Raw genomic sequence first — 230,686 nt, forward strand, 5'->3', positions numbered from 1 at the left:
CCCCGGCGGGCCCCGGGTGGGGGGGCCCCCGGGCGGGCGGGGGGGGGGGGGGGGGGGGGGGGGGGGGGGGGGCGGGGGGGGCCCCCCCCCCCCGGCCGCGGTCAGCCGATCGCCTTGTCGATCGCGTCGGTGGCCGCCTTCCACGCCTTGTCGGGGCTGGTTCCGCGCTGTTCCATGTTGTTGATCTGGGTGGAGATGGTGTCCTTGATGACGCCGTCCTTCGGGCCGAGGATCGCCTCGGGGATCGAGTTGGCCTCGCCCGCGTAGATCTGGCCGATGGGCGCGTCGTTGAAGTAGGGGAGCTTGGCGTTCTTCACGTCCGGCAGTTCGTACGCGCCCTTGTTGGACGGGAAGACGCCGATCGCCTTGAAGACGGCGGCCTGTTGCTCGGGGGCGGTCAGCCACTTCACGAGCTTGGCCGCCTCCTCGACGTTCTTGCCCTTCTTGGGCACGGCGAGGAAGGAGCCGCCCCAGTTGGCGGCGGTCGCACCGGGCGCGGTGGTGATGTCCCACTTGCCCTTGTTGGCCTCGCCCGCGTTGGTCGAGATCTGACCGGCCATCCACGCGGGGCAGGCGACGGTCGCGATGGTGCCCTTGCGCAGCGCGGCGACCCACGGGTCGGTGAACTGGGCGAGACCCTGCGTCAGTTTCTTCGACGTGGCCTCGGTGGCCAGGGTCCAGCCCTGCTTGACGCTGGGGCTCTCCTTGTAGACCGGCTTGCCGCTCTCGTCGTAGTACTGCTTCGCGTTCGAGCTCACCACGGCGTTGAACATGGCGCTCGCGGAGTCCATGAAGAAGGTTCCCGCGGGGGCCTTCTTCTGGTACTCCTCCCCCAGTTTCAGATAGTCCTCCCAGCCGCCCGAGACGCGCTTGGCGATCTCCTGGCGGTCGGTCGGCAGTCCCGCCTTCCGGAGCAGGTCGGTGTTGTAGCAGAGGGACATCGGGCCGATGTCGGTGCCCGCGCCGATCACCGCGCCGTCGGGCGTGGTGGCCTGCTTGGCCTTCCAGGAGACCCATTCGGAGGCGTTGATCGTTTTGCCCAGGTCGGCGAAGGCGTCCGCCTTGGTGTCGACGATCTCCTTGATCCGGCCGACCTCGATGCCCTGGATGTCGGCGAGTCCGCTGCCCGAGTTCAACTGCTGGAGCAGCTTGGGGTAGTAGACCTTCTCGTCGGCGGTGACCTCCTCCTTGACCGTGATCTTCGGGTTCAGCTCGTGGTACTTCTCGAAGAGCCCGGCCTCCTTGTAGCCGTACTGCCCGAAGTCGGCGACGGTCAGCGTGACGTTTCCGTCCGCGTCGGGGCCCGTGCTGCCCGACGCGTCCGAGTCGCTGCTGCAGCCGGTCAGCAGCAGGGCGGAGGCCGTCAGGCCCGTGGTGGCCAGAACCGCGGCTCTGCGGCTCCGGCCTGCGACGGTGCGGGTGATGCGCATTCCACTACTCCTTGTTCCGGGTGGGGCGTTCCGGGGGGACCGACGTTCTGACTGCGCGGCGCGTGCCCGGTGGGTGCGGGTGCCGAGTGGTGCGGGGAGGACACGGGCAGTGCCCTTCGTGCGGGAGAGCCGCACGATGTGGGAGCGCTCCCATGCGTCGATGTCGGAAGGTTCCTGCCTCGGAGGGGCGGGTGTCAAGAGTTGAAGACGCTTCCGTTGCGGGAGCGTGTCCGGCAAGTCACAAGGCCGTGTCCCGCACGGGTCTTGCCAACGGCCGCACATATCTGCCGGGCCTGCGCGAGTTCACCCATACGTGCTGGTCAGAGGGCAGTTGGAAGCGAAGGGACACCTGAAGGCCGTCGTGGGAGGCGTCGCGCACCCCGCCCGTCGGCCGCTCCGGGGCCCCGTCCGCACGCCCCGGTTCACGCCGGAGAGGGCGCCGGAAGGTGAACGGGACGATGCACCGGGGCCCGCCCGGGAAGGCTCCGCGTTCTCCCTCCGAAACCGACGACCCGTCACGGGCCCACCGGCGCCCCTGTCCCTGCTCCCGCTCCCGCCCTCACCGCACCCGGCGACCCCGGCGACCCCGCCGAACCCGGCGCCTCAGCCCCCGCCGCACCCGTCACGCCCGTCACGCCCGTCACGCCCGTCACGCCCGTCACGCCCGGACCCGACCACCCCACCCCGGTACCCCCGGGGCACCGACGGCCACTACGCCGTCCGCAACCGCGCCAGTGTGGCCTCCAGTTCGGCCTGGGCGGCCCGCCCCGCGGACTCCGCGTCACCGGCCACCACCGCCCGCACCAGCGCGTCGTGCGTGGCGTCGCCGTGGTGCGGGTCGTCGCGGCGAAGGCCCAGCAGGCTCACCAGGTCGACCAGGCCCTGCCGCAGTGCGGGGGCGAACTCGCCGAACAGATCGGTGAGTACGGGGTTGTGGGCGGCGGCGACCACGGCCGCGTGCAGGGCGATGTCCGCGTCGACGAACTCGGTGTCTCCCCCGGCCCCCGCCGCCCGTCGCGCGGTGAGCGCCGCGTCGAGGGCGGTGAGGTCCTCGTCGGTGCGGCGGAGCGCGGCCAGCCGGGCGGCCTGGACCTCGATCAGCATCCGGACCTCGTAGACATCGGCGACCGAGGCGCGGCGCAGCCGGGTCGGCCAGTCCTCCGCGGCATGGTCGGCGATGACGAAGACGCCCGCGCCCTGACGGGACTGGAGCAGTCCGAGCGCGGCCAGGGCGCGGATCGCCTCGCGGACCGTGGAGCGGCCCACGCCGAGCGTGCGGGCGAGGGTGGTCTCGCCGGGGATCCGGGTACCGACCGGCCAGTTCCCCCCGGTGATCTGCTCGCGCAGATGGTGCGTTGCCTGTTCGACAAGGGGGCTGGGGCGGAGCGGACCGAGCGAGGACACCGAGTTCACCTGTCAGGTTGTCTGAGGACTTGCTTTCTGGCTACTGTACCGGGCATGACGCTCAGCGGTCTCCTCCTTCTCGGCTGCCGCGGCGGGGCCTGAAGCGACCGGCACCCCGCCGCGGGGTGCCGTGCTGTGCCGGTCGCATCCGGCGATGCGAGAAGAGACCGTCCTCATGTCCGACCGTGTGTCCCCGATGCACAGCTTCCCCACCGTCTGCACCCCGCGCGGCCCCGTCCCGGCCGACGCGCCCCACTGGAACCGGCAGCGCGCCAGTTCCATGCCCTCCCACCGCTACCGTTCGGCGTTCGACCGCGTCGAGGTCCCGCCGATCGCCCGCACCTGGCCCCAGGCCCGTATCGAGCAGGCCCCGCTCTGGGTCCCGGTGGACCTGCGGGACGGCAACCAGGCGCTGGCCGAGCCGATGGACACCCCGCGCAAACGCCGGATGTTCGATCTGCTCGTCGCCATGGGCTACAAGGAGATCGAGGTCGGCTATCCGTCCGCGAGCCGCACCGACTTCGACTTCGTCCGGCACCTTGTCGAAACCGACGCGGTACCGGACGACGTCACCCCAGTCGTCTTCACCCCGGCCAAACCCGACCTGATCGACCGGACCTTCGAGTCGGTCGAGGGACTGGACCGGGCGGTCGTCCACCTGTACACACCGACCGCGCCCGTCTGGCGCGACGTCGTACTCGGCCGTAGCCGCGCCGAGGTGCGCGCCCTGGTGACGGACGCGGCGACGCGGATGGAGCGGCTGGCGCGGGCCGCACCCGGGACGGACATCCGCTTCGAGTTCTCCCCCGAGGTCTTCGTCCTCACCGAACCGGACTTCATCCTGGAGCTGTGCAACGGTCTCACCGCGCTGTGGGACGCCTCCCCGGACCGGCCGGTCATCCACAACCTGCCCGCCACGGTGGAGATCGCGACGCCGAACGTGTACGCGGACCAGATCGAGTACATGCACCGCCATCTGGACCGGCGGGACGCGGTGATCCTCTCCGTCCACCCGCACAACGACCGCGGCACCGGCACCGCGTGCGCCGAACTCGCCGTGCTGGCGGGTGCGCAGCGCGTCGAGGGCTGCCTGTTCGGCAACGGGGAACGGACCGGCAACGTCGACCTGGTCAATCTGGCCCTCAACCTGCACGCCCAGGGGGTGGATCCGATGATCGACTTCTCCGACATCGACGAGATCCGGCGCACCGTGGAGCACTGCAACCGGCTGCCGGTGCCGCCCCGGCACCCGTACGTCGGCGAGCTCGTCCACACCGCGTTCTCCGGCACCCATCAGGACGCCATCAGCAAGGGCTTCGCCCACCGGGCGAGCAGCGGGGACGAGCGGTGGGCGGTGCCGTACCTGCCGATCGACCCGGCGGACCTGGGGCGTTCGTACGAGGCGGTCATCCGGGTCAACAGCCAGTCCGGGAAGGGCGGCATCGCCCATCTGCTGCGCGCCAACCACGGGGTGGACCTGCCGGCCCGGATGCGCGCCGACTTCTCCCGCACGGTGCAGGCGGCGACCGACGACAGCGGCCTGGAGGCAACGCCCGAGGACCTGTGGGAGCTGTTCGGGGCGACGTACCTGGTTCCGGGGCGGGACGGGCACGTGGCCCTGACGTCCTGGTCCACGGACCGGAACCCGGCGGATGAGCACCGGTTCGTGTGCACGCTGCGGGTGGGAGACCGGGAGGCCGACTACGAGGGCACCGGCAACGGCCCGGTCTCGGCGTTCACGCACGCCCTGGCGGCGGCCGGGATCGAGGTGGACGTCCTCGACTTCACCGAGCACGCGACGGCCCCGGGGCAGGGGAGCCCGGCGATGGCGTACGCGGAGTGCCGGGTGGGGTCCGGCGGGGAGCCGTACTGGGGTGCGGGCCAGGACACGTCCGTCCTCACCGCGTCGATCCTGGCGGTGCTGTCGGCGGTGAACCGGGCCGCGGGATAGTCCTGCGACCGGAAGGGATTCACCGGCTCGCGACGGCCGGCACGCCCCTTCCGGTCACGGCACCCGGCGGTTCGCCGCTCGGCCTGCGGCCGTCCGGCCCGGTCGCCCGCACCCCGGCGGCCGGGCCGCGGCTCACGTGAACCGGGCCCCGCCCCTCGGGCACCGACCGGACGCCGGGGCCGCACGTGACCGGTCCCAGAACCCGTCGGGCGGCCTCCGACCGGGCGGCCACGTCCTGGCACGCGCGCTTCCGGCGTTGCCGACCTGACCGGGCGGCTCCGCCACCGGGCCACTCCGGCACCCTGGAATCGCGCGCACCACGCCCCGCCCGTTCTCCGGTCGAAGGCCACCCGACAGGCTCTCAGCCGAACGCCGAGGGCGGCGGCGCCGGGGACGGGCGGGCATCGGCGTCGTGCACCGCCGCCGCCCCGCCGGTGAAGTCGGCGAGCGCCCGCCCGTGCTCGACGCGTCCGGGGTGCGGGTCGGTCGCCACCCGGCGGGTCAGCTCCGCGATCCGCGGCGGGAGGTCCGAGGCCAGCAGCACGGCGTTGCCGAAGCGACGACCGCGCCACACGGCGGGATCGGCGGTGAGCGCCAGTTCGGGGAAGACCGCGGCCGCGGTGGCGACCTGGCCGCGCAGATGGGCCAGCGGCGGCCCGTCCGCGAGGTTGGCCACGTAACTCCCGCCGGGCCCGAGGACCCGGCGCACCTCGGCGAGGAACTCCACGCTGGTGAGGTGCGCGGGGGTGCGGGCCCCGCCGAAGACGTCGGCGATGACCAGGTCCGCCCAGCCGTCCTGCACCTTCGCCAGTCCGGCGCGGGCGTCGGTGGACCGGACCCGGATCCTGGCCTGCGGGTCCAGCGGCAGTTCCCGGCGGACCAGCTGGACGAGCGCGGCGTCCAGCTCGACGATCTGCTGGGTGGAACGCGGCCGGGTCGCGGCGATGTAGCGGGCGAGGGTGAACGCGCCACCGCCCAGATGCACGACACGCAACGGCTGCCCGGCCGGGGCGGCGAGGTCCGCGATGTGGCCGATCCTGCGCTGATACGCGAAGGACAGGTATGTGGGGTCGTCGAGGTCCACGTGGGACTGCGGGGCTCCGTCGATCGTCAGCGTCCGGGCGCGCGGGCGCTCCCGGTCGGGCACCAACTCGGCGAGACCGCCGTCCACCCGCTCGGCGACCGGCTCCGCCCCGCGCCCGCGGCCGGTGCCGGCTTTGCCGGCGGACTTGCGGCCGGATCGCTTGGGGGCGGCCGCGCCCTCGTTCGACGCTCCTCGACGTGCCACTGCCGCTCGTGCCCGCTCACCGCTCATCGTTCCGGGCCGGTGCGCGACCGGCCGCGCCGGAGAGTCCGGCCACCGGTCCCATTATGGGCACGGGTGCGGAGCGTCGGTCAGCGGCAGTTGTCGGCCGCCTCGATCAGCCGGGCCGCCTGGTCGAGGGCGGCCCGCAGCGCGGCCGGGTCGGTGACCGGGGCGTCGTCCCCGGGCGGCAGGAGCCAGCCGCTGCCGGTGACCGGCGGCTCGGCGGGGATGCGCAGCCCGCGGCCGTCGGTCCGCGTACAGGCGCTGCCCGGGACGTCCCACGCCTCGGCGGTGCCCGGCGGCACCAGGAAGCCGAGGGTGTCGCAGGCGCCGTCGTGCAGAACCGGGCCCACGGCCTCCTGGTCCGCGCCGCGGCGCAGGATGTCCACGGCCTCCAGTCCCTGGCGGGCCGGGACGGTCACCAGATCGCAGGGTTCGGCGCCGTGCCGCCCCGTGGCCGCGGCGGGCGCCGGGGCACCCGACGCGGCCGGGGTCGTCGCAGTCGTCCGCGAGCCGGTCTCCGTGCCGAGATGCAACAAGGGACCTCTCCTCTCATCGCCGGGCGGAGCCTGATTACGTCTTCCGCATGGACCAACGCTCCGACCGCGTCAAGGGCTACGGTGCCACGCCGCCGCAATGGGTGGCAGTTCATGGCAGATCGCGGTCGATACACCCTTTTTGTTCATAAACGCTGCGTATGCGTCCGATCGCAGCAGGTACGTTCTTGCTCCGCCGGGACACCGGAGGGCCGGGGTACCGGAGACGGAAACCCCGGAGTCGGGGTTCCCGCCGGGGGTTCCCGCCGTCCGGATCCCGGCCGCAGGAACCCCGGCCGCGTAAGAGAGGTCCTGGTCCATGGTGTCGACAGGGGCGGTTCCCAACCCCGCCTTCCGGCGGCTGCGCGGACAGCGTTCCGCCGGGGAGTTCGCCGCCGCGATCCGCAGGTCCGCCCGTGAGATCGGCGAGCGGGTCGCCTGCGACGCCCGGTACATCGGACGCGTGGAGTCCGGCGAGATCCGCTGCCCCAACTACGCGTACGAGCGGGTCTTCCTGCACATGTTCCCCGGAATGTCCCTGGCGGACCTGGGCTTCTCACCGCGCGAGACGGTACGCGGCAGGGGCACCCGGGCCACCGCCGGGGCACCATCACCCCCTGTGCTCCACAGCGACACCGACGAGGAGAGCGACGTGCTGCGTCGCGTATTCATGACGAGCGGCACCACCGCGCTGGCGGTCGTGCCCCTGCGCCCCGGCGGCGGGTCCGCCGCCGCGGACACCGTGTCCGACCCGCACCGGGTCGGCGAGGCCGAGGTGAGCGCCGTCGAGAAGGCGGTCCGCCGGATCCGGCTGCTCGACGACCGGCACGGCGGCGACGGCCTGTACCGGGGGGCGTCCCGGCCCCTGCGGGCGGCGTACGCGCTGCTCGACTCCGGGACCGCCGCCAAACGGTCCACGGCCGACCGGCTGCACGCCGGGGCGGGCGAACTCGCCATCTCGGTGGGCTGGCTGGCCCACGACTCGGGGCGGTTCGAGGACGCCCGCTCGCACTACGCGGAGGCGCTCGCCACCGCCCGGCTGGCGGGCGATCCCGCGCTGGAGGCGCACGCCTTCTGCAATACGTCGTTCCTGGCGAGGGACACCGGCCGGCCCCGCGAGTCGGTGCGCGCCGCCGAGGCCGGGCAGCGGGCGGCGAGGCCGCTGGGCTCGTCGCGGCTGCTGGCGCTGCTCGCCCTGCGCGAGGCGGGCGGGCGGGCCGGGCTCGGGGACCGGTCCGGCTGCGAACGGGCGATCGGCCGGGCCCGTACCGCGTTCGGGCGCGGCCCGTGCGACGCCGACCCCGAGTGGATGACCTTCTTCCAGGAGGCGGAGCTGGAGATGCTGGAGGCGCAGTGCTGGTCCGCGCTGGGCGACTGGTCGCGGGCGGCCCGCCACGCCGACCGGGCGATCCGGCTCCAGGACCCCCACTTCACCCGGAACCTGGCCCTGTACCGGACCGAACTGACCTGGGACCTCGCCCGGGCGGGCCGGGCCGCGGAGGCCGCGACGGCGGGCCACCGGGTGCTGGACCTGCTGGACCGCGTCCGGTCCTCCCGCATCCGGGCGATGCTGACCGGCGCGACACAGGCGCTGGCGCCGTGCCGGGACGCGGCGGGGGTACGGGAGTACCTGGAGCGGTACGCGGCGGTGTCGGGGGCGGAGGTGAGCGCGTAGACGTCCGGCGGGCGCGCAGACGTCTCCGGCGGGCGTGCCGGGAGGATGCCGGCGGGCGACGCGGACCGCGCTCCCGCCGGGTCGGCCACCGCTCCGGCCACCGCTCCGGCCACCGCTCCGGCCGCGGCGAGCACCCGTCCGGGAGCACCGTTCCCCCGTCCCCGTCCCCGGGCGCGAACCCGCCGCGGGCTCCTACCGCTCCAGGTGCCCCGTGTCGTTCCAGCGTTCCATCGCGGGCGCCCCGTACGCCCATCCCAGCACCGACAGGGACGTCGGGTCGAGCCGGATGCGGGCAGCGAACGACACGTCCTCGCCCAGCCACCGCGCCCCCAGCGCCCGCAGGATGTGGCCGTGGGCGAAGACCAGCACGTCGCGGTCGGCCGAGCGGGCCCAGTCGACGATCAGGTCGGCGCGTGCGGACAGCTCGGCGAGGGTCTCCCCGTCGGGCACCCCGTCGCGCCAGATGAACCAGTCGGGGCGGATCGCCTTGATCTGGGCCGGGGTCATCCCCTCGTACGCCCCGTAGTCCCACTCCAGAAGCGCGTCCCAGGGCGTGGCCCGGTCCGCGAAGCCCGCGATGTCGCAGGTCTCCCGGGCCCGCGACAGCGGACTTGTGCGGACTTCGAGGCCCGGCAGACCGGCCCACGGCCCACTGTGCAGCCGCTCGCCGAGCAGCTTCGCGCCCGCCCGGCCGGTGTCGAGCAGCGGGATGTCCGTCCTGCCGGTGTGGTTGCCCCTGACCGACCATTCCGTCTGGCCGTGCCGGGCGAGCAGGATACGCGGTGCCATGACGGCTCTCCCTGAACTGAGATACGGGACCGGAGGTCGGGACAACACGGACCGTCCGGTTTTCCCATCATCGCGCACGCCCGCGCGAGGCAACCTCCGGGGCGGAACGGGCGTCCCCCTTTCCGTACCCGCGCGGGGCCGGACCGGCCCCCCGGGGGGAGTCGCGGACGAGCCGCGCCGTACGGTTGAACGCCCGCCGTCGGTCGCATGAAAACATGATGGAGAGCAACCGGATGCAGTCTGCCAGCACCGCACCCGTGCCGCGCCCGCGGCCCCGTTGGTGGACCGAACTGCCGCTGCTGGCGCTGGTGTACGCGGCCTACTCGGCGGGACGGCTGGTGGCGCGGGGCGATGTGTCCACGGCCGTCGACCACGGCCTGGCCATCCTGCGTCTGGAGAAGACGCTCCACATCAACGCCGAGCACCCGCTGAACCGGCTGTTCACCGCGCACCCCGTCATCGGCATACCCTCCGACTTCGCGTACGCGTCACTGCACTACCTGGTCACCCCGGTCGTCCTGGTCTGGCTGTTCCGCCGTCGTGAGGCGGTGTACCGCAGGGCCCGCACCTGGCTGATGACCTCGACCATGCTCGGTCTGATCGGCTTCACGCTGATGCCGACCTGCCCGCCCCGGCTGCTGCACGCCAGTCATGGCTTCGTCGACACGATGGCGCAGTACAGCTCGTACGGGTGGTGGGGCGCCGAGGCCAGTGCCCCGCGCGGAATGGGCGGCATGACGAACCAGTACGCGGCGATGCCCAGCCTGCACGTGGGGTGGGCGCTGTGGTGCGGAATCCTGCTGTGGCGTCACGCCCGGCACCCGCTGGTGCGGGCCGCCGCCGTGGCGTACCCCCTGCTCACCACGTTCATCGTGATGGGTACCGCCAACCACTACCTGCTCGACGCGGTGGCGGGCGCCGCCGTGATGGGTGTCGGGGCCCTGCTGGCCACCCCGGTGATGCGCCTCGCGGACCGGGTCGGGGCCCGGCTCGCCGCCCGCTTCCCGCGGCTCGCCCCGGCCTCGGGGTCCTCGATTGTCAGTACCGGGTGCGAGACTTCGGCGGGTGAGCGAATCCCTGGCCAGCGGACCACCTCCGCAGACTCCACCCATGCCGCGAACGCGGACGGACCGGACGGACCGGCCCGTCGCGTACCCCGGGTCGTCGAAGCCGCCGCACGAGCGGGCGCGGCCGGGGACGACACTCCGGCAACGGCTGGCTGAGCTGCGCGGCCCGGACGTCGGCCCGCGCCCGCTGGACGCCCGTGCGCTGGCCGCCCTCGCCGCCAACCCCGGCTGCCGTCGCCGTGCCCTGCTGGACGGCGCCGGGGTGGACAAGGCCGCGCTGGCCGCGGCGCTCGGTTCACCGGCCCCCTTCGGCCAGTCGCAGTTCGCTCTTGTCCGGGGCAACTCCTTCGAGGCCAAGGTCAAGGCCGACGGCGGTACGGAGCTGATGCGGCTGCTGCACGAGCACCTCGGCGGCCCGGCGCCCGACGGGGTGCTGGTGCCCGACCTGACCGCGGCCGGGCCCGAGGGCCGCGCGGCACGCACGGCCCTGGCGCTGCGGGAGGCGACCGGGTCGGGCGGCTGGGCCTTGCTGGACCACCCGATGCTGTCCCTGGAGGTGGCGGGTTCCCCGGTCCACCTGGAACCGGACGCGGTGGCGGTGCACCCCGACGGCACCTGGACGGTCGTCGAGATCAAGTCCTTCCCCATGGTCGACGGCTCCGCCGACGCGGCGAAGGTCGGTGCGGCGGCCCGGCAGTCCGCCGTCTACGTCCTGGCACTGGAGCGGATCGCGGCACTCACCGAGGGCGCGGAGGTCGGGCACCGGGTTCTGCTGGTCTGCCCGAAGGACTTCTCCAACCTGCCCACCGCGTCCGTCGTCGACGTCCGCAAGCAGCGTGCGGTGACACGGCGGCAGCTGACCAGGCTGGCCCGGATCGAGGACATCGCCGCCGCTCTGCCCGAGGGCGCCACCTTCGATCCGTCGTGTCCGGCACCGGAGCTGGACGCGGCGGTCGAGTCGGTCGGCGCGGCGTACGCGCCGGAGTGCCTGTCCGCGTGCGAGCTCGCCTTCCACTGCCGGACGAAGGCCCGTGCGGCGGGGGCGGTGGAGGCGCTGGGGCGGAGCGTGCGAGGCGAGCTCGGCGGGCTGACCACGGTGGGCGCGGTGCTGGCCGCCGCCGCGGGCGAGGCGGGTGATCCGGCCGATCCGACGGTCGCGGCCCTGCGTCGGGCGGCGGCCCTGCGTGCCGAGGCGCTGGGCCGTGCCGAGGCGGTGCCGAGGGGCGGCGCGGCAGCGCCGCCCGGCGCTCCGGGTGTTCCCGGCGTTCCGGAGCATGGCACGGCGGCGCCGGACGACGGCCCGGACGTACCCGGGCACACCGCGACTTCCCGGGACGGCGGTCCGGCATGTCGCTGATCAGCACTCTGGCCCGGCTGGAGGCCGTGGAGAGCGGCCGGGCGCAGCCGATGACGACGGTCCTGCACCGTCGTCTCACCGACCGGCCGCTCGTCCTGGTGCCGCTGACCACCGCCGGTGAGGCGGGCGCGCCGCTGGGCGCGCTCGTCGGCACCGACCGGGACGCGCCCCGGCTGCTGACGGTCCCGCAGCCGCGCGACCGGGACCTGCGGTTCTCGTTCCTCGCCGATCTGGCCGAGGCGGTGCTGCCGCACATCGAGTCGTTCGAGGACGTCGTCGAGCCCGCCGAGCGCAACGAGACCGATCCGGCGACCGGGAAGCGGACCAAGGTCGAGGTCGAACTCTGCTTGGACGCACCCCAGTTGATCGTGCCGAGCCGGGCAGGCATCGAATTCGTCCGGCTGCTCGGCCGCTCCATGCGGTTCCGGCGCACGGCGGAGGACGATCCCGACGCCCCGTACCCCGCCCCGACCCGGGTCCCGCTGCTGGGCCGCTGGCTGACGCATTACGGCGAGCGGGCCAGAGTGCCGGGCTCCTCGCTGCTGCTCGCCGTCACCGATCTTCTGAACCGGCACTGGGCGACCGGGCAGAGCAGCCTGGAGGACCAGCATCTGGGCGCGCTGCTGGCATGGATCGACGCGCCGGCGGACGAGTCCGGTGCGCGGGCGGCGCTGCGGGCCGAGTCGGCGCGCGACGGCGAGGGGCAGTTGCTCTGCCCGCCGGCCGGTCCGGCCACCGATCCGGCGTTCGACAACCGGCTGCTGGCGCCCGCCATCGAGCGGTACGACCGGGCGCGCACCGCGCTCTCGGCGGCCGAGGACGGTCTCGCGGCCGACGACCGGCTCGCCGGGCTCACCGCCGCCGAGCGGGAGATCAGGGCGCTGCTGGCCGGGGTGACGCGGCCGACCTGGGACGCGGTGTGGCGGGGACTGGACCTGCTGCGGGAGCTTCCGGAGGCGCCCCGGGCCGAGGACCGCTGGACCAGGGATCGCTGGTCGTTCACCGGCCACCGGGACCGGGTGCGGTCCGGTGAGCCGCCACAGCCGCGCCGGGACGACGCGGTGACGGCGGCGCAGAAGCTCGCCTCGCGCGAGACGGCGCAGGCGCAGCTCGACGCGCAGGAGGCGTTGGACGATCCGTTGGTCCTGGCCGGACGGCGGCTGGCCGGCGAGGCGTTCGTCGGCGAGGTGACGGAGGTGGTGATGGCGTACAGCGAGTCGAAGCGGCCCGTCCCCCGCCCGCTGATCACGGTCCGCACCGCCGAGCGTCCGTATCTCGGGGAGCGCACCAAGGTGTACCGCTCGCTGGACGGCAGACCGCAGACCGCCGAGTTCGTGACGTACACGCGGGAGCCGGAGGCCGACGGCGCGCCCGCGCTGGTCCTGCGCGTCACCGACCGGATGGGCCGTGGCAGGGAACCGGCGCCGGGTTCGGTGCCGGAGCCGGGCGACCGGATCGCCTGGACGCTCTTCGAGCACGACCAGCGCGGCGGTCCGAAGCTGCCGGACCCGGCGGAGACGCCCTGGACGCACGGCGGTCCGCCGGGCGCCGCGGCCGGGCATGCCGAGCATCCCGACCCCGTGACCACGGAGGATCTGTTGTGACGACCGTATTCGACGCGGGCGCCCGGGCCGCGCGGGCGACCGACGCGATCCTCGCCGACACGCTGGGCGGTTCGTCGCGCGGCATCGTGGTGGATTCCCCGCCGGGCGCGGGCAAGTCGACGCTCGTGGTGCGCGCGGCGCTCGAACTCGCGGCGGCCGGACACCCGTTGATGGTGGTGGCGCAGACCAACGCCCAGGTCGACGACCTGGTGCTGCGGCTTGCCGAGAAGAACCCGGACCTGCCGGTGGGCCGCCTGCACAGCAGCGACTCCGACCCGTACGACCGGGTGCTGGACGGCCTGGCCAACGTGCGGAAGTCCGCCAGGGCCGCGGATCTCGCCGGGCTCGACGTCGTCATCTCGACGGCCGCCAAGTGGGCGCACGTCAAGAACGTCGAGCCGTGGGGGCACGCGATCGTCGACGAGGCGTACCAGATGCGTTCGGACGCGTTGCTGGCGGTGGCGGGGCTCTTCGAACGGGCGCTGTTCGTCGGCGATCCGGGGCAGTTGGACCCGTTCTCGATCGTGGGCGCGGACCAGTGGGCGGGGCTGTCCTACGACCCGTCGGCGAGCGCGGTCTCCACACTCCTCGCGCACAACCCCGGGTTGCCGCAGCACCGGCTGCCGGTGTCGTGGCGGCTGCCGGCCTCGGCGTCGCAACTGGTCTCGGACGCGTTCTACCCGTACACCCCGTTCCGCAGTGGCACGGACCACGGGGACCGGCGGCTGTCGTTCGGTGTCGTGTCCGACGGCTCGGCCCCGGACCGGGTGCTGGACGAGGCCGCCGAGTCCGGGTGGGGCCTGCTCGAACTCCCGGCCCGGCACACCCCGCGCACCGACCCGGAGGCGGTGCGCGCGGTGGCCCTGGTCGTCCGCCGTCTCCTGGACCGGGGCGCCGCGGCGACGAGCGAGCGCTCCCCCGACCCGGCCCCGGTGACCGCCGACCGGGTGGCCGTCGGCACCGCCCACCGCGACCAGGCCGCGGCGGTGCGGGCGGCGCTCGCGGAGCTGGGCGTGACGGGCGTCGCGGTCGACACGGCGAACCGGTTGCAGGGCCGCGAGTTCGACGTGACGGTGGTACTGCACCCGCTCTCCGGCCGCCCGGACGCCACCGCGTTCCACCTGGAGACGGGCAGGCTGTGCGTCCTGGCCTCGCGCCACCGGCACGCCTGTGTCGTGGTGTGCCGGGCGGGCGTCACGGAGCTGCTGGACGAACACCCGTCGACGGAGCCGGTTCAGCTGGGGGTCACGGTGAAGTTCCCGGACGGCTGGGAGGCCAACCACGCGGTGCTGGCTCATCTGGCGGAGCACCGGGTGGTCTGGCGGCCGTGACCCGTACGGTCCCGGGTCCCTGACCGGCGGGGGAAGCGTCGGTCGGTTCAGTGGGTTCGGTTTCTTCACACGGGGTGCCGGACGGCCTCAGCGGCTCCGGACGTCCCGCTCGGCGGAGGCGGCGGGGCCGTGGTCGGCGGCACTTCGCTCAGTAGGTGAAGGCCAGGCCGTGCGTGCGGGCGAGGGGGCCGGGGACGTGGCCCGCGTGGATCAGTACCGGGTTGCCCCAGGTGTGCTTGACCTTGAGGGACACCCGGAGCTGGGAACAGCCGCCCAGGTCGGTGGTGGTGAGGTTGAGCGTGTTGACCGCCGCCTGGTGGTTCTTGGTGTTCGAGATGCGCCAGGTCGTGGCCGCGCTCGCTTTCGCAGCGCCGCACCGGGTACCGTCCGGGTTCTGCGGCTGGGCCTCGATCCAGGTCTGGACGTGGGTGCCGTCGTATGCGCTCGTGCCGCCCTTGCAGGTCTCGTACGGCGAGTTGGCCTTGCACGTTGTCAGGTTGGCATCCTGCACGACGGCAATCCGGTCGGCGCCGGTCGGCGTGACCGTGGACCCGAGGGTTGTGACGGTGCTGCCGGACCCCACCACCCGCTCGTTCTCCTGCAGGAGCGTCCAGCGCGCCGCGTACGGATACGTGGCCCGGGCGAGTTCCGCGCCGGCACCGACCCGCATGGTCACCTGGCGGCCGGACGCGACGATGCTGGAGTAACTGGTCACCGACAGGCGGCAGGTGTACGTGCCCTGCTCGGGCGCGATGAACACCCACCGCACGACGGGCGACTGCGAAGTCTCGCCCGGCAGGAAGTTGGCCGCCCAGTACGCGCCGGCCTCCACACCGGCGGGCAGCGGTGCGGTCTCCGGGGTACCACCGGCGTACGCGCAGCGGATGGAGAAGGTGGTGCCGAGCCAGTCTCCTGCCGTCAGCGGCGTGACGTTCGACAGGACGACCTTGCGCGACCACAGGTACGACCGCTCCCCGGCCGCCGCCGTGAACGTCACCTCCGTACCCGGGATGTCCCGGTAGGGGCCCGCCGTGGAGGTCACCTGGTAGTCGAACGGCTCCGCCGACACCGCCTGGGCAGGCGCGGCTGTGCCCACCAGGCCGACGAGAGCGAGAACGGACGCGGCGACCGTGCCGCCGAGGCGGGCGGCGAGCCGGCTTCTGAGACGCATGCGGGACACACTCCTGTGGTGATCGTTGATCCCGGCGCCGAAGAACCGGGGAAGGCGTCACATGGCCGAACCCGATGTTCCAGGCATGCTCTGACCCCTGATCGCAATACTCTCCGAGCGCACGGCCGAGCAGCGACAGGCCGCCCCTCCGCATCGCCCGGGCTGTCCGCTTGGCGTGCGGCACCCCGGTTCTGCGGCGGGCATCGGGCTACAGCCCCCAGATACAGAATCCGTATACGGCGCTGGGGGTGTACTTGATGGTTTCGCCCGGGTCGAGCCTGCTCAAGGTTGCTCCGTTTTCGGCATATACGCTGAGGGCTCGATTTGATCGGTTGTAAGCTTTGTCGATCCCGCTCCCATATTGAACGGCGCCTGTGCTGCATTTGGGGAAGAAGGCATCGGGATCAATATTTTTGATCGTGCCGTCCCTTTGGTAGAAGCACACTCGGGTGCTGTTGCAGGAATCTGCGGCCTGAGCCGGTGCAGCGGCGACGGTGCCGGTCATCGCGCCGACCGCAGCAGCAACCAGAAGAGCTCGCAGGCCTGTACGGCCTTTGGGCATGTTCACCATTCCCCCCAAGAGACAAATCCGTGACCGTATTTCAACGGTCGTTTTTCGGCCCAACGAAATCCTCGCCGAAGAAGCGAAGAGGATTCGATGCCGGCGATCGTAGTGGCCTATCCCGTGGTTGACCAGTAGGCAGGCAGCCATGCGCCACACGGCCGAAATTGATATCAACTCCAGCTACGTCAGCCCGCACCGGGCTAAAAGTCCGACGCCCATCCGCGCCGGTTCGCAAGCGTCTATGCGGCCAGTTCGTCGCAGTGGTGACCGGCGTTGCGGGGCGGCCGCGGCGGGCCGGCCTCTCTCCGCCCGTAGGCGGTGACCGCCGTCCGCCCGGAACGGCTCCGCCTCCAGCACAGCGTCACCCGAGCTGAACGGGACCCGCCCTTCCCGAGTGACCAACTCCCGGCAGTCCGCCGCGAGTCCGCCACACCTCCGGCGGTTCGTCTTCCCGACGTGCCCGTTCGCGCGCACGCCGATCGTCTCGCGGCCCGGGGCCGGGAGGCGGCCCTCAAGCCCGTCGGGGGAAGGAACCCGGCCCGTCACCGGGCAGCGTCCGCCCCGCCCCGACGAGAAGGCACGCGACCCCCGCGTGTGCGGCGCGAACAGGGCCTCCACAAAGCGCGATGTCATACCCCTGGGGGTCGTGGACTCCGGGATTCGTTCGCCCGGACGCCGGAGCGACGGCTGCGCGAACGCGTCCCGCCACCCCTCCCGCACACGGTTGCGGCACTGCGGCGAGCAGCACACCCCGGCCGCCCACCAGACCCCGCGCGCCGGCACCGGCCACACCCCGAACCTGGCCCCGCGCAGAGATCGGCCGCCCGATTCCAGGCACGGATTCCAATGACGGCCGTCTTCTCGCTCGTGACGCACATCACTCAGCCGGTTGCGCTCCCCGTCGAGGTCGCCTTCGAGAACGAACGTGGCCCGAACGCCGCGGGCAGCATCCATGTCAACGCGGTCAGACGACCGGGCCCGCTCGGCGCCGCGGGCCGACGGCGCGGGTCGCGCATCCGGCAGGCACGCTTGCGCGACGCTGGACAATGGAGGGTGGTCCACCCGGGCCCACCGGGACCGCCGGGCCCGCAGAAGGAGGAAACACCACATGCCACAACCGGAGCGGAACGAGCGGCAGCGGCTGCGCCCCGCGCCCCTGCTCTTCGAGCCGACGGCCGCGGTCGCCGATCCCGAGCACTTCTTCAACCTGGAGTCGCTGGAGGACCCGAGGGAGTTGCTGGCCCGCGCCACGGAGCTGACGCACGCGTTCCGGGCCGCGACCGACCGCGCTGTCGAGTTCCAGGCGATCGCGGCAGCTCAGCTCGCCGATCCGCGCAGGTTCGACCGGCTGACGACCGCGGACATCGCCGAGCGCGCCGATTGGACCGAGGACTACGCCAAGAAGATGGTCGAGTTCGGCCGGAACCTGCTGGGACGCTCGACTCCCTGACCCGTCCGCCCGGCTCACCCGGCTCGGACGGCTCGGACGGCTCGGACGGCTCGGACGGCTCGGACGGCTCGGACGGCTCGACACCCTGATCACGTCCTGATCACGCCGACGGGCGCGGCCGCTGGCATATGCCCGGGCGCAAGATACTCCTCCCCACCCCGCCCTGTCCCGTTTTCCGGCAACTCTTGGAATCCGCTCGATCACGCCCGGTAGACATGGGCTCATGAGCGCATGGCTGCCAGACGAAACGACCCTGCAACGCGGCGACTCCTCTCGCCGGGGCGCCCATCGTGGCGCCGGCGTCCTCGCCGTTCTGCCGGATCAGGCCGCGAACCGGACGGCTCAGATCACGGCGGCGGGAGCCGCCTGGCTCGCCGGCGCCACCGCGTATCCGCGGAGCACGCTGACCCAGTGGGAGACCCGCCCCGCCTCGCCCGGGGTGCTGCCGTGCGGGTCGGCCTTCGACGTGGTGAACGTGCCGACCCTCTTCGGGCGCCGGATGCTGGAGCACCTGTGGTCCGACGGGCCCGGCTCGGGGCCCGTCGCCACACACCGCGGCCGGATGCTGCTCTTCTGTTCCCCCGGCACCGCGCAGCGGCTGCCCTCGCTGCTCGACTGGGAGGAGTGGGGCGGCGGCCTCGAACCGCGCGGCGGCCGCGCGGAGGGCGACGCCGGAGTCCCGCCGCTGCTCTGTCACGGCACCGGGGACGCGGTGACCGTTCCGCCACTGACCTGCGACTCCGCCGCTTCCGGGCCGCGCTGGGTGGTCGCGCCGGACACCCGGACCCCCTGGTTGCCCGGCCCCGACGTCCTGCTCTGGGCCTGTGTGCGGGTGACCAGATCGGCACCCGTGTCGACGGCCCGGAATCCGATTTTTCCTACCGCCGATCCGGATGCTAATGTCTACGACGTCAGCAGGCGCCGCTAGCTCAGTTGGTTAGAGCAGCTGACTCTTAATCAGCGGGTCCGGGGTTCGAGTCCCTGGCGGCGCACAGACGGAGAAAGGCCCCTCGCGAGAGCGAGGGGCCTTTCTCGTGCGCGGAAGGAGGACGCGCGGACGGAAGACATGCGGACGGATTCGGCGGGGTTACACCCCTGTGGCGATCCGGACGGTCCAGGCTCCCGACGGTGTCCGGTCCACGACCTCGATCCTTGCGTGGGCGCCGGGGATGCTGAACGTCTCACCGACCCGCAGCGGGGCGTCCGCGAGCGGCGCGTAGACGGACCGCGCCCAGCAGGCGTCCGAGTGGGGGTGGGTGTCGATGACGTCGACCGGGCCGCCACCGGACGGGGTCTCGTTCCGCACCCGGTAGAGCAGAACCCCTTCGGCGCAGGTCGCCCGGTCGTTGCCGGTGGCGCCGCGCGCCTCGATGGCCACGGCGCTCCCCTCACCGGTCCGGATCACGGCGAGCCGGATGCCGAGGGACGCGCCGGGCGCGGGGACCGCCGCGATCGGCTCCAGGGTGACGACCCGGCTGCGCTGGACGCAGATCACCTGTTCGCGTTCCAGCCAGCCCAGCTTCCACTTGTGCCAGCCGAAGAAATCCGGAGCGAGCCCGAACTGGCTGCCCATCACGTCCCAGTCACCCACGTAGGTGTCCCAGTCCCCCTTCCCGTCGGACGGCCGGTGGTACAGGTCGGGCAGGTCGAGGACGTGACCGGTCTCGTGGGCGAGCACGTTGCGGTCCGGCGGGTGCTGCTCGAAGACGGTGACGACGCGCCGGAGGTCCGCGCCGTCGATGCGCAGCGGCCGGCTGAAGTTGACGACCTTGGTGGCATCGGAGTCGACACCCGGGGCATCCGGGTCGGCCACCAGGTAGACGATGTCGAACCGGGAGAAATCGACCTTCGGGTCGGCTACGCCGAGGGCATCGCGCAGATAGGCCCCCCGCCGCTCGCTGTCCCAGTCGCGCTGCATGCCGTACCAGTCGGACGGCCTGGGCATCCGGATCCACTGCCGCAGCGGATGGGGGCGCAGGGTGAACTTCCCGTACGAGGCGCGCCGGAAGAACTGGGTGGTGGCGGGGAAGTGGTCTGCGGCGAGCTCGGCGGGGGTGACGGCGGGCCGGTGGTCGGGGAAGGACAGGAAGACCATGACCGCGTCGAGGGGGTGGTCGGGGCGCGGGTAGGCGTTGTTCCAGTCGTCCACACCGAGCGAGTGGTGCGCCTCGGTGCGCGGCAGCGCGCAGGGGCCCGCGTCGCCGGTGTCGGCCGCGGCCGGTCCGGCGACGAGGGAGGTGGCCGCGAGCGCCAGGAGCGAGGTCACGGCCGCGGTCACACCGCGCAGACTCGGCCTCTCCACTCCCCCGGTTCTGTGCTGACGCGGCACAACTACCTCCGGGTGCGAGATGCGATCACGCACCACCTTGTGACGATTTGAGACTTTCGTCCTGCTGGGCTGCCCCAGTCGAGTCAGCGACCCACCCGAGCGTCCACCCTCACAGAAAGTCACAATCAATCACGACCGAGCCGCCGAAGAACGGAAGCGCTCACAAAAGATCACTACCGGGCAAATCGGATCGGTAGGGGACTGACCCATGCGGGGCGAACGCGTGGCGAGGAAGGGTCGGGCGCTGGAACGGCCGAGTCACCAGCCTCTATGCTTCACCAGGCTTTCCCGTGCGGTTCCCGCCCTCCGCGGTGGCGCCCCGCACGGCGGGCCAGTCCGGCCACACCTGTTCAGGACAGAACTGCACGGCAGGAGCGAACGGTGAGCGGAACCTCCGAAGGGCCGAGGCCCGCGGCGGGCACACACTCCCACTCCACAGGACCGTCGATCACGGAGCGTGACGCCTTGTGGCCACCTGTCGGTGATCAGGGAACCGAACCCCACGGGTACCGGGCCGCCTTCCGGGCCGCCACGCTCCCGATGGCCGTCGTCGATCACGAGGGCCTGGTGGTCGCCGCGAACGACGCGCTCGCCGGTCTCCTCGGGGCCGCCCCCGCGGCCCTCGCCGCGCAGTCGGCGGCCGATCTGCTCGACCTCGCGGCGGACGGCCGCACCTGGCACGCGTACCGCGAGGTGCTGCACGGGCGGCGCCCGCGGTTCCGCTGCACACGCGAACTCAAGCATTCCGACGGGCGCTCGCTGTGGGCCGAAATCACCGTCGTGCCGATGCCCGAACCGGAGCCCCGGCGGGCCGACCGCCCCGACGGCAGCCGTTCCGCCGAAAACCGTTCCGGCGAGAATCGTTCCGGCGGCGACCGTTCTGCAGGCAGGCCTTCCGGCGGCAGCGTTTCCAGCGAGAACCATTCCGACGAGAACCGTTCCAGCGAGAACCGTTCCAGCGGCGACCGTTCCGGCGCCGACCGCCGCGGAGGCGACCCCTGCGGGCCCGGCCCCTGCGGGTCCGGCCGGGTGCTGCTCTCCGTCGCCGACATCAGCGACCGGCGCGAGCTGCAGAAGCGGCTGCGCCATCTCCGGATGCACGACCCGGTGACCGGTCTGCCCAACCGGACGCTGTTCTTCGAGCGGCTCTCAGCCGTTCTGGAGACACCGCCGTACCGGGACGACCGTCTCGTCCCCGGCCGCGGCCGGATCGGGCTCTGCTACCTCGATCTCGACGGCTTCAAGGCCGTCAACGACTCGATGGGGCACCGGATCGGCGACCAGTTGCTGGAGGCCGTCGCCACCCGGCTCACCGCCTGCGCCGCCCAGGACGGTCCGCGCCTCCCCGGCGCCCACCTCGTGGCACGCCTGGGCGGCGACGAGTTCGCGATCCTGATCGAGGACTCGACCGGTACGCAGCAGCTGACGGACCTGGCCCGCCGGGCGCTGGCCGCACTGCGCAAGCCGTTCGACGTGGGCGGGCGACGGCTGTCCGTGTCGGCCTCGATCGGCGTGGTGGAACGGCCGGTGACCGGTACCTCGGCAACCGGTCTGATGCAGGCCGCCGACACCACGCTGTACTGGGCGAAGGCGGACGGGAAGGACCGGTGGACGCTCTTCGACCCGGAGCGCAACGCGCACCGGATGACCCGGCAGACGCTCTCCTCCCATCTGCGCCCCGCCGTCGAACGCGGCGAGTTCACCATCGAGTACCAGCCGCTGGTCGGCATGGCCGACGGGGTGGTGCGCGGGGTGGAGGCCCTGGTCCGCTGGAACCATCCCCAGTTCGGCATGCTCTCGCCGAATCGGTTCGTCGCGATCGCCGAGGAGGACGGATCGATCGTCCAGCTCGGCCGGTGGGTGCTGCGGTCCGCCTGCCGTCAGGCCCGGCGCTGGCAGCTCGACCACCCGGCCGAACCGCCCCTGTTCATCAGCGTCAACGTCGCGGTGCGGCAGGTCTGGGACTCCGATCTGGTCACCGATGTCGCGGAGATCCTTGCCGAGACCGGCCTCGATCCCGGTCTGCTGCAACTGGAGCTGACCGAATCCGCGGTGATGGGCTCGGCGGGCCGCCCGCTCCAGGCTCTCCAGTCGCTCAGCGACATGGGTGTGCGCATCGCCATCGACGACTTCGGGACCGGCTACTCCAACCTCGCCTATCTGAGTCGGCTGCCGGTCTCCGTGCTGAAGCTGGACGGCTCGTTCGTACGTGGCTTCCGGTACGACGACGGCGCCCACGCGAGCCCGGCCGACGAGACGATCGTCGAGGCCATGGTGCACCTGGCGCACCGCCTGGGCCTGACCGTCACCGCGGAGTGCGTGGAGACGGCGGGCCAGGCGGAGCGGCTGCGCAGCCTCGGCTGCGACACGGGGCAGGGCTGGCTGTACTCGCGCGCCGTGGGTCCGGAGCGGATCGCCGAACTGATCGGCCGCCGGAAACTGACGGTGTGATCCCGGGACGCCGGGCCGACCACCGCCGCGCGGCCCGGACTCCGGGACGCCGAGGGCGGTGACGGTCCGGCTCCCGGGCACCGGGCCGACCGCTTCGGCGCGGCCCGGTTCCCCCGCCGCCGCGCGACCCGGTCGCCTGCCGCCGCGCGGGGCGGAACGGCTCAGGCCGTCGGCAGGCCGTACGCGTCAGCGATCAGCTCGTAGCTGCGCAGCCGCGCCTCGCCGCCGTGGGCGTTGGCGGTGATCATCAGCTCGTCGGCGCCGGTCCGCTTGGCCAGGTCGTCGAGGCCGCTACGGACCTCGTCCGGTGTGCCGTGGACGATGTTGACCAGCCAGTTGTCGACGAACTCCCGCTCCATGGGCGTGAAGGCGTACGCCTCCGCCTCCTCGGGCGTCGGGACCAGGCCGGGGCGGCCGGTGCGCAGCCGGACCATGGACAGGGCGCCGGAGAGCACCTGGCGACGGGCCTCACGCGCGTCGTCGGCGGCCAGTGCCGCGACACCGATCAGCGCGTACGGCGCGTCGAGCACCGCGGACGGCCGGAAGGACTGCCGGTACAGGTCGAGGGCCGGCACCGTGTTCTGGGCCGAGAAGTGATGGGCGAAGGCGAACGGCAGCCCGAGCACCCCGGCCAGCCGGGCGCTGAACCCGGAGGAGCCGAGGAGCCAGATCGGCGGGCGGGCCGTCGACTGGACTCCGCCCTCGGCCGTTCCCTGGACCGGGCCGGGAACCGCGTGGATACGGGTGTAGGGGTGACCGTCGGGGAAGTCGTCGTCCAGGAACCGGGTCAGCTCGGCGAGCTGCTGCGGGAAGTCGTCCTCGTTCAGCCGGTCGGTGCGGCGCACGGCGGCGGCCGTCGCGCCGTCGGTGCCGGGGGCGCGCCCGAGGCCGAGGTCGATACGGCCGGGGGCCATGGCCTCCAGGGTGCCGAACTGCTCGGCGATCACGAGCGGGGCGTGATTGGGCAGCATCACGCCGCCCGAGCCGAGTCTGATGCGCTCGGTGCGGGCGGTGAGGTGGGCCAGGATCACGGCCGGCGAGGAGGAGGCGACGCCGGGCATGGAGTGGTGCTCGGCGACCCAGTAGCGATGGAATCCGCGGCGCTCGGCGAGCTGCGCGATGTCCACGGCGGTGCGGAGCGCCTGGGTGGCGGTGCGGCCCTGGCCGACGGTCACCAGGTCCAGCACGGAGAGCGGGACGGGGGCCGTGCCCTGCGCCCGGCCACGGATTCCGCCATCCCCGACCTCGCCGTTCCGGACCTCGCCACCCCGGGCATCACCGCCCCGGACGTCACCGTTCCGGACTTCGTCGCCTCGAATCTCGTCCACGTCCCGGCCTCTCCCCGTGATGCGTATACGTATGCGTCGGGCTCGTGAGCCCGGACGTACAACAGGAGGTGGACTCCGTTTATTCCGGCCCGCCGTCCCTCGCGCCCATGGGTCCGGCCCGGGGGTTCACGCGCCCCACCGGCCGGGTCCGGGGTGCCCGCCGGATCGTTCCTTCCGTCCGCTCCTCGCCCAGGCCCGCCCCCGGCCCCACCCGGTCACGGGCGCCGGGGGCGCCTCGCGGGCGGCGAAGATCCTGCCCAGCCTCGGGGACCAGGCGCGCCGGTCCGCCAGCCGCAGCCCCTCCCGGGCCGACACCTGGTTCCCGGTGAGGACCGGTTTGCCGAGGAGCTCCTCCAGCTCCGGGACGTACGAGACGGTGTGCAGGGCCGTGTCGGGGAGGAGCAGCACGTCCGCTTCCGGCCGGTCCGCCGCCGTGACGAGCTCCTTCACCCGGTCCGGCCCCCAGTCGGCCGTCTCGGTGGCCGAGGCCAGGCCGGCCGTGCGGGTGGCGACCACTTCGATGCCCGCGGCGTGCAGGAAGGCCGTGAACAGATCGGCGACGGGTTCGGGGTAGGTGGTCGCGACGGCGACGCGTGCGGCCTCCAGGTACCGCACCGCGTGGACGAAGCCGATGGACGTGCTGGAGGCCGGCACCCCGGACTCCCGGGCCAGGGCGGCGACCTGCCCGTGGGCACCCTCCCAGCCGTACAGGAAGCTACCGGCACCGCTCGCCCACACGACGCACTCGACACCGGCACGCTGGAGTTCGGGCACCCCGGCGGCCAGCCGCTCGGGGGCACCGGCCCGCATCAGCGCATCGGTCCGGTAGGCGTCCTCGTCGACCGTGGTGTGGTTCACGACCAGCCGGACGGCGTCGAACAGGATCTCCATCCTCGGGAAGTCGTCCTCCGCGAGGTGGTCGCCCGGGTAGAGAAAACCGAGGGTCGTCATGTCCGCCCTTCCTGTTCCTGCCTGTTCCCGCCTGTTCCCGCCTGCTCCTGCTCCGGTTCCCGCTCCTGTTCCTGTTCCTGCTCACGCTCCGGTTCCGTCCCGGATCCGCCGGGCATGGGGCGCGGGGCACAGCGGCCGGAGAGACGCCGGAGCCGCTGCCTCCCGACCGCTTATATCCGTCTCACCCCAGTATTCCCCTATTCGCCCTCACCCCACCACGACCTGTTGACGAACACCGGTACGAATGCCAGCGTGGGGAATCAGCACACCCCAGACGCAGCGGAGCGACCGTCCCCCATGCCAGCGCCCACCCTGCTCGTCCTGGACACCGCCCCGTCCCCGCGTCTCGGCCGACTGACCGGACGGGCCGTCGTCCGGTACACCGACGGGGCGGGGCTCGCCGCACGGCTGCCGGAGGCGGACGTGCTGCTGGTGTGGGACTTCACCTCCGACGCGGTACGGGCCGCCTGGCCCGGCGACGGACCGCGCCCCTCGTGGGTGCACACGGCGAGCGCGGGCGTGGACCGGCTGCTCTGCCCGGAACTTGTGGCGTCCGACACCACGGTGACCAACGCGCGGGGCATCTTCGAACGGCCGATCGCCGAGTACGTGACGGGTCTGGTCCTGGCCTTCGCCAAGGACCTCCCGCGCACGCTGGACCTCCAGCACAGGCGGCTGTGGCGCCACCGGGAGAGCGCCGGGGTGGCGGGCAGCCGTGCGGTGGTCGTCGGCGCGGGCCCGATCGGCCGGGAGATCACCCGGCTGCTGATCGCTCTCGGGGTCCAGGTGGCGCTGGTGGGGCGCACGGCCCGGCGCACCATCCACGGCGTGGCGGACCTGGACCGGCTGGCGGCCCGGGCCGACTGGGTGATCTGCGCGGCGCCGCTGACGGAGTCGACCCGCGCCATGTTCGACGCGCGGTTCTTCGGGCTGATGCAGCCGTCGGCCCGTTTCATCAACGTGGGGCGCGGTCCGCTGGTCGTCGAGGACGACCTCGTCGACGCGTTGCGCAAGCGCTGGATCGCCGGCGCGGCGCTCGACGTCTTCGAACGGGAACCGCTGGACCCGCACAGCCCGCTCTGGGACGTACCGGATCTGATCGTTTCCCCGCACATGAGCGGCGACACGGCGGGGTGGCGGGACCGGCTGGGCGCCCAGTTCGTGGAGATGTACGAACTCCGGTTGGCCGGGAAGCCGTTGCCGAACGTGGTGGACAAGCGGCAGGGGTACGTACCGGCCCGGGATCTCGACAACTGACCCGACCACCCCGCGCCGACGCGGGTAACGAGTGACGGTTCGCCGTGTCGCCTCCCCTCCCGACGGGAAGGCGACACGGGTGCCGTGTACCGCGCATGACGGGCCGTCACCCGTCGCTCCCCCCGAAGGAAACGCGACGCGGGCCCCCTGCGCCCCCGCCCACGACGGGACACGGGACGGTCACCCTCCGGCCACGGTTCGGCCACAGGCGGGCGCTTTCTGCATAGACGTACGGGATCGGGCAGGCGTTCCACCTGTCCGGACGGCCCGATCCCCTCCAGGAGTTCACGAACCATGCCTGATTTCCCCAACCTGTCCCGCAGGGGCTTCCTCAACCGATCGGCGGCAGTGGGCGGCCTGCTCGTCGTTCCCGGACTGCTGTCCGCGTGCAGCAAGACCGGCGCCGGTTCGACGGACGGCGCGGGGGCCCTCGACAAGCTCCGCGAGCAGGGCTTCGTGCGGGTCGCGTACGCCAACGAGGCCCCGTACGGCTACATGGAGGGCAACCAGCTCAGGGGCGAGGCACCGACCCTGCACCGGGAGATCTTCAAGGCGCTCGGCGTCGACGAGCTGAAGCCCACCCTGTCCGAGTGGGACGGTCTGATCCCCGGGCTCCAGGCGGGCAAGTACGACGTGGTCAGCGCCGGTATGGCGATCACCCCGGAGCGCTGTGCCAACGCCGTGTTCTCCGAGCCCGAGTTCATCTCTCCGACCGCGTTGATGGTGCGGAAGGGCAACCCGAAGAAGGTCACCGATCTGGCGTCGGCGAAGGCCGCCGGCGTCACCGTCGGAGTGATGTCGGGTGCCGTCGAGGGGAAGTACGCCGAGGGCGCCGGCATCGCCAAGGGCAGGATCAAGACGCTGCAGAAGCCGCAGGACGGCGCCGACGCGGTCAAGGGCGGCCGGATCGACGCGTTCCTGCTCACCGGCATCTCGCTGCGCTGGCTGGCGAAGACCAACCCGGAGACCGAGGTCACCGAACCGTTCGTGCCGGAACTCGACGGCACGAAGCAGTACAGCCCCGGCGGCGCGGTCTTCCGCACGGGAAACGAGGACCTGCGGGACGCCTTCAACCGCGAGCTGAAGAAGATCGTCTCGGACCGGTCGCGCTACGTGGGGCTGCTCCAGGAGTACGGCTTCGGGGCGACCGAGCTCCCGCCCGCCGACCTGAAGACAGCCGATCTGTGCAAGGGCTGACGGGGACGGGACGCACCGCATGAGTGATTTCTTCTCCGCCTTCCTCGACGATCTGCCACAACTGCGCTCGGGGCTGTGGGTGACCCTCCAGGCCACCGTCCTGGGCGCGTTGCTGGCACTGGCCCTGTCGTTCGTCCTCGGCCTGATGTCGGTGAGCCGGCTGCTGCTGGTGCGCGGTGTCTCGCGCGTGGTCGTGGAGTTCTTCCGCGGCACCTCGCTCTACATCCAGCTGTTCTGGTTCTACTACGCGATGCCGCCGCTGACGGGGTACGAACTGACGCCGCTGCTCTGCGGGGTCGTCGCCTTCGGCCTGAACTACGGCGCGTACGGCGCAGAGGTGGTGCGCGGCGCGATCGGCTCCGTGCCGCGCGCCCAGTACGAGGCGGCCGTCGCGCTGAACATGACGCCCCTGCACCGGATGCGAAGGGTGATCCTTCCGCAGGCGTGGGTGCAGATGATCCCGTCGTTCACCAACCTGCTGATCCAGTTGCTCAAGTGCACCCCGCTGCTGTGGCTGATCTCGGCCGCCGATCTGATGACCGTGATCCAGCAACTCCGCGACCGCACCGGTGAGACGCTCACCGCGTACCTGACCCTGCTGGTCGCCTACTTCGTCCTCGCCTACGCGCTCACCCTGCTGATGAACCTGCTGGAGCGGAGCGCCAAACGGCGGCTCGGCATGCCGACCGGTGCGGGCTCGCTGCTGCGCGGCCGCAGCGCCGACCGGACCGTCGCGCCGACCACCGGAGGTGCCGGATGAACGGCTTCGACTGGGACGCGGTCGGGGACGCCCTGCCCCTGCTGCTCCAGGGATTCCGGATCACCCTGCTCGCGACGGTGCTCGGCACACTGGTCGCCGTGGTGCTCGGGCTGGCGATCGCGGTGGCCGGACGGGCTCCGAGCCGGTTCGTGACGGTGCCGGTGCGGGTCCTCACGGAGTTCGTCCGGTCCACCCCGCTCCTCGTCCAACTCGTGGGCGCGGCGGCACTGTTCACCTCGGTGGAACCGCTGACCATCGGCATCGTGGTGCTGGGCATCCACTATGCCGCGTACACCTCCGAGGTGTACCGCGCCGGAATCGACGGCGTGCCTAAGGGTCAGTGGGAGGCCTGCCGGGCGCTGTCGCTGCCGGCCCGGCGGACCTGGCAGGCGGTGATCCTTCCGCAGGCGGTGCGCAATGTGCTGCCCGCCCTCGGCAACTACGCGATCGCGATGTTCAAGGAGACCCCGTTCCTCGCCGTGATCACGGTGCAGGAGATGGTCTTCGAGGCCCGGAAGTACGGCGCCGACCACTTCGCGTACACCGAGGCGATCACGCTCGCCGGTGTGATCTTCCTGATCGCGAGCTACCCGACCTCGCTGCTGATGAGAAAGCTGGAGAAGCGCCTTGGCCACTGAACCTCTCCCCCTGCAGAAGACGGCGTCCGCGGGCGCCGATGCAGACGTCACCGCGGGCGCCGGTGCAGAAGCCGGTGCGCACGCCGGTGCGGCGCGGACCGGCACTCCGCTGGTCCGTTTCGACGACGTCGTGAAGCGGTACGGCGACCACGTCGTCCTGGACCGGCTGAACTTCTCGGTCGCGCGCGGCGAGCACGTCACCCTGATCGGTCCCAGCGGCTCCGGGAAGACCACGATCCTGCGGCTGCTGATGACGCTGGAGAAGGTGAGCGACGGAGTGATCTGGGTGGACGGCGGCCCGCTGTCCCACACCCGGGCGTCCGACGGATCGCTGAAGCCGGCGACCGAGAGGCATCTGCGCGAGGCCCGGAAGAAGATCGGCATGGTCTTCCAGCAGTTCAACCTCTTCCCCAACATGAAGGTCCTGCAGAACATCACCGAGGCCCCGGTCAACGTGCTGGGCATGGACCGCGACGAGGCGGAGTCCCGCGCCCGGGAACTGCTCGACATGGTCGGGCTCGCGGGCAAGATCGACGCCCACCCCTCGCAGTTGTCCGGCGGGCAGCAGCAGCGAGTGGCGATCGCCCGCGCGCTGGCGATGCGGCCGGAGATCCTGCTCCTGGACGAGGTGACCTCCGCGCTCGACCCGGAACTCGTCGCGGGCGTACTGGAGTTGCTCAGTGACATCGCCAGGAACACCGACATCACCATGCTCTGCGTGACCCACGAGATGAACTTCGCTCGCGACGTCTCGGAAACGGTGCTGATGTTCGATTCTGGACGTGTGGTCGAATCCGGACCGCCGGAAAAAATCTTCTCCGATCCGGAGCACGAACGTACGCGCGAGTTCCTTGCCGCGGTGCTGTGACCTCGCCACTCGTCGTACGCGAGTGACTCCGGCATATGCCGTACAGATGCGCCCCAGCTCACGAAGCCGGGGCGCATCGACCCGTCGTCAACAACCGTCCCGAAGCGGCAGCACGGCGGATATCGTGAGGGCAAAGCTTGCGGTCACAACCTGACAGGGGGACGCCGTGGTGTTGAAGCCCGAACCGACCGCACCATTCCACTTGGTGCAGTACGCCCTTCGCGTTCTCGAAACGGTCTCCGGACACGGCGACGGCGTCGCGGACACGCAGATCTCCCGGGAGACGGGACTGCCCCTCGGGCACCTCGCCTCCCTGCTCATGACGCTGCGCCGCGAGGGATACGTCGAACAGGTCGCCGACGGGGAGTATGTCATCGGTGCGTCCCTGCTGCTCCTCGGCTCCGGCGCGGCCCGCAGGAAAGCCCTGGAGGAGAGGCTCCAGCGTTCGCTGGCGCAGCTGCGCGATTCGGTAGGCGCGGCGGTCTACATCAGCCGGTACGTCGACGGCGAGGTCCGGGTCACGCAGTACGCCGACGGGCCCCTCACCCCCGCGGTCAACGAGTGGGTGGACTTCCGGTCGTCCGCACACGCCTCGGCGGTCGGCAAGTGCCTGCTGGCCCAGCTCGACGGGGAGGGCCGCCGCGACCACCTCTCGCGCCACAGGACGCCCCGGCTCACCTCGCGGACGATCACCAACGAGAAGGTGCTCTTCTCCAAGCTCGACAGCCAGCCGGCGACGGTCCCGATGCTCGACCTCCAGGAGTACGCGGTCGGAACCGTGTGTGCGGCGGTGCCGCTGACGGCCGGGGCGTCGGCGGGATGTCTGGCACTGTCGCTCCCGATCGAGGACGCGTACCGGCTGCGTTCGGCGGCGGAGACACTGAACCGGCAGGCGGCACCCGTGCTGCTGTCGCTGGCGCTCTGAGCCGCGCGTCGACCGGTCCGGCGGCCGCGTCGGCCGCCGGACCGCCCTGGCCGCGTCGGCTACTCCGGCCGGACCGGCAACCCCGGCCGCCACGCGCCCGAATTCGCACTGTTCTTCCGGTTTGCGCCCGCTGTCACCAGCACCCGCCGGAAGCAGGTATTATTTTCGAGTCAGCAGGCGCCGCTAGCTCAGTTGGTTAGAGCAGCTGACTCTTAATCAGCGGGTCCGGGGTTCGAGTCCCTGGCGGCGCACAGACAACGCACGAGGCGGTTCACGTACACACGTGAACCGCCTCGTGCGTTTTCCGCTGCCCATCGAGATGTACGAACGTTTTACACATCCGTACTAGACAGATGTTTTAAACGCCCGTACATTCGCAGTCATGACGAACCCCACGAGCACCACCGCCGAGCGCGGACACCTCGCCGGTCGCCGGGAATGGACCGCTTTCGTGGTCCTTCTGCTGCCCCTCCTCCTCGTCTCGATGGACGTTTCCGTCCTCTTCTTCGCGATCCCGGCCATCGACCGGGATCTCGCCCCCAGCGCCACTCAGCAGCTCTGGATCTTCGACGTGTACGCCTTCGCCCTGGCCGGTCTGCTCATCACGATGGGTTCGCTCGGGGACCGGATCGGACGCCGCAGGCTGCTGCTCATCGGCGCGTTCGCGTTCAGCGCCGCGTCGGTCGCGGCCGCGTACGCCACAAGTCCCGAAATGCTGATCGCGGCCCGTGCGGTGCTCGGAATCGGCGGTGCGACGCTGATGCCGTCGACGATGGGGCTCGTGCGGAACATGTTCCGCGACGAGCGGCAGCGGGGCCGCGCCATCGGCATCTGGTCGGGCGCCATGGCCGGCGGAATCGCGCTCGGCTCGGTGCTCAGCGGAGTCATGCTGGAACACTTCTGGTGGGGCTCGGTCTTCCTGATCAACGTCCCGGCGATGGTGCTGCTGCTGGTCCTGGTGCCGGTACTGGTCCCGGAGTTCAAGGACCCGAACCCCGGACGGTTCGACTTCCTGAGCGTGCCGTTGTCGATGGGGGCCGTGCTGCCGGTCGTCTACGGGGTCAAGGAGAGCGCCGCGCACGGACTCGACGCGTCACGCGCGCTCGTCGTCGCGGCCGGTCTCCTCGTCGGGCTGCTCTTCGTCCGCCGTCAGCGCGGCCGCGGCGACGCGATGATCAGCCGGGAACTGTTCCGCGGGCACGGTTTCGGGGCCGGAATCGGGCTGAACGCACTGGCGTCCTTCGCCATGATGGGCTCCTCGTTCTTCACCACGCAGTATCTGCAGTCGGTGCTCGGCATGAGCACGATGGAAGCAGCGCTGTGGAGCCTCGCTCCGTCGCTGGCGGTGGGCGCCGCGGCACCGACCGCCACGGCGATCGCCCAGCGGACCGACCGGGTCCGGGTCATCTGCGCCGGTTTCGTGATCGCCGCCGCCGGTTTCGCCGTTCTCGCCCTTACCGGTACCGACTCGTTGTGGCTGCTGCTCACCGGCTGCGCCGTGATGAGCTGCGGCATCGTCACCGTGATGGCGCTCGTCTCGGACCTGGCACTGTCCACCGCCCCGCCGAACAAGGCGAGCTCGGCGGCCTCGCTGCTGGAGACCGGCCAGGAGTTCGGCGGTGCGATGGGGATGGCCCTGCTGGGCGCGGTGGCCACGGCGGTCTACACCGCGGACATGCCCGGCTCGGCTCTGGCGGACGCCCGCAAGACGCTGGCGGGCGCGGTGGCCACCGGGGACCGCTCACTGATCACCGCGGGGAGGGATGCCTTCGTCCACAGCATGCAGTACGCCTCGGTCGCGGGGGCCGCGCTGCTGCTGGTGGGTGCGGTGCTCGCCGTGACCCTGCTGCGCCGGAGGTCCGCGGTGGGGGACCGCGACGCACTGGCGCTGACCAGCTGACCGCCCGGCGGCGGGTTCACCGGCGGTCACTCACCGCGGAGAACGACCGCGCGACGGACGGGGCGGGGGGGGGGGGGCGCGGGGGGGGGGCCCCCCCCCCCCCCCCCCCCCCGGCCCCCCCCCCCCCCCCCCCCGCCCCCCCCCCCCACGCCGTGGACCGCGGCCCGATGTGGGTCTCGGCACACCGCGCCGTCGCAGGTCAACGGCAAGTTGACGGGCGTTCTCGGTGCGTGGTGGACTGCCGGAGCCAATTACGGCGACAGCAGAGGAAGCCGGTGCGAATCCGGCGCGGTCCCGCCACTGTCACCGGGGAGCGGCCCCCTTCACCGGGAACGTCACGGCACGCCACGCGCGGGCCGGAAGGCCGGGGGAACCGCGGATCCGGGAGCCAGGAGACTCTCGTCGCCGGTCTCGTCGAACCAGGGCGCGGACCCTGAGTGAGGACATGTCACCATGCCTGGCAGCCGTGCGTCCCTTGCAGTGGCGCTCTCGCCGAGAGCCGCCCGTACGAAGCCCCTCCGAGGCGCGACGGCCGGCTGAGCCATGCGTGCCGACCACATCTTCGCGTACGGCGCCACGGCCGGCCTGATCGGCGACCTGCTGCTCGGTGACCCCCGCAGGGGGCACCCGGTCGCCGCCTTCGGGCGGGCCGCGGCGGGCGTCGAGCGCCGACTGTGGCACGACCACCGCGGGTGGGGCGCGCTGCACACCCTTGTCTGCGCCGGGGGCGCCGCGGGTGGTGCCGTGCTGCTCACCCGCGCCCTCCGGAGTCGCCCCACCGCCTCCGTCGTGCTGACCGCGGCCGCCACCTGGTCCGTCGTCGGCGGCACGTCGCTGGGGCGGGAGGCGCGGGCCATCGGCGGCGCCCTGGCCGCCGGGGACGTGGAGCTCGCCCGTGAGCGGCTGCCGCGTCTGTGCGGGCGCGACCCGCACTCCCTGGACGGGCCGCAGATCGCCCGCGCCGTGGTGGAGTCCGTGGCCGAGAACACCTCGGACGCCGTGGTGGGCGCCCTGGTGTGGGGGGCGCTTGCCGGGGTCCCCGGCCTCGTCGGCTTCCGGGCCGCCAACACCCTGGACGCGATGGTCGGTCACATGTCGCCCCGCCACCGCCGCTACGGCTGGGCCTCCGCCCGCCTCGACGACGTCATGGGCTGGCCCGGCGCCCGTCTGACGGCCCTGCTCACCGCGGCCGCCGGAGGGCGGCCGCGGGACGCGGTACGGGCCTGGCGGGCCGACGCGGCGAAGCACCCGAGCCCCAACGCGGGCCCGGTCGAGGCGTCGTTCGCGGGTGCGCTGGGCGTACGCCTCGGCGGGACGCTCGCGTACGGCGGCCGGGTCGAGCACCGGCCCGTGCTGGGCGGGGCGACCGGCCGCGCGGTGGAGACCGCGGACATCGAACGGGCGGTACGGCTGTCGCGCCGGGTCGGCGCACTGGCCCTCGGCGTGTGCGTGGCGGCCCGGCTGGGCGCGGGCCTCGCCGCCCGCCGTATCGCGGGAGCCGGGGCCCCGGGGGGCCGGGGCGCCGGCGGACGGCGACGGATCACGGGACGGAGACGGACATGAGCGGCGGACTGCTGATCGCCGGCACCACCTCGGACGCCGGGAAGAGCGTCGTCACGGCGGGCATCTGCCGCTGGCTCGTGCGCCGGGGCGTGAAGGTGGCGCCCTTCAAGGCGCAGAACATGTCGCTGAACTCCTACGTCACCCGGGAGGGCGCCGAGATCGGCCGCGCCCAGGCGATGCAGGCGGCGGCCGCCCGGGTGGAGCCGACCGCGCTGATGAACCCGGTCCTGCTCAAGCCCGGCGGCGACCGCTCCAGCCAGGTGGTCCTGATGGGCAGGCCGGTGGGCGAGATGAGCGCCCGCGGCTACCACGGCGGCCGTCAGGAGGCGCTGTTCGGCACCGTGGTGGACTGCCTGGATCAGCTCCGGAGCACGTACGACGCGGTGATCTGCGAGGGCGCGGGGAGTCCGGCCGAGATCAATCTGCGGCGCACGGACATCGTGAACATGGGGGTCGCCCGTGCGGCGGGCTTCCCGGTCGTCGTGGTCGGCGACATCGACCGCGGCGGGGTCTTCGCCTCGTTCTTCGGGACGACCGCGCTGCTGGCCGCCGAGGACCAGGCACTGATCGCGGGCTACCTGGTGAACAAGTTCCGGGGCGACGTGTCGCTGCTGGAGCCGGGCCTGGAGATGCTGCACGGGATCACCGGGCGCCGGACGTACGGGGTGCTGCCCTTCGCGCACGGTCTCGGCATCGACGAGGAGGACGGCCTGAGGGTCTCGCTGCGCGGTGCCGTGCGCGAGTCGGTCGTCGCGCCGCCGCACGGCGAGGACGTGCTGCGGGTCGCCGTGTGCGCGGTCCCGTTGATGTCGAACTTCACCGACGTGGACGCGCTGGCCGCCGAGCCGGGCGTCGTCGTCCGGTTCGTGGACCGTGCCGAGGAACTCGCCGACGCCGACCTGGTCGTGGTCCCGGGCACCCGGGGCACGGTGAGGGCCCTGGCCTGGCTGCGCGAACGCGGTCTCGCCGAGGCCCTGGAGCGGCGCGCCGCCGAGGGCCGGCCGGTGCTCGGGATCTGCGGCGGCTTCCAGCTCCTCGGTGAGCGCATCGAGGACGAGGTGGAGTCCCGGGCCGGTCGGGTCGACGGGCTGGGGCTGCTCCCGGTACGCGTCCGCTTCGACCGCGAGAAGACCCTCGCCCGGCCCGTCGGCGAGGCGCTCGGCGCGCCGGTCGAGGGGTACGAGATCCATCACGGCGTCGCCGACGTGCGCGGCGGCGAACCCTTCCTGGACGGCTGCCGGGCCGGCGCCGTGTGGGGCACCCACTGGCACGGCTCGATGGAGAGCGACGCGTTCCGCCGCCGTTTCCTCGCCGAGGTCGCCCGGGCCGCCGGCCGGCGCTTCGTCCCGGCCCCGGACACCTGTTTCGGCGAGCTGCGCGAGGAACAGCTCGACCGTCTCGGCGACCTCGTCGAGGAACACGCGGACACCGACGCGCTGCTCCGGCTCATCGAGTCGGGCGCGCCGCCGGGTCTTCCCTTCCTCGCCCCCGGGGCGCCCGCACTCCCCGGACGGCGCCCATGAACGCCCCGGCGCCCGTCGCACCGCGTTCCTCGCACGCGGCCCCGTCTTCCGTCGCGCGCCCCTTCCCGGACCGGGGCGCCGCCCCCGGCCCCGTCCCCCGCCCGCCGGAAGGACCGACCGCCGTGACGCGGGGGCCGGCCTGCGTGCCGGAGGGACCGGCCCCCATGCCGGAGGGGCCGACACCGCACCGATTTCCCCAGGAGGCATCGTGAGTACGCCGTACCCCTTCACCGCGCTCGTCGGGCAGGACGACCTCCGGCTCGGCCTGCTGCTGAACGCGGTCTCGCCCGCCGTCGGCGGCGTGCTGGTGCGTGGCGAGAAGGGCACCGCCAAGTCCACCGCCGTACGGGCGCTCGCCGCGCTCATGCCCCAGGTGCCCGTGGTACCCGGGTGCCGGTTCTCCTGCGGTCCGGCGGCGCCCGATCCGGCGTGTCCCGACGGCCCGCACGAGGCCGGGCCGGGTGTGTCGCGGGATGCCCGGATGGTGGAGCTGCCCGTCGGCGCGTCCGAGGACCGGCTCGTCGGGGCGCTCGACATCGAGCGGGCGCTCGCCGAGGGTGTGAAGGCCTTCGAGCCGGGTCTGCTGGCCGACGCCCATCGCGGGATCCTGTACGTCGACGAGGTCAACCTGCTCCACGACCACCTCGTGGATCTGCTGCTGGACGCCGCCGCCATGGGCGCCTCGTACGTGGAGCGCGAGGGCGTCTCGGTCCGCCACGCGGCGCGTTTCCTGCTCGTCGGCACGATGAACCCCGAGGAGGGCGAGCTGCGGCCGCAGTTGCTCGACCGGTTCGGGCTGACCGTCGAGGTGGCGGCGTCCCGCGAGACCGACCAGCGGGTCGAGGTCGTGCGGCGGCGCCTGGCGTACGACGCCGACCCCGAGGGCTTCGCCGCCGGATGGGCCGCGGAGGAGAGCGAACTCCGGGCGCGGATCGCCGCCGCGCGGGCGCTGCTCCCGGACGTGCTGCTCGGTGACGCGGCGTTGCGGCAGATCGCGGCGACCTGCGCCGCGTTCGAGGTGGACGGGATGCGGGCCGACATCGTGATGGCGCGGACCGCGACCGCGCTGGCCGCCTGGGCCGGGCGCACGGACGTGCTGGCCGAGGACGTGCGGCAGGCCGCGCTGCTGGCGCTCCCCCACCGTCGTCGGCGCAACCCCTTCGACGCGCCGGGCCTGGACGAGGACAAGCTCGACGACACGCTGGAGCAGAACAGCGGCGAGGACGACGACCCGGACCCGGACGGCCCCGGCGGAGGCGGCCGGCCCCCGCGGGGCGACGGTCCGGACACACCGCCGCGGCCCGAGGGGGAGGCCGACGACGCGCCCGAGCCGTCCGTGCCCCAGCAGGGCACGGAGCAGGAACAGGGGCAGGGGCAGGGGCAGCCGTCCGGGGGCGGTGAGCAGCGGCCGGTACGCGCCGCCGAGCCGTTCCGGACGAAGACGCTGAGTGTGCCCGGTCTGGGCGAGGGCGCGGCGGGGCGGCGTTCCCGGGCGCGCACCGAGCACGGGCGCACCACCGGCTCGCGGCGTCCGCGGGGCGCGCTGACCAAACTGCACCTGGCGGCGACCGTGCAGGCGGCGGCCCCGCATCAGCGGGCGCGCGGCAGGTCGGGGCCGGGGCTGGTGGTGCGACGGGACGATCTGCGGCAGGCGACCCGTGAGGGGCGCGAGGGGAACCTCGTGCTGTTCGTGGTGGACGCGTCCGGGTCGATGGCGGCCCGGCAGCGCATGAGCGCCGTGAAGGGCGCGGTCCTGTCGCTGCTGCTGGACGCGTACCAGCGGCGGGACAAGGTCGGGCTGGTCACCTTCCGGGGCCGGGACGCCGAGGTGGCGCTGCCGCCGACGTCGTCGGTGGACGCCGCGGCGGCCCGGTTGGAGCAGTTGCCGACCGGGGGGCGCACCCCGGTCGCGGCCGGGCTGCTGAAGGCCCACGAGGTGCTGCGGGTGGAGCGGTTGCGCGATCCGTCGCGGCGTCCGCTGCTGGTCGTGGTGACCGACGGGCGGGCGACCGGCGGCCCCGAGCCGGTGGCGGTGGCGTCCCGGGCGGCGCGGCTGCACGGGGCGGAGGGTGTCGCCTCCGTCGTCGTGGACTGCGAGTCGGGGCCGGTGCGGCTCGGGCTCGCGGGCGATCTGGCACGGGATCTCGGCGGCACCGTCGTGACGCTCGACGCATTGCGGGCCGACTCGATCGCCGGGCTCGTCAAGGACGTTCAGGGAACCAACAGGAGGGCCGCGTAATGCCGCAGGGACAGCCGACCACCGTGCCGGACGACGGGCTCACCACCCGTCAGCGCCGCAACCGTCCGCTGCTGATGGTGCACACCGGTATCGGGAAGGGGAAGTCGACGGCCGCCTTCGGGATGGCGCTGCGCGCCTGGAATCAGGGGTGGCCGATCGGTGTCTTCCAGTTCGTCAAGTCGGCGAAGTGGAAGGTCGGCGAGGAGAACGCGCTGAAGGTTCTCGGCGCGAGCGGCGAGGGCGGCACCGTCGCCTGGCACAAGATGGGCGAGGGCTGGTCGTGGGTGCAGCGCGACCGGCAGTTCAGCAACGAGGAGGCGGCCCGCGAGGGCTGGGAGCAGGTCAAGCGCGACCTGGCCGCGGAGGCGTACCGGCTGTACGTGCTGGACGAGTTCGCGTACCCGATGCACTGGGGCTGGGTCGACACCGACGAGGTCATCGAGGTGCTGCGGAACCGGCCGGGGACGCAGCACGTGGTGATCACCGGGCGCAACGCGCCCGAGGCGCTGCTGGAGGCCGCGGACCTGGTGACCGACATGTCGAAGGTCAAGCATCCGATGGACGCGGGTCAGAAGGGTCAGCGGGGCATCGAATGGTGAGTGGCCTCCGGTGAACGTTCCTCGTCTGGTGATCGCCGCGCCCTCCTCCGGCAGCGGCAAGACCACGGTGGCCACGGGGCTGATGGCGGCCTTCGCGGGGCGCGGGCTCGCGGTGTCCCCGCACAAGGTGGGGCCCGACTACATCGACCCCGGCTACCACACCCTGGCCACGGGTCGGCCGGGCCGCAATCTCGACGCCTACCTGTGCGGTTCCGAGCTGGTCGCCCCGTTGTTCGCGCACGGGGCGCGGGGCTGCGACCTGGCGGTCGTCGAGGGGGTGATGGGGCTGTACGACGGCGCCGCGGGCAGGGGCGAGCTGGCGTCGACCGCGCAGGCGGCGAAGCTGCTGCGGGCGCCGGTGGTGCTGGTCGTCGACGCGTCGTCGCAGTCGCGGTCGGTGGCCGCGCTGGTGCACGGCTTCGCCTCGTGGGACCCGCGGGTGCGGATCGGCGGGGTGATCCTCAACAAGGTCGGCTCGCGGCGGCACGAGGCGCTGTTGCGGGAGGCGCTGGACGAGGCGGGCATGCAGGTGCTGGGGGTGCTGGGGCGGGCCGAGCGGCTGGCCGTGCCGTCGCGGCACCTGGGGCTGGTGCCGGTCGCCGAGCGGCGGCGCGACGCGGTGGACGCGGTCGCGGCGATGGCGGACCAGGTGCGGGCGGGGTGCGACCTGGACGCGCTGCTCGCGCTGGCCCGGTCCGCGCCCGCGCTCGTGGAGGAGGAGTGGGACCCGGCGGAGGCGGTGGCCGCGTGCGGCGGGCCCGTCGCCGGGGCCGGGAGGGTGGCCGTCGCGGCCGGGGCCGCGTTCACGTTCTCCTACGCGGAGCACACCGAGCTGCTGGCCGCCGCCGGGGCCGAGGTGGTGCCGTTCGACCCGCTGCGGGACGAGGCGCTGCCCGAGGGCGTCCGGGGTCTGGTCGTCGGCGGCGGCTTCCCGGAGGTGTACGCCTCGGAGCTGTCCGCCAACGCGGGGCTGCGCGGGTCCGTCGCGGCGCTGGCGCGCTCCGGGGCCCCGGTGGCCGCGGAGTGCGCGGGGCTGCTGTACCTGGCGCGTTCGCTCGACGGGCTGCCGATGTGCGGGGTCCTGGACGCCGAGGCGCGGATGTCCGGACGGCTGACGCTGGGCTACCGGGAGGCGGTGGCGGTGGGCGACAGCGTGCTGGCCGCGGCCGGGACCCGGGTGCGCGGCCACGAGTTCCACCGGACGGTGCTGGAACCGGGCGCCGGGCCCGCCCCGGCCTGGGGCATGCACCAGCCGGAGCGGCGTGTGGAGGGGTTCGTGCAAGGCGGTGTGCACGCGAGCTATCTGCACACGCACGCGGCGTCGGCGCCCGGCATGGTCCGCCGGTTCGTCGAGGGGTGCGCGGAATGAACGACGGCCGCGCGGCGGGCGGACCGGCCGGTGCCGGACCCCGGGGAGCGGGACGGACGGTCGTGAGCCCCCCGGCCGCGGCGCGGTGTTCAGTCCGCGACACCCACCACCAGCCAGATGAAGCCCACCCCGGCGACCGTGCACAGCAGGGTGGAGCGGGCCGGGTGTTCGTGGTGCGCCTCGGGCAGGATCTCGGCCGCGGCGAGGTAGAGGAGCACGCCGCCGAAGAATCCCAGGTAGCCGCCGAGCGGTTCCGCCGGAAGGGTGAACACCAGCGTGGTCGCCGCGCCGACCACCGGTGCCAGCGCGTCCGCGAACAGCATGAGCAGGGCCTTGCGGCGGGCGTTCCCGTACAGGCTGGTGATCGTGTACGTGTTGAAGCCGTCGGCGAAGTCATGGCTGATCACGGCGAGGGCGACGGCGACGCCCATGCCCGTGCCGACCTGGAACGCCGCGCCGAGCGCGACACCGTCCATCAGGCTGTGGCCGACCATCGCCGCCGCCGCGGTGAGCCCGACCTGCGGCACCCGTTCCTCGCCAGCCCCGTGGGCCGCCCGGCGTACCGCGAGCAGCCGCTCCACCAGGTGGGCGACGAGGAACCCGCCGACGAACAGCAGCAGGGCCGCGGGGACCCCGAAGACCGGTGCGCCCGCCGCGTCGACGGCCTCCGGCAGCAGGTCGAGGCCGACCACGCCGAGCATCAGTCCGCCCGCGAAGCCGAGCACCAGGTGACGGCGGTCGGTGACACGCCCGGCGACCCAGCCGCCGACCAGGGTCATCAGGAACGCGCCGAACGCCACGAGCACCGCCATGCGCTCTTGCTAGCCGATTGACGCCGGGGCACGCATCTCGGCGGACACCCTCTCGACCACCGGTCGTCGCTCCCGCCCGCCCCGTCCTCCCCTCGTCCCGACCGCCCGGGCCCCGGCCACCGATCGTCCCGACCACCCGCCCGACCGATCTCCCTTCGCCCCCCCGGAAGGATCCCGTCCCGTGTCCGAAGCAGTCGGCACCGCCGCCACGACGTCCGGGCCCGGCCCGGGGACTCCGTACCTCCTGGTGGAGGGCGATGTGGCCGGTGTGTGGCGCGCGGTGCTCGATGGGGAGCCGGTGGACGTGCGCGCGGACCCCGCGTGGCCGTTGCCGCCGATGCGGCCCGGCGCCGCCGGTGCGCGCGGTGCGGCGGTCCTGCGTGTCACCGACCGGGTCGTGGAGCTCGGCGAGCGGACGGCCGCGGTGCGGCCGGCGTCGCTCACGGTCGGGGTCGGCGCCTCCAGGGGGGTACCGGCCGACGAGGTCGTCGGGCTGATCCTGCAGACCGTGCGCGAGGCAGGGCTCTCGCTGCTGAGCGTCGCGGAGCTGGCGACGGCCGACGCGAAGGCCGACGAACCGGGGATCGTCGCCGCGGCCGCACGGCTCGGTGTTCCGCTGCGGACGTACCCCGCCGGTGAACTGGCCCGCGTCGAGGTGCCCAGCCCGTCCGGCGCGGCGCTCGCCGCCGTCGGAACGCCGTCCGTGGCGGAGGCCGCCGCGCTCGCCGCCGGGGGCACGCTTCTCGTGCCGAAGCGGAAGTCGGCACCCGTGGGGCGGGCGGCGGGGGCGACCTGCGCGGTGGTGCGCCGGGTCGGCGGGTCCGGTCCCGACCGTTGCGTGAAGCCGGGTGCCCGGCGCATAGTCGTTCTGCCGTGCTTCCTCCTCGGCGGCGTCCTGCCGAACCGGTGCCGTCGCGGGGCCGTGATGCGGGCCGCCGCCCGCCCCGCGCCGGACATCCGTCCGGCCGAGGCCGTCGGTGCGGCCGGAAAGCTGTACGGCCTGGTCATGAAGCGCTACCGGGAGGCGGACGAGGGCGATTTACGGATGAACTGCTGCTCATGCGTCCACCGAATCGCGCTGCCGGGCTTCGAGGACGTGGTGGGGCTGTCACGAGCAGCCGCGCCTCCGCCCCGATGACGACGGCCATCCCACCCCCCACGGCGGTCATGCACACTCCCACTGAAGGTCCCGACGCGACAGGCGCGGGCACGCACGATCTGCGGCACCACGGTGACGCGGAGGTACGGGGACGGGGACGAGATCTGACCGATCTCGCCGTCAACGTACGAGCGGACACTCCCCCGTCCTGGTTGCGGGAACGAATAGCCGCGTCCCTGGGCACGCTCGCCGCGTACCCGGACGGACGTGCCGCGCGGGCGGCGGTCGCGGCCCGGCACGGGCTGCCTGCCGAGCGGGTCCTGCTGACGGCGGGGGCCGCGGAGGCGTTCGTGCTGATCGCCCGAGCGCTTCGGGCCCGGCGTCCGGTCGTGGTCCACCCGCAGTTCACCGAGCCGGAGGCGGCGTTGCGCGCGGCCGGGCACGAGGTCGGCCGGGTGCTGCTGCGGGCCGAGGACGGGTTCCGGCTCGACCCGGCGGCCGTGCCCGAGTGCGCGGATCTGGTGGTGGTCGGCAACCCGACCAACCCCACGTCGGTCCTGCATCCGGCGGCCGTGCTGGAGGAGCTGGCCCGTCCCGGGCGGACGCTGGTGGTCGACGAGGCGTTCATGGACGCGGTGCCCGGCGAACGCGAGGCGCTATGCGGACGGACGGACATACCGGGGCTGGTCGTGCTCCGCAGCCTCACCAAGACCTGGGGGCTCGCGGGGCTGCGGATCGGCTACGTGCTGGCCGCCCCGGAGACGGTCCGGGTGCTGGAGGAAGCACAGCCGTTGTGGCCGGTGTCGGCTCCGGCACTGGCGGCGGCCGAGGCGTGCATGGAGCCGCGGGCGCTGGCCGAGGCGGCTGCCGCGGCGGAGCGGATCGCCGTGGACCGGTTCCATCTGGTGGCAGGCCTGCGGGAGTTCACCGAGGTGCGGGTGGCGGAACCGGCAGAGGGGCCGTTCGTGCTGGTGCGGCTGGAACGGGCCGCGGAGGTCCGGGAGAGGTTGCGGGCGCTGGGCTTCGCGGCGCGTCGGGGGGACACCTTCCCCGGGCTCGGGCCGCAATGGCTGCGGCTGGCGGTGCGCGACCGTGCGACGACCAACCGCTTCCTCCAGGCGCTCGACCAGGCGTTGCAGTCACTGACCGCCGTGTCGCGCTGACGCCCGCCACCGCGCGTCACCCGGAGCGTCACGGCACACCGGGAACGGCGGTACGGCGGTACGGCGGTACGGCGGTACGGCGGTACGGCGGTACGGCGGTACGGCGGTACAACGAACGGCACACGGGGAGCGGCGTCCCGTCACGGAAACACCGCTCCCCGCCTCATTCACTCACCGCCCCGGACCCGTCCGGCGGCAAGTCGCTCCCTGCCGAGGGCGGTCAGCCGCGGGCTCGGCGCCTGGCCAGGACCGTCACCCCCGCACCCGCGGCCAGCAGGACGGCCGCGCCGCCGGCCAGGTACGGGGTCGCGGAGCTGCCGCCGGTCTCCGCCAGGTCCGAACCGGCGGCCGGGCCCTGGCCCGTGCCGGTCTGGGGCTTCACGTCGCCGCCGGTGGAGCCGTTGCCGGAACCCGCGCTGGAACCGCCGTTGCCGGAACCGCCGTCGCTCGCGCCGCCGTTGCCGGAGCCCCCGTCACTCGCGCCGCCGTTGCCCGAACCACCGTTGCCCGAACCGCCGTTGCTCGCTCCGCCGTCGTCCCCGTCACCCCCCGTGCCCGTGGGGGTCTCGCAGGTCGCCTCGACGAGCGTGACCTCGCCCTGCACGTCGGCGACGTTCAGCTTGAGCGGGTTGACGGAGACCTTCAGGTTCAGCGCGGTCGCCGCCGCGGTGCGCGAGGTGGTGCGCGTCCTGGACAGATCGAGGGTGACCTCGCCCACCGCGGGCACCTCGATGTGCGTGCTCCCGCTCGCGGTGAGGTCGATCCGCTTGCCCAGGACCGTGACATGCCCCAGGACGTTCGACTCGGCAACCGGCTTCCTGCCCACCTCGCAGACCGCCTTGGACGTGACCTTCTCGACCTCGATCAGCGGCAGGGCGGGCAGCCCCGGCACATGGACCCGGGCCTTCGCCACATTGCTGTAGCCCTCGGCCCGGTGCTTGTCGGCGGTCGCCTTCGCGGTGGCCACGTCGGCGCTGAGCACGCTCACCGGCCGGCCGTCCTCCACCCCGTCGAGCCGCACGCTCAGCGCGGTCTCCTTGGCGTCGGCGGGCGCCTTCACCTCGTTGAGCGCGGCCTTGAGCGGCACATCGATCGTCTTGTTCAGGAGCGAGACGTCGAGTGCGGTACGGAGCACGACCGCGCTCGCCTTCCCGTCGCCGGTGGTCGTGGTGGCCGCGGTGGCGGCCTGCGCCGGGACGGCGGCCAGCAGGGCGACCGGCGCGGCGGCGACCGCCAGGGCGGCCAGGCGGAAGGTATTGCTGTTCAAAATGGTGAAACCCCCACAAGAGACATGGAGTCACCGGTGCCGCCCAATGGGGGACATCGCGGGCAACGGTGACCTCGACCCCGAAAGCTTTGCGTACGAAGGGTGAACTGACAGACACCTGAGGTGAGTTCACCCCAAAGGGGGGTTTTCGTGCTTCTATTCGATTATCTCGGTACGTCCGTTCCCGGAAGTCACTCGATCCACTGAGCGCGGAGAGCGCGGAGGTTGACCGCGCCGGTGTACGCACGGAAGTGCTTCAACGACGGGCTCGGCGTCGAGGTAACCGTCCGTCAATGCCGCACATCCCTGCGCATACGAAGGTGGCCCCGGGGACCCTCCGTCGTTCCGGCCGGAGACGGCCGAGGACGGCCGAGGACGGCCGAGGCGACCGGAAACGACAGGGCACTGCCGGGACGGCCGGAGACGACCGGGGGCAGCCGGAAACGGCGAGGGGACGGCCGGCCCGCGCACGCCCCGGCCGGCCGCGGCCCCCGTCCCCCGGCCCGCGGCCCGCGGCCCGTCCGCTCAGCCGATCACCCGCCCGTTCAGCACGACGCGGCGCGGGCCCGCCAGCACCCGCACGTCGGCCCGCGGGTCCTCGTCGTACACCACGAGGTCCGCCGGGGCGCCCTCCTCCAGCCCCGGCCGGCCGAGCCACTCGCGCGCGCCCCAGGTGGTCGCGGACAGCGCGTCCAGGGCCGGAATGCCCGCCTTCACCAGCTCCGCGACCTCGTCCGCCACCAGCCCATGGGCGAGCGCGCCGCCCGCGTCGGTGCCGACGAAGACCGGGACACCGGCGTCGTACGCGGCCCGCACCGTGTCGTACCGGCGCGCGTGCAGCCGCCGCATATGGGCCGACCAGCGGGGGTACTTGGCCTCCCCGCCCTCGGCGAGCGAGGGGAACGTGGCGATGTTGACCAGGGTGGGGACGATCGCGACGCCGCGCTCGGCGAAGAGCGGAATGGTGTCCTCGGTGAGCCCGGTGGCGTGCTCGACGCAGTCGATCCCGGCCTCGACCAGGTCGCGCAGCGAGTCCTCGGCGAAGCAGTGCGCGGTGACCCGGGCACCCAGCCGGTGCGCCTCGTCGATGGCCGCCCCGACCACCCCGCGCGGCCAGCAGGCGGTCAGGTCCCCCACCTCCCGGTCGATCCAGTCGCCGACCAGCTTGACCCAGCCGTCGCCGCGGCGCGCCTCCCGGGCGACATACGCGACGAGGTCGTCCGGCTCGATCTCGTGGGCGTAGTTCCGGGTGTACCGGCGCGGCCGGGCGATATGACGTCCGGCCCGGATGATCTTCGGCAGGTCCTCGCGGTCGTCGATCCACCGGGTGTCGGCGGGCGAGCCCGCGTCCCGCAGCAGCAGCGCCCCCGCCTCCCGGTCGTCGACTGCCTGCTTCTCGCTGGTCGCGGCGTCGACGGCGCCGTGGAGGTCGAGCCCGACATGGCAGTGGGCGTCGACGAGCCCCGGCAGCGCCCAGCCGGTGACGGTCACCGCCCCGTCGGCTCCGGCCGGCCGTTCGTACGCGATCCGCCCGTCCACGGCCCAGAGTTCGTCCCGGACCTCGTCGGGTCCGACGAGCACCCGCCCCTTCACGTGCAGCACCCGAGGTGCCCTGTGATCACTCATGGGCAGCACTGTACGAGGCCCCCTCCGGCGCCCTGGGTACGCTTCGGAACAAGCCCCGTCCGTTCCGCGGCGCCGCCGCGGAACGGGCCCCGATCCGAAGAGAGCACCACCGTGACGCACCCGTTCCTCGACCTCGCCCCGCTCACCGCCGCCCGCTTCGCGGCCATCGAACAGCGGGTGGCCGGCCTCCTCGCCACCGAGCAGGACGTCGTCATCACGCAGGGCGAGGCGCTGCTCCCGCTCGAAGGCTGCATCCGGGGCGGTGCCCGGCCCGGTTCGACCGCGCTGAACGTCGTCACCGGGCCGTACGGGCAGACCTTCGGGAACTGGCTGCGGGACTGCGGCGCCGACGTCGTCGACCTGGCGGTGCCCTTCCACACGGCGGTCACCGCGGACCAGGTCGCGCGGGCGCTGGAGGAGCACCCGGAGATCGACTTCGTCTCCCTGGTGCACGCGGAGGCGGCGACGGGCAACACCAACCCGGTCGCCGAGATCGGCGAGGTGGTCCGGGCGCACGGGGCGCTGTTCATGCTGGACGCCGTCGCCTCGGTGGGCGCCGAGCCGCTGCTGCCGGACGCCTGGGGCGTCGACCTCTGTGTGATCGGCGCGCAGAAGGCGATGGGCGGCCCGGCCGGGGTGTCGGCGGTGTCGGTGAGCGAGCGGGCCTGGGAGCGGATCGCCGCCAACCCGCAGGCCCCGCGCCGCTCGTACCTCTCGCTCCTGGACTGGAAGGAGCGCTGGATCGACGGTGGCCGCACGGCGCTGCTGCACGCCCCCGCCCAGTTGGAGATGCTGGCTCTGGAGGCGTGCGTGGAGCGGATCGAGAGCGAGGGCCTTGACGCGCTGATGGCCCGGCACGCCTCGGCCGCCGGGGCGACCCGGGCGGGCGCGGTGGCGCTCGGCGGTGGCCTGTCGCCGTACGTCCACGAGGCGAAGGACGCGGCACCGGTCGCGACCACGCTGCGGGTGCCCGAGGGGGCCGACGCGGCGGAGCTGGTCGCACGGGCACTGGCGGCCGACCCCTCGCTGCCGTTGATCGCGGGCGGGGGCGCGCTGTCGAAGGAGATGATCCGGGTCAATCACTACGGTGTGGATGCGACGCGGGGCGCGGTGCAGTCCTCGCTCGCGGCTCTGGGGGCGGCGCTGGCCGATACGGGCCGGCGGGTCGACCTCGAATCTGCCCGCAAGGCAGTTTCGGAAACCTGGCCGAGCGAATAACGGGCCGGGGAGCGTCAGAGGGCGGGCACGCGGCGTCAGCTACGGCACCTCGCGGCGTTGCCGGAACATCCGCGCACATCCAGTTCGCGGACGCCCCTCCGCCTCGTTTCGCGGACGCCCCTCCGCCTTGTGATGCAGCGCATCCGACGCCGCGCACCGATCCATCGCGGATTACGGAACAGCCCTTGGATTCGTGCCGCACCGGCGATATTCCATAAATGCGGGGAGCTACTCATTCCAGAGCAGCTCCCCGCATTCTTCTGCCCGCTTTCCCGCACCCTAAACACCCTGTTTCAGATCGCCTCCACATGGGTTCGATCCACACAATTCCGTTGCGTGACCCGAGAGTTACGACCTTGTGACCGACTCCACATCACGCCCGTTATGCCGGATAAAGGGATAACAAAACGGGTGAAAGCGATGGCCGGTCGCGCCGGGGCACGCACCCGCGTGATAACACAGAAAGACACTCCACCCAACCCCTCACGTCGATGCAATTTGAGGATTTGCTGGGTAAATTCAATTTGCATGACCGCCGCACCAGCAGATTTTGCACGTGCCCGAAGCGAATTCATCACCATCGACATCCCACGAGTGGAGGACGGGGCCGCGATCTGGCGCATCGCCCGCGACTCCGAGGTCCTGGACCTCAACTCCTCGTACAGCTACCTGCTGTGGTGCCGTGACTTCGCGGCCACCTCCGTGGTCGCCCGCGACGAGACCGGGGAGCCCGTCGCCTTCGTGACGGGATACCTCCGGCCGGACCGCCCCCGGGCCCTGGTCGTCTGGCAGGTGGCCGTCGACCGCGGCCACCAGGGGTCCGGACTTGCCGGAAGGCTGCTGGACGCGCTGACCTCGCGGGTCGCCGAGGAACAGGGTCTTGCCTCGGTCGAGACGACCATCACCCCGGACAACACCGCGTCGGACCGGCTGTTCACCTCCTACGCCCGGCGCCACGCCGTCGCCTTGGAGCGCGAGGTGCTCTTCGGGGGCGAACTGTTCCCCGGGGAAACGCATCTTCCCGAAGTCCTTTACCGCATAGGTCCGTTCCCCGCCTGACCGGCCCGCACCCGTCCCCGTCCGGCGCCCCGCGGGAGGCATCCGGTTCCGCACCGGCGCCGCGCCCGGACGTCGCGGACGCGCCGATGCCCGGACCGGCCGGCCCGTCCTACCCCGCACGCACCACGTCGCCCGCCACACCCCCTCAAGCAGGAGAACCCCTGTGACCATCACCCCGCCCGCGCTGAGTGTCTTCGAGACCCTGGAGTCGGAGGTACGGAGCTACTGCCGCGGCTGGCCCGCCGTGTTCGACCGCGCGCAGGGCGCCCGCCTGACCGACGAGGACGGCCACACCTACCTCGACTTCTTCGCCGGTGCGGGATCCCTCAACTACGGCCACAACAACCCGGTGCTCAAACGCGCGCTGCTGGACTACATCGAACGCGACGGCATCACCCACGGCCTCGACATGGCCACCACCGCGAAACGCGCCTTCCTGGAGTCCTTCCAGAACAACGTGCTGCGCCCGCGCGACCTCCCGTACAAGGTGATGTTTCCCGGCCCGACCGGCACCAACGCGGTCGAGGCGGCGCTGAAGCTGGCCCGCAAGGTGAAGGGGCGCGAGTCGATCGTCTCGTTCACCAACGCCTTCCACGGCATGTCGCTGGGCTCGCTGGCCGTCACCGGCAACGCCTTCAAGCGGGCCGGGGCCGGAATCCCCCTGGTGCACGGCACGCCGATGCCGTTCGACAACTACCTCGACGGCCGGGTGCCCGATTTCCTCTGGTTCGAACGGCTCCTGGCGGACCAGGGGTCCGGTCTCAACCAGCCCGCCGCCGTGATCGTCGAGACGGTACAGGGCGAGGGCGGCATCAACGTGGCGCGCCCCGAATGGCTGCGGGCGCTGGCCGATCTGTGCCGCCGCCGCGACATGCTGCTGATCGTCGACGACATCCAGATGGGATGCGGGCGCACCGGGTCGTTCTTCTCCTTCGAGGAAGCGGGCATCACACCCGACATCGTCACCCTGTCCAAGTCGATCAGCGGCTACGGACTGCCCATGTCGCTCTGCCTGTTCCGGCCGGAGCTGGACGTCTGGGGGCCGGGCGAGCACAACGGCACCTTCCGCGGCAACAACCCGGCGTTCGTCACGGCCGCCGCCGCGCTGGACGCCTACTGGGCGGACGGCCAGATGGAGAGGCAGACCCTGGCCCGGGGCGAGCAGGTCGAACAGGCGCTCCTCGCGATCTGCGACGAGCACATCCGGCTCGGGGCGCGGTACCGGGGCCGCGGCCTGGTCTGGGGCATGGAGTTCACCGACGTCTCGCGCGCCGCGGCGGTCTGCGCCCGCGCCTTCGAACTGGGCCTCCTGGTGGAGACCTCGGGGCCCCGGAGCGAGGTGGTGAAGCTGCTGCCGCCGCTGACCGTCACCCCCGAGGAACTGGACGAGGGCCTTCGCACGCTGGCCCGTGCGGTTCGCGAGACCGCCTGACGTCCGTCGGGACGCCCTCGCGCACGGCCCCCGCGCACGTCCCCGTCCCCCGTCCCGCGCCGTCCCGGACCCGCCTCGTTCGCCCGGGCCGGCGCGGGACGCGGGGAAACACCGCAGAGAGAAAGGCAACCGACCCACCGTGATCGTCCGATCCTTCAGCGACATTGAGAACACCGACCGGCATGTGAAGGCCGCTTCCGGAACCTGGGAGAGCAAGCGCATCGTGCTCGCCAAGGAGAGGGTGGGCTTCTCCCTCCACGAGACCACGATGTACGCGGGTACCGAGACGTCGATGTGGTACGCGAACCACATCGAGGCCGTCCTGTGCATCGAGGGCGAGGCCGAACTCACCAACGACGAGACCGGGGAGAAGCACTGGATCACCCCCGGCACGATGTACCTGCTGGACGGCCACGAGCACCACACCATGCGCCCCAAGACCGATTTCCGCTGCGTCTGCGTCTTCAACCCCCCGGTCACCGGGCGCGAGGAACACGACGAGAACGGTGTCTACCCGCTGCTGACCGAGGAGGGCTGAGCCATGACCACCGACGCTCGCGTCGACCTCTACCCCACGCGCGGCACGGCCGAGGTCATCACCCCCCGCCGGGACCCGGTCGTCTGGTCCGCTCCCGGCGCCCCCGGGCCGGTCGCCCCGGAGGACCTCCAGGGTTTCGAGCGCGACGGCTTCCTCACCGTGGACCAGCTGATCACCCCCGACGAGGTGGCCCTCCACCGGGCCGAACTGGACCGGCTGATCGGTGATCCGGCGGTGCGGGCCGACGAGCGCTCGATCATCGAGCCGTCGTCGCAGAAGGTCCGGTCCGTCTTCGAGGTCCACCGGATCAGCGACGTCTTCGCCCGTCTGGTCTCCGACGAGCGGCTGGTGGGCAGAGCCCGTCAGATCCTCGGCTCCGACGTGTACGTCCACCAGTCCCGGATCAACGTGAAGCCGGGCTTCGGCGCTTCGGGCTTCTACTGGCACTCGGACTTCGAGACCTGGCACGCCGAGGACGGCCTGCCGCACATGCGGGCGGTGTCCGTGTCGATCGCGCTGACCGAGAACCACGACACCAACGGCGGGCTGATGATCATGCCCGGTTCGCACACGTCGTTCCTCGGCTGCGCCGGCGAGACCCCGGAGGACAACTACAAGCAGTCCCTGAAGATGCAGGACGCGGGCACCCCGTCCGACGAGGCGCTGACGGGACTGGCCGACCGGCACGGCATCAAGCTCTTCACCGGCGCGGCGGGATCGGCGACCTGGTTCGACTGCAACTGCATGCACGGCTCGGGCGACAACATCACCCCGTACCCGCGCAGCAACGTCTTCATCGTGTTCAACAGCGTGGAGAACGCCGCGCAGGAGCCGTTCGCGGCGCCGGCCCGGCGTCCCGAGTTCATCGGGGCACGGGACTTCACTGCGGTGAGGTGACGTTCCGGCGGGGCCCGGCCAGGTGGGGGGGGGGGGGGGGGGGGGGGGCCCCCCCCCCCCCCCCCCCCCCCCCCCCGCCGAGGGGCGAATCGAGAACTAGAAGGTCGATGACCTACGGCCCGGTGGCCCGAAGAACCGGCGGCCCGACGAACCGGCGGATCAACGGATCAGCGCCTCCCCGACTCTTCAACTCCTCGAACCCTCGAATCCTCGAACCCTCGAACCCTCGAATCAGCAGCTCAGGTTGTCCCCGGGCGTGGTGCCGAGAATCTGCGTAAAGGACTTGTAGCGATCGATACGGCTCTGGACCTGGGCGGGGTTGCCGCCGTTGCATTCCAGGCTGCCGTTGATCGAACGGATGGTCTCACCGAATCCGGCGCCGTTGACCATGGCGGCGTGGGCGGTCATGGTGCCGGGGCCGTTCTGGGTGTTCCAGTACCAGAGGCCGGTCTTCCAGGCGACCGAGGCGTCCTGCTCGACCAGGTACGGGTTGCCCAGCAGGTCGATGCCGAGGGCGTCACCGGCGGCCTTGTAGTTGAAGTTCCAGCTCAGCTGGATCGGACCGCGGCCGTAGTACGCGGCCTGGCCGGCGGGGCAGCCGTAGGGCTGGCTGCTGTCGCAGTAGTGCGGGTAGTTGGACGTGTTCTGCTCGACCACGTACACCAGACCGCCCGTCTCGTGGCTGACGTTGGCGAGGAACGCCGCCGCCTCCTGGCGCTTGACGGTGTCGCTTCCGGTGTTCGCAAAGCCCGGGTAGGCGCTCAGCGCGGCGGTGAGTCCGCTGTAGGTGTAGAAGGAATTCCGGTTCGGGAACATCTGGTTGAACTGTGCCTCGCTGACCACGAAGCCGGTCGGGTTGCCCGGGTCCGGGTCGGTGCCGCCCCCGCCACAGGCGCCTTGGTCGGCCCAGACGTCGGAACTGCCGGGGGTCTCGTTCTGGGTCCACCACTTGGCGGTCCAGTTGTGCCCGTTGTAGGAAGCCGAATTGCCGCCTGTGTAGACGGACGAGGAACTCCAGGCAGCCGCGCAGTCGGCTGCCGCGGCGGCGGTGGAGGCGGGAAGGGCAACGACCATGGCGACGACCGCACCCAGCGCGGCGAGCAGGCCCATGACACGTCGGAACACGCGATCACTCCTTCGGTGCGGCGCACCGAGCCGGGCGGCGCGTCGCCTTGGGGGTTGACGGCCACTCAAGCTCCGTCGGCCTGTACCTGTCAAGGTCTAGACCAACCCGGAAAGCCTTTCGAATGACCGCTCCCCCGCACCGCCCCGCAGCTCGTCGGCACCACCACACCCGCTCTCAACAGGGCTGATCCCGACGGCAGTTCGGTCACCCGTCCGTCCACGGGGCGTGGCGCCGGACGAAGGCCGAGGGAGATCTTCCCCCGACCACCGTCCGACATGCGAAAGGAACGACGGTATTCAGCAGGACAGCCTCGAACCCGGTGCCGCGCCGAGGATGCCGGTGATCCGCTCGTACCCGGCGACCCGGGCCGCGACCGAGGCCGGATTCCCGCCGTCGCACTCCAGGGCCCCGTTCAGCGAGCGGATCGTCTCGCCGAAGCCCGCGCCGCCGACCATGGCGTCGTGCGAGGTCATGGTGCCGGGGCCGTTCTGGGTGTTCCAGTACCAGAGGGCGGTCTGCCAGGCGATGGACGGGTCCTGCTCGACCAGCCAGGGATTGTTGAGCAGGTCGATGCCGAGGGCGTCACCGGCGGCCTTGTAGTTGAAGTTCCAGCTGAACATGATCGGGCCGCGGCCGTAGTAGGCACGCTGTCCCGCCGGACAGCCGTAGGGCTGGCTGTAGTCGCACTTGCGCCAGTAGTTGTCCTCGTTGATCTCCTTCACGTACTGCAGTCCGACCGATTCGAAATCCGCGTGGGTCAGGAACGCGGCGACCTCCTGGGCCCGCATGGTCGGCGTTCCGGTGTTCGCGAACCGCGGGTAGGCATGGAGTGCGTCGATCAGGCCCTGATACGTGTAGAAGGGGTTCCGGTTCGGGAAGATCCGGTCGAACTGCGCCTCGCTGACGACGAAGTCGGAGACTCCACCCGTGCAGGCACCCTGGTCCGCCCAGACGGTGGTGGCTCCCGGGTTCTCGTTCCGGGTCCACCACTTGGCCGTCCAGTTGCGCCCGTGGTGCGAGACGGCGCCACCCGCCCCGTACGCGGTCGAGGAACTCCACGCGGGAGCACACGGCGCGGCCTCCCCCGCGGTGGAAACGGCGGCCCCGGGAGCCGAGGCCGATGCGGCGGGGGCGGGCAGGAGCACGGCCGCCGCGACGACGGCACCCAGTACGGTCAGAAGGCTCTTGATGCGTTTCAGCGCTGCTCACTCCTTCGGCAGGGCACACCGAACACCTCAGAGCCTGTCGGCGGGCCATCGGGTCGTCCGGCCACTCAAGCCCCACTGGTCTGGACCTGTCAAGGTACGGACCAATGAGTGGGCGGGCGAGCCGGTACGAACGAAGATCCGTGCACGGAGGACCGGATGCGTGGAGGGCCGAACAGGCGAGAGGGCCGGGACACATCGTCCCGGCCCTCTCGCGCCAAAGGCCCCGAGGCCCTGCAGATCCACGGGCCCTACAAGTCCGCCGACCTCACCGATCCACGGGCCCACAGGTCCGCGCCCCCGCAAGTCGGCGGACTACACGGGTCCGCCGACTACGCGGGTCCGCAGACTCCGCGCGCCCTACAGGAAGGAGTTGATCTCGATGGTCTCGGTGCGGCCGGGGCCGACACCGATCGCGGAGATCGGGGCGCCGGACATCTCCTCCAGCGCCTTCACGTACGCCTGCGCGTTCTTCGGCAGGTCGGAGAAGGTCTTGGCCTTGGTGATGTCCTCCGACCAGCCCGGCAGCATCTCGTAGACCGGCTTCGCGTGGTGGAAGTCGGTCTGGCTGTACGGGAGCTCCTCGACGCGCTTGCCGTCGATCTCGTACGCGACGCAGACCGGGATCTGCTCCCAGCCGGTCAGCACGTCCAGCTTGGTGAGGAAGAAGTCGGTGAGACCGTTGACCCGGGTCGCATACCGCGCGATCACCGCGTCGAACCAGCCGCAGCGACGGTCGCGACCGGTGGTGACACCCCGCTCGCCGCCGATCCGGCGCAGCGCCTCGCCGTCCTCGTCGAACAGCTCCGTCGGGAACGGACCGGCGCCGACGCGGGTGGTGTAGGCCTTGAGGATGCCGATGACCCGGCTGATCTTCGTCGGGCCCACGCCGGAACCGGTGCAGGCACCGCCCGCCGTCGGGTTCGAGGAAGTGACGAAGGGATATGTGCCGTGGTCGACGTCGAGCAGCGTGCCCTGGCCGCCCTCGAAGAGGACGACCTTGCCCTCGTCGATCGCGTTGTTCAGGATCAGCGTCGTATCGGCGACGTACGGCTTGATCTGCTCCGCGTACTGGAGCATCTCCTCGACGATCCTGCCGGACTCGATGGCACGCCGGTTGAAGACCTTGGCGAGGAGCTGGTTCTTCTGCTCCAGGGCCGCGTCGACCTTCTGCTCCAGGATCGACTCGTCGTAGAGGTCCTGGACCCGGATGCCCACCCGGTTGATCTTGTCGGCGTACGTCGGACCGATACCGCGGCCGGTCGTGCCGATCCTCCGCTTGCCGAGGAACCGTTCCGTCACCTTGTCGATCGTGACGTTGTACGGGGTGATCAAATGGGCGTTACCGCTGATCAGCAGCTTGGACGTGTCCACGCCGCGCTCGTTCAGCCCACTCAGCTCGGAGAGCAGGACCGCCGGGTCGACGACGACGCCGTTCCCGATGACCGGGGTGCACCCCGGCGACAGGATTCCGGAGGGGAGGAGATGAAGTGCGTACTTCTGGTCACCGACGACCACCGTGTGGCCGGCATTGTTGCCGCCCTGATAGCGCACCACATAGTCCACGGATCCACCGAGCAAGTCGGTGGCCTTTCCCTTGCCCTCGTCACCCCACTGAGCACCGAGCAGCACAAGTGCGGGCACAGGCGTACACCCCTTCCGGGCGGGGCATGTCCAAGGTCAGGGGGCGTACGTGAACGTCGTACACGCCGTACGACGATGTACGACAAGGCCTGAACCGTCGAACCGGTTGCCCCGGTATAGACGAAGCCCCTGGCGCAATAGCGCAAGGGGCTCTTGCACCAAGATGCTACCCGAGGAAGGACCGAGGTGTCGGCTGCCCAGCCCCCCGGCGACGGTTCGCACCAGCTGCTGGTGGTCATCGACCCGGTGGCCCGCCGGACCGACGGCGAGTCCGTGCGTATCGCGAAGGACGTTCTCAGCGCCGGTTCGCATGCCAAGATCTGCCTGCCCGAAGGGCCCGAGGAGTTCGCTCGGGCCCTGTCCCGCCGGGGCGGCCGACGTCCGGTGGTGGTCGGCGACGACCGCGCGCTGCGGCGGGCGGTGGCCCTGCTGCACCGGGAACGGGCGCCTGCCGAGAAGTCGCTGTCGCTGATTCCGGTCGGTGCCGCCCCCGCCCTGGAACTCGCGCATTCGCTCGGCGTGCCCCGGGGCGCGGTGGCGGCGGCGCGCACCGCGCTGGACGGTGCGGTGCGCATGCTGGACCTGCTGGTCGACGACAGCGACGGCATCGTGCTGGGCGCCCTGCACATCCCGGACCGGAGCGCGCTGCCGCAGGACGCGGCGTTCTCCGCCCCCACCGGCGTCACAGCGGTGTGGGACACCTGCCGCTCGCTGGTCCGCACCCTGGTCCACCCGACCCCGCCGAAGCCTCCCGACGCACCTCACACACACCGGCTGCGCGTCGAGGTGGACGGTGTTCTGTTGAACGATCTGGACCGCGCGGTCGAATCCGTGACGGTGACCTCGCAGGGCGGTGACGAGGGCCTCGCGGAGGTGGTGATACGGCCCCCTGCGGCCGCCCCGGTCACGGCGGAGGCGAAGGCGGTCACGGTCTCGGGCGCCGACTTCCGCTATCGGGCGGACATACAGGTCGGCGGCCCGGTACGGACGAGGACGTGGACGGTACGGGCGGGCGCCTGGGGACTGATGCTGCCGGTGGCCGGGACCGGTCGGTAGCGCGCCCGGCACGGGCAACCGGCATCGATGGCGTCCGGGAACCGTCGGTAAGCGTCCGGGACGACGGCGGAGCTACGGTCCGGCCCGGACGCTCAAGGACCGTGCACAGGGCCCGCACGCACGAGACACGGACGTATGAGACACAAACGTACGGGACACAAACGTACGGGACACAAACGTACGGGACACAAACGTACGGGACACAAACGTACGGGACACGGACGTACGAGGCCGCACGCACAAGAACACGCACGTACGAGACCCACACGCACGGGACACGACAGCTCAGAGCCGCCGATGCTCCTCGACGGCCGGCAGGTCGAGGGTCTTCCGGTGCTCGCGCCAACGGTCCATCATGCCGCTCACCTCCGACTGCACGAATTCGAAGAACGCCGCCGTCTCGGCCAGCCGGGCGCCGGCCGGAGTGTGCTCCCCCAGGGTGCGGGCGCCCTCCTTGAGGGTGCTCTCCCAGCGGCTCAGCACCCGGTCACGGTTGGCGAAAGTGGTGTACCAGAGCTCGTCGTGCAGGCGATAGCGGTCACGGCGCGAGCCCGGCTCGCGTTCCCGGCCGACCATGCTGACCTGCGTGAGGTAGTTGACCGCGCCGGACACCGCGGCGGGGCTGATCTGCAACGCCATGGCGAGCTCGGCGGAGGTCATCGACCCGTCGTCGTCCGCGAGGAGTGCGGCGAAGACGCGTGACGCCATCCGCTGCATTCCCGCCTCGGTCATGTCGGACGCGAACCGCTCCACGAACCGTGACACGGCCACCGCGTCCCGCCCGCCACGCGGGCCCTGTCCGACGTGCGCGCCCCGTTCGGTTCCGCTGGTCATCGTCCGATCGTCTCCCCTGGTTCTCCGTCGGCTCCCCGACTCCGCCTCACCCCAAGTTTATATGCTTCCTTAACTTCACAAATTTGTGAAAGTAACGTACGTTCAGAACATGACGAGGGCGATCACGGTGGCCGGGCTGCACAAGTCGTTCGGCCGGACGCGCGCATTGGACGGTCTGGACCTCATGGTCGAGACCGGCGAGGTTCATGGCTTTCTCGGCCCCAACGGGTCCGGGAAGTCCACCACCATCCGGGTGCTGCTGGGGCTGCTTCGGCCCGACTCCGGCGCTGCCCGGCTCTTCGACCGCGATCCGTGGGACGACGCGGTCGAACTCCACCGAAAGCTGGCGTACGTCCCGGGTGACGTCACGCTGTGGCGCAATCTGTCGGGCGGCGAGGTGATCGACCTGTACGGACGGCTGCGCGGCGGCCTCGACCGGACGAGACGCGCCGACCTCGTCGAACGGTTCGAGCTCGACCCGACGAAGAAGGGGCGCACGTACTCCAAGGGCAACCGTCAGAAGGTCGCGCTCGTCGCCGCCTTCGCCTCCGACGTGCATCTGCTGATCCTTGACGAGCCGACCAGCGGCCTCGATCCCCTGATGGAGGAGGTCTTCCAGGACTGTGTCGCCGAGGAGCGCGCGCGAGGACGGACGATCCTGCTGTCCAGCCACATTCTCAGCGAGGTCGAGGCGCTCTGCGACCGGGTCAGCATCATCCGCCGGGGGCGGACGGTGCAGACCGGTTCCCTTGCGGACATGCGCCATCTGACCCGGACGAACATCACCGCCGAGCTGGCCGGACCGGCAGAGGGGCTGGGGCATCTGCCCGGTGTCCACGACCTCACCGTCCAGGGCCCGCGGGTGACGCTCCAGGTCGACACGGATCAGCTGGACGCGGTGCTGAAGTCGCTCTCCGCGGCGGGAGTGCGAACACTCGCCAGCACGCCGCCCACGCTGGAGGAGCTCTTCCTCCGTCACTACGCGTCGCATCCCGCGGACGCGGCGCGCACGGAGGGAAGCCGGGACGGCGACCGGGGCGCGGGGGTGACGGCCCGATGACCGCCACCACCATGACGACGCCGGTCGGGGCGGGCCGTCGGGCCGGGGCGGGAACGAGAACCGGACAACTCACCGGCACGTGGACGCTGCTGCGACTCGCGCTGCGGCGCGACCGGCTCCTGATCCCGATCTGGGTGATCGCGCTCGGCGGATCCTTCTCCTCCGTCGGGACGTCGATCGCCTCGCTGTACGACACCGCCGCCCGGCGCGCCGAGCTGGCCGCGTCGATGAACGGCAACAGTTCCGTCCGGGCGCTGTGCGGACCGGTCTTCGCCGACTCGGTCGGCGGGCTCGTCAGCTGGCGGATGGCTTGCTTCGGCGGTGCGCTGGCAGCCGTGATGAGCCTCATCGTCGTCATACGGCACACCCGCGAGGAGGAGGAGACCGGCCGTCAGGAGATGCTCTCCTCCGCCATGGTGGGACGCCGCGCACCGCTGACCGCCGCACTGCTCGTCGCGGTGCTCACCAACACCGCCCTGGCCCTGGTCATCGCGGTCGGCATGGTCGGCTCCGGTGCGGGGGGAACGGGCGCGGTGGCGCTCGCCCTGGCGGTCGCGGGGACGGGTGTGCTCTTCGCCTGCACGGCCGCGACGGCGGCACAGTTCACCGAGAGCGCACGGCTCGCGAAGGGCCTCACGGCGACGGTGATCGGTGGCGCGTTCGTCCTGAAGGCCGCGGGGGACGCGGCGACCGATGACGGCTCATCCGTTCTGACGTGGCTCTCCCCCCTCGGCTGGGCGGAGAACGTGCGCGCGTACGCGCAGACGCGCTGGTGGGTACTGCTCGTCATGGTGGCCGCGATCGTGGTCCAAGCCGTCCTCGCCTACGCCCTGGCAGGCCGACGCGATGTCGGCATGAGCTTCCTGGCCACCCGGCCCGGGCCCGCGCAGGGGCGGATCTCCTCGGCGTCCGGCCTCGCGCTGCGGCTCCAGCGAGGTGCGCTGACCGGGTGGACGCTGTCCTTCGCCGTGGTCGGAGTCGTCTTCGGCGGGCTGACCCACGGGGCCGCGGATCTCGTCGGCGACAACCCGCAAACTCGGGAGATCTTCGAGCGAATGGGTGGCCAGACCGGGCTGACCGACGCGTTCCTCGCGGCGATGATCTCCATGCTCGGGATGGTCGCGGCGCTGTACATCGTCGCGTCCGTACTGCGGCTGCACGGCGAGGAGACCGCCGGGCACGCCGAACCCGTGCTGGCGTGCGGGGTGGGGAGACTGCGATGGGCGGCCGGTCACCTGGTCATCGCGTTCGGCGGAGCGGCCCTGATCATGGTGGTGGGCGGCCTCGGACTGGCCGTCGGCTACGGGCACCGGCTTCCGGCCGTGGTGGGCGCGTCGCTGGTCCAGTTGCCGGCGATCTGGCTGCTGGGCGGTGTCGCGGTCCTGCTGTACGGGGCACTCCCGAAGGCCGCGGCCGCCTCCTGGGGGGTGGCGGGGATATGCCTGGCGCTGGGGTGGATCGGGCCCGCACTCAACCTGCCACAACCGGTGATGGACATGTCTCCGTTCACGCATCTGCCGAAGCTCCCGGGAGGGAGCGGAATGGAGTGGGGCCCGGTGCTCGCCCTCACGGCAGTCACGGTGGCGCTGTTGGGGGCCGGAACGGCGGCACTACGACGACGTGATGTCCTGACGTGAGGGGGCTGACAGGGGGAGCTGACGCGAGGGGCTGACGTGACGGGCTGATGTGAGGGGGGTGGCATGAGGGGCTGACGTGAGGGGCGGGACATCTCGGCTGCAACCTTTTCCGGCTCACCCGCGTCACCTGGGTCATGGACAACCGAAGCGAAGCCGTACGCGGGGCCGTCGGTTGCCTCGCCGCCGCCGTCGGTGGGATTGCCGGGATACTGGTCTGGGCCCCCTACGGTCGGCGAGGCATCTTCGGCTTCGAGGGAGAGACCGAGTGGAACGTGCTCCGGCTCGGGCTACCGGTCATGCTCCTCGGCGGCATCGCCGCCGGGATCGGCCTTTTCGCCCTCGTCCGGGGAAAGTGGCGGACCGCCCTGGGCGCGACATCGTTCGTGGCGGCCCTTGCCGTATTCGGAGTGGAGTTCGATGTGCTGGCCGGTCCGCTGTCGGACTGCGGGCCGAAGTGCTGAGCCCTCGGGGCTCCCGTCCCTGACCCCTGCTCCTCCGGGCCCGGCTTCCCCAGGCTCCTCCGGGCCCGGCATCTCAGCCCGGCTTCTTCGGCCCCTCGGCCTCCCCTCTCCCTATCTCTCCCTTTTCGCTTCCCTCTTCTCCTTCCCTCCTCCCTTCCTCTCTCGCTTTCCGATCTCCCTGTCACAACCCGACAAGGAGTTCCCTCACAACTCGACAAGAAGTTCCTTCGGGCCCCTGATCACGTAACCCGGGTTCCACTTCGGTTCGGCCGCCAGCCGGAGGTCCGGGGCACGACGCAGCAACTCGCCGAAGGACGCCATCAGTTCCACTCGGGCCAGTGGAGCGCCCAGGCAGTAGTGGATGCCCGCGCCGAAGGTGATGTGCGGGTTCTCACGGCGCCCCAGGTCCAGGGTGTCGGGAGCGTCGAAGCGAGCCGGATCACGGTTGGCCGATCCGAAGAGCAGGGCCACCTCGGATCCGCGCGGGATGATCGTGCCGTCGATCTCGATGTCGTCGAGGACCCAGCGCTCGAACATCTGGAGCGGGGTGTCGTACCGCATCAGCTCCTCGATCGCCGTCGGCAGCAGCCCATGGTCGGCGCGCAGGGCAGCCAGTTGTTCCGGGTGACGCAGCAACGCCCACCAACCGTTCACGGTGGTGTTGACGGTCGCCTCGTGCCCCGCGTTGAGCAGGAGTACACAGGTGGAGATCATCTCCTGTTCGCTGAGACGTTCCCCCTCGTCGTGGGCGGCGATCAGCGCGGAGATCAGATCCGTACCGGGGTTCCTGCGCCGCTCCTTTATCAGTTCGCGCAGGTAGGCGGAGAAGTCGAGCGAGGCACGAACTGCGGCACGGGCGACCTCGTCGGACGGATTCAGTTCGTACATCCCGCAGATCGCCGCCGACCAGGGACGCAGCGGGGCGCGGTCGGACTCCGGGATACCGAGCATCTCGGCGATGACGGCCACGGGAAGCGGCTCGGCAACCGCCGTGAGCAGATCGCCACCGCCCGCCTCGACGAACGAGTCGACAAGTTCGGCGGCCAGTCGCCGGACCGTCGGGGCCAGTTCCTCGACCGTGCGCGGGGTGAACGCCTTGGAGACCAGTCGCCGGATCCGGGTGTGGTCGGGGGCCTCCAGATCGAGGAGCCCCTGCCCGTTGAGGGTGTGGAAGGGCTCGTGCTCGGCGGGTGGCGGGGTACGGCCGAACTCCTCGTGGGAGAAACGGTGCAGATACGTGCGGCCCAGGCGGCGGTCGCGCAGCAGCGCGGAGACATCGGCGTGATGCGGGACAAGCCATTGGTTGCTGGGCTCGAAGTAGTGCGCCCGGCCCGCCGCCCGCAGCGCGGCGTAGGCCGGATAGGGGTCGGCCACGAACGCCGAGGACCAGGGATCGAAGGAATGCGAGGAACTACGGGCGGACTCGTGCATAGGCGGACGCTAACCGGCCCGGCCGCCGCCGACCACCCATCCGTGTCGGCCGAAAGCCCCCGCAGGGCAGAAACCACGGTCAGGAGGGCGTGACCAGCCGGGCCTCATACGCGAAAACGGCCGCCTGGGTGCGGTCGCGCAGCCCCAGCTTCACCAGGATGCGACTGACATGTGTCTTGATCGTGGACTCGGCGACCACCAGGTGCGAGGCGATCTCCGCGTTCGACCGGCCCTGGGCGATCAGGACGAGCACTTCCGTCTCGCGTTCCGTGAGATCGCCGACCTTGGCGAGGGCGGGCGGGCGGGGGGATTCGGCGAGCTTCGAGAATTCGTTGATCAGCCGCTTGGTGACGGTCGGGGCCAGCAGTGCCTCACCCGATGCCACCACTCGCACGCCCTCCGCGAGTTGCCGGGCGGAGGCGTCCTTGAGGAGGAAGCCGGACGCTCCGGCACGCAGCGCCTGATACACGTACTCGTCCAGGTCGAAGGTGGTCAGCACCAGCACCTTGGCGTCCGCGTCGGCGGCGACGATCTCGCGAGTGGCCTCGATGCCGTTGAGTTCCGGCATCCGGATGTCCATCAGCACCACGTCCGGGCGCAGCGCGGCCACCTGCGCGATGGCCTGCCGGCCGTCGACCGCCTCGCCGACGACTTCGATTCCCGGCATCGCGTTGAGCAGGACCGAGAAGCCCTCACGGACCATCATCTGATCGTCGACGATCAGCACCCGGATGGACGGGGCAGCGGATGCGCCGGACACGACAGACGCGCTGGATACGCCGGATACGGCAGACACAGTGGATGCGCTGGATGCGCTGGATGCGCTGGATGCAGAGATCATGCCCATGTCGTCCGTTCCATCCGTGCCGTCCGCGTCACCTTGTTCAGGTCGTATGCCGCGCCCTCCCCGGGCTCGCCGGGTGCCCCGGGCTCGCCGGGTGCCTCACGCGTTTCCTGCGCCTGTTGCTTCTCCCGGCTCTCTTCCGTGCCGGACACGGATGCGCCGTCGGAGGGAGAGTCGGAGGGCAAGTCGACGGGGAGGAACGCGGCGATCTCGTAACCGCCCTCGTCGGTGGCCCCGGCCGTCATCGTGCCGTCCAGCATCACGACCCGCTCTCGCATGCCCGTGATTCCGTGGCCGGCTCCCGGCGACGGCTTCACCGGGGCGGTCGGCGGTCCGTTCACCACGCGCAGCCCGATCCCGCCCAGCACGTAGCCGATCTCCACCTTGGCGGTGGCGCCCGGTGCGTGCCGCAGCGTGTTGCTGAGGGCTTCCTGGATGATCCGGTATGCCGACAGTGCGACTCCCTGCGGCAGCTCGCGTACCGCGCCCGTGATCGTCTTCTCGGTTTCCAGGCCCGCCTCGCGCACGTTGGCGAGGAGCCCGTCGAGCTGGGCGAGAGTGGGCTGCGGAGCGTCCGGAACCTCCTGGTCGTCGGCCCGTACGACGCCGAGCACCCTGCGCAGTTCGGTGAGCGCGGCGACCGCGTTCTCCCGGATGGTCACGAACGCCTGCTCCAGCTCGGGCGGCGGGTTCTCCACCCGGTAGGGGGCGGCCTCGGCCTGGATCGCGACGACCGACATGTGGTGGGCGACCACGTCGTGCAGTTCCCGGGCGATGGTGGTTCGTTCCTCCAGCAGGGTGCGCCGGTCGCGTTCGACGGCGGTGACGGTGCGCTGCACGGTGACCGCGCGCTCCGCGTCACGACGGATCTGCACCATGGCGACCACCAGCAGCGCGAACGCGGAGAAGACGGCGAGCGGAGCGGTGGTCGACGTGAGGCGCTCGACACCGAAGCTGTCCATCACCGTGCCGAACAGCACGGTGATCCCCCACATCCAGGCGGCGGTGCGGGGCCGGGTCCGGGCCCCGACGACCACCAGCACCACCAGGTGGGAGGCGAAGGTGCTGTCGATCCAGGGCCAGGCGTCGCTGCCGGCGAATGCCGCGAACGGGGCGAGCGCCAGCGACACCCAGAACGCGCCGACCGGCCGGACCAGGGTCATCAGCACCGTGGCCGCCGGAAGCAGTACGGTCAGGACGGCAGCGACCGCGAAAGGCAGGTCGCGGGAGTCCAACGCGCTGATGCCGATGGTGGCCACGAAGAACGCCGCCACACCGACCAGCGCATGGGGTGTCCAGGCGATCCGCTGGCGCGTCCGGTTCGACAGCTTTCCGATCACCGGCCCGTCGGTCCGTATCCGCCCCAGCGAGCGGTACGCGAAGGCATCGGTGAGAAGGTCCTGTCGCAGGCCGCCCAACACCTTGGCGGCCAGCCTGAATTCGGGGCTTCGGGTCTTGGTCTCGGTCACGTTTCCAAAGTAGGGGCCACGGCGTCCCGGGTCGTCAGCAGTGATGTGGATTCTGCGTGGTCCGTCGCAAGTACTACGCGGGGACAAACCGGTCGAACATGGTTCACCAGGCAAGCTGGGCGAGTTCCTCCGCCACCACCGCGCACGCGTCACTCGCCGGGTCGATCAGCGGGTAGTGGCCGACATCGGGCAGCAGGGTCAGTCCCACTGTCTCTCCCGCCCGTGCCGCCGCGTCGACGAACGCCTCCGAGACGGGCTGCGGCACGTCGAGGTCGGTGGTCCCCTGCACCACGGTCGTCGCGATGCCGGTGGGCAGCAGCACGGCCGGATCGGCGTGCCGGGCGCGTTCCTCGAAGTCGTCGTCGCGGCCGAGGAGCTGGCCGACCGCCCCGGAACACACGTCCAGTTCGACGGCCTTGGTGAAGTCGGCGATCGGCGCGAGGGCGACGACGCCCCGCAGCGGCGGCGGCGCGGACAATCGCCACGGCGACCCTTCGGGCAGTATGTGCCGTGCGGCCGCCCACAGGGCGAGCTGCCCGCCCGCCGAATGCCCGGTCACGACGATCCGACGCACGTCGGCCTCCGGCAGTTCCCGGGCCAACAGGCCGGGCAGCGCGTCCATCGCCGCGGCGACATCGTCGAACGTCTCCGGCCAACGACCCGCCACCGGTGACGAACCCCGCTGCTGCGGGATCTCGCTGCCGCGCCGGTACTCCACGCTGGCCACGGCGAAACCGCGCCGGGCGAGAAAGTCGGCGAACGGCGACATGTGCTGCCGGTCGTAGGGTGCCCGCCAGGCGCCGCCGTGCAGAACGATCACGACCGGTGCCCCGGACCGGCCGTCGCGCGGGGCGTAGAAGTCGATCAGCTGGTCGGGGTGGTTCCCGTAGGCGGCGGACGCATCGGGGGCGACCGGTGGATGAGAGAGGGCCGACTCGGTCTCGGCTGCGTCCCGATCACGCGCGGCGGAATCCGACATGGTGCTCCAACCCGTCCTGTCCGTTCCTCGGCATGCCGGACCGACAGCCCGACAGCCACCCAACCCATCAGCCGATCAGCCCACCGGACCGACAGCCCAACAGGCCACCGGACCGACAGCCCAACGGGCCATCGACCGGCCGTCCCGGTGCCCCGGTCCCACTGCGGCCCAACTGGCCTGACCTGCGGGGACGGTACCAGTACGGATGGTTCCCGTCCCCGCCGACGGATCATGGCAGAGTCCGCTGCCCCGGAAGGACCGCAGATCCCGGCTCGGTCCCGGTGCCCTGCCCGGCCCCGACTCGGTCCCGGTGCCCCGCCCGAGTCCGAGCCGGCCCCGGTACCTCGCCCGAGCCCGGCTCGGTCCCGGTGTCCCGTCCGGCCCGGCTCAGTCCCGGTGTGCCGCCCGGTCCCGGCCCTGCGCTTCCCCGGCCCCGGGCCGATCGTCCGGTGTCCTCTCCACCACCTCGGCGAGCACCCGCGCCGCCCGTTCCGCGTCCGCGAATCCCACGTACAGCGGGGTGAACCCGAACCGCAGCACGTCCGGCCGCCGCAGGTCGCCGATGACGCCCCGCTCGATGAGGGCGCTCATGACCGGCCCCGCGTCCTCGCACCGCAGCGCGACCTGGCTGCCGCGTTCGACGTGCGCGGCCGGGGTGAGGGAGGTGACCCGGCCCTCGGGCACATACGCGGCGACGCACTCCAGGAAGAAGTCGGTAAGGGCCAGCGACTTGGCCCTTACCGCCTCGATCGACACCCCGTCCCACACGTCCAGGGCCGCTTCGAGTGTCAGCATGGAGACGATGTCGGGCGTACCGACCCGTCCCCGCACCGCGCCGTCCGCCGGAACGTATCCGGGTGTCATGCCGAACGGGTCGGCGTGCGAAGTCCACCCCGGAAGCGGCGAGTCGAACGCTGCCTGGTGGCGCTCGGCGACATACAGGTAGGCGGGCGAACCGGGCCCGCCATTCAGGTACTTGTACGTGCAGCCGACCGCCAGGTCCACGCCGTGCGCGTCCAGCCCCACGGGCAGGGCTCCCGCGCTGTGGCACAGGTCCCAGACGGCTACGGCGCCCGCCGCGTGGGCGGCGGCGGTGAGCCCGGGCAGGTCGTGCAAGCTGCCGGTGCGGTAGTCGACGTGGTTGAGCAGGACGGCCGCGGTACGGGGGCCGAGGGCATCGGGGACCTCTGCGGGCACGACCGGGACGAGCCGGTGGCCGGTCATCCGGGCCGCGGACGCGGCGATGTACCCGTCGGTGGGAAAGGTCGTCGCGTCGACGAGGATCTCGTCGCGCCCCTCGGGCGCCAGCCGACTCGCGGCGACGAGGGCCTTGAAGACGTTCACGCTGGTGGAATCGCCGACGACGATCTGTCCGGCGGCGGCCCCGACGAGGGGGGCGATCCGGTCGCCGATCCGTTCCGGCGCGGTCCACCAGCCGCTCTCGTCCCAGGACCGGATGCGCAGCTCGCCCCACTCCCGGGTGAGGACCTCCTGCACCCGGGCGGGAACGTGGGCGGGCAGCGCACCGAGCGAGTTGCCGTCCAGGTAGACGGTGTCGTCGAGCGCGAACAACCCGCGCCGGTCCGCGAGCGGGTCGGCACCGTCGAGTTCGGCCGCTCGTACGGCGAGCCCGGGAACGTCCTTCCCGGCCGCTGCCGCCCGTGCGACGTCCTTCCCGGCCACTGCCGCCCGTGCGGCGGGGTCCTCGGCTGCCGCGTCCCGCGCGGCGAAGGTCTCAGACATGGCTGCGCGCACTCCACAACTCGGGGAAGACGTTCTTCGTGGCCCGCTTCTCCAGCCACGCGACCCCGGCGGAACCGCCGGTACCGGTCTTCGAACCCATCGCGCGCCGGGTGGCGACCAGGTGATCGTTGCGCCAGCGCCACACCAGCTCGCCGACATCGGTCAGGGTTTCACCGAGCCGGACCAGCTCGTCGTGCTGATCGGGGTTGGCGTAGATCTCCGCCCAGACGGCCTCGACCTCGGGGGACGGCTCGTACCTCTGCGTCAGATCGCGGTCGAGCACGGACCGGGGTACGGCGTGGCCGCGCCGGGCGAGCAGAGCGAGCGTCTCGTCGTACAGGCTCGGTTCCGCCAGCGCCTTCTCCAGCTCGGCGTGGACACGGGGTGCGCCCCGGTGCGGCACCAGCATGGACGCGGACTTGTCGCCGAGCAGGAACTCCATCCGCCGGTACATCGCCGACTGGAAGCCGGAGCCCTCGCCGAGGGCACCACGGTAGGAGTTGAACTGGGCGGGAGTGAGCTGGGCGAGCGGCGTCCAGGAGGCGTTGAGCGCCTCCAGTTCCCTCAGGGACCGCTTGAGCGCGTCACGTGCCACGTCCAGCCGGTCCTCGCGCAGGGCGTGCGCGGCGGTCTCCCACTCGTGGACGATGACGGTGAACCACAGTTCCATGACCTGGGTGGTGACCAGGAACACCATCTCGCCCGGATCATCGGAGCGGGGGTGCTGGAGGTGGGTCAGGACATCCGCCTGGACATAGTCCTCGTACGGAGTCGTTCCCTCGAAGTCGAGGTGCGGGGTCTCCGCACCGGTGGCTTCGGGGTCGGGGTGGATCGTCGACATTGCTGTCTCCTCGACACAAGCTTCCGGGTAGCGGTCCGCCCCTTCCGTGAGGTGATGGAGCTCCGGTCCCCTGTCGGCATCCTAGAACGGGAACCGGGAGGAAGCGCAGCCCCCGCAGACGCACGATCGCCCGCGGGATCCGGCACATCACTACGGCGCCCGCCGAGGATTTCGGCGTGCCGAGGTCTCTGCCCGTCGGGGTTCCGGCACGCCAGGTTTCCGGGACAGCACTTGGCTCGATCTTTGGCCTGTGCGGCGGGGCGTGGGGCCGTCGGCTTCTCCGCCCCTCGCCCCGCGAGGTCGGGATTGCGGGCAGTGTGCGCGTCGTGGCGTGCAGTGGTGGTGTGCTCCCGATGCCGAAGCGCCGCAGGCACACCGACCGCATACGGCCGGTGTCGGCCGTGGTGGTGTCGCCGAAGGCGGACTCACCGCAAACGGACCCCGCCGCCCGGAATGACGCGACAGACTGCCCCCTACGGCCTTCGTGCTGAACGCTGCGTGTTCCTTGATCGGATCACCGGCTCAGCCGAAGGCCGCCCGCACATATGGCAGTGATGGCAGTTACCGGTCCGAATGATCAAGCGCGAGGACTCGTTCGGACCTCAAGGCCAAAACACGAAGACTCGTTCGGACCTCAAGGTCAAAGCGCGAGCCGGAGCCGGTGAACCTTTCCGGTCGCAGCGCCAAGAGCTGTCCCGCGATCCCCGGCCGACGCGCGACGACAGCCACGGCACCTCGCGGCGTTGCCGGAACGTCCGCATACATCCGTATGCGGACGCCCCTCCGCCCTGCGACACACCGCATCCGACGCCGCGCACCGATCCACCACGGATCACGGGGCAGTCCTCAGCCGAGGGTTTCGGCAGCCGTCGGCGAGGAGTCGCGCAGGAACGTCGTGCAGCGCTCGTACTCCGCCTGCTCACCGATCGCTCCGGCGGCCCGCGCCAGCGCGTGCAGGGCACGCAGGAAGCCCCGGTTCGGCTCGTGCTCGAACGGTACGGGCCCATGGCCCTTCCAGCCCGCCCGACGCAGCGCGTCGAGGCCTCGGTGGTAGCCGGTGCGTGCGTAGGCGTACGACTCGACGACGCGGCCGCCCTCGAACGCCTCATCGGCGAGCTGTGCCCAGGCGAGGGAGGACGTCGGGTACTTCGCGGCGACATCGGCGGGGGCCGTGCCTCCGGCGAGCAGTTCGCGCGGCTCCGGGTCGTCGGGCAGGTGGGTCGGGGGCGGTCCCCCGAGCAGGTTCTCGTGGATCGACATGGGTTCAAGTGTGCCTGGCACATGCGCTCCGGGGGTACCCGGGCGCACTGCGATGATCCGGTTCGCGCCGGGTGCACCCGGGCACTCCGTGGCGCACCGGATCGAGTCCCGCGCCTCCCGCTCCGTGTCCGGGTGCCGATCCTTACGCGCCGGTGGGAACGACTCGTACCGGACACCCCGCCGGGCGATCGCGCGGGGTCACCCCGTCCCGTCCGGATCCGGACCCCCCGGGCCCCCGGGGCCTCCCCGAGAGCCCGTCCCGCCCCGGCCTCCGGACTCCTCGTGTGCGGGTCCGCTGGCGTGCGTGGTCGCCGGGGCCGGGGCGGGTTCCAGCGGCGGGGAGACGATGCCGCAGTACACCGTGCACTCGGGCCGCGCCCGCCCTGCCGCCCCCTGTTCCGTCCCCCTGTCCACTCCCTCGGCATCCACTCCCTCGGCCTCCCCCACTTCCTCCCCCGCCCCCTTCGCCGCTCCTTTCGCCGCTCCCTTTTTCGCAACCGGCACCGGTGGGTTTCGCACGGTGGTCCAGGCGATCAGTGACCCCAGCACGAGCAGCCCTGCGCACATCGGCAGAGCACGCCGGAAGGTTGCCGCGAACTCATCGGCGTCCCGGTACGCCTCCGGTCCCATTCCGGTGAGCAGCGGCAGCGCGGCCACCGCGATCAGCCCGGCGGCACGGGCGGCGGCGTTGTTGATCCCGCTGGCGAGGCCGGCCCGCGAGGTGTCCACGGAGGCCAGGACGGTCGCCGTGAGCGGCGCCACCAGGACGACCATCCCGACACCGAGCACGGCGACCGCGGGAAGCACGTCCGTCAGGTAGGCGGATACGGAATGCGAACCGGGCCCGACCCTCAGCATCAGCAGCATTCCGGCGGCGGCGGCCAGCGGCCCTGCGGTGAGCGGGACACGAGGCCCGATGCGTTGCCCCAGTTCTCCCGAGGAGGCGGAGAAGAACAGCATCAGCAGGGTCGTGGGCAGCAGGGCCGTGCCCGCGCCGAGTGCCGAGTATCCGGCCACGACCTGGAGCTGAATCGCGGCGAGGAAGAAGAAGCCGCCGAATGCCGCGTACACACAGAGAGTGATGACATTGACTGCGGTGAACTGCCGGGACGCGAAGACCGACGGCGGCACCATCGGGTCCGCCCTCCGCCGTTCCACCTGTACGAACGCCGCGCCGAGAACGACGCCCGCGACGGCCGTCCCGATCACCGTGCCGGAGGCCCCTCGCCCCGGAGCCTCGATCAGCGCATAGGTCACCAGGGCCAGGGCAAGCGCTGCCAGCACGGCGCCCAGTACGTCGAAGCGTCCATGCGCGTGCGGGTCGCGCGATTCTGGTACGTGCCGCAGTGCCACCGGCGCGCAGATCGCGGCGACCGGCACATTGAGCAGGAACACCCACCGCCAGCCCGGCCCGTCGACGAGCCAACCGCCGACGAATGGCCCGATGGCGGCTCCGACCCCGCCGAGCCCCGACCACAGCCCGACCGCGCGGGCGCGGTCGTCGGGGTGGAAACTCGCCTGGATCAACGCCAGCGAACCGGGGGTGAGGAGCGCCCCGCCGATGCCCTGAAGAGCGCGGGCGGTGATCAGTACGGCGGCGTTCGGTGCGAGTCCGCACACCACCGACGCCGCGGCGAACCAGACGACTCCGACGACGAAGACCCGTCGTCGCCCGAACCGGTCGCCGAGGGCGCCACCGAGCAGGATCAGCCCTGCGAGGGTCAGCATGTAGGCGTTGACGGTCCACTGGAGCGCGGCCAGGTCGGTACCGAGGTCCCGGCCGATGCGGGGCAGGGCCACGTTGATGACGGTGGAGTCGAGCAGGGCCATGCTGGACCCGAGAACGGTGGTGAGGACGACCCACCGTCCGGCGGCGGAGGCGACGCGGATGGCCCCCGTATCTGCTGCGTCGGGCATAGGAGCAGCATCGCCGCTCGGCGCCGGGGAAGCCATCGGGCGTCAGCACCCGGCCCAGCGCCCCGACCGACCGAAACCACCGACCGAAACCACCGACCGAAGCAATCGATCGGAGCAATCGATCGGAGCCACGGACCCGCGGAGGCGTCCCGCCCACGCGCCGGGACCGACCGGGCGCCCTGCAAGGACCGGCCCGACGAAACAAGCCCGACGAGACCGGTCCTACGAAACAGGCCCGACAGGACCGGTCCTACGAAACAAGCCCGACAGGACCGGTCCTACGAAACAAGCCCGACAGGACCGGTCCTACGAAACAAGCCCGACAGGACCGGTCCTACGGAACAGGCACGACAAGACCTGCCCTACGCCCCCGCCCCGCCTTCCGCCCGGACCTGGCGGACACCCCGGATCAGCGCCTCCACCCCGGCCTCCACCTTGGAACGGGGACACCCCACGTTCAGCCGCACGAAGCCCTCCGCCCCGTACACCCCGCCCGGCATGACCGCGATCCTCTCCCGCTCGATCAGCACCCGCTGCAACGTCTCGTCCCCGTCGACACCTGCGGGTCGCAGATCGATCCACGCCAGGTAGCCGGCCTGCGGCGGCTCCCAGCCCAGTTCCGGGAACGCCTCGTTCAGCCGTCGCGCGACCAACGCCAGATTGTCGGCGACATAGGCGCGTACCGCGTCCAGCCACGCGTCGGCCTCCCGGTAGGCGGCGACGTGCGCGGTCAGCGACAGCACCGCCGGGGAGGCGAGCCCCTCGGCGGTCTCCATCCGGCGCAGGAACTCCGTCCGGTCGGCGGCATCACCGATCAGCCCGTACGAACCGTTCAGCGCCGGGAAATTGAAGGCCTTCGACGCGGAGGTGATCAGCGCCCAACGGCCGTCATCCGCGACCCGTGTCCACGGCACATGTGCGTGCCCCTCGTGCACGAAGTCCGCGTGGATCTCGTCGCTGACCACCGCGACGCCGTGCCGCGCGGCGAGCGACGACATCTCACGCAACTCGGCCTCGGTCCACACCCGGCCCGTCGGGTTGTGCGGCGAGCACACGATCAGGACCTTGCTGTCGGGGCGGGCCAGCTCGCGTTCCAGAGCGGCCCCGTCCCCCACCGGAACTCCCCTCAGCTCCCGCCCGAGCCCGGTGATCGCCTTGCGGAATCCGTCGTACGTGGGAGTGTGGACGACCACCCCGTCGCCCTCGGACGACCACATCTGGAGCAGTTGCGAGAGCTGACTGAGCACGGAGGGCCCGTACACAAGCTGCCCGGTGTCCACCTCCGTTCCGTGCCGGGTCGTGTACCAGTGGGCTATCGCCGCGCGGAAGTCACCCTGCCGCCAGTCCGTGTAGCCGAACACCCCGTGGTCGAGGCGGGCCCGCAACGCGGTCAGCACCTCGGGGGCGGTCTCGAAGTCCATGTCGGAAATGGTGAACGGCAGCAGCCCGTCCACCCCGAAACGGTCCGCGACCCCGTCCCACTGGACGCACCAGGTGCCCCTGCGGTCAACGACGGTGTCGAAGTCATAGCGCGCACCGGAACTCACAGCACTCCCTCACACTCTCCCCGGGCCGTCCCGGGCTCGTCGGTCTCCGCGCCTCCCGGCCTCGTCGCACTTCCCGGCCTCACGGGGCTGCCCGGAGCGATGTCCTCCCACGAAAACACACCGCGGGCCCGGCACCCCCCCTCGGGTTTCAAAGGGGGGTACCGGGCCCGCGGCCACACCGTTGTGTCGGCCTCGCTGTTGTGCCGACCGCGCCTACTTCAGCTTGGTGCCGGTGGAACGCAGATTGGCACAGGCCTCCGTCACGCGAGCGGCCATGCCCGCCTCGGCGGACTTGCCCCAGCTGCGCGGGTCGTAGACCTTCTTGTTGCCGACCTCGCCGTCGACCTTCAGCACACCGTCGTAGTTACGGAACACGTGGTCCACGATCGGGCGGGTGAAGGCGTACTGGGTGTCGGTGTCGAGGTTCATCTTCACGACGCCGTTCTCCAGCGCGGTGGCGATCTCCTGCTCGGTGGAGCCCGATCCGCCGTGGAAGACGAAGTCGAACGGAGACGTCTTGCCGTACTTGGCGCCGACGCCCTCCTGGAGGTCCTTCAGCAGCTCGGGGCGGAGCACGACGTTGCCCGGCTTGTAGACGCCGTGGACGTTGCCGAAGGAAGCGGCCAGCAGGTAGCGGCCCTTCTCGCCAAGACCGAGCGCCTCGGCGGTGCGCAGCGCGTCGTCGACGGTCGTGTACAGCTCGTCGTTGATCTCGTGCGAGACGCCGTCCTCCTCGCCACCGGTCGGGGTGATCTCGACCTCAAGGATGATCTTGGCGGCGGCGGCCTTGGCCAGCAGCTCCTGGCCGATGGCCAGGTTGTCGGCGAGGGTCTCGGCCGAACCGTCCCACATGTGGGACTGGAACAGCGGGTTCCTCCCCTTGGCGACACGCTCGGCGGAGATGTCGATCAGCGGACGGACATAACCGTCCAGCTTGTCCTTGGGGCAGTGGTCGGTGTGCAGAGCGACCGAGATGTCGTACTTGGCGGCGACGATGTGCGCGAACTCGGCCAGGGCGACGGCGCCGGTGACCATGTCCTTGTTGTACTGGCCGCCCAGGAACTCCGCACCGCCGGTGGAGATCTGGACGATGCCGTCGCTCTCCGCCTCCGCGAAGCCGCGCAGCGCAGCGTGCAGGGTCTGGGTCGACGTCACATTGATGGCCGGGTAGGCGAACTTCCCTGCCTTCGCCCGGTCGAGCATCTCGGCGTAGACCTCGGGGGTTGCGATGGGCATCTGTCCGCTCCTTGGGATATGCGGGTGTGTGGTGCTGGTTCCCTGACCTGGGGGCGACATCATCGTCGCCCCCATCTTCCCAGACTCCCGCCGCGACTCCACCCGGCCCACCCACCCGGCTCCTGTTCGGGGCCTCCTGGACATGCTTCGAGGGCGGGCCGTTTCACGTGAAACGGCCCGCCCTCGAAGAAAGACGCAGGTCAGATCAGCATCAGGCAAGATCGAGGTCGGCCACCGAGTAGACGTGGAGGTAGGGAAGACCGGCCTCGGCGATCGCCGGAGCCGCACCCCGCTCCACGATCACCGCAACGGCGACGACCTCGCCGCCGGCCTCGCGCACCGCCTCGACAGCCGTCAGCGGCGAGCCGCCCGTCGTCGACGTGTCCTCGACCACCAGACAACGGCGGCCCTTCACATCAGTGCCCTCGATACGACGCTGCATCCCGTGCGTCTTCTGCGCCTTCCGGACGACGAACGCGTCAAGCTCCTGCCCACGCGCGGCGGAGGCGTGCAGCATCGACGTGGCGACCGGGTCGGCGCCCAGCGTCAGCCCGCCCACGCAGTCGTAGTCCAGCTCGGCGGTGGCGTCGAGCATGACCTGACCGACCATCGGGGCGGCCTTGCCGTCCAGCGTGATGCGGCGCAGATCGATGTACCAGTCGGCTTCAAGTCCCGAGGAAAGGGTCACCTTGCCGTGCACCACGGCCTTGTCCTTGATCTGCTGGAGCAGCTCAGCACGTACGTCAGTCATGGCTACGAGCTTAAGGCGCGCACGTCGGGGTCCGAACCGATGCCGGAACAATGCGGCTCACCACCCTCGAAGGACAGGTCTCCGCCCCGACCACAGATCCACGGCCCACAGATCCACGGGCCGCAGGTCCACGGGCCGCACGCCCGCACAGCCACACGGACACGTCCGCACAGCCACACCGCCACACAGCCACACCGCCACACGCCCACACGGCCACACGGCCACACGGCCACGATTCACAGCCTGCGCCAGCTCCAGGTCGTCGCGATCTCCAGCGGCTCGATCGGGGTGACGTACCGGGGCGTGGTGTTCAACCCGTTCGGCGGGCCGGACTGCGGCTCCACGCAGACCGCCTCGGCCTGCTCGTCGTAGATCACGACCCACTCGGCCCGGCTCTTCACGGTCAGCTCCAGGTGCTCCGGCCAGGTGAGCGTCACGTCGACGCCGTCGGGCATCCCGAAGCAGTCGTCCCACGGGCCGGGCAGGACCGGAAGGCGGCGCCCGGTCGGCAGATGGTCCTCGCCCCGCTCCTCCTGCCAGGCCGCGTCGAAGTCGACCCGCACGTCCTCGCCCCCATCGCCGAGGTTGCGCAGGAACCAGGGGTGCCAGCCGGCCTGGGCCGGGAACGAGTCCCCATACGTCTCGACGCCGAACGCCAGCACGAGCGAGTCCTCGGTCAGCTCGAATGTCTGGGTCACCCGGCCCGGGTAGGGCCAGGGATCGGCGAGGTCGTAGTAGAACGAGGCGTCCCTCTCGTCCACCCGGGCGAGATGCCACGCGGTATCCCTGCCGGTGCCGTGAATGGCGTGCGGCGGGGCGTTCAGCGGCAACCGGTGCGGGACGTCACCGTTGTGGAAGAGCCCGTATCCGGTGCGTCCGCACCACGGCACCATCGGAAAGCAGCCGTAGCGCTCCCCCTGCCGCAGCAGTTCGGTACCACCGATCCGCAAGCTGCTGATGCGACAGCCATGGGCGGGGTCAATGGTCAATTCTGCGTCGCCGACGGACAGCCGGACGTCCTTCTCGCTGCTACTCACCCGGCCGACACTACTGGCGTGACTACCTCCGTCGTCGCAGCGCACGGCTCACCACGACGGCCGAAGCGAGCGCGAGCGCGGCGGCGGGGGCGACCCAGCGGAGCGTGGCCCCCGCCGTGGTCGATTCGGGTGACGGCACGGGCGCGTACCTGCCGCGCGGCGGCGCGTGGTCGACCTCCTCGGCACTGCGGCCGATCATGGTGCGCCTGGCGTGCGCGGCCTCGGCCGGGGGACCGTCGGGGACGGTGAATTCCGTCTGCGCCTCCATCTCCGCCTCAACGCTCGACTCCGCATCCGCATCCAGATCCGCATCCGCGTCCAGATCCGCATCGAGGTCCGGATCGAGGTCGGGATCGAGCGACGACGGGGGCACGGGCACATGGAAGACGGAGCCCGTGCCCGGGGGCTTCTCGACGGAGGGCGCCTCGTCGGGCGCGGCTTCATGCGTGGGCGGGGTGTCGTCGTCCACACCATCGGCGCCGGAGGTCGTCCCGGTGCCATCGGCGTCGTCCCCACCGGTGGCGTCCGGAGCGGCGTTCCGCGAGCCGGCGACGCCGGTCGTGTCGGCTTCCTCGGCCGCCTCCTCGATGGCTTGCTCCACCGCTTCCCCGACGGAACGCTCGGCTTCGTCGAGTGCCGCGTCGTCGGTGCCGCCGCGCGCCCCACGCTCCGACCCGGCCTTCGAACCATCGGCAGACTTCGAGTCGCTGCCGGGCTCCGAGCCGTCAGCGAGCCCCGAACCACTCCCGCCGGACTTCGAGCCGCTGCCGGGCTCCGAACCGCCGTCGGCGGCGGCGGCCAACGTCTCCGTCACGAGTTGTTGCGCGAAGCGATCCAGCAGGCGGACAGCCGTATTGCGCGCCGCCACCGGGTCGAGGTCCAGGATGCGGCCGTCGCCGCCCGCCGTCCCGGTGAACCCGATCACGGTGCCGCCGTCCCGCTCCGTGAGGAGGACCGTCAGCAACAGTTTCGCGGAGCCGCCGCCCCGGACCTCGGCTCCCTCGCCCTCCACGAGGAGGTCGCCCCGCCGCGGCTCCTCCGGCCCCGGCGAGCCTTCCGCGCCCCCCGAGGTCTCCGGACCGTCCTGGGCCGGAACGGTGAGTCGCAGCGCGCCGCGGTACGTGATCGTGTGACCGCCGACTCGGACCTTCAGCCGGCCCGACAGCGAATCCGCGGACGCGTCGACGTCCTGCTGCAGTCCCGGTACACAGCGCGCGACACGGGCGGGATCACTCAGCGTCCGCCGAAGGGACGGGACCGGAACCGGAACGAACACCTCATGCTCCATGGAAACCGAGCCTACTCAGCCCCGGCCGTCACGTCAGCGGTTCCGGAGCGCGGGCCCGGACGCACGGCCCGCCGCCCCCGCACCGTGTCCCGCGCCGCACCCGGCCCGGGCAGGCCCACCGGGCACGCCTCACCGGTCCTCCCAGTACCGCGGATGAACCAGCGTCGACGGCGGCAGGCCACGCAGCCGCGCCTTCTCCGCGTCCCGCCCCGCACGGACGAGTGAGCTCCCCGTCAGCGACCGGAGCCTCGGCGCCGCCGCCGCGAGGCGGAGCGTCGGCACCCGGTCGGGACGGGCGAGGAGGAAGCCCCAGCCATGGTCGGAAGGCTCCCGGTGTGTGGCCCGGTCCGGCCCGGCCGCGAAGTCGGTGACCCGCCCGGTGATCCGGTACGGGCGGGTACGCAGACCCGACTCCCTCATCGACGCCTCCACCGTCCAGTACGTACGCGGACGGGACGACGAAGGACCGCCGTGCACCACCACCCGGCCGCCCGGCGCCAGGGCCTCGGTGACCAGACCGTAGAACTCCGCCGAGTAGAGCTTCGTGCTGGCGGAGATCCCGGGGTCGGGCAGGTCCGATATCACCACGTCGTAGCGGGCGTGCGCGGCGCGCAGCCAGTTGAAGGCGTCCGCGTCGACGACCGTCAGCCGGGGATCCCGGTACGCGTGACCGTTCAGCGCCGAAAGCGCGCGGTCCGTACGCGCCAACCGGGTGAGACCGGGGTCCAGCTCGACGATCGTGACACCGCGCACGTCGGGGTAGCGCAGCACCTCACGGGCGGCCAGGCCGTCGCCACCGCCCAGGATCAGGACCCGGGCACGCGGACCGTCCATCGCGGGATGCACCAGCGCCTCGTGGTAGCGGTACTCGTCGCGCGCGCTCACCCGCAGCCGCCCGTCCAGATACAGGTCCAGGGAGCCGCGGCCCGTCCCCGTCAGCACGACCTCCTGCAGCCCCGTCTGCACCGCGACCCGTACCCCGTCCCCGTACACCGCGCGCCGCGCCGCCCTCTCGAAGTCGCCGACCAGTGCGGTGACGACGGCGAGCACGGCGATCACCGCCACGTTCACGAGGATCAGCAGCCACCGGGAGCGGGGTCTGAGGTCCTGCCGGAACACCCACAGCACCAGCGCCCCGCCCGCCGCCGCGTTGACCGCACCCGTGCACAGCGCACCGGTCAGCTGCCCGAGCACCGGCAGCAGCAGAAAGGGGAACGCCAGTCCGCCGACCAGTGCACCCACATAGTCCGCGGCGAAGAGATCCGCGACGACACCCCCGGCATCCTGCCGGTCGACGCGCTGGATCAACGTCATCAGCAGCGGAATCTCCGCGCCGATCAGGACGCCGATCATGAGCGAGAACCCGACCAGGGCGTACCGCGACTCCCCGATCCAGGCGAACGTCGCGTACAGCACCACCGCCGAGGACCCGCCGACGAGGGCGAGCGCTGCCTCGATCACCCCGAACGCGACCGCGGCGCGGCTGCACAAACGTTTCGCGAGCAGCGAGCCGACCCCCATCGCGAACACCATCACGGAGAGCACGACGGAGGCCTGGGTGACGGAGTCGCCGATCAAGTAGGAGGCGAGCGCCACCAGTTCGAGCTCGTACACCAGACCGCAGGCGGCACAGACGAAGACGGCGGCCAGCACGAGACAGCGACCGGTTCTCGGCCGTACGGAAGGACACGCCGCGCCCCTTCGCAGCGAGATCTGCTGGTCGATCATGAGGCGAACGCTACGTGACGAAAAGGTGTCAGCCTGTCACCCACAAGGGTGTAAGTGGCGTACTCACCAAGGAGTTTGGAGGCAATCAGAGCGTCGCCGCCGCAGGCATCCGCACGCCCACCCGGGTGCGCGTCACCACCAACTGCCCTTCTTGCGGGTACGCGTGCCAGGTGCGCCACTGCACCTGCCCCTCGGTCCGCCGGGCGAGCATCGCGGTGAAGGCGTGCGGGCTGCCGGGGAACGTCCCGGCCAGACCGTGCGGATGGTCGGCCACCAGCGCCAGGAGCTCCTGGGCGCGCCCCGCGAACGAGCCGGTCGAGAGTGTCTCCACCCGCGCGGCGAATTCGTACTCCCACTCGCCGAGTCGTTTGGCGACGCCGAGCGGCAGCGGGGTGCTGCTGCCGGGGATGCACGCGACGGTTTCGGAACAGGTACCGCGGTTCTCCTCCAGAAGCACCTGGTGGGAGGCGCCGAGCAGGCGCATCTGCAGTCGGGCACCCGCGAGGTCGAGGTCGAGCACGGCCAGGGCCGGAAGCGGTTCACGCCCCAACGCCCAGGCCAGGTCAGCTGCACGGGTGTCGGAATAGGCCGTCTGGAGGGTCGTGAGCATGGGTCGGCTCCGCAAACAAGCGTGGACACATGGACAGGGGACGCCTCCGACGTGATGCACGTGGGAGGTTTGGAAGCGCCCGATCAGGTCCAACTCGGGTCCGAGGGCTGGAAGTTCTCTGCACCGAGGGAATCACGAAGTACGCCGCGTCCACAGCGTTTTTACCCAACTTGGAGCGGTTTCCATCCGCTCGGGGGCCTCACGGGTCATCTGTTCACCGGCAACGCGCGTATGCCCCAACAAAAAGGTGCCCGGCGGGAGTTCACCCACCGAGCACCCGTGGAACCGTCGCGGGACTTCTGCCGGGGACACGCCGTGCGACGGCCGGGACCCCATGCTTCGAGGGAAGTTCCGCATCCGCGGTGGCTCCGCGTCAGTCCCCTCCTCCGCCACCGCACGAGGAACCCCCACCGCACGAGGAACCGCCGCCGCACGAGGAGTGGCCGCCGCCACACGAATGACCACCCGAATGACCGCCCGAATGACCTCCGGAGTGACCACCGGAGTGACCGCCCGAATCGCCGACGCCCCCGCAGGACGATCCACCGCTGCCGGTGCCGCCGCCCGCCCACCAGCTGTCGCCGCCCGCGCCCCGGCGCACGCCCCGCCCACGAACCTTCCTGCGGTTGACGGCCTTCGCCAGAAGCGAGACGAACAGCCCGACCACGGCGACCGTGATCACCGCACCGACAAATATCTCCATCGACCTCACGCCCTTCTTCCGTTCCCCCGAAGCGAGGTCCCCGCTTCTCGCGCGACTTGGCGTCGGCGGGTGCGTCGTCGCACCCGTCCGCGCTCATCATCGCGCCACTGTCCGGACGGGTGGATGCCCGGTCCCCCATACGCCGAAAGCAGACTTGAGCAACACCAGAGCTTCGCCGCAGGATGACAGTCATGACTCAGGGACGACCACAGGGACGACCGCACCTCAACCGCCGCCTGTCCGGCTTCGGCACGACGATCTTCGCGGAGATGTCGGCGCTGGCCGTACGGACCGGCGCCATCAACCTCGGCCAGGGCTTCCCCGACACCGACGGACCGGAGGAGATCCGCGAGGCGGCGGTACGCGCCCTGCGCGACGGGCGGGGCAACCAGTACCCGCCCGGCCCCGGCATCCCTGAACTCCGTACCGCGGTCGCGGACCACCAGCACCGCTTCCACGGCCTGACCTTCGACCCCGACACCGAGGTCCTGGTCACCGCGGGCGCCACCGAGGCCATCGCCGCGTCGATGCTGGCCCTGCTGGAGCCGGGCGACGAGGTCATCGCCTTCGAGCCGTTCTACGACTCCTACGCCGCCTGCATCGCCATGGCGGGCGGTGTCCGGGTCCCGCTGACCCTCCGCGCCCCGGACTTCCGCCCCGACCTCGACGCCCTCCGGGACGCGATCACGCCCCGCACCCGGCTGCTGCTCCTGAACAGCCCCCACAACCCGACGGGCATGGTCCTCACCCGTGAGGAACTCGCCACGATCGCCGAACTGGCGGTGGCGCACGATCTCCTCGTCGTCACCGACGAGGTGTACGAGCACCTGGTCTTCGAGGGCGAGCACATTCCGTTGATCTCGCTGCCCGGCATGCGGGACCGCACGGTCTCGATCTCGTCCGCCGGAAAAACCTTCTCGTACACCGGCTGGAAGGTCGGCTGGATCACGGCCGACGCCTCGCTCGTCTCCGCCGTCCGCACCGCCAAGCAGTTCCTCACCTACGTGAGCGCGGGTCCGTTCCAGTACGCGATCGCCGAGGCGCTCCGTCTGCCGGACACGTACTTCGAGGCCTTCCGCAGCGACCTCCGCCACAAGCGCGACCTGCTCGCCGACGGCCTGCGCACAGCCGGTTTCGAGGTGTACCGGCCCCAGGGCACGTACTTCATCACCACCGACATCGCCCCCTTCGGCGAGAAGGACGCCCACGCCTTCTGCCGCACGCTCCCCGAACGCTGCGGCGTCGTCGCCATCCCCAACTCCGTCTTCTACGACGACCCCGAGGCCGGCCGCGGCCAGGTCCGCTTCACCTTCTGCAAACGGGCCGACGTCATGGAAACCGCGATCGAGAGGCTGTCCGGGCTGCGGACGTGACCCCGTCCGGCGTCCGAAGAACCAACCGGTCCGGAGGGCGTGTTGTGGAAGTGGCGCGGCAGAGCGGCTTCCACGACACGCCTCACGCTCTCCTTCGGTCCCGGAGGCGCCCCCGCGCCCGGACGTCGTACCGCGTTCCTCGCGGCAACGCGGAAGGTCGCGCGGGTACACCTCCTGTCGAACGGCGTTCCGCTCAGAACCGTTCGACCTCTTCGCCGTCCGGGACCTGATAGCAGCCCGACACGACGTCCACACTCAGCATCGGCGGATCGCCCTTCGCCATCTTGATGATCTTTACGCCCGCCTTTTTCGCCTCGTTGTCGGCGACCAGGTTCATGTTCTTGTTCTTGCTGGTGTCCGGACCGTACGTGGTGATCTTCCAGCCGTTCTTCGGGAGTTCCGTCCTGAGTCGTTCCATCGCCACGTCGAGATCGCCCTTCGACTCGGGATGGAAACTCCACGGATGAAAGACGCGGAAATATTTCTTCGCGTCCCTGTCCGAACAGTTCATCACGCCCGGCCGACTGTCGGATGCCTTTCCTCTGACACCGATCAGGTCGTAAATTCCGCTCGACAGTTTTTCCACCGCGTCGGAGACGTCTCGTGACGTACTCGTCCCGGCGAGCGGGGGGCCATCGGAATTGTCGTCGGTCATGCCACATCCAGTGAGAGCGGTGAGGGTGAAAGGAACGGCGAGCGCGAGAGCACTCATCTTGGTCTTCACGTCAGAAGGGCCTTACTCTGTCGGACCGGCCCGCGGATCGGCAGGCGCGTCGCTTCCCGGACACCGGTGCTCCTGCTTTCCATCGGCCTCGGCCTGCTTCACATGGGTCCCGGCCCACTTCACATGAGCCCCGGGCCACTTCACATGAGTCCCGGGCCACTTCACATGGGTCCGGGGCCGTACATCCAGGTCTCGGGCGGCGGAGGCGGCTTCAGCGCCACGTCGTCACCCCTCCCGACCACGACCAGGGCCTGGTTCAACAGGCTGTCGGAGCCTTCGTCCCAGTAGCCGCTGTGCCCCTCGGTATCCGTCGTCATCTGGTTGGCGCCGAACCCCGTGTCACTGGGAATGATGAAGCCCGAGCCGCCGTGTCCCCAGCGGCCGATGTCCGGAACGGGGTCCTTGCGCGCCTCCTCGTTCCACACGTGCCCCTTGGGGACATCGAGTTCGTCGGCGCTGGACACCCTGACACCGGGGCTGCCCGCCAGGATGACGTCATCGGCGTTGAGCCGGCCCGTCTCGGCCGCGGCCCCGATCAGAGTCGTTCCGTACGAATGGCCGATCACACTGCGATGGGGTTCCGAATCGCCGGAATGCGACTCTTCGAGTCCGTCCAGGAACTGGTTGAACGCGGGAGCACCATCGTAGGCGTAATGGCTGAACGGCGCGTCCTTGACCACACTGTCCGGTGCGTCGTACCCGAGCCAGGTGATCGTGGAAACGGACTTCCCACCAGACTTTCCGTCGGCCTCGTGCCAGACATTGACCATCCGGTTGATATCTCCCTCGATACCGCCCAGATCCGCCGTCGTACCCGGAACATAGACCGCCTGGTGATCTGCGGTGTCCGGATTTCCGTTGGCGATGATCGCGCGACCGTCCGCTTCCGTGCCGAACCCCAGCAGGTACGCCTCGGGCAGGCCGTTCTTACCGGTCGCGTCGAAGCGCTTCTGGATCGCGGTCATTCCTTCGAGGGACTTGTGAGAGTTCTTCCGCGCCTCCTCCCAGTCCTTCCATTCCTGGGTCTCGACGCTGATCTTCTTGTTCACGGATCCGGTATAGGGGTCGATGAAGGGCTGGAAGCGCGTCGGTTCCGGATGGTTCTTCAGCCAGGCGTCGTACTTGATCTGTTCGACGCCCCGGCTCTCGGCGAGCACCATCCGGTTCGCCTCGTCCCGAACCGTGGACGGCAGCCCGTCGAGCGCGCCCACGGAGGCGGGTCGCAGCGAGATCCACGCGGCCCGCTCCTCCGCGTCGAGCCCGCGCCACCACGCGGCGACCGCCTTCGGACTGCCGTTCTCGGGCGGTTGCGGCAACGAGTCGAGGTACGTCTTCCCCGCCTCGTTCACACCGCTCGTGTCGGAGGAGGTGTCGGCCCAGTCCCTGTCGGAGACGGTCAGGTCGTCGTCCGCCTTCAGCGCCCGCACCTTCGGGGCCCACTTCTCGTCCGCCTCCGTCGCCTCCTTCAGGGCCGAGGCGATCAGGTCGGCGCATTCCTGGGCGAGACGGTGGTGGGGGTTGGGATCCAGATTGGCCGCCTGTCGGCCGACGGCGGCCGCGGTGCCATCCGTCAGCCCGCCCACCGTGCCGCCCTCGGGCGTCCTGCCGTCCTCGCTCTTCTCCCCACCCGGGGGATAGCTGACCGAGCCGTCGGAGTTCACGGTGAGGTGCGCCGCCCGGGCCTCGTCGAGGGCGCCGGTGAGCTTCTTCCTGGCCGCCGCCATCTCGTACGAGAAGGCCTCCAGTGCCGCACCGACGAGACCGCATTCGACCTGGATGTAGTGGAAGTTCTTTCCCAGCTCCGTCAGCTGGCCGATCGCCGCGTTCGCGGCCTCGCCCTTCAGGTGCTGGCGCATGGCCGCCGCGATCCGGGTCTCCACCTGGTCCTTGGCCGCGCTCGCCATGTCGGAGGCGCTGCGGTAGCCGTCGGCCGCCTCCGCGTACTCGGCGGGCTCGAACGCCTTGAGTGTCGCGAGATCCATGGCCGCCGGTCACCGGCCCTTGCTCTGGCCACCGACAGCGGGGGTGTCCGCGTACTCCACTTTCAGGTTGCCGAGTTCGGCCTTGAGAGCCTCATCGGTCTTCAGCTGGTCGCTTCCCGCCCCGTCCAGCAGACCCGCGAGCTTCGCGCACCGCCCGCGCACCCCCTTGAGGTAACGCTGCCAGGAGCCGTGGACGTCCTTCTGGGCGGCCGCGGTCCGGCAGCCCGCGTCCGCGGCGAGTCCTTCCTGGCCGTCCGAGAGCTTTCCCAGAGCCTTGCCCATGTCGTCGCCCAACGCACCGACGTCATGCCCCGCCCTGGACCAGGCCGGCTTGTTCGACACCAGCGTGCCCGTGTCACCGCCACCACCGGGGTCCACCTGGTTCAGGCGCATCCGCGTACCGCGCCGGTCGGCGACTTCCGTCTTGGCCTGCTCCCATTCCTCCCACGCCATACGGACTCCCCGTCCCCTTCACGCATGTCAGTGGGCCGTGCGCCACCGAGCGACCGTAAATATGCGATCGCGATGCTCTCATGCTCGACGGCCGACGTCTCGCGATTCGGAAGAACGGTAGCGCTCCGTCCCCCCATGACTGATCCGCAGGAACGGCCCGCCTGTTGAGCAGTTGCACTTCTGCGGACAACGGTCTTCGGAGAGAGCGCGCGGGATGGCGCGCTGCTGTCGCTTTTGTGAACTTGTCACTGTTCCTTCGCTGATCGGCCTGTCCGCCCCGGCCCGGCCGGCGTCGGCGCGCACAGGCGGGGCGTCGTACGCGCCGGACCGCGAGGAGAACCCACGGGAAACGGCCCGGCCCGGGGTGTCGGTCCATGACTGGCATGGACCGACGCCCCGGGCCGGGCCGTCGCTGCGGTGCGGCACACGGGCGGGGCGGGTGTGATGCCCCGCCCGTCCCGTGCGGCTCGGCGCCCGGTCGGCTACTCGCCGGGAGTGGCGTCGCCGTCCGGCTTCTCCTCGGCCGGTACGAGGCCGAGGCGCTCCTGGAGCCACTTGTCGAACTCGATCGAGGCACGCACCCAGCTGACCGTCGACGAGACGAAGTGCTCCAGGCTGACGCCCGTACCGATGAGCATCTGCGCCTCACCGATCAGGCGGATCGAGACCTCCGCGTCCTCGGAGCCCTCCTCGCCCTCGTGGGTGTGCGTGTAGACCTTCGGCCACAGCGTGCGGCGGTTCCAGTCGTCGATCGCTTCGAGAAGGACCGTGCGCTGGTCGGCGGCGTGCGGCCGGTCGTAGAACGTGCGGACCGAGAAGACCTGCTGCTCGGCCTCGCCCCGGAACATGAAGTACGTGCGGAATTCCTCCCACGGCGCGGCGAGGTCGCCCTCGTCGTCGACGACGTACTTCAGCTCCATCTGATCGAGGAGCTGCTTGACCAGGTCCTGGTCAGGGACGACGGGGCCCTCCGGTCCTGCGGCCTGCGGTTCGGGCTGGCCCCCGAAATTAGGAATCGAGGACGGATCGATGCTCACCGTGTTTTTCCCTTCGTGCGGTTGTCGCCATCCTCTCCCATGGCGGGCGGGGGATGGCAAGCCCCGGCGGGCCCGATCCGCCACAAGCTGACAAACAGCCGGTGCGGGCCGGGCCCGCCGTCCCCGTAAGGAGTACCGGTGGAGTACCGACGGGGTACCGGTGGGGTACTGACGGGGTACCGGTGGGGTACTGACGGGGCCGGGGCCGGCGGGTGGTTACGTCGCGGCGCCGACGCGCAGCTCGTCCCCCACCCGGTCCACCCGGACGGTGTCCCCGTCCCGCACCTCGCCCGCGAGGATCTCCTTCGCGAGCCGGTCCCCGATCGCCGTCTGGATGAGGCGGCGCAGCGGCCGGGCTCCGTACGCCGGGTCGTTGCCCTCCTCGGCAAGCCAGGCCAGTGCCTCCGGGGTCACGTCGAGCGTGAGCCGACGGTCGGCCAGCCGCTTGGCGAGCCGGTCGATCTGGAGCCTCGCGATGTGCGCGAGCTCGTCGCCGGACAACGCGGAGAAGACCACCAGGTCGTCCAGCCTGTTGAGGAACTCCGGCTTGAACGAGGCCCGTACGACCTCCAGGACCTGTTCCCTCTTCACCTCGGGCTCGGTCAGGGGGTCCATCAGGAACTGGCTGCCGAGGTTGGAGGTGAGGATCAGGATGGTGTTGCGGAAGTCCACCGTCCGGCCCTGTCCGTCGGTGAGCCGGCCGTCGTCGAGGACCTGGAGCAGGATGTCGAAGACCTCGGGGTGGGCCTTCTCGACCTCGTCCAGCAGCACGACGCTGTACGGGCGGCGGCGGACCGCCTCGGTGAGCTGCCCGCCCTCCTCGTAACCGACGTATCCGGGCGGTGCCCCGACGAGCCGCGCCACGCTGTGCTTCTCGCTGTACTCGCTCATGTCGATGCGGACCATGGCCCGCTCGTCGTCGAACAGGAAGTCGGCGAGAGCCTTGGCCAGCTCGGTCTTGCCGACCCCGGTCGGGCCGAGGAAGAGGAACGATCCGGTGGGCCGGTCGGGGTCGGCGATCCCGGCGCGGGTGCGCCGTACCGCGTCCGACACCGCACGCACGGCCTCGGACTGCCCGATGAGACGCCTGCCGAGCTCGTCCTCCATGCGCAGCAGCTTCTGGGTCTCGCCCTCCAGCAGGCGCCCGGCCGGGATGCCGGTCCAGGAGCCGACGACGTCGGCGATGTCGTCCGGGCCTACCTCCTCCTTCACCATGGTGTCCTTGGCCGCCTCCTGCTCGGCTTCGCTCGCCTCGGCCAACTCCCTCTCCACGCCGGGGATCTCGCCGTAGAGCAGCTTGGAGGCGGTGTCGAAGTCGCCGTCGCGCTGGGCGCGTTCGGCCTGGCCGCGCAGGTCGTCGAGGCGTTCCTTCAGCTCGCCGACGCGGTTGAGGCCCTGCTTCTCCTTCTCCCAGCGGGCGTTGAGGCCGCGCAGCTCCTCCTCCTTGTCGGCGAGGTCGCGGCGCAGCCGCTCCAGGCGTTCCCTGGAGGCGGGGTCGGTCTCGTTCTTGAGCGCAAGTTCCTCCATGTGCAGGCGGTCCACGGCGCGCTGGAGCTCGTCGATCTCGACGGGCGAGGAGTCGATCTCCATCCGCAGCCGGGACGCCGCCTCGTCGACAAGGTCGATGGCCTTGTCGGGGAGGAAGCGGGAGGTGATGTAGCGGTCGGACAGGGTAGCGGCGGCCACCAGTGCCGAGTCCGCGATGGAGACCTTGTGGTGGGCCTCGTACCGGCCCTTGAGGCCGCGCAGGATCGCGATGGTGTCCTCGACGCTCGGCTCGGCCACCAGCACCTGCTGGAAGCGCCGCTCCAGGGCGGGGTCCTTCTCGATCCGCTCGCGGTACTCGTCGAGCGTGGTGGCGCCGACCATGCGCAGCTCGCCGCGGGCCAGCATCGGCTTCAGCATGTTGCCCGCGTCCATGGCGGAGTCGCCGCCCGCGCCCGCGCCGACGACGGTGTGCAGCTCGTCGATGAAGGTGACGATCTGACCGTCGCTCTCCTTGATCTCGGAGAGGACGGTCTTGAGCCGTTCCTCGAACTCGCCGCGGTACTTCGCCCCCGCGACCATCGCGCCGAGGTCGAGCGAGACGAGCCGCTTGTTGCGGAGGGACTCGGGAACGTCGCCCTTGACGATGCGCTGGGCGAGCCCCTCGACGACGGCCGTCTTGCCGACGCCGGGCTCGCCGATGAGCACCGGGTTGTTCTTGGTGCGGCGGGACAGGACCTGGACGACGCGACGGATCTCCTGGTCGCGTCCGATGACCGGGTCGAGCTTGCCCTCGCGCGCGGCGGCCGTGAAGTCCGTACCGAACTTCTCCAGGGCCTTGTACTGACCCTCCGGGTCGGGTGTGGTCACCCGGCGTCCTCCCCTGCTCTTCTCGAACGCGTCCAGCAGCCTCTTCGCACTGGCGCCCTGTTCGGAGAGGATCTCACCGGCCCGGCCGCCCTTCGCGGCGATGCCGATCAGCAGGTGCTCGGTGGAGAGGTAGTCGTCGCCGAGTTCCTTCGCGCGCTGGGCGGCGTCCGCGATGACGGCGAGCAGGTCGCGGTTGGGCTGCGGAGGCGCGACGGTCGAACCGGTGACGCTGGGCAGTGAGCCCAGGAGCCGCTCGGTCTCGGTGCGCACGGCGATCTGGTCGGCCTCGACGGCGGCGAGCAGATCGGTGATGTTCTCGTTCTCCTCGCCCGCGAGCAGCGCGAGCAGCAGGTGTCCGGGGGTCAGGTCGGCGTGCCCGTCCTTCACGGCCCTGCTGGTGGCCGCGTTGAGGGCGTCCCGGCTCTTGTTGGTCAGCTCGGCGTCCACGTGCGTCTTCTCCTCCTTGCGGTGACTGCTCTCTCCACAACAGTGACTCAGTCAACGTCCACAAAGTTGAGTCTATTCCACTCAACCTGTTTTCGTGCACCGCCGTGCCTGTACGGTCCGGAGATTCGGCCTCCCCGCGCGCTTCTGTTCCCGCCGAACGCGCGCCCCGAGCCCGCTCTCGGTGAACGCGCACTCGTCTCCGTTCCGAGTGAACGCGCCGGGGCGGACCTGCGCCACCGCAGGGGCCGGGACGGTGCCTGCGCTGTTCGGGTACGTGCGCAACGGCGGACGTCGCGGCACCCCTGCGTCCCCTGCGTCCCTGGTGTCCGCCGGTGTCCCCCGGCCGCTCGGCCCGCTCGGCCGCTCGCTCGTCTCCAGCCGCCCGCCCTCGTGGCCGCTTGCCGGGGCGAGGGATACGCACCGCGTCCGTTCGATCAGTGCCGGGCCGCTGCGTCCGCCGCTGTGTCCGCCGCCGTGTCCGCCGCCGCCGTGTCCGCCGCTGCCGTGTCCGCCGTCGCGCGCCAGTGCGCCAGACTCGTGCGCGCGGCCCGCAGATCCTCGTCGTCGCCGGGAAGCAGGGTCGTCATGCGCGCCACGATGCCGTCGAGCAGGGCGGTGGCGCCCGCCGCATCGCCCGACGCCCCGGTCCAGGCCGCGTGCGCCCGCTCGTACCGGAAGCGTTCACGGCCCGGCGGCAGCACCTCGGCCGCGTCCGCGGCGATCCTGCCGAAAAGCGCCCCCGCCCGTGCCGAATGACCGGCTCGCCCGACACGGTCCGCCAGGCGCGCACGGCGCGCGAGCCCCTGCGCCGTGCGCCCCGTCCCGTACGCCGGGTTGACCGCGAGGGCCACGTCCCCGCTCAGGTTCACGGTCCGCTGGAGCGGGCGCGGCGGCCGCAGTGGATCACGCCCCGGCAGCGCCTCCACCAGCCGCCGGAAGAGCGCGTCCAGCCCGAGGTGACGGGCTCCCTCCGGGTCACCGGCGCTCAGCAGGAGCAGCAGTTCCATGGTGAAGGCGGTGTTCCCCTCCCCGGACGGATGCGTCAGGGCCCGGCTGATCCGGTCGGAGGCCAGCAGCAGATGCAGGTCGGCCGCCGACGGGGCGTCCAGGGCGCGGCCCGCGAAACAGCAGTCGAGGATCACCACCCGATGGCGGGCCCGGGCGCCGCGCATCGCGGCGAAGACGTCCTCGGCGGGCAGCGAGGTACGCCCTGCCGCCTTCGGCACGTCGACGGTGCCGGGCAGCGCGAGGCACAGCCGGCCGCTCTCCGCGCACACCCCGTGCCCCGCGTAGTAGAAGAGCAGCAGGTCGAGCGGGGCGGCGAGGTCCGCGTACGAGTGGAGCCGGTCGAGCACGAGGCCGGGCTCCACCGGGTCGACGAAGGTGGCCAGCGCCGACGGGTCGAAGAGTCCGCCCGGCCCCGCGAGCGCTCCGGCCAGATCCCGTACGTCGGCCGCGGCGGCAGGAAGGGGCGTGAGACCTCGGGTGAAAGTGGCCGAGCCGACCAGCACCAGACGCGCGTTCGCCCGGTCGGGCACCACCAGCGAGTCCGGCAACGGCCCCGGCACCGCAGAGCTCCCCGGGACCGCAGGAACGCCCCGCAGCACCGCAGAGCTCCCCGGCACCGCAGAGCTCCCCGGCACCGCAGGAACGCCCCGCAGCACCGCAGGAACGCCCTGTGCCCCGGGACCTCCCGGTACCGCAGGAACGCCCTGCACCTCAGGCCCTCCCCGCACCACGGCCGGGTCCGGCGTCACGAGCCGTTCCCGCTCCCGCTCCCCCGCCCATACCCGTCCCCGCCCCCTCCCACGTACCGCGCCCCGTCCCGGTCCGGCGGCCCCCGTCGCTCATTCGCCCCCGTCGGACGCCTGGAGCGCGGACCGCACCTCGCCGAGCAGGCGCGCGGCGTCGTCCGCGCTGCCCGCCTCGATCTCCTGCTCGGTTCCGTCCGGCCGCACCACCCGGACCGTCACCCGGTGGGACTTGCGACGCTCGACGAGCCAGTTGAAGAACGGGACGTAGAGCGGCGCCGCGGCCGCGAGGACCACCACCGCGTCGGCCGCGCCACCCTGCTCGCCGGGGCTCGGCGGCACCATGCGGACCCGGGCGGCACCGCGCAGCTCGTCGCTGTCGTCCAGCCATCCGGCCAGCGCGCGGGCGTGCGCGTCCGCGCCGGCGCGATCGCCGGGAAACTCAATGACGTACTCCTGCACAACAGACCTTTCCGTCCACTTCGCCCTGCTTGTTTCATTCGCGTCGTTCCCGGAACGCGCACTCGGGCGTATCGGCTCGCACGGACGCCGAACCGCTCAGACGTCGAACCGAGGCGCGCCCGGGTCCTCGCCGTACGGCCCCGCCCGGCGTCCGGCCGCCATGCCGTGCCCCGCCCGGGGGTCCGGTACCCGCTCCGGCGTCGCGAACAGCGGCTGATGGCCGGCGGCTTCGTACGGGAGGCGCAACGCGGTCGCCGCCTCGGACACGTCCAGCAGGTCGGCGAGGAGGCGTTCCACCGGGTTGAGCGATCGGGCGGGGGCGCCCTGCCCGTAGGTCGCGTCCAGCCAGTTCCGGTTGAGCCCGGCGATGTTGGCCCACGCCGGACCGGCCTCCTCGACCGGCGGCCTGCGGACGACGGCACCACCCGCCGCGGCGGCGATCTGCTCGGCCAGTCCCGGCGGCAGCGGTCCGGCACCGGCCAGCGAGGCCCGGGCCCGGAACGCGGGACCGGCGTAGCGGACCATCGCGTCCCGAGCCGCCACGACCGCTCGGCCCGCGAACGCGTCCGGCGGCGCGGGAGCGTTCCAGGTGGGCCGTACCGGGCCCGGTACGGAGAGGTGCGCGTACTCCTGCGCCAGCGCGCCGAACGCGGCCCGGACATCCTCTCCGGGCGCGTACGGCTCCAGGCAGACCCCGAACAGCGCCGGGAACGCGAGGCGGCCCAGCTCCGCCCAGACCGGCTCCCAGGACCGCGCACCGGCCGCCAGCGGCGACACCGCGAAGGAGACCGCGCGCCCCGTGTCGTTCCGCGTGCACGGCGCGTGCGCCAGCGGTTTGCGCAGTTCGGCGAGCCCCTGCGGGTGGGGGGTGAGGGGTGCCAGCCAGTGGCGCACCTCCGCGGTGTCGGTGACCGCCTCCGCCCGCACGTGGCGCGGTGTGTACGCGAGCCGGTCGCGCAGCGCGAGCGCGGCCCGCACCGCGGCGTGCTCGTCGGCCGCGCGGACCTGGCCGAGCAGCGCCGCGTGCAGCAGCCCGGAGGGGGGATCGTTGCGCACCCGCAGCTCGAAGCGGAGGCCCGCGCCCGGCGTCAGCAGGGACTGCAGCCAAGCACTCTCACCGTGGACGGCCTCGGCGAGGCGCCGCGCCTCGGGGACATCGGCGTACCCGCGGTGTTCGTCGAGCAGCGCGGCGGGCGCGAGCCGCACCGCGACCCACGCCCAGCCGCCCCGCGTCGAGGCCGCGGTGAGAACGCCGTTCGGCACACCGGCCGTCGTACCGAACGGCGCGTCGGCCGCGTCCGCCGCACTCAATGCTCGCGTCCCGGGCCCGGCCACGGCTGCTGCGGCGGCACCGAGGGCGGTACCGGGGGCGCCGCCGGAGCATGGGCCGGGACAGGAGCCGCAGCGTCCTCCTCGATGTACGGCATGCCCTGCGGGAAGGCCACCGCCGGGGAGACCACCCGGCCCTCGATCGCCACGTGCAGCCCCTCGCGGGCGGCGGCGTGCAGTGCCTCGCGCATGGCACGCGGCGGCTCGGTCCGCATCATGGCCTTCTCCAGGTCGGAGCCCCCGAACACCCCGCGCCCGATGTCCGCCAGGAACTGGCCCACGAGCCTCGTGCCCCGGCGGTTGCGCCACATCGTCCAGCCCATGTAGAGGCTGGTGCCGTAGGCGAACACGGACAGGTAAGCGATGTAGCTGCCGTCCTGGAGCACCATCCGGTGCGTCACGTGCGGGTACCGGCCACCGGTCCGGATCCGGCGGAACACCGGGACCATCGGGAGCCGGCGCTCCCGGACCACCCGGGCGATCTCCACGTACGCGGACTCGGTGTGCTGCGCCTGATCGGCGAGCAGCACCCGCCACTCCCCGATCGGTTCACTGACCTTCGAGACCAGCAGGACGATCCAGAACGCGACGAACCCGCACTGCGCGCCCAGCATCGGCGCGCCGAAGAAGATGGCCTCCGGGTCGTCGGCGGCGACTCCCCCGAAGAACCCGAAGAACGCGAAGACGAAGAACACCGCCATCGCCACGGCGGCGGCACGAAGCCAGAGGGTGAGCAACGTCCTCCAGCTGACGGTGTCGTCGAAGGACACCTCGACCGCGTGGTGGCGCAGTGTCTTGTCGAGATACGCGGCGTTGCCATCGCCACCGCGCCAGCCGGGCAGGCGCTCGATCTCGTGTCCACTCATGGGCGGCCCCCCGGAGGGAAAGGGAAGGATGGGAAGGAGCTGAGACCTTGCCCATCCGGTGATGGAAAGTCAACTCGCTTTCCGCGCGAGGCGTGTTGCTCGAATTCCGGGCCGAACCATGCACAACGGCGCCATCGTGTTCAGGTCACGATGGCGCCGTTGTGTGGGGGAGTGACTGAGCGACATGTAACGACGGGGGATCGCTCAGGCACTGCGGGGGGTGGCGGAAACGGTCTCGGGTTCGAACAGTTGGTGGTCCCGCCGGTCCAGGTTCACGAAGATCATGTCGTACCGAATCGCACAGCGGACGGGCTGCGGCGCGCCACGCGGTTTGCGCAGGCAACGGTAGGCGCGCACCTCGTCGTCCTCCTCGCGGGCGACGACGATGGGGTCGCCGAACAGGGTGACCATCAACGAGTCGCCGCAGCGGGGGACGGCGGTGACCAGGTCGATGAAGTGCCAGCCCGACCGGTAGGCGGTCGCCATCTCTCGCCGGAAGGTCCGGTCGTCCGGTGGGATGGTCATGCGCCCGCGGTTTTCGCCGGGACGAGATCCCAGGCCAGGTCCGACTCCGTCAGCTGCGCGTCGGTACCCTTCGTCGGCACAAGATCCCAGGCCAGGTCCGGAGGCGCCATGTCCTGCGCCCGCACCGTCGCCTTGCCCGTGGGCGCACTGTCCCAAGCAAGGTCCAGGGTCCCGATCACCCCGAATGTCAGCCCGGCGGAGAAGGTCACAGCAAGCACCGAGCGAAGCATCTTGTTACTCATAGTGGGCTTCGTCCTCACTTCCAAGGTTTCCTCTCCCCCGCATGACAAGACGATCGCTCATTGAGGCACGTCAATGCCACAGAAGCGATGCATCATGTTCCTGTAGATTCATGTTCCTGGGGGGTGGATAAATGGTTACAGGTGAAGCAAAAGCGACACATCCCCACCCTGTCAGTGCCCTGTGCGACGAGGGGGCGCGGTTGTACGCCAGTGCACTGAGTGTCGGAAAGATCGCCCGGAGCGAGGTGGGACTCGCCCCCTGTCTCCTTGACTTCGCACTGCTGCACCCGGATCCGGACGACGCCGACTGGCTCAGACCGGTTCCGCCGTTCGCCGCTCTGACGCAACGGCTGCACCCGATAGAGCGGGAGATCCAGGACCGCCGACGCCTCTCGGTCGAGCTGACCGAGGCATTCGAACCCTTCATGGCCATCAGCGCCCAGGCGCCGCCGACCACGCACGCGATCACGGTGCTCGAAGGCATGGACAGGATCAACGCCTCCATCGAACTCGCCCTGACCGAGTGCACGTCGGAAGTTCTCACCATCCAGCCCGGCGGTGGCCGCAGCGAGGACGCGCTCAACATCGCGATCGAGCGCGGCAACATCCTCACCCAGCGCGGCGTCGGCATGCGCACCCTCTACCAGCACACCGTCCGGCACAGCCACGGAACCCTCAACTACGCGGAACGCATGGCCGAGGGGAAGGTGGAGATCCGTACGCTCGAAGAGCTCATCGAACGCCTCATGATCTTCGACAACACGGTCGCCTTCATACCCGCCACGGACGATCGGAAGGTGGCGCTGGAACTGCGGCACCCCGGCATCGTGGAGTACCTCACCAGCGTCTTCGAACAGTTCTGGCGGCGCGCGGTCCCGCTCCAGGAGCAGGTCCCGTACGACCCCACGCTCGAAGGCATCTCCGGAGTACGGCATTCCATCGCGAAACTCCTCGTCGAGGGGCACGTCGACGAGGCCATAGCCCGCCGCCTCGGCATGAACGTGCGCACCTGCCGCGCCCATATCGCGAAACTCAGTGCCGCTCTCGGCAGCAACAGCCGTGCCCAGCTCGGCTATCTGATCGCCAGGTCGGGAATCCTGGAGGAAGAGGAAGAGGAAGAGAACTGACGACGGTAGGGGTCACACCCGTCACACCGTCCGCGGCGTACCGGCCCACTCCGCCGACGGCTCCTCGCGCTCCGCACACCGTGGCGTGCCACCGTGCCGCCCTGCCTCCACCCTGCCGCCCACGGCCCACGGCCCACGGCCCAGGCGAACAGGACGGTCGGCACAGCACGGCACGGCACAAGGCTCGGCGAGGAATCCGGCGAGGGAATTCGACGCGGGGCCCGGCCGCACGGCGGTCACGGGCCGCCGGAACGCACCACCCCGGCCGCACGCACGCGGCCACGACGCAACGGCAATGGCGGAGGGCCGGGAACCCGATCCACAGATCGACTCCCCGGCCCTCCGACTGCTCGGCCTCCGACGCGCTCGGCCCCTGCTCGGCGTTTCGGCCACCCGGCCCGGACCGGCATTCCGGCCGCCCGGCCCCATGCCGACGTCTCGGCCGCCCAGCCCTTCGGCCGCCCAGTACTTCGGGCCGCTCAGTCCTTCGGCCGCTTGGGCCGCCAGACCACCAAAGCGCTGGTCTGCTGCACGTCCTGATACGGGACCAGGTCGCGCCGGTACGAGGCGTGCACCTGGGCCTCGCGCTGCTGCATCGCCGCCGCCGCGCCGTCCACCGCCGCCGAGAGCTCGGCGACGCGCTGCTGGAGCGCGGCGACCTGGTTCTCCAGTTCGATGATGCGCTTGATACCGGCGAGGTTGATCCCCTCGTCCTGCGACAACTGCTGCACGTTGCGCAGCAGTTCGATGTCGCGGGCCGAGTAGCGCCTGCCGCGCCCGGCCGTGCGGTCGGGCGAGACCAGGCCGAGGCGGTCGTACTGGCGCAGTGTCTGCGGATGGAGGCCCGAGAGCTGGGCCGCGATCGAGATCACGTACACCGGGGTCTCATCGGTCAGTTCGTACGGATTGCGTCGTCGGCCGTCCACCTCAAGCTCCCTTCGCCGCCTGGAACAGCTCCGCCCGCGGATCGCTGCCCACGGTCGCCTTCCGGTATGCCTCCAGCGCCTCCCTGGCTTCGGGACCGAGCTCCTTGGGAACCGTCACCTCGACGGTGACCAGCAGGTCGCCGCGGGTGCCGTCCTTGCGGAACGCGCCCTTGCCCCGGGCGCGCATCGTGCGCCCGTTGGGGGTACCGGCCGGCAGTTTCAGGGTGACCGGCGGGCCGCCGAGCGTGGGCACCTTCACCTCGCCGCCGAGCGCCGCCTCCGTGAAGTCGACGGGCACGGTGACCGTGAGGTTGTCGCCCTTGCGTCCGAAGACCGGGTGGGCGTCGACATGGACCACGACGTACAGGTCGCCGGCCGGTCCGCCGCGCTCGCCCGGGCCGCCCTTGCCACGCAACCGGATCCGCTGGCCGTCCGAGACGCCCGCCGGAATCCGGACCTGCATGGTCCGGGAGGACTTCGCCCGGCCGCTGCCCTTGCACACGTCGCAGGGGTCCTGGGCGATGAGGCCCCGGCCCTTGCAGTCCACACAGGGGTCGGTGAGCGAGAAGCCGCCGCCGGTGCCGCGCGACACCTGGCCGGTGCCGAGACAGGTCTGGCAGACCCTCGGGGTGCCGTTCTTGTCGCCGGTGCCGGAGCACGCCTTGCAGGGCGCCTGGCTGGACATCCGCAACGGGACCGTGGCCCCCTCGACCGCCTCGGTGAAGCTGAGCGTCACCTCGGACTCGATGTCCTGACCGCGGCGCGGCTGCACCCGCGTCCCCGTGCCGCCCCGGTTGAACAGGCCGCCGAAGACGTCGCCCAGGCCGCCGCCACCGCCGAATCCGCCGGCACCGCCGCCCTGGCCCCCGCCCTGCGCACCGCCGAAGAGGTCGCCCAGGTCGAAGTTGAAGTTGCCTCCGGCGCCCCCCGGTCCGGCACGGAATCCACCGTTGCCGAAGAGGGCGCGCGCCTCGTCGTACTCCTTGCGCTTCTTGGTGTCGCCGAGGATGTCGTTCGCCTCGGAGATCTCCTTGAAGCGCTCCTCAGCCTTGTCGTCGCCCTTGTTGGCGTCCGGGTGGTACTCGCGGGCGAGCTTCCGGTACGCCTTCTTGATCTCGGCGTCGGTGGCGTCCTTGGGGACGCCGAGGACCTTGTAGTAGTCCTTCTCGACGAAGTCCTTCGTGCTCATCGACGTCCCTCCTTCCGGACGAACGGCCGTGCGACCAGCCTGTCGGCCGGTCGCATGGCCGGGCGGTGCGCCGCGAGGCGGTCAGACGGAATGTCAGACCTCCTCGCTGCCACCGCTCTCCTCGTCGGTTGTCTTCTCTTCCTTGGACGCGGCCGGAGTCGCGCCCGGCTGCGGTTCGGCCACGGCCACCCGCGCGGGGCGGATGGTGCGCTCGCCGATCCGATACCCCGGCTGCAGGATCGACACGCAGGTCGTCTCCGTGACATCCGGCGCGTACGAGTGCATCAGGGCCTCGTGGATCGTCGGGTCGAAGGGCTCGCCCTCCTTGCCGAACTGCTGCAGACCCAGCTTCGCGACGACCGTCTCCACCGATTCGGCCACCGACTTGAACCCGCCCACGAGCTCCTTGTGGTCACGGGCCCGTCCGATGTCGTCGAGCACCGGCAGGAGCTCGGACAGCAGGTTGGCGACCGCGATCTCCTTGACCGCGGCCCGGTCCCGCTCGACGCGACGACGGTAGTTCTGGTACTCGGCCTGGAGCCGCTGGAGGTCGCCCGTGCGCTCGTTGAGCGCGGTGCGGACCTGGTCCAGCTGGGCCGTCAGACCGACGGTCTCTACTGCGTCCCCGGCCGGGGACGCCTCTTCCTTCGAGGAGGAAGGGGCGTCCTTCGGCTCGGCTCCGTCAGTGCCGGAGGGGACGTCGGGCTTCTCCTCGAAGCCCGGAGTCTCCTCGCTCACACCGCACCGCCCTTCGTGTCCTTCTCGTCGTCCACGATCTCGGCATCGACGACGTCGTCATCGGCCTTGCCCTGCTGGGCACCCGGCTGCGGGTCGCCCTGCGGGGCACCGTCGGCCTGGGCGCCGGCGTACATCGCCTGGCCCAGCTTCTGGGAGACGGCCGCGACCTTCTCGGTGGCGGTACGGATCTCGGCGGAGTCCTCGCCCTTGAGCTTCTCCTTCAGCTCGTTGACCGCGGTCTCCACCTCCGCCTTCACGTCACCGGGGACCTTGTCCTCGTTGTCCTTGAGGAACTTCTCCGTCTGGTAGACGAGCTGCTCGCCCTGGTTGCGGGACTCGGCGGCCTCGCGACGGCGGTGGTCCTCCTCCGCGTACTGCTCGGCCTCCTCACGCATCCGGTTGACCTCGTCCTTCGGCAGCGAGGAGCCGCCGGTGACGGTCATCTTCTGCTCCTTGCCGGTACCGAGGTCCTTGGCGGTGACGTGCATGATGCCGTTGGCGTCGATGTCGAAGGAGACCTCGATCTGCGGGACACCGCGCGGGGCCGGCGGCAGACCGGTCAGCTCGAACATCCCGAGCTTCTTGTTGTACGCCGCGATCTCGCGCTCGCCCTGGTAGACCTGGATCTGCACGGACGGCTGGTTGTCCTCGGCCGTCGTGAAGATCTCGGAGCGCTTGGTCGGGATCGTGGTGTTGCGCTCGATGAGCTTCGTCATGATGCCGCCCTTGGTCTCGATACCGAGGGACAGCGGGGTGACGTCGAGCAGCAGGACGTCCTTGACCTCGCCCTTGAGGACACCGGCCTGGAGCGAGGCGCCGATGGCGACGACCTCGTCCGGGTTCACGCTCTTGTTGGCCTCCTGGCCGCCGGTCAGCTCCTTGACGAGCTCGGTGACGGCCGGCATGCGGGTGGAGCCACCGACGAGAACGACGTGGTCGATCTCGGAGAGCTGGATGCCCGCGTCCTTGATGACGTTGTGAAACGGGGTCTTGCAGCGGTCCAGGAGGTCCGCGGTGAGCTGCTGGAACTGCGAGCGCGTGAGCTTCTCGTCAAGGTGCAGCGGGCCCTCGGCCGACGCCGTGATGTAGGGCAGGTTGATCGTGGTCTCGGTCGAGGACGAGAGCTCGATCTTCGCCTTCTCCGCGGCCTCGCGGAGACGCTGGAGAGCCATCTTGTCCTTGGACAGGTCCACGCCGTGCCCGTTGGCGAACTGCTTCACCAGGTAGTCCACGACACGCTGGTCCCAGTCGTCACCACCGAGCTGGTTGTCACCGTTGGTGGCCTTGACCTCGACGACGCCGTCGCCGATCTCCAGCAGCGACACGTCGAAGGTGCCGCCACCGAGGTCGAAGACGAGGATCGTCTGGTCGTCCTTGTCGAGCCCGTAGGCCAGCGCGGCGGCCGTCGGCTCGTTGACGATGCGCAGGACGTTCAGGCCCGCGATCTCGCCGGCCTCCTTGGTGGCCTGACGCTCGGAGTCGTTGAAGTACGCGGGGACGGTGATGACCGCGTCGGTCACCTTCTCGCCCAGGTACGACTCGGCGTCGCGCTTCAGCTTCTGCAGGATGAAGGCGCTCATCTGCTGCGGGTTGAAGCTCTTGCCGTCCAGGTCGATCTTCCAGTCGGTGCCCATGTGGCGCTTGACCGACCGGATGGTCCTGTCGACGTTGGTCACAGCCTGGCGCTTGGCGACCTCGCCGACCAGCACCTCGCCGTTCTTCGCGAAGGCGACGACGGACGGCGTGGTCCTGGCGCCCTCTGCGTTGGTGATGACGGTGGGCTCGCCGCCTTCGAGAACGCTGACGACGGAGTTAGTCGTGCCCAGGTCGATGCCGACCGCACGTGCCATTTCGATTCCTCCAACTTGCCTACTTGAGCGGAACTGACTCAAGGATGCATGACACGCACCCCAGTGTCAACAGAGTTGAGTCATGGAGGCTCAACTATCGTGCATCGGCCCCACTCGGACTCCCGAACCGGAGGCGACACCCACCCCCACCACCCCACACGCACCGCTCCCCCATCTTGGCTCCATGGGATCGTTCTGTCACAAATTGCCGCGAGTAACCCAAAAAAGGCATCCAATCCGTCCGACCCCAGGCAGGTGCGAACGATGCAGACATGGAAACGGACACCGCCGCGAAGACGAACACAGCCACGAAGGTGGACGCGGGCACGGGAGACAGGCCCGATCGAGGCATGGACTCGGGCATGGACACGAGCATGGACCCGGGAACGGGAACGGGAACGGGAACGGGCACGTGCACGTGCATGGGTGCGGGAACGGGCGCGGACGGACGCATCGGCGGGCCGACCGGCGAATCTCCCGCCCGCACACCTCCCGGCGGATCGCCTCTCCGCAGACCTCCCGGCGCATCACCCGCCCACGACCCGCCCGTCCGCGATCCACCCGACGCACCCGACGCACCCGGGGAGGCTCCCGCCCGTACGCCTCGCGGTTCGGCGGCCGTCGGCCAAACGCACCCTGGACCTCGCCCTCGGCTCGACCCTGCTGATCCTTGCCGCTCCCGCACTCGCCGCAGCCGCCCTCGTCCTCGCGGCGCGCAGGCCGCCGGGCGGTGTCGTCACCCGCTCACCCCGGGTCGGCCTGGGAGGCAGGGTGTTCGTCCTGCGTACGCTGCGGACCCGGCGACTGCGCCTGGACGTGCTGTCCCGGCTGCCGCACGTCGTACGCGGAGATCTCTCGCTCGTCGGCCCGGAACCCCTGCCACCGGACGCCGCCGCCCTCCCCGACGCGCCGTCCCCCGCCGGCACCATCACCCCCACCGGCGCGGAACACTGGCGGCTGGCACTCAAACCGGGCCTCACCGGCCTCGCGCAGGTACGCTCCCGCTCCGGGATGCCGTGGGACGAGCCCGTCCTGCTCGACCAGCACTACGCCGAGCACCACGGGATGCGCCTCGACCTCGCCGTCCTGCTGGAAGCCGCCTGCATCCCGCTGCGCCGGGCGTCGCGCGGGCTCCCCGGCTTCGGCAAGGCGCGCCTGAGCGACACAGATCACCGCAGGTGCGGCTACAGCGCCGTGGAATAAGTGGATAGTGTCAGCACAGACCGATTAAGTTACTGCTTAGTAGTTGTCAGTATTCACTTGTAGCCAGTTTTCGCTTGTGAACGCTGGATCCCACCCTCGCAGGCCCGAGGAGCCCCCATGCAACTCGCCGCGATCATCGTGTCGCTGGTGCTGACTGTGGTCGGCGTTGCGCTCATCGCCCGAGCCGTCGCGCAGATCTACCGATTCGTCACACTCGGACAGCCGGTGCCGGCAGGCAGCCGCACCGACGACCCGAAACAGCGCACGATCACCCTGGTCAAGGAGTTCCTCGGCCATACCCGGATGAACCGGTGGGGCATCGTCGGCTTCGCGCACTGGTTCGTCGCCATCGGCTTCCTGACGCTGCCGCCGACGCTGCTCCAGGCGTACGGCCAGCTCTTCAAGGCCGACTGGGTCCTGCCGGTCATCGGCGACTGGCCGCCGTTCGAGATGTACACCGAGTTCATCGGCCTGATGACCGTGGTCGGCATCCTCGTGCTGATCGCGATCCGGCTGCTGAACCTGCCCTCCCGGGCCGGCCGCAAATCCCGCTTCGCGGGCTCCAAGGCGTGGCAGGCGTACTTCGTCGAGTACGTCATCCTCGTCATCGGCCTGGCGATCCTGACGCTGCGCGGTCTCGAAGGCGCGATCCACCACGTCGACGGCTACGAGGCCTCGTACTTCATCTCGTACCCGCTGGTCCTCGCGTTCAAGGGCCTGACGCTCGGCGCGCTGCAGAACCTCATCTACTTCGTCGCGATGATCAAGATCGGCACCTCGCTGATCTGGATGATCACCGTCTCGCTCAACACCAACATGGGTGTGGCCTGGCACCGCTTCCTCGGATTCCCGAACATCTGGTTCAAGCGGAACGCGGACGGGTCGACCGCGCTCGGCGCGCTCCAGCCGATGCTGTCGGGCGGCAAGGAGATCGACTGGGAGGACCCGGCCGACGACGCCGTCTTCGGCGTCTCGCAGGTCGAGCAGTTCTCCTGGAAGGGCATCCTCGACTTCTCCACCTGCACGGAGTGCGGCCGCTGCCAGTCGCAGTGCCCGGCCTGGAACACGGGCAAGCCGCTCTCCCCGAAGCTCCTGATCATGTCCCTGCGCGACCACGCGCACGCCAAGGCCCCGTACCTGCTGGCCGGCGGCGGCAAGACCATGGAGGGCGAGGAGAAGGCGTCCGAGGAGCAGCTCAAGGACGTCCCGGCCGCGGCGCTCGCGGAGGCCGAGCGTCCGCTGATCGGCACGGTCGAGGAGAACGGCGTCATCGACCCGGACGTGCTCTGGTCGTGCACCACGTGCGGCGCGTGCGTGGAACAGTGCCCGGTCGACATCGAGCACATCGACCACATCGTCGACATGCGCCGCTACCAGGTGATGATCGAGTCCGCGTTCCCGTCCGAGGCGGGCACGATGCTCAAGAACCTGGAGAAGAAGGGCAACCCCTGGGGGCTTGCCAAGAAGCAGCGCGTCGAGTGGACCAAGGAGGTCGACTTCGAGGTCCCGATCGTCGGCAAGGACGTCGAGGACCTGACCGAGGTCGACTACCTGTACTGGGTCGGCTGCGCGGGCGCCCTGGAGGACCGTGCCAAGAAGACCACGAAGGCCTTCGCGGAGCTCCTCCACATCGCGGGCGTCAAGTTCGCGATCATGGGTGGCGACGAGAAGTGCACCGGTGACTCGGCCCGCCGCCTCGGCAACGAGCCGCTGTTCCAGCAGCTCGGCCAGGAGAACGTCGCGATGCTGAACATGGCGTTCGGCGAGGATGACGAGGACGACTCCACGAAGAAGGCGAAGGCGTCGAAGAAGATCGTCGCGACCTGCCCGCACTGCTTCAACACCATCGCCAACGAGTACCCGCAGCTCGGCGGCGAGTACGAGGTCATCCACCACACCCAGCTGCTGCAGCACCTCATCGACGAGGGCAGGCTGATCCCGGTGACCCCGGTCGAGGGCCTGATCACGTACCACGACCCGTGCTACCTGGGCCGCCACAACAAGATCTACACGCCGCCGCGCGAGATCATGGACAAGGTGCCCGGCCTGCGCCAGCAGGAGATGCACCGCCACAAGGAACGCGGCTTCTGCTGCGGCGCCGGCGGCGCCCGGATGTGGATGGAGGAGCGGATCGGCAAGCGCATCAACAACGAGCGCGTCGACGAGGCCCTGTCCCTGAACCCGGACATCGTCTCCACCGCCTGCCCGTTCTGCCTGGTCATGCTGACCGACTCGGTCAACGGCAAGAAGAACGACGGCAAGGCGAAGGAGTCGGTCCAGGTGGTCGACGTGTCGCAGCTGCTGCTGGACTCCGTGAGGACTCCGGCCGACCCGGCGGGCGACGCCGAGTCGGCGGACGCACCGGAACCGGAGCCCGTGAAGTAACCCGGACCGCCGCGTGCGACGGAAGCGGCCGGACCTGCCTCGGGGGCAGGACCGGCCGCTTCCGTCTTCCCGGACCACGCACGTCTCCGGACCACCTGCCGGAACGCCCGGTGCATCGGGCCGTCCCCGGAAGTTCCCCCCGGAGCGCCCCCTAAGGGATGTCACAGCTCGGCAGCAATGGCGGTCGGGTTTCCCCGGCCCTCTCACCGCACCCGCACGGACCAGGTACGTTCGACGGGTGGCTGGATTCAGGATCGGACGCGGCCGGGACAACCGCACCCCGCAACAGGCGCAGCAGCAACCGCGGCAGCAGCCGTACGGCACGCAGGCACCACCGCCGTACGGCCAACAGCCGTGGCCGCCGGCGGACGGCGGCGGCGCCCCGCCCCCGTACAACGGAGGCGGCTACCCACCCGGCGCTCAGCAGGGCGGCCATCGGAACAGCCACCAGGGCGGCGGCCACGGCGAACCGGAATACTTCGGTGACCCCTACCAGCAGCAGCCCCACCACCCCCACGGCGCCCCGCAACCGGGCGACCCGTACACGGACTCTCCCGGTCACACCCAGGCGTTCAGCATCGGCGAGGACCCCTACGGCGACGGCAACACCTATCGCGCCGGCCAGGCCCCCGCCCAGCCCGCGGGCCCGCGGCTGCCCTGGAAGGACCTGCTCACCGGCATCGTGCTGCGCCCGGGACCGACGTTCTGGCAGATGCGCGACTACCCGGTCTGGGGCCCGGCGCTGATCGTCACGTTCCTGTACGGCCTGCTCGCCCTCTTCGGCTTCGACCAGGCCCGGGAAGACACGATCAACGCGACGTTCTCCACGGCGGTGCCCTACGTCGTCGTCACGGGCGTCTGCTTCGTCATCGGCGGCCTGGTCCTGGGCGCGGTCACCCACACGCTCGCCCGCCAGCTCGGCGGCGACGGCTCCTGGCAGCCGACCGTGGGACTCTCCATGCTGATCATGTCGATCACGGATGCCCCCCGCCTGATTTTCGCCCTCTTCCTCGGCGGCGAGAACTCCCTGGTCCAGATCCTCGGCTGGATCACCTGGCTGGCCTCGGCCGCACTCTTCACCTCGATGGTGAGCAAATCGCACGACCTGCCGTGGCCGAAGGCCCTGGGCGCGTCCGCGATCCAGTTGTTCGCGCTGCTGTCACTCATCAAGCTCGGCACGATCTGACCGCACCACGCGAGCGGACACGACCGTGCGGGCACCCGCGCGACGGCCTCGGTACCGGACGGACGAAGGTACCGGGGCCGTCCGCACCCACGGCGCCACCCCCCTCAGAACACCTCCGGCACTCCCGCCGCACTCGGCGTGGCCCGTCAGCGTACGGACGGCGAGCGCCTTGCGGAGCTGCGCACCCAGCAGCCCGTGACGGTCTACGAGGACAACCACGTATCCGCGTTCGAGCCACAACGTGGTGCGCGAAGAGTTCGAGCTGCTGCCGAGCTGATGTCGAAGGATCTCCGGGCCAGGCTCATCGAGGGTGTCGCGCGTCCGGTGTGGAACGTCGCGAGGCCGAGCATCGTCGGCGTACCGGATGCCGGTAGGGCCGGAGCTGAACAGGCGAGCCCGGAGGCCGTGGTGGCGAAGACTCCATCGTTCGGCGCCGACGGCAGCTCTGACGGCAACGGCGGCACACGGACGTCTCGATCACCAACCCGAACAATCGGAGTCGGGTGCCGTCGGCGCTCCTCGTGGCACAGTGCCCCGTCCCACGGATCAGAAGATGGCACGTTCGAACCCTGCCGAACACACAGCGCGCCGGACACCTCGACGAGGAATCGATGGGGTGTCCGGAAGCCTGCACTCGACCAGCGGCAGCGAAGAAAGGCCCGGTCAGACAGGCTCTACAGTGCGTCTTTCGACGGCGTGATCGGCGTGCCGGACTTACGGCATGGAGGCAACACAGACCACGGGAAGTTGATCCAGCGATCGGTCTTCTTCCACACGTACTCGCACTTCACGAGCGAGTGCGACTTCTCGTAGATCACCGCGCTGCGCACCTCGGCAACGTGATCGATGCAGAAATCACGCACCAGCTTCAGCGTCTTCCCGGTATCGGCGACGTCGTCGGCGATCAGGACCTTCTTGTCCGAGAAATCGATGGCATTCGGAACGGGTGCCAGCATGACCGGCATTTCCAGGGTGGTGCCCACACCGGTGTAGAACTCGACATTCACCAGATGAATGTTCTTGCAGTCGAGGGCGTAGGCCAGCCCACCTGCGACGAACACCCCGCCGCGCGCGATGCTCAGCACGATGTCCGGTTCGTACCCGTCGTCGGCGATGGTCTGCGCCAGCTCACGCACGGCGTGCCCGAACACCTCGTACGTCAGGTTCTCCCGCACGTCGTCACTCACCCGGCATCACACCTGGGTCCGGTGAAAGTTCTGGTACGAACGCGACGCGGTCGGCCCGCGCTGGCCCTGGTACCGGGATCCGTACTTCTCGGAGCCGTACGGGAACTCGGCAGGCGAGCTCAGCCGGAACATGCACAGCTGCCCGATCTTCATGCCCGGCCACAGCTTTATCGGCAGCGTCGCGAGATTCGACAGCTCCAGCGTCACGTGACCGGAGAATCCCGGGTCGATGAACCCCGCCGTCGAATGCGTCACCAGGCCCAGCCGCCCCAGCGAACTCTTCCCCTCCAGCCGCGACGCGAGATCGTCCGGCAGCGAAATGACCTCGTACGTCGAAGCGAGCACGAACTCACCGGGATGCAGGATGAAGGCCTCATCGCCGTCCGGCTCCACCGTGCGCGTCAGGTCGACCTGCTCGACGGCCGGGTCGATATGCGGATAGCGGTGGTTCTCGAACACCCGGAAGTAGCGGTCGAGCCGCACATCGATGCTCGATGGCTGCACCATCGACGCATCGAAAGGATCAATGCGTACGCGTCCGGCGTCGATCTCGGCCCGGATGTCCTTGTCTGAGAGAAGCACGTCCCGAGGATACGCAGAACGCGCGGGCCCGCCCCAACCCGGGACCGCCCCGCGCGCCTGTCACCGCTCCTGCCGCGTTCTCCGCGGCCCTCCGCTACCGCTGCCCGGACACCACACGCACGGCATGCCGCAGCCGCGCGCAACGAGGACAGCGAATGAGCCGCCCGGGACCAATCCGCGCGGACCCGAGCTGCTGCATCGGGAACGAGGCGGTAGCGAAAATGTGCCCTTCGGCACAGCGGACGACGGTGCGCTCCATGGAGTCCATCAAGTCCCTTCCCCATCAAGCCGTGGACGAAAACGCCACATTAGGGGATGAACGGGACGCCGTTCCAGGCGGCACTCCGGCCCCCACGCTACGCCCCCAACTCCCGCCCCCAGCACCCGCATCCACACCCGTCTGACCCCTCCCGCACGACAAGAGAACCCCACGGCAACGCCGGGGGCCTGACATGGGGTAGAGTGTGGAACGCTGCACAACCGATCAATCGCTGTGCTTCGCGGGTGTAGTTTAATGGTAGAACATGAGCTTCCCAAGCTCAGAGCGCGAGTTCGATTCTCGTCACCCGCTCCACGACTGAGGCCCAGGTCATCGACCCGGGCCTTGTTTGTTGTCTAGACCGCTCTGGGCCCGCGCACCCTTTCGCGTGCCACAAGTGTCCTGATGGGGCATCAGGTCGGCCATTGGACGGCGCTTCGTGACCGGGAGCGGGAACACGAGCCCGCGGGCGGCGCTGACCGAGCCGATGCCGGCTCCCGACGTGGGTCGGTGCCTGGTGCCTGGTGCCTGGTGCCTGGTGCCTGGTGCCTGGTGCCTGGTGCCATGATGGAGCGCCGGTAGATCAGCTGCGCCCGCTCGGGCGACTGCCCTCGCGGATCATCAGGTTCTTCAGCTTGGCGCCGGTGGCGGTGGCGGTGGCGGTGGCGAGGGTGTTGCCTGTGTGCCGCAGGCCGCAGCAGCGAAATTCCGAATTTCCTGTCGGAATCTCACGGCTGGTGCCGGATGAAGGCCGGATCCGATGTGGTGCTGAGACGTGCAGGTCGCGTCTGTACCTCGCTTCGCGTTGAAACGCCGACGCCTGCTGAGCGGCCGCGTCGGGAACAGTCAGGCCGGCCGGCGCGGTTGCATCGACTGAGGGAGCAGCGTCGCACGGGCGGGGAGCGTGGAAACCACAAGGTCGTCCGCCCCACCAGGATCCGGGCCCCAGGATTCGCGCTGCGCCCGTCGCGCACTCGGAGCAAGACGTATTTCTGCAGGAGGACTGTTTCATGATTGACCGGCCCTTGACGCTCATGGCAGTACACGCCCACCCCGACGACGAGGCGACCAGTACCGGAGGGGTCCTCGCGCGGTACGCGGCGGAAGGCATCCGCACGGTTCTCGTGACGTGTACCGACGGCGGCTGCGGTGACGGACCGGGGGGTGTCAAACCGGGCGACGCCGGGCACGATCCGGCGGACGTTGCCTTGATACGCCGTCAAGAACTGGAGAAGAGCTGTGACGTCCTGAAGGTCAGCGATCTGGAGATGCTCGACTATGCCGACTCCGGGATGATCGGCTGGCCGAGCAACGACGCCCCCCGATCCTTCTGGCAGACCCCCGTGGAGGAAGGCGCAGCCCGACTTGCGGAGCTCATGCGGCGCTACCGGCCCGATGTGGTCGTCACCTATGACGAGAACGGCTTCTACGGCCACCCCGATCACATCCAGGCCAACCGCATCACGATGGCGGCGCTGGAGATGACCGCGCTGACACCGAAGGTGTACTGGACGACGATGCCCCGCTCGGCGATGCAGCGGTTCGGGGAGACCATGCGCGAGTTCCATGAGGACATGCCGGAGCCGGATCCCGCCGAGGCCGCCGCGATGGCCGAGATCGGCCTTCCTGACGACGAGATCACCACGTGGGTGGACACCGCCGCATTCAGCAGTCAGAAGTTCGACGCGCTGGCCGCGCACGCCAGTCAGGGCGAGAACATCTTCTTCCTCAAGATGGGCAAGGAGAGGTTCGGCGAGTTGATGGGCACGGAGACCTTCGTACGTGTCAAGGACGGCACCGGCGCGGCCGTGCCCGAGAACGATCTCTTCGCCGGACTGCGCTGATCCGCCCGCGCGACCGGGGCCCGGGAAGGCTCAGCGGCCTCAACGGGCCTACCCACCCCGTCCCATTCCGAGGAGCCGCCATCCAGGTGGACCAGCACCCAGTTCCCCGGCGGACCATCTCTCCAGGTCAGAGGCCGTTATATGGCCGAGGGTCGGGGTGATTCCCAAGCTCAGAGCGCGAGTTCGATTCTCGTCACCCGCTCTTGTGCGAGGCCCCAGGTCGCAGACCTGGGGCCTCGATGCTGTCGAGAACTCTGCGGGCCCTGCGGGCCCTACTCCGTGCGCAGGGCCGTGGCCGTGCGGGTGCTGGCGGCCCAGCCTGCGGGCAGGAGCGCGCCCAGGGTGGCGATGAGCAGGCCGCCGAGCGAGAGCGGGAGCAGTTCGGCCGCGTGGTACACGGCGATGACGGAGCCGGGAAAGCGGAGCCCCACGCTGTCGCCCATCGCGGGGATGATCCAGCCGTGCAGGGCCACACCGAGTGGCACGCCCAGCGCGCCCGCGACCAGTCCGGTCACGGCCACTGAGGTCAGGACCGTCGTGACGGTCTGCCGAGGGGTCATCCCCAGCGCCTTGTGGACGCCGATCTCCCGGACGCGTTCGCGGGTGTCGAGCAGGACGCCGTTCAGCACGCCGAGCGCGGCGACGGAGACGAGCATCAGGGTGAGGACCGCGGACAGGGCGTTGAGCGTAGCCACCATGTCGCTGCCGCCGTCGAGCCCGCCGGCCCGGGCGGTGACTCCCAGCGGTGTCAGGTCCTTGTTGAGGGCGTCGACGTAGTCGGACACGTCGACGCCTGCCGTGACGGCGATGTGATGGCTCGTCTCCGCCAGGTCGGGATGTGCGGCCGTGAGGGTCGAGGCGTCGGTGAAGAGCTGCATGCCGTCGTGACGGGGGTCGAGGACTTCACCGACGATCCGGGCCGTGACCGGCCGGGTCAGGCCGTTCAGGGTGATGGTGTCGCCGATGCGGGTACCGGTGGCGGCCAGGAAGGGGGTCGGGACCACGGCCTCTCCCGGCCCGTCGATCCAGCGGCCCGCGACCATCGTGTAGCCGCCCCAGGAAGCGTCTCCGGTGAAGGCGATCACGTCGATGGTGCCGGTTGGTCCGGACACGGTCGCCCGTACCGTCGAAACGCTGTAGTACTTCCCGGTTCCGGACGCTGCCCGAAGGAGCGTCCGCATACCGGATGTACGCGGATGTTCCGGCAACGCCGCGAGTGCCGTGACTTTCGTCGCGCGCCGGCCGGGGGTTGCGGGACAGCCCTTATCGTGTGCTGATGAGCGAGGACGCGTGGGCGGGAGTACGGGAGCGGGTGCTCCGGCTCGCCGGGCGCCCCGGGGCCGACAGCGTCTTCGGAGCACAGGGGCATGGCTTTCGTCTCGGCCCGGTCATGAGCGAGGGACAGCTCCAGGCGCTGGAGGCGGACCTGGGCGTGGGTCTGCCCGCGCAGTATCGGAGTTTTCTCCTCCACGTCGGAGGAGGGGGAGCCGGCCCCGACTACGGTCTGATGACACCGTCCCTGGGCGACGGCGGGTGGCAGTGGCGCGGCATCGGGCTCGTCTTCTCCGCGCAGCCGACCACCGCCGAGTTCGCCGGACGGCCTTTCGTGGCCGAGGCGTTGCGAAGTGAGCTTGCCGCGCATGAGGAGCAGGAACCCGAAAGGGACGCCTTCGCGGCCGACGAGGAGTTCCGCCGCGCGTACACGGCGTGGGATGCGCGCTACGAGGAGCTGTACGACGCGCAGGGGGCGGGCGCGGTGTTCCTCAGCGAGCAGGGATGCGGCTATGCGTCGCTGATGGTGATGACGGGCCCGCACCGAGGTGCCGTCTGGGAGGATCTGAGACCGATGGACCGGGAGATCGAGCCGACCGGGCACGACTTCACATCCTGGTACCGGAGTTGGCTCGACCGCACCGAGCAACGGCTCGAAGCCTGACATGGTGAGGGGCCGGATCACCGTCAAGAGTCACCAAGAGCCGTCAAGAGTCACCAAGAGCCGTCAAGAGCCGCCAAGGGCTGTCCGAGCCGCTGCGCGACGTGTTCGGCCTGGTCGTTCTGGACGCGCCGGCCTTCCGCGAGGCGGCGCAGGCCCCCTTCGCCCCGCCCTGCTCGCGGGGATGGGTGACGGCGGTCAGACGGCTTCGGGAGCGGCCGGGGGCCGCGGCAGCGCACCGGTGAGAGTGAGGGTGACCAGTCGCACGGCGAGGTTCTCGTCGAGTGGGGCGCCGCTGATGAGTGCGCGGGTGAACAGGGCTCCGCTGATGGCCTCGATGACGAGACCGGGGTCCGTGTCCGGTGCGAGTTCGCCGCGCTCGACGCCCCGGCGGACCATGACGGCGCCGCGTTCGAGGCGTTCGGTCCAGTAGGGGAGGCGGCGGTCCGGGAGGGTGTCGTCGTGTTCGGCGCTCAGCCGGAGCAGCGCCGCGCCCTGCGACGTCGCGAGCAGCCGCGCCAGCGCGCCGAAGTAGGCGGCGAGGTCGTCGTGGACGTGTCCGGTGTCCGGCACGGGCATCGCCGCGTCGAGCTGTTCGGTCAGCGCTTCCAGGATGAGGTTCTCGCGGCTGCCCCACCGCCGGTAGATGGAGGTCTCGTGGACTCCGGCGGCGCGGGCGACGGCACCGACGGTGGTACCGGCGAGCCCGTGTTCCGTCAGCACCTCCACGGTGGTGGCGAGGACGGCGGAGCGCATACGGGCCCCTCGGCGGCGCAAGGGCGGTGCGTTCTGGTCGGACGAGGCCATGATCCACCTTAACGCAGGATCAGTTGCTTTCCCCCTGGGCCGGGCGTACATTTCATTGCAAGGCGACTTGCGTTAAGGGGTTCGTGGCCCCGGGGTCGCCGCCGCGTCAAGGAGGCCATGTCATGTCGCAGATGCTCGCCGCCCGGCTGCACATACCCAGCCGCACCCTGCGGATCGAGGAGGTGACGAAGCCCGTACCCGGCCCCGGCCAGGTCCTGGTGAAGGTGGAGGCCGCAGGCGTCTGCCTCTCGGACGTCCACCTGATCGACGGCACCCTCACCCCGCTGCTGCTGCGCGACGACACGGTCACCCTGGGCCACGAGGTGTCCGGCACCATCGCGGAGACCGGACCGGGCGTCACCCGCTGGACCCCGGGTCAGCGGGTCGTGCTGTACGCCGGCGAGATCCGCGACGGCGTCACGTACACCCGTGGCGTGGACTACGACGGCGGCTGGGCCGAGTACGCGCTCTCCGCCGAGAACGCCCTCACCGAACTGCCCGCGGCCATCCCCTTCGACCAGGGCGCGATCATTCCGGACGCGGTCTCCACACCGTGGGGCGCGATCACCGTCACGGGTGCCGTGAAGCCCGCCGAGGCCGTCGGCGTCTGGGGCGTCGGCGGGCTCGGTGTCCACGCCGTCCAGCTTCTGCGGGCCGTCGGCGCGTGCCCCGTCGTCGCGGTCGACCCCAATCCCATCGCCCGCGAGCGTGCTCTCGCCCAGGGCGCGGACCTGGCGCTCGACCCCGCCGACCCGGCGCTGCCGGAGCGGATCGGCGAGGCGACCGGTGGATCCGGTCTCGCCGCCGCCTTCGACTTCGCCGGTGTACCGGCCGTCCGCGAGCAGGCGCTGTCGGTGCTCGCACCCAGGGGCCGGCTGGTTCTCGTGGGCCTGACCGACAAGCCGCTGACCGTCACCGACGGCACCCGCTTCAGCTACCTCCAGCAGCAGATCCTCGGCCACTACGGCTCCGATATGCCGGTCGCGCTGCCGCAGCTCCTGTCCCTGCTCCAGGGTGGCCGGCTGGACTTCTCCGGGTCGATCAGCGGTGACCTCCCGCTGGCGAAGGCTGCCGAGGCGGTGGAGCGACTGGAGAACAAGACCGGCGACCCGATCCGGTTGATCCTGCGCCCCTGACCGGACAGCCGCCTGTGCGGGGCCGAGCCCCGCTCAGCGCACGGGGAAGCCGAAGGAGTACCCCTGCTGCTTCAGCCAGGGCAGGATCTCGCGCAGGGCGGCCAGGGTCTGGGAGCGTTCCCCTCCCGCGTCGTGGAAGAGGACGGTCGGCCCGTTGGAGATCTCCTTCTTGACGGTGGCGACCATCGCGTCCACGCCGGGGTGCTCGAAGTCCTTGGTGTCGACGTTCCAGCCCAACGGCCGCATGCCCCGGGACGCGGCGAGTTGTCGGCTGTACGGGGTGAAGGCACCGCCAGGGGCCCGGTAGTACTCCGGCCGGACGCCCCCGGACGCCTTGGTGATCATCTGTTCGGCGTCGAGGATCTGCTGGGACTGGTACGCCTCGGACTTGCCGTCCATGGCGGTGTCGTGCGAGACCGTGTGGTTGCACAGCCGGTGTCCGGCCGCCACGACCTCTTTGACCAGGTCCGGGTGTGCCTGGGCCTGCGTGCCCACCATGCAGAACGTGGCCTTCACACCGCTGTCCTCCAGCAGTTGCAGCACCTGCGGCGTCCAGACCGGGTCCGGTCCGTCGTCGATGGTGATGTTGACGCCCCGGGGGCCGCGGTCCGAGGCGTGCGCGATGTCCGCCGACACCTTGGTCACGGTCCGGTCCTGGTGCCGGGCGGCCGGGGCCGAGGCCTGCGGTTGCCGCGCTCCGACGGTGTCGGCCTGCGCGGTCCACACCGAGGTGGCGGCGGCCACCGCCGTCACCCCGAGCGCCGCCGCGAGAAGCCGTCCGTGCCATCCCCTTCCCTTGCGCCTTGCCATGTCCGCCCGCCCCTTTGTCGTCTCCACCGATGCCGTGCACTCATGAAGACATACGAACGCTCGTTCAGGAACTCTCTGTTACCGATCGCGGACGAATCCGCAGAGGACCGGCGACAACCGCAGGAGCCCCGCGACAGAGGAGAGGCGCGAAGGCGTCCGGGAGGCCGGTCGAGAAGCTCCCGTCGGGGCCGACGAGTTCGGCGGGTCCTCCGGACCGGTGGGCCGGGGCGCGGACGACTGGCTCCCCGGACCACGTCCGCCGGTCCGGGCCTCCGGCACGGACCGGCGCTCTTCGGACGGTCGCCCGCCACGTGCTCGTGGAACGCCTGGAGCGGCGCCGACCGGTCCTCCTAAGCTGTTTCCGCGCGGTGACCGGGGAGGCAAGCGGGTGAATCGGCACGGACTCACGAACACCATCAGCGGGGGGACCTACGAGGGGCCGGTGATCCAGGCGGCCTCGGTCACGGTGCGGGCGCCCGTCGAGCCGGCCGAGTCGACGGAGCCGTGGGTTCGGGCCGTGCTGAGGTCAGGCGTCTGGGCGCACGCGGCCCCGCGCGACGTCGAGGCCCATCTGAAGCACGCGGCACGGCTGGCGGGGAGACTGGCCACGGTCAGGGACGAAGCGGAGCAGCGGATCGCGGGGGACGCGTGGGCCGATCCCGGGTTCGCGGCGCGGTTCGCGGACCGGGTGGAATGGCTGCTGGGCGAACCCGACGGCGCGCTCGACCTCCATCCGGCCGAGGCGGGAATGCTCGTGCTGCTCCCGTACCTGTATCAGACCCACCAACTGCTGCTGGTGGCCTCGCGTCTGGAGGTCGATCCGACCGATCTGCGCCCACGGCCGGGGGCGACCGGGTGGCGTGCCGAGTACCAGTCCTTCCTGGCCGGCCACGACCTGCTGGTGAACCGGACCGGGCTGCGGCCGGAGGCGGCGCCGGCGATCGGATGGTGGTTGTACCACCGTTGGCTCGCGCAGGAGGCGAAGGGGGTGGATCTCCTCGCCGCCCTGACGACCGGGACGAGCGAACCGAGCGGGACGAGCGAACCGAACGGGACGGGCGAGTCGGCCGGGACGACCGTCGGGAGCGGCCCGCTGGCCGAGGTGCTGAGCACGCGACGGCTGCTCAGGATGTTCGCCGGGCTGCGGCTCGCCTCCGACGTCTGCAATGCCGAGCACCTGGGCCAGTTGGAGGCGGACGAACTCCTGCCCGGACCCGGCCGGCAGCGCATCCGGGAGCGGCGGGCGAGTCTGCTCCTGGCCGTCGCGTACGGCGCCGCGATCGAGCTCACGGTCCTGCCGGACACGGTGGTCGAGCACACCGGTGTCCCGAACGCCGTGGAACTCGACGGGGTACGGCGGACCCTGGACGGGATCGCGTGGGGCGGGTCGCCGGAACTGCCGGTACTCAAGGCGGTCTGTGAGCACGAGGCCGTGGTGGAGGCCCTGCGCGAGCACGCCGAGCGGCTGGACGGGCTTCTCCTCGCGGTCGGGCGCGTCGTGCCCGACCGGATCTCCCAGCCGATGCCGCCCCTGCCCGCACGGATCTCCGGGGACGGCGTGGTCCCGGCGGAGGGAACGTTCACCAGTGGTGCGCGGTTCCGTCTGGACGACCGCCGGGTGCGCGGTCTGCTCACCGGCACCCAGCTCTACAAGGACCGCGGTCTCGCCGTGCGCGAGCTGTACCAGAACGCCCTCGACGCGTGTCGTTACCGGCGTGCCAGGACGCAGTTCCTGGAACGGTCCGGCCGGCCCTTCCACCCCTACGAGGGCCGGATCGACTTCGTCCAGGCGGTGGACGAGGACGGCCGCGAGTACCTGGAGTGCGTGGACGACGGGATCGGCATGGGCGAGGCGGAACTGCGCGGTGTGTTCTCGTCCGCCGGTGCCCGCTTCGCCGAACAACCCGACTTCCTGCTGGAGCAGGCGGAGTGGGAGCGGGTGGAGCCCCCGGTCCGGCTCCACCCCAACAGCCGGTTCGGGATCGGGGTCCTGTCCTACTTCATGCTCGCGGACGAGATCCGGGTGACGTCCTGCCGGATGGGGCCGGACGGCGTGGCCGGTCCTCTGGTGGAGGCTCATGTCCTCGGTCCGAACCACCTGTTCCGAATCGTCGAGACAGCTGAACGGGGCACCCGGCCCGGCACTCGGGTACGGCTCTATCTGCAGGAGAGGCGCCGCTCGTGGTCGTGCCTGGACGCACTGGCCGGTGTGTTGCGCATCGCGGAGTTCCGCACGACCGTGGAGCACGGTGGGCGTCGAAAGGCGTGGGAGGCCGGGGTCTTTCAGCCGTCGGACAGCCGGACTGCCGGTGATCTCGTGGAATGGGAGGACAGTCCACCGGGCGCGCGGGTGATCTGGTGCGAGCACGGCGGCGTGCTCCTGGTGGACGGTCTCCAGATCGAGCCACGACGGGAGGTCGGAGTGCTGTCGGGCGTCAGGGGCGTCGTGGTGGATCTGAGCGGGGACCACGCCCCGCGCCAGCTCAGTACGGACCGCCTCATGGTGTTGAGCGACGTGTCGGCCCAGGTCGAGGCACTGCTGACGGCGGCGGCGCCCGTCCTGGTGACGAGCGGAGCGGAATTCCTCACCCTGCACTGGATGCAGGAGGTCGCCGACAGCAGCCCGCGAACCGCGGACCTGGTGGCGGAGGCGGCACTCGAAGCGGGGGTCGGTTTCCGGGTCCGCAAGGGGATGACGGTGCCTGCGGCGGCCGGCTGTTTCCCGCTGGACCGGGCGCTGCTCAGCGGTCTGCTGACGTCCAACCCCCACTCCGGGCAGACGTCGAACACGGCGTTCCATTCGATTCCCGACCACATCCTGCTCTGGCGGATGCTCGCCCACGAGGGGACCGATCTGGCACGTGAGCTGGCGGAGCTCGTACCGGAGCTGGCGGAGCCGCGCCGAGTGGCCACGGCCCGGCCCTCTGATCTGGAGCTGCTCACCGGGCAGCGCGGCGCGTTCGGTATCAGCAGGCCGTCGGACGTCTTCGGCGTCGCCCGGCGGCTCGGCTGTCACCCGGCCGGACCGGCTGGACGTCGGCGGCTCCTCGGCGTCGCCGACCTGGTCGTCCCCGGCCCGGCCGACTCGGGCGAGTGGGACTTCTCGGACATGACCTGGCTCGACACACCCCGGGAGCGTCAGCGTTCACACGCGACGATCAGCGACCTGCTGGACATCGGCGAGGAGTGCGGTGTGAGCGCGGCGCGAGCGGCAGAACGGCTGCGCGGCTACGGCATCGAGGTCGTACCGGACGGACTCCCGGAGGATGCGCCCGATGAAGTGGATCTCCGGCTTCTCCACTGGGACGGCGAAATCTCCCGGTACAACAGGATCCAGGACCACAAACCCGTGCCCCCGGGCCACGTGGCCCAAGCCGCCCTGCGGACGGGGCTGACACCGGCCGACGTCCGGCGCCGGCTCGAACGCTACGGCCTGGAAGTGGAGCCGTTCGTCTTCCCGGAGCGCCCGGACCGGACGTACGTCAACTGGCTCAGTCAGGAGCACGAGGGCAAGTCGCCGTGGGCGAGCGCCGTCGCGCCGCTTCCGCCCTGGCAACTGGTCGCCGCCCGGAGCTGGTCGGGCCTGTCCGCGGAAGAGGTGAGGGACCGGTACGAACGCCTGGGGTTCGTTCTGCCGCCGCGGGCGACCTGCCGGGAGTCGTCCGCCGATTTCGATCTGCTGGCCGGCGACTGGGGCGTCGAGTGGGAGCCCTTCCGGACGGACCGTGCGCCGACCTTCTTCCAGCTCATGGAGGTGTCCCACCATCTGGGACTGAGCCTGCGCGCACTGACCGACCGGCTGGCCGCCTACCGGGTGAGGACGGGCATGGTCCTGCCCCGGCGCACGAGCGAGATCGACCGCGATCTGTTCAACTACGACGATCTGCGGCGGCTCGGCTCCGACGAGTTGAGTGAACGGGACGAGCCCTGGTGGTTCCAGCTCGGCCCGGACGACGAGATCCCGTTCTTCCTCCTGGTCCTGGCCGCCCGCGACCTGGGACGGCGCCCGAAGGAACTGGCGGCCCGACTGCGTTCCTACGGCCTGCGGGTGTCCCGCGACGACCTTCCGCACGGGGTCGGCCAGCGCGACGCGCTGCGTCTGCTGACCGCCGACGACTATCCGATGCCACGGCCGGGGCAGCCCGCGATGTCACTCGCCCAGCTCGTCCGGATCGCCAGGCGCGTCGATCTTTCACCGGCGGACACCGCCCGGCACCTCCGCGACCTCGGCGCCCATGTCGGCGACGTGGCGGACACGGTACGGGCCGCCCTGGCGCGGGTGCCGTACCGGTGACACCGCATGCGACGCGGCGGGCCCCGTCCACCACCGCATGCGATGCGACGGGCCCCGTCCACCACCGCATGTGATGTGGCCGGCCCCGTCCGCCTGCCGAATCAGATGTGACCGGCTCCGCCCTCCGGTCCTTCGGTGGTCGAGAAGATCCGGTCCAGATGGTGGCGGAGTACCGCGAGGGCCGATTCCGGACTCCGCTGCCCCACCAAGATGCTGGTGCCCATCGTCGCCGTCATGGCGAGGAGGCTGATCGCCTCCGTGCGCGTGGCGGTGGCGGGATCGGTGAGGCCTGACGCCCGGGCCTGTTCGAGCAGCCCGGTCAGGGCGTCCTCCGCGGCATCGGGGTTCTGGAGGAAGGGCTGGGCGGCCAGCGACTCGTCGGTCACGGACAGGATCGAGTAGGAGCTGTAGAGGAGGTGGAAGGTGCGGCCCTCCTCATCGGTCGGCAGGGAAGCCAGCAGCAGCGCCTCGATCGTCGCGCGCGGGCCCGGGTCCGTACCGGCGGCACGGAGGCGGGCGCCCACCCGCTCGGTGAAACGGTCGGTCAGGTGCTGGAGCCCGTGGAAGAGCAGCTTCTCCTTGGTCTCGAAGTAGTACTGGACGAGCCGCAGCGACACACCGGCCTCGGCAGCCACGTCCCGCATGCCGACGGCGTGCAGTCCGCGTCGGCCGGCGACGCGAATGAGCGCATCGGCGATCTGTGCTCGCCGTTCCTCGTGGTCCACGCGCTTCGGCATGTTCTCGTCTTTCCGCCCGTCTGTGAGGGATCAGCCGCGTCTTTTCATGATACCGCCGTATCAACATCATGATACGTTCGTACCACGAAGAACGGATCTCCAGGAGGTGCCACCGTGCCCGCAAACACGCCCCGTGCACGCCGCGACGTCGGCCGTTACGTGAACGACTCCCTGCGCGACCGGTACTTCGCCGCCTGCGACGCGCTCTACGCGTTGGGCGCGCCCGCCCGCTCCGAGACCGACGTGGAGACGAGCTTCGGCACGACGCACGTCTACCGGTACGGCCCGGCCGACCCCGCCGACGAGTCCCGTACCCCAGTGGTGCTGTTCCACGGCGCGGGTGGGTGCTCCGCCCAGTGGTACCCCAATACCGCCGCGCTCGGCGCCGTACGGCCCGTCTACGCGCTCGACACCCCCGGCGACCCGGGCCGCAGTATCCAGCACGAACCCATGTGGCAGCCCGAGCGTGCGGCGCAGTGGATGGATGAGGCCCTCGACGCGCTCGGCCTCGACCGGGTCCACCTCGTCGGCTCCTCCTACGGGGGCTGGCTGGTCATCAACCAGGCGCACCTCCGCCCCGGTCGGCTCGCCTCCGTCACCGCCCTCGACCCCGGCGGCCTGGAGAAGGTGGGGCTGCGCTTCTTCGTGTGGATCTTCGCAAGCCTGTTCGCGACCTTCGCTCCCAAGGCGCTGCGCCCGCGCCTCGCCTCCTGGCTGGAACAGCCGGTGCTCGTCGTTCCCGAACTGCGCGCCATGATCCGGGCGGGCGTCCGCGCCTTCCGGATAAGCCGCCCCGCGCCGCTGCCGCTGTCTGACGAGGAGCTGGGGTCCATCCGGGTGCCCTTCTACCTCGTGATGGGAAGGCGCAGCCTGCTCGTGCACCCGAAGCAACAGTTGGAGCGCGTGCCACGGATCATCCCCGGTGCCCGTGCCGAAATCGTCGCGGCAACCGGCCACGCGCCGCAGATGGACCACCCCGACGAGCTCAATACCAAAATGCTGGGCTTCATGGAGGACGTCGACTCCCTCCCCGTCGACGGCCCGGTCGACGTGTAGACGTACGAGTACCCGGCCCGGTCGACGTGCGGACGGACGGACAGGGGGACAGGCGGACAGGGGGACAGGCGGACAGGCGGACAGGCGGACAGGGGTGGACGGAGGAGCGAAGGGGCGGGCGAGGGCCGTCCCTCGGTTCCTGGTGGATCGACCGGTCACGGTGATGTCACCCCTGTTGTCCGTTCGGTTCCCGGTCGGAGAGGCTGTCGAGCCGGAACGGGAATGATGTGTGAGGGGAACGAAAGTCATGGTCGGAGACAGATCGCGTCTGCACCGGGAGGGTGTGCGCTACTTCCACGCGGTGGAGGACGGGCTGACAGGGGTGTCCGGCCCCGGGGTGCCCGCCGACAACGAGGCCGGAGTGATCGGCTGGGGAACGTCCTGGCGCATGCAGGGGTATCTGATGATGGCCGAACGTACCGGTGATCCCCGGTACGTGGAACGTCTCGCCGAGCTGATCGACAAGGTCCTGGACGCCCGTGACGACGTGCGCGGCATCGAGGACCACCGCGGTCGCAGTCGCCCGGTGTGGAGCACCGCGGGGAAGTTCACCGCCTGCTCCGTCACCGTCCCGGACACCGAGGACCGACCGGCCCTGGACGTGAGCATCTGCCCACCGCACACGCGGAATCTGCTGGTCACCGTGGAGGAGGAGCCCGAGGACCGGTTCTCGCTGACGGTCACCGGTTCCGCGCGCAAGAACGCCTTCGCCGTGGACGGGCTGAGCCTCGACCCCGCTCACGCCCGTCGTGCCGATCTCGCGCTCTACGCGGCGTACGAGCAGCGCAGCGGCGTCACCGCCCGGCTGTTGACGACGGACCGTCGGCGGATTCGTGCCGGCGTGTACACCGCCCGCCCCGCCATGGTGGCGCTCGCCGCACAGACCGGGATGATCGCCTACCCCCTGGCCGGCCTGGTCCGCCTGGGCCGGGAACGGCCCGAAGTGGTCCCGCCGTCCGTCCGTGCCCGGCTGGACGGTTACCTCGATGCCGCGGTGAGTGCCGTCCGTGCCCATGACGAGCAGTGGGGAACCACGAGCGACGGCCGGGGCTTCTATCGCTGGCTGCCCGACGAGCCCGTCTCCTTCGCGGGCGCCGAACTCCCCACCAACGAGTTCCTGGCCATGGGTCGCACTCTGGTCCAGTTGGCCGCGGTGACGGGCGACGAGGAGTTCACCCGGCGTGCCGCCGCGATCGCGCGGTCGCTGCGGGACGACCTGACCGTGACGGACGGTGTGGCGACATGGCCGTACTGGCCGAGTTTCGGCCGGGTGTACCGGGGCTGGTCGGCCACCGGCTCACCGGAGGACGACGGCTCCCTCCACCGGCCGTCGTACGCCGCGGTCACCGTTCCCGAGGACGTCACCCACGCCCTGATAGACATCGACTTCCTCTGCCTCTACCACGGCACTCCCGGCCTGCCACCGGTCTTCACCGAGGCCCAGATGCGTGCCGTGGCCGCCACGTTCACCCGTCACGTCGTCCGACGCCGCCGCCTGAGCACGCGCGTCGTCCACGACGTGGGCGGCAACGGCCGACCGGGCACCGACCGCGAACAGGCCCACGTGGCGGGATGGCTCCCGTTGCGCCAATGGTCCCCGGAGGTCGCCCGCCGCGTACGCGCCGTTCAGCCCACCCTGCCACCGCCGCCGCTGATGGGCGTCGACACCTACTGCGGCGCGCTGCTCGCCCGCTGGGGATGACCGGGCCCGGAGTCGCGGTGCGCACGGGGTGCGTCCCGCGGCCGGGCGACCGGTCGCCGGTCACGTCTCATGCCGCCCCGTTCCTGCCGCCCCGTCGCCTCGCATGCCGTCCCGTCGCGTCGACCGTCAGGGGTTCCTCGGGGCCGGTTCGGGGGTTTCCCCGATGCAGCCAACGACTCGGCTGCCCGAGGATCGGCACAGTGCTCGCACCCTTGTTGCCCATGCTGCCGACCTACCGGAGACATCACATGCGCCGTACCCCGCTCCTCGCCGCGGCGGTTCTGACCGCCACCGCACTGGCATTCGGCGCCGCCGCCCCCGTGCAGGCCGCACAGGGGTCTCCCGGCCCGGACCGCGAGGCGTTGCGGGAGGCGATCGCGGTGCACGCGGGCGACGGCGTCGCCGGCGCCGTGGCGCGCGTGAGTACGGCGGGGCAGACCTGGCACGGCGCTTCCGGAGACCTCGTCACCGGCCGTCCGGTCGACGACGAGGCGCACTTCCGCATCGGCAGCATCGCCAAGACCTTCGAAGCGGTGGTGCTGCTGCAACTCTCCGCGGAGAACCGGGTGGACCTCGACGGGACGGTGCAGCACTATCTGCCGGGCCTGCTGCCGAAGGCGTTCGAGCCCATCACCGTGAGGCAGTTGCTCGACCACACCAGCGGCCTGCCCCAGGACTTCGAAGGCGCTCCCTCGCCGGCCCCGGACGAGGTGATCGACGGCCGGTTCGACTACTACACCTTCGACCAGGTGATCCGGCAGACGCTGCGCCCCACGGACAGGCCCTGGCCCGGCCCTCGTTTCAGTCCCGGCACCAAGCAGGAATACAACTCCTTCGGCTACCGCGTGGCCGGGAGGCTGATCGAAGAACTCACCGGCCACTCCCTCGATCGCGAGATCACCACCCGTGTCCTGGTCCCGCTGAAGATGCGCGACACCTCCGTCCCCGCCCGCAACACACGGATACCCCGCCCGTATCTCCCGGGCTATGTGCCAAACGGCGCGGGCGCACTCGTCGATGTCAACGAACAGGGCGGCAATCCGTCCAGCATGATCTCCACCACCGCCGACCTCGACCGCTTCATCACCGGACTGTTCGACGGCCGCCTGCTGCGCCCCGCCCAGGCCGCCGAACTGCGCGCGCTGCCCCGGGGCGCGGACGGCAGGCCGCTCCCCTACGCGGACGCGTCCAACTGCGCCCTCGGTCCCGACCGGGGTTCGGCCTGCTACAGCATCGGTCTCATGTACTTCCCGCTGCCCGACGGCTCGGTGTTGTGGGGAAAGACGGGGAGCGACCTGGGCTACGGAAGCGGAGTGTTCGCCTCCCCCGACCTGAGCCGTCGTGGCGCCTACGGCGTGGGCACGGCCTCCGCCGACAACGGCGGCGCCACCGCCCTCGGCAGCCGCCTCGCCCTTGCCGCGTTCACCGGCCGCGAGCCTGTCGGGTGACCCTCGGCCGGAAGGCGGACGGGGCAGGGCGCGTGCGATTCCAGGGCGCACGGCACAGGTGGTGGTGGAGGTCGGCCTGCGTGCTGTTGTCCTGACCGTCGTCGGTTTCGCGGTCCGGGCACCGGTGAAGGACTGGTGGCCGGCGCGTGAGGCGTGCGGGATGACGAACGTGGTGGGCGAGAAGCTCGGATGCGGGGGCGAGAAGCTGCCCGCGCCGAAGCACGGGGCAGTTCCGGACACGGGAGCGTACGCACCTCGCGCGCAGGCCAAGGGCACCGCCTGCGACGCTCTCGCCACCACCCGTGTTCCGGAGGAGGGGCGTGACGGGCAGGTCCGTATCGCCGTCGCCGACGGCGGAGTCGTCGGACGCTGCACCCTTCGCGAAGGATCAGGTGCGACGCGGGAACTGCGCGAATCCGCGGCTGCCGCCGGAGCCGTGAGACGCCTGCCCGCAGGATGTCGTGATCCGGGGCGGGCGACCGGCTCCGGCGAACGCCGGGTGGACCGGCGGCGTGGGGCAGCCGACGGCCCACGCTCGGGGTCGTTCCGTGCCGAACATGTTCTCCTGCCTCTGCCCTTTTCTCTCCTCCCTCTTCCCTCCTCCCTCTTCTCTCTGCCCTCTTCCCTCTGCCGGACTGCGGAATGGAGCGACGAACGACCGCCTCACCGATTCGTCGGGCGGACGAGTTCGAGTCGGGCGGACGGGTTCGATTCGGCATGCTCCGCGACAGGGAAATCCATGCAGCGAGATCTCTGACGGATCGATGCGCGAGATCAAGGCTCCCGAATTCTCGGGCGCTCCGTCCCCGGGAGGGATCGGAAGAGAAACCCTTCGCCGGGCCTCGGCGTCCGCTTCACATGAACGCGCGGTCGTTGGGCGAGTACGGCGACGGACGACTTCTTCGGCGCTCCGGGCGCTCCCGACTCAGGCGATGACGACCGGCTCGCCGCTCAGCGCGACGCCCGCCCGGCGGAGTTCGCTCATCGCGGTGGTGGTGGAGTCGGCGGCGACACCGGCGGTGTAGTCGAGCAGGACCCGGACCGCGAAGCCCGCCCGGACGCCGTCCAGCGCGGTGGCCTTGACACAGTGATCCGTGGCGATCCCGACTACGTCGAGTTCGGTGACGTCGTGGGCGCGCAGCCAGTCGGCGAGCGATGTGCCGTCCTCCGCCGCACCCTCGAAGCCGCTCTTCGACGCGGAGTGGGCGCCCTTGCAGAAAATCTCGTCCACGGCCCCGACTTCGACGGCGGGGGCGAAGTTCGGATGGAATTCCGCACCTTCGCCCCCGACGACACAGTGCACGGGAAAGGAGTCCACGAAGTCCGGGTGTTCGGAGAAATGCGCACCCGGGTCGATGTGATGGTCGCGGGTGGCGACAATGTGCGCATACCCGCCGTCACCGCGTCGGACCAGGTCGGCGATGGCCACGGCGCGATCGGCGCCGCCTTTCACCGGGACGCTGCCGCCCTCGCAGAAGTCCTTCTGCACATCGACGACAATCAGCGCACGACTCACGGGTATTCCCTTTCCTCGGGGTGGAACCATTCGCCTGCGTATGGTTCCGTCTCCGGTGGTTCCCGGCGGCGGGGCGCGACGGGGCGTGGTGGCGGAACGTGTCGCCATTCACCCGATCGGTGCGGCGAGGAGCGGGTATTCGGCGCGCCGGGTCCGGCCCCTGGCGGGACGCCCCACGAGGCCCGGCGCCCCCGATCGCCCCGGACCGCATGCGGTGGGCACCATGGCGGCGATCCGGGCCGCGGTGGCTGCTGCGGTGACGGTGATCGGCCGTGACAGGGCTGGGGCCGGGTGGAGCGACGCCGACACGTTCCCCGGGCTGTGCCGGGACCGGCTCGCCGACGGCGACCACGGGGTGCCGCAGGCCGCCCACCCGGAGCGCTGTCCCGCCATCCCGGCATCCCGGCATCCCGGCATCCCGGCATCCCGGCATCCCGGCGGACGATCGCGGACGGCTCCGAGCCCGCGCGGTGTGACCCGGATCACCGGAATCACTGAGGTCACAGGAATCACTGAGGTCACAGGATCACCGGGGCAGGGTCCCGTGCCTCTCCACGCCCCTCCCCTCCTGTCCCCCTCCTGGCCCCCGCGTCGGAGCCATGGCCTCCCGCGCCGGAGCGGCGGCCTTCCCGCTCCCGTCGTGCGACCGGCGCGGCACACGCCCCGCCTCGCGACGCGGCGACGGCCCGATTCGGCCAGGCCCCCGGGCCGCGCCCCCGCACCGCTCCCGGCCGCGCGGCGCCGGTGCGAAGGCAGGGCCCGGACCGGTTCCCGCCGGGCGCCGGAGGGGTCGCGGCCCCGACCAGCACGCCCCCGCCGGGGACGCTGCGCGCCACTGAATTTCCGTCACATTCCCGTGAACATTCCCGCCCGTTACCGAAGGCGGCACGGGCCAGGGTTTCGGTGCCGGATGTGAACATTCCGCGCCAAAAGTGCAACTGGCATGCCCGTCTTGACAATTACCCAACAGGCCGATGCTAAGATCATCTTACTTCCAGTGGGCTGATGGCATGTGGGGGCATTCCGGAAGGAATGAATTCCTCGGCCCCGTTTTCGGAGGGGCCTTCCCCCCGTGACCCAAGCCGCGGCTCGACCAGCCCGGCGCAGGGGCACATGAGGGAGAGTCAAGCCGCTTTCCCAGCCATGGCACTTGAAGTGAGTCTCATGACATTTGTACAGGGCCCGCTCCTCTGGGCGCTGATTGTCGTAGCACTGGTCGCCGTCGGTGCCGTCCTGCGGGCTCGCAAGACCAACATCGGTCTGCGCAGACAGAACTCCCAACTCCGCGGCGAGCGCGATGCGCTGCAACGGCAACGCGACGAACTGCACGCCGCCCACACCAGCCTGTCGCATCGTCAGGCATCGGAGATGGCAGAGGTCCGCAAGGACGCCGAGGAGGAGACCAAGGCCGTCCTCAAGGCCGCCGTCCGTACGCTCCAGGGGCTCGCGGACGAACAGCAGGTGGTCGTCGAGAACGCGCAGAAGAAGCACGGCGACGACCCCGACATGCTCGCCGACCTGATGGCGATCGACCATGCCAACAGCCAGTTCGGCCGCCGGGCCCAGGGCATCGCGGTGCTCTGCGGCGGCTGGCTCGGCCGCCGGGAGACCGTGGCCTCCGTCTTCGACGTGGCGCGCAGCGCCCAGGGCCGCATCCGCCAGTTCGACCGTGTCCGGGTCAATGGGCAGGTCAACTTCTCGGTGGTCAGCAAGGCCGTGGAGCCGGTGGCGGTGGTCCTCGCCGAACTGCTGGCCAACGCCACCAACTACTCGGCCCCCGGCACCCCGGTCGAGATCAACATCCAGGCCGTGCCGAAGGGCGTCTGCCTGATCGTCGACGACGCGGGGCTCGGCATGGGCCAGGAGGAGAAGGACCGCGCGGCGGCCCTCCTCGCGCCCCAGGCCGCGATCAGCGTCTCCAGCCTGGGCATTCCGCCGCAGTTCGGATTCGCCGTCTCCGGTGTACTTGCCGCCCGCTACGGCTTCAGGGTCTCGGTGGACTCCGTGTCCCCCTACGGAGGTGTACGCGCGGTGGTCCTGCTGCCCGATGAACTGCTCACCACCGACGCGCCCGTACCCGCACCGGCCCCGGTCGCCCACGACGCGGGCGTGTCGACACTGCCCCGCCGCCAGGAGCCCGCGCCGGCCCCGACCCCGCTGTTCCCACCGCCTCAGCAGCCGGCCCCCGCCGCGCACTCCCCGGCACCCTTCACCACCGCGGGCGGCCTGCCCAAGCGTCGTCGCAAGAGCCCGGTGTCCGCGGTGCCTTCGGCCGAACCCGCGCCGGTGCGCAGCAACGAGGAAACCGCCTCCCGCCTGGGCGCGTTCCAGCGTGGAACCCGGTCCGGACGTGACATGACGACGATGGAAGGACCCGAGATCCAGTGAACCCCGATCTTTCCTGGGTGCTCAACGATGTGCTCCAGGTACCCGGCGCGCGGCATGCGATCCTCGTCTCCGCCGACGGTCTGCTGCTGGCCAACTCCAGCGAGATCGGACGGGACGACGCGGAGACCGTGGCGGCGGCGATGAGTTCCATGCAGTCGCTGAGCCGGGCCGTCGCGCCGTTCATCGGGGCGCAGACCCCGGGCCGCTGGCGCCAGACGCTCCTGGAGTACGAGCAGGGCTGGATCTTCCTGATCGCCGCCGGCTCCGGCGCCTACCTGGCTGCCGCCGCCGCGGCGGACGTGGACATGGAGGCAATGTCGTTCCGCATGCAGCAGCAGGTCACCGCGCTGGGGAAGGCGATGACCACGCCTCCCCGCCTGAACGCGGGCAGCGGCATATGACGGCGCCGGGCGAGGAGCAGTCGGTCAACAGCGGGTTCGTCAGGTCCTACGTCATCACCGGGGGCCGCGGCCTGCCCGACGCGCACGGGCTGTCCCTGGTCACCCTCGTCACCATCGCCCCCGACCGGCAACGGCCCCCGAACCAGAGCCCCGAGGTCCGGGCGATCTGGGACCTGTGCTCGGGCGGCTACCTGTCGGTGGCCGAGGTCGCGGGACGCCTGGAGCTGCCGGTGGGGGTCGCCAGGCTGCTGCTCAACGATTTAGCGGAACAAGGTCACCTGATGCGCCGCAAGGCGCCGCCGCCGGCTCAGCTCGTTGACAGGAAGATCCTCGAAGAGGTGTTGCATGGACTCCACGTCCGGTTCGGCTGAGAACATCTACGTCTCGGACGCGGTCCGGCGTGCGGCGAAGATCCTCGTCGTCGGACACTTCGCGGTGGGCAAGACGACGCTCATCGGCACCCTCTCCGAGATCACTCCGCTGCGCACCGAGGAGCGGATGACACAGGCGGGGGCGCACGTCGACGACCTGCGCGGTGCGCCCGACAAGGTCACCACGACGGTCGCGCTGGACTTCGGCCGACTGACCCTCAGCGACGAACTGGTGCTGTATCTGTTCGGCACACCGGGCCAGCAGCGCTTCGTCGAGCTGTGGGAGGACATGGCGCGCGGCTCGCTCGGCGCGCTGCTCCTCGTCGACCCCGCCCGGCTCGCCGACACCTTTCCGGTGATCGACCTGGTCGAGACGTACGGCCTGGAGTACGCGGTCGCGGTCAACAGCTTCGACCCGTACTCCCGGCACGCGGAGGAGGAGCTGCGCGAGGCGCTCGACCTGCTGCCGGACACCCCGGTCGTGTACTGCGACGCCCGGGACGAGAAGTCGTCCGCGCAGGCCCTGATCACCCTGGTCCGGCACCTCCTCGCGCGCGTGGCCTGACCGGGCACCGGCCGACCCGGCCGACCCGGCCGGCCGGTCGTCGGTCCCGCGGCCGGTCCGTCGCACGGTGCCGCGACGGCCGGCCGCACGGTGCATCGACGGGTCGGTCGTCGGTGCCGTGACGGGTCGGCCGCGCGCCGTCGGCCCGGCGGGCCCGCCCGCGCCGCCCGGCCCGTCGCGCACGGTGGTGCGGCCCCGCCCCGTCCACCGTTCCGCCGCTCCGTCATCATCTGCGGTACGGGTGGCCCGAACCGCCCGTCTCCGTCCCCCGTTCGGGTCCCGCGGGCCCGCGATCACATCGAGGAATCAACACATGGACTCGTCTCCGGGAACCAGCCCGTACAGCGCCCCCACCGGGTGCCCGATGCACGGTGAGCGGCAGACGTCGCTCTACGGGCCCGAGTTCGCGTCCGATCCGCGGCGCGTGTACGACGCGTTCCGGGCACACGGACCCGCTGCCCCGATCGAGCTGGCCCCCGGGGTGGAGGCCACCCTGGTCGTACAGCACGAGGCCGCGCTCCGGGTGCTGCAGAACCCGTCGTACTTCGCCCGGGACTCGCGGCGGTGGGCGGCGCTCCGGGAGGGACGCATCGCGCTCGACAGCCCGGTGCTGCCCATGATGGCGTACCGCCCCAACTGCCTGTTCACGGACGGCACCGAGCACCTGCGGCTGCGCAAGGCGGTCACCGAGAGCCTGAGCCGTCTCAACACCACACGGCTCAGCCGGGACGTCGAGCGGATCGCCGACTACCTGATCGACCAGTTCATCGAGCGCGGCTCCGCGGACCTGCTGGGCGACTACGCCAAGCTGCTGCCGCTGCTGCTGTTCAACCAGCTGTTCGGCTGCCCCGGCGACATCGGCGACCGGCTCACCCGCAGCATGTCGGCGATCTTCGACGGCGAGGACGTGCTGCGGGCCAACACGGAGCTGACGGAGTGCCTGATGGAGCTTGTCGCGCTCAAGCGGCGGCAGCCCGGCGAGGACATAACCTCTTGGCTCATCCAGCACCCGGCGGGCCTGCGGGACGAGGAGCTCAAGGACCAGCTCGTCATGCTGATGGGCGCGGGCGTCGAGCCGGAACGCAACCTCATCGCCAACGCCCTGCTCCTCCTGCTGTCCGAGGACTCCGGGAGCTCGCAGCGCCGCGGTGCCGGAATGCTCGTCGAGGACGCCCTCGACGACGTGCTGTGGAACAACCCGCCGATCGCCAACTACGCGACGCACTTCCCGGTCCAGGACATCGACCTGGGCGGCGTGACGCTGAAGGCGGACACCCCCGTACTGATCAGTTTCGCCGCGGCGAACAGCGACCCGGCACTCACCGACGCCCGCCAGACCCTGAGCAAGGGCGCGCACCTGGCCTGGGGCGCCGGTCCGCACGTCTGCCCGGCGAAGTCCCCGGCCCAGCTCATCGCCCTCACCGCGATCGAGAAGGTCCTCAACAGCGTGCCGGACCTGTCCCTCGCCGTCCCTGCCTCCGGCGTCGAGTGGCGGCCGGGGCCGTTCCACCGCGCCCTGGTGGCGCTGCCGGTCCGGTTCAGCCCGAGCGCCCCGCGGCGCGCCGCGCACGTCGCGAGCCCGGCCGGCGCGGCCCCCGCCCCCTCCCGTGTCACCGCCTCCGAGGGCGCCCCGACCGCGCGCCACGACGCCGCGGAGCCGCAGCGGAAGACCAAGGGCTGGTGGAGCTCCTTCCTGGACGTCTTCCGCGTGTGACGTCGGATGCGACAGCAGTGTCGCGTCGGATGTGTCGTCGGGCATGACATCGAATGGGTCGTCGGGTAGGGCGTCGGATGCGACATCGGGTGCCGCGTCGGATACGGCATCGGATGTCGCGTCGGATGTCGCAACGGATGTGTCGTCGGGTATGACATCCGACGTGTCGTCGGGTGTGACTTGGATGTGACATCAGGTGTGACATTGCGTGTGAGCACAGACCGATATCGATTCCGGATACGGGTTCTGATGAACAGTGACCGAAATCGTGCGGCTTTTACTCATAACTCGCCTTGTACAGAAAGGAACTTGAGTATCGATCGGCATATGACAAGGGGTCACCGGGGCATTTCTCTGTGATAGGGACAACAGGGATCGACGCTTGGCAGCGATATACGGAGGGGTAGGTTCTGGCCGTAACTACCATGAGCCCCGATCAAGGAACGCTGCGTGAGCGCTGCAAGTGGCACCGAACGGCCCGCCGACGACCGCCGTGCCCTCATCTCCCTCCTACGCCGCCTCAAATCGCCGGAGGGGCAGGCCGATCCCTACGGCCTGCTGGCCGAGCTGAGATCCATGGGGGACGTCGTACGCGCTCCCTGGGACGCGTACTTCGTCACGGGCTACGACACGTGCAGCGAGGTGCTCCGCGGCCGCGACTGGCTCGCTCCGGACTTCGCCTGGCAGGAACGCCAGGCGGACACCGAGCGCTGGAACGCGGTCGCCACCCGGGAGATGACCAAGACGCTCTCCCGCCTCAACGCGCCCGAGCACACCTGCCAGCGCCGCAGCCTCGGCAACCTCTTCGACCGCTCCACCATCCAGCGGCTGACCCCGCAGGTGGAGGAGCACGTCACGCGCCTGCTCGACGAACTCGCCGACAAGCTGCGCTGGGGCGAGGCCGACCTCGTCAGCACGGTCAGCGAACAGCTCCCGATCAGCACCATCGGCTCCTGGCTGGGCATCCCGCCCGAGGACTACCCGCACATCCTGGATATCACCCACAACCAGGTGCACGCCCAGGAGCTGCTCCCCACCCGGAGCGAGCTCAACGTCTCCGCGGAGGCGACCCTGCGGCTGCGCGCGTACTTCACCGAGCTGCTGCGGGAGCGTCGCGCGAACCCCGGCAACGATGTCCTGACCGGATGGATCCACCACTGGGACGCGGCGGAGCCGGACCGCGAGAAGGCCGACGAGATCCTCTACCGCCTCACCATGTTCGTCACCATCGCCTCGCTGGAGACCACTGCGACGCTGCTGTCGGCCATGGTGGGGCTGCTGGCCGGTGAACCCGGCCGGTGGGAGTGGCTCGCCGGGCACCCCGGACACATCGACGCCGCCGTCGACGAGGTCCTGCGCTACGACCCGCCCATCCAGATCAACACCAGGATCGCCGCCGAGGACACCGTGCTGGCGGGCGTCCCGATCCCGAAGGACAGCATGGTCCACGTGCTGTACGGGGCCGCCAACCACGACCCGCGGCGCAACGAGGACCCGGACGCCTTCGACGTCGAGCGCGGCGGCACCCACCTCACCTTCGGCGGCGGCGTCCACTACTGCCTGGGCGCGGCACTGGCCCGGCTGGAGGCGCGCGCGCTCCTCACTCAGCTACTGAAACGTTTCCCCACCTTGCGGGTCACGACACCGCCCACCTACGCCTCCCGTCTGGTCTTCCGGCGCGTGATCTCGATGGGCGTGTCGATATGAAGCTCTCGCTCGCCGACCGGCTGTCCGCGCGCATGCGCTCCCGTACCGTGCGCACCCTGCGCGAGGGCCCGGTCCTGCGCGTGGAACTGAACTGCCCCGCCTCCGGCAACGCCGTCACCGAGGCGATGCTGGACGACCTGCTGGCGGTGCTCGCGGTGCCCGACCCGGACGTCCGGGTGCTGGTGCTCAGCGGGGCCGGCGACGACTTCTGCCTCGGCGGCGACCGCAACGAGTTCGCCGACTGGCTCGACGAGGACCCCACCGGGCGGGGCATCCGGGTCGCCGGCGACAAGGCCCGTCGGGTCTGCGAGGCGCTCTCGGCCGGTCAGGCCGTCACCATCGCCCGGATCCAGGGCAGGGCGATCGGCGCGGGGCTGGCCCTGGCGCTCGCCTGCGACCTGCGGGTCGGCGCCGACACCTCCGGCTTCCGGCTGCCGGAACTGGCCCTCGGACTGCCCACCGCCTGGGGCGGGGTGCTGCCGCGGCTGATCCACGAGGTCGGCGCCGCACGCACCCGCGAACTGATCCTGACCGGGCGCGCCTTCGACGCCGAGGAGGCGCGCGAGCTGTCGGTCCTCCAGCGCGTCGTGCCCGAGGACGAACTCGACGCCGCCGTCACCGCCTGGGCCAAGCCCCTCGTGCGCCGCCCGGAGGCCGCGTTGCGGGTCACGAAGGCCCTGCTCAACTCGTACGCCGCCCCGACCCGGCTGGCCGATCCCGCCGTCCTGGACGCGGAACTGATGGCCACCGTCGCCGCCGCGACCCGTCGGCCGCGGCACACCGGGGGGAACGCGGCGGGCGCCGCACCGGGGACGGTCTGAGTCCGGCCGCGCCGCCCGTACCGGACCCGCCGCCCGTACCGCCGACGCCCGCACCGGACCCACCGCCCGCGCCCGCCGCCCGCGCCCGCACCCGTCGCCCGCACCGGAAACCCATCACCCGCGCCGCCCGTACCGCCCGCGTCTGTGACGCGGGTCACGGGAACCTCTCTCGGGGTGCCGGACAGCCGAGAGAGGTGAGCACACATATACGTACCCGGATACGGGCCGGGGAGCCCGGCGCGTTCGCGGAGCTCTTCGACGGCTGTGCCCGCTCGGTGTACAACCACGCGTTCCGGCTGACCGCCGACTGGGCGACGGCGGAGGACGTGATGGCCGCGACGTTCATGGAGGCGTGGCGGCTGCGCGAACGGGTCGACCCGGAGGGCGGCTCGTTGCGTCCCTGGCTGCTGGGCATCGCCACCAACATCGCGCGCAACCAGACCAGGAGCAACCGGCGCTACCGGGCGGCGGCCTCCGCCGCGGCCCGTGCCGAGACGGCGGTGCCCGACCACGCGGAGGAGGTCGCGGGCCGGGTCGACGACCGGCGGCGCCTGGCAGCCGCGCTCACCGCACTGGCCATGCTGCGAAGGCCCGAACGCGAGGTCCTGACCCTCTGTCTGTGGGAGGGCATGGGGTACGCGGCAGCCGCCGAGGTGCTCGGGGTCCCGGTCGGCACGGTCCGGTCCCGGCTCTCCCGGGCCCGCGCCAAGCTGCGCGGACTCGTCGGCACCGCACGGCCCGGCCTCCGGCCGGACGACGGCACCTCGAAGTCACGGCCCACGGCGTTCGAACCGACCGGACCGGATCGGGAACCCATGACAGCTCGCGGACAGGTAGGGGGAGACCGCCGATCCGCGGTCCGGCCCGCACAGGGAGGAATCCGATGAACACGGACCGGTGCCGGCGGAACCCGGCCGAACGGGGGGAGGGCGCGCCCGTGCTCCCGCCGACCGAACGCGATCTGCCGACGGGCCGTCACCAGTTCCACAAGGAGCGTCTGATGGCACAGATCCACCGGGAAGCGCAGCGGGAGGAGCGGCGGGGCACCCGCACCCACGGGACGACCGCCGCCGTGCCCGCGGCACGGCGCCTCATGCCGCGGCACCGCCTGATCGCCCTGCCCGCGATCGCCTGCGCCCTGGCCGGGGCCGTTCTCGTGGGCAACGCCGTGTTCGGCTCCCGCGGCGGGGACGGGGGCGTCACCGGGGGGCCGGTCCTGACCACGCCGGTCGGCGAGGCGAGCTCCGAGGGCGTGCCCCAGCTGCTCGACCGGATCTCGCTGGCGGCGGCCTCGACGACCGACCCGAAGAAGGGCCAGTACGTCTACATCGAGTCGAGGACGGCCGACAGCTACGAGAAGATCGTCGGCGGCACATCCGCTCTGGCCGCCGACAAGCTGCACCCGCGTCAGATCTGGAAGTCCCTGGACGGCACCAAGGGCTGGCTGATCGACCCGGCCGTCAGCGACAGCCCCGAGGGCGAGACGCTGAGCCTCCCCGACGAACGGGGCGACACCCCGGTGGCCACCCTGAACGGTCCGTCGTACGACTACCTCGCCCAGCTGACCACCGACCCCGACGCACTGTTGAAGAAGATCTACGCGGAGACGAAGGGCCGGGGCAGCACCCCCGATCAGGAGGCCTTCACCACCATCGGCGACCTGCTCGGCGAGAGCTACCCGCCGGCCGCGCTGTACTCCGCCCTGTTCAAGGCCGCCGCGAAGATCCCCGGGGTCGTCGTGGTGGACGACGCGGTGGACGCGGCGGGCCGGCACGGGGTGGCGGTGGCCCGGCTGGACGAGACGAGCGGCGAGCGCATGGAGTGGATCTTCGACCGGAAGACCCATGTCTTCCTGGGCGAACGCAGTGTCCAGGTCCGGGACGACGGCGGCGTCGTCAAGCGCGGCACGGTGACCCACACCAGCGCCGTCCTGAAGCGGGCCGTCGTCGACGGCCTCGGGCAGCTGCCGGGCGACGCCGGCTGAGAACGGTCCGGGGCACCGACCGGGCGGCTCCGGGCGGTGCCCGGCCGTCCTCGGTCGGCGCGGGACACCGACCGCCGTCCCCGGAAGCCGACCTGGGAGGACTGCTCCCCCGACCGGGGGATGACATGACGTGCTCCCGCGGTCCTGTGCGAGGGGGAGGGCGGGCGCCGTTCGTACTGCAGCGACAGTACGCGGGACTCCATGCAGGTGGACGACGACGATGACGCCCCCGGCCACGAAGGATTGAGGCATTCCTCCGGCCCCGCCGTGCCCCGGCGCGGCCCCGGCACGGCCGGAGGGCGGCTCATGCGCCGCCGATCCGTCGCCCGATCCAGACTGGAGCGCCTCTTCGTGGCTACCTTCCTCTACCGACTAGGACGCTTTTCCTTCCGGAGGCGGCGGCTCGTCGCCCTGCTCTGGGTGGCGGTCCTGGCCGCCTGCGCCTTCGCCGCGGCCAAGGCACCGACCGCCGCCGAGGACGGTTTCTCGATGCCCGGCACGGAGTCGCAGCAGGCGTTCGACCTGCTGGACGAGCGGTTCCCCGGCCAGAACTCCAACGGCGCCGACGCCCGTATCGTCTTCGTCGCCCCCGAGGGCCAGAAGGTGACGGCGGGCGCCAACAGGGCGGCCGTCGAGAAGGTCGTCACCGACATCGCGGGCGGCCCGCAGGTCAAGGGCGCCCTCAACCCGTTCGACATGGCCGGGGCCGTCAGCAAGGACGGCAGGACCGCGTACTCGACCATCTCGTACGACGTGCAGAGCATCGACCTCACCGACGCCACCACCAAGGCGCTGGAGGACGCCGCGGAGGACGGGCGCAGGGCCGGTCTGACGGTCGAGCTCGGCGGTTCGGCGCTCCAGGCGGACGCCGAGCTCGGCGGCACGACGGAACTCGTCGGTGTCGCCGTCGCCGCGATCGTCCTGCTGATCACCTTCGGTTCGCTGGCCGCGGCGGGCCTCCCGCTGCTCACCGCGATCGTCGGCGTGGGCGTGGGCGTGGCCTCGATCATCGCCGTCGGAATGTCCACCACGACCACCACGCTCGCCATGATGCTGGGGCTCGCGGTCGGCATCGACTACGCCCTGTTCATCGTCTCCCGCTACCGGACGGAGCGTGCCGAGGGGTACGACGCCGAGGAGGCCGTCGCCCGCGCCGTGGGGACGGCGGGTTCCGCCGTGGTGTTCGCCGGCCTCACCGTGGTCATCGCCCTGGCGGGGCTGTCCGTGGTGGACATTCCCGTCCTCACCAAGATGGGCCTGGCCGCGGCGAGCACCGTCGTGGTCGCCGTCCTGGTCGCGATGACCCTGCTGCCCGCACTGCTCGGCTTCTTCCGGCGGGCCGTCCTGCCGCGCGGGAGCAGGCGCGCCTCCGGGAGCGGACGCCGCGCCAGGAACTCCCGCGCCGCGGACACGGACGCGGACGCCGCCGAACCCAGCCTGGGCACCCGGTGGGCCCGGTTCGTGATCCGTCGCCCCCTCATGGTTCTGGTGCTCGGCGTCCTCGGCCTCGGCCTGGTATCCGTACCCGCCCTCGACCTCCGGCTCGGGATGCCCGGTGACGAGTCGCAGCCCACCTCCAGCACCAAGCGCCGCGCCTACGACGCCCTTGCCGACGGATTCGGTCCCGGGTTCAACGGGCCGCTCACCGTCGTCGTCGACGTCAAGGCGTCCGCCGACCGGAAGGCCGCGGCGGCGCGCGCCGAGAAGGAGCTCGCCGGCACCGACGGCATCGTGGCCGTGACCCCTCCCGCGTTCAACGAGGCGGGCGACACCGCCGTCCTCACCGCCGTGCCCGCCACCGGACCGAGCTCCTCGGCCACCACGGACCTCGTCCGCACCATCCGCGACGAGGCGCCCGGGCTGAAGTCGCAGACCGGCGCGACCATGCTCGTCACCGGCACCACCGCGGTGAACATCGACGTGTCGCAGAAGCTCAGCGACGCCCTCGTCCCCTACCTCACGCTCGTCGTCGGCCTGGCGTTCCTGCTCCTGATGGTGGTCTTCCGCTCCCTGCTGGTCCCGCTCAAGGCGGCCCTCGGCTTCCTGCTGTCCGTGGCGGCGGCCTTCGGCGTGATCGTGGCGGTCTTCCAGTGGGGATGGCTCGCCGACGCCCTCGGCGTCGAGCAGACCGGGCCCGTGATGAGCATGATGCCGATCTTCCTCATCGGTGTGGTCTTCGGCCTGGCCATGGATTACGAGGTCTTCCTGGTGACCCGGATGCGGGAGGCGTACGTCCACGGCGAACGGCCCGGCCAGGCGATCGTCACCGGGTTCCGGCACAGCGCCCGGGTGGTCGCGGCGGCCGCCGTCATCATGATCGCGGTCTTCGCCGGGTTCATCGGGATGAGCGAGTCGATGATCAAGATGATGGGTGTGGGCCTCGCCGCCGCCGTCTTCTTCGACGCCTTCGTCGTCCGCATGACGATCGTCCCGGCCGTCCTGGCCCTGCTCGGAGACCGTGCGTGGGGGCTGCCCCGGTGGCTGGAGAGGTTCGTGCCCCGGGTGGACGTGGAGGGCGAGCGGCTGGGCCGGGGCGGACCCGCGGCCGTACGGACGGACGCACCCGCGGAGACGGAGACCGGCCCCGTACGCGTCTGACACCCGCGGAGACGGAACCCGGACCCGTACGCGTCCGACACCCGCGGAGACGGAACCCGGACCCGCACACGTCCGACACCCGCGGAGACGGAACCCGGACCCGCACACGTCCGACACCCGCCCCCGGTCCCGAGCACCGTCGGGACCGGGGCGAGGTGCCGGGCGCGAGGCACCGGGAGGCCCCGTTCCCCGGGTGCCGTCGCGGGCGGCCTCCCGGCGCCTCGCACGCGACAGACGGACAGGTCGGCGACCATTGGTGGTGGCCGAGAAGGAAAGAAGCGTGGATGTTCACCGACTGGCGGCAGTGGACCCGACAGCACCCCCGGACCGTGAATGTGGCGGTGGCAGTGCTGCTGTGGGTCTTCGCGGTCTTCTCCAGCACCCTGACCGGCGCCCGGATCGTCCGTGCCCCGACACTCGCCTTCTGCCTGGCCGCCGCGGTGCCCTCCGTCGTCCTGCTGCTGGGCCACCGCGCGTATCCGCGCGGTGTGGTGGTGGTGACCACGGTGTGCGGGGGTGTCCTGGGCCTGATGGGCAACGCCATCGGCTCCGACCCCAGCCCGAGCGTCGCCGGCGCCACCCTGGTCGCGCTGTACCTGCTGGCGCTGCGCACGGACCTGCGCACCACCACGGTGTACACGGTCGGGTCCGCCGTCGCCCTCGTCATCGTCTCGATCGGCTGGGGGCACGGCGCGCTGCTGCGGCCCGACCAGATCGGTGTCCTGTCCTGCGTGCTGCTGGCGGGCGCGGTCGGCGAGTCGGTGCGCAGCCGCCGCGACTACGTGGCCGCCGTGGAGGCGCGGGCCGAACTCGCCGAGCGCACCCGTGAGGAGGAGGCCCGTCACCGGGTGAGCGAGGAGCGCACCCGGATCGCCCGCGAACTCCACGACATCGTCGCGCACCACATCGCCCTCGCCCACGCCCAGGCGTCCACCGCCTCGTACCTGCTGCGTACCCGGCCGGCCCAGGCGCAGCAGATGATGGACCAGCTCGCCGGGACCACCTCCTCGGCACTGCGCGAACTGAAGGCGACCGTGGGTCTGCTGCGCAGTGAGGGCGACCCGGAGACGCCTCTGGAGCCCTCTCCGGGGCTCGCCCAGCTCCCCGAGCTGATCGCCTCCTTCGAGCAGACGGGCCTGGTCGTCCAGGTGTCGGTGGAGGGGACGGCGCGGCCGTTGTCGCCGGGCACGGACCTGACCGCGTACCGGATCGTGCAGGAGGCGCTGACCAACGTCACCAAGCACGCGGACTCCGCGACGGCCTCGGTCCGGCTCGGTTACACGCGCCGACTGCTCACGCTCACGGTCAGCGACGACGGCGACGGCCCGCAGGCGGCGGGCACGCCCGGGTACGGCCTCATCGGCATGCGGGAGCGGGCCCTGTCCGTCGGCGGGCGGCTGTCCGCCGGGCACCGGGAGGCCGGTGGCTTCGAGGTGACCACGGAACTCCCCCTGGAGACGGAGCCAGAGGAGGAAGCCGAGGAGAAGGCCGAAGAGGAGGCGGAGGAGGAACGGGCGGGCGAGGAACAGGGAGAGACGGGGGCCGGGGGACCCGCACTCCAGCGGAACGACGACGGGACGAGAGGACGACACGGTGACCATCCGGGTACTTCTGGCCGATGACCAGGCATTGCTGGCCGGAACCTTCCGGCTGCTGATCGACGCGAACGACGACATGGAGGTCGTCGGTGTCGCGGCGGACGGCCGCGAGGCGGTGGAACTGGCCCGGGCCACGCGGCCCGATGTCGTCGTGATGGACATCCGTATGCCGGGGCTGGACGGGGTGGGGGCGACGGAGCTGATCTGCCGCGACGAGGCCCTGCGCGAGACCCGCATCCTGATCCTCACCACGTTCGAGATCGACGAGTACGTGACCCGGGCGCTGCGCGCGGGTGCCAGCGGATTCCTCGGCAAGGACGTCGCCCCCGAGGAACTCCTGGCCGCCATCCGCACCGTCGCGGGGGGGGGGGGGGCCCGGGGGGCGCCCCCCCCCCCCCCCCCCCCCCCCCCCCCCCCACCCCCCCCCCCCCCCCCCCCGCGCCCCCCCCCCCCCCCCGCCCGCCCGGCGCCACCCGGGCTTACCCCCAAACCCCCCGCCCGCCCAGCGGCGGGGGGGGGGGGGGGGGGGGGCGGGGCGGGGGCCCCCCCCCCCACGACAAAGCCAGGGAGGAGACGCGGGTCCGTTGGCCCCGTCCTCTGCAAGAACGGAACCGCGACGACGGTTCTCGAACGAAAGAGGATCAACAGCCGGTGAGACAAACCCTTCCCACGGTCCTGCCCGACCTCTCTTCCCCCCGGCAGAAGGTGGGCGCTGCTCTGACCGAATTCCTGGACGCCAAGGAACGTGCCGCGCCGGGAAAGGAGCTGCTCCATCTGACCTCCGCCCTGCGCGGACTCCTGACCGGCGGAAAGCGGCTGCGGTCCCTGCTCTGCCTGTACGGATGGCAGGCCGCCGGCGCAACGGGCGATATGAACGCTGCCGTTCGCACCGCCGCCGGCATCGAACTCTTCCAGGTGTTCGCCCTGGTGCACGACGACGTGATGGACGACAGCGACGTCCGCCGCGGCCGGCCGTCCGCCCATCGTGCGCTGGCCACCGCGTATACCGACAGCGGCGGCCCGGCGAGCAGGGCCCGGGCGCACGGTCTCGGCGCGGCCGTCCTTCTCGGAGACCTGGCCCTGGTGTGGTCCGATGAACTCCTTCACACGGCGGACCTCGGCCCGGAGCGGCTGGCACAGGTGCTGCCCCTGGTGGCCGAGATGCGGGGCGAGGTCATGTACGGCCAGCTCCTGGACTTGCAGACCACGGGCCGTCTTTCGGGCGATGTGGAGACGGCACTGCACGTCATTCGATACAAGACGGCCAAATACACCATAGAACGGCCCCTGCACATAGGGGCGGCAGTGGCCGGAGCCACCCCGCCCGTCCTCGATGCCTGCACCGCTTTCGGCATACCGCTAGGAGAAGCGTTTCAGCTGCGGGACGACCTGCTCGGGGTCTTCGGTGATCCCGCCAAGACGGGAAAACCGATACTGGACGACCTGCGCGAGGGGAAGGCCACCGTCCTGATGGCGCTCGCGGTCCAGCGGGCCTCCACCGCCGAACTGAGAACACTGCGCGAGCACGTCGGCAGAAGCGACCTCAACGAGGATCACGCCGCCGCGGTGCGCACGGTCCTGAACTCCACCGGCGCCCGGCAGACCGTGGAGGAAATGATCACGACGCGTCGGGCGGAGGCTCTCGCCGCTCTGGACAACGCCCCCTTCCCGGACGGCGTCACAGCCTCCCTGCGTCGGTTCGCCCTGGACGCAACAGCCAGACAGGCATGAGGCGTCACCGCGCACACCGTCTTCAGAATCCCGAGGAGAGGTCGCTCCATGAACGTCAGCACACCGTCAGGCACATCCTACGCCGCACGAGCCACCGAGCTGGTGGTCAGGTGCGACCAGGACGCATGGGGAAGCGTCAGCCCCTCGCTCTACGAGACGGCCCGCGTCCTCTCGGAGGCGCCGTGGCTGCCCGGGGAGCCACGGCGGATCGCCTACCTGCTGGACCAGCAGGCGCCGGAGGGAAGTTGGGGGGAGGGACCGCTGCCCTACCGGCTCCTGCCGACACTCAGCGGGGTGGAAGCCGCGCTGGCGGTACTGAGCAGGGGCACCGCGTCCGCAGAGGTCACCGGCCGGCTCACGACCGCGGTGGGCAAGGGCCTGGACGCCCTGCGATCGATGCCACCGGTGGACAGGTGGCCGGACACGGCCGCGGCGGAAATACTCGTACCCAGCCTGGTGGCCAGGATCAACGAGAAGCTGGACTCCGCGGCCACCGGCGGGGACCTGCCCGGTTTCAGCTGCGCGCAACTCCCGGTTCCTGACGGCTTTCACGTGTCAACACCTGCGCGCGTGGCCAAACGGTACGAGTCCACGGGCAGTCTGCCCGTCAAGTTTCACCACACGTTCGAAGGCATCCACAGCTACATACCGCCGTCGCTCGTCCCTGACGTCGAAGGCCTGCTGGGCAGCTCGCCGGCCGCCACCGCGGCACGGGCGGCACGGTCACCCGCCACCACCGCTCGGGCCGTCGCCGACCTGACCGCGGTGGCACGGCGCTACGACGGCCTCTTTCCCGAGGCCGCGCCGCTCCGTGTGGTCGAACGGCTCTGGGCCGCCGCCGCGCTGGCGCGCGCCCACCTGCCCGCCGCCGCTCGTCCCACTGTCCGCAGGTGGGCCGAGGAGATCTACGATCCTCAAGGCGTACGCGGTGCACCGGGCCTCATGACCGACGCCGACGACACCTCCATGGCGGTGCTGGTGGCCTCACTCGTCGGCCTGCCGTTCGGCCCGGCGCCGTTGGACCTGTTCCACAACGGCAGCCACTACGACTGCTACATCGGCGAGGACACCGGATCGGTCACCGCGAACGCCCACGCCCTCCAGGCACTCGTGAGCCATCTGCGGCGCCGCCCGACGGCAGAGCACACGTACGGACCCCGAGCGGCGAAGCTGAGCGACTGGCTGGCCGGCCGGCAGCAACCCGAGGGCCACTGGACCGACAAGTGGCACGCCTCCCCCTACTACGCCACCGCGCGAAGCGTCACCGCGCTCGCACAGCACGGAGGCCACCACGCGTCGAGGGCGGTCCGGAAGGCCGCCGCGTGGGCCGTCGGCACTCAGCGCGCGGACGGCTCCTGGGGCGTGTGGGGCGGCACCGTCGAAGAGACCGCATACGCCGTCAAAGTGCTGCTGAGCGCCGCCACCCCCACTCCGCAGCCGCAGCACACCCGGGCACTGGATCTTGCCGAAACGTACCTGCACGCCGCCTCGGACCCCGGTCACCGGCATCCCGCCCTATGGCACGACAAAACCCTGTACGCACCCACCGCGGTGATCGAGGCGGAGGTGCTCGCCGCACGGGAGCTGCTGCGGGCACGTCGTCCAGCCGCATGCACGGAGACAGATGTGGAAAGGACGGACGCGTGACTCCTGACATAGATGTGACTGCTGATGTCGATGTTCCGCCGACCGCGCCGGGGCGGCTGCCGCTCATCGGACACCTTGCGCCTCTGCTCAAAGACCGCCTGGAGTTCGTCGAACGCCTGCGCACCTACGGGCCGATCGTCCGTATGTCGGTCGGCCCCAAGAAGGTGACCGTGGTCAACTCGCACGAGCTGATCCACGAGATGCTCACCAGCAAGTCGGGATCCTTCTCCAAGGGGTTGCTGGGCGAGAAGCTCAAGCTCTTCGGTCGGTCGGCCCTGCCGGTCGCGGAAGGGGAGCCCCACCTGCGTCGGCGTCGCCTGCTCCAGCCGGCCTTCCACCGCGCGCAGATCAGCGGGTACGTCACCACGATGCGGGAAACGGTGGAGCCGTCCATCGCGGGCTGGCGTGAGGGGGAACTGCTCGATCTGAAGGCCGAGATGGGGCTCATGGCCCAGGACGTGGCCATGTCGGTGCTGTGCTCCTTCCGCGCGGAGCAGGAGCGGGCGCGGGCGATCCTCGACGCCGTCGACACGGTCTTCACGGCCGCCATCTGGCGCACCATGGTGCCGGTGTCCTCGCTGGAACGGCTGCCCACCCGCAGCAACCGGCGGCTCAAGGCCGCCCGCGGTCTGCTGCGCAGTGAGGTCGCGGACATCATCGCGGAGCGCCGGGCGAACCCCGACGCCCACGACGACCTCGTGACGCTGCTCCTGGAGGCCCGGGACGAATCCGGTGCGCCACTGCCCGACAACGAGATCCTGTCGGAGATCATCGGGCTGCTGGCCGCGGGCTCGGAGACGACGGGAGTCATGCTGGCCTGGCTGTTCCACGAGCTGGGCCGCGACCCCGAGCTGGAGCGCAGGCTGCACGAGGAGGTCGACTCCGTGGTCGGAGAGGGCCCGATCACCGCCGAGCACGTCCCCCGGCTCGCCTTCACCCGCAGACTGGTCAGTGAGACCCTGCGCCTGCACCACGCCGGCTGGCTGGTGACCCGGCAGGCCACCGGGCCCGTACGCCTCGGGGAGTTCACACTGCCCGCGGGGGAGCAGGTGCTGTGGAGTCCCTACGCCCTGCACCGCGACCCGGCCCTGTATCCCGACGCGCTGCGCTTCGACCCCGACCGCTGGCTGCCGGAGCGTCCCCAGCCGCCGAGGGGGGCCTTCATCCCCTTCGGGTCAGGAAAACGCATGTGCATCGGCGACGCCTTCGCCTGGACGGAGTCGATCGTCATCACGGCGTTCATCGCCTCCCGCTGGCGGCTGCGGCCCGTTCCCGGCGCAGCCGTGGAACCGGTCGGGCTGCTCACCGTGCACCCGTCGGACCCCCGTATGGTCGCCGAAACCAGGCAGCGGGCCGTCGCGGGGAGAGCCGCGTGAACCCCACCCGCGGCTCGGACGCGCGTACCCTGCCGATGCCCGACCTCCGGGACTCCTTCCCCGGCCCCTTCGCCACCAGTCCGTACGCCGCCGCCATCGAGGAGCAGACCGCTCATTGGCTCCGGTCCTTCCCCCTTGTCGGTTCGCCCGGCGCGGCGGAGGCCCTCCGCAACATCACCGCCCGGGGGGTGGCCCGTGTCCTGCCCACGGCGGACCGGGAAGGCGTGTTCCTCTGCGCCGATCTCTTTCTGTGGCTCACCGCCTTCGACGACGTGCACGGCGAGGCCGAAGGCGGCCGTGACACCGCCCTTCTGGTCCGTCGCATCAGCCACTGCGTCCGTCTCCTGGCCGACCACGACGAACCGGCGGAAGACGACGACGCCTACATCGCCGCCCTGCGGGACCTCCTGCACCGATTCCGGGAACGGTCCACGACCACGCAGTACCTACGGCTCACCGCGCATCTGCGGGACAATCTCCTCGGCATCCTCTGGGAGGCCCATCACCTCGACGACCACGACCGGATCACCCTGAGCGACTATCGCGCGATGCGCCCCCACACGGTCTTCGTCCGGACCGTGATGACGACCGCGGAGATCGTGCTCGGATACGGACTGGGCGACGATCAGCGAAGCTCGGCAGCGGTGCGGGAACTGGAGAAGGCCGTCGCCGACCTCGCCGGCTGGATCAACGACCTCGCCTCGTACGCGAAGGAGTCGGACGACGGTGGCCCGCCGCCTCTGAGCCTGCCGACCCTGTTGATCCGACAGCACGGTTGCGACACCGAAGAAGCGTTTCGCCTGGCTTCCCGCATGTGTGAGGACCAAGCGCGCACCGCGCGCCTGCACATCACGGAGCTCACCGCCGGCAGCGAGAACGCACTCGCGGATCACGCTCGCGCCATGGAAGCCGTCGCAGCCTCCTACGTGTGGCACATAGGGCATGCACGCTACCGGCGTGAGGCACGCCCCATGCCCTGAGCGTGCCCCGTCCCGGAACTCGCGGTCGTCCGGGACGGCCGTCGGCGGCCCGCCATTCCTTCGGTTCGGGCGTCCCGTACCGGTCCGGGAAGTCCCGAAGGCGGTGGGCGGCCGGGCGAGGGTGCTTCGCCGGTCGGCGGCAGGCCGCTGAGGTGTTGCTCACGGCTCCGTCCGTGGAAGGGGCGGCGTCCACCGGGGACGCCGCCCCTTCCACGGGGTTCTCCGCGCGGGGCGGGCACACGGAGTACATCGCCATCGCGGCGGAGGGCACCGGGCCGCTGCCCGACGGCCTGGCTTCCGCAGGCGGTGCCCTCCGCCATGACGCGCCGACGGGTCATCGGCTCCGCCCCGGCGGCCTGCACCACCTCGCCGGGTATGCGGCCTCGCCCCGAAAGGGAACCGCACCCCGGTGTGGAGGGGAGTCGGTCAGCCCCACGCACCGAGGGTGAACTCGGCGATCACGACCGAGAGCAGGAACGAAGCGGTGATCGCGACGAGCCCGACCGGGATGATCTTCCAGCCGATGTGGCGCAGCAGCGGCAGGTCCTTGCCCAGCGACAGTCCCGCGAGGGTCAGCATGATCGTGGCGATGGACAGAAAGTCCACGGAGCCGACCAGATCGTTGAGGGTTCCGGAGGCGAAGAACCACGGGCTGGACACGTACGCGCCCACTGTGGTGATCCACACGATCGCGGAGATCTTCCGGCTGACCTTGGCGAGGAACAGACCGAACAGCACAAGGCCCAGCAGCACGGCGTAGCCGCCGGCGATGTCCCAGCCGATCGTGCCGGCCGCGACCGAGGCGGTGCCCAGGCCGAGCACCGTCAGGACGCCGAGCGACAGCCCGAGCGGGATCCTGATCTCGCCCGAGGCGGCGGCGACTTCCTCCCGGAAGGCGCGGTTGGCGTCGGCGTCGCCCGTCGTGCCGTCCGGGGCGGAGTGGGCGTCGGGAGCTGAGGGACCGCCGGGAGCGGAGAGGGCGTCGGGCGTCGCCGTCTCCGGCGTGCGGGTCCCCCGTCGGCGGGTGAGGACGCGGTAGAACCGGTCCGCCAGCGGCAGTGCCACGTAGATGCCCACGTAGACCCCGAGGATGGTGGTGATGAGGTTCGACACCGCCGCCATGCCGAGGATGGCCTCCTCGTGCCCCGGGTACGCGGCCACGATGCTCGCCGAGGACGCGGCCATCATCGATCCCGAGCCGACGCCGGCGCCCATGGCGAGGGCCAGCGGGTCGAAGATGTTCCAGTTCGACACCAGCGAGGTCAGGAGCGTGATGAACACCGCTCCGAACATCGTGCCGAACACGTACATGGCCAGGACACCGCGGTACTGGTCGGAGTCCGGCCCGTACTTCTCCGAGACCATCGCGAAGGACGGCTCGCGGTCCAGCGAGAAGGTGGCTCCGACCGTGGCCCTGCCCAGGCGCAGCGCGACGGCGAGCGGCAGGGCGACGGCCACGGTGCCCAGCAGGTGGCCGATCTCCTGGAGCAGCAGCGCTGGCCCGGCCTTGACGAGCGTCGGCAGGCTGGGGCCGATGTTGAAGGCGAGCCGGGCGACCAGGAGCATCACGGCCACGCCGACGAGCGCGGACGCCACTTTCTGGAGGCGGATGCCGAGGGGCCGGACCTTCTGGACCGACACCAGCAGTCCCAGGATCAGACCCCACACCATGGGGAAGACGATGACGGAGCCGACGCCCAGGTCGATGTCGAGCTGTCCGACGGCCTGCACGACCAGGGCGATGACCAGGGCGAGAGCGGCGATCGGCAGGGTCTGACGCGCCCCGGCCACGCGCTCCTCGGCCGTGGCGGTGAGGCCGCTCATGTCGCCACCGCCTCCTCGCGGACGTCACGGCGGTAGGCCGCGGCCACGAAACGGGGCCGGTGCTCGGCGTGACCCGCCGCGTCGACGACGGTCCAGGCGAGCGCACGGGCCGCCTCGAACATCATGTCGTACGCCGGGGACGTGTCGGCGATCGCCGCGAAGGCATGGGAGTGGATGGGGGCGTCGGCTCCCGGAATGCTCAGCCACGGATGCAGGCTGGGGATGACCTGGCTGATGTTGCCCATGTCGGTCGAGCCGCCGGAGAGCCGGTCGCCGGAGGTGACGTCCCGCCCGAAGGCGGCCATGGCCGCCGTCCAGAAGCCCGCCAGCGCGTCGTCCTGCACGAGCGGCTCGTAGAGCGGCTCGGTGGCCTCGATGGTCAGCTCGGCGCCGGTCGCCAGGGCCGCGCCCTCGAAACACCGCCGGACACGCTCCAGCAGCGCCTCGTACTCGGGCAGGGTGAACGCCCGGCACTCGAAGTCGACGACGGCCCGCTCGGGGATGATGTTGGTGGCGACGCCGCCTTCGGAGACGAACAGCGCCACCCGCCGGTCACCCGGCAACTGCTGACGCAGCAGACCGACGGCCACCTGGGAGAGCGTGGCGGCGTCGGCGGCGTTGACGCCCTGGTGGGGTGCGGCCGCGGCGTGCGCCGCGCGTCCCCGGAACACGGCCCGGTACCGTCCGACCGCCTGCGCGGTGCTCCCCGCGGGGTTGTAACCGACGCCGTCCTGCACCGGGTGGACCATCAGGGCCAGGCCCACCCCGTCGAACGCGCCGGCCTCCAGCAGCAGTGCCTTCCCGCCGCCGTGCTCCTCGGCCGGGGTGCCTATCGCCTTCAGCGTGATGCCGAGTTCGTCGGCGTACGGGGCCAGGGCCAGCGCGGCGGCGACCGAGGCGCCGGCGATGAGGTTGTGGCCGCAGGCGTGGCCGATCTCGGGCAGCGCGTCGTACTCGACGCAGAGCGCGACCGTCAGCTCGCCGCTGCCCGCGGTGGCGGTGAACGCGGTCGGCAGACCGCCCGAGCCGCGCTCGACCGTGAACCCGCCCTCGGTGAGCAGCTCGGTGATCGCGGCGGCGGACTCGGTCTCCCGGAAGGCGGTTTCGGGACGCGCGTGCAGGGCGCGTGCCAGTTCGAGCACGCGGTCCTGCCAGTGCGACACGCCCGTGGAGGTGCCGGTCTTGAGCCGGTTGTCGGAGTCGGCGGGATTCTTCGTGGTCACGGGGTCTCCTAGTAGCTCAGCGAGGGGAACGGGGCGCCGGCGGCCCGGGTGGGCGTCCAGACGGCCTTGGTCTGCGTGTACTCGTCCAGCACTCCGGGTCCGGAGGAGCGGCCGTGTCCGGAGTCCCCGAAGCCGCCGAAGGGCACGGCGACGTGGATGGTCTTGTAGGCGTTGATCCAGAAGGTGCCGGATCTCACGGCGCGCGCCACATGGTGGGCGCGGGCGACGTCCTGGGTCCAGACCGCCCCGGCCAGGCCGAAGTTCGTGGCGTTGGCGCGGGCGATGGCCTCCGCCTCGGTGTCGAAGGCGTCGGCGCCGACCACCGGTCCGAAGACCTCGGTGGTCTCCAGCGGGTTGGCGGGTGTGACCCCGTCCAGCAGGGTGGGCGGCACCCAGTGTCCGCCTGCCAGCGCCGATTCGGTGAGCCGGTCGGGCAGCCGGGTGCCGGTCACCCGGCGGGCGCCGCCCGCGAGTCCGGCGTCGATCAGCGAGGTGACCGTGCCGAACTGGGGCCGAGTGATGATGGGGCCGACCTCGGTGGTGGGGTCGAGTGGGTCGCCCAGCCGCAGCCGGGACGCCCGCTCGGCCACGCGTGCGATGAACTCCGCGTGCACGGAGCGCTCCACGAGCAGCCTGGAGCCGGCCACGCAGGACTGGCCCGCTCCGGAGAAGACTGCCGACACGGCGCCGTCGGCCGCGCGGTCCAGGTCGGCGTCGGCGAAGACGATGTTGGCGCTCTTGCCGCCGAGTTCGAGGACGGTCGGGATGCCCGCGCCCGCCGCGGCGACCGCCACCCGGCGGCCGGTGGCGACCGAGCCGATGAAGGACACCTTGCCGACCCGGGGGTCGGAGGTGAGGGCGGCGCCGACGGTGGTTCCGAGTCCGGTGGCGACGTTGAAGACGCCGTCCGGCAGCCCTGCCCGGTGGGCGAGTTGGGCCAGCCGCAGTGTGGAGGCCGGGGTGAACTCGCTGGGCTTGACGACGACGGCGTTGCCCGCCGCGAGCGGTGCGGCCGAGTTCCAGCCGCCCGTGAACAGGGGCGCGTTCCACGGGGTGACGGCCACCACGACGCCCCGGGGGACCCGCTCGGTGTAGGTGTGCCAGTTCCCCGGGACGGGGATCGTGTGGCCCAGCAGCTTGTCCGCCCATCCGGCGTAGTAGCCGAACATCTCCGCGACCTTGGCGGCCTCGGCGCGGGTGTCGCGGACGGGCTTGCCGGTGGTTGCGGATTCGAGGAGGGCGAGTTCCTCGGTGTGCTCGCCGATCGTCCGGGAGACTTCGCGCAGGATCGCGGCCCGTTCGAACGGATCGGTCGCGGCCCAGACCTCGGCCCCGCGGACGGCGGAGGCCAGCACGGAGCCGGCCCCTTCGGCCCCGGCGTCGGCGTAGTCGGCGAAGCCCTCTCCGGTCGCGGCGGCGGTGAGGCGCACGGTCTCGCCGCGGCCGGTGACGACCCGGCCGTCGACGAACGAGCCCAGGCCCTGCGGGAATGCGGCGTCGAGAGCGGCGCGGGCGGTGACGGCCCCGGACGTGCTCAGGTCCGTCGGGAAGGTGGTGGTGCTCATGCTGCGGTGGCTCCTTCGGAGGTGAGGGAGGGGGCTACGGTGCGGGCGATCTCGGTGAAGTCGGCGCGAGGGCCGAGCGCGGCCAGGGCCTCCTGCCAGACGTGGCTGGCGGCGGCCAGCAGCCGCGGGCTCTCACCGCGCTGCCCGGCGGTCTCCACGGCGAGGGCGGCGTCCCGGGCCATGAGCCCCAGGGCGAACCCGGAGTCGTAGGCGCCGGTGAGCACCCAGTCCGGGTACATGGCCGCGGATGCCTTGCTGGCGCCGGACGCGCCGCTGATGCCCGCGGCGGCGGCGGCGGGATCGACGCCGTACGCCTTCGCCACGGCGAGTGCCTCGCCGACCGCGACCAGGTTGACGGCCGCGAGGGCGTTGTTGAGGAGCTTGACCACGTTTCCGGAGCCGGGGGCGCCGAGGTGGCGGTACCGGCCGCCGGTGAGTGCGTCCAGTACGGGCCGGGCCGCTTCGAGCGCGTCGGGGTCGGCGCCGACGAACGCGGCGAGCCGGCCATCGGCCGCACCGTCACGGCCGCCCGAGACGGGTGCGTCCACGAAGGCCGCGCCCTTGTCCGCCGCGAGGGCCGCGCACTCGGCGGACGTGCCCGGCTCCGACGTCGTGGTGTCGACGATGGCGACCGTGCCCGGCCGCGCCAGCAGGGCGGGCACGGTCGCCCCGACCACGCGGGCCGAGGGCAGCGAGAGCACCGCATAGGGCGTGCCGGCCAGCTGGTCGAGGTCCTCGACGACCTCCACACCCGTCTTCGCGGCTGCGGACCGGGCGGCGGGCGCCGGATCGAAGCCGCGCACCCGCCACCCCGCCCGCAGCAGGGTGGAAGCCATGGCACCGCCCATCGAGCCGAGGCCGACGACGGCGATGTGCTTGCTCATCAGTGCTCCTGTCATGAGGGAACGTGCGTACGGACGCGAGCGAGGTCGGGGAGACGGGCCTCGCAGGACCGGGGAGGGAGAAGGTGTTCAGGTGGGCCCGGCGTGCCTGGGGAGGGATGGCCGGGGCAGGCCCGTCGGCGCGGTCGGCGCGGGCTGCGCTCGCACCCGGGCGGCGCGGTCGGCGCTCGCACGCGGGCGGTGGGAGAGGTGTGTCGGGAGACCCGTGGGCCACGGCGCTCCGGAGGCGGCGCCGGTCGGGCGGCGGGAAACGTGTGCGGTACGGCGGCGGCAGCCGGTGGGCGCGCCGTCCGGGAGGGGTTCTGTTGCGGGGCGTCGCCGACCGCGCGGTCCGGATCGGACGTCCGCGCGGCGCGACGGGGGCGGAGCGGTTCAGTCCAGGTAGACGTCCAGGTCCTTCCAGAGTTGCTGGGTGCGGCGGATGGCGGCGCGGCTGCGCTCGGGCCGGGCCGTCTGCATGCCGGCGAGCAGCCCGTAGACCACCGAGGTGGCGGCCGTGACGGACTGGAAGAAGGAGATGCCCTCCGACGGCACGATCAGCAGATGGTGGGCGATCGAGGTGGCGAGCCGGCCGCGCCGCATGTCGGTGATCGCCACCACCGTGGCGCCCGCGGCGCGGGCCGCGTCGGCTGCGACGATGATCTGTTTCGTGGACCGCCACATGTTGACGACCACGAGCACGTCGCCCGGACCGAGGCAGTTGACGGCGGTCGCCAGGTGGACGCCGGCCCGGTGCTCCAACGTGATGGGGTAGCCCATAGTGGCACCGAGGTGCGCCATGACACCGGCCGGACCGGCGAAGGAGCCGACCCCGACCACCAGGATCGACCGGGCCGAGGCCAGCGTGGCGATGGCCGCCTCCGCGTCGGCGGCGGAGTTGCTCTCCAGGGTCTGGCGCAGATTCTCGATGTCGTGCGTGAGCGCGTCGTGCAGCGGGCTGCGGTGCTCGCCGTGTTCGGTCAGGGTCTCCTCGGTGGAGATGTGCACCAGGTAGCGGGCCCGCAACTCGCGTTGCAGATCCGGCCAGCCCCGGTAGCCCAGCGTCTGGGCTGCCCGTACCACCGTCGAACTGTTCACGTCCGCCCGCTCGGCGATCTCCGCGATCTCCGCGTACGAGGCGAGTTGCGGATTGCGGACGATGACGTCGACGACCCGGGCCTGAGCCTTGGACAGCGGCAGATCGGGCAGGGCGTCGCCCAGCCACTGGCTGTCACCCGCGGAGGGGTGGTGGTTCTGCAATGCGGACACGGGTCCTGCTCCCTGGTACGAAACACGGCGTGCTGCAATCCTGGTTGCAGCACCGTACATCGCAATTTCATTTGCAGGAACCCCCTCCGTGTTCCGGCGAAGGCGGCCGGAGCGACGGCCGCCCCTGAACCCCGTGGAGCGGCGTTGTGCAGACGCCCAGGGATCCCGCGTGACGACTGGGCACCTGTGGACAGACAGGAGCGACGCGGGATACCCATCATGGCTCTGGTCACGATGCGAGGACGCGCAACGTGCCGTATCCGTGGAGGAGTTGCCATGTCGGGCACAAGAAGGTGGCGTACGTTCGGCGGGCTTCTGGCCGCCGCCGTGTTGATGGTGGGTGCGGCGCCCGGTGCGTCCGCGGGCGCCGTCGGGGCGGGGGGCGCGGCCCGGTCACCGTCCGCGGTTTCGGCGGCCGCGGGAGGCATCCCGTCCGTCGGCACCGACTGGGGTGCGCCGGGACCGTATGCCGTGAGTGTGGAAGTCGGGATCGTGCACACCTTCTACCGGCCGCGGGACCTGGGGCAGTCGGGCGAGTCCCACCCGGTGATCATCTGGGGGAACGGCACCGGCGCGGTGCCCGGGGTGTACGGCTCGCTGCTGCGGCACTGGGCGAGCCACGGCTTCATCGTGGCCGCCGCCAATACGCCGGTCTCCAACTACGCGATCAGTATGCGGCTGGGCATCGATGTGCTGGAGCAGCGGAACGCGGACAGTTCAAGTCCCTACTACCACAAGGTGGATCTGGCGCACATCGGCTCCGCCGGTCACTCGCAGGGGGGCGCGGCCGCCATCAATGCGGCGATCGATCCACGGGTGATCACCGCTGTGCCCATCCAGCCGGGTCCCCTGACCGATCCGGATCTGATGGACGAACCCGTCTTCTATCTGGCCGGACAGCAGGACCACATCGTGTGGCCGGCGCTGGTGAGGGCGATGTACCGGGACTCCGACCACGTCCCCGCCGTCTACGGTGAGGTCCGGGGCGCCGGACACCTCGACTCGATCGGCGACGGCGGGAACTTCCGTGCCCCGGCCACCGCCTGGTTCCGCTATTGGCTGATGGGCGACGGAGCGGCTCGCCGGATGTTCTTCGGCCCGGACTGCGGCTACTGCGCGGATTCGGCCCTGTGGTCCGGCTGGGAACGGAACGCCGCCGCACTGCGGCTTTCCGGCCCGACGGCCTGACGGACAGGCCCTGGCCGGAGCTGTCGGGCCGGATCCGTGACGCCCCGGCACCGGCCCTGCATGACCCACCGGGGCGCGAGGAACACCGGGCGGGCGCGGGCGTGGCCTCCGTTCCCCCGGCGGCGCGGGGCCACTCCCGCAGATCGCCGATTCGCCGCGAGCACGGCAGAGCCGGCCCGAGTCACGGGCCGGCTCGTCTCTCACTTCGTACGGCTGCCGGTGTTCGCCGTCACCGGTCGGACCACTGGGGCGTGTTCCGAAAGTGGCGTCGTCCGCCCGAAGGACGGACGGGACCCTCGCAACACGTCCTAGTCGATGCGGTCGACCCAGACGTTCACGACGTACCCCGCGCCCCACGGGTTGGAGGCGACCGAAGTCTGACCGACCGGGGCCCAGTCACCGAGGATGATGCGCTGCGGCAGTCTGGGGTCGAGCGGGTTGAGCACCGCGTGAATCCGGTGCTGACCGGTACCGCTGGTGCAGAGGCTGGAGAGGCTGCTCCCGGACGAGATGGTGCAGTCGCCGGGCGCTGCCTGGGCGGCGGGCGCCATGGCCAGCGTCATGCCCGCCGCGGCCGCCGCGACGGCCACGGCACCGGCGACACCGCGCTTCTTGGACAGGGACTTCGTGAACATGGGGGCTCCTTCGTCCGATGACGATGCGTGATGGGAAGAGGTGCATGTGCGGATGGAGCGTGGAGCGGAACGATCCGGCTTCGACGGGCGGATCCCATGGGGTGCCACGGACACCGCGAACGCCAAAGCACGACAATGCGTGAGAAAGCGAGTGATTACCTGCTTGATCGCGAGCCAAATCCTGCCCAGGTACGCAGTTTCTGGCAAGAGGTTGGCCAGATTTGGTACAGACCAATCGTCGGCCCGTCGGGGGCGTGGAACGTAAGCGGAGTCTCCGGCCGGCGGGCCGACGGCCGCACCGCCGGGCGCGCTGGCCGCTGGACGCGTGGGGTCAGGAGGTGCCGGCGGGCGCCAAGGGCCGTTCAGGTCCTCCGAGCCGTCGATGACCGCATCGAACCGGTCGAGGCTTCGCGGACGCTGGACCGACGCGCCGCTGCCCACGCTCTTCGACACAGCGGCAGACGTCGACGGCGACGCGGACCGACTACGCTCCGCCCGCGATCCGCCGGACCGGATCTACGCGGACTCCCTCGGCTCCCGGAGCCGGTTCAGCCACCATGGCTCTTCCCATGGGGGAGGATTACGCGGCCCATTGGCCATCGATCTTCTTGATGGAACCCCCCAGACCACGAGCCCACGCGGGCAAGTTCACCGGGTCCGACGCATAAGGGCTGTCCCGTAGTCCGCGGTGGAACGGTGCGCGGCGTCGGATGCGGTGCATCGCAAGGCGGAGGGACATGCGCATACGGGATGTATGCGGATGTCCCGGCAACGCCGCGAGGTGCCGTAGCCGTCGTCGCGCGCCCGCCAGGGATTGCGGGACAGCCCTTGGGCGTAGACGTCATCGGCCGAGCGGTCGGCATGGACGCCGAATGGGCGTGATTCCTCGCCTGCGCTCTTCATGGCGGTGACGGTAGCGGTCCACCCTTGTTGCGCTGTTGAACGGAACGGACATGTCCGATCCGCCGGACAGGCCCTGTGGCCGGAGGCGGGGCCGGGCCGGGCCGATCACGCGATGTCGCCCGGGGCGAGGGCGGGGGCGTTGTCACACGGGGGCGCAGTCACCGGGCATCTGCGTGGCGTGGCTTCCTGAAGGCCCTGAAGGTCCTGAAGGTCGGGTGTGTGAACGGTGAACGCCACGCCGCCCGAAGCCCGGCCATCAGCGGTGGATCCGCCACGCCCCGCGGCACGGCTGCTTACCACGCATACCAATTGCCGTTGTACCACTGCTCGTTCGCGCTGTCGTTGTGGTGATCCATGTTGAAGTCCTCGGGATAGTTGTTGACGTGATTGGCCGGATACGTCCAAATCCCGGCGGACTCGTCGCAGACGTAGTCCCAGTGGCAGATCGTCTTGACCGGTACGTTGCCGAAGAATGTGTCGGCGCCTGCGAGCGGAGCACCGACGATGCCGCCGAACGGCACCGCTCCGCCGTTGGCACCGGGAGGGCCCTGGCGCTTGGGGTCCGCGATGAGAACGGCGTTGACGTTGTCGAACGTCTGCCAGTTCTCGGTGACCCAGATGTGCACCACTGCGGCGCCCAGGGAGTAGCCGCCCATCTTGACGTGCTGGCCCGGACACGCGGCGCGCTGGTCGCGCACCAGCCGGTTCAACTCGTTGACACCCGCGCGGGCACTCGCACCGTTGGGGATCTGCGTGGGATACCCGACGTGCTGCTGGATGTTGCCGTAGAAGCCGTCGTTGTTCCACGAGCTGCCCGTACCACCGACAACGATCGTGTAGGTGCCCCCGCATGCGGCTGCCGCCTGTGCCGAGGGATTCTGTGCCACCGAGAACCCCGCCGTCATCAGAAGTCCGGCTAAGGCGGCCGCGGTCTTCCTTGCTCGCATTCGATCCTCCTGTGTGTTTCGACCGCACGTCAGCATTCCCTTCACGGAACGCGGTCAACCTCCCGAGGGCCGTGGCAGCGGCCCGTAGCACCCGGGTGCCCGGGGCCGGGTGCGACGGGGTGCGCCGTTGCGTCCCGCCCGGGTCCGGGCGAGGTGGTCACACGTGTGGTGACGAGTCGGCGTCCGCGGGTGGGGTGTCGAGGGCCGCCGGGGCGAGGCCGGCATCGGTGAGGGCGGTGGCGCCGTCCGGCCGCCCCGCTGTCCGCCACGAGCGGGCCTTGAACGAGTGCAGGTCCGCCACGGCGAGGATCTGCTCCGCCTCATGTTCCTCGAAGGTGCCCAGGCGCCGGAAGCCGAGACGGGCGGCGAGCCCGAGGGAACGCTCGTTGGCCGTCCGGGTCACCACCAGGACCGGCTGGTCGGGCAGCTCGTCGGCGGCGGTGCGCAACACGGCCGCAGCGGCCTCGAACGCCAGTCCCGCTCCCCAGCTCCCGCGCCGGAGAAGGTAGCTCAGCTCCAGCTCGCCGCCTTCCTCGCTGACGTGCCCGGGAACGTCGGCGGAGCGGCGGCCGAGTACGAGTGTCCCGATGAACCTGTCGGTCTCCTTGTCGGCGATGACGTACGTACCCGGCGCGTCGGCGACGGCACTGACGCCGTTCACGCCGAAGTAGTGCTCGACGGCTCCACGCGGTCGCGGGCCGCCGAGGTGTGCACGGACCTGTGGATCCGTCTGAAGCTCGATGAGCCCGTCGATGTCGGCGTCGTGTGCTCTCCTCAACCTGAGACGATCCGTGGTGATCTCGGTGGCGGACAACGTGGTCGGTGCGTTCATGGGAACCATTGTCCCGGCTCGTCCGGATCGAGCCACCGGTCCCGGGGCCGCGCACCGACCGTCCGGGCGCGGCGTCGTCATCGGCACGGCGTCGGGCCGCGTTCGACGGCCGGACCGGCAGGCGGCGTCAGTGGACGGGACCATGTACTCCCACAGGGCGCACAGGTCGTGTGCGGCGACCCGGGCCGTTCGAAGACCAGTTCAAGAGCGCGTCCAGGCGCGGACGGCGAGCTTGCCGGTGGTACCGAGATCGAGGTGGGGTGTCACCATCACGGGATCGGCGCCCTGCTCGGCCCGCACTCTGACGTACGGAACGTCGACAGCGGTGCCGGACTCGGTGGTGTTGCGCCACATGAGGCCCGAACGGGCGCTCTCGCCCGGCTTCAGGACCAGCGGGCCGGGCGGCTCGTCGAATCCGGTACCGGTGCTGATGCCGCCGCTTCCATGCACGATCCGGACCCCCTGGACGGGTGACAGGTCCTTGTCCAGCAGTTCCAGGAGCGGGTAGCCGTCGAGCGAGTAGTCGCGCTTCCCGCAGTTCTCCAGGTGCAGGCCCACCACGCGCAGCCCCATCGCGGCGTCGCCGTCATCACTGGTGAGGCGGATGCCGGAGGGTGGGCACTCGCCGGACGCGGACGGCGCCTCGGCGGCGGGCACCTTGGTGACCCGGGCGACCTTGACCCGGGTCACCGGGGACGCTCCGGGGGCCAGCGTCCCCAGCCGGACGGTGCGGCGCACGGTCGCGCCGGGTCCGACCGAGCGCACGGTCTCGTGGCTGTTGCCCATGACCTCACCGGCGTCCGTGGTGAAGTCGAACAGGATCGTGTACGTCAGTGCCTCGGTGCCGCTGTTGGTCACTTCGTAAGCGGCCGAGATCCCGGAGCCACCGGTGGGGAGGGGGTCCGCGTGGACGATGAACCCGTCGGAGCCGCGGGTGGGCGTGGGCGTGGGCGTGCTTGAGGGGATGGTCACCGAAGTGATCCGGACGCCGTCCACGGGCGGGGCGGTATCGGCGGTCCCGGACGCGGGGGCGGCTGCGCCGGGGGTGCCCGCCTGTTCGGACCCGCACGCCGTGAGCAGCAGAAGTGCCGCGAGGGCAGGGAGAAGAGGGATGGCTCTACGCATCAGGTCACCCCATCAGGAGCGCGAGTGCCGAGCCGTGGCGGAGGTCACAGTTCCGGTCACAGACGTGTCACGGAGCCTGTCGGGCGGGCTCCCGACGCCGACGAGCGCTCCGGGAGCCGTGCGTGCCGACGTTGTCCGTCGTCACGCCCGGGCGTCGCTGCCCCGGGCGTTCCGGACGGTGGCTTTGTCCTCTCCCTCACCTCGTAGTGGTGGGGTCAGCTGTTGTGCAGGATCTCCAGACGCTGCCGGGCCGTGGACAGGTGTCGGTGGTCGAGCGTCGGCAGGGTGCGCAGCAGGCTGATCAGCTCGGGGCTGCACTCGCGGGCCTGCCGCGGGTCGTCGATCCGTGTCCAGCAGTAGTGGGCGCTCTTCGCCGCGGCGACGACCTGCGGGGCCTCGGGCGGCTGGTGGACGAGGCGGGACCGGCAGGCAGCGATCCACAGGTGGGTGGCCAGTACCCAATTGCCCTGCATCTTCGCGAGATCCGCGCGGATCTCGGTCCACTCGGTGGCCTGCACAGAGGTGACCCCGTAGGTGCTCAGGGCATCCTGCTCCCACAGCTGGGCCAGTTGCGTCGCCTCGGGATACCGGTGCTGCTCGGCCAGCGCGTGGATGTACGGGCGCGGGTCGGTCCGGGGCGGCACGATCGGCTGCGGAACCACCGGAACGTGCTGCGCGGCGGGGGCCGGGGCCACCACGGGGACCGGGTACGGAGCCGGTACCGCGGCGGTGGGTTCGGCACGCTGCCCGGGTTGGCCGACGCCGTCGTAGGAATGCCGACTGTCCACGAGTATCGGCGGGTTCGCCCCTGGATACCGGGGATCGGTCCGCGGGGCGCTGATCTCGGGTATGTGCGGGAGAACCAGTGCACCGGGCGGTAGCGCCACGGAGCCGACGGTCTGCGCGTGCACCCGGGCGTTCGTGGGCCGGTCGGGGCTGAGGCGCAACTGCTCGACGAACCCACGTGTGTAGGTGCTCACGCCGTTGCTGCCGGTGTAGCCGGGAGGAGCGATCACTCCGTAGACCTCGGCGGCCGGGGTGGTGGCGATCGCGCCGGGCTCCTGCAGCTGGGGCCATGCGTACTTGTCCGCGGCGAGGTCGACCAGCACGGTCGTCAGCCCCGCGGGGCGGTGACGCAGCTCGGTTCCCAGCCATTCCCAGGGCAGTGCGGTGTAGCGGATGGTGGATGTCGTGGTGTGCGTCAGCGCGAGGTAGAACCGGCGGTCGCGGCGGGCGAGGGTGAGGCGGCCGGAGAGGTAGACGAGCAGCGGGCCCGGTGTGGCGGCGGCGGTGCGCAGTTTCATCAGCAGGGCCTGCTGGTCCTTGACGCCGTCGAGGTACGTGGTGTCGGCGGGCACGTTGCCGGCGAGGAGCACGGGCACGGGCACCATCGACAGGGCTGCGAGGTTGGCGCTGGGCTCGACCTGCACGGTGCGCCGTCGTACGGCGGTGTCGCCGGCGATGAGGAGGACGTGGCCTCGCTGTTCCTGTCCCGCCCCGTTGGTGGTTTGCATGTACTGCACCGTACTCATCCCGGCACACGCGACGGGCCGTCAGGCGCCCTCGTGCTCCGAGCGACCCGGCGGACGTCGACGGGCCCCGTGGGCACCCGCCGCGGATGGTCGTGCGGGCATTCGGCTCCGGCCCCGCGGCCGCGGTCGCGGCATACCGGGACGAGGAGTCCGGTGCGCCCGCTCGCCCTCGGCCGGCCCTCTGCACGGTCGGCGGCGATACGGCGCCTGCGGCGCAGGTGGCCGGGTCCGGGGCGCATCCCCGTAGCGGGAAGGCCCTTCACCGTTCGTAGGATGAGACGTTCTGACACAGGCACGGGTAGGGGGGAGGCTGCCGATGCTGGCTGCCGTTGCCGACGCTCCCGGCAGGATCGCCGACGTCCTGACGGTCCGCGACGTGGGCGACCCCACCGCTCCCGGCGCGGGGGAGGTCGTGGTGCGCATGCTCGCTTCGACGGTCAATCCCTCCGACGTCATCACCGTCTCGGGCGCGTATGGATCACGGATCTCGTTTCCCATGGTTCCCGGGTTCGAGGGCGTCGGTGTGATCTCATCCGCCGGACCGGGAGTGCCGGCCGGAGCGATCGGCCGACGGGTGCTTCCGCTCGGGACGGCGGGCAACTGGCAGCAGTACAAGCGGCTCGGCTACTCCTGGTGCGTTCCGGTACCGGACGACCTGCCCGACGAGATCGCCTGCTTCGCCTACATCAACCCGCTGACGGCCTCGCTGATGGTCGAACGGTTCTGCCGACCCGGGGTGCGGAACGCCGTGGTCACGGCGGCCACATCGGCCATCGGCCGGCACCTTGCGGAGCTCCTTGCCCGCCGCGGCATCACACCCGTGGGGGTCGTCCGGGGAACACCGGGACGGACAGTCGCCGATCCGGCCGACTGGCGGGCGGTCGTCCGGACCGACGAGCCCGGCTGGCGCGAGCGGCTGCGAGCGGCGGTCGGACCGCGGGGCATCGATGTGGCCTTCGACTGCGTGGGCGGCGAGGTGGGCGGCGACGTGTTCGCGTTGACGGCAGGCAGCGGCGTGTTCGTCCACTACGGCCTGCTGTCGGGAAAGCCGCTCCCGGCGGAGTGCTTCACGCGTCCGGGTGGCGCCCGCGTCGAGTTGTTCCGCCTGCGCGACACCGTCCAGACGGACAACGGGCAGCACCTGTCCGAGCTGTTCGCACCCGTCTTCGAGAACCTGCGCCGCGGGTGCCTGCGCACCGCCGTGGGGACGCGCGTGGGCCTCAGTGCGCTCGCCCGTCACCTCAGGGCCCCGGAGACCGGGCGCGCGGGGAAGATCCTCATCGAGTTGCAGAGGTGACGGGCGAGCCCCCATGAGCCCCGCGCCCCTCAAGGGCATCGGCAAACCCGGAAGATCCTTGTGGCCGGAGAACGAGCTACTTGTGGCCGGAGAACGAGCTAACGGAGGATCCCCACGAAGCCGTCTCCTCCCTCGCCGCACGCAAACGTGCCCGCACAGCACTGTTCCCATCCGGTAGGCGTGCTGAGCAGGTCCAGATGTGACCACTGGTTCTCGGCCGGCAGCCGGTCGCGCAGCCACAGCCCCAGCGGCTCCACCGTCACGTCGGCAGCCGTCGGAGAAGACGGACGAGTGGGTTGTGGCAGCACGGACACGACGTCCGGGGCCGGATGTCCGAACAAGTCGACGCCGTCCCACACCACGGGAGTCGATGCCGACGAACGCACGGCCCCGGTGGTATCGATCTTGATACTGGTGAGACGGTCCGTACGGCCGGGTCCGCCCCCGGCGACCTGCAGCATCACGTCGTCGAGGACGATCATGGTGTTCCACGCCAAGTCGAAGAGCACTCCGGAGAGCCATGCGTCGTGGGCGTGCCGCAGCTCCTTGTAGTCGGCGCGCGTCAACGCCATGCACTGCCTTCGGCCGCTGCTCCCGGGCAGCGCTGCCAACATCGCACCGGCCTCGCCGGGGGACATCCCGAACCTGAGTGTGCCGGCCCCGTCCGGCAGAGCCACACCGACCCCTGGCAGCAGTTCCCACATCGTTCCATTGTGCCCCTCCCCCTTCCTGGCCCGAGCCGGGTACGCCGACAAGGGCGCGGGGCCTCCGGCCTCGACCGGGTCAGCTCTGCGTCCGGTCGGCGACCGCGCACGGGGGCGCATGCTTCCATCCGTGCTTCCGTCGCCCCCGGAAAACGTCGCCCCCGGAAAACCGTGCGCACCTGCAATCCGGGATACCCAGGGGGGTATTTGACTTCGCACGGGACCTCGCCTTACGGTCGAGTACATAAATACCCCGGGGGGTACCTGAGTGCGAGGGAGGTCTCGATGCGTGAAGCAAACCCACAGGTCTTCGCCGCAGCACCGGCCGCCGAGCTGCTCGCGGCCCCCGCAGCGGATGCGTTCCGTGTCGCGGGCGGCACCGCGGGACGGCCCGGTACCGGCCGGCCGCCGATCAGTGGCGCTGCCGCCTGACCGCCGGACCCGGCCCACCGGGCGCACCACCGCCCCGTCATCAGCGTTTCTCACCCGCTACGGGCGAGCCGTTCCTCAGGAGGGAATTCGCAGTGTTCCTCACCCAGTACTACCTCGACTGCCTCTCCCAGGCGTCGTACATGATCGCCGACGAGAAGACCGGGCAGGCGGTGGTCGTCGACCCGCGCCGGGACGTCTCCGAGTACCTGGCCGACGCCCGCGCGCGCGGCTTCACCGTGGTCGGCGTCATCAACACCCACTTCCACGCGGACTTCGTCGCCGGGCACCTGGAGATGGCGGACGCGACGGGTGCCTGGATCGGCTACGGCCGGCGCGCCGAGACCGAGTACCGGATTCGCAAGCTCGCCGAGGGCGAGCGGATCTCCCTCGGCGATGTCGTCCTGGAGATCATGGAGACCCCGGGGCACACCCCGGAGTCGATCAGTGTTCTCGTGTACGAGCGGGCCGATGACACCGCCCCGTACGGCGTCCTGACCGGTGACGCGCTCTTCATCGGCGACGTCGGCCGCCCCGACCTGCTCGCCTCCGTGGGCGTGACCGCCGAGGAACTGGGCGGAATGCTCCACGACAGTGTGCAGAACAAACTGATGGCCCTGCCCGACGAGGTACGCGTCTTCCCCGCGCACGGCGCGGGCTCCGCCTGCGGCAAGAACCTCTCGACGGAGAAGCAGTCGACCATCGGCGAGCAGCGCGCCACCAACTACGCCTGCGCCCCGATGAGCCGCGATGAGTTCGTCGCGCTCGTCACCGCCGGCCAGTCCGCCGCGCCCGGCTACTTCGCCTACGACGCGGAGCTCAACCGCAAGGACCGCGTCCGCTACGACGCGACGACGGCGGCCCGGCCTCTGACCCTCGCCGAGTTCACCGAGCTGCGGCGGCAGGACGGCACGGTCGTCGACGCCCGCGACCCGCAGGAGTTCGCCGCCGGACACCTGCGTGGCGCGGTCAACGTGCCCGCCGACGGACGGTTCGCCGAACAGGCCGGCACCGTCCTCGACCCGGCCGACGAGCTGGTCGTCATGGCCCCGCAGAACCGTGAGGAGGAGGTCGTCACCCGCCTGGCCCGCATCGGCTTCGACCGAGTGGTGGGCTACCTGCGAAACCCGGAGGACGCCCTCCGGAAGCTGGAGGACGAGGTCGCCCCCGCCAGCCGCCTCACCGCCGCGCAGCTGAGGGACGCTCTCGCCGGCGACCTCCCGCCCGTCGTCGTGGACGTCCGCACCTGTGGTGAGCGCCAGGCCAACGGCTTCATCCCCGAGGCCCTGCACATCCCGCTGAGCGAACTGCCCGCGCGCACGGACGAACTCCCCGCCGACCGGCCGCTCGTCCTGCACTGTGCCGGTGGCCACCGCTCCTCCATCGCGGCCAGCCTCCTGCGCCATCGCGGCTTCGAGGACGTCTCCGACATACTCGGCGGCTACGCCGCCTGGGCCCTCGCCGCGGAATCCACCGGCGCCTGACCGTCCACGAACCGCCGGCCGGCCAACGGCCAGGTGCCGTCCCGCCGTACAGCGACGGCCCACGGGCCGGGGCCGCCCCGCCCACGACGGCCCCGAGCCCCCACCGGGCAGAACCCTTCCGGGCCCACCGTCCCGGTCCCCTCACCCACCGTCCACATACCCCCCTGGGTATTTTTCCCGGAGTCACGCATGAGCGCCGAGCGCACCGTCCAGTCCATCTCCCCCGCCGTCCTGCGCAAGCTCGCCGAGGAAGGCAACGCGCCACGCCTGCTCGATGTGCGCACCCCCGCCGAGTTCCGTACCGCCCACATCCCCGGCGCGTTCAACGTTCCGCTCCACGCCCTGCGCGAGCACCGCGCGGAGCTGCGCCCCCATCTCGACGAGGACGTCGTGCTCGTCTGCCGCTCCGGGGCCCGCGCCTCCCAGGCAGAGCGGGCACTCGCCGAGGCCGGCCTGCCGAACCTGCGCGTCCTGGACGGCGGCATGAACGCCTGGGAGGCGGCGAGCGCGCCGGTGACGCGGGGCCCCGAACGCTGGGACATGGAACGCCAGGTCCGTCTCGTCGCCGGCTCGATCGTGCTCGCCACCGGCCTCGTCGGCATACTCGTGCCCGGTGCCCACCTCGTCGGAACGGCGGTCGGTGCGGGTCTGACCTACGCGGCGATCAGCAACTCCTGCGCCATGGGCGTCCTGCTGTCCAGGCTCCCCTACAACCGCGGCCCCCGTACGGACATCGGGGCAGTGATCACGAAGCTGCGGAACGCGTCGTAGTCGGCGCCGTGACCGCCCCGGCCGCATCCGGCGGGTCGTCGATGCCCCGTCGGACCCGCGGCATGCAGCACGGCTCGCCACGTACGGGAGGCTCCGGCTTCGGACTGTCGGCGGGTGGTCCCTGCTCCACGTGCGGTTCGCACCCGACGGGACCGACCGCCGGACGAGGACGGGTCGCGCGGAAACGGCAGCCGGTGCGGAACCGGGTCAGCCCCAGAACTCCCGCAGGGCGGCGTTGACGGCGGCGGGCTCCTGGACGTGCGGGTAGTACCCGGGCACCTGCAGGAGGCGGCCCCCGAGGGAGTCCGTGAGGGAGTCGGCCACGGCCATGAGGGGAAGCCCCACGTGCTCGCGGTACATGGCCGGCGCGTACTCCCACGTTCCGCAGACCACCAGAACCGGCAGGGCGGCGTCCCTGATCGCCTCCAGCGGGATCTCCGCCTCCCAGATGGGCCGTTCCCCCATGGATGTGGCGACGGCACGGAGCCGGCGCGACGTGGGCTCGGGCATGACCATCCCCAACCCCTCGGTGGACGCCCGTAGATACTGCTCCGGCGTGACGCCGTCCGGGATGCCCGGGGCACCGTCGCGCACCCGGCCGAGGAGGTCGGCGACGACTGGATGGTCCGCGGCGGCGGTGAAGGCGGAGGGCTGGATGAGGGCGAGGGAACGGACGAGGTCGGGACGGCGCGCGGCAGCGATGAGCGCGGCGACGGCGCCGTTCCCGTGCCCCACGAGGTGGGCGCCGCCGAGCCCCACGGCGGAGGCCCCGTCGCCGAGGATCTCCACGATGTCCTCGGCGTCGACGTCGAAGTCGCTGCGCGCGGTGTCCGGACTGTCGCCGTAGCCCCGGCGATCCACCACGAGGAGACGCCGCCTGTCCGCGAGGGGCCGCTGCCCGGCAAACCCGTACGCGGAGTCGCTGCCCCAGGTGAAGATGTTGTGGACGAAGAGGGCGGGGGCAGCGGCGGCCGGGGTCACCGGGGCCCCCGAAGCGGTCGGGGCCCGGTCCTCTCCGGTCCGGTCGCGGTCATCCCACACGGTCACGTGCACGACTGCCATAGGTCGTCCTCCCGAAGCCGAGAAACATCAACTCCCTTGAGATTAAGGGCTGTCCCGTCATCCGTGGTGGATCAGCGAGCGGCGTCGGATGCGGTGCAGGGAGTCCCCTGCGACCGGCAGGGCCGCAGGCGCAGACGGCACCGACGACGCGGCGCCCAGTCGCAGCCCCGCCATTCCGCCACCCCGCCCCTCGAAGCCTCGAAGCCTCGAAGGATCACTTCGGAAACAGACCGGTGAACCGAGGTCCGACGGTCGTCGGCGGTCATTGCGCGCATGACCGCCCGGCCGCGCAGGAACCCGGCTTCCCTCGTCAGAGCCTGGGACGGCGGGCCGCCGAGATCAGTCCGCCGGGCCGCTCCTCGCGCTCCGGCGGGGTACTGACCGGACGGCCGTAGGCGGCGGCTCGCTCGCGCAGGGTGTGGCTGTGGGCCACCCAGCCGTGCCCGGCCAGCCAGCCCACCGGGTCGTCGGGCATCTCCGAGAGCCACATGGACGCCGCCGATCCCGGCGCGGCGTCCGCGCCGAAGCGATCGATCACGCCACGCGAGCCGAGTGTCAGCCCCATCCGGCTGCCTGCCGCCGACAGCGTGCCGATCCGGGCCAGCAACAGCTCCACCGCGTCCTGCGGCAGATAGATCAGTAGTCCTTCGGCGATCCACACGGTCGGCACGGCCGGGTCGTGCCCTGCGGCGACCAGCGCGCCCGGCCAGTCCTCACGCAGATCCACCGCGACGGTGATCCGCTCGCAGCGTGCGACGGCCCGCTCCCGGCGCAGCACCGAAGCCTTGAAGTCCAGCGGCGCGCCGGTGTCGACCTCGAACAGCCGGGTGCCCTCGGGCCAGTCCGTCCGGAAGGCCCTGCTGTCCATGCCCGCCCCGAGCAGCACGACCTGCCGAATCCCGGACGCGGAGGCCTGCTGCAACAGGTCGTCGAGGAACTTCGTCCTGATGACGATGGAGTACGACACGGCCGCCCGGCGGCGTCGCGCGGCCTCGTCATCGGGCAACGGCGGCGAGGAGGGCCACAGCCCGCCGGCGGTGGCGAATGCCTGTGCCAGCGGGTCGCGAAACAGCGCGTCCTCCCGCTCGGTCTCCAGCGCACGCACCCTGGCCACCCCCACCGCCGTGGACCAGACTCCCGACGGCCGCACCCGTTCCCGCTCATCAGTCACCGGGCCAGCCTAGGCCGTGCGCGGCCGGCCATTCATGCGCGCACTGAACGCCTACGACCAAGGGAACCGCCATCGGGCGAAGAGCAGTGTTCGCTCCGGAACCGGGGCCGCGGGGTTCGACGCCGTCCCCCGTACGGTCCACGGCGGTCGCCGTCGTCCTGCTCATCCGGAAGCGTGGCAGGGGCAGTGGCAGCGGCGGGCACGAGGAACAGCCGGACGGGCCGCACCGGGAGGGAGAACACCATGGCCGAGTCCGACGCCGGGGCCGGGGCGGCCGAGCCGGGTATCGCCGCAGGCAACGCCGCGGTGCACGAACGTTTCCCCTTCGATGACGCCCAGGACTTCGAGGACGCCGGGCGGGGCTTCGTCGGCACGTCTCGGGACGGCGCGGTACGCGACGGCGACGGCAGCAGCGTGTGGGACTTCGAAACGTACGACTTCCTCCGGCGCGAGTGCCCCGCCACCGCCAACCCCAGCCTGTGGCGGCAGAGCCGGCTGGCGGCCCGGCACGGCCTGTACGAGGTGACCGGAGGCATCTACCAGATCCGGGGCTTCGACCTGTCGAACATGACCCTCGTCGAGGGCGACACCGGTGTCTTCGTGATCGACCCCCTCATCAGTACGGAGACGGCCGCGGCGGGACTCGCGCTGTACCGCCGTCATCGCGGGGAGCGGCCGGTGACCGGCGTGCTGTACACACACAGCCACGTCGACCACTTCGGCGGCGTCCGCGGGGTGATCGGTCAGGAGGACGTCGACGGCGGGACCCCGGTCATCGCCCCCGAGGGCTTCCTGGAGCACGCGGTCAGCGAGAACGTCTACGCCGGAACGGCCATGGCCCGCCGCTCCGCCTACATGTACGGAGCCGCGCTGCCCACCGGGGAACGCGGACAGATCGGTGCCGGGCTCGGCCAGACCACGTCCACCGGAACCGTCGGACTGATCCCGCCCACCCTTGACGTCACGCGGACCGGGCAGAGCGAGACCGTCGACGGCATCCGGATGGTCTTCCACCTCACCCCCGGCACCGAGGCCCCGGCCGAACTCAACATCCATTTCCCCGACCACTCGGCGCTGTGCACGGCCGAGAACGCCACCCACAACCTGCACAACCTGCTCACCCTGCGCGGCGCCCAGGTCCGCAACCCGCATGTGTGGGCCCATTACCTCACCGAGGCCATCGAGTTGTTCGCCGGCGACGTCGATGTGGTATTCGCCTCCCACCACTGGCCGACCTGGGGACGCGGACGCGTCCTCGCCTTCCTGTCCGAGCAACGGGACCTGTACGCCTATCTCCACGACCAGACCCTGCGCATGCTCAACCAGGGGCTGACCCCGCTGGAGATCGCCGAGACCATCCAGGTGCCGCCGGGTCTGGAACGCGCCTGGCACACCCACGGCTACTACGGCTCGATCAGCCACAACACGAAGGCGATCTACCAGCACTACCTGGGCTGGTTCGACGGCAACCCCGCCCACCTGTGGGAACACCCGCCGGTCGAAGCCGCCCTCCGCTACGTCGAATTCATGGGCGGGGCCGACGCCGTCCTGCGCCGGGCCCGCGCCTCCTACGCGGCCGGCGACTTCCGCTGGGTCGTCCAGGTCGTCAACCATGTCCTGTTCGCCGACCCCCACAACGACGCGGCACGCACCTTGCAGGCGGACGCGCTCGAACAGCTCGGCTACGGCAGCGAGAACGGAACCTGGCGCAACTTCTACCTCACCGGCGCCCTGGAACTGCGCGAGGGAACGGTCGGCACCCCGACCGTCACCGCCTCCCCGGACGTCCTGCGCGCCCTGCCCCTGGACCGGTTGTTCGACTCCCTGGCCGTCCGCGTGGACGGGCCCCGCAGCTGGCACGCCGACCTCGCGATCCGCTTCCGCGTACGCGACGCGGACCCGGTCACCCTGCGGCTGCGCAACGGTGTCCTGATCCACACCACCGCAGCCGCACCCGACGGACGCGAGCCCGACACCGAGATCGCTCTGACCGAGTCCGACCTGCGCGCGGTACTCCTCGGCAGCGCCGGTCTCGCGGACCTCGCCGCCCGGGGTCGTGCCGAGATCTCCGGCGAACCCGGCAGGCTCACCGAACTCTTCGGCTACCTCGGTGAGCCCGACACCGACTTCGCGATCGTCACCCCCTGACCGCCGCTCGGCGAGGTCAGGGACGCCAGTCGAAGGGGAAATGCTTGCTGGATCCCCCACGGTATTCGTGGGAGAAGTCGAATCCTTCCGCGTGGTCGCTCTCGACGACGCCCCACGTGGCGATCTGGCCGGGGCCGACCTCGGCGCCCGGAGCATTGATCAGCTGGACGCGGCGGGAGGGATCGGCGGTGGGGCCGGTGAGAGCGGTCGCGCCGACGGAGACCGCGTCGCCGACACGGGCCCGCCAGTACGAGAGGTCCTCGGCGGCGTCGAAGTTGACCGGCGCGTACCGCACCTCGCGCAGTTCACTGATGAGCGAGCCGAACTGGCCCGGCCAGCCGCCGACATGTCCGGCGAATATCTGCTCCAGCGCGTCACGCTGGGCCCGGTCGCCCCTGGCGTCGATGTAGAGCATCACCTTCATCGTGGCGTCCGGGTCGCCGACCCACATGTTCCCGGCGAACTCGCCCAGCGCCACCACGCCCAGGCCGTCCAGGCGCACATCCCCGAAGTGTCCTTCGTGAACCTGCCAGACGAGCGTGAAGAGGCAGTCCCCGTGGGTCGGCGTCTGGGCGAACGTGCAGGGGCAGGGAAGTGCGCAGCTGCACACGTCGAACCACTCACCCCGTAGGTGCCAGTCGGGCAGCGTGCCGTCGTTCGTGCCCGCCCGGACGACGGCGGGGGCGCTTTGCGGTGAGACGGAAGTGGTGCACATGGCCGTTTCCTCCCAGATCACGGATACCCCTAGGGGGTATGACACGAGGAGACTACGGCCCGGCACACCTCAGGTCAACTACCCCATGGGGGTATCTGATCGGCCGGTGCGTCGCCGACCGCGGAGCCCCGGGCGGTCGCGCGCCCGCCCCGCCAGGAGGATGCGTCACCACCCGGCCCCGACAGGCCGAACGGGCGCGGGCGCGGGTGAGGTGCGGCCACGGGTGACGACGGCGGTGCGGGGGCTGTTACCTGTCTCGGCGACGGAACGTCGCGCGGTACTCCCCCGGCCGCCGCCCCGTGTGTCTGGTGAAGATGCCGGTGAACGCCCCGGGGTCGAGGTATCCGACATCGGCGGCGATGCCCGCGACGGTCTTGTCGGTCGTCTCCAGCAGGTGTCTGGCGCGACGCACCCGGACCGCCTGCAGGTACGCGAGTGGTGTCTCACCGGCTTCGTCGCGGAAGCGACGGAGCATGGTTCGCGTGCTCACGTGGAACTTCCGGGCGAGGGCGGGCAGGTCGTAACGGGCACTGAGGTTCTGGTCGAGCCACCGCTTGACGCCGAGCGAGAAGTCCCCGCCCGCGGTGGGTACGAGCCGCGAGTCGACGTAGGGAGCCTGCGTGGAACGTGCGTCGTCGACAAGCGCGATGCGCGCGGTGCCGCGGGCGACTCGGGGGCCGTCGTGCTCGCGGATGAACTGCAGCGCGAAGTCGTACATGGCACTGAAGGCCGCTGTGGTCGTCACCCCCCGGTCGGTCACGACCAGGCTCTCCGGGCGCAGGCGCACGTCGGCGTACCTGCGGGCGAACCGGTCCGCGAACAGCCAGGACGTGGTCGCCTCGCATCCGGCGAGCAGTCCGGCCTCGGCGACCAGGAAGGCGCCCACGCAGATCGACACGACAGCGGTCCCGGAGGCCGCCTGCGACCGGATCGACGCCACTTCCGGTCCCAGGTGTGCGAGTGTCGCGTCGAGATCGAGCGTGGGCGAGAGCTCGAAGCCCGGCACGATCAGGACGTCCACCGGGCGAACCGCCGAGACGTCGAGGACCGAGCCACCGGACGCGACCACCCGACGCCGCGGCGAGATGACCGACACCTCGTGAGCCGCCCGGACCGACCCGTGCACCGAGGCGACGTGGGTGGCCATCGTCAGGAGGTCGGGGACTCCGAAGACCTCCGACGCGAAGCAGCCGGGGTAGGCCAGCACACCCACTCGCAACGGACTCATACGGCCCCTCCAGCACCTTGACCGGATGGCGATATTAGCGGGATACATGGCGATGCCGCCGCTTCCCGGGAGGACGGCCGCTCGTCATCATCTCGGTCATGACAATCATGCGAGGACAGAACGACCCCCTGGACGACTTCTCACGGAGGGTCGTCGGCGTCGATGACGTCGACAAGACCGTCCATGTCTCCGGAGCCGGACCGGCGGTCATCCTCATGCCCGAGATGCCGGGTATCAGTCCTGACGTCGCCCGGTTCGCCCGTTGGGTCCGCGATGCCGGGTTCTCCGTGTACCTGCCCTCGCTCTTCGGTGTCGACGGTGCCTATCCGCTCGCCGAGGCGCAGGAGACCGTCGTTCGACGCGCGTGTGTCAGCGCCGAGTTCCGAGCGTTCGCCGGTGGAGGCACCAGTCCCGTCGTCGCATGGCTGCGCGGCCTCGCCCGGCAGGCGCACGCCGAGCGAGGCGGGCCCGGCGTCGGCGCCGTCGGTCTGTGCTTCACCGGCAACTTCGCCCTGACCATGGCGCTCGAACCCGCTGTCATCGCACCGGTGGTGAACCATCCGTCGCTTCCGCTCGACGACGCCGGCGGCCTGGAGATCAGTGACGAGGACGCCGCCGCCGTGGCCGAGCGCGTGGCGCGAGACGGATTGAAGGTTCTCGCCTACCGGTTCGACAACGACAGGTGGTGCACCGGTAGGCGGTTCGCTGCCTACCGGGCACTGCTCGGGGACGCGTTCGACGGCCGCGTGCTCAAGTCCGAGACGGCGAACACGGAGCCACCGCCCTTCTTCCGTGACGTCGTCGGTTGCGCCCACAGCGTCGTCACGGCGCACCTCGTCGACGAGGACGGTCACCCCACCGTGCGGGCCCGCGACGAAATCATCGCCTTCCTGGCCGAACGGCTCGGGGCACGGCAGGCGCGGCAGGAATGATCCCTGCGCGGCCCGCCACCGGATCTGCCGGCCGGAGCCGGCACCGACGGTGGTGAAGGGCCGGTGGGGCCCGGCAGGGCTCGGTCGGCAGGTGCGGCGCGTCCCCTCCCCCGCCCGGGCCGCGAACGCGGCGGGGCCGCCCCGGCCTCGTCCGGTTCGTGGCCGCGCCCCGGGACGGGCCTTTCCCACCGGAGAGGTCCGGCCGTCTCACCGCACGGAGGTCCTCGCGACGGTACCCGGAGGCACCTGCCCCATAAATCCGACATTGTGGAAGGGGGCCTCACTGCGTCCGGGCGGAACAGTCATGAAGGAACCAGAAATCGACTACATGGCGGTATTCCAGGCCCTTCCGGGGGCGGTGGCTCTCCTGACCCCGCGGCTCTTCTTCGCGGACGTCAACGAGGAATGGCTGCGTGTGATCAACCGCAGCCGCGAGCACGTGATCGGCCGCTACATGCCCGATGACTACGCCGACAGGCCGAGCCATCCCAACGCGGCCGTGGCGCGCAACATCGAAAAGTCACTGCGCCGGGTCGCGAGGACCGGCAGGCCCGAGACCATGGAACTGCAGCGGTTCGATCCGACGGAGACCACCGTCCGCCCCGGGGCGGCGGACGCGCGCTTCTGGAGCATGACCAACATCCCTGTCCCGGGTGCGGACGGACGGGTCGCGCTGCTGCTGCACCGGGTGGAGGAGGTCACCGAGCTGATCCGCGCCCGCGTGGTCGCGTTGAGTCTGCAGGAGGCGATGCTGCCCGCTCCGCGCGCGGCCGGACGCCATCCGGTGGCCGTGCGCTACCGGCCCGCCGTCGGCACGCTGGAGGTGGGGGGCGACTGGTACGACCTGGTGGATATGCCGGGCGACGACCGTCTCGGGGTCGCCGTGGGCGACGTGGTCGGTCACGGACTGTCCGCGGCCAGCGTCATGGGGCAGTTGCGCAGCGCTCTCAGCGCCGCCTCGCGCTCCTGCGGCGGTCCCGCCCGCGCCCTGGAGATCCTGGAGCTGTACGCCCGCTCCGTCGTGGGAGCCGAGAACACCACGGTGGCCAACGCCTTCGTCGACTGGAGCACCCACCGCATCACCTACAGCAGCGCCGGTCACCTGCCGCCGGCCCTGTTGCGGGGTGACGGCACCGTCGAGTTCCTGGACCGGGCCACCGATCCACCCCTCGGCGCCCGCCTTGAACACGGTCCCTGGCCGCAGGCCACGACGCCCTTCGCCGAGGGCGCATTTCTTGTGATGTACACCGACGGTCTGGTCGAACGCCGGAACGAGGACATCGACACCGGCCTTGCCCGGCTCACCGACTCCTTGACCCGCCACTGCGGAGCCGAGGCCGAAACTCTCGCCGATGCCCTGCTGACGGATCTGTTGCCGACGACGGGCATCAGGGATGACACCGCCCTCGTCATCGTGCCTCTTTGACATCCTCTCCGCCCTACTGAGAACTCCCGCCTGCCCGCCGGTGGTCACCGGCCGGCTTCGGGTGGGTTCCTGTTTCACCGCGCTGCGCCGGGACCGGTCCCGGTCCTGCCCGCGCTCCACGGGCTGACGCGGATGATCTCCGTGGAGAGCTGGTGGTGGAACTCGCGCCGCGCACCGGCGGTCCGTGCGTGGGCGCGGGCAACCTTGATCCGGGCCTCTGCCCGGTTCTTCGGTCCCCTCGTCCTCCGGCTGAGATCCCGCTGAGTCTTCTCCAGCTTCTTCTCGGCCCGGCGCAGGAAGCGGGGACTGTCGGCCTTCGTGCCGTTCGAGAGGATCGCGAAGTGTGCCGGGCCCAGGCCGATGCCGACCGTGCTGCCCGTGGCGGCCGGCGTCTCGGGCACGGTGGAATCCCCATCCCGGTGTACGCGCGGGTCGTCACGTCATCCGCAACCTGCACGCCCGCTCGGTTCACGTCACGGAATACCGGCGCAAGGCCATGACCGACGCCATGCCTACGCGGGCAACCACCGCCGTCGGAAGGTCATTGCGGGCGTCGGCCGCGAGCGCGCGTCAGTGCGGCGCGATGGGCATCGGGGGCCTTTCGTCACGCTTCGGTGAGGGCATGCGAGCGGAGCTTCCACGAGCTGTTCGTTTACCGGGTGCGAGCATTCGTCCGAGTGGCGTACCGGCCCTCCGGCGGAATTCGGCAGCCGAGGGAAGATCACGCCCCGCGTCCGTGCCGTAATGCGCGATATATGCCGAAGAATGTAGCGTGCTGCACGGCCCCGACCGGTGGCCCAGTCGCGAGGAGCCGGAAATGCTCAAGGGATTCAAGAACTTCCTGATGCGCGGCGATATCATCGTCGTAGCCGTGGGCCTTATTGTCGCACTGGCCTTCAGCACCTTGATCAAAGCGTTCACCGACTCCGTGATCAACCCCATCATCGCGCGTGCTCAGGGCGGCCATTCAGCCGGATTGGGGTGGCAGCTCGGCCAGGAGGGCAACAAGGCCACATATCTTGACATCGGTTCCTTCATCTCGGCGATCATTTACTTCATCATCTTCATGGCCGTCGTCTATTTCCTCATCGTCGTGCCGTACAAGCACTATTCGGCGCGGCGCGGCGTGGTGGCCTTCAAAGAACCGGGACCTGTCAAGATGTGCCCGGCCTGCCTGTCCGAGGACCTGCCGGCGGCCGCTGCGAAATGCCGGTACTGCGGGACGGACCAGCCGCGGACGACCGGATCGTCCCAAGCCTGAGCCGGTCGCCTCTCCGGTATCCGTGCCCATGCTCGGGGAGCGGTCACGGACCGGATGAGCCCGCGGGCCGGAACATCTTCCGGCCCGCACCGCACCAGCAGCAGCACCAGCAGTCGGCGGCCCCGGCCTCGGGGCCGCCGGATCCGTTGCACCGCCATGGGGTGAACAGCGGGGCGATACGCGCTCTGCCGGACAGCGGCGGGGACGGCGTACGACGGGCCGTCACGCCGACGGCTTCGACACCTCGGCAAGTTCCGTTCGCTCCGTTTGTTCCTTTTCCTTGCGGGCCAGGATGCTGGGCCACCAGGCCCGGGGACCGATGTCGAGCACCAGCGCCGGGACGAGGAGCGACCGGACCACGAGGGTGTCGAGCAGGACGCCGAAGGCCACGATGAAAGCGACCTGCACCAGGAAGGCGAGGGGGATCACCATCAGAGCCGCGAAGGTGGCGGCGAGCACCACACCGGCCGAGGTGATCACTCCCCCGGTCGTGGTCAGACCGCGCAGCACTCCTTGTCGGCTGCCGTGTGCCAGCGCCTCCTCCCGCACCCGGGACATGAGGAAGATGTTGTAATCCACGCCGAGCGCCACCAGGAACACGAATCCGTACAACGGCACGGAGGCGTCGGTGCCGCTGAAGCCGAGAAGGTGTTCGAAGACGAGGGCCGACACTCCCAGCGTCGCCAGGAAGTTCAGTGCGACGGTCGCCACGAGCAGCACCGGTACGAACAGGGAGCGCAGCAGCAGGACCAGGATGAGCAGGATGATGCCGAGGACGACGGGCACGATGAGCGTGCGGTCCCGGGCGGCCGTGTGCTGGGTGTCGTACTGCTGAGCCGTGTAGCCGCCGACCAGCGCGTCGGCGCCCGGCACCGCGTGCAGGTTCGCGCGCAGCCGCTGCACGGTCTCCTTGGCCGCGTCGCTGTCCGCCGCGGCCTTGAGGGTGGCGTCGATACGGACCCGCCCGTCGACGACCAGGGGTTCGCCGGCGCCCGGACGCCCGGACGCGGAAACCGCGCCGGCCGACGCCACGCCCTCGGTTCCCGTTGCCGCCGCCGTGACCCGGGCGGCGCGGTCGGCGTCGGCGATGATGACGACGGGGTTGCCGGAACCGCCGGGGAAGTGCTCACCGAGCGTCTTCTGGGCGGAGACCGACGGCGCGTCGTTCACGAAGATCTCGTCGAGGGGAACGCCCTTCGCCGACAGGGAGGGGGCGAAGGCCGCGAGGACGCCGAGCACGATCGCGGTCATCACCCAGACGCGGCGCGGCCGGGCGTCGACGGCGGCGGCCGTGCGACGCCACATGCCGTGCCCCTTGCCCGACGTGTCGGACGCCATCGGCCGGGAGGGCCAGTACGCGGTCCTGCCCAGCAGCGCCAGCGCGGCGGGCAGGAAGGTCAGGCTGGAGAGGACCGCGCAGACGATCCCGATGGCGCCGACCGGTCCCAGCGCACGGTTGTTGGTGAGGTCGCTGGCCAGCAGGGCCAGCAGGGCCAGGGCCACGGTGGCCGCGCTCGCGGTGATCGCGCCGAACGACCGGCGCACGGCGGCCATCGCGGCCGATGCACGGTCCTCCCTCAGGGCGAGCTCCTCGCGGAACCTCGCGGCCAGCAGCAGCGCGTAGTCCGTCGCGGCGCCGATGACGAGGATGGAGAGAATCCCCTGAACCTGCCCGTCCACCCGGACCACGTCGTGGTCGGCCAGGACGTAGACGATCCCGCATGCGAGACCCAGCGCGAAGACGGAACCGAGAATGATCAGGAACGGCAGCAGGATGCTCCGGTAGACCAGCAGCAGGATCAGCAGCACGGCGGCCAGCGCCACGCCGAGCAGCAGACCGTCGATGCCGGAGAAGGCGTCGGAGAGATCGGCCCGGCTCGCCGCCGGTCCCGCGATCTGCGCCGTGGTGCCGGGGACGCTTCGAGCGGCCTCGTCCACCTCGTTCAGGACGTCGGGCAGTGAGCGGCCGAGGCCGGGATCCAACTGGACGACGGCCTGCAGTGCCTTCCCGTCCTCGGAGGGAAGGGCCGGTGAGGGGGTGCCGACCACTCCGGGCCGCTCGGCGAGTGCTCCGATCGAGCGGGTGGCCGCGGACCGCTGCGCGTCGGATATCCGGTCACCGCCCGCCGTCCATACGACGATCGCGGGAAGGGTCTCCGACTGGTCGAACGCCTCGCGAGCCCTGAGCACCTTGGTGGACTCCGCGCTCTGGGGCAGGAACGCGGCCTGGTCGTTGGTGGCGACCTCGCCGAGCTTGCCCGCGTACGGCCCGAGCGTGCCGCCGACTCCGAGCCACACGAGCAGCAGGACGAGCGGAACGAGCCATCGAGCCCAGCGCGGTGTGGTTCTCATGGGTAACCCCAAAGCTTCGCGATCAAGTATGTCAACGACAAAGTATCTCAATGATTGAGTAACTCTATACTTGGCGGATGCACGCGCCCCGCAATCCCACACCGCCCCCGCTTCCCGGGAACGACCCCGCGGGGTTGCAGTCCTTCGCGGTTCTCCTGCGGCGGATGAACAGCCAGTTCAACCGCATCACTCATGAGTTCGCCCAGTCCCAGGGGCTGCACCTCACCGACGTACAGGCGCTGATCGCCCTGCTCGACGCCGACCCCGACGAGGGCCCCATGACGCCCGGCCGGCTGCGCCGTCAACTGGATCTCACCTCCGGCGCGGTGACCGCGTGCATCGACCGGCTGGAGAAGGCCGGACACATCCGACGCGTTCGTGCCGCGGACGACCGCCGCGTCGTGCATCTGTACTACGAGGAAGCGGCGAAGGGAATCGCCCGGGACTTCTTCCAGCCCTTGGCTCGCGGCACCGAAACCGCCCGTGCGCGCTTCCGACCCGACGAGCTGATGGTGGTCGCGCGCTTCCTCACCGAGTTGAACCGTGAGCTGGCCATGCTCCGCAGTAGCCCCCCACGGCCCTGAACGCGCGTGCCGCGATCCTGGGGGCACCGCCGAGGCACTCCGGCCGCCCCGCGGCTCCGGCCACCGGGCCCGGTCCCGAGCAGTCGGAACCTGCCCGGCTCGGACGGTCAGAACCTGCGGTGCACGGAAACGGCGTAGTCCCCGTCGGTGTAAGGAGCCCGGGACCACGTCGCGTATCTGGCTTCCGGAGTGAGTCCCGCCGCACGGCAGTGGGCGTCGTAGTCGTCCAGCGTGTATCCGCGGTCCAGGGAGAACCCCGCAACGAGGCGGCCCCGAGAACGGACGTGGCCCGCCACCCCGGCCACCAGGGCCGGTTCCGTCCCCGGCGGGGTGAATAGGGGGACGTTGCCCGCCATCACCACGACATCGAACGACTGCCCCAGGTCGAGGCCGACCAGGTCCTGCCGGTGCCAGCGGATCTCCGGCGCCAGGCGCCGGGCGGTCGCGATCATCGACTCGTCGACGTCCACGCCGACCACGGCGATCCCGTGGCGGGCCAACTCGATCGCCACCCGGCCGGTGCCGCAGCCCGCGTCGAGGACGGTGGTGGGCTCGAAGGACCGGATCAGCGCGGCTTCCCCATGAACGTCTCCGCCCTCCGCGACGATGCGGTCGAACCGGGCCTGGTACTCGTCACCGTTCCACGTCATGCGATCACCGTGGCACATCCGCCGCTCCGACCGCACCCCGCCATCCGCGGTCCCCGCCATCCGCCCCGTCGTCCTCCGCGTGATCCCGCACCCCGTGTCGTAGCGGACGCCGCCGTGACAGCCGTACATGTCACGAGACGTCTCCTCGAAGACGTCTTCGAGGAACTGCGGGCCCCGTCGCCGCCCGAGGCGGTCGCGCCCGCCGGGTGCGGACCGCTCGTGGCGCCCCGGCGGCTCCCCCGCCCCCGGACACGCCCCTTGCACGGTCCCGGACACACCCCTTGAGCAGTCCCGGACATACCGCTTGAGCTGGGATCGACGCAGTTCAACGACGCTCCTCCGAAACGGAGTTGCTGAAACAGGATCCGGACATCCACAGGATCATTTCAGGACCGCGTCGGCCCTAGTGTCATCGATGTCAGCAGGAACACCGCAACCGACAGCTGTTGGAGATCACGATGCGTTCGCGTCTCGCCGCCCGTTCCGCCCGACTCGTCCTGGCCGCCGCGGCCGTGACGGCACTCGCCGCCACCACCACCGCCTGTGACCCCGACGACCTCGCCGACGCCGGCAGCTCCGCGGCTCCTTCCGCTGTCGCCTCCGCCGACAACGGAGGAAACGACAACTCCTCCGCCGGCAGTTCCTCCACCGGCGGCTCCAAGGCCGGCGGCTCCAAGGCCGGCGGCTCCACCGGCAAGACCGATTCCGGCGACGGCGGGAAGAGCGGCTACGGGCAGTCCTGCGGCACCAACGACCTGGACTTCACGGTCACCTCGGAGTCCCAGGCCGGCGGCTACTACCTCGTCACCGCCAAGGCCAAGTCCGGGATCACCTGCTACCTGGACATCAACACCCCGAGCGTGTCCTTCGGCTCCGGCGCCGACGGTGTCGCCTCACCCGTCGGGCAGGGGGGCGAGAACCCCATCAAGCTCACCGGCTCCGCCGTCGCGTACACCGGCATCAACCCCAAGACCACCGACAACGATGGCGGCAAGGAGTTCGAGAACGTCATCATCGCCATCGCCGAGGACGACCCCAACCCCGCCGAACTCAAGCTCCCCGAAGCCGCCGACGTCGACAAGCCCATCGTCACCAACTGGGCCACCAACCGCGCCGAGGCCATTCCCGTCATCGTCTGAAAGCCGAACGGGGCCGTCGCGGTACACCGGCCCTGTCGGGACGGGAGCCGGCAGGGGGTCGAGAGCTGCGGTGACCCACAGGCGGGCCGGCTCCGCGTCGAGGAACTCGACGGCCTCACCGTTGCGTCCGACACGGATCACCGCCCCGGGACGAGCCGGAGTGACGACGCGGTCCGAGAGCGGTGATCTCGACGCCGTCCGGTGCTTCGTCCAGCGAGATCACCAGCATGATCGCCCTGCCGAGACCTCCGCTCACCATCGGGAGCACCGCCCCGTCGTCCTCGGTCAGGACGGTCGCCCGCTCCTGCTCCCCAGCTCGTAATATCGTGGGCGTTTCGTCATCGGACGCCGATGGATGCCTTGTCGCATCCGGCGCCCGTCGCCCGCAACGTCCGCCGCACGGCGATGGTGTCGGGTATCGAGCAGTCGAGGAGAGGAACGTTCATGCGTGCTCGGAGCATAGGCGCAGCCGCCGCAACAGCATTGGCCCTGGTGGCTGCCCGCGACCTCGTCCAGAAGAAGCACGCACTGCTCAGAAACTTCCCCGTGATCGGGCATGCCCGGTACCTGTTGGAAGCGATCGGGCCGGAGCTGCGGCAATACGTCGTGACCTCCAACGAGGAGGAGCGCCCGTTCAGCCGTGACCAGCGCACCTGGATCTACGCGTCGGCGAAGGAGGAGAACAACTACTTCGGGTTCGGAACCGACGTGGACGTCGAGCACGTGCAGGGGCACGCGTACGTGAAGCAGCGCACGTTCGCCGGTACGCTGCCCGACCTGCACGACCCGCAGGCCCCGCTGCCCTCGGCCAAGGTGCTGGGGGGCCCGCGCGGGCGCGCCAAGGCGTTCCGGCCCGCGAGCGTCGTGAACATCTCGGCGATGAGCTTCGGATCGCTGTCCGGCGCGGCCGTCACGGCGCTCAACAAGGGCGCGGCGCTGGCCGGCACGATGCACAACACGGGCGAGGGCGGCCTCTCGCAGTACCACCGCAACGGCGGTGACCTGGTGCTTCAGATCGGAACGTCGTACTTCGGCTGCCGTAACGAGGACGGTACCTTCAGCCTCGACAAGCTCAAGGAAGTGATCGCCGGCGCCCCGGTGAAGGCGCTGGAGATCAAGTTGTCCCAGGGTGCCAAGCCGGGGCTCGGCGGGATGTTGCCGGGGCCGAAGGTGACCCCCGAGATCGCCGAGATCCGCGGCATCCCGGCCGGCAAGGACTGCGCCTCCCCCTCTCGGCACACCGCGTTCCACGACGTCGACTCGATGCTCGACTTCGTGGAGTTGCTCGCCACCGAGACCGGTCTGCCGGTCGGGATCAAGAGCGCCGTGGGGGAGATGAGCTTCTGGCAGGAGCTGGCCACGCTGATGGCGCGTGGTGATCGCGGGGTCGACTTCGTGACCATCGACGGGGGCGAGGGCGGGACCGGGGCGGCTCCCCTGATATTCACCGACTCCGTGTCACTGCCGTTCCGGATGGGTTTCTCCCGCGTGTACGGCACGTTCGCCGAGCTGGGTCTTACCGACGACCTCACCTTCATCGGCTCCGGGAAGCTCGGCCTGCCCGAGAACGCCGCTGTCGCCTTCGCCCTGGGCGTCGACATGATCAATGTCGCCCGTGAGGCGATGCTGTCCATCGGCTGCATCCAGGCGCAGAAATGCCACACCGACAAGTGCCCCACCGGCATCGCCACCCAGGACCCGTGGCTGGTGCGCGGCATCGACGCGCCTTCGAAGGCCACCCGTGCGGCTGTCTATCTGCGCACCCTGCGCAAGGAGCTGCTGAAGGTATCGGGAGCTGTCGGTGTCGCTCACCCGGCGCTCATCACCGCCACCGACATCGAGATCATGAACGGCGACTACGACGCCCGTACTCTGGCCGGCGTCTACGGCTACAAGGACGGCTGGGGCGAACTCGGCCCGGAGCTCGCCCGGGAGATCACCGCACTGCTCACCGCCCGGCCGGTGCCTCCCCAGAAGCCGGTCGGCTGACGCGTCACAAGTTGCCGGCGGGTAGCCGGGGGGTCAGGCAGCCGGATGGCTGGAGTCAGGCGGATCGTCGGGATCGCGCGGAGTCAGTGCGTACGGCGGCGCGTACGGGGCGGCGGTACGCGCAGCGGCGCGTACGGCGGCGCAGCGCCGTCGTGGCGAGCGCGAGAGGGCCGGGCCCGCTCACCGGGGGCTGCCGGGCCCGGTGACCGGGGGCTGCCGTGATCCACAGCGACGACGTGTGGCCCCGGCCCGCCGAAAGCACCGCACCCACCGGCAGCGTTCCGTCCGCGTTACCCGTACGGAACGCCGGGGCACCGACCGCCGACGCGAGGTTGTCGGCGCCCCGGGCCGCGCCCGTGCCCATGACGAAGGACGACACCCGATGACGCTCCCCGCCCCCCTGCATGTGATCAACGAAGGACTGGCATTCCTCCTGGAAGTCGCGGCGCTCGCCGTGCTCGGGGTGTGGGGATGGCGGAGCGCGGAGACCATGACCATGCGTCTTCTCCTCGCTGTGGCCGCCCCTGCGGCGGCGGCCGTCCTGTGGGGGTTGTTCGCCGCCCCGAAAGCCCGGGTACGCGTCCCGTTGGCGGGCGTCCTGACCGTGAAAGTACTGGTCTTCGGTGCCGCAGCGGCTGCCCTGTATGCCATTGGTCATCACGGTGCTGCCACCGTCTTCGCCGTCGTGACGGCGGCGAACACCGTCCTGGCGACCCTGGACCGGCACGCCGCGATGCACCGGAAGGCCTGACCGGTCCGGCGGCTGGTCCCTGTTCCGGCGCTCCCCCGGGAACGGACCTCGGCCGATTGCCGTCGACGTCCCACCGACCCGCCCCCTCAGGACGGGAACGCATGAGCGCACCACGCATCGGCAGGGCCCCGATTTCAGCCCGTAGGCCCTGCCAGGGCCTTGAACGCCGGGCGCAGCAGGGCGGCGATGCGGTCGGCCGGGGTGCCGCGAAGAGCGGCCAGACCGAGGAACTGGTGGCCGATGGTGACGCCCAGCAGGGCGGTGACGAACAGCGCGGCACGCAGCTCGGGGTCCTCGGCCGCGGGCAGGGCGGCGCTGACGCTGTCGATCTGCCGATCGAGGGTGACACGGACGTGATCGGCCGCTGTCGGGTCGGTGAGCATGGAGCGCATCATCGCCAGCGTGCCCTCGGGAAGGCCACCGAGCTTGAGGCCGAGCGTGTCCAGCAGCTGATCGACGAGCGCATCGGTGTCCGTGGTCGCCGACAGTGCGGGAAACGCCTGCACGGCTTGGGCGAAAAGCTCGCGCTTCGAGCCGAAGTACTGCATGACGAGAGCCGGGTCGACGCTCGCCGCGGTCGCCACGGCGCGGATGGTGGTGCGTTCGAACCCCTTCTCGGCGAACAGCTCCCGGGCGCTGTCGAGGATGCGTGCCTCGGTCGCTCGGCGGCGTTCGGCGCGGGACTGGCGAGAAGTGGACACCGATTCACTCTACAGCCGTTGACCGAACTTTCGGCCGGCCCTACGGTACGTGGATCAACAAGCGTTGAGTGAATGGAGGCCTCAGTGCCGCATGTGGATACCCCTGCCGTTCGCACCCCTCGCGAGGTGCTCAACCGCTACTACCGGGCCATGCTCGACAAGTCCCCGGACGATCTCGCCGATCTCTATGCCATGGACGCGGTGCACGAGTTCCCGTTCACCTCTCTCGGATTCCCTCCGCGCTACGAGGGACGCGAGGCAGTACGCGCGGGATACCGGGCGGCCTGGGGCACGAGCCCCGTCCAGGTGCAGGAGGTCAGAAGGGTCTCGGCCTACGAGACCGCCGATCCGGGAGTGATCGTCGCCGAGCATGTCGTGGTGGGAACTCTGCCGACCAGACGCACCAGCTTCACCGTCCCCGGTCTGCTGATACTCCACGTCCGCGGCGGACTGATCACGCGGGCCCGCGACTACATGGACAGCTCGGGAGTCGCCCGCGCCAGGGGATGAGAGCCGGGCCGAAAGGGGCGGGCCGCCTCCCCCGGAGACCCCGGATTCCGCGGGCCCCGGGTCGGCCTCGTCTCGGCCGAGGCGGCGAAGCTCGTGAGCGGTACGGTTCTACGCTTCAGGCATGGAGTTCCGAGGTGATCGTGAAGACCTGGCCGACGCGGTACGGGCAGTGCTCGAACGAGGTTGTCCCGGTTCGCGGGCGACGCTCCTGGGGTCACTCGCGACGGGCAAGGCGGACGCCTACAGCGATATCGACATCGAGTGGGTCGTTCCCGACGATCGGTTCGCCGCCTGCCTGGCTCAGGTCGGAGCGCTTCTGCGCCTGGTCCACCCGGTGGCGGAAGTACGCGTCGATCCCGACTTCCTTCGTTCCGACCGCCGCCGCCTGTTGTTCGTCCGTTTCGAACAGGTGCCGCTGTTCTGGCGACTCGATTTGTCGGTGCGCGCACGGTCCGTCGCCGACGAGACGGACTACGACGAGGGGAATCCTGCGGCACGGGCCCACGAGGGAGAGTGGTCGCGGCCGGCCAGTGCCCTTGCCAACGCGATCGGCGCCGTGAAAGCCGCGGCGAGGCACCGCAACGGTGACGCCCACGGGCTCGTGGACCGGGGTTTCGCCCGCATCGGCGAGGCCGACTCGGCCACCGGGGCGTGGACCGATGACATCAAGCGCCTGGCCCGGGCTGCAGCCCGTCGCGAACCACGGTTGGCGACGCTGGCACAACGGGTGGCCGCACTGGCGGACGAGCACCTCGGCCACGGCCCGCAACGCTCCGGGTAGCCCGTCGGGAGCCGAGGGGTACCGCCTCGTCGACGGCACCCCTCGGCACCCCTCGGCTCTCGGCGGACCTCGCGGTCGAGCGGTCGAGCGGTCGAGGTATTCCTCACCGGTCGCCGAAGGTCACCTCCTTCGCGTCCTCGGCGTACTCGAAGTTGCCGGTGAAGCCCCAGTTCTTCCAGCCGCCGTCCCCCTTGTTGGTGATGGTTCCGCTGTCGAGGGCGAACACATCGACACCGTCCACCACCGCGAGATGTTCGAGGCCGGACACCCCGGTGAAGGAGAGGTTGTCAAACGATTTCGCCACGATGATGTTCTTGCCGGGGAAACTGCGGCCGTACTCGTCGACCAGCGAGTGGGTCAGCTCGGCGTCGCCGCCCGGCACCTTGCCGGAGTAACCGGTACCGGGGTACGGCCCGCCGTCCGTGTACTTCGGTGACTCGTCGTCGAAGTTGACCGTGCCCGAGCCGGTGGCGGTGGAGTCGGCCTCCAGGTCGGCGGGTTCCGGCTGCTCGAAGGCCACCTCCGATCCGTCGCGGGTGAATTCGCCGTAGAAGGCCCAGTTGATGTACCCGCCGTCGCCGTCGTTGCTGAACTTGCCCTTGTCGAAGACGTAGATGTCGAACACCCCCCGGCCCGAGGCGATGTCGTCCCCGTTCTCGGTGCCGTGGTATTCGTTGGAGTTCAGCCGGTACCTGCCCCGGTGGACGAACGAATCCGGCTCCTCGACCCAGTGCGACGACTGCTCCGCATGCATGGCGACCACGTTGTAGTCGGGGTAGCAGCGACGCATGTCGTTCACGAGCATCCGCACCGCCTGTGTCGAACCCTCGTTGTCCAGCGGGGAATACGTGTCGTAGTACCGGCTCCGATCGGGCGGTTCCTGTCCCTCGATCTGGCAGCCCTCGTCGCCGGGCTTCCAGCCCTCCTTCCGTCTGGGACGCGGCGGCTCCTCGAACGTGACGGTACGGCGGTCCTCGCTGACGTCGAACACACCCTGGAACGCGCGGTTCTTCCATCCGAGGTCGGCGTCGTCCGCCCAGGTGAACTTACCGGTCTTGAACGCGTACACGCGGTACGTGGTACCGCTGATCTCCACTGTCTCGATCAGCGCCGTACCGTCCATCTCCTGCAGATTGCCCTCGTGCGGCTGCGCGATGACGATGTTGTAGTCGGGGAGGCAGTAGGCGAGGTCCGCGAGCGCCAGCTTGACCCGCTTCTCCTTGTTCTTCTCGTTGTCGATCTTGTCGATGACGAGGTTGACCAGCCAGGAGTACCCCCAGGCGGCAGCCTTGCCGAGAACACCGCTGCCCGGAACGGACACCGACGACTGCGATTCCCTCGGCTCGAAACACAGGTCGGGAAGTGCGTTCACCGTCTTGGCGGGGGTCTTGCCGACGGACTTTTTGACGGACTTTCCGACAGGCTCGCCGGCTTCGGCACGGATCAGGGTGCCGGGCCTGACGGGGTCGTCGCCGGAACCGTCCTGCCGGTGGGCACGATTGACATCGTTGTCGTCGAGGCAGCCGCTGCCACCGCTCCCCATCACACCGATGCGGCAGACCTGGTGGCGCGCCAAGCGGGAGATGTCGCCCCCGATGGTCGCGGCGGCGATCGTACCGACCACGACGGCCACGATCCCGAGCAGGGCCAGGTACTCGATCGCTGTCTGCCCCGTGCTCGCGCCCATGCCCAGGCGTATCCGATCACTGCGTCTCACACGTCACCTCGTCATGGATTACTCGCGTCACCGGAGCCGTGTGCTTGCCGGGAATCGAACTGTAACGACGGCCCCCGGACCCACGGGTAGGGTCCGGAGGCCTGTCATCGGGGCCCAGACCGGACAGCGCGCCCCATGGTCAACGGGGCACAGCACGATCGACTGCGCGCCGCACGATCGACGGCCCGGTCGTCGACGGCCCAGTCCCCGAGGGTTTGGTCGTCGACGGTCCGGTCGCCGACGGCGGCGTCATGGCCGGGGCTTGTCCGCGAATATCCACCGGTTGCCCGCCAGCGCGTCGTTCTGCTCGGGCAACGGTCCGCGTCCGTGTTGCCGGGTGAAGTCGAAGGGGGTCCGAACCGATGTGGACCAGCCCTTGTCCGCCAGGTGACCGGCGGAATCGGGCCGCGGCTCCCTGTCGAACAGGTTGAGCAGGTCGATGCCGATCTGGTGTGCCGTCGAGGTGTAGAGCGGACTGTCGCGGTACTCCAGCAGGTCCTTGTCGAGCTTGACCTCGAACGCCAGTGCGCTTCCTCCCGTGCTCAACCGGTCCACCCGGTCGATGAGCTGCGTCTCGGCGGCGGCGGGCAGGTAGAACATCAGCCCCTCGGCCAGCCAGACGCTCGGTGCGGCCGCGTCGAAGCCTGCGTCGGCCAGCGATCCGGCCCAATCGGCGCGCAGATCGACCGCGAGGGGCACGCGCGCCGTCTTCGGGGTGGCCGACAGCCCGTCGAGCACCTTCTGCTTGAACGCCAGCACGCCCGCCTTGTCGATCTCGAAGATCACGCAGCCGGGAGGCCAGTCGAGCCGGAACGCCCGCGAATCCAGCCCCGCGCCGAGCAGGACCACCTGCCGGGCTCCGCCCGTGTGCACCGACCGGAGGAGGAAATCGTCGAGCACCCTCGTCCGCAGACCGAAGTAGCGCGCGAACCGGCCCCACAGCGGATTGGTGTCCCCGTCCGGGACCTGCTGTATACGGACCGGCCAGCCGGCGGACGCCGGTGCGGCGAGCACGAAGTGTTCCGCGTAGACGTCCCGTGCCAGGGTGTCGTGGCGGTGGGTCTCGATCGCCCGTGCCGCGGCGACCAGGAGAGCGGTAAGGCCGACACCTCCCTCCACGCCCTCCGTGCCCTCCACGTCTTCGATGCCCTCCACGTCTTCCACGTCTTCCACGTCTTCCACGCCGGAATTCCGAGACGTTGTATCGACCACGCGTTCTCCCTGGGGTGAGTTGAGACCATGAACAGCGAGAAACGGGAATGACGGATCAACCGCGGACGCACGGCGCCACCGCTCCGGACGCCCCGTAACTCAGGAGACATCCCGTTGCACGGGAAACGTCCCGTTGGGCGCAGGGGGCATCCCGGCAGCACACAGCTCCGGGGCCACCGGACGGGCGGTGGCCCCGAGTGCCTCGCTCATCGGGCCCGTCCCTCCGGAAGCAGGACGGGTTTGACCACGCGGCCCGCGTCGCAGTCGCGTTCGGCCTCGTTGATGTCGGCGAGTGGGTACGTACGGATCAGTTCGTCGAAGGGAAACCGCCCGGCCTGCCACAGCCCGGTCAGCCGCGGAATCAGCAGTCCGGGAACCGCGTCCCCCTCACAGATGTGGGAAATTCTCCTGCCCCGGTCCAGGGCCCCCGGGTCGAGCGACAGCGCCGTGCGGAGGCGTGCCACCAGGCCGAGGTGGCCGGTCGGGCGCAGGGCCCGGAGCGTGTCGTTGATCAGTTGGGCGGAGGCCGTGGTGTCCAGCGCGTACTGTGCGCCGCCGTCGGTCAGTCGCCGGATGCGGCCGGGCAGATCGGCCGATTCGGCGTGCAGCGGGATCGCACCGAATCGCTCGGCGAGGGCCAGTCGCTCGGGGTACCGGTCGACGGCGACGGTCACCGCACCGGAGACGGCGGCCGCCATCACCGCGGCCAGGCCCACCGCTCCGGCGCCGAGGACCGCGATGGTGTCGCCGGGTCCGACGCCGAAGGAGTTGAAGACCGCTCCGGCGCCGGTGAGGAAGCCGCAGCCGAGCGGCCCGAGCAGTTCGACGGGCAGCGAGGGGTCGGCCCGGACGGCATTGCGGGCCGGAACCACCGCGTACTCGGCGAACGAGGACTGGCCGAACCACCGGGGGGCCAGTTCGTCCCCGGCCGCGTCGGTGAACCGCGCGGCATTCTCCTCGCGCCCTCCGAAGAGGTTGAGCGAGGCGAAGGAGTCGCAGTGGGCGGGGGCGGCGCCCATGCAGTTCCGGCAGTGCCCGCAGGAGTCGAAGCTCAGCACGACGTGGTCGCCGTTGTTCAGGCCGGTGCGCGGGCCGCCCGTCTCCACCACGACCCCGGCCCCCTCGTGGCCGAGCACCGCCGGCAGCGGTGAGCGGCCCTCCGAACGCCGGACCGCGAGATCGGTCCGGCACATCCCGCAGCCCGCGATCCTGACCAGGACCTCGCCGTCGGCCGGTCCCGTGTTCAGGATCACCTCCTCGATGGCGAATCGGCTGTCGTACGAGCGCAGTACCGCCGCGTCGAACCTCATCGTCACCTCTCCTCCGGGCGGTGCACGACGAACGGCCTGAGATTCCCGTAGAGCCCCCACGGCCCTCCCGCGACACCGACACCGCTCTCCTTGATGCCCGCGAAGGGCTGGGCGAGGGACAGTTCGGCGTGGTGGTTGATCCACGCCGTCCCGCACTCCAGCCGGTCGGCCACCGCCTCGGCCCGGTCGAGATCGGTCCCCCATACCGAGCCGCCCAGCCCGAAGCCGGTGTCGTTGGCGGCCTCGACGGCCTCGTCGACGCTCCGGTACGGCAGCACCGGCAGGACGGGACCGAACTGTTCTTCCGTCACCACCGGGCTGTCGGGCGGGACATCGGCCAGGATCGTCGGGGCGTGGAAGTAGCCCGGCCGGTCCAGCCGGTGGCCACCGGCCGCGGCTCGGGCACCGTCTGCCAGGGCCCGGGACGTGTAGCGTTCCACCCGGGCCAGTTGGGGGATGTTGTTGACCGGGCCCAGCCGCGTACCCGGATCGAGGCCGGATCCGACGACGGTGGCCTTCGCGCGCTGCGCGAGGGCCTCGACCACCTCGGAGTAGAGCCGGTTCGGCGCGTAGACGCGCTTGACCGCCATGCAGACCTGCCCGCAGTTGCGGAACGCCGCCCAGAACAGCCGGTCCGCGATCCGCTCCACGTCCACGTCCTCCAGCAGGACGGCGGCGTCGTTGCCGCCCAGCTCCAGGGTGACGCGGCCGAGCGACGCCGCCGCGCCCGCCGCGACGGCCCGTCCGGTGGGAATCGAACCGGTGAAGGTCACATGGCGGATTCCCGGGTGGGCGGCGAGGCGGGCCCCGAGGGGTTCGTGACCGGTGATGATCGTGAGCACGTCCGCGGGGAGGGCGGTGGAGACGACGGATCCCAGCAGTCGTGTGGCGAGAGGCGTGAACGGGGAGGGCTTGAGCACCACCGTGTTGCCCGCGGCGAGCGCGGGCGCCAACTTCGCCGATGCCAGTTGGAGGGGAAAGTTCCACGGGACGATCGCCGCGACGGGCCCGAGCGGTCGCCAGCGGATCTCGCTGCGTACCGGACGACCGTCCACGAGGGGCCGCGGCCCGGGGCCGAGTTCGGCGAAGTAGCGGAGGCGGGCCGCCGTACGGGCGATCTCCGCGTACGACTCGGACAGCGGCTTGCCCTGTTCACGGGTGAGCAGAGGAGCGATCTCCGCCCCGGCGGCCTCCACCGCGTCGGCTGCCGCGAGCAGAGCGGTGGCACGGGCACCCGGGTCGGTCCGCCAGCCGCGCCAGGCCTCCTGGGCCCGGCCGACGACGGCGTCCAATTCGTCCGGCCGCTGGTCGGGGGCCTCCTCGAAGGCCTCGCCCGTTGCCGGATCGAAAACGGCGAAGCGGTCACCGACGGGCCCGGGCGACGTCCGCCGGGGCCGGCCTGTCGCCATGCCGCGCTCAGCTCGCCGCCGTGACGGCAGCCGTGTGTTCCCGGGCGTGCCGGTCCATCTCCGCCCGGAAGGCGGCCACCAGTGGCGGCTGAATCCTTCCGGTGGTGCGGTCGCCCCGCTCGCAGACCGCCCCGCGCACCCCCACGATGTCCGTGCCGATGCGGGTCAGCGTGCCGAGGTCCGCCGCCTGCACACTGCCCGCGAGGGCGGCGAGCAGCCCGGCCCCGTGGGCCCGTCGGACGAACTCCGCACAGGCCTCCGGCGGGACGTGGTCGAACAGCCGGGTCCCGTCCTTGACAGCGGTGTCGAGCATGGCCGCGTCGGCGCCGGAGCGGAGGGCGATGTCGGGCAGTGCCAGCGGGTTGACGCAGCCGATCCGGTGGGCGTCGGCGTAGCCCGAGGCAACGACGAACGCGTCCGGGCGGTGGTCCTTCACCGCCCGGACGACCCCCCGCATGACGTCGATGGCCTGTTCGGGCGTGGTGCATCCGTAGAGACCGACCTTGATGTACGTAGCTCCGGAGACCACCGCGCCGAGCGCCGCCTGGGCCACCGTGCCGGGCTTGTACGGCACGTCTCCCACGGTGGCGGACACCGGCTTGTCCGCCGGGACCACGTCACGGATCTCCTTGATGACCCACGGGAAGTTCGCGCCGAGCGACCCCTCATCGGGCTTCTTGACGTCGACGATGTCGAGGTGCTCCGCCGCCTTCGCGCAGTCGAGGGCTTCCTCGATGCCGTCCGGGGATACGAGAAGCAACAATGTGGACTCCTTCCACCGCGAATTCACCTGGCCGAGCGGCAGGTGTGCGGTGTCGTCTGGATCCCTTGCGGTCAGCTCATCATTCCCAGGGCCCGTCACCACGGGTAGGGCGCGCAAAGCCCGACCGGTGCTCTTACGCCGTACCCGATGCGCCGTGCACGCCGGTTCGAACCAGCGCCGACCCGGCGTCGCGGGCGCGAACCCGGCGTGCAGGGCAGTGGACGGAGAGCTCGTTGGCAGTGGGCGGAGAACACGCGTTGGCAGTGGGCGGAGAACGCGTTGGCAGCGGACGGGGCACGTCACGGCTTCCCCCGCCAGTGCGGGAGGGGCCGTGTGACAGACTCGCAGCCGTGCCTCCCGACCTCGTGCTCCTTCGCGCATTGATCGACGCGTCGTCCACGATCGTCACGCGGCCCGGACGCGGTGCGCCGGAGGAGTGGATCCGCTCGGCCGAGTCGGCCCTGGGCCCGTTCGCGCCGTCGTACCGGTGGTGGCTGGCCGAGTACAACGACGGCGAGCTCGACGGCGAGCCGCTCGCGGCGCTCGCCCCACCCGGCGAGCGGGGCACCGACGATCTCACCGCCGGGTGGCGCCTCGACGACGGCCGGCTCTGTTTCTACAGCGAACCGGACGGCGACGGCACCTACCACTTCACCCCCGGCCGTTCCGCGGAGTCGCGTGCGGGTGCGGAGCACGCGGTGATCCGACGTGACCGCCACCGCGGAGCGGAAGAACTGGTGGCGGACTCGTTCGCGGGCTTCCTGACGCTGCACGTGGCACGGTCCGCCGGGCTCGGCGACGCCCCCGTGCCCGCGCTGGCCCGGCTCTGGCGGTCCACGCCCGGTGTCCTCCTCCCGAACGGTGTCCAGGTCTACAGCCCGCTGGACATCCTCGAACGCAACGAGACCTACGAGGTGAGCACGTACCAGCCGGACTGGGTACTCATCGGCGACGACAGCGGCGGGCGGGGCCTGTTCATGCGTCGCGGCGACGGACACCGGGCGTCCGTCCACAGCCTCGACCTCGGTGCGGGCGACAGCGACATCGACAGTCCCGGCGTCGGCGAGTGGGTGACCGACGACCTTCTCGGCTGGCTGGCCTCGGGAGCCGACACCGGGGGCTGACCGGGGGCCGACCGGGCTCCGTTCCGGCCTGCCGAGCCCGGCCGCTCCTGTTCACGCGTGCGGGCGGCGGGCCAGCACATGGGCGTCGAGGAAGCCCCGCTCGGACGCCGGGTCGTGGAGCAGCCGGGCAATCGTGACGAGCCCGGCCCCGGCCAGCAGCTCGGCGAACCGGTCCACCGGCCAGCTGTAGGCGGGCGTCACCTTGTGGTCGAAGCGGGCCGGCTCCGGTCCCTCGGTCCCGAAGAAGGACACCAGGAGCAGGCCCCCTGGTGCCAGGACACGCACCTGCTCGGCAAGCAGCGCGGGCAATTCCCCAGGTGGGGTATGGATCATCGAGTAGTGGGCCAGTACTCCGCCGAGTGAGCCGTCCTCGACGGCCAGGGCTTCCATTCGCGCTTCGTCGAACCGCAACGCAGGATGGGTCCGCCGAGCGTGGTCGACCATGGCCGGGGAGAGGTCGAGCCCGAAGGCGTCCAGCCCCAAGTCGTGCAGCATGGCCGTCAGATGACCGGGGCCGCACCCGACGTCGGCCACCCGCGGGTTCCCCGTGGCACGCACGAGCTCGGCGAAGGTGCCGATCATGTTCCGCGCGAACGGCCGCGTCTCCAACCGACTGGTGAACATCGAGGCATACAGGTCGACGATTCCGTCGTAGGCAGCCCTGGTCTCGTCCTGATGTCTCGACACGGGAAGGAAACTAACACCCGCGCCCGTTCGCGGCCGTTCTCCGGCCCCGTTCCGGTGCTTGCCCTCAGGACTGATCGTCCCGGGCCCCGGCCAGTGGCTTCCCGCAGTCCGTCCGGCGCGAGCACCGCGTCCGGCCCCCTGCCTCGTCCGGCCGAGCCGGATGACACCGCCTCATCCCTCCTCGACAAGACCGTGGAAGGGTCCGATGCGTCCGCCGCATATCCCCGCTGCTGCCCCGTGCGCACGGATCGGCGCTCCGGGCTGGTCCCCTCTCCCCCGGTCCCGCCGCGCCGGGTGCGCCGTGCGGTGCTGCACGGCCTGAAGATCCGACAGCGGATCATTGCGCGCGACGGCGTTCACGACGGACGATGGGTTCGGAACCTGCGGGGCTCCGCAGATCGACTGGTGGGAGTTGCCGTGGATCCGTTGGAGGACTGGCTGGAGAGTATGCAGCCTCGGCTGGCCGGCCTGGTGGACTTCGAGTGGCCGGACGGCTCACTGACGGATTTCTCGCCGACGTCGCTGGCGCGGCTGGAGGCGGAGCTGGTCGCCCGGACCGGGCCCGGGGCGGACTTCATGGAGCGGGTGGCCGGATACCTGGGGGAGGCTCTGCTGTCGGCGGCCGGCGGGTGCTGGGCCTGGGATGAGCTGCGCGGTCTGCCCGTCGTGGTACCGGACCCGGAGCTCGGTCTGTCGGCGGTCTGCCCGGCGGAGCTGGTCGAGCGGGCGCGGCGGCGTCGAGACGGCGGCGAGTTCGGCCGGAGCCGGCGGGAACTGGAGCGGGCGGTCGCCGACAAGCAGGCAGCGGTACCTTGCTGGACGCCGAGCAAGCAGCCGACCCCCGGCCTCGACAGTGAGCTGACCGCCTTCGACTCGCCGTACCTGGACGAGTGGTTGGCGAAGCGTGCGGCAGGGCTGCCGGCCTGGCTTGCCGCGTACGCGGAGCGGCCCGGGCTCTGGGACTTCAGCCAGAGGTCCCTGGACGAGCTAGAGACGGCGGCGCGCCAACGGGTTTCCGGGCCGGATGAGTTGGCGGCGCACCCGGAATTCGCCGAGGGCGCCTCCTGGTACCTCGGCGAAGTGCTGCGGCCGGCGATGCGCGCGCGGTGGTGCTACCACCCCGGTGAACCGGACGGGGACAACATGTTCATCGGGCGCCCCTTCCTGGACCAGCTGATCCCGGACGGGACGGTCGCGGTGCCGTTCCTGCTGCTCCAGGTCGCGATCGCCGACCGTGAGCCGGGTGTGCTTCGTCGCGTCTACGATCGGCTCACTTGAGCCTGTCTCCCTTGGGCATCTGGTACTAGGTTGTCCACCGCCTTTGCCTGCGGGGGGAGTTGGTTGTGAGCGGACGTCGTCGGGCTCGAACGTGGTTGGTCGCGGTGACTCTGGCGGCGCTGTGCGGGCCGCTCGGCTGGGCGGGCCCGGGAGTGGCCGCGCCGAAGCCGGTGCCGCTGCCCAGTTTCGACGGGCCCGCGCCGGATCCGGACACACTGCCGGGCGGGTCCCGTCCGGCCTTGGGCCCGAAGCAGACATACGAGTACCTGAACCCCTCCGAGTGGCTGCGTGGTCGAGCACAGCCGAAGGCCCACGAGGTGGCGGCGGCGATGCTGGACCAGAGGGCCGAGGTTCCGGGCACGTGGCAGCACGCCATGAAACGGTGGCAGGAATACCAGCGGGACAAGGCCAAGGAGCTCAACAAGTACCTCGACAATCCCGTGGGCAAGCGGCCCAGCAAGGTGTTGCCCTGGCACGCCTGGCTCGTGAAGTTCCTTCCGGCTCAGGGCAACGACTACCAGGGCAAAGCCTACGTCCAGCACGTCGTGGAACGGCTCAAGCTCGGTGCGAACCACGGCTGGCAGACCGAGTTGCACGTCCCTGAGGTGAACCGCTACTACGACTTGGCCAACGTGGAACTCGGCCTGTACTACGAGCTCAAGTCCGGCAGCGGCATCATCGAAAAGGAACTGGCACGGGACAAGGCGTTCGTCGAAGCCGAGCGGGGGAAGGTCAACCCCCGGCGGCTGGTGTACGTCTTCGCTGTCCAGCCGAGCAACAGGTCCAAGAGGCTGCTCAAGGAGGCCGGTATCGATTACGTCGTGGTACCGGCGCAGAAGAGAGTGATCAACCCGGGCGGTCCGCCGCCCGACCCGAACGACCAGTTCACGACCGGTCCGGACGGCAGCGGTCCCGACGGCGGCGGTCCCGACGGCGGCGGCACGCCCAAGGGCGGTCCTCAGAGCGGCGGTCCTCAGGGCGGCGCGGCTGCCGACGACACCCTGCGCGCCCCGGACCAGTATCAGGCCCCGGCCGCGGCGCCGGCGGAGATCGCCGACTCCGGGGACACCCCGGAGGAGGCCGCCGAAATGCGCGAGGTCGGAAAGCAACTCGCCGCGGAATCCGGCCACCCCGAGCTGGCCGAGGATCTGGGCGGCGTCGACTTCTCGACACTGGAGCTGCGCTACGTCTCCGACACCTATCACAACGGCTCCGGCGTGCAGTACGCGTTCAAGGCAGACGCCCTTCCGGCGGACGAGCAGTCCTTCGGCGGCCGACGCGCCGCACGGCTCGCCTCGGACTCGTTCTTCGTCTGGCTGGAACTCCCGTCGTCCGCGTTCACCGTCAATCTCAACCCGGACGAACCGGAGCGGATCATCGACGAGAAGTTCGGCAGGACCGACGCGGGGCGGGTGCTGCTGGAGGCCGACCTGGCGATGAAGAAGTCGGTGGCGAAGTTCATCCATCCGAACACTCCGGGCGGCAAGAAGTACTGGGACTCGCTGCGGGGTGACAGCAAGTGCGTCTCCATGAGGCAGTGGATCGTGCCCGACACAGCAACCGTCCGCGACAACGGCAACGAGTTGTACATCCTGGACGCACCGATGCTGGTGAAGATGGAGTCGGAGGTCATCAAGACCCCGGGCGTCGGTGGTGACACCGGCTGCAGTCAGCAGGACGAGGCAAGCACCCGGCACAACGAGTCGGTGTACCGCGAGACGATCCTGCCGCAGGTCCAGAAGGCGGTGAATTCCGCGCCCGAGTACGCCGACCTGCGCCGGGTCTACGCCAGCCGGGTCGCCGCCGAGTGGTTCCGCAAGCGCAGCGCCGCCAAGCACACCGCGTACTCGGACCTCATCGGCAAGGGAGACATCAGCCGCTGGGTCTCCCGGGAGAAGTGGACGCCCCGCGAGGTCTTCGACCGCTACGTCCAGTCGTACAGGAACGGCGAGTTCAAGGTGAAGCGCACCACCACCAAGGGCAACGTCGTCTACACCAGCACCTACGTCTACGGCGGGGTGGACTTCACCCGGATCGACCAGAACCGGCTGAGTGCCACCGAGTTCGCCAAGGAGCACGCCGCGCTGAAGGCCACGGCGCGCGACTCGCTGGACGCGCCGAGCGATGCGGGAAGTGACGTGTGGCTCGGCGGTCAGACCACCGCCGTGCCCTATGCCGAGGCCTTCGCCAGTCCGGAACCGTCAACGTCGAAGCCCCTGTTCTACGTGCTGGGGGCGGTGCCGCTGACCGCCTGGCTCGTGACGGGCGGCGTGCTGTGGTGGCGCCGCCGGGAGAGCTCGTCGACGGGGGCGGGCCGATGACCACGACAAGGGTGGAACGGCCACTGGCGACACCGGCACCACCGGGCGCCGTGTTCGCGGCGAGCTACCTGTTCGCCGGGGTGGCCGCGCTGGCCCTGGTCTCCTCGGTCGGCACGTTCTTCGTCATCCCCGAGTTCAGCCACCATCGGAGCGAGGAGGCCGCCGATGGCGCGGCGGGGGACCTTGCCGCGTATGGGCTGACCGCGTTCGCCGTGCTCACGATCGTGTTCGGCGGTGTCTGCCTGTTGCTGTCCCTGCTCGACGGACGGGGACGGCAGGGGGCCCGGGTGACGACCTGGGTCGTTGGCGGACTGTCCGTCTGCTTCGACGTCGCGCTGCTCACCGTCGACTCCTACGACTCCGTGCCCTGGTACGGCAACATGACCCGGATCGTGTCCGTCGGGATGCTGCTGCTGACGCTCGGTTCGGTCACCCTGCTGGCGCTGCCCTCTTCCCACGGGTACTTCCGCGCCGCCCCGTCGGCCCGCCGGAGCGAGCGTCCCCCATTCATGCCACCACCGACTCCCCCACCGACTCCCCCACTGCCCAGCCACCCTCCCGCCCACACCGACCAGCCGCCCCCTCCCGCCTACCTGCCGCCCCCTCCCAGCCAGGCACCACCTCCCCCCTACTGGCCGCCGCCACCGCCGACACTCCAGGACGCACGTCGGCCGGTCGCCGTCACCACGGCCATGACCGTTCTGGTGGGCATCGCGGTCGTCGCCCTCGTAGCCGCCGTCGTGGAGATCCAGACGTACCGGGCCATACTGAACTGGCTCGGCGACTACCAACGGGCCATGAAGAAACAAGCGGCTCCGTACGGCATCGACGTGGCCTTTCCCCGCCTCCCGGACACTGCCGCAGGACCGACCATCATCGTTGTCGTGGTCTTGGTGGCCGTCGCAGCGCTTCTGATCGGCCTGGCACTCGCCATCCGGTCGCCCCGGCCGTGGGCACGCACCATGACACTCGTCGCCGCCGCGCTGTTCGCGGCACTGGCCACGGGCCGGGGCCTCCTGACCGCGAGCTCACAGGCCACCATGAACCGGCTCGCGGAGGAGTCCCAGCGGCTCAAGGAGAGTATGGGGGCGGGGCATTACCAGGACTCGTTCCCCAGCTTCACCCAGATCTACCCCCCATGGGCTTACCAGGCCGTCTACCTGACCACGGCTCTCGCGGTCCTCGGGTGCATCGCGGTCTTCGTCCTGCTGGTCCTGCGGGGCTCGAATGCCTGGTTCGCCATGGCAGGAAATCGCGCGTACCCGTACGCCCCGCCACCGCCGTACCTCGGACAGGGATACGGGCAGTATCCGGGTGGGTGACATCGACGGCGAAACCCTGGTTCGTCCACGGCACCGCGACGGCGCCGCGCAGGTGGAGGGCGGGGCATGGTCGTCCGGCTCGCCGGACGGGCCCCTTCCGACGGGCCCCTTCCGACGGGCCTCGGCGGCGTGCTGGGCGCCACGCGGATACTCGGATGCGTGCAGGTGGGCGGTGCTGGAACACTTCCGGGATGCCAACTGTCGAAGCCTCGCCCGGAGTGTCCATCGCGTATGAGACCTTCGGCGATCCCTCCGATCCCACTGTCCTCCTCGTGATGGGTTTCAGCGCTCAGATGATCGCCTGGCACGAGGACTTCTGCCGGGCGCTGGCGGAGCGTGGACGCCATGTGATCCGGTACGACAACCGCGACTGCGGGCTGTCGACGAAGTTCGACGATCACCCCGTCGACATCGGCAGGTTCGTCGAAGCCGTGACGTCGGGGGACATCTCGTCGGCCCTCTCGATGGTGCCCTACACCCTCCAGGACATGGCCGACGACGGCCTCGGCCTGCTCACCGCGCTCGGAATCGAGCGCGCTCACGTGGTCGGGTCCTCGATGGGCGGCATGATCGCCCAGACGATGGCGGTCAGCCGGCCGACGCGCGTACTCACCCTGACGTCGATGATGTCCTCGACCGGCGAGCCCGATTACGGCCGGCCCGGCGCCGAGGCCCAAGCCGTGCTCTTCGGCCCGAAGCCACCGGATCGCGAGGGGTACGTCGCGGCGGCGGAGCGGGAGCTGGTGTGGTGCTCGAAACGCTACGGCGACCCCGCGCTCCTTCGTGAGCTGGCTGCCGAGAGCTACGACCGCGCCCACTACCCGGCCGGAGTCGGGCGGCAGCTCGGGGCGATGATCCTCGGTGGTTCACGCGCCGACGCGCTTCGCGGGCTCGGCGTGCCGACCCTGGTGATCCATGGTCTGGACGACACGCTGATCGACCCCAGTGGGGGGAGGCGCACCGCCGATCTGGTGCCCGGGGCGAAGCTCCTGCTGATCCCCGACATGGGGCACGACCGCCCCCGGGAGCTCTGGCCCGAGATCATCGACGCCCTGGACGCGCACACCCGCTGAGCACCACCCCCTCCCTGTGCCGGAAAGACCTCCCGGTACCGGAAAGACCTCCCTGTACCGGGAAGGGTCCCTGTACCGGGAAGGGTCCCTGTACCGGGAAGGGTCCCCTGTGCCAGGAGGCTCCCTGTGCCGGGGAGGGCACAGGGCCGATCTCATGCGCGCGGGGCCGGTCGGTGACGCCAGACCGACACCAGAACGACGAGCCCGGCGACGCAGGGAAGCAGCGTCGTCATGCCGTACGCGTACGGCACGATGACGTCGTACTTCTCGCCTCCCAGACCGAGGTTCATCAGCGCCACCGACATGCCCGCGGCGAAGGCCGTGGTGGTCACGGCGCGGGCCCAGCGCCTACCGGCCGTGATGCCCCGGATCGTCAGCAGCCACAGGAGGGTCCCCAGGACGCCCGTGCCGACGAGGTAGATCGCGATCGCGTTGCGGTCGGCCGCCACATCGTCCGGCCCCCAGTCCGGGTACGCGTCGCGGACATGGCCGGACAGGGTGTCGACGGTGGCGATGTCGAGCAGCGGCGCGAGCGCGGCCAGTGCTGTCAGCGCCAGTCCGACATACATCGCGGTGGAGCGCCTTCCGTCTGCCGACGGCGGGCGGTTGGTGATGGTGGCCATGACTGTTCCCTTCTTCAACCCTACGGCGTAGGTTTCCTCTCGCACGGTATGATCTACGACGTAGGTTTGACAAGGACGAGGAGTGGAACGTGGCCGGACGGGCCCAGGGCACCTCGGCGGGGCTCAGCCGTGAGCGCATCGCCGCCACAGCCGTCGCCCTCGTCGACCGGGACGGGCTGGAACGCTTCGGGGTACGGCGTCTCGCGGATGAACTCGGGGTCGACCCGATGTCGATCTACCACCACGTCAAGGGCAAGGCGGCACTGCTGGACGCGGTGTCCGAGGCCGTGCTCACCGAGGTCGCCGACACCTCGGACGACACGACGCACGACTGGGAACGGATCGCCCGCCGGACGGCTCACGGCTACCGGAGCATGGCCTACCGCCACCCCCGGGTGTTCCCGCTGCTGACCACACGCGCCCAGACCTCGCCGGTGGCCCTCAGCGCCCTGGAGGAGTTGGTCACCGCGATGCGCGAGGCCGGCCTGCCCGACCAACTGGTCGCGGACGCACCCCTGTTGCTGTTCGGCTTCCTCAACGGATACCTGTTGGCGGTCCTCAGCGGCGAAGCCGACGGCTCCGAGGCCATGCCCTCGATCGACCCCGCCGCGTTCCCGACCATGGCCGCCCTCGCCCCCCTGCAGACCGGCTTCGGGTCCGTGTCGGAGTTCGACCGGATCCTCGACACCGTGCTCGACGGAATCCGGAACCGGGCCGCCGGGGACGGGGCCCGGTGAGCGGTGCGGCCGACGCCCCGTTCGGCCCGGATCGACGGCGGGCCACCGGAACACCGGGCCGCGGCGCCGCCGTCACACCTGGGCCCGGATCGGCCACTGCCCGCATGCGCTATAGTTGATCTTGGCAGTCCGCCGCAACTCGCGGTGACTGACGGTGCGTTGGTGGTCCAAGGAAAGACGCCCCGCTTCCTGCGGGGAAATGCAGGTGCAAGGCCTGCCCGGCGCTCGAACACGAAGCCCTTCCCCCACCGGGGAAGGGCTTCGTCGTGCTTCCCGCACTCCGGCATCTCCGCAGACTCGCCGAGTCGCCCGTGGAAGGACGCGCGGCCCACTCGGCGTCGGTGCTTGCCCGACTACGCGCGGCCCGACGCGTGAGGCGGGGCGTCGGACCGCCGGGCCCCGGAATCCGCCGTACCTCTCCGGCCGCACCCGCCCCCGGCCGGCGCCGATCCCCATGGGCCGGAACGGGGGCTCGCCGCGCGGCGGCTTCTACCGCGTCACCACCTGTCGATGCCCATCGTCTTCGCCGCGCCGTGAATCGCGTCGTAGTGCCGCATCGACATGTCCGACTTCTTCTGCTTCGACGGAAGACCCTTGTCGGCCTGCCGGAACTCGTCGCGCGCCGCGGCCAGCAGGTTGGTTCCGTGGCCGACCGGCACATCGTCCCTCCCGTGAACGGGATGCGACTTGGCCGCCGTCCGGCTCCCGGCGCCGGCGAGGATGCTCCGGGCCTGGTTGTACGCGGCCGGTTTGATCGCCTTGGGGTTCGCGGCGACTGTGTGCGCACCGGCCGCCACCCGGGTGTTCTCGGTGGCGACGGCGGTGGAGGCGGGGGCGACAACCGCTGCGGCGGCAGCGACCGCCGCCACCGCGGCGAGCCCGGTCCGGACGACGAGTTTCATGGGATACCTCTTCTGAGCGACGGAAGAATCCGGTTGTTGCGGGAGGAATCCTGCCCACACGGGTGAAGGGCTCTCGGTACCACCGGTCCGACACCGCCTTCGAACCACCCGACCGGATCCCTCGGCATCCGGTATCCGGAACAGCGGATCACCCGGCCGCGGGCATCGAACACTCTCCGTCGTTCACCGCCGTTCCGGAGTCAGCCGGAAGTGGTCTCCCGGTGCGCCCGGATGATGTCCGCGTACCGTCGTCCGCTCGTCTTCACGGTCCGCCGCTGCGTCGCGTAGTCGACGTGGACCAGCCCGAAGCGCTTGTCGTAGCCGTAGGCCCATTCGAAGTTGTCGAGCAGCGACCAGGCGTAGTACCCGGCGAGCGGAGCCCCCTTCCGCAGGGCTCCCGCGCAGGCGGCGAGGTGCTGTTCCAGGTAGCGGGTGCGCTCGGGATCGTGGATCCGGCCGTCGGGGCCGACGGTGTCGGGGAAGGCCGAACCGTTCTCGGTGACGTACAGGCGGCGCACACCGTAGTCCTCGGTGAGCCGCAGCAGGAACGCCTCCAGGCCGCCGGCGTCGATCTGCCAGTCCATGCCGGTGCGGGGCACGTCGGGGAGGCGGATCTCGCGGGCGTACGGGACGGGGCCCGCCGGGTCGTCGGCGACGGTGACCGGAAAGTAGTAGTTGAGGCCGTGCCAGTCCAACGGGGCGGCGATCGTCTCCGGGTCCCCGGGCCGCTCGGGGAGCTCGATCCCGTACAGCTCGCGCATGTCGGCGGGGAAGCCGCAGCCGTACACCGGGTCGAGCCACCAGCGGTTGGTGTGGCCGTCCATGCGCGCGGCGGCCTCGACGTCCTCGGGCCGCGTCGAGGCGGGCGCGACGGTCGAGTGGTTGGTGACCAGGCCGATCCGTGCGCCCGGCGCCGCGGCACGGACGGCCTGCGTCGCCAGGCCGTGGGAGAGCAGGAGGTGGTACGAGGCGCGGACGGCCGCCGTGAGGTCGGTCAGCCCCGGGGCCATCCGCCCCTCCAGGTGGCCGATCCATCCGGAGCAGAGCGGTTCGTTGAGGGTGGCCCACCGGGTGACCCGGTCGCCGAGCCGTTCGGCGACGACGGAGGCGTACGCGGCGAGGTGTTCGGCGGTCTCGCGCACGGTCCAGCCGCCGCGGTCCTGGAGCGCCTGCGGCAGGTCCCAGTGGTAGAGGGTGACGGAGGGGGTGATTCCGGCGTCGAGGAGTCCGTCGACGAGCCGGTCGTAGAAGTCGAGTCCGGCCGTGTTGACGGGCCCGTCGCCGCCGGGGAGGACACGCGGCCAGGCGACGGACAACCGGTAGGCGTCGGTGCCGAGTTCCTTCATGAGGGCGATGTCCTGGGGCCAGCGGTGGTAGTGGTCGCAGGCGGTGTCACCGTGGTCGGCGTTGTCGACGGCTCCGGGGACGCGCGAGAAGGTGTCCCAGATGGAGGCACCGCGGCCGTCCTCGGTGACGGCGCCCTCGATCTGGTAGGCGGACGTGGCCGTCCCCCAGGCGAAGTCGCGCGGGAACGCGGCAAGGTCGATGAGGTCGGCCCAGGAGCCGGGCACGGAATCGGACGTCGGCCCGGACGTCGGCCCTGACCGGGAGCCGGACGAGGGACCGGGCGCGGGAACGGACGTCGGCTCGGAGGAGGGGTCTGGCACGGGACCGGGCATGGGGAGCCTTTCGGGAAACGGGGAGGGCCTGCGGGAGCGCGTCACTTGACCGCGCCCGCGGTGAGGCCGGTGACGAGGTAGCGCTGGAGGAGCAGGAACCCGGCGACGACGGGCACGCTCACCACGAGGGAGGCGGCCATCACCTGGTTCCAGTAGACGTCGTTCTGGGTGGCGTAGCCCTGGAGGCCGACGGCGAGGGTCCGGGTGGTGTCGTTGGTCATGACGGAGGCGAAGAGGACCTCGCCCCAGGCGGTCATGAAGGCGTAGACGGCCACGGCGACGATGCCGGGGATCGCGGCGGGCACGACGACACGGAGGAGTGCGCCGAGAGGGCCGCAGCCGTCGACCTCGGCGGCCTCGTCGAGGTCGCGCGGTACCGAGTCGAAGTAGCCGATGAGCATCCAGATGGAGAACGGCAGCGAGAACGTCATGTAGGTGAGGATCAGACCGCCGCGCGAGCCGAAGAGCGCGATGCCGGTGGCGTTGCCGATGTTGACGTAGATGAGGAAGAGCGGCAGCAGGAAGAGGATGCCGGGGAACATCTGTGTCGACAGGACCGTCACGGTGAAGGCCCGTTTGCCGCGGAAGGAGTACCGGCTGACCGCGTACGCGGCGAAGACCGCGATGGTGACCGAGCAGACGGTCGCGGCCCCCGCGACGATCAGTGAGTTCACGAAGTAGTCGGCGAGCGGAACCGTCTTCCAGATGTCGACGTACGGGGCGAGGGTCAGCCCGGAGGGGATCCACCGGAATTTCCCCGAGACGTCCGCCAGCGGTTTGAGGGAGCTGGAGACCATCACGTACACCGGCAGCAGCACGAAGCCGGTGAGCAGGGTGAGGAAGATCCGTCGGCTCCAGAGGAAGGAGCGGGGTGCCGCCATGGGCGAGCGGGGCCGGGGGCCTCCGGACGGCCGGGTGTTTCCGGTCAACCGGGCGTTTCTAGGCATCGGTGGCCTTCCTTCCCCGGGAGGTGAGGAACAGGTAGACGCCCGTGACGACGAGCAGGAACAGCAGGAGCAGCACGGACATGGCCGACCCGGTGCCGAAGTTCCAGGTCTGGAACGAGGACTGGTAGATGTGCAGGGAGATGAGGTCGGCGGACTCGGGGGCCGCCTTGCCGAAGAGGACGAAGGGGGTGTTGAAGTCGTTGAACGTCCAGAGGAACAGCACCAGCACGAGGACCTGGTTCACCGGGCGCAGCGACGGCAGGGTGATCCGGCGGATCTGCTGCAGGATGCCCGCGCCGTCGAGGGCCGCGGCCTCGTAGATCTCCCGGGGGATGTTCTGGAGGCCGGCCATCGTGATGAGGAAGGCGAAGGGCCAGCCCTTCCACACGGAGACGACGAGCAGGGTGATGAAGCTGTTGTCCCCGATCAGCCAGAACGGCGGGTTGTCGGTGAGTCCGAGCTGGTCGTGCAGGACGTGGTTGATGAGGCCGTTGTCGCGCTGGAACATGAACGCCCAGGTGATGACGGCGGCGTAGACGGGCAGGGCGTACGGCACGAGGAAGATCGCGCGCAGCAGGCCCCGGCCGCGGAACGACTCCTGCAGGAAGACCGCCGCCGCGGTGCCGAGCAGCCAGCACAGGCCGACCGAGCAGACGGTGAAGAGGCAGGTCGTGAGGAACGACTTCAGCAGCGCCTCGCCGACCGGGGCGTCGAAGTCGACCGAGATCGCGTAGTTGTCGAGTCCGGTCCAGGGGGCGGTGGTCCAGTCGCGGATGTAGAACTGGGTGAGCTCCTTGAAGCTCATCACGATGCCGATGAGCATCGGCACCAGGTGGACGAGGAGTTCCAGGACCAGGGCGGGCAGGAGCAGGAGGTACGGCAGGCCGATGGCCCGCAGCCGCCCGGGGAGCCGTCGGCGCGGTGCCGTCCCGGGCGTGGCCCGCCGCCCGGTCCGGCCGCCGGTCGTGTCGATGGCGGTGGTGGTGGTCATCAGGGCACCGGGCTCACTTCTTGGGCATCTGCTGCTGGGCCTTTTCGAGCTTGGCCCTGACGGAGGCGGTGGTGACGGGACGGCCGGCGGCGGCGTCGGCGAAGAGTTCCTTGACGGCGGTCCCGACGACGGTCTCGAACTGGGACTCCTCGGGAACCTGCGGCAGGGCGGAGGCGCTGGTGGCGAGGGTGTCGCGCAGGACGGCCAGGGCGGGTGTGTCGAAGGCGGGGTCCTGCTGGGCCGCCTTGACCGGCGGTATGGACCCGTAGGCCGTGTTGAGGATCTTCTGCTCCGCGTCCCCGGTCATGAACTTCACGAACTTCAGGGCGCTGTCGGTGTTCCTGGTGTTCTTGAAAACGGCCATGTTGATGCCGGCGACCATGGAGTTGGTGGACCGGCCGGAGCCGGGTGCGCCGGACTGGACGGGCGCCGCGGCGACGCCCCACTCGTCGTCGTTCATGCCCTGGGCCTCGAACGTGGCGGAGGCGGTCTGCCAGAGGACCATGGCGGTCCTGTCCTTGGCGAAGTCGCTGAGGGACTGGTTCTGGGCGTACTCGGCGTTGCCGGGAGCGACGATCTTGTCGGCGGCCATGAGGTCGACGTACTGCTTGACGGCGGCGACGGCCCCGTCGGAGGTGAAGTCGGCCTTGCCGTCGGGGGTGAAGAAGTCGGCGCCGTGCTGCTTGCCGAGGACGAAGACCTGGTGGATGTTGTTGGAGAGATTGGACCCCTCGACTCCGATGGCACCCTTGCCGTCCTTGCTCAGCCTCTTTCCGGTGGTGACCAGTTCGTCCCAGGTCGTCGGCGGCTTCTCGACGCCGGCGTCCCTGAACATCTTCTTGTTGTAGTAGAGCGCGTAGGCCATGGAGTAGAGCGGCACCGCGGCCGGGTCCTGGCCGGAGACGCCGGTGGAGCCCAGGGCGGATTCGACGAAGCGGTCCTTTCCGCCGATGGCCTCGAAGTTCTTCGTGTCCCAGGGCAGCAGGGCGCCGCTGGACTGGAGGGAGGCGCTCCAGGTGTTGCCGATGTTGAGGACGTCGGGGCCCTGGCCGGAGGTGGTCGCGGTGAGGATGCGGTTGAGCAGGTCGGACCAGGGCACGACCTCCAGCTTCACCTTGATGCCGGTCTCCTTCTCGAACTTGTCGAGTTCGGGTTGGAGGACCTTCTTGTCCACCTCGATGCTCGCGCCCTGGTTGGACGCCCAGTAGGTGAGGGTCCCGGGCTCGGAGTTCGACCCCGACCCGCCCGCGGAGCCGCCGCCGCAGGCGGTCGCCGTGAGGGCGAGGGAGAGGGTGGCGGCGCCGACAACCGCGGCTCTGATTCTGCGCATGATCCCGGAGGCCTTTCGTGGAGTCGTGGAAGCCGGGGAGAAGAGGGCGCGACGTCCCGCGTTCAACCTCCGAAGCCTGATCCCGACTTAATTTAGGTCGTGATTTAAACCTCAAGCGAAGGTGGCGTCAAGAGGTGCGGCGGGGGTATGTTGCGAGTCAGGACCTAGAGAAGAGAGTGCTCGGTGACAGTGCGCGGTGGCCGGACGGTGCGTGACCTGCGGCGCGAGAACCGCACGGCGGTATTGCAACGGTTGTATTTCGACGGACCGATGAGCCGCTTCTCGCTGGGCCCGGCGACCGGGCTGAGTTCCGGCTCGATCAGCAACGTCGTCGCCGAACTCGTCGCGGAGGGCCTGGTCGAGGAGGCCGGCAGTGTCGACTCGGCGGGCGGGCGCCCCCGCACCCTGCTGCGCATCGCGCAGGAGAGCGCCTACATGATCGGCGTGGATGTCGGGGAGACCCGCGTCCGGGTCGAGCTCCTGGACATGGCGCTCACCGAACTCGCCCGTGTCGAGAGGCCGTTGGAGACGCAAGGCGCTCGTCAGATCGACCGGTACGAGGTCGGGGTCGTCGTCGGTCATGTCCGCGACGGCGTCGAGGAAGTCGTCCGGCAGGCGGACATCGATCCCCGACGCCTGCTCGGCATCGGCGTCGGTGTGCCCGGAATCGTCGTCCGGAGCCCGGAGAACCTCGCCGTGGTCCACGGGCAGACGATCGGCTGGGACGCCGTCCCGCTGGAGCGGCTGCTGCGCGCCTCCGTGCCCCTGCCGGAGTCGGTTCCGTACTTCATCGACAACGGGGCCAAGACCCTCGGCCAGGCGGAGATGTGGTTCGGCGCCGGAAGGGGCGTGCGCAATGCCGTGGTGGTGCTCTTCGGCTCCGGCGTCGGCGCCTCGGTCGTCTCGGACGACCTGGGGGCCGGGCGGGCCGTGGAGTGGGGGCATCTGACCGTACGGGTCCGGGGGCGCCGTTGCCGATGTGGTGCCCAGGGCTGCCTGGAGGCGTACGCGGGCGCGGAGGCGCTCCTGGAACGGTGGCGCGAGGCGGGCGGGCGGCCTCCGGCCGGCGCGGACGAGGAGACCGCCCTGACGGCGATGCTGGCCGCCGCCTACCCCGCCGCCCCGGAGACGGAACCGGACGCCACGGCGCTCGCCGTCCTGGAGGAGACGGCCGAGTACCTCGGCGCCGGTTTCGCCGACCTGATCAACCTCTTCCAGCCCGAGCGGATTCTCGTGGGCGGCTGGGCCGGCCTCCAGCTGGGCACCCGCTTCCTGGACACCGTGCGCGAGTACGCCACCTCCTACGCCCTGTCCTTCCCGGCCTCCCGCGTGCGCATCGACCTCGGCACCCTCGGACCGGACGCCGTCACCGTCGGCGCGGCGATCCTCCCGCTCGCGGACTTCTTCGCCCACGGCGGCCGCCGGGAACCGGCGGACACCGAGGAGACGACTCCGGCGTGGCAGGAGGCGCTGCGGGAGCGGACGGCCCACTGAGCGGGGTGGCCGGACGGCCCACTGAGCGGGGTGGCCGGACGGCTCGGGGCCGGAGCCCTCGTCGCCGTGGACCTGTAACTCCCGCCGGGAGTGGCCGTAGCCGCCGGAGCGGGCGACGCCCTGCATCCGGACGTGGCGTCCCGGGCCGGAGACGGCGATCTCGTCCGTGCCGCCGTCGCCTCCGGTGACGGTCTTCAGGGCGTGCCGGTCGGTGCCGTTGGCGGACGCCGGGAGAGGACGGTCTCCGCCGCCTGTGCCTGCCGGGGCACACCGGTCGCGTCCGGGCGGGGTCTGTGGGCGGGCGAGGTGCACGGTGCACGGTGGGCGGGGGTGCACGGTGGGCCCGGGCCGCCCGGGCCTTGCCGGACCGGGCGGCGGGGATGGGTCCGGACCGGGGGCGAGCCCGGTCCGGACCTCTGCGGATCAGGGGAAGGAGACGACGGTCGAGGGGACGGTGGAGCTGCCGGAGGGTTCGGTCGAGGCTCCGGTGTCGTTGATGACGTGCGCGTAGTGGCCGTTCCCGCCGAGGGAGACCGTGAGCAGGTCGTGGAACCTCACGCCGGGCTTGACCGGGGCCTTGAAGCCGTGGTCCTGACGGATCGACGGGTCCACGTTGTAATAGCAGTAGCTGCCCAGGCCCCATGCCTCATGGGTGTTCACCGAGTCGTCGACACGATAGGCGGCGTAGCCCTTCGTCGCGCCGTTCTGGATGGCGGCCTGGTCGGGGGCGTCGTACGCCTTCTCGTTCTGGTAGAAGATCGTTCGGCCGCGGTCGCCGTACCACTCGACGTCGTACTTGTTGAAGTGCTCGACGAACAGGCCGGTGGCCAGGACGTCGTCGCCGTTGACGCGGATCCCGTAGTCGGCCCGGTTGGTCTCCCAGCCGACGCCCGCACCGTGGTCGGCGCGCCAGACCCAGGTGTGGTCGATGATCGTGTCGTCGCTGTTGACGACCATGCTGGTGGTCGCCCTGCCTGCACCGGCACCGCCGATCCGGATGTACACGTCCTGGACGGTGGTGGGGTTGGCGGCGTGGTCGGCGGCGGCACCCGGGGGGCCGATCTCCAGCAGGGTCGGCGAGTTGACCGGGCCCGCGTCGATCAGCAGACCTGCCAGTCGGACGCCGTCGACATCGGCCACCCTCATGGCCGTCACCCCGTTGTCCGGAATGATCGTGGCGAGGCCCAGGCCGAGCACGATCGTGTTCGCGCGGTCGATCTCGATGGTGCGGTCGACGTGGTAGACGCCCGGGGTGAACAGCAGGTGCAGCCCCTGGGCGAGAGCCTCGTTGATGGTCGCCGCGGTCGCCCCCGGCTTGACGACGTAGAAACGGCTCAGCGGGATCGACTCGCCCTGCGGGGTGCCGTTCGCCCAGGTGGTGCCGCGCGCGTCGACGCGTTTGGCGGGGGCGAAGACCTTGTACTCGTTCCCGTCGAGGTGGAGGAAGGGCTTCTCGCGGGAGACGGGGGTGGTGTCGAGCGTGGTGTACGGCGGGTCGGGGAAGCTCGTGGCGGGGGCGCCCTCGACGCCGGAGAAGGTCATGTTCCAGACGCCGTTGGTCCAGCCGCCGACCGAGCTGTCGCGGGTGTACCACTGCTGCTGCGAATACGGTCCCACCGTGCCGTCGATCTTCGAGTCGGCGATGTAGCCGCCGCTGGCCCAGCCGTATCCGTCCGGTGCGAGGTTCAGGCCGCCCTTGACGTGCATCCGCCGGAACGAGGCGGCCTGGGAGACGGCCCAGCGGTCGGTGCCGTTGACCGGGTTGAGCGCCAGGTTCTCGGCGGCGCGCCAGAAGTTCTGGGTGGCGTTGCCGTTGAACCAGCCGGCGTCGACGGTCACGTCGCCGTTGATGGTGGTGTCGTCCGGGCGCAGGCCGAGTCCGGCGATCTGGGTGTAGAAGCCGATCTGGGCGTTGAGGCCCTCGTACGTGCCCGGCTTGAGCAGGAAGGCGTGCCTGCCACTGCCGAACTGGGCCGATTCCTGCTGCTTGAAGACCTCGTCGAGCGTGGCCTGGATGCCGGGCGTGGACGGGTCGAGGATGTGCACGTTGGGGCCGAGGTCGCCGCCGCCCGGCAGCGTCGGGCCGCCGTCGTCGCCCTCGTCGCCGTACACCTGGAACTCCCAGAGCGAGTAGCCGTATCCGGTGGCGCGCGTCACGCCGTGCATCCGCACATAGCGGGCGGTGCCGGAGACGGGGACGGTCTCGGTGCCGCCGGTTCCGTTCGTCGTGCTGTGGGCGGTGGTCCAGGTGGTGCCGTCGGTGGAGAGTTCGACGCGGTAGGCCCTGGCGTAGGCCGTCTCCCAGCGCAGCACGACCTGGCCGACGGCGACGGGGGCACCGAGGTCCACCTGGAGCCACTCGTCGTCGGAGGCGCCGCTCGACCAGCGGGTCCCGAGGTCCCCGTCCACGGCGGCGTCCGCCGGAGTGCCGCCGTTCTCCTGGCTGGAGGCCGTGACCGGCCTGCCCTGGGACAGGAGCGTCTGGGCGGCCCGCGCCTCCCCGGCCGGGAGGACCGCGAGGAGGGTCGCGACGAGGGCGGCGACGACGCCGACGACGAGGCCGCGTCGTACGCGGCGCCCGGCGGTCGCCGGGGGTGGTGGGGGGTACGTCACGGGAATGCCGACTACGGGCATGGCGGAAGTCTCCTTGGAACAGGGGGGAACGGGAGAGCGCTCCCCGGAACCTTGCAGGGACCTGACAAGTGACGTCAATACGTCGGTCACCACTTTTCTTTTGGCTTGACTTAAGATCTTGGATACCGAACGGAAGGGTCGGCGACACAAGTTCGCACCCCCTTCCGGACCGGTTCCGCCGGACGGGAACTTCGCCGGAAGCACCCGCTCCGGAGCCCGTTCACAGGCCGGCCCGGCGTCACCGCGCGCCCCTCCGCTACGCAAATCGTTTACGTTTTTTGCAGCGAACTTACGTTTCCTGACAGTCGGCGCGAAAACGCCTGATGCGAGCTGGTGAAGGCCCGTACGGGGTCGGTTCGACACTCGATCCGGGCCGTTCGATCGGTAGACGTGTCGTCACTTGTCTGCAACCCTCCGATCGTTCCACGCAAGAGTTCTCGCACATGACGCATAAACCCAATCCTCATCACGACACGTCTGAGCCGCGTCTCGTCGCCGTCAGGGCGCGAGGCCGAGGATCGAGGAATCATGAGAGCGAAACGCTGGAGGTCGCGGGCCTTGTCCGCGGTGATCGTGACCGGCCTTCTGGCACTCGTCCGGCCGGTTCCGGTCGCGTCGGCGGCCGACGGGCCGGACATCGCGGCCGGACGGTCGACCGCGGCGAGCAGCGCCCGGACCGGGAGGGCCGCCACCGGCATCACCGACGGGAACCGGAACACGTACTGGGAGAGTTCGGGAACCGGTCTGCCCCAGTGGGTCCAGACCGATCTCGGGGCCACCGTCCGGACGGACGGGGTCGTCCTGAAGCTGCCGGCCGGCTGGAAGAGCCGGAGCCAGACGCTCTCCGTGCAGGGGAGCACCGACGGGACCAGCTTCACGACACTGAAGAAGTCCGCCTCGTACACCTTCGGTCCGGGGTCGGCCGATACCGTCGAGGTGGCCTTTCCCGCGACCAGGACACGGTTCGTACGGATCGACATCACCGACAACACGGCCGGGCGGGTCGCCCAGCTCTCCGAGCTGGAGGTGCACGTCGCGGACGAGTCCTCCGTCGACCTGGCGAAAGGGCGGACCCTGACCGCCAGCAGCCACACCGAGACCTGTGTCGAGGGGAACGCCAACGACGGCGACAGGGCCACGTACTGGGAGAGCCGCAACAACGCCTTCCCGCAGTGGATCCAGGCCGACCTCGGCTCCGCCGTCCGCGTCGACCGGGTCGTCCTGCGGCTTCCCGACGGCTGGGGCGCGCGCAGCCAGACGCTGAAGCTCCGGGGCAGCACGAACGGATCGGACTTCACCGACCTGACGGCGTCCCGGGCGTACACCTTCGACAGTGCGGGCGGGCAGTCCGCGACGCTGTCCTTCGACGCGGCCACCACCCGGTACGTCCGCGTCCTGATCACCGCGAACAGCGTCCAGCCGGGGGCCCAGCTCTCCGAACTGGAGATCTACGGCCCGGTGTCGGGCGATACCCGGGCACCGACCGCGCCCACCGGACTCGCCCTCACCGAACCTGCCGACGGCCGGATCAGGCTCACCTGGAACGCCTCCACGGACGACACCGGCGTCACCGGCTACGACATCTACGCCGACAACACGCTCCTGACGAGCGTGGGCGGCGACGTCACGACGTACACCGACGACCGGCCCGCCGATCAGACCGTCTCGTACTACGTGCGGGCGAAGGACGCCGCCGGGAACCAGTCGGGCAACAGCAACTCCGTCACCCGCAACGGTTCCGGGAGCACGGGCTCCAACCTCGCGGTGGGCAAGAAGATCAGCGCGTCCTCGGTGGTCCACACCTTCGTCGCGGCGAACGCCAACGACAACAGCGTGACGACCTACTGGGAAGGGGCGCCCGGCAGCTACCCGAACACCCTCTCCGTCGAGCTTGGCGCGAACGCCGACATCGACCGCCTCGTCCTGAAGCTCAACCCGGACGGCGCGTGGTCCACCCGCACCCAGACCATCGAGGTCCTCGGCCGGGAGCAGAGCGCCACCTCCTTCACCGGGCTCGTCGCCGCGAAGGGCTACACGTTCGACCCGGCGAACGGGAACAGCGTCACCGTGCCGCTCACCGCGCGCGTCGCCGACGTGCGGCTGAGGTTCACCGCCAACTCCGGCTCGTCGGCAGGGCAGCTCGCGGAGTTCCAGGTCATCGGGGTCCCGGCGCCCAACCCGGATCTGGTGGTCACGGGTATGACGGCGACGCCCGCGGCGCCGGTCGAGTCGGACTCGATCACGCTCGGGGCCACGGTGCGCAACAGCGGACCGGTCGCGGCGCCCGCCGGCAAGGTGGCGCTGCGGCTCGGCGGCACGAAGGTCGCCACCGCGTCGGTCGGACCGCTGGCCGCGGGGGCGCAGACCACCGTCAGCGCCTCCATCGGGGCCCGGGACGCGGGCAGCTACGAGCTGAGCGCGGTCGCCGACGAGGAGAACGAGGTCATCGAGCAGAACGAGTCGAACAACACCTTCATCCGCCCGGAACCCCTCGTGGTGAGCCCCGTCGCCAGCTCCGACCTGGTCGCGGCGTCGGTGAGCACCTCGCCGTCCAGCCCCTCCGCGGGCGACGACGTGGCCTTCTCCGTCTCCGTCAGGAACCAGGGGACCATCGACTCGGGCGGCGGGAGCCACGGCGTGACACTCGCCGTGATCGACTCCAAGGGCGCCACCGTCAAGACGCTGACGGGCGCGCACACCGGCACGATCGCGGCCGGCGCGACCGCCGCTCCCGTGGGGCTCGGCACCTGGAAGGCGGTCAACGGCTCGTACACCGTCGAGGTCGTCCTCGCCGATGACGCCAACGAACTGCCGGTGAAGCGCGAGAACAACACGTCCACCCAGTCGCTGTTCGTCGGGCGAGGCGCGAACATGCCGTACGACATGTACGAGGCGGAGGACGGCACGGCCGGCGGCGGTGCCCGGGTCGTGGGCCCCAACCGCACGGTCGGCGACGTGGCGGGCGAGGCCTCGGGCCGCAGGGCCGTGACCCTGGAGGCGACAGGTCAGTACGTCGAGTTCACCACCCGTGCCTCGGCCAACACCCTGGTGACCCGCTTCTCCGTCCCGGACGCCCCGGGCGGCGGCGGCATCGACTCCACCATCGACGTCTACGTCGACGGCGTCCTGAGGAAGGCGCTCCCGCTGACGTCCAAGTACGCCTGGCTGTACGGGGCGGAGACCTCGCCCGGCAACTCCCCTGGTTCGGGCGCGCCCCGGCACATCTACGACGAGGCGCACATCATGCTCGGCGAGACCGTGCCCGCCGGGAGCAGGATCCGGCTCCAGAAGGACGCCGCGAACACCTCCACGTACGCGATCGACTTCATCAGCCTGGAGCAGGTGGCACCGGTCGCCAACCCCGATCCGGCCACGTACACCGTGCCCGCCGGGTTCACGCACCAGGACGTCCAGAACGCGCTGGACAGGGTGCGCATGGACACCACGGGGAAACTGGTCGGGGTCTACCTGCCGGCCGGTGAGTACCAGACGTCGAGCAAGTTCCAGGTCTACGGGAAGGCGGTGAAGGTGGTCGGTGCCGGGCCCTGGTACACGACGTTCCGGGCGCCCTCGGCGCAGGAGAACACCGACATCGGGTTCCGGGCGGACGCCTCCGCGAAGGGATCGTCGTTCTCGGACTTCGCGTACTTCGGCAACTACACCTCACGGATCGACGGACCGGGGAAGGTGTTCGACTTCGCCGACGTCAGCGACATCGTGATCGACAACATCTGGAACGAACACATGGTGTGCCTGTACTGGGGCGCCAACACCGACCGCATCACCATCAAGAACTCCCGGATCCGGAACATGTTCGCCGACGGCATCAACATGACCAACGGGTCGACGGACAACCTGGTGTCCAACAACGAGGCACGCGCCACGGGCGACGACAGCTTCGCGCTGTTCTCGGCGATCGACGCGGGCGGCTCGGACATGAAGGACAACGTCTACGAGAACCTGACGTCGATCCTGACCTGGCGTGCCGCGGGCGTCGCCGTCTACGGAGGCTACGACAACACCTTCCGCAACATCCGTATCGCGGACACGCTCGTCTACTCCGGGATCACCATCTCGTCGCTGGACTTCGGCTATCCGATGAACGGCTTCGGAACCGGTCCGACGACCCTGGAGAACATCTCCGTCGAACGGGCAGGAGGCCATTTCTGGGGGTCGCAGACCTTCCCGGGCATCTGGGTGTTCTCGGCCTCCAAGATCTTCCAGGGCATCAGGGTCAATCACGTCGACATCGTCGATCCGACGTACAGCGGCATCATGTTCCAGACCAACTACGTCGGTGGGCAGCCCCAGTTCCCGATCAAGGACACGGTCTTCACCGACATCTCGGTCTCGGGCGCCCGCAAGAGCGGGGACGCGTTCGACGCCAAGTCCGGCTTCGGCCTGTGGGCGAACGAGATGCCGGAGGCGGGCCAGGGGCCGGCGGTCGGTGAGGTGACCTTCAACGGTCTGCGGCTCTCCGGCAACACGGTGGACACCCGGAACACCACCTCCACCTTCAGGATCGACGTCAATCCGTAGCCAAAAGGGGAAGGCCCCCGGCGGCCGGACGGGAACCGTTCGGCCGCCGGGGGCCGTGTCCGGCGGAGGGAAGCGCAGAAGCGACGCAAGCCGCTTGCGGGATTTGCGTTAGTCTTGCGCTCATGACGCGACGACTTGCTCAGGTGGCGAAGAAGGTGGGTGTCAGCGAGGCCACGGTCAGCCGGGTACTCAACGGCAAGCCCGGGGTCTCCCAGGCGACCCGGCAGTCCGTGCTCACCGCGCTGGACGTGCTCGGGTACGAGCGGCCGACCCAGCTGCGGGGCGAACGCGCGCGCCTCGTGGGCCTGGTCCTGCCCGAGTTGCAGAACCCCATCTTCCCGGCCTTCGCCGAGGTGATCGGCGGCGCGCTGGCACAGCAGGGGCTCACGCCGGTCCTGTGCACCCAGACCAAGGGCGGCGTCTCCGAGGCCGACTACGTGGACCTGCTGCTCCAGCAGCAGGTCTCCGGCGTCGTCTTCGCCGGTGGGCTGTTCGCCCAGGCGGACGCCCCGCACGAGCACTACCGGCAGCTCGCCGAGCGGAAGATCCCGGTCGTCCTCATCAACGCGCCGGTCGAGAGCCTCGACTTCCCCTGCATCTCCTGCGACGACGCCGTCGCCGTCGAGCAGGCCTGGCGCCATCTGGTCTCGCTGGGCCACGAGTCCATCGGCCTGGTGCTGGGCCCCGCCGACCACATTCCCTCGCGACGCAAGCTGGGGGCCGCGCGGGACATCGCACGGGCGGGCGGCGGGGAGTTGCCGGACACTCGCGTGGAGCGGGCGATGTTCTCCCTGGAGAGCGGTCAGGCCGCCGCGTCGCGCCTGCTCGACCGCGGGGTCACCGGCATCATCTGCGCGAGTGACCCGCTGGCCCTGGGCGCCGTGCGGGCGGCACGACGGCGCGGGTTCGCGGTGCCGGGCGACGTCTCCGTGGTCGGCTACGACGACTCGGCCTTCATGAACTGCACGGAGCCGCCGCTCACCACGGTGCGTCAGCCCATCGAGGCGATGGGGCGCGCGGCCGTCGAGTTGCTCTGCTCCCAGATCCAGGGCGGCGAGGTGCACCCCGGTGAACTGCTCTTCGAGCCCGAACTCGTGGTGCGCGGCTCGACGGCCCAGGTGCCGCGGTAGCCACCGCCCGAACTCCGCGCGTCGCGATGCCGCGGGGCCCCGTCCGTACCTCCGGGCGGGGCCCCGCGGCATTTCCGTGTCCGCGCCGCGGGGCGGCCCGCTGTCGCACCACACGGTGGCCCGGTCGGCGAAGTGCACACCCTCAACGCCCCCCATACGGGAAGATGTCAATCAATTACGAAATCAGCGCGGAATATTGCGTACATCTGTGGGTGGTGGTTGAGTGTGCGGCGCCCCACATCGCATCGGCGGTGGGGCGACCTCCACGTTCATGCCCGAAGGGGACCACCCATGAGAAGTGCCCGGTTCCGCCGTACCCGCCGTGCGGGCGCGTTCACTCTCGTCTCCGCTCTCGCGCTGACCGCGCTCGCCGCCTGCGGCACGAGCAGCAGCAACGACGGCGGCGGATCCGAGGGCGGTGGATCGACCGATCCCACCGCCCCTCTGGACCCGAGGACCAAGGTGACGTTGACCATCGACTGCATGCCCCCGACGGCGAAGGCGGCCGAGCTGAAGGAGTGGAAGGAGGACGTCGCCGAGTTCAACAGGACGTACCCGAACGTCACCGTCGAAGGACGCTCCACCGCCGGCCAGTGCCTCGAACCGCCGCGCTTCACGGCGATGCTGAAGGCCAAGTCGCAGCCGGACGTCTTCTACACGTATTTCACCGACCTGCCGCAGGTGCTCGACAACGACGGCGCCGCCGACATCACGGCCTACGTCAACGACAAGAGCGTTCCCCTGCTGAAGGACATCGACCCGAGCGTCCTCGGCTCGCTCAAGCACGACGGCAAGCTCTACGGCCTGCCCACCAGCAACTACACGATGGGCCTGCTCATCAACCGCAAGCTCTTCCAGCAGGCCGGCCTGGACCCCGACGCACCGCCGCGCACCTGGGAGGAGGTCCGGGCGGCGGCCAGGAAGATCGCGGGCCTGGGCAAGGGCATCGCGGGCTTCGGCGAGTACAGCGCGGGCAACACCGGCGGCTGGCACTTCACCGCGCAGATGTACAGCGTCGGCGGCGAGGTCGTCGACGCGAGCGGCAGGAAGGCCGCGTTCAACAACGACCTCGGCAGGCAGGTCGCCGAGAACCTCCACGCCATGCGCTGGCAGGACGACAGCATGGGCAGGACACAGCTCCTGAAGTGGGGCGACCTGCAGAAGCAGATAGCCACCGACAAGCTGGGCATGTTCCTCGCCGCGCCCGACGACATCGCGTACATGGTCCAGCAGCTCGGCGCCAAGTACGAGAACTTCGGCATGGGACCGATCCCGGGCGGGAGGAACACCCTGGCCGGCGGCAACAACTACATGGTCAAGAAGGGCATCCCCGGCGACAGGATCAAGGCCGCCATCGCCTGGCTGAACTTCAAGAACCTCACCGTCGGCAAGGGGCAGTTCGAGTGGGCCCGCACCAAGGCCGACAAGCTGCCCGTGGGCGTTCCCCAGCCCAACTTCTGGCTGAACGAGTCCAAGGCGAAGGACGACGCGGCCCGCGTCGAGCACGCCACCATGCCGGTCGCCAACTTCAGGACGTTCATGGACAACCCCGTCGCGGGCAAGGCGGAGCCGCCGAAGGCCCAGGAGGTCTACAAGGTCCTGGACAACGTGATGTCGGGCCTCCTCACCAACAGGAACGCCGACGTCGACAAGCTGCTCGCCACCGCCGAGACACAGGTCAACCAGGTCCTGGCCCACCAGTGACCGGCCCCGGGGGACCGGGTCCGTCAGCCCGGCGCACGCGCCCCGTCCGCGCCCGGACCGTGACCGCACTCCGGCACCACCGCACCGAGGAGGCGACGATGTCGGCCCCCGCCCCCACCACGACGACGGTGAAGGAGCCCGACCGCTCCCGTCACCACGGCGACCACCGCCCGGAGCCGCCCGGCGGAACGTTCGCCAAGCACCTGCGCCGCAACCTCACCGCCCACGGCTTCCTGATCGGTGCCGTGATCTGCTTCTCGTTGTTCTCCTGGTACCCGATGGTGAGGGAGTTCCTCCTCGCCTTCCAGAAGACCGAGGGAGGGCGGACCGCCTGGGCCGGCCTGGCCAACCTGAGCACCGTCGCCGACGACCCCGCCTTCTGGCAGGCCTGGCGCAACACCCTGCTGTTCACCGTGCTCGCACTGGTCCTCGGCTTCGCCGTGCCGTTCGTCGTCGCGGTGGTGCTCAACGAGTTCCGGCACGCACGGGGGTACCTGCGGCTGCTGGTCTACCTGCCGGTCATGCTGCCGCCGGTCGCCTCCGTACTGCTCTTCAAGTACCTCTACGACCCCGGATACGGCCTGCTCAACGAGCTCCTCGGCTTCTTCGGCCTGCCCGCGCAGCAGTGGCTCCAGGACCCGGACACCTCCATGCTCTCCGTCGTCGTCGCGGCGACCTGGATGAACATGGGCGGTGCGACCCTGATCTACCTCGCCGCGCTCCAGGGAATCCCCGGCGAACTGTACGAGGCCGCGGAGCTGGACGGGGCGGGACTGTTCCGCAAGATCTGGCACGTCACCATCCCGCAGACCCGGCTCATCCTCTCGCTGCTGCTGCTCATGCAGGTCATCGCGACCATGCAGGTCTTCGTCGAACCGTTCCTGCTCACCGGCGGCGCGGGCCCCGAGGGATCGACCACCACCGTGGTCCACCTCATCTACCAGTACGCCTTCAACTTCAACGACTACGGCGCCGCGGCGGCGCTCGGGCTGCTCCTCCTCGTCCTGCTGGCCGGGGTCTCGGCGGTGTACGTCAGGCTCAGCCGCGCCGAGGACGAATAGGACCGGGAGATACGACAGATGTCCACACGCACACTCATCTCGCCGGCCCAGTTGGCCAGGCCACGGGGCAGGGCCGTCTACTGGGTGACCTTCGTCCTCGTCGTCGCCCTGTTCACCCTGGTCTTCCTCGGCCCCCTCTACTGGATGGTGTCCGGCGGCCTCAAGACCACGCAGGAGGCGGTCCAGACGCCCCCGACGCTCGTCCCCGGGTCGCTGAACCCCGGGAACTACGCCCGTGCCTGGGAGGTGATGGACCTCTCCCGGCTCCTTTTCAACACGCTGTACTACGCCTTCGGCGCCCTGGCCTTCCAACTCGTCCTCGACGTGGCGGCGGCCTACTCGCTCTCCAAGCTGCGGCCGGTCCTCGGCAAGGCGATCCTCGGCATGATGCTCGCCACCCTGATGATCCCCGCGACCGTGCTCGTCGTTCCGCAGTACCTCACCGTGCTGGACGTGCCGATCGTGGAACGCAATCTCCTGAACTCGCCGTGGGTGATCTGGCTGCCCTCGGTGACGAACGCCTTCAACATCTTCCTGCTGAAGCGGTTCTTCGACTCCATCCCGAAGGAACTGCTGGACGCCGCGGCCATGGACGGGGCCTCGCCGATGCGCACCCTGTGGTCGATCGTGCTGCCCGTCTCGCGGCCGATCCTGGGCGTCGTCTCCATCTTCGCCGTGGTCGGGGTCTGGAAGGACTTCCTCTGGCCGATGCTCACGCTGCCCGACCCGGCCATGCAGACACTCAACGTCGGTATCTACTCGCTCTCCAACGGCGTGCCCGAGAACGTCCTGATCGCCGCCCTCACCATCGCGTCCCTGCCGACGCTGCTCATCTTCCTGGTCTTCCAGCGCAACATCATGGGCGGTCTCACCGCCGGTGGTCTCAAGGGCTGACCGCCCGCCCCCGGCGCCGCGTCCTCGCGCCGCGCGCCCTCCCGCACATCCATGAAGCCTCCGCAGCCGTCCCCCCGCCCGCCGCCCCGCCCGCCGGGACGGCGCGCTCCGGGGCGGCGGAGAACCCCTGCCCGAAAGGACCGTCACGTGGCAGCCCCTCACTCGGAAAGCGCCGACGACTGGTGGCGCGACGCCGTCATCTACCAGGTGTACCCACGCAGCTTCGCCGACGGCGACGGCGACGGCACCGGGGACCTCGCGGGCGTCCGGACGAAACTCCCCTATCTCGCCGAACTGGGCGTCGACGCCCTCTGGTTCACGCCCTGGTACGTCTCGCCGCTGGTGGACGGCGGCTACGACGTCGCCGACTACCGCACCGTCGACCCCGCCTTCGGGACGCTCGCCGAGGCCGAGAAGCTCATCGCGGAGGCCCGGGAATCCGGCATCCGGGTGATCGTCGACATCGTCCCCAACCACGTGTCCGACCAGCACGCCTGGTTCCGGGCCGCCCTGGAGGCCGGGCCCGGCAGCCCCGAGCGCGAACTCTTCCACTTCCGGCCCGGCCGGGGCGAGAACGGCCGGCTCCCGCCCAACAACTGGCCCTCCCAGTTCTCCGGGCCCACCTGGACCCGCGTGCCCGACGGAGAGTGGTACCTCCACCTCTTCACCCCCGAGCAGCCCGACCTCAACTGGGCCCACCCCCGGGTCCGTCAGGAACACGAGGAGATTCTTCGCTTCTGGTTCGAGCGGGGCGTCGCGGGCGTACGGATCGACTCGGCGGCACTGCTCGCCAAGGACCCGGCACTCGCCGACTTCATCGAGGGCGTCGACCCCCACCCCTACATCGACCAGGACGAACTGCACGACATCTACCGGTCCTGGCGTACCGTCGCCGACGAGTACCGGGGAGTCTTCGTCGGCGAGGTCTGGCTGCCCGACTCCGAGCGCTTCGCCCGCTACCTCCGCCCCGACGAACTGCACACCGCCTTCAACTTCAACTTCCTCGCGTGCCCGTGGCGGGCCGACCGGCTGCGCCGGACCATCGACGACACCCTGGCCGAGCACGCCCCGGTTGGCGCCCCGGCGACCTGGGTGCTGTGCAACCACGACGTGACCCGGACCGTGACGCGGTACGGCCGCGAGGACACCGGCTTCGACTTCGCCAAGAAGGCCTTCGGGACACCCACGGACCTGGAACTCGGCACCCGGCGCGCCCGCGCCGCCGCCCTGCTGACCCTGGCGCTCCCCGGGGCGGTCTACGTCTACCAGGGCGAGGAACTGGGCCTGCCCGAGGCCGATGTGCCCCTGGACCGCGTCCAGGACCCGATGCACTTCCGTTCCGGCGGCACCGACCCGGGACGCGACGGCTGCCGGGTGCCCCTCCCGTGGGTCGCCTCCGCTCCGCACAGCGGTTTCGGCTCGCCGGGCGAGCCCTGGCTGCCGCAGCCGGAGGACTGGCCGACGTACGCCGCCGACCGGCAGGACGCCGACCCGTCGTCGATGCTGACGCTGTACCGCCGGGCACTGCGGCTACGACGTACCGTCCCCGGCTTCGGGAACGAGCCGCTGGCCTGGCTGCCGTCCGCACCGGAAGTCCTCGCCTTCACCCGGGACGGTGCCGTGACCTGCGTCGTCAACCTCGCCGCCGAACCCGCGGAACTGCCTGCCCACACGGACGTCCTGCTCACCAGCGGTCCGCTGGACGAACGGGGCCGTCTTCCGCAGGACACCGCCGTGTGGCTGCTGGACTGACACCGCGGCCGAACCGCCGGGACCCGCCGTCCACGCCTCCCCCGTCGGGGGAGGCCACCGGCCCTTCCCGGGGCGTGGCGGCCGGGGCGTGGCGGCCGGGGCGCGGCGGCCGGGGCGCCCCGGCGACGGCCGTCCCCCTCGCTGCGACGGTCACCGGGTGACGCCAGTCGGATCCGCCTGCGGAGCGCGACCCGGTGGTCGCCGGGACCTGCGGGTCCCGTCCCGCGGGGTCGGCCGCAGGGGCAGCAGGGACGCCGGCAGCACGCCGAGCGCGGCGAGTCCGGCCAGGGTCAGCAGGGCGGGGCCCATCGCCGGGGCGGACGCGGCAAGCTGCCCGACGGGGAGCGGGTTCACGCGCATCGTGCCGGCGGCGACGGCGATCCCGAGTGTCGGGCCGATGTTCATGGCCGTCTGCTTGAGCCCGCTGACCACCCCGGCGTATCCGGGCGGCGCGTCACCGACGACCGTCCCGGTGGCGGTGACCATCACGGCCGCGAACCCCGCGCCGAGCACGGCGAAGGCCGCCCCGGTGACCGTCATGCCGGTGGCCGGGCCGATCCGGGACAGGCCCACGATGCCGAGGGTCACGAGGAACGTACCGGCGAGCGCGGTACGCCGCGGGCCGTACCTGCGCAGCGCGACGCTCGCGGCGGGCGCGCCCAGGACCATCAGCACGGTGAGCGGCAGCACCCGTAGGCCGGTGGTGAGCGGGTCGAGCCGGAGAACGTCCTGAAGCAGGAACGTGGCCACGAACAGCGCGCCGAACATGCCTCCGGCGACGACCAGCAGGAGCGCCATCGACGCCGTCACCGGTACGGACCGCGCCACGACGAGCGGCACGATCGGGTGGGCGCGGTGGCGTTGGTGTGCGACGAGCACCGCCGCGAGGCAGACGAAGGCGGTCAGGCCCGCCACCGTCGACGGGGCGGTCCACCCATGGGTCGGCGCTTCGGCGAGGGTGTGGACGAGAACAGCGAGCACGGAGGCGAGCAGGGCCGCGCCGACGAAGTCCGCGCGGGAGTCGGCACGTTCGGGCGGCGGTGTCCGGACGGCCACGGCGATCGCCGCGATCACGAGCGCGACGGGGAGGTTGACCCAGAACACCGCGCGCCAGCCCAGATGTTCGACGAGGACGCCCCCGAGGACCGGACCGGCCCCCGCGGCCACCGCGATCGCGCCGGTCCGGACGGCGACCGGGGTATCGAGCCGGTGCGCCGGATAGGCCAGCCGCAGCAGCGCGAGTGTCGCCGGTTGCAGAAGCGCGCCGAACACGCCCTGGAGGGCACGCAGTGCGATCACCCAGCCGATGTGGGACGCGAGCGCGATGCCGGCCGAGGTGACGCCGAAGCCGAGGACGCCGATGAGCAGGAGCCGCACGTGCCCGTAGCGGTCGCCGAGACGCCCGGCGATGATCAGGAACGCGGCCACCGCGAGCAGATAGGCGGTGCTGGTCCACTGGGCCTGGGCCACGGTCGCGCCGAGACCGTGCCGCAACCCGGGCTGTGCCATGAGCAGTACCGTGCCGTCCAGCGCGACGATCATCGCGCCCGCCGCACTGACCAGAAGCGCGAGGTGCGGCCGTAAGGTCCGGATCACACGCTCACCGGGCCGAGATGGGCGTCGAGTGCCGCGTCGACGAGCCGGTCGAGTTCGGCACCGCCGGACGCGGCGTCGGACGGCGGGGCGCCGAGGGCGAGTTGAAGGCTGCGCCAGGCCCACAGTTGGGCGATGCCGTGGATGTTCGACCAGAGAGCGGCGGCCGTCACGGCCGGCGGCGGCTCGGTCCCGGCCGGGCCGACAGGTTCCCGCGCCGTGTCCCGTTCCGTCCGGTACCGGGCGACGAGCCGGACGATGAACTCGTAGAGCGGCAGGGTCGATTCCCGCAACCGCGGCCGGTCCGACGGGCTCCCTTCGCTGTCGAGCAGGTCGTGGCGGAACATCAGCTCGAACATGCCCCGGTGCTCCAGGGCGTACGCGACGTACACCCGCGCGAGGGCCCGCAGCTGGGCCTGCGCCGACGCGGCACCCTCGATCGCCGCCTCGAACCGGGCCCCGAGGTCCTCGAAGCCGCGCCGGGCGATCGCGGAGAGCAGGGCCTGGTGTGTGGGGAAGTGACGGCGTGGCGCCCCGTGGGACACCCCTGCCCGGCGGGCGATCTCGCGCAGTCCCAGCGACGCGGAGCCCTCGGTGATCACGAGGTCCACTCCGACATCGATCAACCGTTCCCGCAGCGACTTCTCATTGTCCATGGACACTGTCTACCAGCCAGGCGTAGACAGTGTCTACGCCTGGCTGGAGCCTCTCCCCGCGGTGCCGCCGGATCAGCCCTTCGGGTCGGTGAGGTAGGCGTCGACGACCCGCATCGCCTGCTCCGTCTCGCCCCTGCGGTAGAGCCAGTGCCCCACGACGTCCATCGTGAACAGGGATGCCTTCGGGAAGGAGCGCGCCATGCGCCGCGCGCCCGGCAGAGGGGTCGCCAGATCATGGGTGGCGTTGACCACGAGAACGGGCGGAAGGTCACCCTTCGCACGGGCGGGCCGGGCCTTCGGCGGCATGGTCCAGCCCTGGCAGCCGAGAACGATGTCCAGCGCCTGGGCGTTGTAGCGGACGTGCGGGGCGGCTTTCGCGACCCTCTCGCGGATGGCCCGGTACTCGGCGTAGTCGCGGATCCGGAAGTCGTTGTCCCGGCACAGCACGAGCCGTGAGGCGACATCGATGCCGACCGGGGACCAGCGGACCTCGCCCTTTCCCGTGTACAGGGCGGCAAGTTGCCGCGCCGCCTCCGTGGGGCTTCCCTTGCCGAGTGCGAAGGTCAGGAAGTCGGCCAGCATGTCGGCGTCGACCTCTGTCCGCGTCGGGCCGGTCGGACCGGGCTCGCGGAGCGTGCCCGCGTCGGCACGGGCGAACAATGTGTCGGTGACGGCCGTCACGTCCTTGCCGTTGAGTGCGCAGGCCGTGTCCTTCTCGCACCATGCCGCGAGCCGTTTCAGGGTGTTGTCGATGGTGACGCTGCCGTCGGTGAGGTACCGCTCGGCGTCCGGCCGGTCCGGGTCCATGGCGCTGTCGAGGGCCAGTGCGCGGAGCCTGCCGGGGAACAGCCGGGCGTAGCGCTCACCGAGGAACGTGCCGTAGGAGTGGCCGAGGAAACTGATCCGGCGTTCGCCGAGGGCGGCACGGATCGCGTCCATGTCGCGGGCCACGCTTTCGCCGTCCATATGGGCCGCGAGCGGTCCCGTCCGTCGCAGACAACTGTCCGCCAGCCGGCCGTTCAGTGTGCGCAGCCGCTCGAACTCGGCGACGGTGCCGGGGCGGGCCGATGCCCCGTCGGTGATCGTCTCGTCGCATGCGGCGCTCCGGCTGCGGCCGATGCCGCGCGGGTCGAAGCCGATCATGTCGAAGCGCTGGAGCATGGCCGGGGAGTAGCCCCCGACGGGATCGTCCGCGTACAGCGCGTCGTCGGCCCCGGGGGCGCCGGGGCCGCCCGGATTCGACATCAGGACACCGATCCGCCGTGCGGGGTCGGTGGCCCGGTACCGCGCGACGAAGATGCCGGTCCTCGGGCCGTTCGGGTGGGCCCAGTCGAGCGGCACCTCGACCGTCGCGCACTGTGCCCTCGGACTGGGATCGGGGTAGGGCGGCTCGGCCGGGGGACAGGCTCCCCAACGGATCGGCGGCACGGGGGCGGCGGTGCCGGACTGCTCCCGGGCAACCGCCGAGGCGGGGGCGGCCAGGACGGCCACCGAGGCGGACAGGGCCAGAACCACGGAGGCGACCCGCCGCCCCACGTTCGGGTTCAGTTTCGGGTTCGGGTTCGCACGCATGATCGTGTTCATGCGCGCCACTGTCACGACCCCGTATGACGGCGCCTCCATGGAGACATGGTGAGAACGTAACAAGGCGTTCCCGTCGGCGAATCACGCCCGTCCCGCACACGCCCCCGCAGGAGGCGACGCGGGGAATCGCCCGACTCCCCCTCCCCCGAACGGCACCAAATCACCATCACCGAATCACCATTACGGATTATTGATATAATTCACCATATATGATATGATGTCAGTTTTCATGCATACGATGCCTTGGTGATGTCAAAGAACTGGAACAGCACCGCTCTGATGGCCGCTGCCGCCCGTGCCGCCCACCTCGTAGTCGACCGACCGCCGCTGATACTCGCCGACACACTCGCCGAAGCACTGCTGGGAGACCGGGCCGAAGAACTCCTCGGCCACCACCGCCTCCACGGGGACCAGCCGGTGCTCTCCGCCGCCCGGGCCCAGACCGTCTGCCGCAGCAGATATGCCGAGGACCGCGTCATGCGGGCCCTTCGTTCGGGCACACGCCAGTGCGTCGTGCTCGGCGCGGGTCTCGACACCTTCGCCCATCGCTCCGACCTCGCCGAGGACGTCCGGGTCTTCGAGGTCGACCGTCCCGACGTCCAGCGGACGAAGCGGGAACGGCTGACCGCTGTCGGTGCGCCGGGCTCCGACCGCGTGGTCTACGTCCCGCTCGACCTGGAGCGGGACTCCCTGGGCGCGGGGCTGCGCGCCCACGGATTCGACGACGGCGAACCGGCGGTGGTCATGTGGCTGGGCGTCAGCATGTACCTCGGCGCCGACGCCGTCGCCCGGATCCTGGCGGCGGTGGGCGGGTTCGCCGCCGGCACGGAGCTCGTCATGGACTACCTCCTTCCCGAGGGGCTGCGCGACGCCGCCGCGCAGCAGTACGTCGACGCCGTCGCGCTCTTCGCCTCCGGGCAGGGCGAGCCGTGGAAGACGTTCTTCACCCCGGACGGCCTCGCCGCTCTGTTGTCCGACTGCGGCTTCGCTCTCGTGGAGGGCGTCCGTCAGCGCGAAATGCTCGATGCCGCCCTGTGGGACCGCCGGGACACGCTCGTACCGTTCGACCTGTCGCGGATCGCCCACGCGCGGGCGCACGGACGGTGACGACCGGTCCCGGTCCCGGTGCCGCTCCGTACGGACCCGGGTCCGGTACGACGCGGAGGCCCTCGTCGTCCGCGTACGGGGGCGGGCCGGTACGGGCGGGCGAACGCCCGGCCCGGCGCGCCTACCGGAGTTCCTGGATGCGGACCATGTTGCCCGCGGGATCGCGCAGGGCGCAGTCGCGCATGCCGTACGGCTGCTCGGTCGGTTCCTGGACGACCTCGGCATGGCGGGCCCGGACCGTCTCGAAGGTGTCGTCGAGGTCCCGGGTGGCGAGCAGAATCCAGCCGTAGGTTCCCTTGGCCATCATCTCGGTGATGGTGCGCCGCTCGTCCTCGGTGACGCCGGGGTCGGTGACCGGCGGCGCCAGGAGGATGGACGTGCCGGGCTGGCCCACGGGGCCGACCGTGATCCAGCGCATCCTGCCCTGACCGACGTCGCCGCGGACCTCGAAGCCGAGGACATCGCGGTAGAAGGCCAGGGACGCGTCCGGATCGTCGTGCGGGAGAACGCTTGTGTGGATGGTGAGGTCCATGGCGATCATGCTAAGGGCTGCTCCGTCGTCCGTGGTGGATCGGCGTGCGGCGCCGGGGCCCATCGCGCCGGACGTGCGTGGGCCCCGGTGTCGACCGCCGTTCCGTGCTGCGTCCTCCTCCGTAGCCGTGACCTCCTCCGGGTGGCCCGTGGGCCCACCCGGAGGTTCCCGCGCCCCGCACCACGACTGCGTATGTCCTACGGTGGCTCACCGGGAGGTTTGCGTGCACGACGGAACAGTCGGACTGGCCGCGGGACTGTGGGAGTTCGGGAGCGCACAGGGAGGACGGCAGTTCACCGAACTGACCATCGCGCTCGTGCTCTCCACCGCCATCGGCCTCGAACGAACGGTCCAGCAGAAGAGCGCGGGGCTGCGCACCCACACCCTGGTCGGTGTGGGCAGTGCCCTGTTCATGGAGGTGTCGCAGCACGGCTTCGGCGCGATGCTCGGCATGGAGGGCGTCGCGTTCGACCCGTCGCGGGTCGCCGCCCAGATCGTCTCAGGTATCGGCTTCATCGGCGGGGGTCTCATCTTCGTCCGCCGGAACTCGGTGCGCGGGCTGACCACGGCTGCCACCGTCTGGCTCACCTGTGCCATCGGCATGGCCTGCGGCGGGGGCCTGCCCCTGCTCGCACTGGGCGCGACCGTCATCCACTTCCTCGTCGTCCGGGGCTATCCGGTCATCACGGACCGGCTGTCGATGACCTATCCCGAGAGCAGCGGCGTCCTCCTGCTCACCTACCGGTCCGGCAGCGGGCTGCTGCCCCGCATTCTGGAGGAGACGACATCGCTCGGACTGCGGGTGGTCGCCGTGACCGTGGAGAACGGATCGTATCCGGAACCGGAACCGGAACCGGGCCGTGTGTCCACGGTACGAATGGAGTTGGTCGGGCGCACCGACCTGAGCCGTCTGGTGACCGTGCTCGGAGACCTCGACGGGGTCGTCAGGGTCGGCACGGTCGGCGGCGACGAGGAATGACGCCCGTCCGTGCCGTACGGGCGTACCTCGTCGCCCACGCACACGCGAACGACCGGCACCGTGTGCGAATTCGGTACAACGGGCGCCCCCGGTGCCGGAGTTCCGGCCTGAATGCCTTCCCCGACGCCGCGGACGGCCCCTGCCGTGGACGGCCCCGGCGGACGGGGGTGGCCCCCGGTCTCCCTCCGGCCGCGTGGTCAGCGGGCCGCTTCCTCCAGTCCGCCGAGCCCCTTCGGCAGCTCGCCGGTGTGCAGGACCCCGAGACGCTGGGTGGCACGGGTCAGCGCGACGTACAGATCGCTCATCCCGTACGCGGCAGGTTCCACGACCAGCACGGAGTCGAACTCCAGCCCCTTCGCCTGCCGCGCGTCCAGGAGCACCACGTCACGGGTGAGGTCGGGCGCGGGCCCGTGAGCGGCGTCCGGCAGCCGGGCGAGCAGCGAGGCGTGCAGCGCCCTCGGGGCGACGACCGCGAGCCGTCCCCCGTCCGCGGCAGCCGCGGCGGCCTCCCGTGCCACGGCGGCGGCGAGGCCGTCCTCGGTGACCCGCAGCGCCCAGGGGCGCGCCCCGGTCGACCGCACCGAGCCGGGCGGCACGAACGACGGGTCGTGCGCGCGCAGGAAATCGGCGGCGACCTCCATGATCTCGGTGGGCGTACGGTAGTTGACCCCCAGCCGCACATGCTCCCAGCGGTCGCCCACGTACGGTTCCAGAATGTGTTCCCAGGAGCCGAGCCCTGACGGTTCCGCGGTCTGCGCCGGGTCTCCGACGAGAGTCATGGAGCGCGTGGGAACGCGCCGCATCAGCAGCCGCCAGGCCATAGCCGAGAGCTCCTGCGCCTCGTCGACGACGATGTGGCCGAACGCCCAGGTGCGGTCGGCCGCCGCCCGCTCGGCCGCGCTGCGGTGGTCGGCCTCCTCGTGTCGTTCGGCCATCCGCTCGGCGTCGATGATGTCGTGCGCCGCGAGGGTCTCGGACTCCTCGTCCTCGAACTCGTACGTCTCCGAACCCGCGGACAGCTCCAGCACGCCCTGCGCGTAGGCGATCCGCTCCTGGCGCTCGGCCTCGGCCTCGGCCCGGGCGGCGCTGTCGTCCTCGCCCAGCAGTTCGGCGGCCTCGTCGAGGAGCGGTACGTCGGCCGGGGTCCACGGCCCGCCCCGCCGCCGGATCGCCTCGGCCGACCCGTCGTCGAGGTGGATCGGCTCGGCGAGGAAGTCCGCGACGAACTCCTGCGGAGTGAGCTGCGGCCACAGCTCGTCCACGGCGGCGTGGACCTCCCGGCTCGTCGCGATCTCCTTGCCCATCTGGGCGAGGTCGTCGGGTCCCAGCAGATTGGGCCCGCCGAACGGGTCGGCACCGATCCGTTCGGCGAGTTGCGCGGTGAGCGCGTCGATGACGTGGAACGCGAAGACGGGCCTTGCCAGGTTGTGGGGCAGCCCGCTCTCGCGCGCCCGATGGCGCGCGTCCTCGGCCATGGCCCGGTCCAGCCGGAGTGTCCCGTACCCGTCGTGATCGATCTCGGTCGCCCGCTCGGGCACGGTCTGCCGGTCCCGCAGCGCCTTCGCCAGCACGCCGGCCATCGCGGCGCGGCCCTTGACCTCGGCGGCGGCCGGACTGTCGGTGCCGGTGGCGTGCACCCCGGGGAAGAGTTCGCCGATGGTGGCCAGCAGTACCCCGGTCTCGCCCAACGCCGGCAGCACGTCGCCGATGTAGCTGAGGAAGGCCGGATTCGGGCCGACGATCAGCACGGCGCGGCGGGCCAGGAGTTCCCGGTGCTCGTACAGCAGATATGCCGCCCGGTGCAGCGCGACGACGGTCTTCCCGGTGCCGGGGCCGCCCTCGACGACCAGGACTCCCCGGTGGGGCGCCCGGATGATGCGGTCCTGCTCGGCCTGGATGGTGCGGACGATGTCGTGCATCCGCCCCGTGCGGGACGCGTCGAGCGCGGCCAGCAGCACCTCGTCGGCGTCCGCGCCCTCGTGCCCGGTACGGGTCGGGTCCGCGAGGTCCATCAGCTCGTCGTGGAGCGCGGTGACGGTGCGCCCCCGCGTGGTGATGTGCCGCCTGCGCCGCAGGCCCATCGGCGTATGACCGGTGGCCAGGTAGAAGGGGCGCGCCACATCCGCTCGCCAATCAATGACCAGAGGGGTACGGGACTGGTCGTCCTGCCGAATTCCGATGCGCCCGATGTGATGGGTCGGGCCGTCCCTGAAGTCGAGGCGGCCGAAACAGAGACCGTTCTCCCCCGCGTGAATCGCGTGGAGCAGCCCGGACTGCTCCGCCACCAGCACATCCCGCTCGATCCTCGCCTGAAAACCGCTCCCGACCTGCGCAAGTGCCGCACGCCTCGACTCCTCGGCCTGCTTCCTGAGCTGATCGAGCCGGATGTAGAGACCGGTGATGAATTGCTGCTCCCGTCGCATTTCCTCGGTTGACAATTCCACTCCTGACGCGATATGGTTCTCATAGAGAGTTTCCCTTCACGCCTTCCTCGCAAAGGCATGAAGGATTAAATATACGCAGGATCGAGCCCCGGGTGTCAATTCACTCGGGGCTCGTTCTTGTTCTCGCCCGTTCTTGAGGAACACTCTTGAGGAATTGCGTTCCGTTCGGCCGCGGGCGGGGTCCGCGGGCGGCCGGCAACCGGAGCGGACTCCCCACGGTGACGGCCTGCCCGCCGGATGTCGCGGCAGGGACGCCCGTCCGGCGCCCGACCCGCGGGACCAGTCGGCTCCCTACATCTCGGTACGGTGCACCAGGCCGTTCAGGATGAGGGCGAGACCCGCCTCGAACGCCGACTCGTGGTCGATGACCGGCAGGTCGGCCGGCGGATCCGCGCTGTCACCGGGGCCGGTGTCCGCCTGCTCTTCCAGGACGCTGCCCACCGTGAAGCGGCCGGCGGCCAGCATCGCCATCTGCGCATCCCGCTCAAGGACGCCGGAAGCCACGAGGAAATCCATCTTGCGGCGGATCCTGTCGAGGTCGCCGGTGGGGGCGCTGCCGGCGTGGAGCCGTGCGCCGTCCCGGCGCATCAGCAGGGTGCGCCTGAAGCTGCGCGTGTTGTCCGCGAACCAGTCGCGCCAATCGTCGCCGGGCGCCGGCAGGGGCGCGGTCGCATGGGGCTCCATCGCCGCCTCCGCCATGGCGGCCAGGAGGTCCTTCTTGGTGCGGAAGTACCAGTAGAGCGACGGCTGTTCCACGTTCAGTCGCTTCGCCAGCCGTCTCGTGCTGACGGCGTCCAGTCCGACCTCGTCGAGCAGGCCGAGCGCCTCGGCGATGACGGCCTCGCGGTTCATCTTGGTCACGTTGACAATCTATCGCTGATAGATGACTCTCGAAAGAAATCTTTCACTGATAGATTTTGGAGGGACGGGCATGACGAAGGGACCGGGCAAGAAGCCCCTGCGGGTTCTCGTCGCCGGTGGTGGGATCTCGGGGCAGGCCCTGGCCTTCTGGCTCACCCGGGGCGGCCACCGGGTGACCGTCGTCGAACGCTTCCCGGCACTGCGGGCCGCCGGGGCCCAGGTCGATCTGCGGGGGCAGGGCATCGAGGCCGTCAAGCGAATGGGGCTTCTCGACGCCGTCCGGGACAAGCTCGTGGACGAGGCGGGTGTCGCCTTCATCGACGCACGCGGCAGGGCCAAGGCGACGATCATGGCCAACACCTCCGGGAAGGGCAGGCAGACCCTCACGTCCGAGTACGAGATCATGCGCGGGGACCTGGTGCGCATCCTGCACGATGCGTCGAGGGACGACACCGAGTACGTCTTCGGCAAGAGCGTGGACGGCTTCGAGCAGGACACCGACAAGGTCGTCGCGCATTTCTCCGACGGGCCGTCCGGCGAATTCGACCTCCTGATCGGCGCGGACGGCCAGGGATCACGCATCCGGCGAGCGCTTCTCCCGGAGGGTCTCGACCCGTACCGGCGGATGGGCATCCACATGGCCTACTGGTTCGTTCCGCGCATCGCGTCCGACAGCGGCATCCGGGACACCTACATGGTCCCGGGCGGCCGTCAGATCATGCGCCGCAGCCACAACCCGGCCGAGACCCAGGTGTACTTCGTCATACGGGAAGAATCCGAGGAAGCCTCGGCGATCCACCGGGAACCCGTCGAGCGCCAGCAGGAGTTCTGGGCGAACAGGTTCCGCGACGCCGGATGGCAGACCGAACGCTTCATCGAGGGCATGAGGACCAGCCCGTTCTACTACTCCCAGGAGATCGTCCAGGTCCGCACCGACATCTGGTCCAAGGGCCGCGTGGTCCTGGCCGGTGACGCCGCGCACTGCGCCTCCCCCTACAGCGGCATGGGCGTCTCCGGCGGCCTGGTCGGCGCCCACGTCCTGGCCGGGGAAATCAACCGGCACCCGGACGACCTGCCGACCGCTCTGGCGAACTACGACCGCACGCTGCGTCCCTTCGTCAACGGGATCCAGGGCGAAGTCAACCCGCGCCTGCTGCGTCTGGGCATGCCGATGACCCGGCGCGCGATCGACACCTTCCAGGCCACCACCGCGCTGGCCTGCTTCCTGCACATCCCCGAACTCGCCGCGCGCCTCTCGAAGGAGGACCGCGGCGGCAACTGGAGACTCCCCGAGAACCCGGCACTGACCAACACCGCCTGAGAGCGGCTGCGCGGTTCGCACCGACGCCGGAGACGCCTCGCGCAGCACGGCGACGAGGGTGTCGTGCTCCGCGTCGGCGTCGGTGGAGGCGTCGCGGGCGGATCGTTCGGCGGCGGTGGCCGTGGCCACCTGGAGCAGTGATCAGTGCCGCGTGTGCGCCCGTCGGACGGCCTGTCACCTGCTGAGGAACTCCGCGCACCGGTAGGGACCCAGCACAGCGCTCCCGGACGGCCGCAGGGTGACCTCGACGTCGTCGGACCGGACCTTCGGTTCGAGCACGGACTGGGCGCGCGCCAGGGTGCACACCACTTGCCCCGTGCCCTGGTCGTGTTCCGCCTCCGTGTAGGGGCCGTCGATGTGTACCGTCACATGAGTGCCCGTTCCGGTTGCCGAGTAGCCGCCGAGGTGGACGAGAGAGGTGAGCCCGCCGTTCTGCTCGGGGGGCGGAGGATCCTGGCCCAGCAGCTTCAGCACCCCGTTGAGGTCCTCGACCTTCCTGTCGAGCACCGGCACCCCCCGCAGCCCGTCGGCGGACGCGTAGTACAGCCGCATCCCGCGCGTCGGCCCGGACGCCGGCTCGCCCGCGCCGATCACCCCGGTCGACGGAACTCCGCAGCCCGTGAGCGCGATCCCCAGCGCGGTCCCCAGCACGACGGCCGTGCCCACCGATCGGCCCCTCATCCCGTCACCTCCTCCACGCGCCGCAGGGGCAGGCGCAGCGTGAACACCGCGCCGTGACGCGCCCCCTCGGCCGCACTTGGTATATCCGCCACATCTGTCGCATCTTTCGCATTCATCACATCCGTCACGTCTGCCACGTCCGCCACGTCTGCCACGTCCGCCACGTCCGCCACGTCCGCCACGTCGATCGTGCCGCCGTGCAGCCGTGCGTTCTCCAGCGCGATCGCCATGCCGAGGCCGCTGCCCTGTCCGCTGTCGTCGACCGCGCCGCGCGTGCGGGCCGCGTCCGCCTTGTAGAAGCGGTCGAAGACCCGTTCCCGGGCACCCGGTGGCAGCCCGGGGCCGTGGTCGGCGACCTCCAGCGTCGCCCATTCCCCCTCCGCCGCGAGCGTCACGGTGACCGGCGGGGCCCCGTGCCGCAGCGCGTTGCCCACCAGATTCGCGACGATCACATCGATGCGGCGCCGGTCGACCACCGCCCGCAGTCCCTCCTGGAGGCGGGTGTCCACCCGGCCCGTCCAGCCGCGCAGCGCCAGCGATGCCCGTACGGTTCCGGCGAGATCGGTCTCGGCCGCGTTCAGCCGTACCGCCCTGGCGTCGAACCGGGAGATCTCCATCAGGTCATCGACCAGCCGGGACAGCCGTGCCGTCTCCGCTCCGACGGTACGGGCGGCGCGCGCGGCGTCCGGCGGAAGCTGGTCGGCGTCCTCCTCCAGGACGGTAGCCACCATCGTCATCGCCGCGAGCGGGGTGCGCAGTTCGTGCGACACGTCCGCCACGAAGCGGCGCGCCTTCGCCTCCTGCTCGCGCAGTTCCGCGTCGGACGCCTGGAGCGCGTCGGCGGTCTCGTTGAACGTCCTTGCCAGATCGGCGAGTTCATCGCGTCCGGTGACGGCGACCCGGCTGCCGAGATCTCCCGTCGCGAGCTCTCGGGTGGCCCTGCCCAGCTTCCGTACCGGACGCAGGACCGTCCCCGCGGCCAGCAGGGCCAGGACGGCGGCCAGCACCACCACCGGCGTGATGCCCGCCCGTACGGAGTCGACAAGGGCTTCGGTGTCGTCGCGCTCGGCCCGCAGATCGGTGATCGCGTAGACCTCCAGGCCGGAGGTGCGGCGGTCCCCGTCGGCGTATGTCACGGGCATGCCGACGACCAGGTAGGGCTCGCCTCGCCACGTCACCCGCTGGAACCGTGCCTCGTCCCCGGTCATGACGGCGGCGCGCAGCTCGACCGTGATCCGGTCCTCCGTGTCGGCGAACGAGTCGGAGACCGCGGCGAGGTTCTGGTAGCGGACGACCACGATGCGGGCGCCGAGGCCGTCCGAGACCCTCGCCGCGAACCGGGACAGCGACCGCTGGTCCGGTGGCAGGTCGAAGTCGGCGGCGACGGCGGTGGTCCGCTCCCTCAGATCGTTCACGGCGGCGTCCTGGGTGCGCCGCAGGACGGCGGTGCGGGCGTCCCGGTAGGCGAGGGCGGTCGCGGTCACCGCGCTGACGAGGGCGACCAGGACGAAGGTGATGACGAGCCGGGTGCGCAGCCCGCCGACGAGCCGTCGTGGACGTCTCCTCGCAGCGGCGGGAGCAACGGGAGCGGCGGGGGTGGCGGAAGCGGCACGGTGCTCGTCCTCGCCACCCCGCTCCGCACGGTTCACAGCGGTCCGAAGCGGTAGCCGAAGCCCCGCACCGTCTGTATGTACCGCGGTTTGGACGGCACGGCCTCGATCTTGGCCCGCAGTCGGCCGACCGCCGCGTCCACCAGCCGGGAATCACCCAGGAAGTTGTGGTCCCAGACGGATTCGAGGAGTTGGTCGCGGCTGAGGACCCGGCCCGGGGACGCCGACAGCTCCAGCAGCAGCCGCAGTTCGGTGGGCGGCAGCGGGACCAAAGTGCCGTCCC

Annotated in this window: 184 protein-coding genes, 3 tRNA genes, 4 pseudogenes and 1 riboswitch (1 of these 192 cut by a window edge); of the genes and pseudogenes, 94 read left to right on the forward strand and 97 right to left on the reverse strand. The window is 70.9% G+C overall.

Features of this window, described 5'->3' with window-relative positions; all coding sequences use genetic code 11:
* Positions 1 to 101: 101 nt before the first annotated feature.
* Entirely contained in the window at positions 102 to 1,430 is a 1,329-nt protein-coding gene (locus tag ACF1CT_RS06870) for an extracellular solute-binding protein (protein WP_391782706.1), read from the reverse strand.
* 711 nt (positions 1,431 to 2,141) lie between these two features.
* The gene (locus tag ACF1CT_RS06875) at positions 2,142 to 2,843 is read right to left on the reverse strand and encodes a FadR/GntR family transcriptional regulator (protein WP_391782707.1); all 702 of its coding nucleotides are present in this window, start codon (positions 2,841 to 2,843) and stop codon (positions 2,142 to 2,144) included.
* Between the two features lie 166 nt (positions 2,844 to 3,009).
* On the opposite strand from ACF1CT_RS06875, the gene leuA reads away from it, so the two are divergent.
* The gene (leuA, locus tag ACF1CT_RS06880) at positions 3,010 to 4,785 is read left to right on the forward strand and encodes a 2-isopropylmalate synthase (RefSeq protein WP_391782708.1); all 1,776 of its coding nucleotides are present in this window, start codon (positions 3,010 to 3,012) and stop codon (positions 4,783 to 4,785) included.
* A 361-nt stretch (positions 4,786 to 5,146) separates the two neighbouring features.
* On the opposite strand, the gene ACF1CT_RS06885 is transcribed toward leuA, so the two are convergent.
* The gene (locus ACF1CT_RS06885) at positions 5,147 to 6,073 is read right to left on the reverse strand and encodes a spermidine synthase (RefSeq protein WP_391782709.1); all 927 of its coding nucleotides are present in this window, start codon (positions 6,071 to 6,073) and stop codon (positions 5,147 to 5,149) included.
* Positions 6,074 to 6,180: 107 nt separating this feature from the next.
* Entirely contained in the window at positions 6,181 to 6,630 is a 450-nt protein-coding gene (locus tag ACF1CT_RS06890; protein ID WP_391782710.1) for a hypothetical protein, read from the reverse strand.
* 316 nt (positions 6,631 to 6,946) lie between these two features.
* On the opposite strand from ACF1CT_RS06890, the gene ACF1CT_RS06895 reads away from it, so the two are divergent.
* Positions 6,947 to 8,302 (forward strand): tetratricopeptide repeat protein, encoded by a 1,356-nt coding sequence (locus ACF1CT_RS06895; protein WP_391782711.1) that lies wholly within the window; start codon positions 6,947 to 6,949, stop codon positions 8,300 to 8,302.
* A 192-nt stretch (positions 8,303 to 8,494) separates the two neighbouring features.
* On the opposite strand, the gene ACF1CT_RS06900 is transcribed toward ACF1CT_RS06895, so the two are convergent.
* Positions 8,495 to 9,091 carry a histidine phosphatase family protein gene (locus ACF1CT_RS06900; RefSeq protein WP_391782712.1) on the reverse strand — a complete coding sequence of 199 codons (597 nt, stop codon included), beginning with the start codon at positions 9,089 to 9,091 and terminating at the stop codon, positions 8,495 to 8,497.
* A gap of 233 nt (positions 9,092 to 9,324) precedes the next feature.
* On the opposite strand from ACF1CT_RS06900, the gene ACF1CT_RS06905 reads away from it, so the two are divergent.
* The 4 genes from ACF1CT_RS06905 to ACF1CT_RS06920 are packed head-to-tail and all read left to right on the forward strand — an operon-like array spanning position 9,325 to position 14,450.
* Positions 9,325 to 10,314: a phosphatase PAP2 family protein gene (locus ACF1CT_RS06905; protein ID WP_391782713.1), complete on the forward strand. Its 990-nt coding sequence runs from the start codon at positions 9,325 to 9,327 to the stop codon at positions 10,312 to 10,314.
* Positions 10,202 to 11,515 (forward strand): hypothetical protein, encoded by a 1,314-nt coding sequence (locus ACF1CT_RS06910; protein WP_391782714.1) that lies wholly within the window; start codon positions 10,202 to 10,204, stop codon positions 11,513 to 11,515. Before ACF1CT_RS06905 ends, ACF1CT_RS06910 begins: the two co-directional genes overlap by 113 nt.
* On the forward strand, positions 11,506 to 13,119 hold the full coding sequence (locus tag ACF1CT_RS06915; RefSeq protein WP_391782715.1) for a hypothetical protein: 1,614 nt from the start codon (positions 11,506 to 11,508) through the stop codon (positions 13,117 to 13,119). The genes ACF1CT_RS06910 and ACF1CT_RS06915 overlap by 10 nt, the downstream gene beginning before the upstream one ends.
* A complete protein-coding gene (locus ACF1CT_RS06920) occupies positions 13,116 to 14,450 on the forward strand; it encodes an AAA domain-containing protein (RefSeq protein ID WP_391782716.1) in 1,335 nt (444 codons plus the stop codon). The genes ACF1CT_RS06915 and ACF1CT_RS06920 overlap by 4 nt, the downstream gene beginning before the upstream one ends.
* Before the next feature lie 148 nt (positions 14,451 to 14,598).
* Here ACF1CT_RS06920 and ACF1CT_RS06925 read toward each other — a convergent pair whose 3' ends face one another.
* Together ACF1CT_RS06925 and ACF1CT_RS06930 are read right to left on the reverse strand one after the other, a co-directional pair.
* Entirely contained in the window at positions 14,599 to 15,621 is a 1,023-nt protein-coding gene (locus tag ACF1CT_RS06925; RefSeq protein WP_391782717.1) for a hypothetical protein, read from the reverse strand.
* A 208-nt stretch (positions 15,622 to 15,829) separates the two neighbouring features.
* Positions 15,830 to 16,192: a hypothetical protein gene (locus ACF1CT_RS06930; protein WP_391782718.1), complete on the reverse strand. Its 363-nt coding sequence runs from the start codon at positions 16,190 to 16,192 to the stop codon at positions 15,830 to 15,832.
* A 1,102-nt stretch (positions 16,193 to 17,294) separates the two neighbouring features.
* Between ACF1CT_RS06930 and ACF1CT_RS06935 the strand changes: the two genes are divergently transcribed.
* The 3 genes from ACF1CT_RS06935 (at position 17,295) to ACF1CT_RS06945 (ending at position 18,628) form a co-directional block, all read left to right on the forward strand.
* Complete coding sequence (locus ACF1CT_RS06935; RefSeq protein ID WP_391782719.1) at positions 17,295 to 17,636, forward strand: hypothetical protein; 342 nt, start codon at positions 17,295 to 17,297, stop codon at positions 17,634 to 17,636.
* A 223-nt stretch (positions 17,637 to 17,859) separates the two neighbouring features.
* Entirely contained in the window at positions 17,860 to 18,564 is a 705-nt protein-coding gene (locus ACF1CT_RS06940) for a hypothetical protein (protein ID WP_391782720.1), read from the forward strand.
* Positions 18,555 to 18,628 (forward strand) — tRNA-Lys (locus tag ACF1CT_RS06945). Before ACF1CT_RS06940 ends, ACF1CT_RS06945 begins: the two co-directional genes overlap by 10 nt.
* Before the next feature lie 95 nt (positions 18,629 to 18,723).
* Here the strand turns inward: ACF1CT_RS06945 and ACF1CT_RS06950 are convergent.
* Complete coding sequence (locus ACF1CT_RS06950; protein WP_391782721.1) at positions 18,724 to 19,938, reverse strand: M6 family metalloprotease domain-containing protein; 1,215 nt, start codon at positions 19,936 to 19,938, stop codon at positions 18,724 to 18,726.
* 567 nt (positions 19,939 to 20,505) lie between these two features.
* Between ACF1CT_RS06950 and ACF1CT_RS06955 the strand changes: the two genes are divergently transcribed.
* Entirely contained in the window at positions 20,506 to 22,416 is a 1,911-nt protein-coding gene (locus ACF1CT_RS06955) for a putative bifunctional diguanylate cyclase/phosphodiesterase (protein WP_391783054.1), read from the forward strand.
* A gap of 161 nt (positions 22,417 to 22,577) precedes the next feature.
* Here ACF1CT_RS06955 and ACF1CT_RS06960 read toward each other — a convergent pair whose 3' ends face one another.
* Positions 22,578 to 23,744 (reverse strand): LLM class flavin-dependent oxidoreductase, encoded by a 1,167-nt coding sequence (locus tag ACF1CT_RS06960; protein ID WP_391782722.1) that lies wholly within the window; start codon positions 23,742 to 23,744, stop codon positions 22,578 to 22,580.
* 126 nt (positions 23,745 to 23,870) lie between these two features.
* Positions 23,871 to 24,695: a decarboxylase gene (locus tag ACF1CT_RS06965; protein ID WP_391782723.1), complete on the reverse strand. Its 825-nt coding sequence runs from the start codon at positions 24,693 to 24,695 to the stop codon at positions 23,871 to 23,873.
* A 297-nt stretch (positions 24,696 to 24,992) separates the two neighbouring features.
* On the opposite strand from ACF1CT_RS06965, the gene ACF1CT_RS06970 reads away from it, so the two are divergent.
* The 13 genes from ACF1CT_RS06970 (at position 24,993) to ACF1CT_RS07030 (ending at position 39,533) form a co-directional block, all read left to right on the forward strand.
* The gene (locus ACF1CT_RS06970; protein ID WP_391782724.1) at positions 24,993 to 25,952 is read left to right on the forward strand and encodes a D-2-hydroxyacid dehydrogenase; all 960 of its coding nucleotides are present in this window, start codon (positions 24,993 to 24,995) and stop codon (positions 25,950 to 25,952) included.
* Positions 25,953 to 26,246: 294 nt separating this feature from the next.
* Positions 26,247 to 27,149, forward strand: coding sequence for an ectoine/hydroxyectoine ABC transporter substrate-binding protein EhuB (gene ehuB, locus ACF1CT_RS06975; RefSeq protein WP_391782725.1), 903 nt, complete (start codon positions 26,247 to 26,249; stop codon positions 27,147 to 27,149).
* A gap of 19 nt (positions 27,150 to 27,168) precedes the next feature.
* On the forward strand, positions 27,169 to 27,909 hold the full coding sequence (gene ehuC / locus ACF1CT_RS06980) for an ectoine/hydroxyectoine ABC transporter permease subunit EhuC (RefSeq protein WP_391782726.1): 741 nt from the start codon (positions 27,169 to 27,171) through the stop codon (positions 27,907 to 27,909).
* Positions 27,906 to 28,547, forward strand: coding sequence for an ectoine/hydroxyectoine ABC transporter permease subunit EhuD (gene ehuD, locus ACF1CT_RS06985; RefSeq protein ID WP_391782727.1), 642 nt, complete (start codon positions 27,906 to 27,908; stop codon positions 28,545 to 28,547). Before ehuC ends, ehuD begins: the two co-directional genes overlap by 4 nt.
* Positions 28,537 to 29,415: an ectoine/hydroxyectoine ABC transporter ATP-binding protein EhuA gene (gene ehuA / locus ACF1CT_RS06990; RefSeq protein ID WP_391782728.1), complete on the forward strand. Its 879-nt coding sequence runs from the start codon at positions 28,537 to 28,539 to the stop codon at positions 29,413 to 29,415. Before ehuD ends, ehuA begins: the two co-directional genes overlap by 11 nt.
* Before the next feature lie 166 nt (positions 29,416 to 29,581).
* On the forward strand, positions 29,582 to 30,340 hold the full coding sequence (locus ACF1CT_RS06995; RefSeq protein ID WP_391782729.1) for an IclR family transcriptional regulator: 759 nt from the start codon (positions 29,582 to 29,584) through the stop codon (positions 30,338 to 30,340).
* A 177-nt stretch (positions 30,341 to 30,517) separates the two neighbouring features.
* Positions 30,518 to 30,591 (forward strand) — tRNA-Lys (locus ACF1CT_RS07000).
* A 131-nt stretch (positions 30,592 to 30,722) separates the two neighbouring features.
* A complete protein-coding gene (locus tag ACF1CT_RS07005; protein ID WP_391782730.1) occupies positions 30,723 to 32,240 on the forward strand; it encodes an MFS transporter in 1,518 nt (505 codons plus the stop codon).
* 264 nt (positions 32,241 to 32,504) lie between these two features.
* Positions 32,505 to 32,639, forward strand: a riboswitch (cobalamin riboswitch).
* A 144-nt stretch (positions 32,640 to 32,783) separates the two neighbouring features.
* Positions 32,784 to 33,803 carry a cobalamin biosynthesis protein gene (locus ACF1CT_RS07010; RefSeq protein ID WP_391782731.1) on the forward strand — a complete coding sequence of 340 codons (1,020 nt, stop codon included), beginning with the start codon at positions 32,784 to 32,786 and terminating at the stop codon, positions 33,801 to 33,803.
* A complete protein-coding gene (locus ACF1CT_RS07015; protein WP_391782732.1) occupies positions 33,800 to 35,326 on the forward strand; it encodes a cobyric acid synthase in 1,527 nt (508 codons plus the stop codon). Before ACF1CT_RS07010 ends, ACF1CT_RS07015 begins: the two co-directional genes overlap by 4 nt.
* 208 nt (positions 35,327 to 35,534) lie before the next feature.
* Positions 35,535 to 37,565, forward strand: a complete 2,031-nt coding sequence (locus ACF1CT_RS07020) for a putative cobaltochelatase (RefSeq protein WP_391782733.1) — start codon at positions 35,535 to 35,537, stop codon at positions 37,563 to 37,565.
* Positions 37,565 to 38,164 (forward strand): cob(I)yrinic acid a,c-diamide adenosyltransferase, encoded by a 600-nt coding sequence (gene cobO / locus ACF1CT_RS07025; RefSeq protein WP_391782734.1) that lies wholly within the window; start codon positions 37,565 to 37,567, stop codon positions 38,162 to 38,164. The genes ACF1CT_RS07020 and cobO overlap by 1 nt, the downstream gene beginning before the upstream one ends.
* 10 nt (positions 38,165 to 38,174) lie before the next feature.
* Entirely contained in the window at positions 38,175 to 39,533 is a 1,359-nt protein-coding gene (locus ACF1CT_RS07030; protein ID WP_391782735.1) for a cobyrinate a,c-diamide synthase, read from the forward strand.
* 89 nt (positions 39,534 to 39,622) lie between these two features.
* Here ACF1CT_RS07030 and ACF1CT_RS07035 read toward each other — a convergent pair whose 3' ends face one another.
* On the reverse strand, positions 39,623 to 40,345 hold the full coding sequence (locus tag ACF1CT_RS07035) for a ZIP family metal transporter (protein WP_391782736.1): 723 nt from the start codon (positions 40,343 to 40,345) through the stop codon (positions 39,623 to 39,625).
* Between the two features lie 169 nt (positions 40,346 to 40,514).
* Between ACF1CT_RS07035 and ACF1CT_RS07040 the strand changes: the two are divergent.
* Both ACF1CT_RS07040 and cobC read left to right on the forward strand, forming a co-directional pair.
* Positions 40,515 to 41,210 (forward strand): annotated as a pseudogene (locus ACF1CT_RS07040) (cobalamin biosynthesis protein); the annotation flags it as partial.
* On the forward strand, positions 41,138 to 42,607 hold the full coding sequence (gene cobC, locus ACF1CT_RS07045) for an Rv2231c family pyridoxal phosphate-dependent protein CobC (RefSeq protein ID WP_391783055.1): 1,470 nt from the start codon (positions 41,138 to 41,140) through the stop codon (positions 42,605 to 42,607). The pseudogene ACF1CT_RS07040 and the gene cobC, both read left to right, overlap by 73 nt.
* Positions 42,608 to 42,827: 220 nt before the next feature.
* On the opposite strand, the gene ACF1CT_RS07050 is transcribed toward cobC, so the two are convergent.
* Both ACF1CT_RS07050 and ACF1CT_RS07055 read right to left on the reverse strand, forming a co-directional pair.
* On the reverse strand, positions 42,828 to 43,874 hold the full coding sequence (locus ACF1CT_RS07050; protein ID WP_391782737.1) for an SCO1860 family LAETG-anchored protein: 1,047 nt from the start codon (positions 43,872 to 43,874) through the stop codon (positions 42,828 to 42,830).
* A gap of 525 nt (positions 43,875 to 44,399) precedes the next feature.
* Complete coding sequence (locus ACF1CT_RS07055; RefSeq protein ID WP_391782738.1) at positions 44,400 to 45,500, reverse strand: amidohydrolase family protein; 1,101 nt, start codon at positions 45,498 to 45,500, stop codon at positions 44,400 to 44,402.
* A 111-nt stretch (positions 45,501 to 45,611) separates the two neighbouring features.
* Here ACF1CT_RS07055 and ACF1CT_RS07060 point away from each other — a divergent pair, with 111 nt between their 5' ends.
* The 5 genes from ACF1CT_RS07060 (at position 45,612) to thpD (ending at position 50,644) form a co-directional block, all read left to right on the forward strand.
* Complete coding sequence (locus tag ACF1CT_RS07060) at positions 45,612 to 46,718, forward strand: pyridoxal-phosphate-dependent aminotransferase family protein (RefSeq protein WP_391782739.1); 1,107 nt, start codon at positions 45,612 to 45,614, stop codon at positions 46,716 to 46,718.
* A 594-nt stretch (positions 46,719 to 47,312) separates the two neighbouring features.
* Positions 47,313 to 47,777 (forward strand): diaminobutyrate acetyltransferase, encoded by a 465-nt coding sequence (ectA, locus tag ACF1CT_RS07065; protein WP_391783056.1) that lies wholly within the window; start codon positions 47,313 to 47,315, stop codon positions 47,775 to 47,777.
* 163 nt (positions 47,778 to 47,940) lie between these two features.
* Positions 47,941 to 49,209 (forward strand): diaminobutyrate--2-oxoglutarate transaminase, encoded by a 1,269-nt coding sequence (gene ectB / locus ACF1CT_RS07070; protein ID WP_391782740.1) that lies wholly within the window; start codon positions 47,941 to 47,943, stop codon positions 49,207 to 49,209.
* A 139-nt stretch (positions 49,210 to 49,348) separates the two neighbouring features.
* Positions 49,349 to 49,747: an ectoine synthase gene (locus ACF1CT_RS07075; protein ID WP_391782741.1), complete on the forward strand. Its 399-nt coding sequence runs from the start codon at positions 49,349 to 49,351 to the stop codon at positions 49,745 to 49,747.
* Between the two features lie 3 nt (positions 49,748 to 49,750).
* Positions 49,751 to 50,644 (forward strand): ectoine hydroxylase, encoded by an 894-nt coding sequence (thpD, locus tag ACF1CT_RS07080; protein ID WP_391782742.1) that lies wholly within the window; start codon positions 49,751 to 49,753, stop codon positions 50,642 to 50,644.
* A gap of 231 nt (positions 50,645 to 50,875) precedes the next feature.
* On the opposite strand, the gene ACF1CT_RS07085 is transcribed toward thpD, so the two are convergent.
* The 3 genes from ACF1CT_RS07085 to ACF1CT_RS07095 form a co-directional block, all read right to left on the reverse strand.
* Positions 50,876 to 51,769, reverse strand: coding sequence for a glycoside hydrolase family 19 protein (locus ACF1CT_RS07085; RefSeq protein ID WP_391782743.1), 894 nt, complete (start codon positions 51,767 to 51,769; stop codon positions 50,876 to 50,878).
* 297 nt (positions 51,770 to 52,066) lie between these two features.
* Positions 52,067 to 52,939, reverse strand: coding sequence for a glycoside hydrolase family 19 protein (locus tag ACF1CT_RS07090; RefSeq protein ID WP_391783057.1), 873 nt, complete (start codon positions 52,937 to 52,939; stop codon positions 52,067 to 52,069).
* 396 nt (positions 52,940 to 53,335) lie between these two features.
* Positions 53,336 to 54,619 (reverse strand): adenylosuccinate synthase, encoded by a 1,284-nt coding sequence (locus ACF1CT_RS07095; protein ID WP_391782744.1) that lies wholly within the window; start codon positions 54,617 to 54,619, stop codon positions 53,336 to 53,338.
* A gap of 186 nt (positions 54,620 to 54,805) precedes the next feature.
* Between ACF1CT_RS07095 and ACF1CT_RS07100 the strand changes: the two genes are divergently transcribed.
* Positions 54,806 to 55,675 carry a diacylglycerol kinase gene (locus ACF1CT_RS07100; protein ID WP_391782745.1) on the forward strand — a complete coding sequence of 290 codons (870 nt, stop codon included), beginning with the start codon at positions 54,806 to 54,808 and terminating at the stop codon, positions 55,673 to 55,675.
* Between the two features lie 285 nt (positions 55,676 to 55,960).
* Here the strand turns inward: ACF1CT_RS07100 and ACF1CT_RS07105 are convergent, their stop codons facing one another.
* Positions 55,961 to 56,509 (reverse strand): GbsR/MarR family transcriptional regulator, encoded by a 549-nt coding sequence (locus ACF1CT_RS07105; RefSeq protein ID WP_391782746.1) that lies wholly within the window; start codon positions 56,507 to 56,509, stop codon positions 55,961 to 55,963.
* Positions 56,510 to 56,618: 109 nt separating this feature from the next.
* On the opposite strand from ACF1CT_RS07105, the gene ACF1CT_RS07110 reads away from it, so the two are divergent.
* The 3 genes from ACF1CT_RS07110 (at position 56,619) to ACF1CT_RS07120 (ending at position 59,667) form a co-directional block, all read left to right on the forward strand.
* Positions 56,619 to 57,569, forward strand: a complete 951-nt coding sequence (locus ACF1CT_RS07110; RefSeq protein WP_391782747.1) for an ATP-binding cassette domain-containing protein — start codon at positions 56,619 to 56,621, stop codon at positions 57,567 to 57,569.
* Entirely contained in the window at positions 57,566 to 59,206 is a 1,641-nt protein-coding gene (locus ACF1CT_RS07115) for an ABC transporter permease (protein WP_391782748.1), read from the forward strand. The genes ACF1CT_RS07110 and ACF1CT_RS07115 overlap by 4 nt, the downstream gene beginning before the upstream one ends.
* A 134-nt stretch (positions 59,207 to 59,340) precedes the next feature.
* A complete protein-coding gene (locus ACF1CT_RS07120; RefSeq protein ID WP_391782749.1) occupies positions 59,341 to 59,667 on the forward strand; it encodes a hypothetical protein in 327 nt (108 codons plus the stop codon).
* Between the two features lie 204 nt (positions 59,668 to 59,871).
* Here ACF1CT_RS07120 and ACF1CT_RS07125 read toward each other — a convergent pair whose 3' ends face one another.
* The 15 genes from ACF1CT_RS07125 to ACF1CT_RS07195 all read right to left on the reverse strand — a co-directional run bounded on the left by ACF1CT_RS07125 (position 59,872) and on the right by ACF1CT_RS07195 (position 78,348).
* Positions 59,872 to 61,098 carry a cytochrome P450 gene (locus tag ACF1CT_RS07125; protein WP_391782750.1) on the reverse strand — a complete coding sequence of 409 codons (1,227 nt, stop codon included), beginning with the start codon at positions 61,096 to 61,098 and terminating at the stop codon, positions 59,872 to 59,874.
* Positions 61,099 to 61,177: 79 nt separating this feature from the next.
* Positions 61,178 to 61,858, reverse strand: a complete 681-nt coding sequence (locus ACF1CT_RS07130) for a response regulator (protein ID WP_391782751.1) — start codon at positions 61,856 to 61,858, stop codon at positions 61,178 to 61,180.
* Positions 61,859 to 61,935: 77 nt separating this feature from the next.
* Positions 61,936 to 63,411 carry a sensor histidine kinase gene (locus ACF1CT_RS07135; RefSeq protein ID WP_391782752.1) on the reverse strand — a complete coding sequence of 492 codons (1,476 nt, stop codon included), beginning with the start codon at positions 63,409 to 63,411 and terminating at the stop codon, positions 61,936 to 61,938.
* A 103-nt stretch (positions 63,412 to 63,514) separates the two neighbouring features.
* Positions 63,515 to 64,390 carry an alpha/beta hydrolase gene (locus ACF1CT_RS07140; protein ID WP_391782753.1) on the reverse strand — a complete coding sequence of 292 codons (876 nt, stop codon included), beginning with the start codon at positions 64,388 to 64,390 and terminating at the stop codon, positions 63,515 to 63,517.
* Between the two features lie 387 nt (positions 64,391 to 64,777).
* The gene (gene kynU, locus ACF1CT_RS07145) at positions 64,778 to 66,133 is read right to left on the reverse strand and encodes a kynureninase (RefSeq protein ID WP_391782754.1); all 1,356 of its coding nucleotides are present in this window, start codon (positions 66,131 to 66,133) and stop codon (positions 64,778 to 64,780) included.
* Positions 66,126 to 66,974 (reverse strand): tryptophan 2,3-dioxygenase family protein, encoded by an 849-nt coding sequence (locus ACF1CT_RS07150; protein WP_391782755.1) that lies wholly within the window; start codon positions 66,972 to 66,974, stop codon positions 66,126 to 66,128. The genes kynU and ACF1CT_RS07150 overlap by 8 nt, the downstream gene beginning before the upstream one ends.
* Before the next feature lie 846 nt (positions 66,975 to 67,820).
* On the reverse strand, positions 67,821 to 68,234 hold the full coding sequence (locus tag ACF1CT_RS07155) for a DUF3151 domain-containing protein (protein ID WP_391782756.1): 414 nt from the start codon (positions 68,232 to 68,234) through the stop codon (positions 67,821 to 67,823).
* 198 nt (positions 68,235 to 68,432) lie between these two features.
* Positions 68,433 to 70,151, reverse strand: coding sequence for an MFS transporter (locus tag ACF1CT_RS07160; RefSeq protein WP_391782757.1), 1,719 nt, complete (start codon positions 70,149 to 70,151; stop codon positions 68,433 to 68,435).
* Positions 70,152 to 70,513: 362 nt separating this feature from the next.
* Positions 70,514 to 71,698, reverse strand: a complete 1,185-nt coding sequence (locus tag ACF1CT_RS07165) for a MalY/PatB family protein (protein WP_391782758.1) — start codon at positions 71,696 to 71,698, stop codon at positions 70,514 to 70,516.
* Between the two features lie 213 nt (positions 71,699 to 71,911).
* Positions 71,912 to 72,934 carry a class II fructose-bisphosphate aldolase gene (gene fbaA, locus ACF1CT_RS07170; protein ID WP_391782759.1) on the reverse strand — a complete coding sequence of 341 codons (1,023 nt, stop codon included), beginning with the start codon at positions 72,932 to 72,934 and terminating at the stop codon, positions 71,912 to 71,914.
* A 211-nt stretch (positions 72,935 to 73,145) separates the two neighbouring features.
* On the reverse strand, positions 73,146 to 73,685 hold the full coding sequence (gene pyrE / locus ACF1CT_RS07175) for an orotate phosphoribosyltransferase (RefSeq protein WP_391782760.1): 540 nt from the start codon (positions 73,683 to 73,685) through the stop codon (positions 73,146 to 73,148).
* Between the two features lie 236 nt (positions 73,686 to 73,921).
* Positions 73,922 to 74,722 carry an aldose 1-epimerase gene (locus ACF1CT_RS07180; protein ID WP_391782761.1) on the reverse strand — a complete coding sequence of 267 codons (801 nt, stop codon included), beginning with the start codon at positions 74,720 to 74,722 and terminating at the stop codon, positions 73,922 to 73,924.
* 22 nt (positions 74,723 to 74,744) lie between these two features.
* A complete protein-coding gene (locus tag ACF1CT_RS07185; RefSeq protein ID WP_391783058.1) occupies positions 74,745 to 75,998 on the reverse strand; it encodes a hypothetical protein in 1,254 nt (417 codons plus the stop codon).
* A gap of 141 nt (positions 75,999 to 76,139) precedes the next feature.
* Entirely contained in the window at positions 76,140 to 77,738 is a 1,599-nt protein-coding gene (locus tag ACF1CT_RS07190) for a polyamine aminopropyltransferase (protein ID WP_391782762.1), read from the reverse strand.
* Positions 77,739 to 77,823: 85 nt separating this feature from the next.
* The gene (locus tag ACF1CT_RS07195; RefSeq protein WP_391782763.1) at positions 77,824 to 78,348 is read right to left on the reverse strand and encodes a DUF2617 family protein; all 525 of its coding nucleotides are present in this window, start codon (positions 78,346 to 78,348) and stop codon (positions 77,824 to 77,826) included.
* Positions 78,349 to 79,242: 894 nt separating this feature from the next.
* Between ACF1CT_RS07195 and ACF1CT_RS07200 the strand changes: the two genes are divergently transcribed.
* Positions 79,243 to 80,424: a pyridoxal phosphate-dependent aminotransferase gene (locus ACF1CT_RS07200; protein WP_391782764.1), complete on the forward strand. Its 1,182-nt coding sequence runs from the start codon at positions 79,243 to 79,245 to the stop codon at positions 80,422 to 80,424.
* 193 nt (positions 80,425 to 80,617) lie between these two features.
* Here the strand turns inward: ACF1CT_RS07200 and ACF1CT_RS07205 are convergent, their stop codons facing one another.
* The 11 genes from ACF1CT_RS07205 to ACF1CT_RS07255 form a co-directional block, all read right to left on the reverse strand.
* Complete coding sequence (locus ACF1CT_RS07205; RefSeq protein WP_391782765.1) at positions 80,618 to 81,148, reverse strand: hypothetical protein; 531 nt, start codon at positions 81,146 to 81,148, stop codon at positions 80,618 to 80,620.
* A 161-nt stretch (positions 81,149 to 81,309) separates the two neighbouring features.
* Positions 81,310 to 83,130, reverse strand: coding sequence for an alpha/beta hydrolase (locus ACF1CT_RS07210; protein WP_391782766.1), 1,821 nt, complete (start codon positions 83,128 to 83,130; stop codon positions 81,310 to 81,312).
* Between the two features lie 9 nt (positions 83,131 to 83,139).
* Positions 83,140 to 83,583 (reverse strand): hypothetical protein, encoded by a 444-nt coding sequence (locus ACF1CT_RS07215; RefSeq protein ID WP_391782767.1) that lies wholly within the window; start codon positions 83,581 to 83,583, stop codon positions 83,140 to 83,142.
* Between the two features lie 482 nt (positions 83,584 to 84,065).
* The gene (locus ACF1CT_RS07220) at positions 84,066 to 84,620 is read right to left on the reverse strand and encodes a YbjN domain-containing protein (protein WP_391782768.1); all 555 of its coding nucleotides are present in this window, start codon (positions 84,618 to 84,620) and stop codon (positions 84,066 to 84,068) included.
* A 216-nt stretch (positions 84,621 to 84,836) separates the two neighbouring features.
* The gene (gene clpB / locus ACF1CT_RS07225) at positions 84,837 to 87,422 is read right to left on the reverse strand and encodes an ATP-dependent chaperone ClpB (RefSeq protein ID WP_391782769.1); all 2,586 of its coding nucleotides are present in this window, start codon (positions 87,420 to 87,422) and stop codon (positions 84,837 to 84,839) included.
* A 434-nt stretch (positions 87,423 to 87,856) separates the two neighbouring features.
* Positions 87,857 to 88,990 carry a hypothetical protein gene (locus ACF1CT_RS07230; RefSeq protein ID WP_391782770.1) on the reverse strand — a complete coding sequence of 378 codons (1,134 nt, stop codon included), beginning with the start codon at positions 88,988 to 88,990 and terminating at the stop codon, positions 87,857 to 87,859.
* A 279-nt stretch (positions 88,991 to 89,269) separates the two neighbouring features.
* On the reverse strand, positions 89,270 to 89,635 hold the full coding sequence (locus tag ACF1CT_RS07235) for a hypothetical protein (protein WP_391782771.1): 366 nt from the start codon (positions 89,633 to 89,635) through the stop codon (positions 89,270 to 89,272).
* A gap of 96 nt (positions 89,636 to 89,731) precedes the next feature.
* Positions 89,732 to 90,946, reverse strand: a complete 1,215-nt coding sequence (locus ACF1CT_RS07240) for a hypothetical protein (protein ID WP_391782772.1) — start codon at positions 90,944 to 90,946, stop codon at positions 89,732 to 89,734.
* Positions 90,943 to 91,830 (reverse strand): hypothetical protein, encoded by an 888-nt coding sequence (locus ACF1CT_RS07245; RefSeq protein WP_391782773.1) that lies wholly within the window; start codon positions 91,828 to 91,830, stop codon positions 90,943 to 90,945. Before ACF1CT_RS07245 ends, ACF1CT_RS07240 begins: the two co-directional genes overlap by 4 nt.
* A gap of 204 nt (positions 91,831 to 92,034) precedes the next feature.
* Positions 92,035 to 92,355: a (2Fe-2S)-binding protein gene (locus ACF1CT_RS07250; RefSeq protein WP_376240125.1), complete on the reverse strand. Its 321-nt coding sequence runs from the start codon at positions 92,353 to 92,355 to the stop codon at positions 92,035 to 92,037.
* A complete protein-coding gene (locus tag ACF1CT_RS07255; RefSeq protein ID WP_391782774.1) occupies positions 92,352 to 92,597 on the reverse strand; it encodes a hypothetical protein in 246 nt (81 codons plus the stop codon). The genes ACF1CT_RS07250 and ACF1CT_RS07255 overlap by 4 nt, the downstream gene beginning before the upstream one ends.
* 131 nt (positions 92,598 to 92,728) lie before the next feature.
* On the opposite strand from ACF1CT_RS07255, the gene ACF1CT_RS07260 reads away from it, so the two are divergent.
* Entirely contained in the window at positions 92,729 to 93,724 is a 996-nt protein-coding gene (locus tag ACF1CT_RS07260; RefSeq protein WP_391782775.1) for a helix-turn-helix transcriptional regulator, read from the forward strand.
* A gap of 479 nt (positions 93,725 to 94,203) precedes the next feature.
* On the opposite strand, the gene ACF1CT_RS07265 is transcribed toward ACF1CT_RS07260, so the two are convergent.
* The 4 genes from ACF1CT_RS07265 to dnaK all read right to left on the reverse strand — a co-directional run bounded on the left by ACF1CT_RS07265 (position 94,204) and on the right by dnaK (position 98,427).
* Positions 94,204 to 94,650 carry a heat shock protein transcriptional repressor HspR gene (locus tag ACF1CT_RS07265; RefSeq protein WP_391782776.1) on the reverse strand — a complete coding sequence of 149 codons (447 nt, stop codon included), beginning with the start codon at positions 94,648 to 94,650 and terminating at the stop codon, positions 94,204 to 94,206.
* A gap of 1 nt (position 94,651) precedes the next feature.
* Positions 94,652 to 95,839, reverse strand: a complete 1,188-nt coding sequence (gene dnaJ / locus ACF1CT_RS07270) for a molecular chaperone DnaJ (protein WP_391782777.1) — start codon at positions 95,837 to 95,839, stop codon at positions 94,652 to 94,654.
* A gap of 93 nt (positions 95,840 to 95,932) precedes the next feature.
* A complete protein-coding gene (gene grpE, locus ACF1CT_RS07275; RefSeq protein ID WP_391782778.1) occupies positions 95,933 to 96,577 on the reverse strand; it encodes a nucleotide exchange factor GrpE in 645 nt (214 codons plus the stop codon).
* Positions 96,574 to 98,427 (reverse strand): molecular chaperone DnaK, encoded by a 1,854-nt coding sequence (gene dnaK, locus ACF1CT_RS07280; protein ID WP_391782779.1) that lies wholly within the window; start codon positions 98,425 to 98,427, stop codon positions 96,574 to 96,576. The genes grpE and dnaK overlap by 4 nt, the downstream gene beginning before the upstream one ends.
* 555 nt (positions 98,428 to 98,982) lie before the next feature.
* Between dnaK and ACF1CT_RS07285 the strand changes: the two genes are divergently transcribed.
* The 3 genes from ACF1CT_RS07285 to ACF1CT_RS07295 all read left to right on the forward strand — a co-directional run bounded on the left by ACF1CT_RS07285 (position 98,983) and on the right by ACF1CT_RS07295 (position 103,201).
* Complete coding sequence (locus tag ACF1CT_RS07285; protein WP_391783059.1) at positions 98,983 to 99,630, forward strand: sugar transferase; 648 nt, start codon at positions 98,983 to 98,985, stop codon at positions 99,628 to 99,630.
* Positions 99,631 to 99,747: 117 nt separating this feature from the next.
* Positions 99,748 to 102,015 (forward strand): (Fe-S)-binding protein, encoded by a 2,268-nt coding sequence (locus ACF1CT_RS07290; protein WP_391782780.1) that lies wholly within the window; start codon positions 99,748 to 99,750, stop codon positions 102,013 to 102,015.
* Between the two features lie 238 nt (positions 102,016 to 102,253).
* Positions 102,254 to 103,201 carry a YIP1 family protein gene (locus ACF1CT_RS07295; protein ID WP_391782781.1) on the forward strand — a complete coding sequence of 316 codons (948 nt, stop codon included), beginning with the start codon at positions 102,254 to 102,256 and terminating at the stop codon, positions 103,199 to 103,201.
* A gap of 674 nt (positions 103,202 to 103,875) precedes the next feature.
* Here the strand turns inward: ACF1CT_RS07295 and ACF1CT_RS07300 are convergent.
* Both ACF1CT_RS07300 and dcd read right to left on the reverse strand, forming a co-directional pair.
* Positions 103,876 to 104,388, reverse strand: a complete 513-nt coding sequence (locus tag ACF1CT_RS07300; protein ID WP_391782782.1) for a phosphoribosyltransferase — start codon at positions 104,386 to 104,388, stop codon at positions 103,876 to 103,878.
* A gap of 6 nt (positions 104,389 to 104,394) precedes the next feature.
* Positions 104,395 to 104,970, reverse strand: a complete 576-nt coding sequence (gene dcd / locus ACF1CT_RS07305; protein ID WP_391782783.1) for a dCTP deaminase — start codon at positions 104,968 to 104,970, stop codon at positions 104,395 to 104,397.
* A 500-nt stretch (positions 104,971 to 105,470) separates the two neighbouring features.
* On the opposite strand from dcd, the gene ACF1CT_RS07310 reads away from it, so the two are divergent.
* Positions 105,471 to 105,544, forward strand: a tRNA-Gly gene (locus ACF1CT_RS07310).
* A gap of 695 nt (positions 105,545 to 106,239) precedes the next feature.
* Positions 106,240 to 107,073: a PIG-L family deacetylase gene (locus ACF1CT_RS07315; RefSeq protein ID WP_391782784.1), complete on the forward strand. Its 834-nt coding sequence runs from the start codon at positions 106,240 to 106,242 to the stop codon at positions 107,071 to 107,073.
* 272 nt (positions 107,074 to 107,345) lie between these two features.
* Here the strand turns inward: ACF1CT_RS07315 and ACF1CT_RS07320 are convergent, their stop codons facing one another.
* Positions 107,346 to 108,185: an ABC transporter permease gene (locus ACF1CT_RS07320; RefSeq protein ID WP_391782785.1), complete on the reverse strand. Its 840-nt coding sequence runs from the start codon at positions 108,183 to 108,185 to the stop codon at positions 107,346 to 107,348.
* A 164-nt stretch (positions 108,186 to 108,349) separates the two neighbouring features.
* Here ACF1CT_RS07320 and ACF1CT_RS07325 point away from each other — a divergent pair, with 164 nt between their 5' ends.
* Positions 108,350 to 109,009: an SMI1/KNR4 family protein gene (locus tag ACF1CT_RS07325; protein ID WP_391782786.1), complete on the forward strand. Its 660-nt coding sequence runs from the start codon at positions 108,350 to 108,352 to the stop codon at positions 109,007 to 109,009.
* Between the two features lie 195 nt (positions 109,010 to 109,204).
* On the opposite strand, the gene ACF1CT_RS07330 is transcribed toward ACF1CT_RS07325, so the two are convergent.
* Positions 109,205 to 109,762 carry a TetR/AcrR family transcriptional regulator gene (locus ACF1CT_RS07330; RefSeq protein ID WP_391782787.1) on the reverse strand — a complete coding sequence of 186 codons (558 nt, stop codon included), beginning with the start codon at positions 109,760 to 109,762 and terminating at the stop codon, positions 109,205 to 109,207.
* A 173-nt stretch (positions 109,763 to 109,935) separates the two neighbouring features.
* On the opposite strand from ACF1CT_RS07330, the gene ACF1CT_RS07335 reads away from it, so the two are divergent.
* The gene (locus ACF1CT_RS07335; RefSeq protein ID WP_391782788.1) at positions 109,936 to 110,949 is read left to right on the forward strand and encodes a zinc-binding dehydrogenase; all 1,014 of its coding nucleotides are present in this window, start codon (positions 109,936 to 109,938) and stop codon (positions 110,947 to 110,949) included.
* Positions 110,950 to 110,982: 33 nt separating this feature from the next.
* Here ACF1CT_RS07335 and ACF1CT_RS07340 read toward each other — a convergent pair whose 3' ends face one another.
* A complete protein-coding gene (locus tag ACF1CT_RS07340) occupies positions 110,983 to 111,759 on the reverse strand; it encodes a polysaccharide deacetylase family protein (protein WP_391782789.1) in 777 nt (258 codons plus the stop codon).
* Positions 111,760 to 112,147: 388 nt separating this feature from the next.
* On the opposite strand from ACF1CT_RS07340, the gene ACF1CT_RS07345 reads away from it, so the two are divergent.
* Positions 112,148 to 116,053 (forward strand): ATP-binding protein, encoded by a 3,906-nt coding sequence (locus ACF1CT_RS07345; RefSeq protein ID WP_391782790.1) that lies wholly within the window; start codon positions 112,148 to 112,150, stop codon positions 116,051 to 116,053.
* A 101-nt stretch (positions 116,054 to 116,154) separates the two neighbouring features.
* Here the strand turns inward: ACF1CT_RS07345 and ACF1CT_RS07350 are convergent, their stop codons facing one another.
* Positions 116,155 to 116,790, reverse strand: a complete 636-nt coding sequence (locus tag ACF1CT_RS07350; protein ID WP_391782791.1) for a TetR/AcrR family transcriptional regulator — start codon at positions 116,788 to 116,790, stop codon at positions 116,155 to 116,157.
* Positions 116,791 to 116,904: 114 nt separating this feature from the next.
* Here ACF1CT_RS07350 and ACF1CT_RS07355 point away from each other — a divergent pair, with 114 nt between their 5' ends.
* From ACF1CT_RS07355 to ACF1CT_RS07365, 3 genes are all read left to right on the forward strand, one after another.
* Positions 116,905 to 117,846, forward strand: a complete 942-nt coding sequence (locus tag ACF1CT_RS07355; protein WP_391782792.1) for an alpha/beta fold hydrolase — start codon at positions 116,905 to 116,907, stop codon at positions 117,844 to 117,846.
* A gap of 247 nt (positions 117,847 to 118,093) precedes the next feature.
* On the forward strand, positions 118,094 to 119,548 hold the full coding sequence (locus ACF1CT_RS07360; protein ID WP_391782793.1) for a hypothetical protein: 1,455 nt from the start codon (positions 118,094 to 118,096) through the stop codon (positions 119,546 to 119,548).
* A 248-nt stretch (positions 119,549 to 119,796) separates the two neighbouring features.
* The gene (locus ACF1CT_RS07365; protein WP_391782794.1) at positions 119,797 to 120,996 is read left to right on the forward strand and encodes a serine hydrolase domain-containing protein; all 1,200 of its coding nucleotides are present in this window, start codon (positions 119,797 to 119,799) and stop codon (positions 120,994 to 120,996) included.
* A gap of 925 nt (positions 120,997 to 121,921) precedes the next feature.
* On the opposite strand, the gene ACF1CT_RS07370 is transcribed toward ACF1CT_RS07365, so the two are convergent.
* Complete coding sequence (locus tag ACF1CT_RS07370; protein WP_391782795.1) at positions 121,922 to 122,512, reverse strand: isochorismatase family protein; 591 nt, start codon at positions 122,510 to 122,512, stop codon at positions 121,922 to 121,924.
* 1,164 nt (positions 122,513 to 123,676) lie between these two features.
* On the opposite strand from ACF1CT_RS07370, the gene ACF1CT_RS07375 reads away from it, so the two are divergent.
* From ACF1CT_RS07375 to ACF1CT_RS07450, 16 genes and pseudogenes are all read left to right on the forward strand, one after another.
* Positions 123,677 to 124,900: an ATP-binding protein gene (locus ACF1CT_RS07375; protein WP_391782796.1), complete on the forward strand. Its 1,224-nt coding sequence runs from the start codon at positions 123,677 to 123,679 to the stop codon at positions 124,898 to 124,900.
* Positions 124,897 to 125,301 carry a roadblock/LC7 domain-containing protein gene (locus tag ACF1CT_RS07380; protein ID WP_391782797.1) on the forward strand — a complete coding sequence of 135 codons (405 nt, stop codon included), beginning with the start codon at positions 124,897 to 124,899 and terminating at the stop codon, positions 125,299 to 125,301. The genes ACF1CT_RS07375 and ACF1CT_RS07380 overlap by 4 nt, the downstream gene beginning before the upstream one ends.
* Entirely contained in the window at positions 125,298 to 125,672 is a 375-nt protein-coding gene (locus tag ACF1CT_RS07385) for a DUF742 domain-containing protein (protein WP_391782798.1), read from the forward strand. Before ACF1CT_RS07380 ends, ACF1CT_RS07385 begins: the two co-directional genes overlap by 4 nt.
* Positions 125,647 to 126,237 carry an ATP/GTP-binding protein gene (locus tag ACF1CT_RS07390; RefSeq protein WP_391782799.1) on the forward strand — a complete coding sequence of 197 codons (591 nt, stop codon included), beginning with the start codon at positions 125,647 to 125,649 and terminating at the stop codon, positions 126,235 to 126,237. Before ACF1CT_RS07385 ends, ACF1CT_RS07390 begins: the two co-directional genes overlap by 26 nt.
* 313 nt (positions 126,238 to 126,550) lie before the next feature.
* Positions 126,551 to 127,951 carry a cytochrome P450 gene (locus ACF1CT_RS07395; protein ID WP_391782800.1) on the forward strand — a complete coding sequence of 467 codons (1,401 nt, stop codon included), beginning with the start codon at positions 126,551 to 126,553 and terminating at the stop codon, positions 127,949 to 127,951.
* Between the two features lie 576 nt (positions 127,952 to 128,527).
* A complete protein-coding gene (locus ACF1CT_RS07400; RefSeq protein ID WP_391783060.1) occupies positions 128,528 to 129,658 on the forward strand; it encodes a cytochrome P450 in 1,131 nt (376 codons plus the stop codon).
* Positions 129,655 to 130,479, forward strand: coding sequence for an enoyl-CoA hydratase/isomerase family protein (locus tag ACF1CT_RS07405; RefSeq protein WP_391782801.1), 825 nt, complete (start codon positions 129,655 to 129,657; stop codon positions 130,477 to 130,479). The genes ACF1CT_RS07400 and ACF1CT_RS07405 overlap by 4 nt, the downstream gene beginning before the upstream one ends.
* A 194-nt stretch (positions 130,480 to 130,673) precedes the next feature.
* Positions 130,674 to 131,366 carry an RNA polymerase sigma factor gene (locus ACF1CT_RS07410; RefSeq protein ID WP_391782802.1) on the forward strand — a complete coding sequence of 231 codons (693 nt, stop codon included), beginning with the start codon at positions 130,674 to 130,676 and terminating at the stop codon, positions 131,364 to 131,366.
* Positions 131,363 to 132,463 carry a CU044_5270 family protein gene (locus ACF1CT_RS07415; protein ID WP_391782803.1) on the forward strand — a complete coding sequence of 367 codons (1,101 nt, stop codon included), beginning with the start codon at positions 131,363 to 131,365 and terminating at the stop codon, positions 132,461 to 132,463. The genes ACF1CT_RS07410 and ACF1CT_RS07415 overlap by 4 nt, the downstream gene beginning before the upstream one ends.
* A gap of 351 nt (positions 132,464 to 132,814) precedes the next feature.
* A complete protein-coding gene (locus ACF1CT_RS07420) occupies positions 132,815 to 135,061 on the forward strand; it encodes an MMPL family transporter (RefSeq protein WP_391782804.1) in 2,247 nt (748 codons plus the stop codon).
* 284 nt (positions 135,062 to 135,345) lie between these two features.
* On the forward strand, positions 135,346 to 136,683 hold the full coding sequence (locus ACF1CT_RS07425; protein WP_391782805.1) for a sensor histidine kinase: 1,338 nt from the start codon (positions 135,346 to 135,348) through the stop codon (positions 136,681 to 136,683).
* Positions 136,655 to 137,026: pseudogene (locus ACF1CT_RS07430) on the forward strand (response regulator transcription factor); the annotation flags it as partial. The gene ACF1CT_RS07425 and the pseudogene ACF1CT_RS07430, both read left to right, overlap by 29 nt.
* Before the next feature lie 284 nt (positions 137,027 to 137,310).
* On the forward strand, positions 137,311 to 138,390 hold the full coding sequence (locus tag ACF1CT_RS07435; protein WP_391782806.1) for a polyprenyl synthetase family protein: 1,080 nt from the start codon (positions 137,311 to 137,313) through the stop codon (positions 138,388 to 138,390).
* A 48-nt stretch (positions 138,391 to 138,438) separates the two neighbouring features.
* Positions 138,439 to 140,037, forward strand: coding sequence for a prenyltransferase/squalene oxidase repeat-containing protein (locus ACF1CT_RS07440; RefSeq protein WP_391782807.1), 1,599 nt, complete (start codon positions 138,439 to 138,441; stop codon positions 140,035 to 140,037).
* A complete protein-coding gene (locus tag ACF1CT_RS07445) occupies positions 140,034 to 141,413 on the forward strand; it encodes a cytochrome P450 (RefSeq protein WP_391782808.1) in 1,380 nt (459 codons plus the stop codon). Before ACF1CT_RS07440 ends, ACF1CT_RS07445 begins: the two co-directional genes overlap by 4 nt.
* Positions 141,410 to 142,393, forward strand: coding sequence for a terpene synthase family protein (locus ACF1CT_RS07450; RefSeq protein ID WP_391782809.1), 984 nt, complete (start codon positions 141,410 to 141,412; stop codon positions 142,391 to 142,393). Before ACF1CT_RS07445 ends, ACF1CT_RS07450 begins: the two co-directional genes overlap by 4 nt.
* 426 nt (positions 142,394 to 142,819) lie before the next feature.
* Here the strand turns inward: ACF1CT_RS07450 and ACF1CT_RS07455 are convergent, their stop codons facing one another.
* From ACF1CT_RS07455 to ACF1CT_RS07475, 5 genes are all read right to left on the reverse strand, one after another.
* Complete coding sequence (locus tag ACF1CT_RS07455) at positions 142,820 to 144,217, reverse strand: DUF3100 domain-containing protein (RefSeq protein ID WP_391782810.1); 1,398 nt, start codon at positions 144,215 to 144,217, stop codon at positions 142,820 to 142,822.
* Positions 144,214 to 145,440 (reverse strand): amidohydrolase, encoded by a 1,227-nt coding sequence (locus tag ACF1CT_RS07460; RefSeq protein WP_391782811.1) that lies wholly within the window; start codon positions 145,438 to 145,440, stop codon positions 144,214 to 144,216. The genes ACF1CT_RS07455 and ACF1CT_RS07460 overlap by 4 nt, the downstream gene beginning before the upstream one ends.
* 8 nt (positions 145,441 to 145,448) lie before the next feature.
* Entirely contained in the window at positions 145,449 to 147,005 is a 1,557-nt protein-coding gene (locus tag ACF1CT_RS07465; protein ID WP_391782812.1) for an aldehyde dehydrogenase family protein, read from the reverse strand.
* Positions 147,002 to 147,889, reverse strand: coding sequence for an NAD(P)-dependent oxidoreductase (locus tag ACF1CT_RS07470; protein ID WP_391782813.1), 888 nt, complete (start codon positions 147,887 to 147,889; stop codon positions 147,002 to 147,004). Before ACF1CT_RS07470 ends, ACF1CT_RS07465 begins: the two co-directional genes overlap by 4 nt.
* 390 nt (positions 147,890 to 148,279) lie before the next feature.
* Positions 148,280 to 149,155: a MurR/RpiR family transcriptional regulator gene (locus ACF1CT_RS07475; protein WP_391782814.1), complete on the reverse strand. Its 876-nt coding sequence runs from the start codon at positions 149,153 to 149,155 to the stop codon at positions 148,280 to 148,282.
* 471 nt (positions 149,156 to 149,626) lie between these two features.
* On the opposite strand from ACF1CT_RS07475, the gene ACF1CT_RS07480 reads away from it, so the two are divergent.
* The gene (locus ACF1CT_RS07480; RefSeq protein ID WP_391782815.1) at positions 149,627 to 150,343 is read left to right on the forward strand and encodes an acetylxylan esterase; all 717 of its coding nucleotides are present in this window, start codon (positions 149,627 to 149,629) and stop codon (positions 150,341 to 150,343) included.
* Between the two features lie 308 nt (positions 150,344 to 150,651).
* Here the strand turns inward: ACF1CT_RS07480 and ACF1CT_RS07485 are convergent, their stop codons facing one another.
* The 5 genes from ACF1CT_RS07485 to ACF1CT_RS07505 all read right to left on the reverse strand — a co-directional run bounded on the left by ACF1CT_RS07485 (position 150,652) and on the right by ACF1CT_RS07505 (position 156,299).
* Positions 150,652 to 150,978 (reverse strand): hypothetical protein, encoded by a 327-nt coding sequence (locus tag ACF1CT_RS07485; protein ID WP_391782816.1) that lies wholly within the window; start codon positions 150,976 to 150,978, stop codon positions 150,652 to 150,654.
* Positions 150,979 to 152,174: 1,196 nt separating this feature from the next.
* Positions 152,175 to 152,828: a cutinase family protein gene (locus ACF1CT_RS07490; protein ID WP_391782817.1), complete on the reverse strand. Its 654-nt coding sequence runs from the start codon at positions 152,826 to 152,828 to the stop codon at positions 152,175 to 152,177.
* A gap of 157 nt (positions 152,829 to 152,985) precedes the next feature.
* Positions 152,986 to 153,660, reverse strand: coding sequence for a GNAT family N-acetyltransferase (locus ACF1CT_RS07495; RefSeq protein WP_391782818.1), 675 nt, complete (start codon positions 153,658 to 153,660; stop codon positions 152,986 to 152,988).
* A 201-nt stretch (positions 153,661 to 153,861) separates the two neighbouring features.
* Positions 153,862 to 154,785: a DUF4232 domain-containing protein gene (locus ACF1CT_RS07500; protein WP_391782819.1), complete on the reverse strand. Its 924-nt coding sequence runs from the start codon at positions 154,783 to 154,785 to the stop codon at positions 153,862 to 153,864.
* Between the two features lie 215 nt (positions 154,786 to 155,000).
* Positions 155,001 to 156,299, reverse strand: a complete 1,299-nt coding sequence (locus tag ACF1CT_RS07505) for a hypothetical protein (protein ID WP_391782820.1) — start codon at positions 156,297 to 156,299, stop codon at positions 155,001 to 155,003.
* Positions 156,300 to 156,633: 334 nt separating this feature from the next.
* Between ACF1CT_RS07505 and ACF1CT_RS07510 the strand changes: the two genes are divergently transcribed.
* Positions 156,634 to 157,614 carry a zinc-dependent alcohol dehydrogenase family protein gene (locus ACF1CT_RS07510; protein ID WP_391782821.1) on the forward strand — a complete coding sequence of 327 codons (981 nt, stop codon included), beginning with the start codon at positions 156,634 to 156,636 and terminating at the stop codon, positions 157,612 to 157,614.
* Between the two features lie 98 nt (positions 157,615 to 157,712).
* On the opposite strand, the gene ACF1CT_RS07515 is transcribed toward ACF1CT_RS07510, so the two are convergent.
* Entirely contained in the window at positions 157,713 to 158,186 is a 474-nt protein-coding gene (locus ACF1CT_RS07515; RefSeq protein ID WP_391782822.1) for a hypothetical protein, read from the reverse strand.
* Between the two features lie 417 nt (positions 158,187 to 158,603).
* On the opposite strand from ACF1CT_RS07515, the gene ACF1CT_RS07520 reads away from it, so the two are divergent.
* From ACF1CT_RS07520 to ACF1CT_RS07530, 3 genes are all read left to right on the forward strand, one after another.
* Positions 158,604 to 158,750: a hypothetical protein gene (locus ACF1CT_RS07520; RefSeq protein ID WP_391782823.1), complete on the forward strand. Its 147-nt coding sequence runs from the start codon at positions 158,604 to 158,606 to the stop codon at positions 158,748 to 158,750.
* A gap of 92 nt (positions 158,751 to 158,842) precedes the next feature.
* Positions 158,843 to 160,231, forward strand: a complete 1,389-nt coding sequence (locus ACF1CT_RS07525) for a rhodanese-like domain-containing protein (protein WP_391782824.1) — start codon at positions 158,843 to 158,845, stop codon at positions 160,229 to 160,231.
* A gap of 189 nt (positions 160,232 to 160,420) precedes the next feature.
* Positions 160,421 to 161,002 (forward strand): rhodanese-like domain-containing protein, encoded by a 582-nt coding sequence (locus tag ACF1CT_RS07530; protein WP_391782825.1) that lies wholly within the window; start codon positions 160,421 to 160,423, stop codon positions 161,000 to 161,002.
* A gap of 207 nt (positions 161,003 to 161,209) precedes the next feature.
* On the opposite strand, the gene ACF1CT_RS07535 is transcribed toward ACF1CT_RS07530, so the two are convergent.
* Both ACF1CT_RS07535 and ACF1CT_RS07540 read right to left on the reverse strand, forming a co-directional pair.
* On the reverse strand, positions 161,210 to 162,064 hold the full coding sequence (locus ACF1CT_RS07535; RefSeq protein ID WP_391782826.1) for an alpha/beta fold hydrolase: 855 nt from the start codon (positions 162,062 to 162,064) through the stop codon (positions 161,210 to 161,212).
* A gap of 310 nt (positions 162,065 to 162,374) precedes the next feature.
* Complete coding sequence (locus tag ACF1CT_RS07540) at positions 162,375 to 163,235, reverse strand: class I SAM-dependent methyltransferase (RefSeq protein ID WP_391782827.1); 861 nt, start codon at positions 163,233 to 163,235, stop codon at positions 162,375 to 162,377.
* Positions 163,236 to 163,478: 243 nt separating this feature from the next.
* On the opposite strand from ACF1CT_RS07540, the gene ACF1CT_RS07545 reads away from it, so the two are divergent.
* Complete coding sequence (locus ACF1CT_RS07545; RefSeq protein WP_391782828.1) at positions 163,479 to 165,383, forward strand: alkyl/aryl-sulfatase; 1,905 nt, start codon at positions 163,479 to 163,481, stop codon at positions 165,381 to 165,383.
* 16 nt (positions 165,384 to 165,399) lie between these two features.
* Here ACF1CT_RS07545 and ACF1CT_RS07550 read toward each other — a convergent pair whose 3' ends face one another.
* Positions 165,400 to 166,098, reverse strand: a complete 699-nt coding sequence (locus tag ACF1CT_RS07550; RefSeq protein WP_391782829.1) for a DUF1326 domain-containing protein — start codon at positions 166,096 to 166,098, stop codon at positions 165,400 to 165,402.
* A 247-nt stretch (positions 166,099 to 166,345) separates the two neighbouring features.
* Entirely contained in the window at positions 166,346 to 167,326 is a 981-nt protein-coding gene (locus ACF1CT_RS07555) for a GlxA family transcriptional regulator (RefSeq protein WP_391782830.1), read from the reverse strand.
* A 98-nt stretch (positions 167,327 to 167,424) separates the two neighbouring features.
* Here ACF1CT_RS07555 and ACF1CT_RS07560 point away from each other — a divergent pair, with 98 nt between their 5' ends.
* Both ACF1CT_RS07560 and ACF1CT_RS07565 read left to right on the forward strand, forming a co-directional pair.
* Positions 167,425 to 168,258, forward strand: coding sequence for a dienelactone hydrolase family protein (locus ACF1CT_RS07560; protein WP_391782831.1), 834 nt, complete (start codon positions 167,425 to 167,427; stop codon positions 168,256 to 168,258).
* A 304-nt stretch (positions 168,259 to 168,562) separates the two neighbouring features.
* A complete protein-coding gene (locus tag ACF1CT_RS07565) occupies positions 168,563 to 169,684 on the forward strand; it encodes a PP2C family protein-serine/threonine phosphatase (protein WP_391782832.1) in 1,122 nt (373 codons plus the stop codon).
* 128 nt (positions 169,685 to 169,812) lie between these two features.
* On the opposite strand, the pseudogene ACF1CT_RS07570 reads toward ACF1CT_RS07565, so the two are convergent.
* Positions 169,813 to 170,055 (reverse strand): annotated as a pseudogene (locus ACF1CT_RS07570) (transposase); the annotation flags it as partial.
* A 446-nt stretch (positions 170,056 to 170,501) separates the two neighbouring features.
* Between ACF1CT_RS07570 and ACF1CT_RS07575 the strand changes: the two are divergent.
* The gene (locus ACF1CT_RS07575) at positions 170,502 to 170,945 is read left to right on the forward strand and encodes an MscL family protein (protein WP_391782833.1); all 444 of its coding nucleotides are present in this window, start codon (positions 170,502 to 170,504) and stop codon (positions 170,943 to 170,945) included.
* A gap of 222 nt (positions 170,946 to 171,167) precedes the next feature.
* Here the strand turns inward: ACF1CT_RS07575 and ACF1CT_RS07580 are convergent, their stop codons facing one another.
* Entirely contained in the window at positions 171,168 to 173,297 is a 2,130-nt protein-coding gene (locus ACF1CT_RS07580) for an MMPL family transporter (protein ID WP_391782834.1), read from the reverse strand.
* A gap of 77 nt (positions 173,298 to 173,374) precedes the next feature.
* Between ACF1CT_RS07580 and ACF1CT_RS07585 the strand changes: the two genes are divergently transcribed.
* Positions 173,375 to 173,881, forward strand: a complete 507-nt coding sequence (locus ACF1CT_RS07585) for a MarR family winged helix-turn-helix transcriptional regulator (protein WP_391782835.1) — start codon at positions 173,375 to 173,377, stop codon at positions 173,879 to 173,881.
* A gap of 107 nt (positions 173,882 to 173,988) precedes the next feature.
* Here the strand turns inward: ACF1CT_RS07585 and ACF1CT_RS07590 are convergent, their stop codons facing one another.
* Positions 173,989 to 174,531, reverse strand: a complete 543-nt coding sequence (locus ACF1CT_RS07590; protein WP_391782836.1) for a class I SAM-dependent DNA methyltransferase — start codon at positions 174,529 to 174,531, stop codon at positions 173,989 to 173,991.
* 458 nt (positions 174,532 to 174,989) lie between these two features.
* On the opposite strand from ACF1CT_RS07590, the gene ACF1CT_RS07595 reads away from it, so the two are divergent.
* A complete protein-coding gene (locus ACF1CT_RS07595; protein ID WP_391782837.1) occupies positions 174,990 to 175,670 on the forward strand; it encodes a DUF4232 domain-containing protein in 681 nt (226 codons plus the stop codon).
* A 151-nt stretch (positions 175,671 to 175,821) separates the two neighbouring features.
* On the opposite strand, the pseudogene ACF1CT_RS07600 reads toward ACF1CT_RS07595, so the two are convergent.
* Positions 175,822 to 175,971 (reverse strand): annotated as a pseudogene (locus ACF1CT_RS07600) (LysR family transcriptional regulator); the annotation flags it as partial.
* 143 nt (positions 175,972 to 176,114) lie between these two features.
* On the opposite strand from ACF1CT_RS07600, the gene ACF1CT_RS07605 reads away from it, so the two are divergent.
* A complete protein-coding gene (locus ACF1CT_RS07605; protein WP_391782838.1) occupies positions 176,115 to 177,659 on the forward strand; it encodes an FMN-binding glutamate synthase family protein in 1,545 nt (514 codons plus the stop codon).
* A gap of 55 nt (positions 177,660 to 177,714) precedes the next feature.
* Here ACF1CT_RS07605 and ACF1CT_RS07610 read toward each other — a convergent pair whose 3' ends face one another.
* Complete coding sequence (locus ACF1CT_RS07610; protein ID WP_391782839.1) at positions 177,715 to 178,038, reverse strand: hypothetical protein; 324 nt, start codon at positions 178,036 to 178,038, stop codon at positions 177,715 to 177,717.
* Positions 178,039 to 178,041: 3 nt separating this feature from the next.
* On the opposite strand from ACF1CT_RS07610, the gene ACF1CT_RS07615 reads away from it, so the two are divergent.
* Entirely contained in the window at positions 178,042 to 178,410 is a 369-nt protein-coding gene (locus tag ACF1CT_RS07615; RefSeq protein WP_391782840.1) for a YrdB family protein, read from the forward strand.
* Positions 178,411 to 178,544: 134 nt separating this feature from the next.
* Here ACF1CT_RS07615 and ACF1CT_RS07620 read toward each other — a convergent pair whose 3' ends face one another.
* Complete coding sequence (locus tag ACF1CT_RS07620) at positions 178,545 to 179,111, reverse strand: TetR/AcrR family transcriptional regulator (protein WP_391782841.1); 567 nt, start codon at positions 179,109 to 179,111, stop codon at positions 178,545 to 178,547.
* 84 nt (positions 179,112 to 179,195) lie between these two features.
* Here ACF1CT_RS07620 and ACF1CT_RS07625 point away from each other — a divergent pair, with 84 nt between their 5' ends.
* Both ACF1CT_RS07625 and ACF1CT_RS07630 read left to right on the forward strand, forming a co-directional pair.
* A complete protein-coding gene (locus tag ACF1CT_RS07625) occupies positions 179,196 to 179,621 on the forward strand; it encodes a nuclear transport factor 2 family protein (RefSeq protein ID WP_391782842.1) in 426 nt (141 codons plus the stop codon).
* Positions 179,622 to 179,742: 121 nt separating this feature from the next.
* Positions 179,743 to 180,402 (forward strand): hypothetical protein, encoded by a 660-nt coding sequence (locus ACF1CT_RS07630; protein WP_391782843.1) that lies wholly within the window; start codon positions 179,743 to 179,745, stop codon positions 180,400 to 180,402.
* A 103-nt stretch (positions 180,403 to 180,505) separates the two neighbouring features.
* Here ACF1CT_RS07630 and ACF1CT_RS07635 read toward each other — a convergent pair whose 3' ends face one another.
* The 5 genes from ACF1CT_RS07635 to ACF1CT_RS07655 all read right to left on the reverse strand — a co-directional run bounded on the left by ACF1CT_RS07635 (position 180,506) and on the right by ACF1CT_RS07655 (position 186,813).
* A complete protein-coding gene (locus ACF1CT_RS07635) occupies positions 180,506 to 182,119 on the reverse strand; it encodes a hypothetical protein (RefSeq protein ID WP_391782844.1) in 1,614 nt (537 codons plus the stop codon).
* Positions 182,120 to 182,368: 249 nt separating this feature from the next.
* Positions 182,369 to 183,331, reverse strand: a complete 963-nt coding sequence (locus tag ACF1CT_RS07640; protein WP_391782845.1) for a class I SAM-dependent methyltransferase — start codon at positions 183,329 to 183,331, stop codon at positions 182,369 to 182,371.
* A 206-nt stretch (positions 183,332 to 183,537) separates the two neighbouring features.
* A complete protein-coding gene (locus ACF1CT_RS07645) occupies positions 183,538 to 184,641 on the reverse strand; it encodes an NAD(P)-dependent alcohol dehydrogenase (RefSeq protein WP_391782846.1) in 1,104 nt (367 codons plus the stop codon).
* A 2-nt stretch (positions 184,642 to 184,643) separates the two neighbouring features.
* Positions 184,644 to 186,050 carry an aldehyde dehydrogenase family protein gene (locus ACF1CT_RS07650; RefSeq protein WP_391782847.1) on the reverse strand — a complete coding sequence of 469 codons (1,407 nt, stop codon included), beginning with the start codon at positions 186,048 to 186,050 and terminating at the stop codon, positions 184,644 to 184,646.
* 7 nt (positions 186,051 to 186,057) lie between these two features.
* Positions 186,058 to 186,813, reverse strand: a complete 756-nt coding sequence (locus tag ACF1CT_RS07655; protein ID WP_391782848.1) for a (5-formylfuran-3-yl)methyl phosphate synthase — start codon at positions 186,811 to 186,813, stop codon at positions 186,058 to 186,060.
* A 350-nt stretch (positions 186,814 to 187,163) separates the two neighbouring features.
* Here ACF1CT_RS07655 and ACF1CT_RS07660 point away from each other — a divergent pair, with 350 nt between their 5' ends.
* Positions 187,164 to 187,937, forward strand: a complete 774-nt coding sequence (locus tag ACF1CT_RS07660; RefSeq protein WP_391782849.1) for an SMI1/KNR4 family protein — start codon at positions 187,164 to 187,166, stop codon at positions 187,935 to 187,937.
* Between the two features lie 51 nt (positions 187,938 to 187,988).
* On the opposite strand, the gene ACF1CT_RS07665 is transcribed toward ACF1CT_RS07660, so the two are convergent.
* Positions 187,989 to 188,624 (reverse strand): class I SAM-dependent methyltransferase, encoded by a 636-nt coding sequence (locus tag ACF1CT_RS07665; protein WP_391782850.1) that lies wholly within the window; start codon positions 188,622 to 188,624, stop codon positions 187,989 to 187,991.
* Positions 188,625 to 189,041: 417 nt separating this feature from the next.
* Here ACF1CT_RS07665 and ACF1CT_RS07670 point away from each other — a divergent pair, with 417 nt between their 5' ends.
* From ACF1CT_RS07670 to ACF1CT_RS07685, 4 genes are all read left to right on the forward strand, one after another.
* Positions 189,042 to 189,902 carry a hypothetical protein gene (locus ACF1CT_RS07670; protein ID WP_391782851.1) on the forward strand — a complete coding sequence of 287 codons (861 nt, stop codon included), beginning with the start codon at positions 189,042 to 189,044 and terminating at the stop codon, positions 189,900 to 189,902.
* A 104-nt stretch (positions 189,903 to 190,006) separates the two neighbouring features.
* A complete protein-coding gene (locus ACF1CT_RS07675) occupies positions 190,007 to 192,223 on the forward strand; it encodes a hypothetical protein (RefSeq protein ID WP_391782852.1) in 2,217 nt (738 codons plus the stop codon).
* The gene (locus tag ACF1CT_RS07680; RefSeq protein WP_391782853.1) at positions 192,220 to 193,545 is read left to right on the forward strand and encodes a hypothetical protein; all 1,326 of its coding nucleotides are present in this window, start codon (positions 192,220 to 192,222) and stop codon (positions 193,543 to 193,545) included. The genes ACF1CT_RS07675 and ACF1CT_RS07680 overlap by 4 nt, the downstream gene beginning before the upstream one ends.
* 191 nt (positions 193,546 to 193,736) lie before the next feature.
* Positions 193,737 to 194,618 (forward strand): alpha/beta fold hydrolase, encoded by an 882-nt coding sequence (locus ACF1CT_RS07685; protein WP_391782854.1) that lies wholly within the window; start codon positions 193,737 to 193,739, stop codon positions 194,616 to 194,618.
* 152 nt (positions 194,619 to 194,770) lie between these two features.
* On the opposite strand, the gene ACF1CT_RS07690 is transcribed toward ACF1CT_RS07685, so the two are convergent.
* Positions 194,771 to 195,241: a hypothetical protein gene (locus ACF1CT_RS07690; RefSeq protein ID WP_391782855.1), complete on the reverse strand. Its 471-nt coding sequence runs from the start codon at positions 195,239 to 195,241 to the stop codon at positions 194,771 to 194,773.
* 89 nt (positions 195,242 to 195,330) lie between these two features.
* Between ACF1CT_RS07690 and ACF1CT_RS07695 the strand changes: the two genes are divergently transcribed.
* Positions 195,331 to 195,978 (forward strand): TetR/AcrR family transcriptional regulator, encoded by a 648-nt coding sequence (locus tag ACF1CT_RS07695; protein WP_391782856.1) that lies wholly within the window; start codon positions 195,331 to 195,333, stop codon positions 195,976 to 195,978.
* 497 nt (positions 195,979 to 196,475) lie between these two features.
* On the opposite strand, the gene ACF1CT_RS07700 is transcribed toward ACF1CT_RS07695, so the two are convergent.
* The 5 genes from ACF1CT_RS07700 to ACF1CT_RS07720 all read right to left on the reverse strand — a co-directional run bounded on the left by ACF1CT_RS07700 (position 196,476) and on the right by ACF1CT_RS07720 (position 201,827).
* Positions 196,476 to 196,880, reverse strand: a complete 405-nt coding sequence (locus ACF1CT_RS07700; RefSeq protein ID WP_391782857.1) for a hypothetical protein — start codon at positions 196,878 to 196,880, stop codon at positions 196,476 to 196,478.
* 200 nt (positions 196,881 to 197,080) lie between these two features.
* Positions 197,081 to 198,451, reverse strand: a complete 1,371-nt coding sequence (locus tag ACF1CT_RS07705; protein WP_391782858.1) for a GH1 family beta-glucosidase — start codon at positions 198,449 to 198,451, stop codon at positions 197,081 to 197,083.
* A 149-nt stretch (positions 198,452 to 198,600) separates the two neighbouring features.
* A complete protein-coding gene (locus ACF1CT_RS07710; RefSeq protein ID WP_391783061.1) occupies positions 198,601 to 199,440 on the reverse strand; it encodes a carbohydrate ABC transporter permease in 840 nt (279 codons plus the stop codon).
* Positions 199,441 to 199,498: 58 nt separating this feature from the next.
* The gene (locus ACF1CT_RS07715) at positions 199,499 to 200,497 is read right to left on the reverse strand and encodes a carbohydrate ABC transporter permease (protein WP_391782859.1); all 999 of its coding nucleotides are present in this window, start codon (positions 200,495 to 200,497) and stop codon (positions 199,499 to 199,501) included.
* A 13-nt stretch (positions 200,498 to 200,510) separates the two neighbouring features.
* A complete protein-coding gene (locus ACF1CT_RS07720) occupies positions 200,511 to 201,827 on the reverse strand; it encodes an ABC transporter substrate-binding protein (protein ID WP_391782860.1) in 1,317 nt (438 codons plus the stop codon).
* Positions 201,828 to 202,010: 183 nt separating this feature from the next.
* Between ACF1CT_RS07720 and ACF1CT_RS07725 the strand changes: the two genes are divergently transcribed.
* Positions 202,011 to 203,321, forward strand: a complete 1,311-nt coding sequence (locus tag ACF1CT_RS07725; RefSeq protein ID WP_391782861.1) for an ROK family protein — start codon at positions 202,011 to 202,013, stop codon at positions 203,319 to 203,321.
* A gap of 423 nt (positions 203,322 to 203,744) precedes the next feature.
* Here the strand turns inward: ACF1CT_RS07725 and ACF1CT_RS07730 are convergent, their stop codons facing one another.
* A complete protein-coding gene (locus ACF1CT_RS07730; protein WP_391782862.1) occupies positions 203,745 to 205,955 on the reverse strand; it encodes a discoidin domain-containing protein in 2,211 nt (736 codons plus the stop codon).
* 528 nt (positions 205,956 to 206,483) lie between these two features.
* Here ACF1CT_RS07730 and ACF1CT_RS07735 point away from each other — a divergent pair.
* From ACF1CT_RS07735 to ACF1CT_RS07760, 6 genes are all read left to right on the forward strand, one after another.
* Complete coding sequence (locus ACF1CT_RS07735; RefSeq protein WP_391782863.1) at positions 206,484 to 210,494, forward strand: discoidin domain-containing protein; 4,011 nt, start codon at positions 206,484 to 206,486, stop codon at positions 210,492 to 210,494.
* Positions 210,495 to 210,616: 122 nt separating this feature from the next.
* Complete coding sequence (locus ACF1CT_RS07740; RefSeq protein ID WP_391782864.1) at positions 210,617 to 211,624, forward strand: LacI family DNA-binding transcriptional regulator; 1,008 nt, start codon at positions 210,617 to 210,619, stop codon at positions 211,622 to 211,624.
* Between the two features lie 291 nt (positions 211,625 to 211,915).
* Positions 211,916 to 213,328, forward strand: a complete 1,413-nt coding sequence (locus tag ACF1CT_RS07745) for an extracellular solute-binding protein (protein WP_391782865.1) — start codon at positions 211,916 to 211,918, stop codon at positions 213,326 to 213,328.
* A 98-nt stretch (positions 213,329 to 213,426) separates the two neighbouring features.
* Positions 213,427 to 214,389 carry a carbohydrate ABC transporter permease gene (locus ACF1CT_RS07750; protein WP_391782866.1) on the forward strand — a complete coding sequence of 321 codons (963 nt, stop codon included), beginning with the start codon at positions 213,427 to 213,429 and terminating at the stop codon, positions 214,387 to 214,389.
* A gap of 18 nt (positions 214,390 to 214,407) precedes the next feature.
* Positions 214,408 to 215,283: a carbohydrate ABC transporter permease gene (locus ACF1CT_RS07755; protein WP_391782867.1), complete on the forward strand. Its 876-nt coding sequence runs from the start codon at positions 214,408 to 214,410 to the stop codon at positions 215,281 to 215,283.
* Between the two features lie 147 nt (positions 215,284 to 215,430).
* Entirely contained in the window at positions 215,431 to 217,035 is a 1,605-nt protein-coding gene (locus ACF1CT_RS07760) for a glycoside hydrolase family 13 protein (protein WP_391782868.1), read from the forward strand.
* A 150-nt stretch (positions 217,036 to 217,185) separates the two neighbouring features.
* Here ACF1CT_RS07760 and ACF1CT_RS07765 read toward each other — a convergent pair whose 3' ends face one another.
* The 3 genes from ACF1CT_RS07765 to ACF1CT_RS07775 all read right to left on the reverse strand — a co-directional run bounded on the left by ACF1CT_RS07765 (position 217,186) and on the right by ACF1CT_RS07775 (position 220,868).
* Entirely contained in the window at positions 217,186 to 218,577 is a 1,392-nt protein-coding gene (locus ACF1CT_RS07765; RefSeq protein ID WP_391783062.1) for an MFS transporter, read from the reverse strand.
* 50 nt (positions 218,578 to 218,627) lie between these two features.
* Entirely contained in the window at positions 218,628 to 219,284 is a 657-nt protein-coding gene (locus ACF1CT_RS07770; RefSeq protein ID WP_391782869.1) for a TetR/AcrR family transcriptional regulator, read from the reverse strand.
* A 72-nt stretch (positions 219,285 to 219,356) separates the two neighbouring features.
* Entirely contained in the window at positions 219,357 to 220,868 is a 1,512-nt protein-coding gene (locus tag ACF1CT_RS07775; RefSeq protein WP_391782870.1) for an alpha/beta fold hydrolase, read from the reverse strand.
* A gap of 249 nt (positions 220,869 to 221,117) precedes the next feature.
* Here ACF1CT_RS07775 and ACF1CT_RS07780 point away from each other — a divergent pair, with 249 nt between their 5' ends.
* On the forward strand, positions 221,118 to 221,975 hold the full coding sequence (locus ACF1CT_RS07780; RefSeq protein WP_391782871.1) for a class I SAM-dependent methyltransferase: 858 nt from the start codon (positions 221,118 to 221,120) through the stop codon (positions 221,973 to 221,975).
* A 121-nt stretch (positions 221,976 to 222,096) separates the two neighbouring features.
* On the opposite strand, the gene ACF1CT_RS07785 is transcribed toward ACF1CT_RS07780, so the two are convergent.
* On the reverse strand, positions 222,097 to 222,507 hold the full coding sequence (locus ACF1CT_RS07785) for a VOC family protein (protein ID WP_391782872.1): 411 nt from the start codon (positions 222,505 to 222,507) through the stop codon (positions 222,097 to 222,099).
* 223 nt (positions 222,508 to 222,730) lie between these two features.
* Here ACF1CT_RS07785 and ACF1CT_RS07790 point away from each other — a divergent pair, with 223 nt between their 5' ends.
* Entirely contained in the window at positions 222,731 to 223,486 is a 756-nt protein-coding gene (locus tag ACF1CT_RS07790; protein WP_391782873.1) for an MgtC/SapB family protein, read from the forward strand.
* Between the two features lie 197 nt (positions 223,487 to 223,683).
* Here ACF1CT_RS07790 and ACF1CT_RS07795 read toward each other — a convergent pair whose 3' ends face one another.
* Positions 223,684 to 225,909, reverse strand: a complete 2,226-nt coding sequence (locus ACF1CT_RS07795; protein ID WP_391783063.1) for a HelD family protein — start codon at positions 225,907 to 225,909, stop codon at positions 223,684 to 223,686.
* 312 nt (positions 225,910 to 226,221) lie between these two features.
* Complete coding sequence (locus ACF1CT_RS07800; protein WP_391783064.1) at positions 226,222 to 226,782, reverse strand: TetR/AcrR family transcriptional regulator C-terminal domain-containing protein; 561 nt, start codon at positions 226,780 to 226,782, stop codon at positions 226,222 to 226,224.
* Positions 226,783 to 226,861: 79 nt separating this feature from the next.
* Between ACF1CT_RS07800 and ACF1CT_RS07805 the strand changes: the two genes are divergently transcribed.
* On the forward strand, positions 226,862 to 228,112 hold the full coding sequence (locus tag ACF1CT_RS07805) for an FAD-dependent monooxygenase (RefSeq protein ID WP_391782874.1): 1,251 nt from the start codon (positions 226,862 to 226,864) through the stop codon (positions 228,110 to 228,112).
* A gap of 174 nt (positions 228,113 to 228,286) precedes the next feature.
* Here ACF1CT_RS07805 and ACF1CT_RS07810 read toward each other — a convergent pair whose 3' ends face one another.
* The 3 genes from ACF1CT_RS07810 to ACF1CT_RS07820 form a co-directional block, all read right to left on the reverse strand.
* Entirely contained in the window at positions 228,287 to 228,793 is a 507-nt protein-coding gene (locus ACF1CT_RS07810) for a hypothetical protein (RefSeq protein ID WP_391782875.1), read from the reverse strand.
* The gene (locus tag ACF1CT_RS07815; protein ID WP_391783065.1) at positions 228,790 to 230,328 is read right to left on the reverse strand and encodes an ATP-binding protein; all 1,539 of its coding nucleotides are present in this window, start codon (positions 230,326 to 230,328) and stop codon (positions 228,790 to 228,792) included. The genes ACF1CT_RS07810 and ACF1CT_RS07815 overlap by 4 nt, the downstream gene beginning before the upstream one ends.
* 110 nt (positions 230,329 to 230,438) lie before the next feature.
* Positions 230,439 to 230,686: the final stretch of a response regulator transcription factor gene (locus ACF1CT_RS07820; RefSeq protein WP_391782876.1), read on the reverse strand. It continues 445 nt past the right edge of the window; only the last 248 of its 693 coding nucleotides appear in the window; its start codon lies beyond the right edge, outside the window; it ends in the stop codon at positions 230,439 to 230,441.

The sequence above is a fragment of the Streptomyces sp. NPDC014734 genome, assembly GCF_043083325.1.
Classification (GTDB): Bacteria; Actinomycetota; Actinomycetes; order Streptomycetales; family Streptomycetaceae; genus Streptomyces.

Coding starts and splice junctions, on each gene's coding strand:
- ACF1CT_RS07245 (WP_391782773.1), bottom strand. CDS start 91,830: ATGAGTGGACACGAGATCGAGCGCCTGCCCGGCTGGCGCGGTGGCGAT.
- ACF1CT_RS07535 (WP_391782826.1), bottom strand. CDS start 162,064: ATGGCAGTCGTGCACGTGACCGTGTGGGATGACCGCGACCGGACCGGA.
- ACF1CT_RS07490 (WP_391782817.1), bottom strand. CDS start 152,828: ATGCGAGCAAGGAAGACCGCGGCCGCCTTAGCCGGACTTCTGATGACG.
- ehuD (WP_391782727.1), top strand. CDS start 27,906: ATGAACGGCTTCGACTGGGACGCGGTCGGGGACGCCCTGCCCCTGCTG.
- ACF1CT_RS07680 (WP_391782853.1), top strand. CDS start 192,220: ATGACCACGACAAGGGTGGAACGGCCACTGGCGACACCGGCACCACCG.
- ACF1CT_RS07730 (WP_391782862.1), bottom strand. CDS start 205,955: ATGCCCGTAGTCGGCATTCCCGTGACGTACCCCCCACCACCCCCGGCG.
- ACF1CT_RS07545 (WP_391782828.1), top strand. CDS start 163,479: ATGGCCGAGTCCGACGCCGGGGCCGGGGCGGCCGAGCCGGGTATCGCC.
- ACF1CT_RS07785 (WP_391782872.1), bottom strand. CDS start 222,507: ATGGACCTCACCATCCACACAAGCGTTCTCCCGCACGACGATCCGGAC.
- dnaK (WP_391782779.1), bottom strand. CDS start 98,427: ATGGCACGTGCGGTCGGCATCGACCTGGGCACGACTAACTCCGTCGTC.
- ACF1CT_RS07770 (WP_391782869.1), bottom strand. CDS start 219,284: ATGGACAATGAGAAGTCGCTGCGGGAACGGTTGATCGATGTCGGAGTG.
- ACF1CT_RS07465 (WP_391782812.1), bottom strand. CDS start 147,005: ATGAGCACCACCACCTTCCCGACGGACCTGAGCACGTCCGGGGCCGTC.
- ACF1CT_RS07035 (WP_391782736.1), bottom strand. CDS start 40,345: ATGGCGGTGCTCGTGGCGTTCGGCGCGTTCCTGATGACCCTGGTCGGC.
- ACF1CT_RS07005 (WP_391782730.1), top strand. CDS start 30,723: ATGACGAACCCCACGAGCACCACCGCCGAGCGCGGACACCTCGCCGGT.
- ACF1CT_RS07120 (WP_391782749.1), top strand. CDS start 59,341: ATGGACAACCGAAGCGAAGCCGTACGCGGGGCCGTCGGTTGCCTCGCC.
- ACF1CT_RS06965 (WP_391782723.1), bottom strand. CDS start 24,695: ATGACGACCCTCGGTTTTCTCTACCCGGGCGACCACCTCGCGGAGGAC.
- fbaA (WP_391782759.1), bottom strand. CDS start 72,934: ATGCCCATCGCAACCCCCGAGGTCTACGCCGAGATGCTCGACCGGGCG.
- ACF1CT_RS07515 (WP_391782822.1), bottom strand. CDS start 158,186: ATGGCGTTGACGCGCGCCGACTACAAGGAGCTGCGGCACGCCCACGAC.
- ACF1CT_RS07415 (WP_391782803.1), top strand. CDS start 131,363: ATGAACACGGACCGGTGCCGGCGGAACCCGGCCGAACGGGGGGAGGGC.
- ACF1CT_RS07385 (WP_391782798.1), top strand. CDS start 125,298: ATGACGGCGCCGGGCGAGGAGCAGTCGGTCAACAGCGGGTTCGTCAGG.
- ACF1CT_RS07325 (WP_391782786.1), top strand. CDS start 108,350: ATGAGCGAGGACGCGTGGGCGGGAGTACGGGAGCGGGTGCTCCGGCTC.
- ACF1CT_RS07010 (WP_391782731.1), top strand. CDS start 32,784: ATGCGTGCCGACCACATCTTCGCGTACGGCGCCACGGCCGGCCTGATC.
- ACF1CT_RS07375 (WP_391782796.1), top strand. CDS start 123,677: ATGACATTTGTACAGGGCCCGCTCCTCTGGGCGCTGATTGTCGTAGCA.
- ACF1CT_RS07715 (WP_391782859.1), bottom strand. CDS start 200,497: ATGACCACCACCACCGCCATCGACACGACCGGCGGCCGGACCGGGCGG.
- ACF1CT_RS07685 (WP_391782854.1), top strand. CDS start 193,737: ATGCCAACTGTCGAAGCCTCGCCCGGAGTGTCCATCGCGTATGAGACC.
- ACF1CT_RS06915 (WP_391782715.1), top strand. CDS start 11,506: ATGTCGCTGATCAGCACTCTGGCCCGGCTGGAGGCCGTGGAGAGCGGC.
- ACF1CT_RS07315 (WP_391782784.1), top strand. CDS start 106,240: ATGATTGACCGGCCCTTGACGCTCATGGCAGTACACGCCCACCCCGAC.
- ACF1CT_RS07115 (WP_391782748.1), top strand. CDS start 57,566: ATGACCGCCACCACCATGACGACGCCGGTCGGGGCGGGCCGTCGGGCC.
- ACF1CT_RS07110 (WP_391782747.1), top strand. CDS start 56,619: ATGACGAGGGCGATCACGGTGGCCGGGCTGCACAAGTCGTTCGGCCGG.
- ACF1CT_RS07585 (WP_391782835.1), top strand. CDS start 173,375: ATGCACGCGCCCCGCAATCCCACACCGCCCCCGCTTCCCGGGAACGAC.
- ACF1CT_RS06905 (WP_391782713.1), top strand. CDS start 9,325: ATGCAGTCTGCCAGCACCGCACCCGTGCCGCGCCCGCGGCCCCGTTGG.
- ACF1CT_RS07360 (WP_391782793.1), top strand. CDS start 118,094: ATGGTCGGAGACAGATCGCGTCTGCACCGGGAGGGTGTGCGCTACTTC.
- ACF1CT_RS07015 (WP_391782732.1), top strand. CDS start 33,800: ATGAGCGGCGGACTGCTGATCGCCGGCACCACCTCGGACGCCGGGAAG.
- ACF1CT_RS07055 (WP_391782738.1), bottom strand. CDS start 45,500: ATGAGTGATCACAGGGCACCTCGGGTGCTGCACGTGAAGGGGCGGGTG.
- cobO (WP_391782734.1), top strand. CDS start 37,565: ATGCCGCAGGGACAGCCGACCACCGTGCCGGACGACGGGCTCACCACC.
- ACF1CT_RS07595 (WP_391782837.1), top strand. CDS start 174,990: ATGCGTTCGCGTCTCGCCGCCCGTTCCGCCCGACTCGTCCTGGCCGCC.
- ACF1CT_RS07140 (WP_391782753.1), bottom strand. CDS start 64,390: ATGTCGGATTCCGCCGCGCGTGATCGGGACGCAGCCGAGACCGAGTCG.
- ACF1CT_RS07470 (WP_391782813.1), bottom strand. CDS start 147,889: ATGAGCAAGCACATCGCCGTCGTCGGCCTCGGCTCGATGGGCGGTGCC.
- ACF1CT_RS07200 (WP_391782764.1), top strand. CDS start 79,243: ATGACTCAGGGACGACCACAGGGACGACCGCACCTCAACCGCCGCCTG.
- leuA (WP_391782708.1), top strand. CDS start 3,010: ATGTCCGACCGTGTGTCCCCGATGCACAGCTTCCCCACCGTCTGCACC.
- ACF1CT_RS07780 (WP_391782871.1), top strand. CDS start 221,118: ATGTCAAAGAACTGGAACAGCACCGCTCTGATGGCCGCTGCCGCCCGT.
- ACF1CT_RS07150 (WP_391782755.1), bottom strand. CDS start 66,974: ATGTCGACGATCCACCCCGACCCCGAAGCCACCGGTGCGGAGACCCCG.
- ACF1CT_RS06955 (WP_391783054.1), top strand. CDS start 20,506: ATGGCCGTCGTCGATCACGAGGGCCTGGTGGTCGCCGCGAACGACGCG.
- ACF1CT_RS07615 (WP_391782840.1), top strand. CDS start 178,042: ATGACGCTCCCCGCCCCCCTGCATGTGATCAACGAAGGACTGGCATTC.
- ACF1CT_RS07735 (WP_391782863.1), top strand. CDS start 206,484: ATGAGAGCGAAACGCTGGAGGTCGCGGGCCTTGTCCGCGGTGATCGTG.
- ACF1CT_RS07210 (WP_391782766.1), bottom strand. CDS start 83,130: ATGGATCTCGCGACACTCAAGGCGTTCGAGCCCGCCGAGTACGCGGAG.
- ACF1CT_RS07550 (WP_391782829.1), bottom strand. CDS start 166,098: ATGTGCACCACTTCCGTCTCACCGCAAAGCGCCCCCGCCGTCGTCCGG.
- pyrE (WP_391782760.1), bottom strand. CDS start 73,685: ATGACTGACGTACGTGCTGAGCTGCTCCAGCAGATCAAGGACAAGGCC.
- ACF1CT_RS07510 (WP_391782821.1), top strand. CDS start 156,634: ATGCTGGCTGCCGTTGCCGACGCTCCCGGCAGGATCGCCGACGTCCTG.
- ACF1CT_RS07795 (WP_391783063.1), bottom strand. CDS start 225,909: ATGCGACGGGAGCAGCAATTCATCACCGGTCTCTACATCCGGCTCGAT.
- ACF1CT_RS07800 (WP_391783064.1), bottom strand. CDS start 226,782: ATGAACCGCGAGGCCGTCATCGCCGAGGCGCTCGGCCTGCTCGACGAG.
- ACF1CT_RS07755 (WP_391782867.1), top strand. CDS start 214,408: ATGTCCACACGCACACTCATCTCGCCGGCCCAGTTGGCCAGGCCACGG.
- ACF1CT_RS07425 (WP_391782805.1), top strand. CDS start 135,346: ATGTTCACCGACTGGCGGCAGTGGACCCGACAGCACCCCCGGACCGTG.
- ACF1CT_RS07805 (WP_391782874.1), top strand. CDS start 226,862: ATGACGAAGGGACCGGGCAAGAAGCCCCTGCGGGTTCTCGTCGCCGGT.
- kynU (WP_391782754.1), bottom strand. CDS start 66,133: ATGTCTGAGACCTTCGCCGCGCGGGACGCGGCAGCCGAGGACCCCGCC.
- ACF1CT_RS07745 (WP_391782865.1), top strand. CDS start 211,916: ATGAGAAGTGCCCGGTTCCGCCGTACCCGCCGTGCGGGCGCGTTCACT.
- ACF1CT_RS07765 (WP_391783062.1), bottom strand. CDS start 218,577: ATGATCGTCGCGCTGGACGGCACGGTACTGCTCATGGCACAGCCCGGG.
- ACF1CT_RS07710 (WP_391783061.1), bottom strand. CDS start 199,440: ATGGCGGCACCCCGCTCCTTCCTCTGGAGCCGACGGATCTTCCTCACC.
- ACF1CT_RS07340 (WP_391782789.1), bottom strand. CDS start 111,759: ATGGCAAGGCGCAAGGGAAGGGGATGGCACGGACGGCTTCTCGCGGCG.
- ACF1CT_RS07155 (WP_391782756.1), bottom strand. CDS start 68,234: ATGTCGATCCACGAGAACCTGCTCGGGGGACCGCCCCCGACCCACCTG.
- ACF1CT_RS07255 (WP_391782774.1), bottom strand. CDS start 92,597: ATGAGTAACAAGATGCTTCGCTCGGTGCTTGCTGTGACCTTCTCCGCC.
- ACF1CT_RS07740 (WP_391782864.1), top strand. CDS start 210,617: ATGACGCGACGACTTGCTCAGGTGGCGAAGAAGGTGGGTGTCAGCGAG.
- ACF1CT_RS07590 (WP_391782836.1), bottom strand. CDS start 174,531: ATGACGTGGAACGGTGACGAGTACCAGGCCCGGTTCGACCGCATCGTC.
- ACF1CT_RS07440 (WP_391782807.1), top strand. CDS start 138,439: ATGAACGTCAGCACACCGTCAGGCACATCCTACGCCGCACGAGCCACC.
- ACF1CT_RS07775 (WP_391782870.1), bottom strand. CDS start 220,868: ATGAACACGATCATGCGTGCGAACCCGAACCCGAAACTGAACCCGAAC.
- ACF1CT_RS07630 (WP_391782843.1), top strand. CDS start 179,743: ATGGAGTTCCGAGGTGATCGTGAAGACCTGGCCGACGCGGTACGGGCA.
- ACF1CT_RS07365 (WP_391782794.1), top strand. CDS start 119,797: ATGCGCCGTACCCCGCTCCTCGCCGCGGCGGTTCTGACCGCCACCGCA.
- ACF1CT_RS07750 (WP_391782866.1), top strand. CDS start 213,427: ATGTCGGCCCCCGCCCCCACCACGACGACGGTGAAGGAGCCCGACCGC.
- ACF1CT_RS07105 (WP_391782746.1), bottom strand. CDS start 56,509: ATGACCAGCGGAACCGAACGGGGCGCGCACGTCGGACAGGGCCCGCGT.
- ACF1CT_RS07500 (WP_391782819.1), bottom strand. CDS start 154,785: ATGCGTAGAGCCATCCCTCTTCTCCCTGCCCTCGCGGCACTTCTGCTG.
- ACF1CT_RS07520 (WP_391782823.1), top strand. CDS start 158,604: ATGCGTGAAGCAAACCCACAGGTCTTCGCCGCAGCACCGGCCGCCGAG.
- ACF1CT_RS06910 (WP_391782714.1), top strand. CDS start 10,202: ATGCCGCGAACGCGGACGGACCGGACGGACCGGCCCGTCGCGTACCCC.
- ehuC (WP_391782726.1), top strand. CDS start 27,169: ATGAGTGATTTCTTCTCCGCCTTCCTCGACGATCTGCCACAACTGCGC.
- ACF1CT_RS07390 (WP_391782799.1), top strand. CDS start 125,647: ATGGACTCCACGTCCGGTTCGGCTGAGAACATCTACGTCTCGGACGCG.
- ACF1CT_RS06900 (WP_391782712.1), bottom strand. CDS start 9,091: ATGGCACCGCGTATCCTGCTCGCCCGGCACGGCCAGACGGAATGGTCG.
- ACF1CT_RS07215 (WP_391782767.1), bottom strand. CDS start 83,583: ATGGCGTGGGAGGAATGGGAGCAGGCCAAGACGGAAGTCGCCGACCGG.
- ehuB (WP_391782725.1), top strand. CDS start 26,247: ATGCCTGATTTCCCCAACCTGTCCCGCAGGGGCTTCCTCAACCGATCG.
- ACF1CT_RS07125 (WP_391782750.1), bottom strand. CDS start 61,098: ATGCACGAGTCCGCCCGTAGTTCCTCGCATTCCTTCGATCCCTGGTCC.
- ACF1CT_RS07350 (WP_391782791.1), bottom strand. CDS start 116,790: ATGCCGAAGCGCGTGGACCACGAGGAACGGCGAGCACAGATCGCCGAT.
- ACF1CT_RS07160 (WP_391782757.1), bottom strand. CDS start 70,151: ATGCCCGACGCAGCAGATACGGGGGCCATCCGCGTCGCCTCCGCCGCC.
- ACF1CT_RS07720 (WP_391782860.1), bottom strand. CDS start 201,827: ATGCGCAGAATCAGAGCCGCGGTTGTCGGCGCCGCCACCCTCTCCCTC.
- ACF1CT_RS07605 (WP_391782838.1), top strand. CDS start 176,115: ATGCGTGCTCGGAGCATAGGCGCAGCCGCCGCAACAGCATTGGCCCTG.
- ACF1CT_RS06930 (WP_391782718.1), bottom strand. CDS start 16,192: ATGGTGAACATGCCCAAAGGCCGTACAGGCCTGCGAGCTCTTCTGGTT.
- ACF1CT_RS07495 (WP_391782818.1), bottom strand. CDS start 153,660: ATGAACGCACCGACCACGTTGTCCGCCACCGAGATCACCACGGATCGT.
- ACF1CT_RS07555 (WP_391782830.1), bottom strand. CDS start 167,326: ATGAGTCCGTTGCGAGTGGGTGTGCTGGCCTACCCCGGCTGCTTCGCG.
- ACF1CT_RS06935 (WP_391782719.1), top strand. CDS start 17,295: ATGCCACAACCGGAGCGGAACGAGCGGCAGCGGCTGCGCCCCGCGCCC.
- ACF1CT_RS07505 (WP_391782820.1), bottom strand. CDS start 156,299: ATGCAAACCACCAACGGGGCGGGACAGGAACAGCGAGGCCACGTCCTC.
- ACF1CT_RS07330 (WP_391782787.1), bottom strand. CDS start 109,762: ATGCGCTCCGCCGTCCTCGCCACCACCGTGGAGGTGCTGACGGAACAC.
- ACF1CT_RS06925 (WP_391782717.1), bottom strand. CDS start 15,621: ATGCGTCTCAGAAGCCGGCTCGCCGCCCGCCTCGGCGGCACGGTCGCC.
- ACF1CT_RS06970 (WP_391782724.1), top strand. CDS start 24,993: ATGCCAGCGCCCACCCTGCTCGTCCTGGACACCGCCCCGTCCCCGCGT.
- ACF1CT_RS07580 (WP_391782834.1), bottom strand. CDS start 173,297: ATGAGAACCACACCGCGCTGGGCTCGATGGCTCGTTCCGCTCGTCCTG.
- ACF1CT_RS07455 (WP_391782810.1), bottom strand. CDS start 144,217: ATGAGCGGCCTCACCGCCACGGCCGAGGAGCGCGTGGCCGGGGCGCGT.
- ACF1CT_RS07565 (WP_391782832.1), top strand. CDS start 168,563: ATGAAGGAACCAGAAATCGACTACATGGCGGTATTCCAGGCCCTTCCG.
- ACF1CT_RS07810 (WP_391782875.1), bottom strand. CDS start 228,793: ATGAGGGGCCGATCGGTGGGCACGGCCGTCGTGCTGGGGACCGCGCTG.
- ACF1CT_RS07195 (WP_391782763.1), bottom strand. CDS start 78,348: ATGCTCACGACCCTCCAGACGGCCTATTCCGACACCCGTGCAGCTGAC.
- ACF1CT_RS07395 (WP_391782800.1), top strand. CDS start 126,551: ATGGACTCGTCTCCGGGAACCAGCCCGTACAGCGCCCCCACCGGGTGC.
- dnaJ (WP_391782777.1), bottom strand. CDS start 95,839: ATGAGCACGAAGGACTTCGTCGAGAAGGACTACTACAAGGTCCTCGGC.
- thpD (WP_391782742.1), top strand. CDS start 49,751: ATGACCACCGACGCTCGCGTCGACCTCTACCCCACGCGCGGCACGGCC.
- ACF1CT_RS06870 (WP_391782706.1), bottom strand. CDS start 1,430: ATGCGCATCACCCGCACCGTCGCAGGCCGGAGCCGCAGAGCCGCGGTT.
- ACF1CT_RS07645 (WP_391782846.1), bottom strand. CDS start 184,641: ATGAGGTTCGACGCGGCGGTACTGCGCTCGTACGACAGCCGATTCGCC.
- ACF1CT_RS07290 (WP_391782780.1), top strand. CDS start 99,748: ATGCAACTCGCCGCGATCATCGTGTCGCTGGTGCTGACTGTGGTCGGC.
- ACF1CT_RS06895 (WP_391782711.1), top strand. CDS start 6,947: ATGGTGTCGACAGGGGCGGTTCCCAACCCCGCCTTCCGGCGGCTGCGC.
- ACF1CT_RS07690 (WP_391782855.1), bottom strand. CDS start 195,241: ATGGCCACCATCACCAACCGCCCGCCGTCGGCAGACGGAAGGCGCTCC.
- ACF1CT_RS07335 (WP_391782788.1), top strand. CDS start 109,936: ATGTCGCAGATGCTCGCCGCCCGGCTGCACATACCCAGCCGCACCCTG.
- ACF1CT_RS07560 (WP_391782831.1), top strand. CDS start 167,425: ATGACAATCATGCGAGGACAGAACGACCCCCTGGACGACTTCTCACGG.
- ACF1CT_RS07575 (WP_391782833.1), top strand. CDS start 170,502: ATGCTCAAGGGATTCAAGAACTTCCTGATGCGCGGCGATATCATCGTC.
- ACF1CT_RS07530 (WP_391782825.1), top strand. CDS start 160,421: ATGAGCGCCGAGCGCACCGTCCAGTCCATCTCCCCCGCCGTCCTGCGC.
- ACF1CT_RS07190 (WP_391782762.1), bottom strand. CDS start 77,738: ATGATCGACCAGCAGATCTCGCTGCGAAGGGGCGCGGCGTGTCCTTCC.
- ACF1CT_RS07650 (WP_391782847.1), bottom strand. CDS start 186,050: ATGGCGACAGGCCGGCCCCGGCGGACGTCGCCCGGGCCCGTCGGTGAC.
- ACF1CT_RS07400 (WP_391783060.1), top strand. CDS start 128,528: ATGGGGGACGTCGTACGCGCTCCCTGGGACGCGTACTTCGTCACGGGC.
- ACF1CT_RS07250 (WP_376240125.1), bottom strand. CDS start 92,355: ATGACCATCCCACCGGACGACCGGACCTTCCGGCGAGAGATGGCGACC.
- ACF1CT_RS07700 (WP_391782857.1), bottom strand. CDS start 196,880: ATGAAACTCGTCGTCCGGACCGGGCTCGCCGCGGTGGCGGCGGTCGCT.
- ACF1CT_RS06940 (WP_391782720.1), top strand. CDS start 17,860: ATGAGCGCATGGCTGCCAGACGAAACGACCCTGCAACGCGGCGACTCC.
- ACF1CT_RS07405 (WP_391782801.1), top strand. CDS start 129,655: ATGAAGCTCTCGCTCGCCGACCGGCTGTCCGCGCGCATGCGCTCCCGT.
- ACF1CT_RS07485 (WP_391782816.1), bottom strand. CDS start 150,978: ATGTTCACGAAGTCCCTGTCCAAGAAGCGCGGTGTCGCCGGTGCCGTG.
- ACF1CT_RS07260 (WP_391782775.1), top strand. CDS start 92,729: ATGGTTACAGGTGAAGCAAAAGCGACACATCCCCACCCTGTCAGTGCC.